Origin of the sequence: Pedobacter roseus, from assembly GCF_014395225.1 — a bacterium.
Lineage (GTDB): Bacteria > Bacteroidota > Bacteroidia > Sphingobacteriales > Sphingobacteriaceae > Pedobacter > Pedobacter roseus.
In genome coordinates this window covers 4,440,707-4,671,392 of record NZ_CP060723.1, presented here as the reverse complement: position 1 = coordinate 4,671,392, position 230,686 = coordinate 4,440,707, and the positions used below count along the sequence as shown (strand labels likewise).

Here is a 230,686-nt window from a genome sequence, read left to right as displayed (position 1 = left end):
CAAATATATTTTAGGCAGCTTTGGCGATCCTGATGAAATGATGCACGGCATCGAAAAACTTCAGGAAAATAACATCAGCATTTTTGATGTATATACTCCAATGCCTATACACGGAATAGAAGCCAAATTAGGAATTAAAAGATCTAGAATCGATATCGCAGCTTTTTGCTTTGGTATTACCGGTACTTGCTGTGCATTCGCTTTGATTTATTTCTGCGCAGTAATCGATTGGAGAGTAAACATAGGTGGTAAACCATCATTTGCATTGCCGGATTTTATTCCGATAATGTTCGAACTTACAGTATTATTCTGTGCTTTCGGTATGGTGTTAACTTATTATGCATCTACACACTTATTTCCGGGAAGAGCACCACGCGTGATGGATTTAAGGGCTACTGATGATCGCTTTGTAATTGCAATTGATGCAAAAGACAATGCAGCACACACTGTAATTGATGGATTATTAAAAGATGCAGGTGCTTTAGAAGTAAAGTATAATGAAAGGAAGTACATTAGCTATGAATAAGAATAAATTTGTTTACACGGCGTTTTTAGCTATCGCTTTTGCAGCTACCTTTTCTGCTTGTAAAGATAAGCGCAGTACTGGCTTAGAATATGCCAGAAACATGTATGATCCGATTGCTTACAATCCGGATCAGCCAAATAAGAATTTTAAAGATGGTAAAACTGCACAGTTGCCACCTGCACATACTAAACCGGTAGGTTTTACAGAGTATGATGAGTTTCCTAACACAAAAGAAGGATACGAAGCAGCAGGGGTAAGCATGGTTAACCCTTTACCAGTTGATACGATCAATTTAGCTCAGGGACAACACCTGTTCAAAGTTTTCTGTAGCCCTTGCCACGGAGAAAAAGGCGATGGACAAGGACACCTGGTTAAAATTGAGAAATTTAGTGGTGTACCTTCGTACTTCTCAGGAAGTTCATCAAGAGGTGGAGATATGAAAGCGCTTACCGCTGGTAAAATCTACCACACCATTACATACGGTGTAAATAACATGGGTTCGCATGCTTCACAAATCACGCCAATAGATCGTTGGAAAGTGGTGATGTATGTTCAGGAATTACAAAAACAACAATAAGTAAAGCAGAATATAAATGGGAACTCACAATATTAATTTTAGTGAACAGTTTGAGTTTACAGGTAAAGTAAAAACATTAAGCATAGTTGGTATCGTTTTAGGTGCTGCTGCTATTGCTTTTGGTTTCTTAGCTGGTGATAAAGTAATGCACGAGCGTACTTTTGCCAACCTGTTGCTTATGGCATATTACTTTGCATGCGTATGTATGTCAGGTACATTTTTCCTTGCTGTTCAATATGTAGCTCAAGCGGGTTGGTCTGCATCAATTTTACGTGTACCACAAGCTATGGCAAAAACATTGCCTATAGCAGCTGTAATACTTATTGTAGTTATTTCAGCAGGTTTATACACACATAACTTATATCACCACTGGCATGCTGATGGATTAACCGATCCTAACAGCCCCAACTACGATTCACTAATTGCTGGTAAATCAGTGTTTCTGAATGTACCTTTCTTTTTAGGTCGTCAGGTAGTGTTTTTAGGTGTTTATAGTATCTTTTCTACCCTGTTTGTTAAATTTTCTTACAATGAAGATTTAGCTGGTGGTTTAAATTCTTACAGAAAAAGCTTTAAAAATGCTTGTATCTTTTTAGTAATTTACGGTTTTACTACACCGATTTTTGCTTTCGATACCATCATGTCATTAGAAGCACACTGGTTTTCAACCATGTTCGGTTGGTATAACTTCGCAGCAATGTGGGTAAGCAGTTTAGCTACTATCGCAATCATCATTATCTTATTAAGAAGAGCAGGTTATATGCAATGGGTTAACAATAGCCACTTGCACAACTTAGGCCAGTTTATCTTTGGTTTCTCTATCTTCTGGACTTATGTATGGTTTGCGCAGTTCTTATTAATCTACTATGCAAACATGCCTGAGGAAACTGTATACTTCTACAAACGCTTTGAATATTACAAATTCTGGTTTTTCTTAAACCTTGCCATGAATTTCTTAGCGCCGGTATTGTTGTTAATGGATAGAGATAACAAAAGAACAGACGCTAAATTATTATTCGTTGCCATCGTGGTATTATTAGGTCACTGGGTAGATTATTACCAGATGATTATGCCAGGAGCGGTAGAAGATGGACATAATGGTTTTGGTATTATTGAAATTGGTACAGCAATAGGTTTCGTAGGATTGTTTACCTTTACGGTTTTAACAGCATTGAGCAAAAAACCTTTAATTGCAAAGAATCACCCATTATTACAAGAAAGTTTGCATCATCAACTATAGTGGTGACAGGATAGAGCAAATATTTAATTATTATTATAATTAGCAGTACAGCGTACTACTTTTAAGAAAATGAGTTTAAGAAAGTTTATAACGAATAAAACGACCGCAGCTTTAGCAGTATTGATTACTGCTTTTGCCAACACTAGCGTATTTGCGCAAGATGCAGCAGCAGGTGCTGCCGCGGCACCGAAAGTTGATATGGGCGAGGTTTATAAATCTGTAATATTTTATATTCTGGTTTTCCTTGCCGTATGCTTATTCATTGCAATTATTGGTAAAGCAATAAGGGTATACGAATTAAGCCGCGAAGCACAGGGTAAAGCTGTGGGTATTAACTGGAACAGGATCCACGCAAGTTTATTTGCCCTGTTTTTAGTGATAGGTTTATATGGTGTATATTGGGAATACACGGTGCATGGCGCCATGTTGCTTCCAGCTGCAGCATCGGAACACGGAAAGAAAATTGATGAAATGTTTAACTTAACGTTAATCATTACCACAATCGTATTTGTGGTTACACATATCCTGTTATTCGGATTTTCTTATATCTACAAATACTCAGCTAAAAGAAAAGCTTACTACTATCCACACAACAATACAATCGAAAAGATCTGGACAATCGTTCCTGCTTTAGTATTAACGGTATTGGTATTAATGGGTTTCTTAACCTGGAGATCAATTTTCTTCAAAGTTGAAGATCCTAAAAATAAACCGTTGCAGATCGAAGTTACTTCAGAGCAGTTTAAATGGTCTATCCGTTATCCGGGAGCTGATGGCGTAGTTGGTAACAAAAACTACAAGTTAACTACAGCTACCAACCCATTAGGTATCGATTTTAAAGACCTGAACTCTCGTGATGATGAGATGGCTGATGAGATGGTGATCCCAGTTGGAAAACCGGTAAAACTGATCTTAACCAGTAAAGATGTAATTCACAGTTTTTACATGCCACACTTCAGGGTACAGTTAAATACCGTGCCGGGTATGCGTGTTTTCTTTGAGTTTACGCCAACAAAAACTACCGCTGAAATGCAACAGGAAACTAACGATCCTAACTTTAAGTACCTTTTCTTCTGTGCTAAAATCTGTGGATCTGGTCACTACAACATGCAGAAAGTGGTACGTGTAGTTTCTGAAGCCGAGTACAAAACCTGGATTGCTGAGCAGAAAACATACTTAAACGACGATTTAAGAAAACAATTTAATTTGCCAGTGGCACCTGCACCTGCAAAAGCAGCAGCAGATTCGACAGCTACAGATACAGCAGCTGTTAAAACTAACCAAATGGCTTTAAATAAATAATATTAAGCAGGAGCGAACGAATTATGTCAACAATAGCATTACACGACGAACACAATCACGATCACGCTGATCATGGGCATCATAAAGAGACTTTGATTTCAAAGTATATCTTTAGTATGGATCATAAAATGATTGCTAAGCAATTTTTGATTACCGGTATTATTATGGCGGTAATTGCAATGGGCTTATCAATTTTATTCCGTATTCAATTGGCATGGCCAGATAAAAACTTCCCATTCTTAGAAACATTTTTAGGTAAATGGGCAGAAGGTGGCCGTATCAAACCCGATTTTTACCTGGCTTTGGTAACCATTCACGGTACCATCATGGTATTCTTTGTACTAACCGCAGGTTTAAGTGGTACTTTTAGTAATTTACTAATTCCACTTCAGGTGGGTGCGCGAGATATGGCTTCGCCATTCTTAAACATGCTTTCATACTGGTTCTTCTTTATGGCATGTGTGATCATGATGTCATCATTCTTTATCCAAACAGGCCCGGCATCTGGTGGTTGGACGGTTTATCCGCCGCTATCCGTTGTTGCCAAGGCAATGCCGGGATCAGGAATGGGTATGACTTTATGGTTAATAAGTATGGTGCTTTTCGTAGCCTCATCACTAATGGGTGGTATCAACTACGTAAGTACAATTTTAAACATGCGTACCAAAGGTATGGACCTTTGGAAAATGCCATTAACCATCTGGGCTTTCTTTTTGACTGCTATTTTAGGTATCTTATCATTCCCTGTTCTTGTAGCTGGTGTGGTATTAATGGTATTCGACCGTAGCTTCGGTACAAGTTTCTACTTATCAGATATCGTAATGGGTACTGACATTTTACCAAACGAAGGTGGTTCTCCAATTTTATGGCAACACTTATTCTGGTTCTTAGGTCACCCTGAGGTATATATCGTAATTATGCCGGCATTGGGTATCTCATCTGAGGTAATCTCTGTAAACTCACGTAAACCGATCTTCGGTTACCATGCAATGGTTTATTCGTTAATTGGTATTACCGTATTATCATTCATCGTTTGGGGTCACCACATGTTTGTTACCGGTATGAACCCATTGTTGGGTGGTGTATTTATGATTACCACATTGATTATTGCGGTACCATCGGCAGTAAAAACCTTTAACTATTTAGCAACATTATGGCGTGGTAACATCCGTTTCACACCAGCCATGTTATTCGCTATCGGTTTAGTTTCATTCTTTATCTCTGGTGGTTTAACCGGTATCTTCTTAGGAAATGCATCTTTGGATATTAACTTACACGATACTTACTTTGTTGTTGCCCACTTCCACCTTGTAATGGGATCTGCAGCAATCTTTGGTATGCTTGCAGGTGTTTATCACTGGTTCCCTAGAATGTTCGGTAAAATGATGAATGCTAAATTAGGATACTTACACTTCTGGTTAACTTTCATTGCAGCTTACCTGGTATTCTTCCCACTTCACTTCTTAGGTTTAGATGGTGTACCACGTCGTTACTATGCATTTACAGAGTTTGAGTTTATGAAAAAATGGTTAACAGTTAACGTATTTGTAACATGGGCTGCTATTATGGCTGCACTTGCTCAGGTAGCGTTCTTGTTCAACTTCTTCTACTCAATCTTTAAAGGAAAAGTAGCTCCTCAGAACCCTTGGGAATCTAATACGTTAGAGTGGACTGCACCTGTTGAGCACATCCACGGTAACTGGCCAGGAGAAATCCCAACAGTATACAGATGGCCTTATGACTATAGTAAACCAGGTCATGATGCAGACTTTATTCCTCAAACTGTTCCTTTCTCTCAAACGATGAGCTCTAACTTACCTCACGATTTTGAAGGAAATGCAGAAGCAGAAAAAATTCAGCAAGATTGGGAATTAGCCAATCCTGTTGAAGCAAACAAAGGCTAGTTTAAGCTTAAAATAAAAATTTTAAAAGGGGTATCTGATTAAGTTTCTGCTTATCCGGATACCCTTTTCATCTTAAAAGATATATGGTCAGTAGATCAGAACAACGTTTCATTAGAATTAATCTTATAACCATTATAGTTACGCTATTGGTTATACTTGCCGGTGGTATTGTACGCAGTACCGGATCGGGCATGGGTTGTCCGGATTGGCCTAAGTGTTTCGACCGTTATGTTCCGCCAACCGATGTATCACAGCTTCCTGCAAATTATAAAGAAAAATATGTTGCAGGCAGGTTGAAAAAGAATGAAAAGTTTGCCAGGTATTTAGAAAGTATGGGCAAAGTTGCCTTAGCTGATAGCATCAGGCACGATCAGAGCATTACTGTACCCGAAGAGTTTAATCCGGCTAAAACCTGGACGGAGTATTTAAACCGCTTGGCTGGGGTAGCAGCTGGAATATTCCTGTTTTTAACAGCCGTTTATTCTTTTACTTACCGCAAAACAGCAAAACGGATTATTTTGCTAAGTATCCTAAACATTTTTGTAGTAGGGTATCAGGCTTGGTTAGGATCCATAGTGGTATCAACCAATCTAGCTCAGTGGGTGGTAACGGTACACATGCTTTTGGCACTGGTTATTTTAGCCATATCCATTTATACCTATAATTACGCGAAACAGCTTAACAAAGCACCTTCTGTAATCATGTACCGGATATTATGGTTAAAAGGATTTTTGTTCTTCACCTTAGTGATCAGCATTATCCAGATCGTTTTAGGGACTGATGTGCGTGAGGCCGTAGATGTGATTGCAAAATCGCTTGCTTATGGCAGTAAAGCCACGTGGATTTCGAAAGTGGGGTCTGTGTTTTCTTATCACCGCGATCTGGCCATTTTAGTGGTGATAACCAATGCGATTGTTTACAAAATGGTTATCGATCGTTTTAGTGGTAAAGCAGCACCATTATTAACCGCAAGGTTTATACTAATTACGCTCCTGATCCAATTATTAAGTGGTATTGCATTAGCTTATATTGCTTTTCCACCAGCAGCGCAGGCATTACATATTCTGTTCTCAACGCTGTTATTTAGTTTACAGTTTTATCTGTACCTGTTGGTTTACCGAACAAGTACTTATAAACAATAATATTTAAGGAAATTGAAACAATATCTTTCAGATTTTTCTAAACTCATCAAATTCAGGCTATCGTTTACGGTAGTGTTTTCGGCATCGATTTCTTTTTTAATTGGACAGAAAATGCAAATAGGCAGGAGTCAAGATCCTGCTTGGGTAAAGAAAATGGTGTCTTTAGGTGAAACTGACATTGTTCACACTATTAATTGGGGAAACTGGCTGATTTTAATTGCAGGTGGATTTTTAGTTACTGCAGCAGCAAACTGTTTTAACGAAATTATAGAAAAGGATCTGGATAAATTAATGTCGAGAACAAAAGACCGCCCGATGCCTGCTGGTAGAATGACAACCGGACAAGGCTTGATTTTGGGTGTGTTTATGGCATTTTTGGGTACCTGGTTACTGGGACATTTAAATCTTGAAACCGGTTTGTTATCTGTGTTTTCAATTTTATTGTATGCTTTTGCTTATACACCATTGAAAAGAAAATCGCCGATTGCTGTTTTTGTAGGTGCAATACCAGGGGCTTTGCCACCACTTATTGGTTATTTGGCTGCTTTTGGTAGTTTAAAGTCAGAAATGTTTTACGCAATTGACTATAATATTGCTGTTATTTTATTCCTGATCCAGTTTGTATGGCAGTTTCCACACTTTTGGGCCATTGCCTGGGTGCTGGATGACGATTACAAAAAAGCTGGTTTTAGATTATTACCAACCAAAAAACGAGATAAAACATCTGCGCTGCTTACTTTTTTAAGTACATTGATTTTAATCCCGGTAAGTTTATTGCCAACTATTTATGGTTTTGGCGGTTATTACATTGCTGGTTTATCATTAATAGCAGGATTGATATTTAGCTGGCTGGCTTTTAAACTTTTAATGAACAGAGAACTGATCGACGCGAAAAAAGTGATGTTCTGTTCGTTTTTTTACATCCCGGCTGTACAGTTGGGCTTATTATTAAATTTTATAGCAAAATAACTTATGGTTATCACAATGGAAAAAATCCAGGATACATTTGATCCAAAACCCAGAAAGTTTATTGTTTGGCTATTTGTAGTATCATCTACCATTATGTTTGGAGGCTTTACCAGTTATTACCTGGTATTTGCGGCATCTAAAGGTAAAGGGCATGGTTTAGTATTGCCTGATGCATTTATTTACTCCAGCTTAGTGATTATAGCAAGCAGTATTACCTTGTTCTTAGCATCCCGAGCGCTAAGAAAATTAAATTTCAGTTTACAGCGCAACCTGCTTTGGGTTACCGTAATATTGGCCGTTGCTTTTGGCGTGATGCAGTTTAATGCATGGGGAAGTATGGTGAGAACAGGTGCAACCTTAGTGGGCAATAATGCAGCAATTTCTTTTATTTATGTGGTATCGGGCATGCACTTATTACACATTATAGCAGGTGTTGGGCTTATTATTAATGCATTAGCAGGCAGTTATAAAAACATTCCTGCTGCTAAAGGCCAGTATAGAATGGAAATTGCTTCTATTTTTTGGCATTTTATAGATATATTATGGATATATCTGTATGTTTTTTTACTTTTGAACCGTTAAATTTGTTAACAAACTATTATACTATTTCCAAATGAATGCAGTATCACAATTAGATCAAGTTAAAACCGGGCCATGGAATGGTGGTCGTTCTCCGTGGTCGGTAGAATATGGTAAAATCATGATGTGGTTTTTCCTTTTGTCAGATGCTTTTACCTTTTCATCTTTATTGATCTACTACGGCGCTCAGCGTTTTTCTAAATTAACATGGCCAGATCCGGATTTGGTTTTCCAATCTATCCCCGGTATTAAAGATACAGGTGCACCATTAGTTTTTGTGGGTATCATGACTTTTATTCTGATCTTAAGCTCAGTAACCATGGTTATGGCAGTAGAGGCCGGACATCGTCGTTCTAAAAAAGAAGTAATTGCTTGGCTAATTCCTACAATTGTTTTAGGATTTATGTTCTTGGGCTGTCAGGCTTTAGAATGGAGCCACTTACACCATGAAGGTTTCTGGTGGGGTACAATTCCATCTGCTGAAGAGTTAAAACATTTATTTGATGGGCCAGTTTCTTTGGTTGCTGCACAACAGTTTGCAAACTTATTCTTTACCATTACAGGTTTTCACGGTTTCCACGTATTTAGTGGGGTAATGATCAATGTGATTATTTTAATCATGACGATTAACGGAACTTTCGAAAAAAGAGGACATTATTTAATGGTAGAAAAAGTTGGTTTATACTGGCACTTCGTAGATTTAGTATGGGTGTTTGTATTTACATTCTTCTATTTGGTTTAATTTCAATTATTTAAAATATTTAATATGTCAGATCACTCACATACAACAGAAGGACACGAGCATGGCGAACATGCAGGATTGGATAAAGCTAAAATCTGGAAAGTAGCCGGTATTTTAACTTTAATTACTGCAATCGAGTTTATCATAGCACTATGGGCAATCCCTGGTCATCATATCCCTCAACATGTAGGTAATTATATTTATATTGCTTTAACCCTTGTAAAGGCTTTTTATATTGTTGCTTACTTTATGCACTTAAAATATGAGAAATTAGGCCTGCAGCTTGCATTAACCGTTTCATTTATTTTCATTGGTTACTTTATTGTATTAATGTTAATAGAAGGTGGGTTTTTAAACATCCACATGATGAATCATTAATGAAAAGAAATCCTATAAAAAAGGTAATAATCCTGGTAAGCATTTTAGCTATACCGGGATTTTTGTTTTTTTACTTATTGCCACACTTTGCAAAAAACCGGTATAAGAGTTTACCTGTTTTTGGTAAAAAGATCGTTGCCACCACTTTCCACAGTGTAAAAGGGAAGAAAATCCCCGATACCATTTATCATCAGGTTCCTGATTTTAAGTTCATCAATCAGCAAAATGATAGTGTGAGCTGGAAAACGCTGGAAAATAAGATCGTAGTGCTTAATCTGTTCTATACAGGCGCAGGTGGTCAGCAAACCAGTAAATACATTAAAAAGCTTTCTGATGGTTACGAACAGAAACCTTTGGTGAAGTTTTTAAGCTTATCGGTAGATCCTGCTGATAAAAGTAAAATAAAAGACTATGCGGCTGGTTTTAAAGCAAAAGAAGGTAAGTGGGATTTCCTTGCTGGAGATACCGTTAAAACTTACCCACTGATTAAAAGAGGTCTATTGCTCGATGTGATAGAGGATGATACCAAAGAAAAGCCAACCTTCATTTTTAGTAACAAAATTCTACTGATCGATAATTTGCATCGCATTCGTGGCATGTATGATGCAGACAATGCCGAGGCTAATGCTAAACTGGAAGACGAGATTAAAGTGCTAATCGCCGAGTATTTAAGGAATGTTAAGGACGGTAGATAGTCTTTAGTCCTAAGTCTGGAGTCTGCAGTCGAATACATTTAATAAAAATATAAAGAGATAAAAAATACTCATGGAAAATAGCCCGATTGAGAAAAAATACAGTAAATGGATTATTATCCTATCCATTTTTATTCCTGTTGCAGTAGCGTTTTTATTTGTGGTAAAGTTAAAAGACCTTGGTATTGATGCACCAACGCTTCCTTTTTTGCCGCCTATATATGCAACCATTAATGGTATAACTGCCATTTTATTAGTTGTAGCTGTATGGGCAATTAAAAACGGTAAAATTAACCTGCACCAAAATTTAATGAAAACAGCCATTGGCTGCTCTTTACTTTTTTTGGTGATGTATATTGCTTACCACATGACTACACCATCTACCAAGTTTGGAGGAGAGGGCACGATTAAATATGTATATTTCTTTATCCTGCTCACACACATCCTTCTTTCAATCGCCATTATACCTTTGGTATTGGTTACTTATGTGAGGGCATTGGCGCAGCGTTTCGATCGCCATAGAAAAATTGCAAGAATTACCTTCCCGCTTTGGCTTTATGTAGCCATAACCGGAGTAGTGGTGTACCTGATGATTTCGCCTTATTATCAGTATTAAGAAATTTATTAATAGAGCAATAAATGAAGCCTTACCTGTGATGTAAGGCTTTTTTAGTTATAGTACGTTTGTCATTTGCTTTAACCCATTTTTTTTTCCACTTTTATGTGCATTATATCTCACAAGAAGATTCTTACATTTTGTATTGGGTATAGATATCAAAAAATTTATGGTGACAGGAAAGACTGAAGATGAACATAAATTGATCGAAAAAATTGTTGAAGGTGATGAACAGGCTTTTTCTGTATTGTTCTTCAAATATCTTCCTGTACTCCAGATTTTCGCTACAAAGTTTACAAAATCTGATGATGCTGCCGAAGAAATTATTCAGGATGCTTTTTTAAGGGTTTGGCTTAACCGTGATAAATTAGTGGAAGTAGAGAATGTAAAAGCCTATCTTTATAAATATGTATCCAATGAATGTTTGAGTTATCTCCGCAGAAAACTCAAAGAAGATAAAATGGTTGATGCTTTTACTAATAAACAGCTCAGTAGTCATAATAATACTGCTGAAGAGATTAATTTGAATGAAATTACCAAGATTATAGCTGTGGCAGTAGAAAAGTTGCCCGAACAACGCAAAAACATTTATCAACTAAGCAGGCGTGATGGTAAAAGCATTCCGGAAATCGCTGAAATACTCAATATATCTCCAAATACAGTCAAAAATGCCCTTGTAATATCACTTAAGTCGATAAGGTTGCATTTAAATCAGCATGGGATTGTCTTTGTTTTTCCAATTGTTTGCTTCTTTTTTAAAATAAAATGAAAAAAAATTAAATTCCGATAGTCCTAATTTTCTTTTGCGGCTTCTTAGTATCAGAATCTTTATATGGAAGAACGTATACTTTATCTATTACAACAATTTACAGCTAAAACATTAAGCCCGGCAGAAAGAGAAGAACTCTTAGCTATGGCTGAGAATGGCAATTCAATCCTTACCGGTGAAATCACGAAAATGATTATCGCAGAGGAAGAATATGCTGCTGATGTTGTTGATGAAAAATGGAATCCCGTTCTAAATAAAATTCTTACTGTAGATAAACCTGGTCGCTCGCCTCGTCGGATTTTAATGAATACCTTCAAATGGGCTGCTGCAGCCGTTGTATTTATTACCTTCTCTTTTGGAGCTTATATTTCCTTAAATAAAAAGAAAGAGCACGTGTTCGCTACAGATGTTGCGCCTGGTAAAAACAAGGCCATCTTAACTTTGGCCGATGGAAAAAAGATTTCACTTTCTGACGCTACTACTGGTGATATTGCAAAAGAAGCGGGTTTATCCATCACCAAAACGGCCGATGGGCAATTGGTATATAATATTGCCGAATCAGAAAATGTTGAAGATACCCAGTTAAATACCATATCAACCCCAAATGGGGGCGAATGGCAGATTCGTTTACCTGATGGGTCGACAGTTTGGCTTAATGCCGCTTCTTCTATTCAATATCCCTTAAATATAGGAACGGCAAAACAGCGTATCGTTAAATTAAATGGTGAAGCCTATTTTGAAGTTGCCAAAAATGCTGCACATCCTTTTATCGTAGAAACAGATAAACAATCTGTTGAGGTATTAGGTACACACTTTAATATCAACAGCTATTACGACGAAGTCGTAACCAAAACAACCCTGTTGGAAGGAAGTGTGCGTGTATCGCACGGTAGTACTAGCCAAAGTGAAATACTTAAACCAGGAGAGCAATCTATCGTATCCGTTTCGGGCATTAATGTAAAAGGTGTTGACTTGGATGAAGCTATTGCCTGGAAGAACGGCTATTTCATGTTTAATAATGAAAAACAAGAAAGCATTTTGCGAAAAGTGGCCCGTTGGTATAACGTAGAAATAGAATATGCTGATCCAGCTGCAAAAGAGGTGATGTATTATGGAACGGTAAGCCGTTTCGAAAAAATATCAAAAGTGCTGACCAAGTTCGAACAGACTGGTGAAGTGCGTTTTGATATCAAAGGCAATAAAGTAATTGTCTACAAAGAATAATGAGAACAGATGGAGGCTTAACTAACCTTTATCTCTAAAAATAAAACAACATAATCAACTTAACCTAACCCTAACAAATTATGATTAGACCTCGACAAAACTCCTGACCATTCAAAGATGAATGAATAATAAAAGGAGTGCTTGCAACACCCCCTTTATTATCTGTTTAGCTATTCCGTAAGCCGGAATCGATTAAAAATCAATTATTTCTTGGATAACCCGCGAAACGCTTTTTTAGCTTCCAAACTTCATTGCGCTTCGCAAAAAAAAACAGACTATTAAATGTACAAAATTTATATTGGAATTTTATGTACGCATCGACGCTACATACCTAAATTGCTATTGATTATGAAGTTAGTTACGGTCATACTGCTTGCCTCTTTAATGCAGGTAAGTGCAGCTTCATTCGGCCAGTTGGTTACATTAAAGGAAAGGAATGTAACATTAGAGAAAATGTTCAAAGAAATCAGGCTGCAATCTGGTTACGATGTATTGTTATCAACCAGCAAGATTAGCAGTACAACTACTTTTAACGCAAATTTTAGCAATTCGACCATAGAAGAGGTAATGGCGAAAATCATCGCGGGTAAAGATTTAACCTATACCATTGAAGATAAGACCATTTTAATAAAACCGACCGAAAAATCTATTTTAGATAAAGTGATTGGTTATTTTATAGCTGTAAAGGTTTCGGGTAAAGTACGCGATAAAAACGGAGGTATTTTACCAGGCGTTAGTGTACGCGAAAAGGGGGTAGCCAATGCTGTATCAACCAATGGTGCTGGTGAATACTTAATCTCTGTTAAAGAAAATGCAACTTTGGTTTTTAGTTATATCGGCTACAAAACATTAGAAGTTCAGGTAGGCTCTAAAACTTTGGTTAATGTTACATTAGAAGAAGATGCAGCGCAATTAAGGGAGGTAAACGTAGTTTCTACTGGTTATCAACAGTTAGACAGAAAATTGTTTACGGGTTCTTCAACGTTGGTTAAAGCAGAAGATTCTCAACGAAACGGTGTTCCAGATATCAGCCGCATGTTAGAGGGCCAGGTTGCCGGTGTATCTGTTCAGAACGTTTCGGGTACTTTTGGTGCTGCTCCTAAAATCCGTGTTCGGGGTGCAACTTCAATATCCGGCGATAACAAGCCGCTTTGGGTGGTTGATGGTATTATCCTGGAGGATGTTGTAAATATTTCCAACGATGCACTATCAACAGGTGATGCGAATACATTAATCGGCTCTTCAGTTGCGGGTTTAAACCCTGATGATATCGAGAGTTTCAATATTTTAAAGGATGCTGCCGCTACGGCCATGTATGGTGCACGTGCCATGAACGGGGTTATTGTGGTAACAACTAAAAAAGGCCGCCAAACTGAAGGTGCCCCACGCGTTAGTTATACAGGTAACTTTACCACTTACTTAAAACCAGATTATTCGCAGTTCGACATTTTAAATTCTGCCGACCAAATGTCGATTAACCTGGAACTTGAGAATAAAGGATTTTTCCAACAAACATCAACTAAAGGCGCAAACGTTGGTCCTTTTGGTAAAATGTATGCTGCTTTATACAATTATGATGCAACTACCAATACCTATGAATTGAAAAATGATGTTTTAAGCCGCACAAAATACTTAGAAAGATATGCCAATGCCAATACCGATTGGTTTGATGTTTTGTTTAAGAACTCGCTGCTTCAAGAGCATTCGTTAAGTGTTACCTCTGGTACAGAGAAATTTCAAACTTATGCTTCGACATCGTATTTACATGATAGCGGACAAACAATAGGTAACTCGGTAGACCGCTTTACAGGTAATTTTAGGCTTAATTGGAAAATGAGCGATAAATTAAGTGTAGAGTTACTGGCAAACGGATCAGTACGTGATCAACGTGCGCCAGGTACTTTAACAAGAAACTCTGACCCGGTTTATGGAACTTTCTCGAGAGATTTCGATATTAACCCTTATTCGTATGCTTTAAACACCAGCAGAGCTGTAACACCTTATAATCAAGACGGAAGTTTGGAGTATTTTACCAGAAATTATGCGCCATTTAACATTTTAAATGAGTTAGAAAATAACTATTTAACCTTAGGCCAAATCGATTTTAAAGTTCAGGGTGGGATTAAATATAAAATTATTCCGAGTTTAACTTATTCTGTTGATGGAGCTTACCGTTTTGCTAAAACTGATCGTCAGCATTACATCAAAGAAAACTCCAATATGGCAATGGCTTTCAGGGCCGGAGCTAACGATCCAACTGTAATGGGTAGCAATCCATTCCTGTATCAAAATCCCGACGATTTCTCGGCATATCCAATTGTAACTTTACCGCAAGGTGGTTTCTACAATGTGAACTATGATAATTTAAAAAATTATTATTTCAGACAGAACTTAGAGTTTAATAAAACAATTGCCGAGGTTCATAAATTGAACGTTTTCGGATCAATGGAGGTTCGTTATATCGACAGACAAACATCAAATTTTGATGGTGTGGGTTATCAATATGATAATGGTGGTATTGTTAATGCCAATTACAACTACTTTAAAAAGGGACAGGAAGCCGGTGCGCCATATTACGGTATGAGTGTAGGTGCCGACCGTTTTGCTGCATTTGCTTTAAGGGCGGCTTATGCTTATAAAGATAAATATAGCTTTAACGCAACAACCCGTTATGATGGATCTAACCTGATGGGTAAAAGCAGAACTGCAAGATGGTTACCAACCTGGAACATTTCTGGTGCATGGAATATCGATCAGGAAAACTTTTGGCCTAAAAACGATATATTCACATCAGCACGTATCAGGGCAACTTATGGTTTAGTAGCAAACATTGGTAATGCCAATAACTCTGCTGCTGTTTATTACAACCAAATTTCGAGAAGACCATACGATAACGAAAAAGAAACAGTTACCTACATTTCGAGTTTAGCCAATGATGAGTTAACCTGGGAAAAATTGAAAGAGGCAAATATCGGTGCTGATTTAACATTCTTAAAAGACAGGTTAAATGTAACCGTTGATGTGTATAGAAGAAATATATACGATTTAATTGGTAGCATTAATACATCTGGTATTGGTGGTGAGTTTACCAAAACAGCCAATTATGGTAAAATGAAAGCTCATGGTGTAGAGTTTACTATTGCTGGTAATGCCATTAATAAAGAGGATTTTAGATGGAGAACCCAGTTCAACTTTGCTTTTAATAAAAACGAAATTACCTCTTTAGAAGTTAACCCAAATATTTTTAGCCTGGTTGATGATAATGGTGGTGCATTGGTTGGTCATGCTCAGGCAGGATTATATTCAATTCAATTTGCCGGCTTGGATCATAATTATGGCTATCCATATTATATTGACGAAAAAGGTGTACGTACCACTTATGTAAATTTACAGAGCACGGATATTGGTTATCTTAAATATGAAGGCCCAATAGACCCAACACTTACCGGAGGTTTTTATAACCAGTTCAGGTATAAAGGATTTGGTCTTTCTGCTTTATTTACTTTTGCCGCTGGTAACTACATCCGTTTAGCGCAAACATTTTCTTCTACCTATCCCGATCTGTATTCAATGTCTAAATCGATGCTGAACAGATGGATCCAGCCTGGTGATGAGGCTTTTACAACTGTTCCGGCTTTGTTGGATGCTTATACTGCGGCAAGACTTGTTAAAGAGTCGGATGGTGCAACCATAGATGCCCGTTACCCATATAACCTATATAATTTTTCGAGCGAGCGTGTTGCAAAAGGAGATTATATCAGGTTTAAACAAATCTCGTTAAGCTACGATATTCCTAAGAAACTTGCTGCCAAATTCCACATGTCGAATGCAACAGTATCTCTTATTGGAAATAACATTGCTTTATTATACTCTGATAAACGTTTAAACGGACAAGATCCTGAATTTTTCGGAAATGGCGGGGTGGCTTTACCAATCCCTAAACAATATACATTATCATTAAAGGTTGGATTCTAAAAAATAATTATTATGAAATTAAACAAAATACAATTTTTATTATTTGGGCTACCTCTTTTACTTACGGCACAATCGTGTAATAAGTACTTAGATAAAGAACCCGATAATAGAACAGAAATTAACTCGGTATCAAAGGTAGCGCAACTGGTTGCAACTGCTTACCCACAGTACGATTATTATACATTTACAGAGGCTGCTTCTGATAATGCAGAAGATAAAGGAAGCGGTGTTGGTTCAACAGACGATGTGTCTACATTACCTTATTTTTGGAAGGATTTTGTTGGTGCAAGTACAGGAAGTTCAACCAATTACTGGAATGGTTGTTATGCAGGTATTGCAGCAGCAAATCAGGCTTTGCAGGCTATTGAGCAGAACAACTTCGGAAATGCTGTTTTGCCATACAAAGGCGAAGCTTTGGTGGCAAGAGCTTATGCCCACTTTATGTTGGTTACGTTTTTCGCCAAAGAATATACCATTGGTGGAGCCAATAGTTCGCCTGGTATCCCTTATGTAACCACTCCCGAAACTAAGGTGATCCAGCCTTACGAGAGAGGTACAGTTCAATCTACTTACGATAAAATCGAAAAAGATCTGAATGAAGGGATTGCATTATTATCAGCCAGTGCCTATTCGGTACCAAAATATCACTTTACACCAGCTGCTGCCCATGCTTTTGCATCCCGTTTTTACCTGTTTAAAGGTGATTGGCAAAAAGCTATTGATCATGCTAACCTGGTAACAGCCGGAGGAGATTATACTTCGATAGTAAGACCGGTAAATTCGACACTTGCGGCATTAAGTACTGCTGATTACAGAGCTGCCTATACAAGATCTGATTTAAAAGCTAACCTGTTACTTGCAAATCAGTATTCAGCTTATCAAAGATTAACCAGCCCAAGGTATGGGTATGGACAGAATTTGGTGAAAATGTTTGCAGCAGGTGGCGTATCGGGTAACATTACCGGAAAGGCTTATGCAAATAAAATCCTTTCTTATGGAGCTCCAAATTATACCACTTATAAGTATTACGAATATTTCTTTATCACAGATCAGGTTGCACAGATTGGCTATCCATATTTAATGGCCCCACTATTAACTACGGATGAGGCCTTATTAAACAGGGCCGAAGCCTATGCTAAACTGGGTCAGTTTGATAATGCATTAAAAGATGTAAATATAATCCTGGCCAATACGGTAAGTGGGTATAATGCTGGTAGTGATGTAGTAACCCAAGCTAGAGTAGCAAGCTTTTATAACACTACGGATATGACAGATGGAATTGTCAAGTTGATATTAAGCATTAAAAAAGCACAGTTTTTACAGGAGGGTATGCGGTGGATGGATTTATTGAGAAATCACTTGCCTGTAGTTCATAATACCTTAGAAAATGGAGTAGAAGGCTCGATGACCTTAGGTGCTGATGATAACCGTCGTTTGTTCCAAATTCCTGAAGAAGCAAAACTTTCTGGAGTACCATTAAATCCTAGATAAAATATACTGTTATGAAAAGAAATATATTTAAAACCTTAAGCTTTATCGCTCTTCTTGGTATGATGGTTTCATGCCGTAAAGAAGCGGCGCTTAATGTTGATTTAACTAAATACAATATTGATAATCCTGTTGCAAATACAGATTTAGATGCCTGGTTAAAAACAACATTTTTGGATGAGTATAATATGGACGTGATTTATCGTTACACCAGGTATTATTACGATAATGATAAAAATGTTGCCCCTAGTAATACTGCACAAGTAAGACCACAGATGCAAACTGTACTTGATGGTTTCATTTTGCCCTATCGGAAAATTGCTGGCGTTACTTTTATCAAAAAGAGTATACCAAAAGAGTGGATAATGTTTGGATCTGGTGCTTACCAAACCGATGGATCAATGATTTTGGCTACTGCATCAGCGGGTAGGCGTGTTACCATTTATGATGTTAATAATTTTAACGTAAATGATGCTGCTCTTGTGGTTGGAAAATTAAAAACCATTCATCACGAGTTTACGCACATTTTGAATCAACAGGTACCAATGCCTGCTGATTTTCAGAATATCACAAAATCAACTTATAATGCAACCTGGACAACTGTAGCTGATGCTACCGCCAGAGACAACGGATATGTAACACCTTATGCATCGAGCGAGCCGGTTGAGGATTTTGCTGAAATGACCTCTCATTTGTTAGTATTTGGCCAAGCCTGGTTTGATGCAAGGGCAAATGCAGCATCTGCTGTTGGTAAAGCTGCCCTGAAAGCTAAAGAGGCTAGTGTGGTACAATATTTCACCATTAACCTGGGTGTCGATTTCAGAAAATTGCAGCAGGAAGTACAAAATGTGGTAAGAAATCAATATAAATATGCTCCTGCAAGTTTTCCTTATTGGATGGGACAGAATTTGTTTAAAACAATGACTATTAATTTAGAAAGTCCAATTTATGCTGATAATGGTATTTCTTCAGATTTTGCGACGCCTTACAATACATTCAAGGCTGCGGTTTTAGCTGCTAATGCAACACAAAAATATCATCTTGATTATATTCAGATGAGATTTGAATCAGCTACTGTATTGACAGTACGGGCAGCATTTTCTAATGCAACAACACAGTATTTTGGTGATTATTCATTTAACTACACTGTTAATGCAACTACAGGAGCTGTAACATTTACTAAAGTAGCCAATGGTACTGGTACAACATTTAGTAATGGAGCACTATTTACTGCCTCTTTTACAAATACTATTCAGGCATATCTAACAGGCAAAACGTTCATTGCAGCTTGGTTGCCAGCTTCTATTAATGCCGACAACTTTAATAGTTATGGAGGATTTTATTTAAGCGGGACACCTACTAATTACTTTTATGGGGCATTAGGTCAAACATTATAAGACTTTAATTATGAAAAAAATATTATATCTATTTCTTTTAACCCTGGTTGTATTTGCCGGGTGTAAGAAATCCTCTTTCGAGTCAGTTTTTGATAAAAGTCCGGAGGATAGAATAGGTGATGCCATTAATTTGGTAAACACCACACTTACTTCAGCTCCAAACGGATGGATTGCTACATTACCTACCTCTGCAGGTGGTGGTTACGGTTTTTATATGGATTTTACTGCAGATCAGAAAGTGACCATGTACAGTGATATTTCGGATGTTGCAATGGCAACTGCCGCTACATCTACCTATAGGGTTACATCTGGTTTGGGAGCTTCTTTATCATTTGATACCTACAATTACCTATCGGTTCTTCAAGATCCAAAGGGAGCTGTTTTTGGTGGCGTACAGGGAAGTGGTTTTTCATCGGATGTTGAGTTTACTTATGTTCGGTCAACTCCTGATAGCTTAATTATGGTTGGGCGTCAATTCCGTCAGCCATTGGTATTGGTTAAGGCAACCGCAGCTCAAAAAGCAGCCTATGTTGCCGGAAGTTATAAAACAGCAATTGATAAGTTTAAAACTTTTTTTACAACTACTGCTAATCCCTATATTGAAATTGTATCCGGTTCGACCACGCTAAAAGCCGGGATTTCTGTTAATGCATCAAACAATATGTCGTCGGGTAAGCGGGTAAGTTTTACGGGTTTATTGGCAGATGGTGTAACTACTGCTTCAGGTATTGCCAAATTTGCCTTTAAGGTAGATGCTATGGATTTATTGGGTTCTGGTTTGGTATATCAGGGAGTAACATTCGTTAAATTTGCATGGAAAGATGCAACTACCCTGGCACTTTATGATTCTACAGGTAAGGAATACATTATTAAAAGTAACCCTACACCATTACTGGCATTTAAAACATTATTTAAATATAATGGGGCATACAACGGAATTATGATTACCGGTAGAAATCTCCCTCTAGGTGTTACTTCTGGATGGAATGCATTATGGACATCTCAAATTGCTAGTTACGACTTGAATAATGTTTCAATGGAGTCGATGCAATTTAGATTGCTAACAGCTACAACAGCTAAATTGGAAGTTTGGTTTGTTTCGGGTACTACCAGGTATTTAGCTGATGCATCATACACTTATACAATTAATGATGATATCATTACATTATCTAACTATGTTCCTTCGGCTTCGAATGCCAACTGGAATAATGGTTGGGTAGTTACTGCAATTAAAAATTATTTCATTACAGCTCCAACGTTTAAATTAGACTGGGTGGTGAGTTCGAACTCTTCAGTTTCTGGTTTGGCTGGTTTATATAAGGTTAGTGATCCTACTAATTTTTATTATGGCGTAGCCATTAAAAACTAATTGCAAAATTAATACTCTTAAGCCTCCGAAATTTTCGGGGCTTATATTTAGGGTAAACTTATTTTCTTTAGTAAGACAATCAATCAACTTAAATTGTAATACGAATTAAGAATTATTATATAATGATAAAAATCACCTAACCAATTAAAAACAAAAATGAAAAAACTAATCTATCTCACGCTTTTATTTTCTTTAATTATCATCAATGGCTGTAAAAAAGAACAGATATTGAGCGATAAATCAACTGTAAATGAAATTAAAGATTTATCAATTGCTAAAAATTCACAAAATTACCTCACAGTACTAGCTTCGACATTTGATCCACAACCATTCAATGATTTAAGTCCAACTGACATTCAAAATTTAGATGAGAGTCAAGCAACCTTACTCTTAGAGCCTACAGTTGAATCAGGAACTGTATTATATAATAATTTAGTTGACCAAGTTGTTGGGACACAGGAATGGAATACTTTGACTTATGAAGAAAAAGCTTATATTCTAAATTTTACTCCACAGCAAAAAGCAATGTTGGCTGTTTTGTACGATGCTGCCAATAATTCCGCTGGAGGTGATCCAAGATGGGTTAGTTGTGCAGCAGCAGCATTAGGATTTAATACAGCATATGGTCTGTTTGTTAGTGCTTTTAAAGTCGGAATGAGTGCCGAAACTGCTATAGCAGCTTTGAGGTTCGTTGGATTAAAATACTTAGGTTACATTGGCTTAGCTTATGCAATTTATCAGTTTATAGAATGCGTAAGATCTAGCGTTACTAGTCCATCTCAATCTATTGTAGGAATTATTCCAGCAGCCCCTCTTCCTATTCCTTCAACTTCAGATATATTTTATCAGGCAGATTATAATCTTTTAGGTCAATTTATTCCTCATCGATATACTTCGATTTTTTTAAATAGCTTAAACAATAAATATTATATTGATAATGGTTTTATTTCATTTGTTCCTGATGGTTATTATGATTCACAATCCGAATTGGTAAATAATCTTCATAAATATTACCATATTGTAGATGGCTCTGTTATAGAAATACTTCTTGTAACTGTAGATCCTAATGGATAATTATTTGTAGTGATAAATTTTATATACATTATAAAAAAACCTCACTCAAAAAAGTGAGGTTTTTTTATGACATAATTTTTAAGCCCCTCCAACCGTTTATGCTTATATTTGTAATCCATGAAGAAGAAAGCAATTTTTATCCTGTTTGTGCTGGTGTTTACCTTTGCGGTATGCCCTAATGTTAATGCACAATGTTCGATGTGTACCATTAATGCCGAGCAGGGTGTTAAAAACGGCAATACACAAACGGCGGGTTTGAATACGGGTGTTTTGTATCTTTTGTCTGTTCCCTATTTAATGGCCGTAATTGTTGGTGTGGTTTGGTATAAAAAATACCGTAAAAAGAACGTTCACCTCAACATGAAAAAAGAACCTTTCAATTTAAATTAAAAGCATGGAAGGGCAAACTTCAAAATTATATGCCATTGTGCATTGTAAATGCCCGCATTGCCGTAGAGGAAATATTTTTACCGGCAGCATGTACGGCTGGAACATTCAGCACACTAAAGAAATCTGCGGTCATTGCGCACAACGGATAGAAATTGAGCCGGGCTACTTTTACGCCGCCATGTATGTAAGCTATGCGATGAATGTAATCGAAATGCTTTTGGCCAGTTTCATTACCTATTTAATTTTCGGACCATTAACAGATGCTACCTTCTGGCATTATCTGATCGTCATTTTTGCAGGCTGTTTTATCCTGTATCCCTTTAATTACCGTTACTCGAGGATGATATTGCTTCATGTTTTATCACCAAATATCAAATACAAACCGTATTACGATAAGGGTTAATTGTTTAAATTGTATAAGCTGGTTAATTGTTAGATTGATCGATCAAACAATTGATCGATTAAACGAGTTTGAAATTTGTGGCTGGCCTTTGAGCCGGTTAACCGATTAAAACAATTAACCAGTTAACCATAAACCTGTATGCTTAAAAAAGAAACGCTAAATTTTATAAGAGATGTTGCGGAAAATAATAACCGCGAATGGTTTGCAGCCAATAAAGATATTTACGAAACAGCAAAAGCCGATGTGCTTGAGCTTGTAGCCACACTTATCCCCGAACTGGCTAAGGTAGATCCGTTACTTTCTGCAGAGGCAGACCCTAAAAAGAGCCTTTTGCGCATTTACCGCGATGTACGTTTCAGTAAAAATAAAGACCCTTATAAAAATAACTTTGGTATCTGGTTTTCGGCAAAAAGCAAGGGAGGCAACGAACCAGGTTATTACCTGCACATTCAACCGGGCAAAGGGTTTCTGGCAGGTGGTTACTGGATGCCCGAAGCAGCGCATTTAAAACTGATCAGACAGGAAATTGATTATAATATTGGCGATTTTAAAGAAATTATCAATGATAATGATTTTAAAAAAAGTTTTAAGCTAGGTGTTGATAATGCCCTTAAAAACGCCCCGAAAGGTTATGATCCGGCAGATCCAAACATCGAATTCTTGAAGTTGAAAAGCTTCGAAGCCACGACGAAAATCAGCGATGAAGAATTTTTAAAGCCGAACCTCGTTAATAAGTTGATAAGTTCTTTTAAAACGGTACAACCTTTAGTTGCATTTTTACGAAACGCAATAGAACAATAAACAAACAATGACAAATTAACAATAATCAATAACCAAATAGCAATGATCAATAACCAAGTAGCAATGACCAAATTTCAAACAGAATAACCCTCTTGATACTTGCTACTAAATACCTGCTACTAAATACCTGCTACTGAATATCCAACCTAATACTAAACTCTTGAAACTTTAAACATGAAAAATACCTTTCTTGCCTTTGCCGTTCTCCTCTTTTTTTCTTCGCTATCCTCCTGTGTGGTATTATCTCCAAAAAAGTATAAAGCTTTATTGGGAACCAAAGATTCGCTTTATACCGCTTTTAATGAAGGTTTAATTAAAATCGAAAATCTCGAAAAAGAAGTAGCAAAGCTGAAAAAAGATACCACTTTAATGGCCGAAGAGCTTCGCGACCTGCAAAATAGTTACAATACCGTTGATGCAAACTACAAAAAACTTAAAAATAACTCTTCTACGGAGATCACCAAACTATCAGGCGATTTAGCTGCCCGCGAGAAACGTTTAAAAGAAGTAGAAGAGGTGCTGCGCAAACGCGATGAAGCCACCAACTCACTTAAAGAAAAATTACAACAGGCTTTATTGGGCTTTACCAAAAACGGTTTAACTGTCGAAATTAAGAACGGTAAGGTATATGTTTCTTTAACCGATAAACTTTTATTTCCTTCGGGAAGTATCATCATTGATGAAAAAGGTAAACAGGCTTTAACGCAATTGGCCAATGTATTAAAACAGCAGCCTGAAATTAATATTGCAGTAGAGGGGCATACCGATAACCAGAAAATAAATAATCTGGGCCAAATAAAAGATAACTGGGATTTAAGTGTGCTCAGGGCAACATCTGTAGTGCGTTATTTAACCGAGAACGAAAAAGTAGAGAGTGTAAGGATGACCGCTACTGGTAAAGGTGAATTCCAGCCATTGGGCACCAATGCAAATGCGGATGGAAGAAGCAAAAACAGAAGGATTGAGATCGTTCTTTCTCCAAAACTGGATGAACTTTATAATCTGATTAAATAAGGCAATCAATAATTAAAGAAGCACCTGTTAGAATAATCATGTTTTTATGATCAGGAAATGAAGGTGCAGCAGTTCTTGGCATTTTGCAGTCCCGCCATTCGCTTCAATCTTTTTGTGCTACTGGCAGCATATTCAGGGTTGCTGCAACAAAAAGTATTTTCGCTGCTGTCGGGTTTAGGAACAAAGGGCTAAGCACCCTGCACCCTCAAAAATGAAAAGCTGGTTTGGCCAAATAACCCCGGTTGAAGCGTTATCCCACCGTCATTAAATTAAGGGTTTTTAACCACAGATGTACACAGATAAACACGGATTTTTTATATCTGTGTGCATCCTTTTTATCTCCCGAATAATCGTGACAAGTATTGGTTAAATTATTATTAAAGGGCATTTCTTATTTTATCAGGAAATGAACCGGGTTTAGGAACAAAGGTCTAAGCACCCTGCGCCCTCAAAAATGAAAAGCTGTTTGGCCATATAGCCCCGGTTGAAGCGTTACCCTGAAGCAACGAGGCATTCCGAAATTTTCGGGAAAGCGTAAAAGCAAAAAACGGGAAGAAATTTATTGTTTTATACAGACCTTGCGCTCCAAAAAAAAAATGTTTAACGCCAGGAGATGAGAAACTTATAGTTTTTGAAGATGAAGACCTCTTTTATAGGTTTTGGTGACGGCGGTAAGATTTTAAAATTTTAAAGGTATGTTCAAATTCAGTGCCGCTTAAGTTCGAATAATCAGGCATAGAGAGTTTGTGTAGGGTTAAAAAATTAAGCAGTTCTTTAATTACGTTCGATACTTCTTCCGATTCTTCAGTATGTTTTAAGCTGTCGATTTTACTTAATAAAAGCGAAATCTCGAACATCTTAAAATCATTTCGATGTGTAATTTCTAAACCAGCGTTGGCTTCTATCAGTGCCTGTTCATAATTGTTTGTGGCGTTATAAAAGTTTGCCTTAAAAATCCTAACACTGGCCAGGATGAAATTGGTATGGTAACTATAATCGCTGCTGATGATCTTATCTACAAACTGCATAATGCGCTGTGCCTTTTTAAAATAATTGAGCTTAATGTAGGTTTGGCCTAAATGAAGCAATAGGAAGGGCGAAAAAACGGAATGCCTTACGTAAAAGATATTGGGGTATTTACTTAAAATAGCCATAATAAAACGGTGGCATTCAGCATAACTTTTCTGCGAGAAAAGGGCAATCAGTACCAAACGGTAGGATAATATCTCAGTGGCCGTAATTTCTTCATTTTTCCGCGGACTGCTCCTGTCTATATCCTGGCAAAGTTTAGTAATTTTATCTTCAAGAGTTTTGCTTTCGGTGGGTTTGTTAACGAGGTTATTGTAGAAATATAAAATTAAGTCGTACGGATTGATTGGAAACAGTTCATTTAACCTTTTGTAATTCCTTTTTAGGAGTTGCATGGTGTTTGCCAGCGATATTTTATCTACATCGATCAGGTTTACGTTGCACTCTATTACATGCAGCATAATCTGGATATCTTCGTTAAGCACGTTCTCCGAAATGGTTTTGATCGTTTCTTTGTAAAGCGGGCTCATCGTTCTGCCAGAAGCCATAATGTCGATAAAATCGACGTCGATACTTAACTTGTTAAAGTTGGAGTTGGGCTTGGCAAGCTCGAATTTTGATACATAACAGATAAAATCGAAAGCACTGTTTTTCTCCCTGTTGGTAAAGGGAAGTTTAAAAATATTCTTTAAGGCTGCAATTTCATTCCTGTTGATACAAAACCTGATCGACCAGTTTAAAATATGGTCTCTGCGCGAGTTTTGTGCCGGGAAACTATTTAAAATATACTCAAAAAATGATTTTCCGGGTTTGTATTCAAACTTATCTGTAATCTGTATAAAAAGGAAATAAGTGTAAATATCGTCGCTTAAAAAACGGACAATTTCGGTAGGAATAGTGGTACTCAGTCTTTTTTCTTCGATAATAATGCCCGAATGCAAAAGTTCTTCATAAGCATCGGGATAACAATTGATGTAGCTTAATATTTTTTCTTTGGCTACCCTTAACTTTTTGTTGCCTTCAGAAATACAATCGCTTATTTTTTTGAGCAGGAATATTTTTTCAGTACTTTTCTTAGCAAGGAATACCCGTTTTTCTAAGAAATAGCTGATTAATTCGTAACATAATAATGGATTACTCAGCTCAAGATGGTGGTTCTCATCTTTGAGCTTGAAATAAACCTGTAGCCAAAACGGCGTTTTAAACTGGGCCAACAGGTTAGGGCTTACATCAGACCTGTTTACAATTTTGTTCTCAATGTGGCTGAGGGTGTATAATACTTCCTCGGCACTTAAGGGGGGCACATTACTTAAAGTATCCTCATCATAAAACAATCCGGTGTACCAGGCTTTTGTTAAAGATGCTGATCCGTAAATGGCAGGCTGTAAATTAATCCAGCTGTTGGTACGCAGTCCAAAAACAAGTTTAACAAAATTATTTTCCTCTATGCTGTATAAAAAATCGATAAAGGTTTTAAAATAATTGCTTTTGCCCAACAACTCGTCAATGCCATCAACAATAATGATAAAGCGGCCTTCGCGTTTCTCGGGATTTTTCTTAAAAAAGCCTATCAGTTCACTTAAACTTCCAAACTTAAACTCTTTTAAAAACCAATCTTTTAAAGTGGCTCCATTTTGTATTATGGTATTAATGCTGGTAGAGTTAACCATTAAAACAATATCGTTTTTATAGAGCGCATTTTCTGAAAAGAAGAAATATTCTACCATGTGTGCCAGCAAAATTGATTTACCCTGACCGGGCTGTGCACTTACCGTGGTAAACTGATAATTGTTTTTGAGGAAGTAATCGAAATCGGGATAGAAAAAACTTCTGTTGGCTGTGGCATTAAACGGAACACCTGAATTATTTTTTTTTGCAATTAACGATACCTCGGTAATGGCTTGTGCTTTTAGCTTTAAATCCTGCCATACACTCTGAACAGAAGTGGTCTGGTTTTCCTTGTCTTTACAAAATGCATCCCAATCATTGTAGCCGATATACTGCGAAAGGCTGTTCAGTGTGAACAATGAAAATTTATGTAGGGTATTGGCGAAACCGAAGAAGCGCTTTATAGTAGTTTCACTTACGTAGTTCTTGGTTTCTTGAAATACATACTCGGAAATGATCTTACAATGGGCTGGGTCGATGTTTCTCAAACCAGATTTTATAAGGACAAATTTCCTGAGTTCGATAAGGAGATCGTTAGCGTTCATGAATTGACTGATGGGATGACTAGCGCTAATGTCATCATAATTTCACAATTGAAGAAATCTATTCACGAAGAATGGTCTGTATGAATAAAATGAATGAAACGTCTTTAGGGAAAATGAATAGCAATGGATAGGATAGCTTGCTATTCTAGATATAGATTTGTCATAATTATATAATGCCCCTGAAAAAAACATTTACCTAACAGTAGCATCCCACATAGTAAGTCTTCTAAATAACGCCTGACATGATGAAAACTCCTACTTTTTCTTCCCAAATAGGGATAATCCGCAATACCTGTGTTGCAGTCATCATTCTATTAACGCTCTTCTACTCGAAATCGTATGCACAAACAAAAGTTTTTGCAAATACCGTTTCTGCACAAAGCAGGGTCGACAATGCGAACAACGCTACACTGAACGATAATACCTTTGCAACGGTAAATTCGTACGGTGGACTTGCGCTTGGCATTGGCGCTTATAATGGTGAACTGGAATTAAAATATCCGGCTGCGGTTAATGGAGGAACAACATCCTTCATCAGGATAGATTTTGACGGAGACATCCTGAACAGGTTACTCGGAGGTAGTTTGGGCGGTTTGCTGGCTAATGTGGGCGGTACCGTAATTCTTGGAAATCACTCGTTTGAAGTGGGCGCGAGAAACGGCGCTTCAACTGTACTCACAGGAAGCAGTACAGCGGCTTTTTCAACAGATAATATCAGGATCGTAAAAGATGCCAATGGTTTCTTTTATGTGGCCATAACGCCAACACAGGCTTATGACCGTATATATATTAAAGACGTTACCAATGCGCTTTTACTTGGGGTTAGCAACAGTACCAGAGTTTACAATGCATTTTACGTTTCTGGTACCGACCCTTGTGCACAGGCATTTAGTACAGGTTATGAAGGAACAGGAATAACACTTGATGCTTTACAACTGGGCAGTTCGGGTGTAACGAATAGCGAAAGGGCTATTGATGCTGATCCAAATAATTTTTCTACTTTGAGTTTAGGCGTACTTGGCGTGACTTCATCCATCAGCCAAAATTTTTATTTTACAACGCCTTCTAATCCTGGCGACGATATTAACCTTAGGTTTAGCACTACACCAGCTTTATTAACTGCCGGAGTTTTACAGAACATTTCGATAACGGCTTATAACGGAAATACCCAGGTTTACACCGGATCTGTTCCAACTACATTAAATCTTGATTTACTCGGCTTATTAAATAGCGGTCAACCCGTAACCATACCTGTTTCTCCGGGAGCCGGAGTGGTATTTGACCGTGTGAAAGTTACTTTGGGATCGGTTTTAACTTTAAACCTTACCCAAACGCTTAATGTGTACGGTGCAACACGTTCAGCACCAAGGCCAACCTTTACTGCACCGGCAAGTAATGCCATTGCTGCTTGTTATAATACTACAGTTCCTTTAACTGCAACAACCTCTAGCGCCAACCAATTAATCTGGTACGATGTGGTAGAAGGTGGAACAGCTTTACAAACAGTTGCCTACAATGGTACATTTACTACGCCGGCATTAACCGCCAACAAAACTTATTATGTTGCTGCCAGAAGAATTGGCTGTGCAACAGAATCGACAAGGGTACCGATTGTAATTACGGTTAACCCACAGATTATTTTTAACGGAGCTACCTTAACCAATGCTACTCCAGGTTTTGCCTACTCTAAACAACTGGATGTAGCAACAGGCGGAACAGGGCCTTATACTTATGCTTTAGCCGCAGGCAGTACATTGCCGGCAGGTTTAACTTTATCATCAGCAGGTGTAATTACCGGAACACCAACGGTAGCCAATGCTTATACTTTTTCGGTTGTAGCAACCGATACCAAAGGATGTAATGCCACCGCCAACTATAATTTAACGGTTACTGCGGCTTTGGTACTTACACCAGGTGCATTGCCAAATGGCATCACAGGAACAGTTTACCCAACGCAGACTATTCCGGCAGCTACCGGTGGAACAGGACCTTATACTTATACTGCAACAGGTGTTCCTCCGGGTTTAGCTTTTAACCCAACTACAAGAGAGATTACCGGAACACCAACTCAACCCGGAAATTATAATATCCCGGTTACCGTTGTTGATGCAAACGGTAATACCATTACCTCAACCTATACGGTAAAAATTACTGATCCATTATTGTTGCCAACTGCTACTTTAGCCGATGGAACAACAGGAACAGTTTATACTACGCAGATTATTCCAACTGCTACTGGTGGAACTACGCCTTATACTTATTCGGCAACGGGGCTTCCTCCGGGTTTAACTTTTAATCCGGCTACCAAAGCCATTACGGGTACGCCAACAACTGCCGGAACTTATACTGTACCTGTTACGGTAACCGATGCAGACGGAAAAACAGTAACCACTAATTACAGCATCACGATAAACAACCCATTGGTATTACCAGCGGCAACTTTACCGGATGGAACTGAAGGAACGGTTTATGCTACACAGATTTTACCAGCTGCAACAGGTGGTGTTGGTTCATACACTTATGTAGCTACTGGTGTTCCTGCCGGATTATCATTTAATCCTGTTACAAGAGAAATTACCGGCACGCCAACACAGGCAGGTAATTACACAATTGGTGTAACCGTAACCGATAGCCAGGGCAAAACGGCCAGCAATAATTACCCAGTTAAGGTAAACGGAACGTTAACCTTGCCAACAAAAACATTACCTAACGGCATTGTGGGTACTTCTTATCTGCCACAAACTTTACCAGCGGTAACTGGCGGAACTTCTCCTTATACTTATGCGGCAACTGGTCTTCCTCCGGGATTATCGTTTAACCCAACCACGAGAGAAATTACAGGAACGCCAACACAAGGTGGTAATTATACCATTTCTGTAACGGCTACCGATGCAAATAATAATAAAGCAACTACTACTTATGCATTAGCGGTAACGGTAAATGATCCGGTTGTGGCTTCTGCAACAGTTTGTACCGGAAGTACCGCTACTTTAACCGTAAGCAACCTTCAAGCTGGCCTAACTTATAACTGGTATGCTTCTACAGGAAGTACACCTTTAACCACTGGCAATAACGGTACTTTTGTAACGCCTGCGGTTACCTCTGCAACTGTATTTTATGTCGAAGCTGTTTCTGGAACAGCAGTAAGTGCAAGAACATCGGTTACCGTTTCGGTTAACCCACCGGCAACTTTAGCTACGGTTACCACCAATAACCAGGTAATCAACTCTGGCCAAACTACAACTTTAACAGCAACTGCTGATGCGGGAAATACCATTGCCTGGTTTGATGCACCAACTGCAGGTACTCAGGTAGGAACCGGAACTTCGTTCACTACACCAGCTTTAACAGCAACCAAAACTTATTATATAGAAACCACCAGTACTAACGGATGTAAAAGCGCAAGTCGCGTTCCGGTAACAGTAACCGTAATTAACGGTGGTGGTGCTACTGCTTGTAACGCGGCCAACAGTCAGAATACCGGTATAAACGGTATCTGTTTATTGTGCGCTATAAACGGAGCGGGTAACTCAACCGATGCGGACGCGAACAACTTCACCAGAATTTCTCTTGCTGTGGGTGTTGCTGCAAATGGTTACCAACAATTGATTTTCCCTTCAGTTGGAGTAGCTACTGATAGTATCCGTTTAGATTTAGCTTTGCCGACTGGTTTAGCTGATGTTGGACTTTTAAATAACGTAACGGTTACCGTACTAAATGGTACCACAGTGGTAAGAACCGTACAATTAAACGGTGGATTATTAAGTCTTCAACTTTTATCAGGCAATCGTTTTGCCGCTACAGTTTTGGCAGGTGGTGCTTACGATAGGGTTCAGGTAAGCTTTGGTGCCTTAGTTTCGGCAGTAACCAGTTTAGATATTTATGGTGCAACCGTTGTTTATCCAAATCCAACTTTTATCTCCGGTGCACAATCGATTTGTTCGGGAAGTACCGCAACGTTGAGTGCAACAGCAAATGGCGGTACAACCTTAGCCTGGTTTGATGCGCCAACAGGTGGCAACCAGGTGGGTACTGGAGCAAACTTCACTACTCCGGCTTTAACCGCTACCACTACTTATTATATTCAGGTAAGCAAAGGCACTTGTTCTAATACAACAAGGGTTCCTGTGGTTATTACTGTTAATCCGGCAATTGTATTTGCAGGTACAACTTTAACCAATGCTACAATTGCTTCGCCTTACAGTAAACAACTTCCTGTAGCAACAGGCGGTACACCGGGTTATACTTATGCTTTGGCTTCGGGTAGTACTTTGCCGGCTGGTTTAACCTTATCAACAAGTGGTTTGGTAAGCGGAACACCAACTGCAACAGGCAACCCAACATTTGATGTTGTGGTAACTGATACCAAAGGCTGTAGCAAAACTGCAACTTTTACATTAACAACCACACCAGCTTTGGCGCTTGCTCCTGGAGCGTTGCCTAATGGTGTTACAGGTACAGCATATACTACAAACGGAATTCCAGCTGCAACAGGTGGAACTGGTCCTTATGCTTATTCGGCTACTGGTCTTCCTCCGGGATTGGCTTTTAACCCGGCAACAAGAGAAATTACAGGTACACCGACTCAAACCGGAACCTTTACTATTCCAGTTACCGTAACAGATGCCAATGGCAATACGATTACGGCTAACTATACCCTTAAAGTAACCGATCCTTTGGTTTTACCACCAGCAACTTTAGCTGATGGCACCACAGGAACCGTTTATACCCCTCAAACCATTCCTTCTGCAACAGGAGGATCAACTCCTTATACTTATTCGGCAACTGGTCTTCCTCCGGGGTTAACCTTCGATCCGGCTACAAGAACAATTACCGGAACGCCTACACAGGCAGGAACCTTTACTGTACCAGTAACCGTTACAGATGCTGATGGAAAAACAACCACCAGTAACTATACTATAAACATTGTTAATCCTTTACAGTTACCGGCGGCAACTTTGCCTGATGGAACAGAAGGAACAGTGTACGCTACACAAACTTTACCGGCGGCAACCGGAGGTGTTGGTCCTTATACTTATGTAGCAAGCAATCTACCTGCAGGATTAACCTTTGATCCGGCCACCAGACAGGTTTCGGGCACACCAACACAGGCCGGAAATTATTCGATCGGTGTTACCGCTACGGATAGTGAAGGCAGAACAGCAAGTAACACTTATGCACTTAAAGTAATTGGTGTATTATCGTTACCAGGTGCAACTTTACCAAACGGTATTGTAGGTACTGGATACCCTACGCAAACTTTACCAGCGGTAACCGGTGGAACAGCCCCATATACTTATCTGGCCACTGGTCTTCCTCCGGGATTAAGCTTTAATACTGCAACAAGAGAAATTACAGGAACACCAACTTTAGGTGGAACCTATACCATCTCTTTAACTGCAACAGATGCAAACGGCAACAAAGCAACAACCGCTTATAGCTTAAACGTAACCGTTAATGCTCCAGTGGTTGCCAATGCAACTGTTTGTTCGGGAAGTCCTGCAACGTTAAGTGTAAGCAACCTGCAGGCAGGCGTAACTTATAACTGGTATGCTTCTACAGGAAGTACACCATTAGTTACCAATAATACTGGTGTTTTTGTAACGCCTGCAGTAACCGCACCAACTGTATATTATGTAGAGGCGGTATCCGGAACTGCAGTAAGTAGCAGAACGGCTGTAAATGTTTCAGTTAATCCACCAGCAACAGCTGCAACGGTAACCACCAACAGCCAGGTAATAAATGCTGGTCAGTCTACAACTTTATCTGCCACTGCTGATGCGGGCAATACCATCCAATGGTACGATGCTGCTACGGGTGGAACACAGGTAGGTGCAGGTACTTCATTTACCACGCCTGTACTTAATGCAACAACTACCTATTATGTAGAAACTACAAATGCAAGTGGTTGCAAAAGCGCAAGCCGCGTACCGGTAACCGTTACCGTACTAAACAATGGTGGTGGTACAGCTTGTAACGCTGCAAGCTCACAAAACTCTGGTATAACCGGTATCTGCTTATTATGTAGTGTAACCAACCCTGGAAACTCTACTGATGCAGATCCATCTAACTTTACCAGAATATCACTTTCGGTAGGTGTGGGTGCTTCAGGTTATCAGCAATTAATTTTCCCATCAGCTGGAACAGCTACTGATAGTCTTCGTTTAGATTTAGCCTTACCAGGTGGTTTATTAGATTTAACTGCGTTGGGTAATGTTACCTTAAATGTAATGAACGGTACTACTATAGTTAGAACAGTTCAGTTAAATTCATCATTATTAAATCTTCAGTTACTTTCGGGCAACCGTTTCGCTGCTACCATATTGGCAGGCGGTGCTTATGATAGGGTACAGGTAAGCTTCGGTGCATTACTTTCTGCCGTAACCAGCTTAGATGTTTATGGTGCAACCATCATTTATCCTAATCCAACCGTAACAGCAGGAACGCAAACAATCTGTGCCGGAAGCACTGCAACTTTAAATGCAACGGCAAACGGTGGTACTACTTTAGCCTGGTTTGATGCGCCAACCGGCGGAACACAACTGGCCGCTGGCGAAACCTTTACTACGCCAGCATTAACTGCTACCACCACTTATTATATTCAGGTAAGCAAAGGAACTTGTGCAAACGTAACCAGGGTTCCTGTAACAGTAACCGTTACCCCGGCATTAGCCACTCCGGTATTGGCAACTATTGCCAATGTTTGCGAGGGATCATCAGCCACTTTATCAGTAGCTAATCCTGATCCGGCGGTAACTTACAAATGGTACGATGCTGCTACAGCTGGCAATCTGGTATTTACCGGTTCGGTATTTCAAACTCCGGCCTTAACAGCTGCCACTACTTATTATGTAGAAGCATCGCAAGGAAACTGTACAAGTACTGCACGTGCAGCAGCAGCAGTATCGGTTAATCCTCGTCCGGTGTTGCCTGTAGTAACTGCAAGTTCATCAACAGTGAGCGCAGGTCAGACCGCAATTTTAACAGCAACTTCTGCTGATCCAACCAATACTTTCAATTGGTATACTTCTAATACTTCAACAACACCAGTTTATGTAGGAGCAACTTATGTTACACCTCCATTATTGGCTACCACAACTTATTATGTAGAATCGGTTTCTACAAATGGTTGTACTTCAGCAAGCCGCGTTCAGGTAACCATTACGGTTGATGGCAACGGATCGCCAAATCCGGTTCCTTGCGAGGCTGCAACCACACAGGTTAACGGCGTTACAGGTGTAGCCTTGTTATCAGGTGTATTTAACCCGGCTTTAGCTATTGATAACGATACCCAAACAGCATCTTCACTGGTTATGCCGGTTGGAGCGCTAGGTGCGTCAGTTTATCAGAGAGTGGGTTTTGGATCACTATCTACAGTGGGCGATACCGTACGTGTATTGGTATCATCGCCAGGAAAACTATTGTCGCTTTCATTATTGGGTAATGCGGCCATCACCACTTATGTTGGAACGAATAGCAATGGTGATTCGCAATTATTAAACAATAACTTGTTAAATGTTCAGTTGTTGAGCGGTAATACACAGGCTTTAATCACTTTTGTTCCAACCAATGTTTTTGATGGGGTAGAAGTAAGATTGAATTCAGGTGTATTGGGAGCTTTAACCTCGATCAACTTAAATTACGCGCAACGCATTTTGGTTGCGCCAACAGTAACCTCGGCTAATGTAACTGCTTGTGTGGGATCAACTGCTCAATTGCAGGTGAATAATCCATCAGCAGGTTTAACATACAGGTGGTACGATGCTACCGGTACTTACTTAAGCGGTAAAGACGGTGTTATATTTACTACTCCTGTTCTAACAGGCGATACTAAATTCTATGTAGCCGCAGTTTCAGCAACAGGTTGTGTAAGCTATAAAACTGTAGTAAACGTTACTACCAACCCTGCTCCGGTAACGCCTGATCTACTTTCGGCATCGGTTAATACCTGCCCTAATACATCGGTTACCTTCCAGGTTAAAAACCCGGTTGCTGGTACTACTTATAACTGGTACGATACTGCAACCTCAACCACTGTATTATTTACCGGTGATAACTTTACCACACCATTAATTACAGCAGATAGAAGTTACTTTGTAGCTGCGGTAAACAGCTGCGGTACTTCATCAACCAGAACTGAGGGTAAAATTGTGCTTGGAACCATTGATGTTCCGGTGATTACGCCGCCATCGATCACCATTAGTGAAGGTTCGGTTGCCGTATTAAAAGCAACTTCGAGTACAGCAGGAGCAACCATTAACTGGTACACTACTGCAAACGGAACAGTTCCGGTATATACTGGCGAAACTTATGTAACACCACAATTAAGCACCACAACAACTTATTATGTGGAGGCGACTATTCCAGGCGGATGTACTGCAACAAGCAGGGCTACTGTAACAGTTACGGTAGTGCCTAACGGTAATCCGGTAGTTACCCCTTGCGGCGCAGCAACTACAACAGTGGCAAGCGGTGTAACAGGTGTGGCATTATTGGCTGGCGTTTATAACCCAACATTCGCGGTTGATAACGATATCAATACCGGATCTAGCCTGGTTATTCCAGTGGGTTTATTAGGTGCATCTGTTTATCACCAGGTTGGTTTTACTGGTTTATCAAATGTAGGCGATACCTTAAGGGTGAAAATTACCACGCCAGGAGCATTGCTTTCGGTAGGGGTGTTAACTAACTTAACGGTAACTACTTTCCAGGGTACAACCAGCAATAACGATGCGGTTTCTATATCCAACCCATTAATCAACTTAAAATTATTATCAGGCGGAACATCGGCCATATTAACTTTCGTACCAACCAGCAGATTTGATGGTGTAGAATTGAGGTTAAACTCAGGGCTCTTAGGTGCATTAACTTCTGTTAATTTAGATTACGCACAAAGGGTAATTACTGCGCCAACAGTTGCTGCTGCTACTGCAAGCGCTTGTCAAGGTTCATCTGCAACATTAAGCGTGCAGAACCCACAAGCAGGTGTGGTATACAAATGGTACTTAGGCGCAACTTATCAGGCAGGAAAAGACGGAACAACTTTCACAACCGACCCAGCCTTAGCTGCTGGTACTTATACTTATTCGGTAACGGCAACAGCTAATGGATGCGAGACTTTAGGAACAAAAGTAACGGTAACGGTATTGCCTCCGGCAGTAGCACCTGTTCCATCAACCACTAATCCGGCAACCACTTGTATCGGTACATCTGCTACTTTAAGTGTGCAGGCAGTTGCAGGCATTACTTATAACTGGTACGATGCAGCAGTTGGCGGAAACATGTTGGTAACCAACAACAGCAGCTTTAATACCCCTGCAACACTTGCTGCCGGAACCTACGATTATTATGTAGAAGCCGTGAGTGGAGCAGCTTGTTCAAGCTCAACCCGTACCAAGATTTCAATCACGGTTAATCCATCGGCATTAGCTACCGATTTAACCGTAACAGGAACAACTTCGTTATGTGCTTCTGGCACGGCAGTACTTACTGCAGCCAGCACAACCGTAACTAACCCGGTATTTACCTGGTACAGCGATGCGGCCTTAACACAGGTTGCTTTTGTAGGCGCAGTATTTACTACCCCAGCCATTACAGCAACAACCAAATACTATGTTACAGTAGGCGGAACAAATAAATGTGCTAACACAGCAGGTAATGCAAAAGAGGTTACCATTACGGTGAATCCTGTTGCTGGTCCAACTGACATCAATTTAGCTGGAACAAGCACTGTTTGTGGTGGCTCATCAGTTACTTTAACTGCAACCAGTACAACGGTAACCAACCCGGTATTTACCTGGTACAGTGATGCTGCCTTAACAACTGTAGCATTTACGGGAGCTAGTTTTATTACGCCAACACTTAATGCCACAACCACTTATTATGTAACGGTTAAAGGCGATAACAAATGTGAAAACACCCCAGCAACTGCAAAATCGATTACCATTACGGTTAATCCTGCTGCTACTGATGCTGATATTACCGCAAGCGGAATTACTTCAATATGTAAAGGATCAACCGCGGCATTATCTGCCTCAACAACCACAGTAATTAATCCGGTGTTCACCTGGTACAGCAATGCTGCTTTAACTACAGTAGCTTACGTTGGACCAAACTTTACTACTCCGGTACTGAATGCAACTACTACTTATTATGTAACTGTAAGAGGGGATAATAAATGTGAAAATTCACCAGCCAACGCTAAAGTAGTCACCGTAACTGTTAAGGATTTTGCTACCGCTGCAGACATTGCAGTAAGCAATGCCCAGATCTGTTCGGGTTCTACTGTAATGTTAATGGCTTCGAGCACCACCGTAACCCAACCAGTATTTACCTGGTACAGCGATGCTTCATTAACCAGTGTGGTATTTACCGGTCCAACCTTTACTGTAACCGGTTTAACCGCCACTACCACTTATTATGTAAGTGTTAAAGGAACCAATAAATGCGAAAATGCTGCTGCAGATGCTAAAGCGGTAACGGTAACAGTTAATCCTTTAGCAGTTTCTACCGATATTATCCTTAGCGGAAGCACAACAGCTTGCGCAGGTTCATCGGCAGTATTAAGTGCAACTTCGGCAACCGTAACCAATCCGGTATTTACCTGGTATAGTGATGCCGCCTTAACCAATGTAAGTTTCATTGGCGCAACATTTACTACACCACCATTAAATACGACCACTACTTATTATGTAACCGTAAAAGGTGACAATAAATGTGAGAACGCACCTGGTACTGCAAGGGTAATTACGATCACCGTTAGTCCGGTGGCTACCGCTTCTGATATCACCGCATCTGATGCAACCATCTGCTCAGGATCGGGTACTACTTTGGTAGCCAGCACTACAACAGTAACCAACCCAACCTTTACCTGGTACAATGATGCTGCCTTAACCTCGGTAGCTTATGTGGGTGCCTCTTTTGTAACGCCAACATTAACCGCAACCACTAAATATTATGTTACGGTTAAAGGTGATAACAAATGTGAAAACTCAGGTATTACAGCTAAAGTAGTTACGGTTAACGTGAACCAGGCTGCAACAGCTGCTGATATTACCTTATCAACACCAAGCTTGGTGTGTGGATCGGGAACGGCAATAATCAATGCCAGCTCAACAACGGTAACCAACCCGGTATTTACCTGGTACAACGATGCTTCGTTAACCAGCGTGGCCTTTACCGGACCAATATTTACCACACCAGTATTAACCACTACCACCACTTATTATGTAACGGTTAAAGGAACCAATAAATGTGAAAATAGTGCGGCAAATGCAGCATCTGTTACCATTAAGGTTAATCCAATAGCAGTTGCTACTGATATTGTGGTAAATGGTTCAACAAATGTTTGCGGAGGATCTGCAGCAGTATTAACTGCTAGTAGTACAACCGTAACAAACCCGGTATTTACCTGGTACACCAACGCAACTTTAACTAATGTAGCATTCGTAGGGGCAGTATTTACTACACCAACATTAACCGCTAATACCACTTATTATGTAACGGTTAAAGGCGATAACAAGTGTGAAAACAGCGCTGCAACAGCTAAATCTGTAAATGTTGTGGTTAACCCGGTAGCTTCGGCAAGTGATGTTACCGCAGCCGATGCAACCATCTGCGCAGGCTCATCTGCAAGTTTAGTAGCCAGCACTACAACAGTAACAAACCCGGTATTTACCTGGTACAGCGATGCGGCCTTAACAACGCCGGTATTTACAGGTGCTACTTTCAATACACCGGCATTAACTGCAACCACTAAATATTACCTGACTGTAAAAGGTGATAACAGGTGTGAAAGTTCTGCTGCAAATGCAAAAGTGGTTACCGTTACGGTAAATGCAGGTGCAACAGCTGCTGATATTACCTTATCAACTCCGGCAATTGTATGTGGATCGGGTACAGCAGTAATCAACGCCAGTTCAACAACAGTAACCAACCCGGTATTTACCTGGTACAACGATGCTTCGTTAACCAGTGTGGCTTTTACCGGACCAATATTTACCACACCGGTTTTAACAGCTACTAAAACTTATTATGTAACCGTTAAAGGAACCAATAAATGTGAAAATACTGCTGCAAACGCAGTAGCGGTAACCATTAAAATAAATCCGGTTGCCACTGCAACAGATATTACAGTGAACGGTTCAACATCGGTTTGTGCAAATGCAACCGCAACATTGGCTGCAACCAGCACAACGGTAACCAACCCAATATTTACCTGGTACAGCGATGCCACTTTAAATACAGTCGTATTTACTGGTCCGGTATTTACTACCCCGGTATTAACTGCAAGTACAACCTATTATGTAACCGTTAAAGGTGATAACAGGTGCGAAAGTTCTGCAGCAACAGCAAGGGCAGTAGCCATTACGGTAAATGCTTTGCCAAACAACCCTGTGGTATCTGCTCCAAACGGAGGTATCTGCGCAGGTGATGGTGCAACATTAACCGTAACCAATGCACAGGCAGGCGTTACTTACGAATGGTACAACGCAGCAACTGGCGGTAACTTATTATTTACCGGTACAAGCTACAATGTTACCGCTTTAACTGCCACAACAGATTACTATGTATCGGCAATCGGTACAGGTGGCTGTAACAACAGCGGTGGCCGTGTTAAAGTAACCGTTACGGTAAATGCTAAACCAACAGTACCAACAGTGGCTTCATCATCAGTGAGTGTATGTACAGGAAGCCCTGCAGTATTAACCGTTACTAACCCTCAAACGGGTGCTACTTATAACTGGTACAGTACAGCGGCAGGTGGTGCACCGGTAGGAACAGGTGTTAACTTTACAACGCCAGCCGTTACGGCAAACACTACTTACTATGTAGAGGGTGCAAACGGAAGCTGTGTATCAACATCAAGAACACCGGTAAATGTAATTGCACTACCAGTACCAGTTGCACCAGCTTCGGTAACAGCTGCAAACGGAACACTTTGTGCTGGCAGCTCAACCATATTAACGGTTAATAATCCGGTAACAGGATTAGTATACAGATGGTATGCTGCAAGCTCTAATGGTCCGGTACTGGCAGAAGGTATAACCTTTACCACACCTAACCTGAGTGCTACCACCATCTATTATGTAGAAGCTGTAGCCGTGGGTGGTTGTGCAAGTCCAGGCAGAACAGCTGTTACGGTAACCGTACTTCCGGTGTTAGATAAACCGGTGGTAGTGGTACAAACCTCAACTCCAAATAGCATCACCTTTGCATGGGCTGCAGTTGCAGGTGCTACGGCTTACGAAGTATCGTTAGACAATGGTTTAACATGGATCAACCCAACAAACGGACCAACCGGAACAAGTTACTTTGTTACAGGCTTAAAACCAGATCAAAGTGTAACCATCTCGGTTAGGGCCAAAGGACAGATTGATTGTCAAACCAGTGCAAACGGTTCAGTTTCGGGCAAAGCAACCAATCCACTTGGAAATCAGGTGTACATACCAAATGCATTTACACCAAATAACGATGGTAAAAACGATGTATTCTTAGTGTATGGCAATACCATTGCCTCAGCTAAAATGAGCATCTACACACAATGGGGTCAGTTGATCTTCCAGTCAGATAACGTGGCAAATGGATGGGACGGAACCTTTAAAGGTGTAAATCAGCCAATCGGGGTTTATGTGTATATGGTTGATGTAACCTTTACCGATGGAACAACTACATTGAAAAAAGGTACAGTAACGCTGATCAGATAAGAAGAGGATTAATAATTAACAGATAAAATCAAAGACCATGAAAATACTATCGGCTTTAAAAATATATGTTGCGGTGCTGGGGTTACTGCTGTGTACAGCTAAGTCTTTTGCACAAACTGATCCGCATTTTTCGCAATATTATGCAAACCCCTTATACCTTAATCCGGCATTAACGGGCGTAATAGACGGCGATTACCGTGCAACGGTAAACTTTAAACAACAATGGAGTGCACTTAACAGCTCGTTCTTAACCGGTGGTGCATCTTTCGATCTCGCCCCGAAAAAGAACTTCGCATTTGGTGCAACCATTTTAAACCAAAGGGCAGGGGAGCTAGATTTTAACTACCTCTCTGCCCTGGTATCAGGTTCGTATCGCTTAAGGTTCGGTGCCGAGGGTTTGCAGATGGTGAGCTTTGGCTTACAGGCCGGTATCATTAACCGCAGTTTCGATTTTTCTCAGGCCAGGTTCGGTAACCAGTTTAATCCTGTTACCGGTTATGATGGCGGCATGATGAGTGGCGAAACGCTTTCATCGCAGTCTTCACTGGTGCCGGATGTAAACGCAGGTATCATGTTCTTTGATGGTAACCCCAATAAAAGTGTAAACGTTTTCTTAGGCGCAAGTGCAGCACACTTAACCCGTCCGATGGATCGTTTCTCGGGTACTAATTCGCGTATCCCTGTTCGCTTCACCGCGCATGGCGGTGCCAGGATCAAAGCTTCAGAACTGCTGGATATTGTGCCAAATGCCTTATTTATGTACCAGGGTAATACCAATGAGGTTTCGTTGGGTGCTTATGCCCAGCTTAATGTTAACTCATCAGCAAATATTTTATTTGGCGGTAACTACCGTAATAAAGATGCTGCAATTGCCTTTGTGGGTTTACAGTTAAAAAATATGGTTTTCGGGTTGAGTTATGATGTGAACACCTCTACTTTCAACCGGGCATCAAATAGTAATGGCGGTTTAGAGCTTTCGGTATCCTTAATTGGCCGTAACGGAATTATTGGTCCAAACTTCTTTTGCCCACGTTTATAATCTTCATCACCAATGCAAACAAACCGAGCTAGCACGTTAATTAATACCCTTAAAAAACGATAGCAAAACGATTAATAATTTATAAAGATGAAAAAAATATTACTCATTTTATTAGTGGCACTTGGCGGTTTTGCTAACGCTCAGTATGTGGTTAATTATAAAAAGGTTGCCGATACTTATTTCGAAAATAAGGATTATTATGCAGCATCTACCTTTTATAAGAAAGCCCTTAAAATTACTGGCGATAGTACCCAGGCCATTTTACCTTATGGCAAGGAAAGAAAATCAGCCACTGATGATAAAGTGATAGAAGATTATGAAGGATCGATTTACAACCTGGCCGAGTCGAGCAGGCTCTACAGGGAGTTTAACGAGGCCGAGAAATATTATGCCATAGCTGCTACTTTTACCAATACCCGTTTTAGAAAAGCATTGTTCTATTATGCAGAAAGCTTAAGGGCCAACAAAAAATTTGATCAGGCCATTGATGTTTTTCAGCAGTTCATCCAGAAAAACACTGGAGATCCTTTAGCTAAAGAAGCCCAGAAAGAAATCGAATCGTGTAAGTTTGCCATTGAAGAAATGCGTTTCCCACGTATGGTACAGGTAAAAAAAGTACCAACCAACGTAAACGGTTTAGGATCTAACTATGCTGCGGTAAAAATCAATAACGAACTGTATTTTACTTCATCACGTCCCGTTGCTGTAGGTAGTAAAAAAGATATGGTTAAAACAGAGGCCGGTGGCGAAGTTCAGGTATCAACAAAAGCCAATCCATTTATCAACAACCTCTATTCAGCCAAGGGTAATTTAAATACAGCAGATATTGCCGTTAAAAAACTGGATATTAATTTTCCTAAAGGTACAGAGATTGCCGCACCTGCTTTTACCCCGGATGGTAATACAGTATATTTCACCACCTGGAGGGATAAAGAAAAATATGCCATTTATAGTTCCAAAAAAACAGGCGATAAATGGTCTGATGCACAACCGGTAGGTTTGCAGGTAAACAGTAAAGATTTCAACTCCTCACAGCCATTTGTAACCAGCGATGGTAAGTTCCTGCTTTTCTCTTCTGATAGAAGTGGCGGTTACGGCAAGTTCGACCTTTGGTACTGCGCCATCCGTGCCGATGGTTCATTGGGGCAGGCGGTAAACTTTGGTCAGGCCATTAATACCGAAGATGATGAGCGTGCGCCTTATTACAATACCTTAACCAAAAAATTATTGTTCAGTACCGATGGAAGAACAGGTTTCGGTGGACTTGATTTCTTTGAATCAGAGGGCGATCTGGTTGATTGGACCGCTCCAAAAAACCTGGGTTATCCATTTAACTCTTCAAAAGATGATATTTATTTCACAGCGACCGATGATAAAGGAACAGCTGGATACATCAGTTCTGATCGCGAATCATCCTGCTGTTTAGAAATATTCGAAGTGAAAAAAGAATATTTATCAATCTCAGGTATTTTAACCGATTGTAAAACCAAATTGCCTTTAGCAGGTGCAAGTGTTACCCTCAACAATGCAGAAGGTCCACAAAAACTTACTACAGGTACCGATGGTATTTATAAGTTTAAAGTAGATTCGAAAAGACCGATCAAATTGCTTTTTGCTAAAGACAATTACTTTGCAGTAACCAAAAACTATCCTTATGAGGAACTTGCAAAAGCAGATACATTAATTTATAAAGATTACTGCTTAAGCCCTTTCAAAATAGGTATTCCGATGGCGTTGGACAATGTATATTACGAATTTAACAGCGCCGAATTAACTGAACCTTCTAAAAAAGTGCTCGACTTCCTGATCCCGATTATGGAAGATAACCCTGAAATGGAAATCGAATTAGGTTCTCATACCGATAACATCGGTACAGATGAGTACAACCTCGATTTATCAAACAGAAGGGCAAAATCTTGTACTGATTATTTAGAAAGTAAAGGTATTGCCGCTGCCAGAATGACTTCAAAAGGTTATGGCGAATCAATGCCGATTGCACCAAATGAAATCATCGTTAAACGCAAGAAAAAAGATAACCCTGAAGGTAGGGCTAAAAACAGAAGAACTGAATTTAAAGTAACCAAAAAATAGAATACAATTAACATCCCGGTAAAGCCATCTTCGTAAAGGAGATGGCTTTTTTGTTGTTAGTCGTGATTTGCAATCCCGACCGAAAAGCTAATTAACTGTAAGTTCGTGGAGATACGGACGAAGTCAATTAAGTGACGGAAAAATTTAAATCTGCGTAAATCAGTGTAATCTGCGGGAAACCCTTTGTGCACATTTATTCCCGCTGATTTAAAATGATAAACGCTGATTTTGTATTTTGCAACTAACTATTAACTGCCAACTGGTAATCTAAATTAATCTTTGTAATTTTCGCCACCATTTAAATCTGATGAAGCTTAATATTCAACCCACCGTAATTTTTAGAACACCTAAATTTTCGTATCAATCCGAACTTGCCGATTGTTGGGAGGAGTTAAAAAAAGCAATCGCTATATCTTCATCTGCATTTTACGAAACGATAAAAGATGTAGAAGCAAACCAGTTACAGGATCTTCCACCGAAGGTGTACTTTACCATCTGGAAATATTTTAACCGGGCTAAGTTCCGCTCCACACCTTATGGCACATTTGCCGGTTTCAGTTTATTAACCGATGCCATTAAACCATCTGAAGGCAAAATTGTAATCGAAAAAGAACAAAAAATTACGACCCTGGTCGATTGGCCTTACAAAAATAATATTCAGCTGCCCTTAGCCGATCTGTTGAATAAAAACTGCCTGTTGTTCAGTAACAGCAGTTATTACTTTACTCCAAACAGTATCCGTTACATTGCCTGTACCGATGGGGTTTTCGAACTGGCTGAGCTTGATGAAGATGATTTTGTAAAACAGATATTGGATGCCTGTATCAAACCAATACGTATTAATGAACTCATCAAGACATTAAATTTAAAAAACGAAGAAGTAGAAAACCTTTTTGGCCTGTTTCAGGATATGCACGATCTGCAGCTGATATTTACCAATTACGATCCTAATATCATTGGGAAAGACTATTTCGAACGCTTAGGCCTTACCGATACAAAAGATTTACCAAAATACCTCATTGCCCAAAGAACAGTAAAATCCGGTCACATAAAAGAACAATTGCTTTCTGCCATTCCCGGATTGATCAAAACGCTTCATGGTATTTTACCCAATAGCGACCGCGAAGCTTTAAATCAGTTTATAACCAGGTTTAAAAAGAAATTTGAAGATCAGGAAGTGCCGCTTTTACTGGCACTCGATCCCGAAATGGGGGTTGGTTACGATCAGCTCGAACAAGCGGGCGAAAATGACGATTTTATCGCTAAAATCAGCAATAAGTCAGCTAAGTCTGAAAGCGATGGAGAGGGCATTAAGGCAGCATTTAAGCAGCATCTCTCCCCGCAAAGCTTCGAAAAAGGTAAACCGGTGTTTTTAAACAAGCTTGCTTTAAAGTTAAACGATAACCCGAAGCCGCTGCCCAATTCTTTTAGTCTGATTATGTCTGTTCATGACGACCTGATTTTTACCGAGCAGATAGGAGGGGCAACCTCAAATGCATTAACCGGTAGGTTTACCATGGCCGATGAGGCGGTAGAAACTTATGCAAAAAATGTTGCCGGTGCCGAGCAGGCGGCCAATCCGGAGGTATTGTTTTTCGACGTGGCGTACATGGTCGAAACCAATGTAGATAATGTAAACCGTCGCCAATGCATGTATGGCCACCAATTATCGATCCTCAATTTTGATACCTCAGCAGATCCGCTGAGTTTAAATGATATCCAGCTTTCTGTTAAGGGAACAGAAGTTATACTCCGCACTAAACGTTTAAACAAACGTTTAGTGCCCCGAATGGCTTCCGCTTATAATTATTCCCGCTCAGATCTTTCTGTATTTAGGTTATTATGCGATTTACAGCATCAGGGGCTCACAACAAGCCTTTCCTTGCCGCTCGATAACCTGTTTCCTGATCTCGATTATTATCCGCGCTTACAATATCAAAATATAGTGCTAAGCAATTATAAATGGAAAATTAAGAAAGAAGATCTTTTAGGTCAGGACCAAAAACTTTTATCAATCAAACTTTTCCGTGCAAACCTTGTAAAAATAGGGGTGAGCAATTATTTTAAAGCCGGTTTATCTGATCAAACCCTCTGTTTTGCACTGCACAGAGATGAGGACCTGAATGCTTTTCTTCAATATATGCAGAAACACAGTTCATTGTATATTGAAGAAGTAAACCTATCCCAGAATAGTATTGTAGTAGATGATGCAGGGCAGCCTTATGTGGCACAGTTTGTTTTAAGCATCAATCATGCAGAGAAAATTTATAATGGTTTGTTGCCTCAGGTACAACATACTGATGTAATCCGGTATTTTCCGCCAGGAACAGAATGGCTCTATTTTGAAATTTATTGCCATCAGCAAAGATCTGATCAGGTTCTGGCCGAAGTAATAGCCTCTTTTTTAGCAGATTATGCTGCAGACATTAAATCGTGGTTTTTTATCCGCTACAATGAAAACGGAAACCACATCAGATTTAGGGTGCTTTTAAACGATATACTTAAAATGCAAGCGGTAACATCTGGTTTAATGGATAACCTGTACGTATTTTTAAATTCTGGACTGGTGTCTGACGTGCAGATTAAAACTTATAAGCGCGAACTCGAGCGCTATGGCAGCGATATGATCGAACATGTTGAAAAACATTTTGCTACCGATAGTGACTTTGTAATGTCCCTTTTCGAAACACAGCCTGATCATTTTGATAAATATAAGCTGTGCTCGATGCTGTTTTCAGAAATAATTAACGCAGGATTGGTTGATCAGCAGGTGGCAGGTAAAATAATCAGGTCCTTATCCGATTCCTTTAACCGTGAACACCATTTAAATGCGACCGATTTTAAACAGCTCAACAATCACTACCAGCAGTTCAGGAAAACTGAATTTACTGAGTTAACTGCTGAACAAGAACAGCAGTTCGAACAATTTTCAGCTTCTTTTATCACTATCCTTAAACAGGTACGGCCTGAAAGACGTGTTAAACTGCTTAGCGATTTGATGCACATGCATGTAAACAGGCTTTTTAATAAAGACCAGCGCACGCATGAAATGGTGATGTATTACTTTTTATTAAAAGATATCCAGCGGCAAAATGCCATTAATAATTAGCGGTTTAACCTGGCCATTGGGTTAACAACGGTAACTTCAATTTCTGTAATGTAGCGGTTAAGCGGGTCTTTATAATACCTGAATACATAATTATCGCCATAGAAATTACTCAAACGTTTGCCGATGTTTTCGATGCCAACATGATGACTTTCAGTTTGTTTTCCCTTGTTGTCGTTAATCATGTTAATCGTGCTGATATGGAGTTTATCATTTTCGTAAATGATTTTAATTAATGCAGGCTGAGTAGAGTGCGAAACATTTCCATGCTTAAATATGTTCTCTACTAAAGTTAATAAGATAAGGGGTGGAAACCTTAACCCAAATAAATCTCCCGTTACTTCAAGTTCCAGATTAATCGTGTTAGCCGTTCGGAGTTTATGAAGATTGATTAAATGCTCAATTTGCTCAATCTCTTCACTTAAAGGAACCATTTCTGATGCTTCAGGGCGTTTTAAAGCATAGCGCATCATTTCAGCAAGATTCATAATCGCATCTGCTGCCATAGGCGCTTTTTTACGGGCGTCGTTATAAATAAAATTTAAGGTGTTGAACAGGAAGTGCGGATTGATCTGGCTGCGCAGGTAATTGTTTTGCGATTGTACCAGATCGTTTTCTAAAGCCTGTTTCTCAAGCTGGGTAACCAGGTTCACTCTTTCAAGCGCTTCAACCTTCTTTTGATCCTGAAATGATTTAGTGATATAAACATAACCCGTTGAGTAACCAATAAATAATATTGAACGATAAATGCAGGATAATATTAATTCCCGGTCAAAGGCTCTATCCGGGTTTGTTTTTATTAAGCTTATTTTTTCAAAAAAGATAATAAGAAAAAATGTAGAAACGACGTATGCAAAAATTATTACTGCAATGAGTATAGTAACCTTTAAAATTTTTAAAGCATTTGATTCCGTTTTTAATACCCTTTTCAGTAAAAAACCATAGGTATAGAAGGTTAAAATATTAACGATATAAACAAGTAGATAGGCTCCCGGTTCTCTGAATCGATTTGTGGTTAAACCCAGAATAAATACCTCATAAACGATGTAAAGACTCCATACCAACAGGTGAAACTTATACTTTTCGTAGAATATTTTTAAGTGTAAAAAGTTCATTTTTTTCTCTTTAATCTATTGAAATTGGGCTTTTATCTCCCAAAAGTAGGGGTTTGTGTAAAAAACTGGTTGTGTGTGGTTTTGGCGTGCATCTTTACAGAAAATTAATAACAACGATAATCACAAGAATTATATACATCATATTATGAAAGCTCAACACACAAATACTTCAGCTAAACTTTCTAAAAAAACTGTTTTTGTTTATAAAAACATCAAAGCTCAAAACAACTATGCAACTAGTCCAACAGGAGATCAAAGCCATAGTGCGATGACAAGCTTCATCATGGAATTTTAGTTGCCACAATTAGCTTATTTTAATAATTATATCATCATATTTAATCTATAAAACCATGAAAACTCAAAATACTACCAAGCTTTCTAAAAAAACTGTTTTTGTTTATAAAAACATCAAAGCCAAAAATGCTTACTCAACCAATCCAACAGGTGATCAGAGTCACACGGTAATGACAAGTTTCATCATGGAATTTTAGTTTTCGAACTAACTATTATTCTAACAGGAATTCTGAGTCACATAGTATATAGCTGGATTGATATATAATTACTGGTTCCGGTTCGATTTTAGTAAACTGCTCTGTACGTATGCGAAGAAAGCTTCTTTATAACCTTCGCCAATTTGTATCATTTCATTGTTTACTAAACGGATAATATTTCCATCCACCTTTTTTATTGCTGATTTAGCAACAATATTAGATTTGTTAACCCTTATAAATGCATGTGTTTCTAAGGCTTTTTCAATCTCTTTTAGTGTAAGATAGGTGGTGTGGGTTTCAGATTTGGTTATAATCTGGATATAATTTTGTAAGGCTTTAATGTAAAGTATTTCATCAATTGCGATATTCGAAAAAGCATATTTATGATCACCTTTAATATAAAGTGCTGCTGCCTGCTCTGTTTCTTTTGTAGTAACCTTGGCATTGTTGGCCTCCTTCTTTAAAATGCGGTCGATGCCCAAAGCAAATTTTGCAAACGAAATCGGTTTAAGCAGATACTGATCCGATTGTACATCAAATGCCTGTAGGGCATAATCAGGATGGGCAGTGGTGAAAATCAAATATTTAGCTTTTTCCCTGATATTTTTGGCAAGTTCTAAACCATTGATGCCAGGCATATCGATATCCATAAACAATAAATCAATCTCATCGTCGATGCTGATCTCCATAAGTGCCTGCACTGGGCTGGTAAAGGTCTTAAAAATGGTTAGCCCCGGCATTTCTGCAATATGGTCAGTTAGCACCTCAATTGCATGTTGCTCGTCGTCTATAACAACGCATTTTAGATTCATGATTTTAAATATGTTTGTTTTGATTTGATTTGAATGCAAGTTAAATAAAAATGAATTGATTTAGCAAATGGGCTAAAAAAAATCTTGAATCCGTTTCATCTAAAAAACTTACTGGTTTCGTGTAATATTCTGTGGGGTTGATGTAAAAAAATTACTCAGCACACTTCTTTTTGTAATCTTTAAACTGTTTGCCAAAAACAAAACAATCAGGGAGTTAAAAGCCCCGGATTAAAATTAAACATCTACCTGCCCATTATTGTGTAGCCTGTGGATAAGAAAATTAAAACAGGCCATACAACACTGGGTTACAGATTTTATTAAATTTTAAAAAAGAAGAAATACCGAAAAACAAGAAATATTCCCCTACATCTATCTACCTCCAAATGAAACACAACGAATACGAGTACTTACTTAACAAAATCTATTACAAGGGGATTCTTAAAAGCCAGGGAATCAACGCTGATATGTATCAGAGAATGCAAAACGAATACAGCAACTTGGACGTGCCAAGCCTTGTAAATGGAAAGCTTGACAGCGATTATGCATTCAGAAGATCTTTTTTGGTTGTCCGCAACTACGTTCAACAAGCCATTAAAGACGGATTAAAAAGCTTTCAGTTTAGCATGAAAGTAGCCGATATCAACAAGTTGACTTACATGGTAGATATGCTGAACAGGAACTTTTTTGATAAACAAAGTTTAGATCAGATCATTATCACAGCAAATTCTGTATTCAACCAATACAATTTAAAAAACTAACACCTATAAAAGATATATAACATGGAATTGAAAGACGAAATAGGGCAATTTGCCGTAAGAATCAAGAAAATGCTTCCACAAGTTCAATCTGAAGATTTAACTAGGAATGCTTTGGTAATGCCTTTTATCCAAATCTTAGGATTTGACCCTTCTGAGGTTCAATCTGAAGCGGTATTAGATTTTGGCGTTAAAAAAAGCAAAAAGGTTGATTACACCATTATGAAAGATGGTGAGCCTACAATTTTAGTAGAATGCAAACACCATGATGATAATTTAGATATCCACGATTCACGATTATCTAAATATTTCCGTAAAACAAAAGCAAAATATGGTTTATTAACCAACGGTTTGGTTTATCGTTTTTACACAGAGAAAATGGTGAGATCAAAGAAAAACCAGGAGCCTTTGTTCGAGTTTAAAATTACCGATACCAAAGCAGCTACCATTGCAAAAATGATCGAAGATCATAAAGATTATTTCAATGTTGATCATAAGCAGGCAACATTAGCAAGCTAAAAAATATCCTTCAGTGAATTAAATTGCTGAATGCCTTAAAAGAGTCCCGATCAAATGATTGGGACTTTTTTTGTTGTTGGAAAGGTTAATTGTTTAATTGTTTTTGAATCGGTTAACTTTGAGCTACAATTATTAATCATTAGTTGCTGAAATAAGCGTTAAACGTAAACGCTTATCGCCGTAAACGAAACGCTCAGCGCAAAAAAAGAGGGTGTCCGGATTTTCTCCGGACACCCTCAAATATATTTTTCCGTATTACCCGATTAAATCAGTTCTACGCTTCTGCTTACAAAGGCGGTTAATTCTGCTCCGGTTAACATACCTTGAGCCAATAGCGCTAAATCTACCGCTTGTTTAGCCAAAGTGCTTTGTTCAGCTTCATCAGCATTTAAAATCTTGCTGATCAATTTATGGTTTCCGTTAATGGCAACCTTGTAATTATCCGGCATCTGGCCATAAAAGCCCATTCCGCCGCCCATAGCAGCCATATCTTTCATACGACGCATAAACTCATCCATGGTAATGGTTACAGGCAGTTCTTCAGGGTGTAAAGCCACAATTTCTACATGCATACCTGGTTTGGTAATTGCTTTCTCGAAAATAGTGGTCACTTCTTTTACCTGATCTTCTGTTAAAACGTGCTCATTTTGCTCGTCTTTCTCAATTAATTTATCTGCAACACTCGAGTCAACACGTTTAATCGATGTTTTTTCTAATTTTTGCTCCAACTGGTTAATAAAGTGATTATCAATCGGCGAATCCAATACCAAAACATCGTAATCTTTTTTATTGGCCGATTGTATAAAAGCATCCTGTTTTGCCGCATCATTGGTATATAGATAAACCACTGTGCCATTTTTATCAGTCTGCAAAGGAGATACCTTTTCTTTATATTCAGGAAGGGTGAAAAGTTCGTTTTTAGTGTTTCCTACCAATGCGAAATCTTTCGCTTTATCGTAAAACTTATCTTCGCTAATCATGCCGTATTTTACAAACATGCCAATGTCTTTCCATTTATTTTCGTAAGCTTTACGATCTTTGACAAAGAGTTCGCCTAATTTATCAGCAACCTTTTTGGTAATGTAGTTGTTGATCTTTTTAACGTTGCTATCGGCCTGTAAGAAACTACGCGATACGTTTAACGGAATATCAGGTGAATCGATTACACCGTGTAATAACATCAAAAATTCTGGTACAATATCTTTAACCTCATCGGTAATAAAAACCTGACGGGAATAAAGTTTGATTTTGTTGCGTTGCATTTCAAAGTCGTTTTTCAACTTAGGGAAATACAATACACCCGTTAAATTAAATGGATAATCAACGTTTAAGTGAATCCAGAATAATGGCTCTTCGCTAAATGGATATAATTCGCGGTAAAAACTTAAATAATCCTCATCTGACAAATCTGCAGGAGCTTTTGTCCAGATTGGGTTGGTCGTATTGATAATGTTATCAACCTCAACATCCTTGTGTTTAGCTTTACCTTCTTCATCAACGCCATCTTCAACAGATTCTGTTTTGGTACCAAACTTAATCGGAACAGGTAAAAACTTAGCATATTTATCCAGTATTTCCTGAAGTTTGCTTTCTTCCAAAAACTCTTCAGAGTCTTTGTTTACGTGAAGGATGATATCGGTACCGCGCGTAGTTTTAGTACCTTCAGTAATTTCAAATTCAGTACTGCCGTCGCAAACCCAACGTGCAGGTTCTGCGCCATCCTGATATGATAAAGTTTGAATTTCAACTAAATCAGCCACCATAAAGGCAGAATAGAAACCTAAACCGAATTTACCGATGATCTCATTAGCATCTTTAGCATCTTTAAATTTTTCTACAAACTCACTTGCGCCAGAAAATGCAACCTGGTTGATGTATTTTTTAATTTCTTCGGCAGTCATTCCCAAACCATTATCGCTAATGGTAATGGTTTTTGCTTCTTTATCAACAGCAACCTGTACCAATGGGGTACCAACTTCTCCGTTAAACTGACCTAATGAACCTAGTCTTTTGATTTTCTGAACCGCATCTACAGCGTTAGAAACCAATTCACGAAGAAAAATTTCGTTATCAGAGTATAAAAACTTCTTAATTATCGGGAAGATGTTCTCGGTATGTATCGAGATATTTCCTTTTTCCTGTATGCTCATACGTAAATAAATTGTTTAAATCTGTATCGAGCATAACAAGGGTTGTTCCAAAAGGATTTGTTTGCCAAAATGACAGTAGGTATGTGCGATGGAAAATGTAAGATGGAAAACGTGTGATGGACAAAGAAGGGGGATATAGAAGAATGATGGATTTTATAATAAAGATTCAAAAACGATCGTCATTTCGAGCGGAGTGCAACGCAGTCGAGAAATCTAATCCTTGGTATGTGTCCTCACCGACTAACCTTAGTATCAAATAGTTTAAATAATCATTTGAAAAGCAAAACCTGTATATCAATTATTGTTCGTCCCGCTGTACCTCCTGCCAATTGAAGGATTGGCATCCGTCCCATCGGGTTTAGTGCAGTTAATGCTGTGCTAACAGGAAGGTTTTCCCTCGTGCTGCAGCATAAGTAAGTTATTTGGACAGAGCATCTGATGCCGTGGTCTGTGTCATCACAGACCACTACAAATAATCATACTACTCTTCCTCACCATAAGCCAATTCAATATCAATAAACTGGATAATCAGTGAACATACATTACCTTCAACATCAAAACCATAATAAACAGGATAAGTGCCATCACCAAAACCACTCTGGAAAAATGGGATGTGATAATCAGTTCCTGGAATTTTCCAGTTAATCCAGTCGCCGGCTTCGCGTTGATAAATTGGATTTTCAGCATAATTAGCTGCAAAAAGTACTGCGAAATAATCGTCATAAAGATTTTTACCCGGATTTTCGCTATGGAACTTATCCTGAAAAGCACAGAAATGTTTTAGCGTTTCCTGATCTAAAACACAACCTAAACCAGCATCCACATTAAAACCAAAAAATTCACCTTCGTTAAAATCAACAAGGTCTTCGGTGCCGATCAATGCTTCTTCAAACCTAACGGCATCATAAGCTGTAAATTGTACTTTAACTGCCGCATACCGGTCACAATCCTCATCATTATCATCTTGTACCACTACAGCGGCCGTAACCGGAAATTCGCCAATTGGTACTTTGATCAGGTATTGTTCTGCATCTTTCTGGATATAAACCAATGGATCCCGGACCAAAATTTCTCCTGTGGGGATAGAAACACTGCCAAGTTCAAGATGGTCGATCTTTTTACCAGCTAATTCCGTTTCTTCGAAATAGTTATTAAGGTTATTTGGGCAGGCCAGCAGGTTACGCTTCTCATTCCAGGTTTTCAGCCAATCTCCACTTGGTATCATGATGTTCAGTTTTTTGTTTTAAGATAGATAAAAGATAAAAATAAAAAAGCCAGAGAGATTTAAAGTCTTTCTGGCTAATATTTTTGATCCGAATGAAAATTAATTCAAATGGAAACTTGGTTTGTCTTCTTCCAATGATAGGATTTTGGAGATCTTTTTAAGCAGCACATCCATTTGGAATGGTTTTGATAAGAAATCATCCTGACCATAATTCAAAGTAGTGAAATCTTTTGGATCGTATAAACCCGAAATTAACAGAATCGGAATTTTAGAGGTGCTTTCTATCGATTTTAACTGCTCGCATAACACACGCCCATCAATGTGGCCAAGAGAAATATCGAGCAAAATTAAATCTGGGTTAAAACTTTCAATCCTGTTGAAAATTTCTTCACCATCACTTAGTGCCGAGACTTTAAAGCCTCCGATTTCCAGTATCAATTGTATGGTTTCTAAAACCTCAATATCATCGTCTACTACCAGTATTCTCTTCATATTTGCTAGCAATTTATATGCTATTAAAAATATAACAATGTTTGTTGTTGTTATGTTTACAATCTTAAGAATATTTTAACAATAAATTTATAGTTGAGCGAAAATAGATTTTAGCTTTAACTGGCCTGTTGCACAATGCCTTCCTTCTGTAAAATGAAATTGAACAGTTCTTCGATTGGTTTTTGTAAGATTTTTCCCGGCTCAATACCGTTCTCAAGCAATACAGAAATTAACGAATCCTGGTAGTAATAAGCTATTGAACCTACAAAATGGCACGGAACACTTTTATGTTTTGGGTAATCTTTAACATTGGTATCCACAAATTCCTGAAACCCCGTACGGAGGATATCCTGAATGAAAGGGTGGTCTTTATGATTGGCCATGAAACGGCTAAATCCGGCTAAATAAATATTCGGGAAAGGTTTTTGGTAAACATTGGTAATAATCTGTTCCTTTTCGGAAGGAAAAGTTTTTTTGAATTCTGCGGCTAAATTGGCAGGCATTTTATTGTATAGATAACTTAAAAGTACTTTTTTGCCAAAAAAAGTACCAGATCCTTCATCGCCTAATACATAACCCAGGCCATGGTGACCATCATGAATTTTCTTGCCATCAAAATAACAGATGTTAGATCCCGTACCTAAAATACAGTTTAGGCCTTCGGCATTGCCGCAGGTGGCGTATACACAGCCTAAAAGATCGTGATCTACAGAGATAAAAGCATTTTCAAAAACTGCCGATAAACCATTAGAAACCACTTCATGTTTATCGGGTGAGGAGCAACCCGCACCAAAAAAGTAAATTTCCTTAACCTCATTGGCATATTGGATCAGGGATTCATTTTTGGTTATCAGTTTGGTAATTTCCTGCTCACTTAAGAAATAAGGGTTTATTCCGGGAGTGCTAAATTTAATGGTTTCGCCATTGTGATAGCCCATCCAATCGGTTTTTGATGAGCCACTATCTGCAACAAGTATCATGGGATTAAATATAAAAATTAATTACAGAATTTTATGATTGCAATAATTTCTTTACTTCTTTTAAACCGTTTTAGTTAAATGAAAAAATAATCAATCATCAATAACAAATGATCAATCAATTACCAATGAACTAGTTGGGCGTTTAGTGCGCGGCGTATGGATTCAGTTTATGATAAAATAATTTATCACACAAAGACTTTATCTGATTTTGTGCATCATGTTAACCAATGATTTAATGACCACTGAACAAATGAACTATTTTGATAAATCTATATTCCCGCTAATTGCTTTTAAGTTAGTTTCAGCAATTTTGGCCTGATATTGCATTTCGATAAAGCGGTTTTGTGCATCAATAGCATTACGCTGCGCTTCTCTTAGTTCTAAAGGGGCTATGCTACCTAAACGGTATTTTGCCAGCGTGATATCAAGATTTTCCTTTGCAATATCCACGTTGCGCTGTTCCAATTTGATCAGATCGATGTAAGTACTGTAATTTTGATAAGCGGTAAGCAATTGTGAGTTTACATCAAGTTTGGTTTTACTTAAGGTTAAGGTTGAGTTTTCAATGTCTATCTTGGCATTACGCTCATTTTGTCTTTGTAAAAAGCCGTTAAACAAGTTAATGCTCGCCGTTACGCCATAAGTAAATCCATTGGCTGCAAATTTTTGGTTAAAACCTGTCGGACTGGTACTATTTGCCCTGCTATAACCCGAATTTAAGCTAACTGCGGGATACCTAGCTCCACGGATGGATTTTAAGTTTAATGAAGCAATCCGCTGGTTTATAAAGGCATTCTGCACATTCGGATTTTGCTGTTCGGCCATTTCGGCCATTTTGCTATATAAGATGCCTTTATCTACGTCAATATTATTATCTACCACGAATGTTGTTCCAATATCCCTAACCATTAACTGGTTTAAACGCACTTTGGCCACTTGCAAGGCATTTTTGGTTTGCAGATAATTTGAGGTATCAGTATTGTAGTCAACCTGTGCGGTTAATACATCGAGCTTAGAACCGCGACCCAATTGCAATTTGGTTTTAGCAATATTGGTACGTAAAACAGAAACATCCATGGCACTATCGGCCGCTATAACCAGCTGTTGTTGCCTTACTACGTCGTAGTAAGCAGTAATTACATCGGCAACGGTGGTTAAAATGGTTAAACGCGCATTGAGTTCGCCCTGCTTTTGTAGTTCTTTTAAACGGTCATAATTGGCGAACATACTAAAACCATCAAAAATGGTCCAGTTTAAATCGGCACCATAACTATTATTGGTGCTTTTTGCACCGGTAATCACCCGGTCAGGGCCTGTTGCAGGCGTTTGACGGGTGTTTTGGATACTTCCACCATTGGTATAATTTCCGGTTAAATTGGGCAACATCCCAGCATTACCGATATTGGCATTGTTTTTTGCAATATCGATCTGGTTTTTGCTGATTTTTATGTCGTAATTATTCTGTAAGGCAATGGTGATCGCCTCCTGTAAGCTCAGTTTTTCTTGTGCGAAGCCCGAAAACGACAGGCTTAACAACAGGATCAATATTTTTAATTTCTTGCTCATCTTATTCTTCTGTGTGTAAAGCTTCTTGTTCAAAACGATGGGCTTCTTTTAATTCTTTGTTTGGTTTGTATGGTTTTGCCCAATAAGAGTAAATGGCCGGGATCACAAATAAGGTTAATACCAGCGAGAACAATGTTCCGCCTACAATTACGGTTCCCATACTCATCCTGCTTTTTGCGGCGGCACCTAAAGCCAAAGCAATAGGTAATGCACCAATGGCAATGGCCAAACTGGTCATTAAAATCGGGCGCAAACGTGAAACAGCAGCTTCACGGATGGCTTCAGGTATCGGCGTGCCTTTTTCTTTTAGCTGGTTGGCAAATTCGACAATCAAAATACCGTTTTTGGTTACCAGACCAATTAACATAATGGTTCCGATCTGACTGAAAATGTTCCAGCTCTGCCCGCAGAGCCATAGCGATAAAAATGCACCTGCTACAGCCATTGGTACGGTTAAAATGATGATAATCGGGTCTTTAAAACTTTCAAACTGTGCGGAAAGGATTAAATAAACAAGTAGTAGGGCTAAACCGAAGGCAAAGAAAGTATTTGATGAACTTTCTTTAAAATCCCGCGATTCTCCACTTAAATCGGTAGAAAAGGTTTCGTCCAGTACTTTTTTAGATATGGCATCCATGGCATCAATACCTTCGCCAATACTTTTTCCAGGGGCTAAGCCTGCCGAAACAGTAGCTGCAATGAAACGGTTGTTCCGGTATAACTGCGGTGGACTGCTCTCTTCTTTAGCGGTAACTACATTATCGAGCTGTACCAGTTCGCCTTTATCATTACGCACATAAACCGAACTTAAATCCAATGGGTCTTTTCTGTCGCCACGGTCAAACTGACCAATTACCTGATATTGTTTTCCGTTCATGAAGAAATAGGAAAACCTTTGTCCGCTTAACCCCAGATTTAGGGTTTGGGCGATGGCAGAGATCGAAACCCCTAGATTCTTGGCTTTATCTCGATCAATCGTCAGGTTGATTTCGGGTTTGTTAAATTTCAGGTTCACATCCGAAACGGTAAAAGTAGGATCTTTGGATACCGCATCCATAAACAAAGGAATTTTCTCCCTTAGCTTTTCGAAATTCTGCGCCTGGATAATATAACTGATTGGTAAGCCTCCCCGGCGGCCAACTGAAATGGTAGGCTGCTGGTTAACGATGGTTTTACCCTCGGTATATTTTTTAGTCACCCTGGTAAGCATATCGGCAATATCTTTTTGCGAACGTTCACGTTCTTCCGGATCAATTAAACCCATCCTTACAAAACCAGAATTTACCGAGCCCGAACCACCAAAACCTGGTGAAGTAATGGTAATGTTTACATTTTTCTCCGGAACCGAATCGATCACCAATTGGTTCAGTTTCATGATAAACTGATCGGTATAAGTAAAAGATGCACCTTCTGGCGTAGTTACGTTGATGTTGATTGCGCTTCTATCATCATAGGGAGCAGTTTCCTTTGGTAAAATCTTCCAGAATAAGAAAATTAAGCCCATACATACCAGAATAATCGGAACTGAGAGCCATCTTTTATCTAAAAATTTGTTCAGGTTCGATTCGTACGCATTGTTTAACTTCACAAAATAAGGCTCTGTCCAATTGTAAAACCTTGATGGTTTATGTCCTCCTTTTTTCATCAGGTAAGCATTCAGCATTGGGGTTAAAGTAAGCGATACAAAAGCCGATACCAATACAGCAGCGCCGATTACCACTCCAAATTCCCTGAATAAACGCCCCACGAAACCCTGTAAGAAAATTACAGGTAAGAATACTGCTGCAAGGGTAATGGAAATGGAAATTACAGCGAAAAAGATTTCGTTTGATCCTTTAATGGCCGCCTCAAATGGCGACATGCCCTCTTCAACCTTTTTAAAGATATTTTCGGTCACCACAATACCATCATCTACCACTAAACCTGTAGCGAGTACAATGGCCAGTAAACTCAGTACATTTATCGAGAAACCAAAGGCATACATGATAAAGAAAGTGAAAACTAATGAAACCGGAATATCGATCAATGGCCTGAAAGCAATGGCCCAATCCCTGAAAAACAGGTAAATGATCAGGATTACCAGCACCAGTGATAAACCAATGGTTTCGGCCACCTCTGTTACCGAACGTTTAATAAACAAGGTATTGTCTAAGGCTACTTTAAGCTTAATGTCCTGTGGAATATCAGCTTTTAATTTATCGAAACGTTTGTAAAACTCTTTACTGATATCAAGATAATTGGCTCCAGGCTGTGGGATAATGGCAATGGCCACCATCGGTTTGCCCGATTCGCGCAAAATGGTTTCTTCGTTTTCCGGACCTAAAACCGCATAACCTACATCTTTTAACTTAATTACCTGGTTGCTGTCTGTTTTCAGGATCAGGTTGTTAAACTGATTTTCATCGGTCAGTTTTCCCAATGTTTTTACCGTTAATTCAGTAGTTGCACCAGTAATTTTTCCTGATGGAAGCTCCACATTTTCGTTATCCAAAGCGGTAACAATATCCTGCGAGGTTAAGCCGTAAGCACTCAGTTTATTCGGATCCATCCAGATACGCATAGCATATTTTCTTTGCCCCTGGATCTGTACGCTACTTACCCCCGGAATGGTCTGAATACGGTCGGCAATTACGTTTTCTGCATAATCGCTTAATTCTAAGGTATTTCGTTTATCACTCTGAATCGTCATCGATAAAATCGGATCAGAGTTTGCATCGGCCTTACTTACCACTGGTAAACCGTCGATATCTTTAGGTAAAGTACGTGCTGCCTGCGATACCTTATCGCGTACATCGTTTGCCGCTTCTTCGATATTTTTATCAAGGTTGAATTCAATGGTAATGTTACTGGTACCCTGGTTACTCGATGAAGAAATATTCCGGATCCCGTCAATCGAATTGATCGATTTTTCCAGAGGTTCGGTAATCTGCGATTCGATGATATCCGAGTTTGCGCCTGGATAAGATGTTCTTACCGAAACTACCGTTGGATCAATTGACGGGTATTCCCGTACACCCAGAAAGGTATAGCCGATTATCCCGAAAAGGACAATCAATAAGTTCATCACAATGGCCAGAACGGGCCTTTTTATACTCGTGGTGGAGATACTCATAATTATTCTTTAACCAAATGAACTTTTACAGGAGCATCTTTCTTTAAAGCCATCGATCCGGTTGTTAACACCGTATCGCCAACTTTTAATCCTGAAGTAATTACGATATTTTCATCGGTACGTGTTCCGGCCTCAACCTTAACTTCCTGTGCTTTTCCGTTCTTTTGGATATATACAATCTTGCCTTTTAAAACGGGTACCACTGCTTCGTTAGGAATCAATATGGCATTTTGTAGCGTGCTTAATGCCAGTTTAATCTTCGCAAATGATCCTGGTAGCAATGCATTATCTGCATTTGGGGCCAAAGCCCTGATCTGTAAAGTCCGCGTAGCAGCATTAATTCCAGGCTCTATCGCGTAAACTTTTCCTTTGTTCTCTTTTGATGAGCCATCGGTAGTAAAGGTAATTTCCGAATTTATTTTAATCTGTCCTGCATATTTCTCCGGTACAGAAAAAGTAACTTTAACCGGATTGGTGCTTACCAGATTGGCAATTACCGTTGCTGGTGTTAAATAGGTTCCTGCTGAGATGCTGCGCAAACCTACACGACCTGTAAAAGGCGCACGTATTGTAGTTTTTGCCAGTTGAGCCCTGATTAATTGTGCCTGTGCCTCTAAAGATTTTAAATCGGCTAAAGAAGTATCATATTCTTCCTGACTGATCGCGCCTTTCGCCAAAAGCTGTTTAGCCCTGTTTTCGTTTGTTCCTGAAAGTTTTTGTTTGGTTAATGCATCCTGCAATTGTGCCTGTATATCCCTGTCGTTTACTTTTACCAGCACACTTCCCTTTGATACAGTTGTACCTTCCTGAAAATAAATACCTGTAACCAATCCCGATACTTCACTTTTCAACACAACAGATTCGTTGGCATCAATGGCGCCTGTAATTTCAAGGTCGTTATCAAATGATGTTGTTTTTACCACAATACCATCTACCACAAGTGGTGCCGATTTTCCATCTTTACCACCTGATTTTCCTTTTCCTGCCCCTGCAGATGCCCCGCCTTTTCCTTCGAGTTTCTTGTTAGCGTTAATTCTGTAATAGACTAAATAAGCCAGGCCTATGGCTAAAACAGCATAGATAATATACCTTTTCTTCATGTTTATATTTGTGTCGTGCGTATTCCAAACATTAAAATAAGATTAATGTTCCAGAATTAGAGCGTAAAAATATTCAAATAGTTTAGTCCTAAATTTGTTGTATTAAGGATGTTACCGATTTTAGTCCGAAGCCTGAAGTCGGAAGTCCATAGTTTGGATGCAAAATAATAAGTACTGATCAATTATTATCCCTCAAAAATCAACAAATTAATGCCTGGCGCCACTTGGCTGTTCAACTTCCGTCAGCTTTCTGCATATCGCCCAACGCAAAACGCCGGGCAAACAGAAACAACTATTTTACACCACATTTAGCTATTTTGTTCCAAAACCTCATCAATAAATATAAATTTGCAACAAAACACCCTCAATATGTTTAATAAAAAATCAATTTTAAGTTTAGTTTTACTACTAACGTGTATTATGGCAGCGAAGGCGCAGGTAAAAATAGGCTTTGAGGTTTCTTTTAAAGAGCCACAGGCACACTATGCTGAAGTGCAGATGAATATTTCTGGCTTGGCAAAAGATTATGTAGATGTAAAAATGCCGGTATGGACCCCTGGTTCTTATCTGGTGCGTGAATTTGAAAAAAGTGTAGAAGAATTTAAGGCTACAGCAGCGGGTAAAGCGGTTAAAGTAGAAAAGGTAAGAAAAAACACCTGGAGAATTTTCTCTGCGAAAGCGGCCAATATCCAGATCAACTACCGTGTTTATGCATTCGAAATTTCGGTGCGTACACCTTTTATCGACGAATCGCATGCATTTTTATCTCCAACAGGTATTTTTATGCATCCTGATGGTTTGATCAAATCGCCAAGTACCGTAAAAATTATTCCTTTCAATACCTGGAGCAAAGTTTCAACCGGTTTAACACCAGTTGCAGGCGAGCAGTTTACATATAAGGCAACCGATTTTGATATTCTATACGATAGTCCTATCGAAGTGGGTAACCAGGATGTTTTCGAATTTACAGCAGCCGGTGTTCGTCACGAAGTGGCCATGTATGGTGGTGGTAACTACGATAAGGAAAAACTTAAAGTAGATATGGCCAAAATTGTTGAAAAGGAAACTGAAGTGTATGGCGAAAACCCAAATAAACACTACGTTTTTATCGTACACAACTTTTTAAGAGGCGGTGGCGGTTTAGAGCATTTAAACTCTACTACCTTAGGCGCAACCAGAAATGCATACAACACTGCAGAAGGATATAAAGGCTTTTTAGGTTTGGTAGCACACGAATATCACCACCTTTGGAATGTTAAACGTTTACGTCCGGTGGCATTAGGCCCGTTCGATTACGACAATGAAAATTATACCACCAACCTTTGGGTGGCGGAAGGATTTACTTCGTATTACGAAAATAAATACCTGCACAGGGCTGGTTTTACCGATGTAGATGAATTTTTGAAAGATCTTGCCAGCGGTGTAGGTACAGTATTAAATACACCTGGGGCGAAATATCAATCAGCAGCTTCATCAAGTTACGATGCATGGATTATCGGTTACCGCCCTAACGAGAACTCAAAAAACAATTCCATCTCATACTATAATAAAGGAGAAGTAATCGGTATTTTAATGGATCTCGAAATCATTAACGCTACAAAAGGCGCTAAAAGTTTAGATGATGTAATGAAAGCCATGTACTTACAATGCAAAACCTTAAAACGTGGTTATACCGATGCAGAGTTTAAAGCCATGGTTGAAAAAATATCAGGAATCAGTTTTACCAATTTCTGGGCAAAATATGTGAACGGTGTTGATGATGTTGAATATGTAAAATATTTCGCTTATGCAGGTGTAGATGTATCAACCGAAAATGCAACGCCAGGTAAACCAGTTACAGGAGCTTCAGGACAGTTAACCAATGATGGCTTGACAATTACTTCTACCACAAGAAATTCTGCAGCCTGGATCAGTGGTTTAAATGTGAATGATGTAATATTAAGTTTGGATGATACTACATTAAGCGATGCGCTATCAAACGTGAGGTTAAAAAGCCCGATGATTTCTTTAGATGCCATCCCGTTGGTTGGTAAAAAAAATATCGGCGATGTGTTAAAACTAAAAGTTAAACGCGATGGACTTGAAAAAGAAATCTCTTTAACCTTAAAAGAAAATCCAAGCGTACGCTTAAAAGCAACCGTTAACGAAAATGCAACACCAGCACAAAAAGCAGTGTTAAAAAAATGGACAGGAGTTTAGTTCAGAGTCTTAAGTCCTCAGTCTTGAGTATATGGTTCAAGGCATAAAAAATCCCGTAAGATGAATTTCTTACGGGATTTTTTATGTTACGTGCTTCGCTTAACGCCGTGCGCTAAACGCTCATCGCTCTCTGCCTAGAAAGTATATCTAAAGCCTAAACCGAATCTTCCAGCGTTAAAATCGCTATCATTACTGCCGATGTATAACCTAGGTCTCCAGTCTAAAGCCAATGCTAAAGGCGCACCTGAGAATTTATAGTCTAAACCCACCATTGGTACCAAATAGAAGCTAGAGCCACCATCATACAATTGAATCGAAGGACCACCACCTAAATACCAATCTAAACCTTTAGCTCCAGGGATTGAAGAATTATATTGAAGGAAACCTTGAATAATGGTAGAGTTTCCGCCAAATAACACATCACCTTGAATGGCTGCTTTTCTACTGAAGTGATGTCTGATTGAGGGACCAACCAATGTTGCGCCATCACCAAAATCAATGCCTAAACCTAATCCGGTTTTATAGTTTTGGGCTTTAACGTTTGTTGTACTGAAAGCAAATAGTGCAATACATCCTAAAATTGTAAATAACTTTTTCATAATTTAAGTGTTTTTTAAATAATTACCAGCCTAACAACTTTAGTGCCGTTTATGTTTTTTTGGTCAAAATCTAAAATCATAAAAAACAATGCTTGCATAGTAATTTTGTAATTGCTAAGTTTATTTAAATATTTTTTGATAGGCATAATGCACCGGTTTCTTAATGGGGAGGTATTATTTTTATTAAAAACAGACATAGACATCAATCTTTGAGATTGAATTTTTAACTTAACCAAATATTATACGATTTATATGGCGGCAGAAATTAAACGGGTTTTTGATCTTTTGAAATACAGCCTCGAAAATCCAAAGCAAGAGTTCATCAGCGGAAAAGTTAGCGGAAAATGGATAAATTATAGTACAGTCGATTTTTGTGATGCTGTAGATCAACTAAGCCGTGGATTGATTAAGCAGGGCATTACCAAAGGTGGTAGAGTAGCGGTAATGTCGCACAACAGACCCGAATGGAATATTGCAGATTTTGCAGCCAACCAGATTGGTGCCTATCAGATTCCGCTGTACCCAACACTTGCCGAACACGACATTGAATTTATATTAAAGGATGCAGAGATTTCGATCATTTTCGTCGCTGATGAAGAATTGTATAAAAAAATTAAACCCTGTGCTGATGCCATAAACCCCAATATCAAAATTTATAGTTTTAATGAAATTCCCGAAGCCGAAAACTGGACTACATTAATCGAACTGGGTAAAGCCAACAGTGATATCAATCTGGATGAATACCGCGCTAAAGTGGCTCCCGAAGATATTTTAACTTTAATCTATACTTCCGGAACTACAGGTACTCCAAAAGGGGTAATGCTAACGCACAATAACCTGGTGGCAAACTTTGTAAACTCGTCTGTGGTAATGCCCGAAGGTGTTAAAAAAGGCCTCAGCTTTTTGCCGCTCTCGCACATTTTCGAACGGATGATCATTTATCTGTACTTATTTAATTACACCGCTATTTATTATGCCGAAAGTATGGATACCATCGTGGCCGATATTCAGCATGTAAAGCCAAATGCATTCTCTACCGTTCCACGTCTGCTCGAAAAAGTATACGATAAGATTATGGAAAAAGGCAAGGCATTAACGGGCGTTAAAAAAGGAATTTTCTTTTGGTCGGTGGCCTTGGCCGAAAAATATACCATTAATGCGGGTGGCTGGTATAATTTTAAACTTGGTATTGCCCGTAAACTGGTTTTTAAAAAATGGCAGGAAGCACTTGGTGGTGAGATTGTAGTGATCGTATCGGGCGGAGCAGCATTAAACCCACGTTTGGCCAGAATTTTCTGGGCAGCAGGTATGCCGGTTTTCGAAGGTTATGGCTTAACCGAAACCTCGCCTGTAATTACCGTTAACCATTTCGGTGGAACCATGTTCGGAACCGTAGGCGAGGTAATTAAAGGTGTGGAAGTTAAAATTGCGCAAGATGGTGAAGTATTAACCCGAGGTCACCAGGTGATGAAAGGTTATTATAACCGTCCTGATTTAACCGATGAAGCTGTAGATAAAGACGGTTGGTTCCATACCGGGGATATCGGCGAGCTGGTTGATGGCCGTTTCTTAAAAATTACCGACCGTAAAAAGGAAATGTTTAAAACAGCAGGTGGTAAATACGTAGCACCACAAATGCTGGAGAATAAATATAAAGAATCGATTTTTATCGAACAGATTATGGTATTGGGCGAAAATAGAAAATTCCCGTCGGCCTTAATCGTTCCAAATTTTGAAACCTTAAAAACCTGGGCGGGCAGAAAAGGAATTACTTTTACCACAAACGAAGAAATGATCAAAAACGAGCAGGTGCTTGCCAAATATAATGAAGTGATTGAAGCTTCAAATGTGGGTTTTGGTAAATGGGAACAGGTAAAAAGATTTGCCTTATTGCCAAAAGAATGGAGCATAGATGGTGGAGAACTTACCCCCAAATTAAGCTTAAAAAGAAAAGTGATTACTGAAAAAAACAATGAGGTGATCGAAAAAATATACAAGGATGCAGAAAACTATAAAGCCCCTCATTAAAATTAAAAATTCTTTCGCTTCCTTAACTTTGGTGGTTTTGCTTGCTGGTTGCGTAACTGGTCAGCTAGGTAAAAATAATAGTGGCGAATATAAAAACGGGATGGTGGTTTCAGCCCATCCGGAAGCTTCGCAGGTTGGGATAGATATTTTAAAAAAGGGAGGTAATGCTGTTGATGCTGCCGTTGCAGTTCAGTTTGCGCTGGCTGTAGTTTATCCCAATGCAGGGAATATCGGCGGCGGTGGTTTTATGGTTTACCGTGGTGCAAATGGCGAAATAAACGCGTTGGATTTTCGTGAAAAAGCAGCCGCATCTGCAAGCAGGGATATGTACCTCGATAGCGCTGGAAACCCGATTGTAGATAAAAGTTTGTATGGTTATTTAGCTTCTGGTGTTCCCGGATCAGTTGATGGCATGGTAGAGGCACACAAAAAATATGGAAAACTTTCCTGGGCACAAGTATTGCAACCGGCGATAGACCTTGCCCAGAACGGTTTCAAAATCACTAAACGACAAGCCGGGGAGTTGAACAGTTTGCACCGTAAATTTATGGAATTTAACCCTGACGGAACTGCTTTTGTTAATTTAGAAAGTACCTGGCAGGAAAATGATTTGCTCGTTCAAAAAGAGCTGACCAATACTTTAAAACTGATCCAGAAGAAAGGCAGGGCAGGTTTTTATGAAGGTGCAGTAGCCGATTCGGTTGTGGCAGAGATGCAGCGCGGCAAGGGATTGATCACTAAGGAAGATTTAAAAAATTATCACTCCGCCTGGCGTAAACCCATTACAGGTAATTACAGGGGTTATAAAATTATTACCATGCCGCCAACATCAAGCGGTGGTATTGCTTTGGTACAACTGTTGCAAAGTGTAGAAAAATTTCCTCTTAAAAAGTGGGGACATAATGCCGATTCTACTGTTCAGGTTATTGTAGAAGCCGAGAGAAGGGTGTATGCCGATCGTGCCACACATTTGGGCGACCCTGATTTTTATGCAGTACCACAACAACAGTTATTAAGTCCTGATTATAATCAAAACCGCATGGCCAATTTTAACTGGGCGGCCGCAACTCCAAGCAGTTCGGTTCTAGCGGGAGAGATAAAAGGTACAGAGCACGAAGAAACCACACATTTTTCTATTGTAGACCGTGATGGTAATGCTGTTTCAATCACTACAACATTAAACGGCTCTTATGGATCGTTGGTAGCCGTAAAAGGTGCTGGCTTTCTGCTAAATAATGAAATGGACGATTTTTCTGTTAAACCGGGCGCTCCAAATATGTACGGTTTAGTGGGTGGCGAAGCCAATGCCATTGCTCCAAATAAAAGAATGTTGAGCTCTATGACACCCAGTATTGTAGAGAAAGATGGAAAATTATTTATGGTGGTGGGTACGCCCGGTGGCTCAACCATTATCACTTCTGTATTTCAGACCATTATAAATGTAATCGATTTCGACATGTCGATGCAAGAAGCTGTAGCCGCAAAGAAATTCCATCATCAATGGTTGCCAGATGAGGTATATGTAGAAAAGGATGCAATTGACAGCTTATCGACAGAAAAATTAAAGGCAAAAGGTTATAAGATCGTTCCCCGTGGTGCAATTGGAAGGGTTGATGCCATCTTAAAAACCAAATGGGGCAACTATCAGGGCGGTGCCGATCCACGTGGCGATGATAAGGCCATTGGCTGGTAGCAGATTATCACTTCAATTTTTTATCTTAGCTTTAGTCAATCTGTTACAAATCAGTTAACAGCTTGTCTAATCTAAAATTTAAAGAGATGAAGAAGCGCATATTTAATATTGCACAGAATTATCCCAGTTTGCCGGGGTAGATTCGGCCATCTCTTTCGGCCCTTTCGTTAAATACCTGAAGGAAAAAGTCAAAGAAGAAAAAACGGTAAAATCTACGCTCTATAACCATGCGTTAAATGAATTTAACAAGCAGGCCATAACCGATCAGGTTATTGCTTTCGATGACATTTACCAGCACGAATTATTGCTGGAGTACATTTACGCCTGTCTTTCACCACCACTTCTAAACGAAGATCATCAAGCCTGGGGACTTTGTGCACCTATGCAGCCCCTCACTTTTTATGGTACGGAACTGATGTATGAGTTGCTTGAACATGAAGAGAAAGATCAGCACAGCTTCGCCGGATCAAAAACACTTGAGCAACATCAGCACGATCGCCTGCATTTTATTTATTCCTTCATCCTTGATAAATTATATGATTTTCACTCGCCGGTAAAAGAAAAATATCATTCAGCACTCAATGCCGATACCGGTTTGCCAGCTTATTTCCACATTGGTGTAAATGCCAGTTTCATCGAAGTGAAGGCTAAAAGGAGCTTACCAGAACTTAGTTACCGCGAATTGCAACAATACTTAGCTGATGAATCTGGCTTAGATAAATTGCAAGAGCTATTACCATTAGATCTTTTCGAACTCCGCGGCATTTCAGTATTAACCATTACTGATGTTACGGCGAAACATGCGGTCGAAAATATTAAAAATGTAAGGTTAAGCCGTGTGCCCGGCAGCGAAGGTGCTGCTTATGAAGAGGTAATTCAATCGCTTAAAGTATTGGTTCAAAACGCCAACATCCAGTTTGATCTTTTTCCTTTTGTTAGGGTGAATAATAAAATGGTTTATGGCTATGTAAAAGGTGGCAGCGGACTGCTTTTTTCGGTATGGGGCGAAGAAACCCTAAGTCCTGAAGCTTTTAGGCAGATTGCCGAGGGTTATGCTGCAAACCCCAATTCTTTTTATTCGCCCGATATCTGGGCAGAAAGCAAAGAGATGTTCCCGTGGCTGGATAGGTTTAGGGAACTGAATGTAAAATCGATGGCGCTTATTCCGGTATTTCATAACCATATATTGGTTGGGGTGTTGGGCATGCATACCTGGCTTGGTGAAACTTTCAACGAAAGGAAAATCACCTTATTGGATCCCGTACTATCGCCAATTGCCCAGCTACTCCAGGTTTACATTGATGAATTTAACTTTGAGATTGAAAATATCATCAAAGAAAAATATACTTCTATCCAGCCAGCCGTTCAATGGAAATTTAATGAAGCTGCCTGGCATTATCTTTACGATAAGAAGAAGAACCTGCCCCTCCGTACAGATGATATCAGTTTTAATGATGTTTATCCTTTTTATGGTGCCATAGATATTCGAAATTCAACCACCGAACGGAATGCCGCCAGTAAAGCCGATCTGGGCCTGCACCTAAACTTGCTCAGCGAAACACTGGATCAGCTTAGCAAAACCTATACGGATGCTTTGCTGGTAGAAATGATATTCAACTGTAAAAAATGGAATAATCTTTTACATGGCAATGAGTTGAATACCACCGAAGAGAACAGCCTCAATATTTTTCTTAAAGAAGAAACCAGCGATTATCTGCAGCTCATTTCCCAATCGCATCCCCATACCCAAAAGGTAATCGGTAAATATCTTGAACTTATTTCTGCACACGATGGCCAGGTTTATAAACACCGGCAGGCTTTAGAAACATCCATGCAGCTGATAAACCGGGATATTAATGCTTATTTTGAAACTGAACGTGAAAAACTACAAGAGTCCTATCCCTGTTATTTCGAAAAGTTCAGGACAGATGGTGTTGAGTACGACATCTATATCGGTCAGTCCATTGCTCCTGATAAGGTTTTTAATCATTTCCATTTAAAGAACCTGCGTTTGTGGCAACTTTCATCAATGGTTACCATTGCCAGATTGGTACGGCAACTTCAGCCTGATATGCCCGTTAAACTCACTACAACCCAATTAATTTTTATCCATAATCATCCTATAGATATTAATTTTAGGATTGACGAAAGAAAGTTTGATGTAGAAGGAGCGTATAACATCAGGTACCAGATGATCAAAAAAAGGATCGATAAAGTATTGATCCGAAATTCACAGGAACGGCTTACACAACCCGATAAACTGGCATTAATCTATTTTAATAAGAGAGATATTGACGATTACCTGCCATTTGTAAAATACCTGCAAGAAACAGGTGCTTTGGGCGCCGAAACAGAAGATCTTGATTTAGAAGACCTGCAAGGATTGAGTGGCTTAAAAGCCTTGCGTTTGGCGATTTTATAAGCAGTTATTACTTGTAAAGTGTAGAAGTTATTCCTCAAAAAAATCTACATAACATTTTTGGTAAATTTCTAATAGTGATCCTTATTATACTGATGAAGCTAAAGCCTTAATACTCATTAGTTTTGTGTGTGTAAATGTAATCATACTTGGGCTTGCAATTTAATTGCTATTCAATCAGGATAAATTTTACGTAAATACGATGAAGCAGACCGCTCATCAATCCGGTAAAAAGAAAATGGTTGCTAAAAGCAGGTTAAAAAAGCGAATTTGTGCAATTATACTGTTTTAAGCTATATCAAAGGTTTATTGGGTAGGGATGAACTGCAGAGGTAATTATGTTTGCTGCAGCCATTAGTGTTAATAAGTTGATAATTATTTTAAACAGCTGGTATTTTTGGTATGGCTATTGTAAAGGTTGTGAAACGCTATTCAACGTTATACATAAAATTATGAAACTACAATTATTTAAAACCTTACCAGTAGCACTCGCTGGTTTATTAATCGGTTCGGTTGCTTCCGCTCAGGAAAGCCCGGCAACTTCATCTACCTCGTTCAAAACGTGGTCGATTGGAGTAAACGCAGGTGTTTTAACCCCTCTTTCACCATTGGGTGGTAAAAACGATTTTAGCAATAACAAATCGAGCTTAGGTTATGGCCTTTACATCAAAAAACAATTTACACCTTATTTCTCGTTACGTTTAGACGGAGTTCGCGGTAAATTAAAAGGCGATAACACCGAAGCTTACGAAAGTGGTGTAGTAAACAATTCTCCGGTAAGAGCTTTCGATACTGAATTATCTTATTCAGGAAGTTTAAATGCTGTAGTAAACATGTTCAATATCGATATGTTTAAAAAAGAGAATGCTTTACAACTTTATGCTTCTGCTGGTGCGGGTATTGCAGGTTACAAACCTACTATTACAACAGCAGCTGGTTCTAGACTTTATGCAGGTGATGAAAACATCAACGAATTGATTATCCCTGTAGGTTTAGGTGCTAAATTTAAAATCTCTGATGCAGTTAACTTCGATTTAGGTTGGACAATCACATTCCTTGATGGTGATAACTTAGATGGTTACTACAGAGGCGGTAATGACAAATACAACTATGCTTATGCTGGTTTAGAGTTTGCATTAGGTAGCGGAAAACAATTGGCTTTCCACAATCCGGTAGCTTTAACTTATGATGAAGCATTAAAAGCAAAACAAACTGCAGAAGGTTTAAAATCTGACTTAAATGCACAAAAAGCTGATAATGCAAAATTACGTGCTGAATTAAATGATATCTTAAAAGATACAGATGGTGATGGCGTTGCAGATAAATTGGATAAATGTCCTGATACACCTGCAGGTACTGTAGTAGATGGTTCAGGTTGTCCATTAAAAACTCCAGAAAAAGTTGTAGAAAAAGTAATTGTTACTGAAGAAGACCGTAAGGTAGTTAACGAAGCAATTAAAAACTTAGAGTTCGATTTAGGTAAAGCAACTATCCGTTCTAAATCTTATGCTTCATTAAACAGGGTTGCTGCATTGTTAGTTCAGAAAAACTTCAGCTTAAAATTAGCTGGTCACACTGATAACACTGGTTCAAAAGAACTAAACTTACGTTTATCTAAAGAAAGAGCAGAATCTGTTAAAGCTTATTTAGTTTCTCAAGGTGCTAATGCATCACGTATCGAGGCTACAGGTTACGGTATGGGTCAACCAATTGCTACCAATAAAACAGCAGCTGGTCGTCAACAAAACCGTCGTGTAGAGTTTACACTTTACTAGTCTGGTTTAATGCCACATAAAAAAGTCCCGATGAAAATCGGGACTTTTTGTTTTTTATCAGAATATTTATCTTATTAATCTTTTGATTTTGCTTAAATCACCATTTTTAAAATTGTATGAAATAGGGGTGTAATTCTGATATAGCAGGTCATTACTGTAGCTGTTGTATATACAAATAAATTTATCAGAACTGCTTTTAGTAAACACTAGGTAGTTAATATTTGACCCTTTCTTTAAAATCAGTTCGTTTAAAGTTTTAACCGGTACAAACTTTATTGGATAATTATAAGCTTCCGAAAGATCTTCATCCTTGCCTTCATCAACTTTCTCAGACATGGAGAACATGTTAAATTTAATTTTAACATAATCAGGTACATATAGTGTGTCTTTTGCTAAAGAGGCAAGTTTAACTTTATCATCCATTTCAAAAAACATTTTCCTTTCTTTTCTGGAAAGAATGCCTTCATTCAATTGTTTCAAATATCCTTTTAGCATGCCCGGCGACCAATTATAAAGAAGCGCACTATTATATAGAAAGGATATCATTTCTTCTTCCCTTTTTTTTGCACCCTTAAAACTAAATGGATTTCCAATGGCCGTAAAAAGAGTTTTATTATCTGGATATACCGTAATTTCTCCTAAGGTAATATCATCCCCCTGTTTGCCATTCTTTTTAAAATAAGGCATGGTTAAGGAGTAAAAAAATCTGATCACCGTTGTATTTCCTGAGCTTTGCAAATATCCATTAAAAGTAAACAGAGAATAACCGGGTTTCCCGGTGTACTTTCCCAGTTCTTCAGGTTTAATAATTAAAAAAGGTGTTGCCGTCCAGGTTGTTTTAATGGCTTCGTTAAATTTTTCGAGTTCTGTATAATCTTTGTACTGAAGTGTAAATAGGGTAATGGTGTTTTTGAATGCACTGAACTCCTCTTCATTGATGTCGCCCTTTCCCTTAAAAGTAACTTGGGCAGACAGGATTATTGAATAGCAAAAGCACACTGCAGTAATAAGCAGTTTTTTGGTTGTAATCATACGAGCGTTTTAAGTTTGGTTTAAGCCTCAATTATAATGATCTTTTTGCAATTATTTTACCCGTATGAACAAAAGTCTAATTTTATTTAAGCGAAACGATTACCTTTTTAATCTCGCTTAAATCATTCATTTCAAAATTCAGCGATTGCGGATAAAAGCGCTGGTAAATAATTTTATCGTCTTTGCTGTCATAAATGCTGACGATTTTATCGTCTGAGCGTTGTGTATAAACCACGTATTTGATAGGAGTATTTTTGTTCAAAATCAAACTATCAAGCACTTTATACGATACAAATTTGAGCTTATAATTATAAGGTTCTAAAACGATGCCCGATTTAGGCAAGAGGGCCAATTGCGATGAAAATACCTCTTTAATATATTCCGGTATATAAAGTGTTTCCTTCGCCAGCTCCGGCAGGCGGATTTTATTGTAAAACTGATAATCTATGCTGCAGGTTTCACTGGCCATTAAGCCGTCATTAATCTGTTTCAAATAACCTGTCAAAAATCCAGGCGACCAGTTGAGAAAATGTGACCTGTTGTAAAGAAGGGATAAAAGAGTGGCCTTTTTATTCTTTTTAGAACCAATTTGCTGATCCATCGATTCAACAAATAGATTGGTATTCGCGTCGGTAAAAACATTCACTGTTGCCAGTACGCTTTCTTCCTTTGTCTTCGGTTTTTTTGATGGTGTAACCAGTTTCAGCGCATAAACCACGTTTACATCAGTCGTACTATCCAGTTTTTCGGCATAGCCGTCAAAATAGAAAAATGAATAATTTGCAAGGGTATCATACTTTGCAAGTTCTTCGGGCTTAATGATTTTATAAGGAGTAATGGTCCAGGTTTTTTTTATCGCCTGGTCAAATTTTTCCAGTTCGGCATAATCAGCATATTGTAAAGTAAATAAGGTGGTGGTGTTTTTAAAAACTTCTAACTTTTGACTATTTAGAAGCGCAGCTCCAAAATAAGATACCTGACTTTTGCAAATGGTAGCCCATGCAATAAATAGGCTAAACAGGAGAATTGTTTTCGCTTTTAACATAATGTGTGTTTTCATTTGTGTACAATTATAACAAGAAAATTTTGACAATTATTTTGAATTTCTCTATTGCATTAACAAAATACATTCATTAGCTTTGTTATGCAAGCATAATAAATTAGCAAAAATGAAACAACAACAAACCATAGATTACCATATTAAGTTTGCCTGGCAAAATATGTTCAATAAGTATAATCAAATGGCTTCCAGTTTTGGAATTACACAGGCTATTGGTTATATGCTCATTAATATAGATGATACCGATGGAACTGCCGTTTCAAATTTAGCTGCCTTATTGGGCGTAAAAGCCACCAGTCTTTCGCGTATGTTAAACAACATGGAAGAAGCCGATCTGATATACCGCGAAACCTCCGCAGGCGATAAACGGTCAGTTAAAGTTTTTCTCACTGATTTTGGTAAAGAGAAAAAACAATTGGCTAAGGGGGTTGTTCGAAAATTTAATGAATACCTCGATGAGCACTTTACCAAAAAAGAGAAGGAAACATTCATTACCCTGTTGATAAAACTAAATGATATTACAGTAGCCTATACTGTTGATTAACAAATATAATCATGAAACCCGCTGTGTAAATTTTTACACAATAGGTTACATCAGACCATAAAACGAAAAATATATACTGATGAAACGAAGCATTAATAAAGTTGCTGTTCTAGGTTCAGGTATTATGGGTTCCCGTATTGCATGCCACTTCGCCAATATTGGTGTTGAGGTTCTGCTTTTGGATATTGCCCCTAAAGAACTGAGCCCCGAAGAGCAGGCAAAAGGATTAGCACTGGATAACCCAGCTGTAAAAAACCGGATTGTAAATACAGCTTTGCAAACCGCTGTGAAAACAAATCCATCGCCAGTTTATACTAAAAAAGCATTAAATAAAATCAAAACGGGTAATTTCGACGATGATATGTCGAAAATTGCCGGTTACGATTGGGTAATTGAAGTGGTGGTCGAAAATCTTGATATCAAGAAAAAAGTTTTCGAACAGGTAGAGCAGTTCCGTAAACCTGGCACATTGATTACTTCCAATACTTCTGGTATTCCCATTCATTTAATGGCTGAAGGAAGAAGTGAAGATTTTAAATCGCATTTCTGCGGAACACACTTTTTTAATCCGCCACGCTATTTAAAATTGCTGGAGATTATCCCTACGCCGCATACACAGCCAGAAATCGTTGATTTCTTAATGCATTATGGCGATAAGTTTTTAGGGAAAACAACTGTTTTATGTAAAGATACCCCAGCTTTTATTGCTAACCGCGTAGGTGTTTATTCCATTATGGCGCTTTTGCACCTTGTAGAGAAATTAGACCTCACGGTAGAAGAAGTTGATAAATTTACCGGGCCAGCATTGGGCAGACCGAAATCGGCTACTTTCCGTACTTCTGATGTAGTTGGTTTAGATACCATGATCAAAGTGGCGAAAGGCCTTTATGATAACTGTCCAGACGATAAAGCGCATGAACTGTTTAAACTTCCGGCTTATGTGCAAAAAATGGAAGAGAACAAGTGGCTTGGCGATAAAACCAAACAGGGTTTCTATAAAAAGACAAAAACTGCAGATGGGAAAACTGAAATCCTTGCCCTTGATTTAAAAACATTAGAATATAAACCCCAGCAAAAAGTAAAATCAGCTACTTTAGAAATGACCAAACCGGTGGAAAACCTTCGTGAGCGCATGAAGATTTTTGCTAAGGGAAAAGATAAAGCAGGTGAACTGTTCCGACACTCTTCTTTCGGACTCTTCGAATATGTATCTGATCGGATCCCGGAAATTTCTGACGAATTATACCGTATTGATGATGCCATGCGTGCAGGTTTCGGTTGGGAATTAGGTCCGTTCGAACTTTGGGATGCCGTTGGGGTAAAAGAAGCTATCGAAGGAATGGAGCAATATGGCAATAAAGCTGCGGCCTGGGTGCACGAAATGCTCGATGCCGGAAATACTTCATTTTATAAAGTAGAAAACGGTGCTAAAAAATATTACGATATCCCTTCTAAAAGTTATAAAGCTTTACCAGGAACAGATGAGTTTATTATTTTAGATAATCTTCGCGAAAATAAAACGCTTTGGAAAAACTCAGGTGTTTCGATCATTGATTTGGGCGATGGTATTCTGAATGTAGAATTCCATACTAAAATGAATACTATTGGAGGCGATGTAATCTCCGGAATCAACAAAGCAATCGATATGGCCGAAAAAGATTACCGTGGTTTGGTAATCGGTAACGATGGCGCAAATTTCTCTGCTGGTGCAAACGTGGGAATGATTTTTATGATGGCGGTAGAGCAGGAGTGGGACGAATTAAATATGGCAATCCGCATGTTCCAGAATACCTCGATGCGCATTCGTTATTCTTCTATTCCGGTTGTGGTGGCACCGCATAATTTAACATTGGGTGGTGGCTGCGAGTTTAGCTTACACGCCGATCACGTGCAGCTCTCTGCCGAAACTTATATGGGTTTAGTAGAGTTTGGCGTAGGTGTTATCCCGGGTGGTGGCGGAACAAAGGAGTTTGCTTTGCGTGCTTCAGATGAATATAAAGACGATCAGATTGTGCAGAATGCATTAAAAGACCGTTTCTTAACCATCGGAATGGCCAAAGTTTCTACCTCAGGTTACGAAGCCTACGAATTGGGTTATCTGCAAAAAGATAAATTTTCAATCTCAATGAACCGTAACCGTTTATTGGCCGATGCAAAAGCCAAGGCGATTGAACTGGCTGATGCAGGGTATACTAAACCCGTTCAGCGTAACGACATTAAGGTTTTGGGCAAGCAAGGTTTAGGAATCGTTTATGCAGGCGCAAATAGCATGTATGCGGGGCATTTCATTTCTGAACATGATAAAAAAATCTCCGAAAAATTAGGTTATGTAATGTGTGGTGGCGATTTATCCTCTCCAACAGAAGTAACCGAGCAATATTTATTGGATTTGGAAAGAGAAGCATTTTTATCGTTGGCAGGTGAGCGTAAGAGTTTGGAGAGAATTCAGAGTATAATAACCAAAGGTAAACCGCTGAGGAATTAGTGAGTTAAATATTGAGATAGGAGTATCAAGTATCAAGATGCAATTGTCGAAGAAAGTTTTACTTACATGAATTAACAAATAAAACAATGCGAGGATTAGGTCTTGATACTTGATACCAGATAATAAAAATTCTCGCTACTAGATACTTAAACAATGGAAGCATATATTATAGCCGGATATCGTACAGCAGTGGGTAAAGCACCCCGTGGCGTATTCCGTTTTACAAGAGCTGATGATTTAGCCGCAGAAGTAATCAGGGCTTTAGTGGCATCGGTTCCGAATTTAGATAACGAACAGATTGATGATGTAATTGTGGGTAATGCTACTCCAGAAGCAGAGCAGGGCTTAAATATTGGCCGTATGATTTCGCTGATGGGGCTGGATACCGATAAAGTTCCTGGTGTTACCGTAAACCGTTACTGCGCATCGGGTTTAGATACCATTGCTACAGCGGTAGCTAAAATTAAGGCTGGCATGGCCGATTGTATCATTGCCGGTGGAGTAGAAGTAATGAGTGGAATGCCTTTCGGCGGGTGGAAATTGGTTCCCAATGCAGAAGTGGCAAAAAACAATCCCGATTGGTATTGGGGTATGGGTTTGACCGCCGAAGCTGTTGCTAAAGAATATAATGTGAGTCGTGAAGACCAGGATGCATTTTCGCTAAAATCTCATGAGAAAGCTATTCATGCCATTAAAAATGGTCATTTAAAAGATGGCGTTTTGCCAATTACAGTGAATGAGAATTATCTGGATGCCAACCTGAAAAAGAAAACCCGTTCTTATGTGGTTGATACCGATGAAGGTCCGCGAGCAGATACCACATTAGATAAACTGGCGAAATTGAAACCCGTATTCGATGCTGTTGGTAGTGTAACTGCTGGTAATTCTTCTCAAACATCAGATGGTGCAGCCTTTGTTTTAGTAGTTTCTGAAAAGAAAATGAAAGAGCTAAATGCCGAGCCGATTGCCAGGTTGGTAAGTTACGGCATTGCGGGTGTTCCACCACGTATTATGGGTATCGGGCCAATTGAAGCGATTCCTAAAGCATTGAAACAAGCCGGTTTAAAAAAAGAAGATATCGACTTAATCGAACTGAACGAAGCTTTTGCCTCTCAATCTTTAGCCGTAATCAGAACCTTGGATTTAAACCCTGATGTGATCAATGTTAACGGCGGTGCAATTGCACTTGGCCATCCACTGGGCTGTACCGGAGCAAAACTAACCGTGCAGATCATGAACGAATTAAAAAGACAAAATAAGAAATACGGAATGGTAACCATGTGTGTAGGAACAGGACAGGGCGCCGCAGGAATTTTTGAGATATTTTAGATAGTATCGAGATATGAGTATGTAGTATCAAGATTTAATAGCAGGTGAATAAACCTGGTTATAAATCATCCCAACATATTACTCAGTCACTAATACTAATAAAATATGCACAATTTTAAAGATTTAAAAGTTTGGCAAAAATCAATTGAATTAGCCGTTGATGTTTATAAAGCTAGTTCGTTTTTGCCTGTTGATGAGAGATACGATTTGATTTCTCAAATGAAAAGATGCTCTGTTTCGATACCCTCCAATATTGCAGAAGGAGCCGGTAGGGGAACAAACGCTCAGTTTAAATATTTTTTAACCATAAGTCAGGGCTCTGCTTTTGAATTGGAAACCCAGGTAATTATTTCAAATAGATTGGGGTTATTAGAAGATCCGCTTACCAATGATCTGATTGAAAAGACTACCGAAGTTCAAAAAATGATTTATGCGCTTGAAAAAAGATTGATTATTAAGTAGAAGTATCAAGACAGGAGTATCGGGTATCAAATTCGAATTACCAAGTAAGAAACAATGTCGATACCTAATTTTGAAGTTGTCTAGATACTTATTACTTAATAATTATAAAGAAACAATGGGAGTATTGGTTCACGGATTTATCGTGATACTTGATACTCGCTACTAGATACTAAAACAATGGAAACAACTGAAAAAAAGACAATTAAAGGTGGAGAATTCTTAATTAAAGATACCACATATCAGGAAGTATTTATCCCTGAAGAATTTGATGAAGAGCAACAGATGATTGCGCAGACTTGTCGCGATTTTTTGGCTTCTGAAGTTTATCCCAATTTAGATAAAATTGATAAACAGGAAGACCCGGAACTCATGCCGACACTCTTAACCAAAGCTGGCGAACTGGGTATCTTAGGTGTTTCAGTTCCTGAAGAATATGGAGGTTTTGGTAAAAATTTCAATACTTCTATGTTGGTTGCCGACGTTGTTGGTGCCGGACACTCATTCGCGGTGGCACTTTCCGCACATACAGGGATTGGTACCTTGCCTATCCTTTACTACGGTAACGAAGAACAGAAAGCAAAATATATCCCTAAGCTGGGTTCAGGCGAATGGAAAGCAGCTTATTGTTTAACTGAGCCAAATTCGGGTTCGGATGCAAACTCAGGTAAAACAAAGGCTAAACTGAGCGAAGATGGTAAACATTATATCATCAATGGTCAGAAAATGTGGATCACGAACGGTGGTTTTGCTGATATTTTTATCGTTTTTGCCAAAATCGACGATGATAAAAACTTAACCGCATTTATTGTAGAGAAAAATTTCGGTGGAATCACCATGAATCCTGAAGAACATAAAATGGGTATCAAAGGTTCTTCAACCCGCCAGGTTTTCTTTAACGATTGCCCGGTTCCTGTGGAAAATATGTTGAGTGAACGCGAAAACGGTTTCAAAATCGCGGTAAACATTTTAAATATTGGCCGGATTAAATTGTCAGCTGCCGCTATCGGTGCATCAAAAGCAACTTTAAATACAGCGATCAATTATTCAAATGAAAGGATCCAGTTTGGACGCCCGATTTCAAAATATGGAGCCATCCGTTTCAAAATTGCAGAAATAGCTTCTAAACTTTATGCAGTTGATGCGGCGAATTACCGTGCCGGACAGAATATAGATGATACCTATGATCAATTAGTTGCTGGCGGAATGGAGTCGGGTAAAGCCAGGTTAAAATCTGTTGAGCAGTTTGCTGTAGAATGCGCCATCTTAAAAGTATGGGGTTCTGAAGCATTGGATTATACGGTAGATGAAGGCGTTCAGATTTATGGGGGTATGGGTTTTTCGGCCGATGCACCAATGGACAGGGCTTACCGTGATGCCCGTATTAACAGAATTTTCGAAGGTACAAATGAAATTAACCGTTTGTTAACCGTTGATATGATGCTAAAACGTGCGATGAAGGGCGAATTGGATTTGATGACGCCAGCCACTGCCGTAGCAGCTGAATTGATGAGCATTCCTGATTTTGGCGAAGAAGATACTACGTTATTTGCTGCGGAGAAAAAGGTATTGTCTAATTTGAAAAAAGCAACACTCATGGTAGCTGGTGCTGCGGTTCAAAAATTAATGATGACCCTGAGCAAAGAGCAGGAAATTTTGATGAACATTGCAGATATGGCGGGGTATGTTTACGTTCTGGAGTCAGCTTTATTAAGGACAGAAAAGTTAGTTCATACCCGTGGTGAAGAAGCATCAGCAGGCCAATTGGATTTATTGCGTATTTATTTGGTGGAAGCAGTTGATGGTATTGCCAAAGCAGGTAAAGAAGCACTTTGGGCTTTTGCCGAAGGTGATGAACAACGCATGATGTTGGTGGGTTTACGCCGTTTTACCAAGGTAGAGCCATTTAATGTTAAAGATGCACGCCAAAGGGTTGCGCAACAATTAATTGAAGCGAATAAATATATTTTCTAAGGTAGAAGGCTGAAAGGCGGAGGGTTTAAGGATTGGGTACATAACCTAAACCTTAAACCCTTTTTTATGCTGCAGAAATCCATAATATCATGTCATGCTGAGGCACGAAGCATCTGCAGTGATGAAACAGATGCTTCGTACTTATTAATGATAAACTTAAAAATCGCCGTAATTTCGATCCGATAGCTATCGGATGAAGCGCAGTCCCGAATTTTCGGGAGAGAAATCTTTGAGCTATGTTAAAAGATTTCTCCACTGCGGTCGAAATGACGCCCCTTGTATATCTGTCATAGTCGCTCCACTGTTTTTCTAAAAAATTAACTCACAGCATAATAAAAGCTGAAAAATAATAAGTCCTTAACTTTATAACATTAAAATCATATTTTCGTGCCATGATTAAATTTAGATTTCTTTCGATACTTCTTTTATTTGTAGTTGCGGTTTCATCTTGTAAAAAAGACGAAGACCCTGAAAAACAGATTACCGACTTTATCCAAAAGAATAATATTAATGCGGTGAGAGATGCATCTGGTTTATACTACCAGATTATTAAACCTGGCACCGGTTCCTTTACCTATCCAGGCAACACCAAAATAACCATCAAATACGAAGGAAGATTATTAAACGGTGATGTTTTTGATAATGGAGGCGGTAAAGAGCAGACATTCAACCTGGCTGAGCTAATTCAGGGCTGGAGAATAGGTATTCCTAAAATTCAAAAAGGTGGCGAAATCAGGTTGATCGTTCCACCAGGTTTGGGTTATGGCAGTAGTGCTGTTGGATCAATCCCAGGTAATTCGGTCTTGGATTTTAACATTCAGCTGTCCAATGCACAATAAGAGTAAAGACTAAAGGAGAAAGACCAAAGCTGAAATCTGTATTGCCAATTTTCAATAATGTTCTTTTATCTTTTTGCATTAACCCTTAAACGCTCTAAAAATTGTTAAAATAGGTTAAAAATTGTAGCATCCGTATTAAAAGCTTATTTTTGCGGATGATGGTTAAGTTTAAACATATTATTCTATTGATATGCTTAACAGGATGCTTTGCAGCCTGTAAGAAAGATGTATCTATTGATGATTCTTACGATCCCACTCCTCAGTTTAAGGCTGATACGGCTGCAATAAGTGCTTTTGTTAAAACTAATAATATCGCGGCAACAAAAGATGCAAGTGGTATTTTTTATCAGATTATAGCCCCTGGGACAGGAAACGTAAGTTATCTTACTTCTACCGTTATTACTGCAGATTATGAAGGCAGATTATTAAACGGTACTATTTTCGATAGCACCAAAGGAACCCCAGCCTCTTTTAAACTTGGAAATGTTATTTTAGGATGGCAGTTTGGGATTCAAAAAATACAAAAAGGAGGAAAGATCAGGTTAATTATCCCATCTTATTTCGCCTACGGAACACAGTCGCCATCATCCCTGGTACCTGCTAATTCGATACTCGATTTTACTATAACACTTACAGACGTACAATAATAAATGAACAAATTTACTAAACTTGGCCTATTTACACTTTTACTGGCTACTGTAGTTTTCAGCTCGTGCAAAAAAGACTATGAGACGATAGAAAGCGTAGATGATGCAGCGATTCAAACATATTTGAAGCAGAATAATCTTACCTTCACTAAAGATCCAGGAAAAGAGTACTATTATAAAATTACAACACAAGGAACTGGCAGTACCGTTACAAATCAGGACTCTATCTATTATACTTATACATTCAAAACTTTATCGGGACAAGTATTAAAACAGATACCTGATTTAATGATTTTAGGTACCTATTTAGGATATACAGATCAATTCGCGATTAACAGCACCACTATAAATTATATTTTTGCTCCAGTAAGAGAAGTATTAACAAAGTTAAACCGAGGTGGTAAAGCTACTTTAATTATGCCATCGCACTTAGCTTTTGGTAAAAATGGATTGGCCGCTTTGAACATTGGCTCAAACGAAAATATTCTAGTTGATTTAGTGATGTATAACGAATCTAAGAGACATGAAATTGACGAGTTGGAAATCAATAAATTCATTGCAAACAATAATTTAACGCTGATTAAAGATCCTTCAAGAGCTCGTTATAGCATTAGCACTCCCGGAACAGGAACGGACGCGATTAACCTGAATTCTACAATCGTTGCAAATTATACAGTAAGATATTTAGATGGGACTGTGATCCCCCAGTCTTCAAATCAAATAACAGAAGTTTTAAGCAATTTATATAAAGGTTGGCAATTAATTTTACCAGGAAAAGTTACTGCCGGAGGAAAACTTCGCTTAATCATTCCTTCTGATTTAGCTAACGGAACTCCTCTTGATTTTGATATTGAAATTGTAAGCGTTACGAATTAAATAAGATTATACTCTATTCATTTTACTAAGTATGCCCAGCCATTAGCTGGGCATTTTTTGTGATAGAATTTTTTACACTGATATTTTTAAGAGATTAATTAATAATAAATTTTTTAACTTAATTTTTAGTTGTATGTTTACGAAGTAAGGGAAAACATACAATTATAATATGAAAAACAAAATTAATTTTCGCTGCTTAATACTACCATTGTTAGGCGCTATCTCAATTGCTTCTTGTAAAAAGGATGCTAGTGTGCAAAAACCAAATGAAAAACTTTTCACAAATGCTGTAAGTATAGAAAACGATTATTTAAAATTTAGAGATCAAAAAGCTTTTGATTCTATTCTTAATGTTCTTTTAAAACCTGAAAATATTAACTCGAAACCGAAAGAATTGGCAAATTTTAAATCTTACAGTGATATTTATCTTGAAATTGCTAAAGAATATGATAAAGTTAATAATACTCAAGCCTTTAATGAATTTAGAAATAAATATAGTGGTATTGTAGAGATAAAGTCTGATAGCTCCTTAGCATATAAGTCTAGAACCCCAATCTCTGCATTATTTACCAATTTAAAAGGGGAGGTTAAAATTGGTGATATAACCACTGTTTACACTAAGGATCAAAGAATGGTATCTTATTCGGGTAAACATAAAAGTGAATTGGAAGTTAATGACATCAGTAGAACAGATATGACTAAAGGAATATTTGTTTCAAATATTTCAACAAAGGCATCTACTTCAGGCAGCAATCAACCATCAACGGAAGCTGAAGTTGTTACCACAGCGATAAAATCTCAGTTATATTATAATGAAGATGGGAAAAGAAGGTTATTTGTTGATTTATGGCTTGAAAGTATGCCTGCACCAAGTACACATGATGCCTCTTTTAGATATTACTTTACTTCAAGACAGGAACTTAAAAGAACATTTGGTGGGTGGAGAACAAATGAAACAGATTATTATTTTAGTAACCTGAATTATAATTTTTCTGGCTTTACATTCCCAATGGGACCAGAAGGTGTAACATATAATTTTAACTTGCCTAGTTATAGTGTTGGAAATGCAACAGGTCCAATTATTATCGATTTGGGAGTTAAAACGGGCTTAGGAAATGGAATTTCTGGCACTGGTCGCTTTTTTACCGGTGGTGTTCCAAATGCCCCTTCATTCAATGTTAATTAATTTATCAATTTAACTCAAAGCTTCTTTAAAAACTTTTAACACTCTTTCCCTTGCAAAAGTATGCTCAACTATTGGTTGGGCGTATTTTTTTGTCCCGAATTCTGGCACCCATTTTTTAACATATTCAAATTTAGGATCAAATCTTTTGGTCTGCAATTCGGGATTAAATATCCTAAAGTATGGCGCGGCATCGTTACCTGAGCCTGCTGCCCATTGCCAGCCGCCAATATTACTGGCCATTTCGTAATCCAATAACTTTTCGGCAAAATAGGTTTCTCCCCAACGCCAGTCAATCAGTAAATGTTTAGTTAAAAAGCTACCTACCACCATGCGAACGCGGTTATGCATCCATCCGGTTTGGTTCAGCTGCCTCATGCCGGCATCAACAATCGGGTAACCTGTATTGCCCTCGCACCAGGCCTTAAATTCGTCCTCATTGTTGCGCCATTTAATCTTGTCGTATTGCTTTTTAAAAGAATCAAATGCCGAGTAGGGGAAATGCCAAAGTATCATCATGTAAAATTCCCGCCAGGCCAGTTCCGAAAGCCAGACATTCGATTTAGCTGCTACAGCATCGCGCACCGCCTTTCTAATGCTTAAAGTGCCGAAACGTAAATGGAGACCAATATGCGTAGTACCATCAATCGCCGGGAAATCGCGTTCTTTTGCGTAATCATCGAGCTTGCTTTTATAACTGATTTTAGGAAAATCCAGTTTACTCTTCTCAAAGCCCATTTCTTCCAAACCTGGGAGAGGCAAATGTTTGGTTTGTAATAAATTTTTGAGGTATTTCTTGGTAGGATAAGCTTTTACATAAAAATCGTTCAGTTTAGCATGCCACTGTTTGTAAAAAGGGGTGAAAACAGTGTACGGTGTTTTATCTGCTTTTAAAATTTCGCCTTTTTCAAAAATAACCTGGTCTTTAAATGTCTTAAAGGCAATTTTTTCACTGGTTAAATATTCGGCCATATTATCATCGCGTTCGCGTGCATAAGGCTCATAATCATGATTGGTATATACTTCCTTAATGTCGTACTGCTTTAAGATTTCAGGCCATATTTTTTCAGGTTCTCCATATTTTACCAGTAAATCTGATCCATGCTGCTGAAGTTCTTTTTTTAAATCTTCAATGGTTTGGTAAATAAAAGTTACACGGGCATCGTCTTTTGGCAGTTTGTCCAGTATATTTTTGTCGAAAATAAAAAGTGGCAAAACCAGGTAGTCACTTTTTAAAGCATGGTATAGAGCAGCATTATCTTCTAAACGTAAATCGCGACGGAACCAAAAGACGGATACAGAATTCATGTGTAATAGTAGGTTGTTAATAAAATATAGATGACTTTAAGCGTTTGGAGTCAGGCGTTTTGCGTCGATTAACCGATTATAACCATTTAATGCGTTTTGCGTCAATTAACCGATTAAACACTTAACCAATTAACCTATTTATATAGGTCTTTCAAAGCATCCTCCAAATGTGTGAATTTAAATTTAAATCCTGAATCTAAAATTTTTTGTGCAGAGGTATTATTGCTCATTAAAACGGCTTCTACACGTTCTCCCAGTAACAATGCTAATGCTTTTTTAGGAACTTTAATTGGCCAGACCGGGCGGTGCAACTGTTTGGCAATGGCTTTGGTTAAAGCGCTGTTGGTTACCGGAAAAGGAGCGCAGGCATTGTAACTATTTTCCATTTTAAGGTTTTCTACGGCATCAATGTACATTTCAACCATATCATCAATGTGTATCCAGGGGGTCCATTGTTTACCAGTACCTAATGGTGCACCAGCAAATAATTTTACAGGTTGTGCCAATTGTGGCAATGCACCACCTTTCGTGCTGAAAACAATTCCGGTACGAAGTTTTACAATCCTCAGGCTTAATTTTTTACCCTGATCTACTGCATCTTCCCATAACTTACAGCACTCGGCTAAAAAGCCATAGCCGTTTGAACTCTCTTCTGTTAAAATTTCATCACCGCAATCGCCATAAAAACCAACTGCAGAAGAAGAAACAAAAGATTTGATCTGATGATCTGGCTTTGATTTAATGGTTTTGAAAAGCAGTTCTGTAGATTTTACCCGGCTATCAATAATCTGTTTTTTACGCTCATCGGTCCATTTTTTATCTGCAACCGGTTCTCCAGCCAAATGGATAACGGCATCAACACCATTCAGGCAATTGGCATCAATTGTTCCTTTGTACACATCCCACACAAAACTATTCGGATCATTACCCTTTTTTCTGGAAAGTGTATTCACCTCGTAACCTTTGTTTAATAAATGCTTTTTTAGCTCAGTACCCACTAGTCCGGTAGCTCCGGTAATCAGAATCTTCTTTGCCATATTTTTAAAACACTAAAGATACAAAAGGGTTTGTTGGCAGGACTTTAAAATGTATTAATCTGGTTCTAATTCTTTTGTTACCTATTTGTAAAGAATTATTTAGGGGTTTGATAGAGAGGAAAAATAAGATAAATTTGTAAAGCGTTCTTACACCCTTTCCGATAAAAGATGTCCAAAAAAATTTTAGTCTGGTTTAGAAATGATCTTCGCTTGCATGATAACGAAATGCTGGTCGAGGCAATTGCTAAATCTGATTCAATTTTGCCTGTTTACATTCTCGATCCCCGTTCTTTTTGCGAAACCAAATATGGTACGCTAAAAACAGGCAATATTAGAGCGCAATTCATTTTAGAAAGTGTTTTAGGCTTACGTAATGCTTTAAAACAGATTGGGGGAAACCTGCTGATTGCTGAAGGTAATCCCGAAGACATTATTCCTCAATTGGTACAGGAATATGAAATTACCGAAGTATACCATCACCGCGAAGTGGCGCGCGAAGAAACCCATGTTTCTACCCTCGTAGAAAATGCGCTTTGGAAATTGCGTGTTAACCTGAAACACTTTATCGGCCACACCTTATATAATAAAGAAGATTTACCTTTTCCTATCAAGGATATACCCGACGCTTTTAACCAGTTTAAAAAGAAAATTGAACGCGATTCTATCATTAAACCCTGTTTTGCGGCGCCAGATCGGATTAACGTAGCCGAAGTGATCGATTGGGGCATTTTATCATCATTGGAAGACCTTAATCTTTTGCCTCAACAGAAAGATCAGCGTGCTGATTTCGAATTTGCGGGTGGAGAAGCCGAAGGTTTGGCACATTTACAAAAGGTGATTGTAGCCATGCAACAGGCAGCAACGACCAAGAATTTAATTCTTGCCTCAAAACTCTCTGCCTGGCTGGCCATGGGCAGTTTATCTCCCCGGAAAGTGTATTGGGAAATTATAAAAATGGAAGGTGTACCCAACACAAAAGCCATGTTCAACCACATTTTGTTAGGGTTGCTTTGGAGGGATTATTTCCGTTTCATGTTCAAAAAATACGGCAATACATTTTTTAGTCCCGATGGATTTGGAAGTCAGGGTTTGGTTGATATTGCTAACGAGCAGGATAACTTCTATAAATGGAAAAATGCGCAAACCGGATTTGCGGTAGTGGATGCGGTAATGACAGAGTTAAATCAAACCGGTTTTATTTCAAATATTGCCAGGCAAACGGCTGCTTTATATCTGATCAATAACCTGGAAGTTAGCTGGATTTTTGGAGCCGCTTATTTTGAAGAAAAACTGATCGATTATAACCCGGCAAGTAACTGGGGAAATTGGGCCAATGTTGCTGGCGTGGGGAATGATCAAAAATCAAAAAGTGTGTTCGATTTAGATAAAAACATCAAAAATCTCGACCCAAAAGGCAACTATGCTTTAACTTGGGCATCATAGTTGTAATGACTGAATGATTGGGTGTTGAATGATGGAATTGAAATTTTATCGATTAGTACAAGTCATATTTTTATCATTCTCTCATTTTATCATTCTCTCATTCAATAATTCTCATTTTAATCGAGATTTTTGCCGTTTATATAAGGTAAAATTCTAATTTTGTAGTGCTTATAGTAAATAGTTAATAATGGATAAATTATCTTATCTTAATGGCGCAAACGCCGAATATATAGAGTCTTTATATCAGTCGTATCAACAAGATCCTGAGTCGGTTGAGTTTGGTTGGCAGAAATTTTTCGAAGGTTTCGATTTTGGAAGAGGATCGGAAGCCCCAACAGTAACTGCAGAAACTCCTGAACAATTTTTAAAAGAGGTTAATGTTTTAAACCTGATTGATGGCTATCGCAGCCGCGGTCACCTGTTTACGCACACCAATCCGGTACGCGAAAGACGTAAACATTTGCCAACTTTAGATCTTGCCAATTTTGGATTATCAGATGCTGATTTAGAAACCGTTTTCAACTCTGGTGTAGAGATTGGTATCGGTGCCGCAAAATTGAAAGATATTGTAGCCTTTTTAAAACAAACTTACGCACACTCCATCGGTGCAGAATATAAATTTTTACGTACACCAGAAGTGTTGAACTGGATTCAGCAAAAAATGGAAAGTGCACGTAATACCCCTAATTTCTCTATTGATGAGAAAAAACGCATTCTCCGGAAATTAAATGAAGCGGTAAGTTTCGAAAATTTCCTTGGAACAAAATTCTTAGGTCAAAAACGTTTCTCTTTAGAAGGTGCTGAGGCTTTAATTCCTGCATTGGATTCGGTTATCGAAAAAGGCGCTGAATTGGGAATTGAAGAATTTGTAATTGGTATGGCCCACCGCGGACGTTTAAACGTTTTGGCCAATATCATGCAAAAAACCTACAAAGATATTTTTGCAGAGTTTGAAGGCAAAAGTTATAATCCGGATACTCCATTTGGCGGTGACGTAAAATACCACTTAGGTTATTCTACTGATGTAACTACTGTTTCGGGAAAAAGCGTTCACTTAAGTTTATGTCCTAACCCATCTCACCTGGAAACAGTTGATGGTGTGGTAGAGGGTATGAGCCGTTCTAAAATTGATTTCAAATATGGTGGCGATAACAGTCGTTTAGCACCAATTTTGATCCACGGTGATGCATCTGTTGCAGGTCAGGGTATTGTTTATGAAGTGATTCAGATGGCAGGCCTTGAAGGTTATAAAACAGGTGGAACCATCCATTTGGTGATCAATAACCAGATCGGTTTTACCACCAACTATAAAGATGCGCGTACCAGTACCTATTGTACTGATATTGCTAAAGTAACTTTATCTCCGGTTTTCCACGTAAATGGTGATGATCCTGAAGCTTTAGTTTATGCGATCAACCTAGCAATGGAATACCGTCAGAAATACAAAAATGATGTATTTATCGACATTCTTTGTTACCGTCGTTTCGGTCATAATGAGTCTGATGAGCCTAAATTTACGCAGCCATTATTGTACAAAACTATCGAAAAACACCCTAATCCAAGGGAAATCTATATTGAGCAGTTAACTAAAGAAGGTAAGTTAGAGGCTGGTTTAGCAAAAGAAATGGAGAAAGATTTCCGTGGTATTTTGCAGGAGCGTTTAAACGAAGCAAAAGAATTTGTTGCAGGTAGCACTGAAGTTAAATTTGGTGGGGCATGGGCAGATTTGCGTATGGCAACTCCTAAAGATTTCGAAACTTCGCCGGTTACTGCGGTTAAAAAATCTACTTTATTAGAAATCGGTAAACGCATTACGACGCTGCCAACCAATAAAAAGTTCTTCAAGAAAATTGAAAAACTATTCGTTGAGCGTAGCAAAATGGTTAACGAAACCAATGTTTTTGATTGGGCAATGGGCGAACAGCTGGCTTATGGTACTTTGTTATCAGAAGGTAAACGTGTTCGTTTAAGCGGTCAGGATGTAGAACGTGGCACTTTCTCTCACCGTCATGCCGTATTAACGCTAGAAGATAGCGAAGAAGAATATGTACCATTAGCAAATATTTCTGATCAGCAGGCACCATTTGATATTTACAATTCACACTTATCAGAATATGGCGTTTTAGGTTTCGAATATGGTTATGCCATGGCAAATCCAAATGCTTTAACCATCTGGGAAGCACAATTTGGTGATTTCTTTAACGGAGCACAGATTGTTGTAGATCAGTATATTGCGAGTGCCGAAACGAAATGGCAACGTGAGAATGGTTTAGTAATGTTATTGCCTCACGGTTATGAAGGTCAGGGGCCAGAGCACTCATCAGCACGTATTGAGCGTTTTATGGAGCTTTGTGCCGATTACAACATGCAGGTAACCAATTGTACTACTCCGGCAAACTTCTTCCACGTATTACGCCGTCAGTTTAAACGCGATTTCCGTAAACCATTGGTGGTATTTACACCAAAAAGTTTATTGCGTCACCCGGCCTGTGTTTCTAAATTAGAAGAATTTACAGATGGTGGCTTTAAAGAGGTAATTGATGATGTAAATGCTAAAGTTGCAGACGTTACACGTATCGTTTTCTGTAGCGGTAAAATTTACTATGAATTGCTGGAAAAACAACAAGCTGATAAAATCAAACACGTAGCCTTGGTTCGTGTAGAGCAGTTGTATCCAACTCCGGTTGATCAGATGGAAGCCATCCAGAAAAAATATAAAAATGCAAAAGAAATTTTCTGGGTACAGGAAGAGCCAGAGAACATGGGCGCATGGCCATATTTATTCCGCAGGTTGTACAAAACCGCATTAAAAGGTATTGATGTAATTTCGAGAAGAGAGAGTAGCAGTACCGCAACTGGTTTTGCAAAACAACATGCTAACCAACAAGCTTATATTTTAGCAAAAGCTTTGGAGGTTTCGGTTACGGAAGATGTGAAGGATATTGCTAAGAAAGCAACAAAGAAACTAGTTCAAATAGATTAGAAGGTTGAAGGTTGGAAGGTTGAGGGTATAAGGTTGTTAACGTAAACATTTTAACTTTACAACATTTAACAATAAAAATATAAAAAGGTAGAGGGTTGGAAGGCTGAAGGTATGGGATTTAAGCATCCTGAACATTTCAACTTTACAACATTTAACGATAAAAAACATAACATTACAAAAATGAGTTTAGAGATAAAAGTTCCACCTGTTGGTGAGTCGATAACCGAAGTTGTTTTATCACGTTGGATAAAAAACGATGGCGATGTTGTTGAAATGGATGAAGTAATTGCCGAATTAGAATCGGATAAAGCAACATTCGAATTAACTGCAGAACAAGCTGGAACTTTAAAAACCATAGCGGCCGAAGGTGATACTTTAGCCATTGGCGCAGTAGTTTGTAAAATTGAAGATGGTGGCGCAGCTGCTGCGCCGAAATCTGAAGGCGAAAGCCCAAAAGCTGACGCACAAGCTCCGGCTGCTGTTGCCGAAGTACCTAAGGCTCAGGATTCAGCTGCTTCTAAAGATTCTTATGCTACAGGAACTCCATCACCTGCTGCTGGTAAAATTCTTGCGGAAAAAGGAATTGAAGCTGGTGCAGTAAAAGGTACCGGTGTGGATGGCCGCATTACTAAAGATGATGCTGTAAAAGCTGAAGCGGGTAAAAAACCAGAAGCACCTAAAGCGAGTGCTCCTGTTGCAGCTGCTGCGCCTGCAGGTAGCCGTGGCGAGCGTCGTGAGAAAATGTCTCCACTACGTAGAACGGTTGCAAAACGTTTGGTTGCTGTTAAAAATGAAACCGCAATGTTAACTACTTTTAACGAAGTTAACATGAAACCAATTATGGATTTACGCGGAAAATATAAAGACCAGTTCAAAGAAAAATTTGGTGTTGGTTTAGGTTTTATGAGCTTTTTCACTAAAGCAGTTACTGAAGCTTTAAAAGATTTTCCTGCAGTGAATGGCCGTATTGAAGGGGAAGAATTGGTTTACAACGATTTCGCTGATATTTCTATAGCGGTTTCTGCTCCAAAGGGTTTAGTTGTTCCGGTAATTCGTAATGCTGAAAGCATGACTTTAGCACAGATCGAAAAATCGGTTTTAGAATTGGCTTTAAAAGCACGTGACAGCAAATTAACCATTGAAGAAATGACTGGTGGAACGTTTACAATCACTAACGGTGGTGTGTTTGGTTCAATGATGTCGACGCCGATTATCAATGCGCCACAATCAGCTATTTTAGGCATGCACAACATTGTTGAGCGTCCGGTGGCTGAAAAAGGTGAGGTGGTAATCCGCCCGATGATGTACGTTGCTTTATCTTATGATCACAGAATTATCGACGGACGTGAGTCGGTTGGCTTCCTGGTTCGTGTAAAACAACTGTTAGAAGATCCAGCAAGATTATTATTGGGTATATAAGCCCTGATCCCCTAAAAGGGAATTAATAATATAGAGCCTCGACAACGTCGGGGCTTTTTTTGTAACCTTAAGACAGATTTAAACAAAGAAATCGTTATTGCGAGGAGGAACGACGAAGCAATCTTTTTTGTGTTCAGGAGCTATGTTAAGAAGGTTGCTTCACGCCTACGCCAAAACCCTTCTTCAGTTCGCAATGACGAAAATAAGCTCCAAAACTCACGTTATTTAGACAGCACTTTAATTGGTTTCAAATCCAATTGCTTAAATTCTACTTCGCTGCCTTCTGCTTGTAGGGCAATCTGGCCACTACTTACCGTACAGTTTGTACCATAGTTTACTAATGTGCCATTTACCCATACTTTAACTTCATTATCTAAACATTGTATCACCATGGTATTCCATTCGCCAACAGGTTTTTCGCTATCATCTGTTAAGTTTTTAATGCGGCGAAGTTTATCTCCATTTACTCCCCAGTTTTCTTTAGGGCCGCGTCTGGCAACCATATCAGGTACGGTAATATCCTCTTCTATACACCAAAAATCGCCGGCATCTTTATGCTGCATCTGAACTTCTAAAGATTTTGGGAACATGCCGTATAAGGCCCTAGGCGTTGATGCATGTACCAAAACGCCACAATTACCCGGTTTACCTGCAAAACGGTATTGTACGGTTAACTGATAATTTTTATAAATTTTATCGGTAATTAAATGTCCGCCTGGCGTACCTAAACTTACCAGCATTCCATTGCGGACTATAAATGGATTAACCGTATCAGGCTTTTTATCCATTGCAGGAACATCTACATGCCAGCCGTCTAAATTTTTACCATTAAAAAGGCTTTTTTGAGCAAATGCTGTGGTGCTCAATGTAATGAGCAGTAAAAGGGCAAAATGTAATTTCATGATATTTGGTTTTGTATTCCAAATATAATATTTTAAGTATGAGATGATGAAATCCAAATTTCAGTATGAGAATAGGTAATTATATAATCGGTCGTCATTCTCGCGTATGCAGGAATCTTAATGCAGCCTACAAGCCCTACCAAGGCATTACGATTATTCATGAGTTTTCCTTTTTTCAGAGGTATTCATGAGCACTTCGTGGTTCCCAATCAACCCGATAGCTATCGGGTTGGGAATGACTGTACCTCCTTACTTGGTCTTAACGTCTCGCTAAGCATCCAATTTCAATAATTCCTCATAAGCATTTCCCTTAATTCCCAGTAATTTTGCAAATGCGGGTTCGGTTTTATAACCTTGTTTTTTTAAGGAGATAATTTCCTGTCTGAATGCTTCACCGTTTTCTAAAAGTAATTTATATTCGATTAGCATGTGGCGGTAGGCGTTTTGCTGTGTTGCAGGTTTGTTTTGTCCGAATATTTCAATTTCGAAACCCTCGATTTTAAATGTTGCTTTGATTGCATTGAATTTGGCGCTCTCAATAACCGAGAAATCTTTTTGGGAACCAAAAACGGCAGTTAACTGATCAACAAATTCATCGTTATCAGGTACTTCACAAATGATATCCAGATCACTGTTTTCAATGTCGATATTGATTGGTATGGTACCGACTAAAATAGGTTTGTATGCAGCAAGTTTTTCTAAAACCCGGTTATCTGTTAAAACCTGATAAGCTTTTACCTGTTTTTCGTTACCAGATTGGAGATAAGATATATTGAGGAAGTTGATCATTGTTCTTTTTTATTAGCTTAAAGTCGGTGTAACACCGGCCAACAGGGAGATTTTCGGTTTTCAATTTTTCTTTCCTCCACTTCCCAAAGTTACTAAACCCGATAGGATGAATGCCAATGCGTACTAATGCTAACTTCGTTTTTATGAAGAAACTGAAGCAAAGTACAAGCTTCATTGGCAGAAAGGATAGCGGGAACAAACTTAAATATTTGCTTCTGTACCTGCTTTCCAAAAAGCCTTATAATTGTCGTCATTGCGAGGAGGAACGACGAAGCAATCTTTCATAATTGCATTATCCTTTAATAAAGATTGCTTCGTCGGCTGAAAAAGCCTTCTCAGCAATGACGATTTTACAAAAAAAAAGCCCATCTCAGTTAAGAAATGGGCAATGTTTTTATGAAATTTTATTTAATCCTCTACAATTTCGCTGTTGATGCTTACTTCGTCCTTAACATCTTCTTTAAAGTAGTTTTTTTGGAAGATGAGGATAAGTATAACGCCTACTGAAATGGCTGCGTCTGCAAGGTTAAAAACAGGTCTGAAGAAAACAAACTCTTCTCCTCCCCATATCGGTAACCAGGTAGGGAAGTGGCCTTCGGCAATCGGGAAGTAGAACATATCTACCACACGGCCGTGGAACCAGCTTTCGTAACCATAAATTTTTCCGTAAAATACAGAATCGATAATGTTACCTAATGCGCCTGAAAAAATCAAAGCCACATTTAAGATTAAACCACGGTGATATTTATGCTTAATTAAATAATGTAAACCATAACCAATCCCGGCAACTGCTGCAATGCGGAAAAGCGATAAGGCCAATTTGCCGAATTCGCCACCAAACTCCATACCGAAAGCCATACCATTATTTTCGGTAAAATGGATGATAAACCATTTACCAATAATATGAAACTCCTGGCCCAGGTACATGTGTGTTTTAACCCAGGTTTTAACCAGCTGATCGGCCAGTAAAACTAAAAAGATTACAATTAAAGGTTTTGTATAGCCTTTCATTAACTCTGCTTTAATTTAGCTTCCATGCTTAAAGTTGCATGAGGTACTGCACGTAAACGTTCTTTTTGGATTAATTTACCGGTTTCGCGGCAAATACCATAAGTTTTGTTCTCAATACGCACCAATGCGTTTTCCAGGTTATCAATAAATTTTTTCTGACGGGCAGCCAATTGATTGATCTGTTCTTTCTCCATCGTTGCAGAACCATCTTCTAATGTTTTGTACGCACCTGAAGTATCTTCAGTACCGTTTGCATTTGGGTTACTCAAAGAAGTGGTTAAAGAGTTAAGTTCCTCTTTCGCCATGCGTAATTTATCTTGAATCAATTCTTTAAATTCCTGAAGTTCACTGTCTGAGTAGCGTGTTTTGTTACTGTTTTCCATGTTTTTAATTTAGTTTTCTAATATATGGATTTATATTTTAGTTACTGAAATGCTTAACTCAACATCATCAATGGTGATTTTGTTTGCATTAGTTACAGTATCTGTTAATTCTAATTCGTCGGCCAATATTTCCGCGCAAATGTAGCCCTTGTTTTTGGCAACTGCATTAGCTACCAAGTTATCATTTTGTAACGAAACTTTAATCCTATCGGTCACCTCAAAATTTAGTTCTTTACGTAAATTCTGGATACGGTTAACCAACTCACGCGAGATACCTTCCTGTTTCAGTTCATCGGTAATCGTCACATCTAAAGCAACGGTTAAGCTGCCCAGGTTAGTTACCTGCCATCCCGGAATATCTTCTGCAAAAACTTCTACGTCATCACTTAAATTGATGGTAAATTCTTCTCCGCTGCTTCCAACTACAATAATGAAACCATCATTTTCTAAACGCTGGATATCATCCTGATTTGAATTTTCTAAAGCCTGTTTAACCAGACTCATATCTTTACCCACTTTTTTACCCAACGATTTGAAGTTTGGTTTAAGCTTTTTCTTAACTATGCCATGCGTATCGGTAATGAATTCGATATGTTTTACATTCGTTTCAGAAAGAATATAATCTGCAACTTTAGAGATCTTTTGCTCAAAATCACCACTTAAAGATGGGATTAAGATTTTCTCCAATGGCTGACGTACATTGATTCCCGATTTTTTACGCAGCGATAAAACCATTGATGAAATATCCTGAGCGTAAACCATACGCTCATTCAAATCAGTATCAATCAAACTTTGATCAGCCTCTTTCCATAAAGTTAAGTGAACAGACTGCTCTGCATATGCATCGGTAATGGTTAAGTTTCTGTATAACCAATCGGCAAAGAAAGGTGCAACCGGGCTCATCAACTGTGCTAAGGTTTCTAAACAAGTATAAAGTGTTTCATAAGCTGCGCGTTTATCGTCGGTCATCTCTCCTTTCCAGAAACGGCGACGGCTTAACCTGATGTACCAGTTGCTCAAATGTTCATCAACAAAAGTCTGGATGGCACGGGTTGCTTTAGTTGGCTCGTATGTGTTGTAACTTTCATCAACTTCGTTGCTTAGGGTTTGCAATAACGATAAAATCCAACGGTCTAATTCTGTTCTGTCTTCAACTTTGCTTAAATTATTTTTGTCGATTTCGAACTTATCGATGTTAGCGTATAAAGCAAAGAAAGAATAAGTGTTGTAAAGGGTTCCGAAGAATTTACGGCGAACTTCTGCAATCCCCTCGATGTCGAATTTTAGGTTGTCCCAAGGATTTGCATTAGAAATCATGTACCAACGCGTTGCATCAGCACCATACTCGCTAATGGTTTGGAACGGATCAGCGGCATTCCCCAAACGTTTAGACATTTTTTGTCCGTTTTTGTCTAATACCAGTCCATTCGAAACTACATTTTTGTACGCTACTTTATCAAAAACTAATGTAGAGATTGCATGCAGGGTATAAAACCAGCCACGGGTTTGATCTACACCTTCAGCGATAAAATCTGCAGGGAAATCTTCATTTCCATCAATGGTTTCTTTGTTTTCAAAAGGGTAGTGCCACTGTGCATAAGGCATCGCACCAGAATCGAACCAAACATCAATCAAATCGCTTTCGCGGCTCATCGGTTTGCCTGATGGAGATACTAAAACAATCTTATCAACTACATTTTTATGTAAGTCAATCAGGTCGTAATTCTCTTCAGACATGTTTCCGATTTCGAATCCTTTAAAAGGATTTTCTTTTTGGAAACCAGCGGCTATAGATTTTTCAATGGCATTGTAAAGTTCTTCAACAGAGCCAATTAATACTTCTTCTTTTTTATCTTCAGTTCTCCAGATGGGTAAAGGAATTCCCCAGTACCTCGAACGTGATAAATTCCAGTCGTTGGCATTTTTCAACCAGTTTCCAAAACGCCCCTCGCCGGTTGATTTTGGTTTCCAGTTAATGGTTTCATTAAGATCGAACATCCTGTCTTTAACATCTGTAACCTTAATAAACCACGAATCTAAAGGATAATATAAAAGTGGCTCATCAGTTCTCCAGCTGTGTGGATAACTGTGAACATATTTTTCTACTTTAAAGGCTTTATTTTCTTCTTTTAATAAAATAGCGATTTCTACATCAACCGATTTTTCAGGTGCTTCACCAGCATTGTAATATTCGTTTTTTACATATTTACCTGCGAAAGGACCAACATGTTTGGTGAATTTACCCTGCAAATCTACTAATGGAACAGGCGTATCATTCTCGTCTAACACCAGCATAGGTGGTATTTCCGGAATGGCTTCTTTAGCTACTTTAGCATCATCCGCACCAAAAGTAGGGGCGGTATGAACGATACCTGTACCATCTTCAGTAGTTACGAAATCTCCGGAAATTACCCTAAATGCGTTTTCAGCATTTTGGTATGGCAAGGTGTAAGTTAAAAGTTGTTCGTATCTAATGCCTACTAACTCAGTTCCTTTGCATTCGGCAAGGATTTGATAAGGGATTTTTTTGTCGCCAGCTTTAAAATTTGTAAAATCTTCAACTTCATTGCTTTCAAAGAAAACTTTACTAAACTGCTTTCCAACCAGGTTTTTTGCCAAAATTACATTTGTTGGCAAAAATGTATATTGGTTAAACGTTTTGACTAAAACATAGTCGATTTTGGGTCCAACCGTTAAAGCAGTGTTTGATGGTAAAGTCCACGGTGTTGTGGTCCACGCTAACAAATAGATATCCCCAAAATCCTGCAAAAAAGATGGTAGCGTATCAGGTAACGCTTTAAACTGAGCTACAATTGTTGTATCTGTAACATCTCTGTAAGCGCCAGGCTGATTTACTTCATGCGAACTCAATCCTGTACCCGCTTTTGGAGAATAAGGTTGAATTGTATAACCTTTATAGATTAATCCTTTATCGTAAATCTGTTTTAAAAGCCACCATACCGATTCCATGTATTTGGACTTATAGGTAATGTATGGATCATCCATATCTACCCAATAGCCCATTTTTTCAGTCAGGTCGTTCCACACATCGGTGTAGCGCATAACTGTTTTTTTACAGGCTTCGTTATAGTCTTCAATAGAAATAGTTTTACCAATATCTTCTTTAGTAATTCCTAATTCCTTTTCCGTTCCAAGCTCAACAGGTAAACCATGTGTATCCCAACCAGCTTTTCTTTTAACCTGATAACCCTTAATTGTTTTATAGCGGCAAAAAATATCCTTAATAGCACGCGCCATTACGTGGTGGATACCCGGCATGCCATTGGCAGAGGGTGGACCTTCGTAAAAAGTAAACGGATTAGATTTAGGACGGGATGAAATGCTTTTTTCAAAGATGTTTTCCTTTTTCCAAAAATCCAGTATTTCCTGCCCTATTTTGGCAAGTTCCAATTGTTTAAATTCGCTATACATCAATTAAGTACCTCAAAAAATTAAGGTTGCAAAGTTAACAGAATTGACTGAATTTTGGTAGTTTTGATGTAAATACTTTTAACGTGAAATTATTTAATATCGGGCTTACACTGATGATTGTAGCTGTAATTGCATTGCCAATTGTTGCGGTTATCAATCCATCAAACCGTGATTTTGTGCTTTATGCATTTTATTTCTGCGGCCTGCTCGAACTAATTGGGCTCATCGTTGTTTTAATCCATATTATTACACTAAAAAGAAAGACCCCATGATCAAGCTGTTAAAATTGCAAAAAGCCGTTTTCGTACTCGTAGCTGGCCTCCTTTCTTTTATTGCCTATAAAATTTTAGATGCTAACGGAATTAAATCAGGTATATATTTACAAATGCTGGCAGGTGTACTCGTCATTATTGGTGCATTATGGCTGTTATATCCGATTTTATTTGCCAAAAAGGATAATGACGGCAATGCTGAAATCATCACCGATCCAACGGTTGAAGTTCCGGTAGATGAAGAAGAAGAAAAATCTGTAAAAGAATAAATCTCTTAGCCTTGGGTTTAAACCCAAGGCTAAGAAATCTTTCTACCCAAGGCTAAAAAAAAATAAATTTCACGTAGGGGTAAATCTCTTGTGAGTTGTAATAGCTCTAAATTAACAAATAGAGATATTATGATTCCAGCAATTATTATTTGGATCTGCAAGAAATATTTTGCTCCAAAAACCTTCACAAAATTCTCCTCCCAAAATCCGGTTAATCCAAAAAGTGTTGCTATAGCGCTTTTTCTGTTCTGTTCATTGTCGTCGGCTTTTGCTCAGCAAAGTAAGTTTAACATCAAACGTAATGGCGAATTGATTGGGGAAATGTATTTCCAGCAAAAGAGTGAAGGAGAAAATACCTATTTAACCATCACTTCAAAGGTACAGACGCGGTTTGTATTTAAAATCAATGTAGAAACAGAAGATCAGGCTCATTTTAAAAATGGCAGATTGCTCACCTCAAACGTGAACCGGGTCGTAAACGGTAGCACCAAAGAAGCCAGGAAAACAAGCTGGGTAAATAATATTTATCAGCTTAAAACAGGCGATAAAATCAGCACACTCAATCAGCCAATCAGTTATAACATGATGCTATTGTATACCAAAGAGCCTGTCAACATTTCTGAAATATATTCTGATAATTTTCAATGTTTTATTCCCATTCAAAAAAATGGTGCACATCAGTACCGTATTAAACTTCCGGATGGGAATTATAACGATTACCATTTCGAAAACGGGATCTGTAAACTGGTGGTTGTAAATCATTCATTGTACACCATCAGGATGGAAAGGGTTTAATATGGAAGTTGTAGCAAATAAATATTTGAGGGTTTTGGTTACAGGGGCTTCAGGTTTTATCGGCCGGAAATTAAGTTTTGCACTGGCAGAAATAGGCTACGAGGTAATTGCACTTTGCCGGAACATAAAGCATCCTTTCTTGATTCAACACAGAAATATCCAGTTTGTAAAAGGTGATGTTTTGGATTCTGCAAGTTTAGAATGTGCCATGAAAGATTGTTATCAGGTTTATCATACCGCTGCCATGGCCAAAATGTGGTGCAGAAATGAGCAGGATTTCTACGATGTGAATGTAGTCGGAACCCGAAATGTACTTCATTGTGCCTTGAAATTGGGTGTAGAAAGGGTAGTTCATACTTCAACCTGTGGTGTTTGGGGACCGACCTTAAATTTACCGGTTTCAGAAAATGATCCAAGAGCGGTTGGTTTCCCGATTAGTTACGAACGCACAAAATACCTGGCCGAGCTAGAGGTAAAAGAATTTGTGAAAAAAGGATTAGAGGTGGTGATTGTAAATCCATCGAGGGTTTATGGTGATGGACCGATTACCGATAGCAATACCGTGAGTAAAATGGTTACAGGTTATATCAACGGTACCTGGCATTTTATTCCGGGTGATGGAAAAGCAATAGCTAATTATGCTTTTGTTGATGATGTGGTAGATGGGCATATTGCTGCGATGCAAAATGGAAGAAATGGTGAACGCTATATTTTAGGAGGAATTGATGTTTCATTTAATGGCTTTTTTAATACCTTAAAGGAGCTTACGGGAAAACAACGAAATTTATATAAAATACCGGTTAGCATGATCAAAGCTTATAGTTTGCTGGAATCGATCAAAACAAGGCTATTTAACTTAACGCCATTTTTTCTGCCAGAATTTGCAGACAGGTTGAGGTGCAATCAGCAATATTCGAGCAACAAAGCCATTGCAGAACTAAATTACAGGATTACGCCTTTTGCGGTGGGTTTGGGAAAAACCATTAATCACTTTAAACCTAATTAATTGTATTAACCACAGATAAAGATGATAAACACAGATAGGGTTTTGAAGCTTAGCAATAAAATCCGTGTTCATCCGTGTGATCTGTGGCTAAAAATAACCAATATACATGAAACAGTTAACAGCATTAATTACAGGTGCAAGTGAGGGTTTGGGCAAATCTTTCGCCATTGAATCGGCCAAACGCGGCCTCGGGCTGGTATTGGTTTCGCTACCCAGCAGTGGCTTGGAACACTTGGCAAATTATCTCCGTGTAAATTTTAACAGCAAAGTTTTGTGCATTGAGCTCGATTTAACCAAAAACGATGCGGCAATCGAAATATTTAAAGAACTAAAGGAACGTAAAATTGAGGTCAATGTTTTAATCAATAATGCGGGTTTGGGAAACTGGAGTTGGTTTGAAGATAAAAATGTTGATTTTTACCGGACGCAGATTGATCTTAACATTACCAATACCGTGCTGCTTACCCGTTTGTTTTTAAACCATATCGATAAAAGTGAGGCAAGCTATATTTTAAATGTTGGCAGTTTGGGAGGACATTTTATCGTTCCAAAAAAACAGGTTTATGGGGCAACCAAATCTTTTATCGGTTATTTTACCCGTTGTTTGCAACTCGAATTGAGCGGTACAAATGTGCACATTAGTTTACTTAGTCCAGGCGGCATAAACACGAAACCCGAGTTATTGGTAATGAATAATGAGTTGAAAGGTTTTGCCAAGGCCACTATCTTAGAGGCAGATTATGTTGCCAAAACAGCAATGGATGGAATGCTTAAAGGGAAGAAAGAAATAATACCAGGCCTTGCCAACCGTTTTCTGGTTGTGTTGGATAAAATTATACCACACTTTTTAAAAGAAATTATAATTAGGCGTAAATTGAAATCGATTTTAACAACTTAGATTTTAACCTAAAACCTGTAAGGTTTTTAAAACCTTGCAGGTTTAGCTTTATGGAAAGTAACGATACTAATCTTATCCGATTAATTAAAAGCGGTAATAAACAGGCTTTCGACGAAGTGTTTTTAAAGCATTTCAAAAGTCTGCATGCCTATGCTTTTACCATAATTAAAGAAAAAGATGATGCTGAAGAGATTGTTCAGAATGTGTTTGTACGCATCTGGACAAAAAGAGAACAACTTAAAACCGATGGATTTTTAAAATCATTTCTCTATCGTTCGGTACACAACGAAAGTCTAAATTATTTGAAGCATCAAAAAGTGAGATCAAATTTTAACATTCACTATGCCAATGCTGTGAAAAACGATACAGGAAATTTAAATACGGAGATCATGGCAACAGAACTGGAAAAGAATATTCATTCGGCAATAAACGAGCTGCCTGAAAAATGCAGAAATGTATTTCAGTTAAGCAGGTTCGACCAGATGAAATACCAGGAAATTGCTGATGCACTAAATATTTCTATCAAAACGGTAGAAAATCAGATGGGGAAAGCATTAAAGATTTTACGCCTTAGGGTAGTAGATTTTCTAATCCTAATTTTTTTATTATTGAAATAAGCTGATGGATAAAAACTATACAAATATTAACGATGATTTGCTGGCAAAATACCTGCTTGGAGAGGCTACTGTGCCCGAAAGTGAGCAGGTTGAAGCGTGGGCAGCATCAAATCCGGATCACCATAAGCAGCTGGAGGACTTCAGGATGATTCTGGAGAAAAGCAAACTTCAGATTGACCATTCTATAAACGAACATCAGGCTTTGGAAAGGTTAAACATCCGTTTGCAGCGCGAGAAAAAATCAATTAATTATGCATTCCTTTTACGTTGGGCGGCGATAATTGCCATTATTTTTAGTGCAGGTTTATTTTGTTATAATAATCTAGTTGGTAACAAATTAAGCGTAAACAGTGGCTTAAATACATTAACGCAGGTTTTGCCTGATGGTTCTACTGCCATATTAAACAAACAGTCTTCCATATCCTTTGTCGGTGGTTTTTTTAATAAAACCCGCGCTGTAAAATTAAAAGGAGAAGCATTTTTTAAAGTGAGTGCCGATAAATCGAAACCTTTTATCATCAGCATTAACAATGTTCAGGTAACTGTTGTAGGAACGGCGTTTAATGTAAAAGGTGATGAAAAAGGAACCATCGTAATTGTAGAAAGCGGTATTGTTAAGGTGAATAACCAGAAAGACAGTGTGCGTTTAACTGCCGGGGAAAAAGTAGAGGTATTTCAAAATCAGGTGCATTTAACCAAAGGTGAAAATCAGGGCAAACTGTACAATTACTATTATACCAACGAACTGATTTGTGATGCCACACCACTTAGCGAACTGGTTACGGTACTCAATGAAAAATTTAAAAGTAATATTGTAATCGTGAACCCATCTTTAAAGACACTCCCGATCAGTACGACTTTTAAAAACGAATCGCTTAAAGAAATCCTGAATGTAATTGCCGAAACTTTTAAAATAAAGGTAGAATATGGGCAGAATGTGATTAAACTCAAATAATACCTATGCGTGCGCTCAAAATTACTGCTTTTTTCCTCCTCATTTTCTGTTCTCTGGTAAAAGCACAATCTACTTTATCAAGAAATATTTCCCTCAATATAGAGCGGCAGAAATTAAGTGCTGTTTTAGCTGCCATTGAAGAGAAAGGTGGTTTCAGGTTTTCTTATAACAGCAATATATTGCCGGTTGATAGTTTGGTGAGTATTCACGAAAATAACCTGAACATTGCTGAGGCACTGGATAAATTATTGAGTCATCGGTTCGAATACCGCCAATCGGGTAATTTTGTGATTATCAGGTATGCACCACTTGAACTGGTTTTGCTGGTCAACGAATCGGTTGGTAATCCAGAACTTTACACCATTTCAGGGCAGGTGGTGGATAAACGGACCAATAAACCGATCCAGGATGCCAGTATTTATGAGAAAAATCTGCTGGTTTCCGAAATATCCGATGGGAACGGTTATTTTTCGATGCGGTTAAAAAACATTACACAACCCATATCGCTAACCGTAAGCAAAGAAAACTACAAATCGACCATTACTCATTTTTTGGCCGAGGTAAACATTAGCAATAAAAAGGAAAGCCCTGCTGAGCGATTTATCAGTGAAAATTTGGACGATGTAGAAAATACATGGCTGGGCAATGCCTTGATTACAGCCCAACAAAAAATCCAATCGATTAATATCGGTGGTTTTATTTCTAAAGCTCCATTTCAGTTTTCACTAATCCCAAAGCTAAACTCTCATGGTTCACTAAGCGGGCAGGTGGTGAACAAATTTTCGCTTAATGTAATCGGCGCTTATAGTGCTGGTGTAGATGGTGCGGAAATTGGTTTTGGCTTCAATATCGATAAAAGTGACGTCCAGTATTTTCAGTTTGCAGGTGGTTTTAATTTAGTAGGAGGAAATGTTCGTGGAATTCAAATTGCAGGTTTCTTTAATCATGTAAACGGCAGTGTAAATGCTATGCAGGTTGCGTTAGCTCATAACCATGTTAGTAAAGATTTTGAGGGCTTGCAAATTGGAGGCATATATAATAACGTTAAAAATAATTTAAAGGGAGCACAATTTTCTGCTGGCCTTAATACAATAGGAGGAACCTTGAAAGGCTGGCAAACAGGGGCATTTAATTTGGTTGGTCAGGATACAAAAGGAGTTCAGATCGGAGTTGGTGGCAATATAGTAAGTGGTAGAACAAGTGGAATTCAGATTGGTGGTATTGCCAATATCAACAAAGAGAGCAGCGGGATAAATCTTGCAGCGCTAACAAATTTTACCGGAAAAATGGCTAGCGGATTGCAAATTGGTGCAATTAATTATGCGAATAATTTGAAAGGTGTTCAATTAGGAATATTAAATGTTTCGAATAAAAATGATGGTTATTCCATCGGTTTGATAAATGTAGCTTTAAAAGGCTATCATAAATTTAGCTTTGGTACAAATGAAAGCACTAATTATAATGTGGCTTATAAAGGTGGAAGCAAACGTTTATATAATATGCTGATGTTCGGTACAAACAAAAAATCAGCAGATAAAATTTATACTGGCGGACTGGGCTTTGGAAAGGAAATGAAACTATTCCGTAGTGTTTCATTAAACCCTGAAATCAGCAGTCAATATGTATATCAGGGTAGTTGGGATTACCTGAACCTGTTAAATAAATTTGAACTTCCGGTCAACATCAGGTTAAATAAATGGCTGGCTATTCAGGGTGGTCCATCGGTTAATGTGTATTACACCATGCAAAACACTAAAATCGGAGAATTTGGCCTTTTACAGGAAAAACATCGGGATTTTACCTTTAAGGATTCGAGATATACTGGTTGGATAGGTTGGAATGTTGGAATTGTGATTTTATAAAAATAGCCTTGGGTTTAAACCCGAGGCTATAATAATATCGTGTTAATTTAGGCTTCCAAAACTCCAATCTCCAAACGCCTAACTCCTAACTGATTTTAGTGGTCAAACTCACCAGCATTTTTCGCTGATTCTTCATCAGAAATTACTTTTCTTACTTTCTTTTTATCTAACCACAATACCAGTGCAGGCAATAAAGTTAAATTGAAAATTAAAGCAACCAATAGCGTTATAGAAAGAAGCAATCCCAACACCACTGTTCCACCGAAGGTAGAGGCCGTAAAAATTCCGAAGCCAAAGAATAAGATCAGGGCAATGTGCGTCATACTTACACCGGTTTCGGTAATCGTATCCGTAATTACTTTGGGTACACTGAAATTTGTCAGGTTTAATTCCTGCTGATAACGTGTAAGGAAATAAATTGTCTGATCGGATGCCAGGCCAAAGGCAATGGTGAAAATTAAAATGGTAGAGGGTTTTAACGAAATTCCAAAATAGCCCATAATTCCTGCGGTAATAATTAAAGGAACAATGTTTGGCAATAGTGAAATAAACATAATACCCAAACTCTTAAACTGCGCCAGCCTTAAAAGCGATATTAATACAATGGCAAGCGCAATACTCTCTACCAAATGCCTTAACATATAATCTGTTCCTTTCGAAAAGATAATGCTCGATCCGGTCAATTCTACATCAAATTTAGATGGAGGCAAAATGCTATCGATCCTTGGTTTTAGCTCCGCCATAATCGCATCCAAACGTTTCGAACCCACATCGGCCATTTGGAAGCTGATCCTTGTACTCTGGTTCCCTTTGCTGATAAAGTTCGTCAACAAACTTGCGTTTCCTTTTCCGCCATTGGCGATGTAAGCTAAAATAAAATTCTTTTCTAAGTTATCCGGCAGACGGAAAAAAGTTGAATCATTATTGTAGAAGGCCTGTGTAGCATATTTCAATCCCATATTTACCGAAATAGAACGCGAAAACTCCGGATAAGCCGAAATCATTTTCTCCAGTTTTTCCATTCTTTTCAGGTTGGTTAAATTGAAAACGCCATTCTTTTTCTTCGTATCTACACTTACCTCTAAAGGTAAAATGCCCTCAAAATTTTTCTCAAAAAATTTAAGATCAGTTAAAATTTCGGAATTTTTTGGAAGATCATCAACCACATATCCATTAACGTTGATTTTCATTACCCCGATAAAAGCAATAATCGATATAATGATTGTCCCGATATAAATCAAGCCACTTTTGTGCTGAACAAGGGTATCGGTTTTAACCAATAATTTATGCAGAAAACCTTCATCAATATGAGTTTGTGGTTTAAGTTTTGGTGCCGGTAAGTAGCTGAAAATAATCGGTATTAAACATAAACACATCAGCCAGGTAACCATCACATTGATAGAGGCCACACTGCCAAACTGCATGAGCAGCTCACTTCCGGTAAAATAAAGTACCCCAAAACCAATGGCTGCGGTAATATTTGCAATTAAAGTAGTAATAGCAATTCTTTCAATCGTAATACTTAGCGCCTTTTGTTTATCACCATGTTTGCGCAGCTCATTCTGGTATTTGTTCAGTAATAAAATACTGTTCGGAATACCGATAATCACAATTAGTGGTGGAATCAATCCTGTTAAAATAGTTAGTTCGAAGCCGAACAATACCAAAGTACCAATACTCCAGATTACACCCATTATCACCACTAAAATAGGGAAGAATACGGCATAGAATTTTTTGAAGAAAAACAATAAGATTAAGGCTGAAACCAGGATTGATAAACCCAGGAACAATACGAATTCGTTACTTACCAATTTACTTACTGCTGTACGGATATAAGGCAAACCGGAAATATGTACCTGAATTTTAGTCGAAGCCTGAAAAGCTTTTGCTTTGGCTTCGATTTCTTTTAAAATAGGATTGCGTTCGGCGGTATTTAAGATTCTGGTATCGAAAGTAATGGCCATTAGCGTGGCATTCTGGCGGTTATAAACCAATCCTTCGAAAAAGGGATTACCATAAATGGCTTTTTTAATTGAATCCATTTCACTATCGGTTTTAACCAGACCACCAGGAAGCGGTTTTAAAACAAATTTTTGGTTGACGGTATCTTTTTCAAGTTGAAAAATGCGTCCTGAAGATAATACTTGTTTAATGCCTTTTAATTTCTGGATTTCGTTAGAAAGTTGTACCCATTGGTTGTACACTTCCTTTTTAAAAATATCGGGCGATTGTATCCCCACCACCATTACACTTCCATCTTCACCAAAAGTCTTTTTAAAAGCATTGTATTTAACAAATGCGCTATCGGTAACGGGCAGGATTTTGCTTCCTGTGTAGGAGAGTTTTACATTTTTGGCCTGATAAGCCATAAAAACGGTTCCTAAAACGAAAAATACGATGATTGCGATACGGTTCTGAAGAATAAATCTCGATAGCTTAACCCACATGTGCAGCTTAGTTTAATAATAATGGCAAAACTAATCTTATTTGTAAAACACGATTACTTTTTGCGCAATTAAATTTGCACAAATAACATACTTTTGAAAAAATTGTTTTAGCAGCATGTTACACAAAGTTAGAGGTATTGTATTAAAGACCACCGATTACAGCGAAAGCAGTGTGGTGGTTCAGGTGCTTACCGATAAATTCGGAATGCAATCTTACCTTATTAATGGAGTTAAAAAACCGAAGGCCAAGATTAAAATGAACATGTTGCAGTCGCTACATTTGTTGGATATGGTGGTTTATCATAAAGTAAATACCAATATTCAGCGGATATCGGAAGTGCGGCAAACGCCTGTTTTTAAGAGTATCCCTTATGATGTGATTAAAACCAGCATTGTTATTTTTTTAAATGAGGTGCTGTATAAAAGCATCCGGCAGCAATCGGCTGATGAAAGTTTATTCGATTACATTTTCAATTCAATCGCCTGGTTTGACGAGGTGGAAGAGATAAACCCAAATTTTCATTTATCCTTTTTATTAAAACTTACAAGATTTTTAGGCTTTTCTCCTAACGGAAAAAGAAGGAACGATCAGATTTATTTCGATTTACAGGAAGGAGAATTTACTTCACGGTTGCCAATTCACTCTAATTACCTCCAGTTAGATGATGCGAATGGTTTTATTTCGTTGTTTAATTCACCGCTCGAAAAAATTTCTGAAATAAAGTTAAGCAATACCCAGCGGCGCTTTTTGTTAGATAAGATATTGGTTTTCTATACCTTACATACGGCCTCTTTTGGGGTGGTTCAATCGCATAAAATCCTCGAAACTTTATTAAGTTGAAAAAAAAGAAAAAAAGATTTGCAGAACAGTTTTATAGCGCTATATTTGCATTCCCAAACGGAGGATGGGGCATTAAGTTTGACAAATTATAAAAGGGAAATTAGCTCAGCTGGTTCAGAGCACCTCGTTTACACCGAGGGGGTCGGGGGTTCGAACCCCTCATTTCCCACTAAGCCTTTCAGTTTTACTGGAAGGCTTTTTTATCAAACTTTAAAATACACCTGAAAAGGGAAATTAGCTCAGCTGGTTCAGAGCACCTCGTTTACACCGAGGGGGTCGGGGGTTCGAACCCCTCATTTCCCACCATTTAAAGCCTTTCAATTTACTGAGAGGCTTTTTTGTAACTGAAAGAATTTAACTAAGCTGGTTCAGAGCTCCTGGTTTACACCGAAGGTCGTCCCGATTGTGATGGATTGGCCAATCTTTTAACCATCTTTTAAGGCACTATGATAGCTTGCTTTAAAATAAGCACAACCCTTACCGAAGCACGCCCGTCAATCCCAAGGGCTGGGGAAATCAAAAAAACAGTAGCACGACAGTATAAGTAGCACTATCAAACCTAAAACACAGTGGTTTTGTGTTTAATGTTTGCAAAACCTTTCACTATGTAATAACGAACAAAACAAAGTGCCGCTGTTTTTTTGATGTGTATTGGGCTTGTGTAAGAGGCCCCTTGCCGGATTGACAAAGCGCTTTGGATACTTTGGCGCTCCAAAGTATCATGCCTCGCGGCATAGAGCGGAAGAAAAATGTTATAATTTATTGTGCCATATAAGATAAGATCGTGATCATTTCCTACCAATCACCTTAGGATACGCATTGCGAAGAGGAACAACGATTTTTATATGGGCCCTGTTCCAGATAACGTAGCTGATAAATCCATTTTTTTATCTGGTTCAAAGATCTCTCCATTCCGTTGCACTTCATCCGATAGCTATCGGATCGAGATAACGATCTTTCTATTAAATCTTGTCATTCTGATCAGATAGCTATCCAAGCAGAATGACAAAAATGATTAAATAAGTTATTTAGGCTCCCACAACTCAATCTTATTACCTTCAGCATCCATAATATGGATAAATTTTCCAAAATCATAAGTGGCAATTTCATCGAGTATGGTTACGCCGTTTTCTTTGAGTTTTTCCAATAACGCTTCAAGGTTTTGTACCCGGTAATTAATCATAAATTCCTTTTTTGAAGGCGAAAAATATTCATCCCCTTTTTTAAATGGACTCCATTGAAGTGACTCTACTTCCTCGGGATTGTTGATATTCCGGGAATCAAAACTCACGGAACCCCATGCATTGATTTCGATTCCTAAATTTTTAGCATACCAATCTTTTGTTTCCTTCGGATGATCTGAGAAAAAGAAAATACCACCAATTCCTGTCACCTTTGGAGTGGTATCGGTAGCTGAAGTCGAGTTTTTTGAATCTTCCATATTGATCGTTTTTTTGAATTATAAATTTAAGAACTGCTTTAATCGGTATTTGTATTTATTTTCAAGATAGTACAAAATCATTTTTCCTGATTGCCTTTTTCTTCACACAAACGATTGATCATTGTCCCAAACAAAATCTAATCTCCTGTTTTTTTCGTGAATTAGCAGTGCTAAATCAATCTTATCTCCCCCAAAAATAATTTTATACAAATTACATTTAATTTGTATGATTAATACTTATGTATCACAATTGTTTAGTTAATATTTGGTGAATGTAAGTTGTTTTAACACAAACGTTTGCGTGGTTTTTTGTCGTCAAATATGCTGTTAATCCTTTAGTGTAATATTAAATTAGAGTAAGCAAGTCCACTTTGTAAGTCTCTGTTTGATACATCATTACTAACCATAAATCTCAAACCAAATCAATGAAAAAATCTATCAAATCAATTTCGGGCCTGGCGATACTAGGTTTCGTGCTATTTACCAGTTCCTGTAAAAAGCAGGAAAACTTGACGGGTGCAGATGCTGCATCCGCAGATCAGAGTAAGAAACTAGGACTTGCAAATGCCCAATCGCTAGGCGGTACATCATTAACCGTTTCGATGGGCGGAAATGCTTTTGTAACTACTTTAGCATCAGGCGGGGCTGAAACGGTAACTTCGACAAAGTTGGCAAACTGGACCAATGCCAATAGTATTTTCAGCTCTTATTTCAGGATTGGAAATACTGGAGCACTAACTGTAGCGGTAAAAGCATCGGTGCCCAGTGGTACAAGTGTTTTAAAAATTACCATAAACGGTACCCCATTTAACGTAACCGCAACAGGTACGGCAAATACCACTTACACGGTAGGCACGGTAAATATCACCACACCTGGTTATGTAACCGTCCAATTTCAGGGCGTAAGCAAAACCGGATCTTATTTTGCAGATGTTTCTGATCTTGTGATCAGCGGGCCTGCAGTGGCATCAAATGTATATTATGCCAACGATCCTGCCAATTATTACTGGTCGAGGAGAGGACCCTCAGTTCATTTAGGCTTTTCGGCACCAGCAAACACCGAATGGTTTTATAACGAAGTTACCGTTCCGACGGGACAAGATAAGATTGGGAGTTATTTTATGGCCAATGGTTTTGATGGCGGCTATTTCGGGATGCAGGTTAATTCGGCAACAGAGCGCAGAATACTCTTCTCGGTTTGGAATCCAACAGGTGGCACCACAACCTGGACGAGAAAGGGAACCAATGTTGTAGCGACTAATTTTACCGGCGAAGGCGAAGGTGGGCAATCTTACCTCATTTACAATTGGGTTGCCGGAAATACCTATAAGTTTTTAACACAAGGTAAACCCGATGGAGCAGGCAATACCGTTTATTCATCGTGGTTTTATGCACCAGAATTAGGAACATGGACATTTATGGCTTCGTGGAAAAAACCGAATACTAACAGCTATTTAACCGGGTTATACTCTTTCCTAGAAAACTTTAATGATAAAAATGGTTATTTGGGCAGAAAGGCCGAATATAATAACCAATGGGTACGTAACGCGGCAGGTACATGGAGCGAAATTACTTCCGCCAATTTCACTGTAGATGCTACAGGCAATAATCAACAAAGAATGGATTTTGCAGGAGGTGTTTCCGGAGGTAAATTTTATCTTCAGAATGGTGGATTTTTTGCCAACTATGTTACCCCGAACCAATCGTTTACCAGAACAGCTACGGGTACCGCACCAACAGTTAATTTAACCACGCTTCCATAGCTTACAATAATCTTAATTGCAAAGCAGGATGATGTATACTGCTTTGCAATTATTTTAATCTTTATAATTATTTACCTTATTCAATTATATATCCGAAATTGCCTGACGAAAAACAGCGGTAAATGCTCGGTAAAATAATCAGATTTATTTTCTTTGGAAACTACTTTGTAGGGATTTTGGCAGTAGCCCTTACCCTCGAAGCTACCCTTCAATTAAGGCTGCCTTTTAACTCCCTCAATTATTACCTGTTGTTATTTTTGGCACCAACCATTTATTATACCTACGCTTATAATAAAGTTTCTACTGCACCATCCACCACCAATCCCCGCAATCAATGGTATTTCAAGCATAAGAAATTTATCAATTGGAGTCAGGCTGTTCTCTTTATCAGTTGCATGTTGTTGGCAATTAATCTGCTATATCAGAACTTTCAGCATATTCTCGCACTTCCGTTCAGTTATTGGGTGGCTATTGTAATTATTATTGTTGCAGGAGGTTTATACTACGGTTTATTGCCTAAATCTTTCCTCAAATTCAATCTGCGTAATACTGGTTGGTTAAAAGCCTTCGTTATTGGTTTTGTTTGGGCCTGTTGCGCCAATGTACTACCCTTGATTATGCTTAAAATTGAAACAGGGGTAGGCTACCACGATTCTGTGTTGTGGACCTGGTTGTTTATTAAAAACTGGATGTTCTGCACCGTAAATGCAATCATTTTTGATATTAAAGATTACCCAACTGATGCCAATAAACATCTAAGGACTTTTGTAGTGCGATACGGCTTGAGGAGAACCATTTTTAACATCTTGATTCCACTGTTAATTATCGGTTTAATCTCGCTAGGCATATTTGCCAGTTACAAAGGCTTCGGAATACCACAGGTTTTATTTAATGTTTTGCCGTTTATATTAACCATTTACGTGGCCTATTCTATGCACAGAAGAAAAAACATCCTCTATTATCTGATGGTAATTGATGGATTGATTTTGTTTAAGGCAATATGTGGGATGATAGGGATGCAGTTTGTGCATTAAGCTGAAAGAGCAAAGCCCAAAGCGTATATTACACTTGAGAAGTCTATCTTGATACTTTATACTCAATACTTGATACCTGATACTCAATACTTGATTCTCAATACCTGATACTATGAACAACAACTACGATAAAATAGCCAATCATTACGATACTTTAAGTCGTTTGGTGTTTTTTAAATCGCAGGTTAATGCACAGATCAATCAACTTCAGCATCTTCCAAAAGATAGCTCAGTTTTAATTGTGGGGGGTGGAACAGGATGGATTTTGGAGGAAATTGCCAAAATATATCCAAGTGGCTTAAAGATTGTTTATGTAGAAATATCCGCTAAAATGATAGCAATTTCTCAAAAAAGGAACTGTAAAAATAACCAGATCAAATTTGTACATCTCGGCATCGAGGATTTTGTGGTAGATATCGTATTTGATGTAATTTTAACACCATTTCTTTTCGATAATTTCGCAGCGCAACGGGCCGCAAAAGTATTTGATCAGTTAAATGCATATTTGAAAAAAGATGGTCTGTGGTTTTTGGTCGATTTTTCGCTCAACAAAAATAATGGGAACTGGTGGAAATGGCTCTTGCTCAAATCGATGTACAGCTTTTTTAAATTATTGGGAATTGTAGAGGCAAATCACCTGATCGACATGAATCCTTACTTTCTGAATGCAGGTTATAAAATCTTAGAACTACGCTCATATTATGGTAACTTCATTAAAGCGGTTATTTTCAAAAAAATAAAATGACATTTAATTAATGCATCTATGTTGCATTTGAAATTTGAATGCTGATCTTTGTAGCAAAAGATAAGGATATGGATTTTGATGTAATTATAATTGGAGGCAGCTATGCTGGTTTATCTGCCGCATTAACTTTGGGCCGTTCAACCCGGAATGTTCTGGTAATCGATGCTGGCAAACCCTGTAACAGGCAAACCCCTCATTCGCATAATTTTTTAACACATGATGGGGATCGGCCAGCCGAAATTTCCAAAGCAGCAAAAGCTGAAGTGATAAAATATCCAACAGTTAAATTTTTAAATGTAAAAGCCGATTCGGCCGAACAAATTGAAGGTGGTTTTAGTGTTAGACTGGAAGATGGACAATATTTTACTTCGCGCAAAATATTATTAGCCACTGGTTTAAAAGATACCCTGCCCGATATTAAAGGATTGGCCGCATGTTGGGCCATTTCTGCCATACATTGTCCTTATTGCCATGGTTATGAAGTGAAAAATGAAAAAATAGCTTTGCTAATGAACGGTGATCATGCCTTTGAGATGGCTAAGAACCTTCACCTTTGGAATAAGGATTTAACCATTTTAACCAATGGAAAATCAGAATTTACGGCTGAGCAGGGTGAAAAACTAAAATCTAAATCGATTACTGTTTTAGAAGAGGAGATTATTGAACTGGAACACCAAAACGGTGAGCTCGAAAACATTGTTTTTAAAAATGGAGAAAAGGTGGCCTTTAAAGCAATTTACGTTAAACCTGAAATAGAACAGCAGGTAAATTTTAATGAACAACTCGGATTCGAATTAACAGACCTGAAAACAATAAAAGTGAATGAGCAGCAGCAAACTACTGCTAAGGGCGTTTATGCCGCAGGAGATTGTGCAACCTTGTTCAGGTCGTTGCCGATCGTTACAGCCGCTGGAACTATGGCTGCAGTGATGATTAATAAAGAGTTGATTTCTGAAGATTTTTGATCAATCATCGGAAATTAAAATAAAATGGCACCAATAATAGTGAGAATAAACATCGCTGCCATTACAATTCTGTCAGCAGTAATCCATTGGTCTCTTGTAAGTGGTGTTGCAACTTTTTGTACGGTTTCAGCTTTATGCCTCGAAAGCCTGAAAACTGATGTGTCTAATTTAATAATCATGGGACAATGTTTTAGTAGGGTTGATTTTCTTAAGGCAAATCCCAAGCCAAAAATTCAGAAAAATGTTAAATTGTTAATAACTTATATTTTTTATTAATTAATTGATATTTATACGGTTGTAAAATACTGTAGGCATTTAAAAGGGGCTGATCAGGCTGTTTGAAATTTAATACAGCACGATCACTTTATGTGTATAGTTGGCTAACTTAGGAGTTTCAGAAAGGGCACAAGTGTAAGGCTAACTTCGTAAGTTTAGCGAAGAACAACTGTATCTCTTCACCTAAACCTGATAGCGCCAAATAGCCCCCGATTTTATAAAAAAATTGTATTTAAGACTTTTCTAATCGGGGCTATGGGCAATAGCAGGACTGCCGAAACCGAAGGATTACAGGTGCTTGCTTTTCCAAAAAACAGTAAAAAATTTCATCTTTTACAGAATTATTTCCAAAGCACAAAATTTTATTTAAAATTATATCATTGATAATCAATATTTTATGAATTTACTTTGATTTATTTTAGTACTATGTATTGCATGGTAGTATATAAAACATATATCTTTGTTATATGATAGCAGAAAATACGCAAACGCAAATGCGGAAGGGAATTCTGGAATACTGTGTTTTATCAATCATCTCACGGGGCGAAATTTATGCTTCGGATATTATTGCTGAATTAAGGTCGGCAAAGCTGTTGGTGGTTGAGGGCACATTATATCCATTATTAACCAGGCTTAAAAACAACGGTTTGTTAAGCTACAACTGGGTAGAATCTACCTCAGGCCCACCGCGTAAATATTATACCTTAACCGAAGATGGTCGGGGCATTTTATCACAATTAGATCAAACCTGGCAGGAGCTGGCTTATGCTGTAGGTATTTCACAAAAAGGAGCCAATTCATAATTAGTAAAAAAGGAAATGGAAAAGACCATCATCATCAATATAGGGAACACGATTATTCATATTGAAGAAAGTGCCTACGAACTCTTAAAGGCCTACCTGAACGAAGTAAAACAGTATTTTGCCAACCATGCAGATGACCTTGAAATTGTAACGGATATTGAAAACCGGATTGCCGAGCTGTTAACTGAGCAATTGGAAGAGCAGAAAAAACAGGTTGTAGATTCGGCCAATGTAAATTCAGTAATTGCTCAGATGGGTAGGGTGCAGGATTTTGATACAGCTGAAGAAGGCGAAGAGGAGCCTGTAATCAATAATGCATATCAATACCAGTATACGGAGAAAAAACTGTACCGGGATATGGACGACCGCGTTGTGGCAGGTGTTTGCTCAGGTATTGCACACTATATAAATGCCGATCCAAAATGGATCAGGTTGGCTACATTGCTAATCAGTTTTGTTGGTGGATTTGGCGTGTTGGTATATGCCCTGCTTTGGATCATTATGCCAAAAGCAAAATCGCGGGTAGAAAAAATGGAGATGAAGGGCGAACCGGCAAATCTTCAGGGTTTCCAAAAGAACCTGGATGAAGAGTTACAGGCGGTTAAGGAACGTTTAAATGAAGTAAATAAACATGCACAACCAATATTCGGACGGATAGGTATTTTTATCGGTGAGTTTTTCGAGTGGCTTGGCCGCTTTATATCGGGAACAGGAAAAGTGATCTTTAAAGTGATTGCAGGTTTTATCGTGGTGTTTGGGGTATTATTTTTACTGACGCTGATTATCGGCGTGGCAGCTTTCCAGGGATTTTGGGATGCAAGTATTTATGAATATTTTCCCTTCTCGATTGTTAATGAGGGCAATAGGGGTATCATTGTATTCGGTGCATTTATTGTATGTTTTGTACCGGTTTTGGCTTTGGTATTATTCTCCATCAGGGTTGCCTTTAACAAACAGGCCATTAATAAAACACTTTCTTTTGCGCTGTTGATTATCTGGTTGGCAGGTGTAGCGGTAACAGGTTATCAGGCGGCTAAGATTTCATCAGAATTTAAGCAACATGCTGAGTTAACACAAACCACCGACCTGAAAGCTTATCCGGTTTACACCATCAATATCGATAAAAGTAAATATTTCAGTAAAGAAGATAGCGTGGCTTACCACATTGATGCGAACAACCGCCACCAGATTGTAGTTGATGATTTTGAAGATGGACCTTTTGTTTCTCCTAACCATATCCGTATTGACATTAACAAAAGCGAAACTGGTGTTACCCGTTTAACGCAGAAGTACGAATCGCAGGGCAAAACCTTTCAAAGTGCATTGCAAAATGCCCAGAACATTAGCTACAATTATGTAGTGAAAGATTCGGAACTGATTTTTAGTCCGCGGTTTCAATTGAGAAAGGGCACCATCTGGAGAAACCAGGAAGTAAGGTTAACTCTTGAAATCCCGGTGGGAACCAGGTTAATTTTAAAGCAGGATGCTTACCGTTACGTTAATAATTACTGGACCTGGGAGTGTAACGACAGCGAAAATGACCACAATGATTCGAGTATATGGATTATGACGGACGATGGTCTGAAATGTGTTGCCAAATTAAAAGAAGAGGCCTTAAAAAAACAAAAGCTAAAAGGAGAACTATTCGATTTGGAAATGTTGAAAAAGAGCAAGCCTGCGGATACGGTTTACCAGGATTCTGTTTCAAACAGGATTAAGGAAGTTAAAGAAGAGCTGGGGATTGAGCCTGAACAATAGTCCTGGCTGGCGAAATCTAATGATTCCCATACAACTTGGCATTAAGATTTCCGCCTTTGCGGGAAAGACGATCGCTTTGCTGTGAAAAAGCTGCCAATCAATGATTTATCTCCGTAAAAAATATAACGCCTAAAAAGAAGAAACCATGAAAACATTATTTACGCTAATTGCATGCCTAATGGTGTGTGGGGCTTCTTTTGCCCAAAAATTAAATAAACTCACGGGTAAAATCGTTGATGATAAGACGGTCGCAGTGCCGTTTGCCATTGTTCGGGTGCTGAATTATCCGGACACCACTGTCGCCAAAAGTGTATCAACCAATATAGATGGTGAGTTTAACATCGACCAGTTAAAAAGCGGCGATTATGTACTTTCGGTTTCGATAGTTGGTTTTAAAAGCAAAAAAACAGATCGTTTTTCGCTTAGCGGAGATTTAAATCTACCTGCAATCAGCATCGAGAGTTTAACTAAACAACTGAAAGAAGTAAGCGTACAAGGTAGAAAACCTTTTGTTGAACACCAGATCGATAAAACGGTGCTGAATGTAGAAAACAGTATTGTTTCATCAGGCAGTACCGCTCTCGAAATTTTAGAGAAAGCACCAGGTGTGCAGCTTGACAGGCAGAACGAACAGATTTTATTGAACAATAAATCGGGGGTGATGGTGATGATTGATGGAAAGAACAATTTTTTATCGGCATCAGATTTAACCATTTATTTAAATAATTTAAGCAGTAGCCAGATTGCAACCATTGAAATTATTACCAATCCATCAGCCAAATACGATGCGGCGGGCAATTCAGGTATTATCAATATTAAACTGAAAAAGAATAAAGCATTTGGTACAAACGGAAGCCTCTCATCAACCTATCGTAATGCGATAAGGGCTAATCTGCCAACTAATATATACGGATCGGAGCTTAATTTTAATTTAAATCACCGTGTAGAAAAATGGAATTTTTATACCAACGCAAATGCCTCTAAAAACAATAACTTTTCGAACTTATTTTTAGATAGGAGTACAAATTCCAATGGTTTGCAAAGTGCATTTAATCAAAATTTTCAAAAAATATATACCGGATCGCGTTTGGCTGCAAAAGTGGGTGCAGATTATTATGCCAGTGAAAAAACTACGATCGGGATGATGCTGGATGGCAGTACCAGTACGCGTAAACTGGATAATTTCTCTCAAACATTTATAAATGAAACTCAGGCTGGTGTAGTAAGCAACAATTCATTAATCCAATATTCTGATGCCAATACACCAAACAAAAATTACAGCGTAAATTTTAATGTCAAACACGATTTTAAAAAGGAAGGCGCGAGTTTAAATTTCGATGCCGATTACTCTGGTTTTGATTATTCTGGTCTGGAAAATTTTAATACCAATTTTTACGACGAAAAAGGGGTGGTGTACAACAATACGATCATTAAAAATGATAGTAAAACAGCCATTGACATTTATGCGGCAAAAACCGATTTCACCTGGCCATTATCAAAAACTACCAAGCTGGAAACCGGCCTGAAAAGTACTTATGTTAAAACCAATAATGATTTTCTGTCGTCGGCATTTCTCAACAACGAATGGCAGAATATTGTAGGACAGAGCAATAACTTTATTTATAAGGAAAATGTGAATGCAGCTTATGCAAATGTATCTAAAGATATGGGTAAATGGCAAATTCAGGCGGGTTTAAGGGCAGAGTACACCCAATCAACCGGGACATCGGTAACCAATAATACCGTGGCAAAACAGCATTATTTATCGTTATTCCCAACGGTTTTTGTTAGTCAGAAAATTTCGGAAAGCAGTAATTTACGTTATTCGTATGGCAGGCGGATAGATCGTCCCAATTACCAGCAGTTAAATCCTTTTAATTTTTACATGGATCCTTACACGATACAACAGGGCAATCCATATTTGAAACCTCAGTTTACCAATAATTTCGAAGTGAGTTATAATTATAAAAGTGGATTATCATTTTCTTTAGGTTACTCAAAAACAAAAGACCTCATTTTGGATAGTAAAACCGCACAAAACGATAGCACCAGGATTGTTACGGTTGGACAGGGCAACATAGGCAGCGGACAATATTATACAGCCGGATTATATTTTCCTCTGGCCATTACCAAATGGTGGAACCTGCAGAACAATTTTAGTTTATTTTATAACAAATTTAACGATGATAATTTAGAAGGAGCTCCTTTTATGTTGAGTAAAGTATCGTATAATTTTAATATCAGCAGCTCCATAACTTTGCCGGATAACTGGACATTGGAAACCAATTTCTGGTTAAATTCTCCCCGGGTACGCGGTTTGGAACGGACCATTATTTATCAGAATGCCCTGAACATGGGGGTGCAGAAAAGTTTCTTAGACAAAGCTTTAAAACTTAGATTAAACGTCGACGATATTTTCCAGACCAATTACTGGAAAGGGACATTGGATTATCAAAATGTAAATTTAAGGGTTCAGAACAATTACATTAGCAGAAGGGCTTCGTTCAATATCAGTTATAGCTTTGGTAACCAGAATTTAAAATCAAACCAAAACCGGAAAACAGCTGCAGATGATATTAAGAACAGAGCGGGGGGATAGGTGAGTTTGGAGTCGTGAGTCTAGATTCAATTTGCTCTCCAATTAACCAATTTGAACAATTAACCAGTTAACCAATTGATATGAAAAATATTTTTTACAGTATCGCAATTTTATTTGCCGCTTTAATATATGGCTGTCACAATGGTGAAGGGAATTTATCGCTAAGTACGATGGATAACAATACCGACTTTAAATTTGAAGCAAAGTATGATGAAAACAAAACAACTAAACTGGAAAAATACCTCGATAGTGCCTTGAACAACGAACTTCCATTGGATCAGAATATTGATCTGTTTGTAAATTTAAACGGAGATGATAAATTTAACCTGAAGGCCAAAAAAGGCTGGTTGGAGATTAATTTTGATAAAAGGAACAGTTCTTTGGCAGGTTATATGAAAGTGAAAAAACTGACAGAAGGGATTAAAAAGAAATTAGCGGAGTAGTCTTTTTAACCACAGAGATCACAGAGAAAGGCACAGAGGACGCAGAGTTGAGCGGTTATTCTTTTGCAAAATTATCTTCGGACTTCGGTCTCCCAACTTTCGGACTTTTTCACGTTTTTAACCACAGAGATCACAGAGAAAGGCACAGAGGACGCAGTGGAGCGGTTATTCTTTTGCAAAATTATCTTCGGACTTCGGTCTCCCAACTTTCGGACTTTTCACGTTTTTAACCACAGAGATCACAGAGAAAGGCACAGAGGACGCAGAGTTGAGCGGTTATTCTTTTGCAAAATTATCTTCGGACTTCGGTCTCCCAACTTTCGGACTTTTCACGTTTTTAACCACAGAGATCACAGAGAAAGGCACAGAGGGCACAGAGTTTGGGGTTTCTGCGTAATCTGTGAGATCAGCGGGAAACCTTAGCTTAATATTCTCCCGCAGATTTAAGATGATCAGCGCAGAGTTATGATGAATATAATATATTAATCGTCATTGCGAACCGAAGCGCTGATCTGTTGGAAGTGTGTTATTCGTTTTTAATGCTTAACATCGGCCGGAGCATTCGTGGTCGAATCTGCTGTAGAATCGGTATGTGTACTGTCCATCATTTTGCTGGTATCTGTGTATTTGTGCATCGTGTCGGCATTTTCTTCACCAGCTTTTTTACCTGTACATGCCGATAAGGCTAAACCTAATGCGGCAACTAAGATTATTACTTTCGTTTTCATATTCAATGTTATTGGTGTATAAATACAATTCTTTTAACCAGCAATTGTTTTGAGAATGGTTAAATTAGTTTGTAATTGAGGGTTCGGAGTTTGTTCGTCATTGCGAACTGAAGGGTAGGAATGAGCAGTAGCGTGAAGCAATCTGCCCTGTTTAGAGGTTTGCTATTTGAAAATTGACATTTGGTTATTGGTTATTAACCGCCCAGATCGTCATTTCGAGCGGAGCACAGCGTAGCCGGGAAATCTATCTACTATTTTTGCTCTTCCTTAAAAAGGCTAATGATGTCGTCGAATTTTTCATCAAGCAGGAGTTTATAAAGTTCAATTACTTCTTCCCACGAATTTAACTTTCTACTAATTGTTTCCTGGGCTTCGAAATGAATATAAGTAGTTAAGTCTTTCTCCACTTCTATAACATTTTCATCATTTTTAATAACACTCACCCAAATTGCCCCGTGTTCATCATCCATTTCTTTAAGCTCTTCGATGGCAACTTTAATATCTTCGATGTTCACATTATCCATTGCATCAGACCAGGCTCTCTGTAAATAATTTTCAGTTTGACTCATTTTATAAAAAGATAAATTATTTTTATTTTATTCAGACACATTAACTTCTCCATCTTTCCAGTATTCTTCCGCAATATCAAGTTTTAACAATACATCTTTACAAATCTTTTTATAGCTATTTCCAAATCCGAATAAATACTTTTTATCATAACGAAACCAATCATTGGTCAAACTACTTGTTGTATTCATGTTAGCTTGTATTCGTTTTCTTTTATTAAGATCATGTGCGGTAATTTTATTGAGTTTAATTTCATATCGATATACTGAGATTCTATTTTTCCTTGTGTTTGCCCGTTGCCACGATAAAAAGCCATAAGCAAACCGAACTGTTCAATAAGGTCATCCTTGTTTGTGTTGGTCTTTATGTCAATGGATAGTTTTTGAATGTACATCGGGTCTTTGTCTAGATACTAATATTATACCCAACCATTAGCTGATCTGAAGCTAAACCAGCCAACATTAGAAGTGTAATTATGATTACTCATTCTTGCTTATTTATAAAGCACAAATTAATAAAAAAGAGCTACATTACTATAGCTCTTTTTCATCTGCTGTTTACTTTTAAACAATGGTTGGTGTAAGTGCTTCCCCACCCTTACCTGTTGCGCGGCGGGTTTGCAACAGGGTATAAGTGCTGATGTTCTGGTTTAGCAAATTAACGGTCGATGCCCATGGCTCTGCACCATCGTTAATATCGAGGTTCGAATTAATCCGTGTGCGCAATTTGTAATACAGCTCGTTTGCTTTGTTGCGCAGTTCTCTAAGTTTTTCGGTTGGTGCGGTGGCCAGTTCTTCGTTACGTTTGGCATAAGCCGTACTAAAATCATTATTGGCTGTTTCCAGTTCGGTTAACCAGTTGCCCAGGTTTAAAGCCGTAACGGCTCCCTGCAGTTCGGCTTTATTTTTCCAATCGTTAACAATATTGCGGAGGATGGTGGTTTCGCTCTGGTAATTTTCTTTAGCTATACCAGTGCCAAATAATGCCAGGTGCGCACTTAAAGTTTGGCCGTGTTGGTTTATTGCAACATCGGCACTGTAGGCTAAACTTTGTACCTGCAGACTGATACCGTTTATGGCATCATCGCGCCGCTTATCCAAAGCCTCTATTTCTGCAGTTACCAAACTGGCCTGACTGATTTTGAACAGTTTTTCAATATCATCTTTTGCTGCAAGCAGCGCATCGTACTGTGCACTAACATTAAGTGCCGTTGGATTATTTTTCGATACGATATTAAGGGTATCAGTTAAATACTGGATATACTCCGCATTTCTGAGCGGTTGTAATAACAATGTATTAATCATGGTAGTTTTAATGTTTATAGTTGTGTTATACTGTTTTACAATGATTTGCTGCTGCCTGCGGCAGGAAGGTTTCATCGTCACAATGATTTGGCGCTGCCCACGGCGGGAAGGTTTCATTGCCACAATGATTTATCGCTGCCCATGGCAGGGAGGTTTCATTGCCACAATGATTTATTGCCGCCCATGGCAGGGAGGTTTCATTGCATTTTGCCCTTTTACTGCTTTCAAAAGGACCTGTGTAAATAAAATTCGATAATGGAGGTTCCCTTATCATACCATATAAAGCCATAGCCTTTAAATTTTATGGGTAATAAAACCCGTTAATAAAATGTGGGATGATTTGATTAACCGTGCGGATAGAAAATAATTGATGCACAGTTAAAAAGGGATAGTACTAAGATAATGAAATGGTTATTTACCGTCAAATTTAGTTTGGAGTTGGGAGTTTTTAGTTTGGAGTTGGGAGTTTTTAGTTTGGAGTTGAGAGTTTTTAGTTTGGAGTTGAGTTTGTCTTATAATTGAGATTTGATGATTGGGATTTGGCTGGGTAGTCCGATGTCGGAAGACAGAGGACCGAGGTTTGGTGTACTATAGCGAATTGACCCTCATCGCGTCATTTCGACTTTAAATTTATTGTATAATCGGTATTATTAACAGAACGTCTTTGTTCGATCACTATTTCAGCGCGATACGTCATTCCCAACCCGATAGCTATCGGGTTGATTGGGAATCCTAATGCGATAAGCTAGTCGCTTTAAGATCCCCGCCTGCGCGAGGATGACGAACTTTTTAATATAAGTCTGTTAACAGTAATTAATCCCCCACTTCGTCATTGCAAACCGAAGGGCAGGGCTGCTGAGGTGGAGTGAAGCAATCTTTTCCGGAAATTTTCATCCTGCTAAATTTAATTGTGCTATATTTATACCGCGAACACAGTTGGGCATGTATTTAATTTTTCACAAAATGCAACCAACAAAAAATCAAATTGCTTTAGCTGAACTGGAGTTCAGTTATCGAGCACTGAAAAGGCCCGTAAACGTAAATGAGGCCAAAAATTCAATTCAATTTTTAAAACAACTCCGTGGCAAACACTTAACCGGCAATGCTAACGAATGGTATGTGTTGTTTGTGAACAAAGCCCACGAGGTTTTTTGCTGGCAAAAGCTAAAACGGCAGGCAAAAACCATCAATTGCATACAGCAACTGGCTGGCCTTGCCGTTGCCTGCAATGCTTATGGCATACTGGTGTTAAACTATTGTGATGTTAAAAGCATAAAGGTTAACCAACTCGATGAACTCTTTGTAAATAGCTGTTTTATTACATGCTCAGAGGTAAACATCGAAATTATTGATTATATCATCTGCAATACGTTGAGCCATTGCAGTTTTAGAGAAGAAAGGTACAAGGATTAATAAAGATTGGGCTGTTTTTATACAGCCCAATCTTTTTAGTGTTTATGGCTTTTATCCCTCTCGACGCTTCATTTCGGCCGGCCCTGATAGCTATCGGGGGCAACGAAGTGGAGAACCGTGAGGTGCTCAACGAAGCTAAGCCTATCTCGAGGCAAATCTCTCTCTCTCGACTTAACGTCGGGACGTCGCGATAGAGATGATGGCCGTTGCAAGGGCTTAGGCTTGCGCTATTGGAGGAGATTGATACTTATTTTATTACCTGACCCCAGTTTAATTTTCCTGTTAGATACTTTTTAGTTTCGATATATCCGCTAATAACTTTTGTAGTTCCACTGACAGTTATAGAATTCTCTACAAAATCCTTTATAGTTATTTTTTTAAATTTGTCTATTTTTCTCATATGGATGTTATGCTCTAACGCATAATGAAATAATTTATCAATTTTTTCATTAAATCCTTCAATATTATTTTTCTGACTTAGTGAATAATATTCTTTTATAAATGGTACCTCATGAATCATATCCATAATTTTGCCAGTTATTTCATTAAGCTCTTTTTTGTCGGACTTGACATTTATTATATATAGACATATATAAACAAAAAACTTAGCTAAGTCATTTTTTATGTTTAGATATTTAAAACCAAAAAATATTTTTGATTCGTAGGGTTGTGGAAAGCTAGTTAATACCGGAAAAGAATCAAAATTTTTCTTCAATAGTTTATTGATTTGAGATAATGTATATGGCGTAATATTTGATAAATCTGAATTTATTAAATTATTAAATTCAATATTTTTATGATCTTCCTTGTCTTTTTTTTCAAAGATTTCCTGGACTAATGGAAACTTTATGCCTAAAGGAGAGCTTATAAATTCAATTGCTTTAAGGTAATAATTACTATCTAAAAAATATTTATTCAAATTGCTCATATTTGATAGTGAAGCAGGTGTGTCAATGAAATGATCATCACTCGAGAAATCAAACGTTACATTTTCTCCGATATATTGTCTCAAAACACCATCATATTTCTCATAGTTTATATAACTAGCCTGAATTAGATCAAAAAAATGGGCAGCAAATTCTATGGGAGCAACTTTTATAATGTCAATTTTCGATACTTCGTTAAAATTTAAAATCCCTTGACTTGATATGAATGGAAGTGGGTATGTTGATATGGGTAATAAATGTTCTATCAAAATCTTACTATTGAGCTTATAAAACGTCAGTAATTTGGCAAATGAGAGTAGCCTTTCCTGAGGTGTTTTTATTAGTATTGGTTTAATAAGAAATTCTTTTAAATTATCAATTAATGCTAACCAGATCTGTTTATCCCACCTTTCATTGGATTCAATATTGGTTCTAGCTAAATCAATTTTCATCCCTAAAGGTTTTGGAATATTGACGGTAAGCTGAGGATTAATAAAGGTGTCAAACATAGACATACGATAATCAGTGTGTGATTCATCCTCTTGATCAATATCCAATTTAATTTCAGGACTGTTAATGTCCTGAAGCAAAATACCGTCCATGTATACGCTGTAGCTTCTGTCATTAATAGCTGTTTTATCTTTATTATTGTTTCCCCTACTGAAAGAAATCCATTGATCCTCCCATTTTATTTTTTTTCTTTCCGTTATTTTGTTCTTGTAATCTATAAGGCTAATTTCTCGTGTCGGCCAGGATAACGCACTGTTTAAGATGTCAATATCATCAGATTTGGGAATTAGATAAGTTAAGCAGCCATCAAAATCCATTAAGCCAAGATCTTCTTTCATATAAAATCTCTGCTCTTTGAAGTATTCATTTACGACATCGATATCTTGAGCAACTATTGCCTTATTTATTGGAAAATCATAACTAATTCTATATTCGTTATCAATTAATGGTTTGTTATGATTAGGACTATTTATTAGTATTGTACTATTACGTTCTGTAACTTGAATAGGATATTTTACGAAGGCAGCAGTTTTTTTTATATACTCACTTATTCCGAGCTCGATGGGCTTACTTGTTTTATTGTCTACTGGAAGTTTATCCTTAATCATAAACACTTTAAATGTTGTTCCGACATTTATATTATTTAAGCTTTTTTCAACTTTAAAATAATTTTCCTTTGATGGAATAACGATTCTAAGACTTTCTTGGGTTTTTGTGGTATTGGGATCTTTTAAGGTTTCTATTTCTAGAAAATCAGAAGTCATAAAACAACTCAATACTCCAATACCAAATCTTGAAATTGGATCCATATTTAGTCCTTCTTTTCGAAAATCAATACTTCTATAATAACTTTTTCCCGCAACAGCTAGATAATTTCGAACTACGTATTCATCCATGCCAATTCCATTATCACTGATTTGAACTATATAATAAATTTCAGTTTCAGTAATGTCCACTTGTATTTTGGGTATAAATGTTAATCCTTTTTTTTCAAGAATTTCTTTTCTCATAGAAATTGCATCAATAGAGTTTTGCATCAATTCCCTGATGAAAACATAAGGATTGCTGCGATATATATCATCACTCAAAATATCAAACATCCTAATTCTATCGAATTCAAATTGAATAGCAATGGGCTCAAAACCTCTAGCCGCAATTCTCCAATCGATATGCGAAATGTTAAGTTTATGATAGCTATGGTTAATTCTATTTAAAATATCTTGACACTGTCTAAATTGCATATCAACATACCTTTTTAGATCTAGAATACTCATGTAAACATTTTGATCGTTTGTACTGCCATCAACTTGTATTAACCTAGATAGTTGGTATTTTGGAAATGTAACCGGTTGAAGGGCTCTATGCTTTGCCCATTCTAACTTTGAAAAGTTATTTCTAGGAGCAACAAATTTCCATAATATAAATGGAGTTCTGTCTTCTCCTAAATCTAAAAGATCTACTAGTCGCACATAAATAGTTAGAGCTTTTACGTTTACAATCTCTAGGTGTATGGAGGCATCTGTTGGATACGAAGTATAATCATCAATAATATCAAAATCGAGCCAATGACCTTCACAAATCCTAGCACCAAATTCAGCTATTCCCGAGCTAATGGATCCAAAATACTGCTTAATTCTTTTTCCACTTCTAAAGGCATGAGTTAACCTTACATATTCTTGCCAGTCAGATATCGTTATCTTATCGGCTTCAATATTTTTGTTTTTGCAGAATTCTTTGAACCTGAGGGCTTCATCATCTAAGAGATGAATGTGGTTTTCTGTTTTTTTGCCAGAACAAATACTTTCTTTTTCATCTTCACTTACCGCCATTCCCCAGTCATGGCCATATAGACATGATGCTAATAAAAACAATTCAGTTGCATTCATATTTTCAATAACATCATCTCCTAGCATTTGATCTGCTACATAAAAAAGTCGCTTTAGATGATAGTGTTCATCATGTGGAGTATATTCAGGGAAAAGTTGATTGATTGCGGAGACTTCGATGGAGATGACTTTTCTAAGTTCCTCCAAATGATTAACATAATTGAATTCATAATCTATTTTAGAATTTGCTTTTGAGATAAGGGTATTTATGATCTTGCAATCAGGTAGCCCAATAGGTTTATTTATTTTTTCCATTATTTTGTTTGAAATTAATTAGTGGGTAGGAAAGTTATTCCAAAACCTTTTGAACAGAAGGTAAAATGGACATATTTTAAAGTAATAAAACTTTAAAATTTGATTGAATTAATCGAAATTGATAACCAGATAATTTGGTAAAAGAGAGTTGACATAGAGAGTTATTTAGATTTGTAAAATAGATATTAAAAAGATTTTTTCAAAATAAGTTTAAAATTATTGAATTAGCAAAGAGAGTTAATGAATGATGCAAAGCTTTTATGACTTATGGAGATACGAAAAATAATAGAGTTAATCGGTGGGATGAACATATCGATTACATCTAATATTTATTAAACTAGACCTCTTAGTTCAGTTGATAAAACAACAGTCTCTTAGTCTGAAGATCCAGAGTTTAAACCTCCGAGAGTCATCAGTAAGACTTAACAATTACAGTTTACAATTGTGCTGTATCCATCCCAAATAATCCCTTACCTTTGCGGCTTTCTAACTTGTAATTTATTCATGGGCAAAAACAGCATCGGCTCTACCATTACATATTTCTTTTTAGGCGAGTATTTTTCTGATGCGCTGCGCACCACCATTACCGTGGTATTGCCCATTATTTTATTCTTTTACCTGGGTAATCCCGAAGCGGCAAAAGGAATAGGCGTGGGGGCTTTATTAATCAGCTTAACCGATTTGCCCGATAACCGGTTAAACAAACTCAAAACAGCCTTATCAAGTATTATTGTATTTTTCTGTACTACTTTGGTAGTGTCGTCTATATTGTATAGTCAGTACCTCACTGCAGTGATTGTGGTTATTGCCGCTTTCAGTTGTTCTATGTTTGCGGTGTATGGACAGAAACTGTCGTTAATAGGTACCATGGCCTTGATTGTTTGCACCTTTGTAATGGGGCTTCACCCGGCAAGGCCGCTGTATTTTAGCAGTTATATTTTTCTGGGTGGCGTTTGGTATTATGTAATCAGCCTGATCCAGATTTTGATCCGGCCTTACCGCTCGCTGCACCATGCCATTTTCGAGTGTTTAATGAGCAGTGCCGTGTTTTTAAATGCCAAAGCGAAGAATTATGATGTGGATATACCGCTCGATCTGCAACAGAAAGAAGCCATTAAACTGCACATCAAGGTTAACCAGAAACACGAACTGATCCGCAACCTGTTGCTTACCGATAAGTACGCCATGAATCCCGATAACCCCAAAGGGCAACTGCTGCTGGAGCGGGCGAGGTTACTGATCGATTTATACGAACAGTTGAATGCCGTGCACTATGATTATGCCCTCGTGCGGAATACCCTTGCTACCGGACCGAGTTTAAAACTGATTGCCAACCTGATCGAACTATTGGCGAAAGAGCTTGAAGAACTGGGCAGGCACGTGCGTTCGGCGAAGGCTTATAAAGGCGAGGTGGCCACCAATATCGAATATTATCAGAAACGTTTAATGCTGCTGCAGGAAATGGAACGTTTAAACGAAAGTCAGCGCAAAATTGTGCTGAAGGTGGTTTCGAATATGAACGATATTGTGCGCATCATCGAAATGATCAGGGGTAATGAGCGTACGCCAGAGAAAGACCTGCAGGAACTGAGCGGGGCCATTTCTTATCCTCTATTTATTACCGGTGATCGCTTTTCGATTAAAGAACACCTTAGCTTAAAATCGCCCATTTTCAGGTTTTCGCTGCGGCTGGCCATCTGTTTCCTTTTTGGTTTCTTATTAATCTGGCAGCTGGAGCCGAGTAAATACAGCTACTGGCTTTTCTTGACCCTGGTGATTGTAGCAAGACCGAAATTCTCGATTACCTGGAAAAGAAACCTGCAACGTTTAAAAGGAAGTCTGGGAGGCATTGTGATTGGTTTGGTAATGATTTATTTTATAAAGAACCCTGCGGTATTGCTTTCTTTTTCGGTGATTTTTCTACTTGGCTTTTATGCCTTTAACCGTTTAAATTATACGGTTAGTGTACTTTTTATTACCCCCGCGGTGATTTTAACACTGGGCAGTTATCAGGGGCATTTTGATCACATTGTGCATGACCGGATTTTATTCACCGTGCTGGGTTGTGTGATCGCCATTTTAGCGACTTATCTTTTCCCTATCTGGGACAGCCGTCAGCTGAAGGAGAAAATTAACAAAGCCACAAAAGATTGTTTACAATATTTAAAAGTGGCTATTGAGCGGAAGGAAAACCTGAGCGAAAACATTTCGCGGATGGCGAGAAAAGATGCCAACCTGAGTTTATCGGCCCTGAGCGAGGCGATTGAATCGGCCAGTCAGGAGCCTATGCGTAAACACATCGATTTTAATGCATTGTATGGGGTGCAATCAACCATTTACCAGATCAATGCCATTATTACTTCCATTTACCTTTCGCTTAACCATAAACCCGAACAGGCTGATCCGGTGGTTGTGAGCCAAATTGAAAACAACCTCAGCGGTGTTGTTGCGTCACCTGATCATAGCATCTCAAAGCTTGATGAAATGGAGTTGGAAAGTGATCATTCTACGAAACAGAAACTGGCGCATATTGCGGTTTTATCAATGGAGTTTAGTTGGTTTAATGCTGCTTTTAGGGCTTAATGATCGGCGAGTTGTAAATATTGTTCCCGCAGATTTAAGATGATCAGCGCAGACAGGCTTACCAACAGCTATGTTAAATTCTTTTGGGCACATCTTTTTTTAAGAATGTTTTAGGCATTTTACTAACCAACTTTAATAAAGCACGGATTTTAACCAAGTACGCTGTCAATCCCAAGAGCCGGGAAATCAAAAAAACAGGTGTAGTTCATTTAAATTGGTACTAACAAAGCTAAAACGCAGTGGTTTTGTGTTCATAAACGATGATTTAATTTTAAAAAGAAAATTTTGAACACAAAACGTAGTGCCGCTGTTTTTTTGATGCGCATGGGATTGTGCAAAAGGCTCATTGCTGGATTGACAAGGCATTTTTGCATACTTTTGATGCCTCAAAAGTTTGATGCCCCGCGGCAGAGAGCGGTAGAAGAATTTTTACAATTTAATATCCACGCGATAGCTTGATGGATAAGAAATGAACACGCAAGTAATATCAGGCTGTTTTACCATATCAGACATATAAGGGCATATAAGTAATCAATGCATTTAATTTTACAGTTAAGCGATAACCAGTTTACACCATTCACCACTCTTTAAATTCAATTAATTGCCCGCAAAACTATGGATATTGGTATATTGTGCGCTTTAATACCCTTATGTATATGAAAAAATTATTCCTAAGTCTTTTTCTGCTCTCTCTTTTTACCATAACCACTTTTGCGCAAAAGAAACCCAACTTTTGGGATGATGTGCAAACCATTAAAAAGTATGATCAAATGTATAAACCGCCCGTTAATCCGGTGTTGTTTGTAGGTAGTTCATCAATCCGGAAATGGGACGATTGCACACAGATTTTTGCAAAATACAATGCCTTAAACCGTGGTATAGGCGGTGCGGTAATTAATGATATTACTTATTATTTAAATGACGTGGTTTTTCCATATCAGCCCAAACAGATTGTACTATATGTTGGCGAAAATGACCTGCCGAATGAAACGGTAACACCCGATACCGTTTTAAACCGGACCATCAAATTATACCAGGCCATCAGGGCAAAATTGCCAACCGTACCGATTGTTTACATTTCGATAAAACCGAGCCCAAGCAGGGATAAATTTAAGGAGAAGGCAGTGGCATCTAATGCACTCATCAAAAAGTTTTTAGCCGGAGAAGCCAATACCACCTTTGTTAATGTTTATACATTAATGCTTACCAAAGAAGGTAAGCTTAGACCGGAATTATTTGTAGAAGATATGCTGCACATGAATGCCAGGGGTTATGCCATCTGGCGAAAAGCCGTTGAACCACATTTAGTAAAGTAAATTAGCAAAAGTTATCATTTGTTTAGTAGCTGCCCACTCAACCCTAGCTCCGATTCGATAGCTATCGGATAAAAGAAAAGCCCGGGGTGAGGACTTGCAGAGAAAGCGGGACCGGAGCAACACTAATTTGCACAAACGTTCCCCTTCAAATTAAAATACCTTATTTTCTGTTTTTTACCACCTTAGTCACTTTAGCGCACCTGAGTATTGTAATCGGTAGATAATAATATTACCCTTAGATGTTCTCAGGTGATTAACGTGGTTCATTTCAAAGGGCGTAGTTCCTTTGGTGGTTGTTAACAAGGTTAGCAGGAATTAAAATTATATATTTATTATTGCGTTTAATTCTCCCTAACCTTATGTACAAAGTTCTGCTTGCTGTTTTATGCCTTCTGATTGGTTACCAGGCCTCCGCTCAGGATCTTTTGGGTATTCCGCAGATTGTAAATTACAATAACGAGCAATATAATGGCGGGATCCAGAACTGGGAGGTTAAACAGGATAAAAACGGTATCTTATATTTCGGCAACAATGAGGGCTTGCTCACCTTTAATGGCCGGTATTGGAACCTGTATCGTTTGCCTAATTATACCTCCGTCCGCTCTATTGGCATCGACTCTAAAAACAGGATTTACGTTGGCGGACAGGATGAATTTGGCTACTATTACCCGAACGAACATGGCATTTTAAAATATACGTCTTTATTAAACCTCGTCCCTGAAAACCTGCGTAAGCTGGCCGATATCTGGGACATTTCCATCATTAACGACGAAGTATTTTTTAGGTCGGTAAATGCCATTCTGCATTATAAGGATGGAATGGTTAAAAGCTATAAAGTAAATGCCACCTGGCTGTTTATGGGGATGGCGAACAATAAAGTTTTTTCGCAAACCAAAGATGTGGGCTTAATGGTTTTCGACCATGATTTATGGAAGCCATTTTGTAGCGATACCCTTTTAAAACAGTTTTCTGTTACTTCTATTTTGCCTTATGGAGGCGATACTTTACTGGTTTCAACCTTAAAACAAGGCTTCTTTTTAATCGCCAATAATAAACTTAGCCGATTAAAAACGAAACTCGATCCCGTTTTTTTTAACGACCGGATTTATTTTGCCAGCCGGATTAACCAAAACTTGTATGGGGTGGGCACCACATCGGGTGGGGTGTACATCATGAATAAACGCGGCGAACTGGTGCAGAAATACAATTACCGGGAAGGTTTGCAGAACAACAATGTAAGGGGTATCCAGCTCGATCGGGATAAAAATATGTGGCTGGCTTTGGATGATGGAATTGCATACGTGGCCATTAACAGCGCCATAAAAAACATTTTTCCCGACCGGAATAAACAGATTACCAGTTATGCTTTCAGAAAGTTTAACCAATCGATTTATATCGGCACTTCAAACGGATTATATACGGCCAAACTAAATGCTGCTACACCTGATTTAAGCTATTCTACAGCAAATTTTGAGGAAGTAAAAAATACCAAAGGGCAGGTGTGGGGTTTAGACGAAATCAACAATCAATTACTGATGGCGCATGAGGACGGCACTTCTGTGATTCAGGATAACACGGCCAGATCGCTTTACAATTTACCGGGCACCTGGATGTACCAAACGGTAGATAAAGTATACCCGAGCAATGAGGTTATTGCCGGTACCTATTGGGGGCTGCAGCGACTGTTATATAGTGGCGGTACTTTTACCAATGCGGGTAAAATTGAAGGATTAAGAGAAACCCTGCGCTTTATAGTAGCTGATAATAATAATCCCGATCATATCTGGGCATCGCATCCCTATCATGGGGTATATAAAATAGAATTAAAGCCCGATCATAAAAGCATATTGCGCACCACCATGTTTACCGACAAGGATGGATTGCCATCTAAACTCTATAATTATGTGTACCATGTAAAAAACAGGGTTTTAATTGCCACGGTTGATGGCGTGTACGAGTATGATGCAACAAAAAAGCGGTTTGTACGGTTAAAGCTGTTGGGCAAGGCGCTCAACGGAGTGTCTATACAGTACATGAAAGAAGATAACGATGGCAATATCTGGTTTGTGAGCAATAAAAAAGTTGGGGTAATAGATTTCAGAAAACCTTCCGGTGGAAATGCCTTCAGCATATTTTACCTGCCCGAGCTTGATGGGAAAGTGGTGGGCGGTTTCGAATCCATTTACGCATTAGATAGTCACAATATATTTATCGGTGCCAATAAAGGAGCTTATCACATCAATTATGATAAATACATCGAAAACATAACCAAACCAAATGTATTATTGGGTACCATCAAACTGTTCGGCAAACAAGATAGTACGGTTTTTGGCGGTTATTTTGTGAAAAAGGGCGTAATTGCCGATAAACAGGATGAAAGCAGTTTGCCCGAGTATGTAAACAGTTTAAATTCTATCCATTTTGAATATGCCTCTACTTTGTTTGAGCACGACAGGAACATCAAATTCAGTTACCAGTTGGTTGGTTTCGATCGTGACTGGTCGGAATGGAGTATTAAAAGTGAAAAAGACTATACCAATTTACCCGCAGGCAAATACACCTTTAATGTAAAGGCAAGAACCGATGTTGGCAATGAATCGGCCGTGGTAAGTTATAGCTTTGTGGTTTTACCGGCCTGGTATAATACAATTTGGATGAAACTGGTTTACCTGATCCTGATTGTTTTACTGATCAGGCTGATCATCAGGTGGCAAAAGCAAAAACACATTAAAGAGCAGGAGCGGATGAGTTACCTCCACCAGCTGGAGTTAGACCGCAACGAAAAGGAAATTGTGCGCCTGCAGAACGAAAAACTGGAAGCAGATGTAAACTATAAAAACAAAGAACTTTCTACCATGACCATGCATTTGGTACAGCGTGGCAAGGTGCTGGCCAAGATTAAAGAAGTAATTTCTACGGTAATCAGAAACCACGACATCAGCGAAAGTTCGCCAAGTTTCAGGCACCTCATCAGGTTGATCAGGGATGTAGAAAAGAAGGACCAGGAACTGGATCATTTAAGCGTGCATTTTAACCACGTAAATACCGAATTCTTTAATAAGCTTAAAGACCTTTATCCCGAATTAAGTCAGAATGATTTAAAGTTTTGTGCCTATTTATCCATGAATCTTTCTTCAAAAGAAATGGCACAGCTGATGAATGTGACCATAAAAGCCATCGAAGTTGGGCGCTACCGCCTCAGAAAAAAACTTCAGCTTAAACCAGAAACCAATTTATATGAGTTTCTGATCGAAATAGCCCGCCAAAAGAACCCTTAATTCAATGTTTTTGTTACAAACATGATCCTTTATTTGCTAAATATTTAAGTGTCTGTTTATCAGTTGTATTATCGCCTCATTGTAGGGCTTATGTAGGGATTCATTTCTTTCTTTTTTACTCAATTGAGGGCTGCTGTATGGTTCGTGTAGTAGCGCTAAATTGTGCTATTGTATAACACCTCTCTAGATTTGATTTTTAATAATGGGCTACCAAGGCCCACGGTGTTAACTAACCAAATATTAACTTAAAATTAAATTCTATGAGAGGAAGATTTACATTCGTATTCTTCATGTTCTGTTTTCTGGTTTTTCCGATGGCCTTACTGGCACAGGATATTCCCGTAACAGGAAAAGTAACAGAACAAAATGGCGCTCCGTTACCGGGCGTAACCGTAAAGCTTGATGGAACAACGAAAGCCGCATCAACTGATGCCAACGGTGTTTTCAGTATCCAGGCACCTGTGGGAAGCAAATTAACCATTAGCCTGATTGGCATGGCCACGCAAACCGTAACTGTTCCGGCAGGCGGTCGCATCAATGTATCGCTAAAAGCCGATTCGAAAGATTTATCAGAAGTAGTTGTAGTAGGTTATGGAACACAAAAGAAAAGTGTAGTAACCGGGGCAATTTCGAGCGTTAAAGCATCCGATCTGGAAAATCAGCCCGTAGTACGTATCGAGCAATCTTTACAGGGTAGAACTTCAGGTTTAACTATTGCAGCAACATCTGGTCAGCCGGGTTCGAGTGCTACGGTACGTTTAAGGGGTTTTACTTCTTTCGGTAACGATAAAAATAACCCGCTTTGGGTGGTAGATGGTGTGGTAATCGATAACGGTGGTATTGGATACCTGAACCAGAATGATATCGAATCGATCGAAGTGTTAAAAGATGCAGCATCTGCCGCCATTTACGGTGCACGTGCAGCCTCGGGGGTAATCCTGGTAACCACTAAAAAAGGTAAAGCGGGTAATATCAGTATTAATTATAGCGGTTATTATGGAACGCAGGCCCCTGCGAAAAAACTGGATATGCTTAATGCCTCGCAATATGCCACAGTAAGGAATCAGGCAGCTTCAGCAGCTGGTGTTGCGCTTCCTTATGCAGATCCGGCTTCATACGGCGTAGGTACCGATTGGCAATCGTTGATTTTTAACGATGCTGCCCCAAAACAAAATCACGAAGTAAGCATCAGCGGCGGAAGTGATAAGGCAACCTTTTATACCTCATTCGGTTATACCGATATTGATGGTATTGTGGCTACGCCAATTTCGAAATTCAATCGTGCCAATATCCGTTTAAACTCAACTTATAAACCTGCAAAATGGATTACCATTGGCGAAAACCTGGGTTACAGTCATGCGGTTACCAGTGGTATCGGCGAAACTAACAGGGAGTACGGAGGTGTATTGAGTTCTGCCATCAACTTAGATCCGATTATGCCAGCCGTAATTGATAATCCAACTGCTGCGGCTTCGGTGTATAATCCAAACAACCCTTTAGGATTTAAAGATGATAATGGTAATTTTTATTCGATTCCCGCCGGTGGTTTCCAGGAGATGAAAAATCCTTTGGCTTACCAAAAAACCAGGTTGGGTAATTATAACTGGGACCACAACATCATCGGTAATGCTTTTGTTGATATCGAGCCGGTTAAAGGTCTACACGTACGTTCTACATTGGGTACCAAACTGGCTTTTTATGGAGGAGATACTTTTACTCCTGCATTCTTTTTGGGAAATGGTCCGGGTGGTGTAAATGCTACGGCTACTTTATCACGGAACCTGAATTATCTGATCAACTATAATTTTGAAAATACCGTATCATACAACAGGGTTTTCGATAAACATAACATTACTTTATTGGTTGGTCAGGGCGCCTATAAAGATAACAATGCCAGGGGTGTAACCAGTACTTATGGAAACATTCCGGCCACAACTTTTGATGAGGCTTCGTTCAGGTACAATGCTTTGGCCGCTTCCAGAACAACCAGCGGATCAGACGGAACCGACCACAGGGTAAATTCACTATTCTCTAGGTTACAGTACAACTACGCCGAAAAATATTTATTTACTGCGTTGATCAGAAGAGACGGATCATCAAGGTTTGGTGCCAACCATAAATTCGGTTATTTCCCATCAGCATCGGTGGGTTGGGTACCAACATTGGAAGATTTCTTCCCTAAAAACAATGTGCTTACCTTCTTAAAACTACGTGGTAGCTACGGGGTAACAGGACAGGATTTAATCGGCGATTTTTCTTATGTTCCAACTGTTGGTCCGGGCCGTAATTATACTTTTGGTACAACCGAAACAATTGGTATAGGTTATAGCCCGAATGCTCCGGCCAATCCGGACCTGAAATGGGAAGAAACCAGGCAGACCGATATCGGTTTCGAAGCAACTTTGTTAAACAACATCACTTTAAACTTTGACTGGTACAAGAAAAAAACAATTGGCATTTTACAAAACCCACCTGTACCGGGTTATACCGGAAGTGGTTCTTTTGCGGCTAACGTGGCCGACATGGAAAACACAGGTGTGGAGCTGGAACTGGGATACCGTAAAAAAATCGGTGATTTTAACATCGGGATAAACGGAAATGCATCGTTCTTCAAAAATAAAGTAACCAAATTGTTGCCAGGGGTTACCTTTATTGAAGATAATACAGCAAGTTTCCAAACTTTGGGCGCCATTACCAGAACTACTTTGGGTAGGGCATACAATGAGTTTTATGGCTACCAAACATTGGGTATATTCCAAACCCAGGCAGAGGTGGACAGTTATGTTGGTCCAAACGGCACGAAACTACAGCCAAATGCCAAACCCGGTGATTTGAAATTTGCCAATTTAAACGGCGATAATGCCATTACCGTTGATGACCGTACCTACCTGGGTAACCCTGCTCCAAAAATGAGTTATGGTTTAACCATTAATGTGGCTTACAAAAACTTCGATTTTACTGCTTTTGGTAGTGGAGTGGCCGGAAACACCATTTTCCAGGGTTTAAGAAGGCTGGATATTGGTACACAGGCTAACTGGCAGACCAAAATTTTAGATAGCTGGTCGCCAACTAATACGGGTGCAACCTTACCCCGACTTGTACAGGGTGATCCGAATGGCAACTACTCTAAATTCAACTCTGTTTATCTTGAAAAAGGTGATTATTTCAGGTTGCGTACCATCCAATTGGGTTATACTTTCCCTAAATCAATTACGGAAAAGCTAAAAATGCAGAAACTAAGGGTTTATGTGCTGAGCGAGAACTTATTCACCATTACCAAATATTCTGGTTACGATCCTGAGTTGGGTGTTACAAGTGATGCCGGCGGTGGTGCAGTATTCAGTGTAGACCGTGGCGCTTATCCACAGGCACGCTCTTTCTTATTTGGTTTAAATGTTGGATTTTAATATTGATAAAAATGAAAACTAAAATAAAATATATTCTTGCATTGGTAATTGGAGCTCAATTACTGAATTCATGCAAAAAAGATTTAGATGTGAATTTTCAGGAACGTATCCTGGTTGATAATTATTATAAAAGCCCTGCCGATGCCCTTGCGGCATTAATATCGGTTTACGACAGGTTTGGTTATCAGGATGGGGGTTTATATGATAAGGTGGCGATTATGGATGTGGCTGGCGATGATCAGCTTGCTGGTGGTGGTAGTTCTACTGATATCAATGCTCTTCAGGTGATTTCCAACTATACTTTAACCCCTGCAATTGGGCCACAAACTTATCTTTGGAATAAAGGTTATGCCGGTATTTACCGCGCAAATATCCTGCTTTCAAGAATTGATGCAATATCAATGGATGCCACTACAAAAGCACGTTATACTGCAGAGGCGAAAACGTTAAGGGCATTATTCTATTTCGATTTAGTACGGTTCTTCAAAAATATTCCGCTGCTTACGGCAGAAGTTCCTGTGAGTGAAATGTATAATGTAACCCAGGTGCCTCAGGAAGATGTTTATGCTTTTATAGAAAAAGAACTGGTTGCTGCAATTCCGGGGCTGCCAAATACCGTTCCTGCCGCTACAGAAGGTGGTCGTTTAACCAAAGGTGCTGCCCAGGCTTTATTGGGTAAAGTTTATTTGTGGGAGAAAAAATACCAGCTGGCTGCAGATCAGTTTGCCATAGTAAACGGACCGACCCCAGGACAGGCCAATCCTACTTATGGTTATAAATTATTGCCAAACTTTGCCGATTTATGGAAAGTATCCAATAAATTTAACAGTGAATCTATTTTAGAAATCGTACATACAGGTGCATCTTTAGGGAACTGGAATGATGCAGGTGCAACTGAGGGGAATTTATTAAACATCATTACCGGACCACGGGGATATAATCCAAATGCGGCTGCTCCTGATTATTACTCAGGTTATAGCTTCCTGGTATTTACCAAAGCATTTTTTGATTTTATCCATTTCGATCCACGAAACGGTGCAACTGTTGCCAATTTAGATAGTTTGGAGAAAAATTACATCATCGGAAACTATGATGGCAACGGACCTGCAGGTTCGGGTAATAAAAGACCGGGTTATACACCAGGTTATAACAATACCGGTTATTTCCTTGGGAAATTTATTGCCAGACAATCTAACAAAACAACGATTGGAACCAATTTCGATTTAAACTTCTCGCAGGATATTTATGAAATCCGCCTGGCTGATACTTATTTATTAGAAGCAGAATCGATCATGAATGCCACCCCAGGCGCTGTTGGTACAGGAAGCAGGGCCTATCAACTGTTAAACGCAGTTAGGGCAAGGGTAGGTTTAAATCCGGTAGCTGTAACACAGGATAACATTGAGAAAGAAAGACGTTTAGAACTTGCAGGCGAAGGTCATCGCTGGCTGGATCTGATCAGATGGGGTAAAGCGGCCACTGTTTTGGCATCAAAAGGCTTTGTTGCAGGTAAAAATGAGATTTTTCCAATTCCGATCAACGAGTTAAACAATACCAAACTTCTTCAGAGTAAAGAGTGGGGCGGAACAAAATAAATCCTTATCATCTATAACGCTTAACGTTTAATTGTTAACAGGGAGAAAGCTAAATCTTTCTTCCTGTTTTTTTAATCCGAACCATATTTTTACCTATGCCATCTACAAAACCCTTTCAGCTTTTTGTTGCCTGTATTTTTATCTGCTCATCCCTTTCAGCTGTTGCACAAAACCAGGCAGATGTTTGGTTAACCAGGGCCGATCGGTCCGTTTTATTTGCCAAACAGGCTGCGGGTTTAAGTTTTTCTACCGCAAAAAACAATCAGCCAACCATTGTGGTCAATGAAAAGGAAACTTTTCAAAGTATTGACGGGTTTGGTTATGCCTTAACTGGTGGCAGTGCACAGCACATAGTTAAAATGTCGGCACCGGCAAGAGCTGCTTTATTAAAAGAACTGTTTTCTACCGATGGTAATAACATTGGTGTAAGTTATATCCGTTTGAGCATTGGCACTTCAGATTTAAACGAAAAAGTATTTTCTTATAACGACCTTCCCGAAGGTGAAACCGATTTAACACAGGCAAAATTCGATTTAGGCCCCGATAAAACGGACGTCATTCCGGTAATGAAGGAGATCCTTGCGATAAACCCAAAATTGAAAATTATGGGTTCGCCATGGTCTCCTCCCTTATGGATGAAAACCACTTATGATGCCCGTGGAGGCATGTTAAAGCCCGAATATTACGAGGTTTATGCCAAATACTTAGTTCGTTATGTGCAGGAAATGCAAAAACAGGGCATTCCGATTGATGCGATTACTGTTCAGAACGAACCCCTGCACCCGGGCAATAACCCAAGTTTGTTAATGGTTGCACCCGATCAGGCGCTTTTTATAAAGAAATTCTTAGGACCGGCTTTTGCAAAAAACAAGCTTAAAACCAAAATTATCATATACGATCATAATGCCGACAGGCCCGATTATCCGATTACCATTTTAGATGATCCCGAAGCCAAAAAATATATTGATGGATCTGCTTTTCACCTCTACGGCGGTAAAATTGATGCCTTAAGCGATGTGCACAATGTCCATCCCGATAAAAACATTTATTTTTCCGAGCAAATGGTGGTCGAACAGCCAAATTCGGAAAGTATCAACATTGTAAACCCGGTTAGGCGTTTAATTATCGGTGCTACCCGCAACTGGAGCAAAAATGTGTTGGAGTGGAACCTTGCTGCCGATCCTGAAAATAAACCATATACCGATAGGGGAGGCTGTTCCATGTGCCAGGGTGCAATAACCATCGATAAAGATAATTACAGCAGAAACCTGGCCTATTATGCTATTGCACATGCCTCTAAATTTGTGCGCCCTGGTTCGCTACGGATTGCCACAAACGATTTAGCTGAGCTGCCAAACGTGGCTTTTAAAACACCGGAAGGAAAACATGTTTTAATTGTAGCCAACAGCGGCAAAAATAATACTGAATTTAACATCAGCTTGAATGGTAAAACATTGGTTGCCACACTCGATAAAGGATCTGTAGCTACTTATATTTGGTAATCATCTAAAACCTAACCTTATGAATTGTACAAAATCAATCTTATATATTTTTCTGCTCTCTCTCCTTTCATTTTCTGGCTTCAGTCAGGGCTTTTTAAAAGCTGATGGTAAAAAAATAGTGAATGAAAAGGGCGGAAATGTGTTGCTCCGTGGCATTGGTTTAGGTGGCTGGATGCTCCAGGAAGGTTACATGCTAAAAATCAACAAAGAATCGCAGCAGTACAGGATCCGCGAGCGGATAGAAGAATTAATGGGCCCCAAACAAACCCAGGAATTTTACGATGCCTGGCTGGCCAATCATACCCGTAAAATTGATGTCGATTCGATGAAACGCTGGGGCTTTAACTCCATCCGTTTGCCCATACATTACAATTTATATACCCTGCCAGTTGATAAAGAGCCGGTTGCAGGACAGAATACCTGGCTGGAGAAAGGTTTCGCTTTAACCGATAGCCTTTTGGCCTGGTGTAAAGCCAATAAAATGTATTTGATTTTAGATTTACATGCGGCACCCGGCGGACAGGGAAATGATGTGAACATTGCCGACCGCGATCCATCCAAACCATACTTATGGGATAGTAAAGCCAATCAGCAAAAAACCATTGCACTTTGGAAAAAACTGGCCGAACGTTATAAAAACGAGCCATATATTGGTGCTTACGACATTTTGAACGAGCCGAATTATGGTTTCGAAAATCCAACAGAAGATAAAAATGGGACAAAAGAAAAAACGAATGCACCATTACGTAAATTAATGGTCGAAATTACTAAAGCCATCCGCGAAGTTGACCAAAAACACATCATCATCATAGAAGGAAATGGTTGGGGCAATAATTATAATGGTATTTTTCCACTTTGGGATAAAAATATGGTATTGAGTTACCACAAATACTGGAATTATAACGATCAGAAATCAATTGCACACATTATAAAAGCCCGCGATGAACAAAATGTTCCTGTTTGGTTGGGCGAGACAGGAGAAAACTCCAATGTATGGTTTACCGATGCCATCCACCTGTTAGAAAAGAATAATATTGGCTGGTCGTGGTGGCCGTTAAAGAAAATCGGTTCTAATAATCCGATGGAAATTAAATCAAATCCCAATTACGATGCGTTGGTGAGGTACATGAACAATGGCGGAAATAAACCTAAAGACAGCAATGTGTACAGTGGTTTAATGGAACTGGCCATTTATTCGAAACTGGAGAATACCATTATTCACCGCGATGTAATCGATGCCATGATCCGTCAGCCTTTTAGCAACGAAACCAAGCCATTTAAAGCGAATGTAATAAAAGATAAAAGCATTATTTATGCGGTAGATTACGACCTGGGTAAAAACGGTTTTGCTTATTCCGATACGGATACGGCCGATTATCATGTTTCAACCGGAAAAAGGTCGGCTGGAAACCTGGGCAGGATTTACCGCAACGATGGAGTTGATATTGCCAAAGATTCGATCAGTTACGAAAAGTATTATGTAAACCACATCGAAAATGGCGAATGGTTGCAATACACGGTAAATGTTGCGCAAAAAGGAGTTTATACCTTAAAAATTAACGCCGCGGCCGATCATGCTGAGGGCAGGATAACCATTTTAATTGATGATAAAGAAGTGGCAAAGGCTGTTGCTGTTCCGAATACGGGCGATGCAAAGAAGTTTGTGACTTTCGACATCAAAAACATTACTTTAAAGGCTGGTAAACAAAAAATTAAAATACTGGCCGCTACAGGAGGTTATAATTTTAGCTATATTCAGTTCGTAAAATAAAACCAAATATCATCTTGAAAGGCACAAAACGAATCCTGCTTATTTTAGGGGCAATGGCCATTGTCATTATTGTCCTTTCAAGATGTATGAATGTGGCCGATCAGTTACTCAAAGACATCAGGGGTGAAGCCTACACTGGTGCCGCTACCTGTATAAAATGCCATAAAGATTTATCCCAGTCTTATGCCCATAGCTCCCATGGTTTAACCTCTAAACCTGTGGTGGATGCACAGCTATTAAAAGTTTTTGCAGCTGATTCGAACAATTTTTTATTTGATGCACATCAAAAGGTCGTAATCGAAAAGAGAGACAGCGGTATCTTTCAGGTGGCTTACCAGGATGGTAAAGCAGTGCGTGCCCAAAAGTTTGATATCCAGTTCGGTTCGGGCGAAAAGGCTTATACTTACGCTTATTGGCAGGGGAAAAAACTTTATGAACTGCCTTTATCATATTTTTCAGGTATCCGGAACTGGGCCATCAGTCCGGGTTTCCCACGTGACAGATTTTATTACGACAGGGGCATAACCAGTCGCTGTCTCGAATGCCATGGTTCTTATGTAGAAAAAAAGCTGACCCAAAAATCGGCCTTTGTTATGGACGAGGAAATGGAGAAAGGTTCCTTAATTTATGGTATCGATTGCGAGCGCTGCCACGGTCCCGGCAAACAACATGTGGTATTTCATACCGAAAACCCTGAAGAAAAATCAGCAAAATTCATCGCTATTTATAAAAAACTATCCCGTAAACAGAAGATGGATGCCTGTAGTGTGTGTCACTCCGGAAATACCCTGGTTACCCAGAAATCGGTTTTCGGTTTTAAACCGGGCGATAATTTAGATGATTACTATCAGCAGGATTTTGTCGGTTTCGGCGGTGGTAATCCCGATGTACACGGCAACCAGGCCAGCATGTTAATGGGCAGCAACTGTTACCGGAAAAGCGAAACCATGACTTGCCAATCCTGTCACAATACACACGAAAGCATAAAAGGCAACTTAACTATTTATTCGCAGCGCTGCATCAGTTGTCACCAAACTACAAAACACAGCCAGGCCACTCTGGCAAAAGGATCGCTTACCACCAATTGCATCGATTGCCACATGCCTAAAGAGCCCTCAAAACTGATCACTTTTCAGCAGGCCGGTAAAAATGATTTGAGCGCTTACCTGTTGCGCTCACACCATATTGGCATTTATCCCGTTAATAAGTAATAAAACCAAACTTGTATAGAAATTCCCGATTTTCCCTTAAAAGGGCATGGATTTCGTACATTTGGTTTCCATCTTAAAAATTAGATAGTAGCCGATATGCTCATAAAACACTACTTAGCTTTATTCCTCCTTATTTTTTCCGGTACAGCCCTTTTTGCTCAGAACAAATATACCCTTAGTGGTACCATCCGCGATGCGGGCACAGGTGAAACACTGATTGGTGCTACCGTTCGGATTTCAGGTGCCTCTACTGCAGCAACCCTCACCAATAATTATGGCTATTTTGCTTTGACACAGGTTGAAGGCACTTATACGGTAGCCATAAGTTACACGGGGTATGCTTCTGTGGTGAAAACGATTAATTTAACAAAAGACACCAAATTAAACGAAGAGTTAAAAAGTGCAAACGATCTTGCTGAAGTAACCGTAAATGCCAATAACCGTAAAAATGAAAATGTAAAAAGTGCACAGATGGGGCTGGAGAAAATCGATATGAAATCGCTCAACTCTATCCCGGTATTATTGGGCGAAAAAGACATTTTAAAAACCATCCAGTTATTGCCTGGCGTAAAATCGGGTGGCGAAGGAAATACCGGCTTTTATGTTCGTGGTGGTGCTGCCGATCAGAACCTGATTATTCTGGATGAAGCTGTGGTGTACAACTCATCACACTTATTGGGCTTTTTCTCTACTTTTAATGCCGACGCGATTAAGGATGTTAGCTTGTATAAAGGTGGGATGCCTGCACAATATGGCGGTCGCTTATCCTCTGTCTTAGATGTTAAAATGGATGATGGTAACAATAAAGAATTCAAATTTCAGGGCGGAATCGGACTGATTGCTTCGCGCATTAAGGCCGAAGGACCGATTGTAAAAGACAGGGGTTCGTTTATGGTGAGCTTCCGGCGGACGTATATCGACCTGTTTTTACGTTCTTCGCCAGACTCATCGGTAAATGGTAGTACGCTGAATTTTTATGACATCAACGCTAAAGCGAATTACAAAATCAACGATAGGAATACCATTTACATCTCGGGTTATTTTGGTAAAGATAATATCGGGGTTAAAGACCTTTTTGAAAACAACTGGGGCAATGTAACCACCACCATCCGCTTAAATCATATTTTTAGCGACCGTTTGTTTTCGAATACCTCCTTAATTTACAACAACTACAATTATACGGTACGTTTATTAAACGATGCTACAAATTTTAAGGCGACATCTTTGGTCCGCGATTTTAATTTTAAAGAAGATTTTCAGTATTTCAGCAATAAACATACCCTTAGGTTCGGGTTAAATGCGACACAACACCGCATTTCTCCTATTGATATTGATAGCGATGAAGCTTCGCAGGTAAATTCGCTAACACAGGAAAGGCGATACGGTATAGAATCTGCAGCTTATATTTCTGACGAATGGGCGGTTAACGAACATCTGAACTTTTTGTATGGTGTGCGTTTGGCTGCTTTCTCGTTAATGGGGCCGGGTAATTTCAGTACCTATGATGCCAATGGGGATATTGTTTCAACAGCAAACGTAGCCAGGGGGAAATTTTATAAAAACTATTTGAACCTCGAGCCGCGTTTCTCGGTAAGCTACCTGTTTAACGAACAAAACTCAATCAAAGCCTCGTATAACCGCAATACACAAAATGTACACATTTTAACAAACGCTACTTCCAGTTCGCCAACTGATCAGTATGTGTTAAGCAGCAACAACATTAAGCCTGAAATTGCCGATCAGGTTGCTTTGGGTTATTTTAAAAATATCGAAGATAATAATTACGAACTTTCGGGGGAGATTTATTACAAATGGCTGCAAAATCAGATCGATTATAAAAATGCGGCAGAACTTTTGGCCAATTCGAATATAGAATCTGAATTATTATATGGTGTAGGCCGTGCCTATGGAATGGAGCTGTTTTTTAAGAAGAAATTTGGTAAACTGAACGGTTGGGTGGGTTATACCTTATCGCGCACAGAACGTAAATTTACTGAGCTGAATAACGGAAAGTATTTCCCTGCAAGGCAAGACCGTACGCATGATGTTTCGGTAGTGGGCATTTACAACATGACCAAGCGCTGGACATTCTCTTCGAGTTTTATTTATAGCACGGGTAATGCGGTAACTTATCCGGCAGGGAAATATAGCATTGGCGGACAAATGGCTTATTATTATACCCAAAGAAATGCCGGACGTATGCCTTACAACATGCGTTTAGATGTGAGCGCCACCTTAGAGGGGAAACCTGGAAGGAAATACCAATCGAGCTGGAATTTCGGGATTTACAATTTGTTGGCACGAAAAAATCCTTACTCGATTGAGTTCATCACTGATCCCAACGATCCAACTAAAACAGCTGCTCAGCAAACCTCTTTGTTTGGCCTTATTCCATCAATTACCTGGAACTTTAAATTTTAACGCAATGAAAAAACTGATTATATCCCTTTCACTTTTCACTTTTTGTTTTGCCGGCTGCAAGAAAATTATTGCTATCGATACCGAGAATGCCGATCCCCAGATCGTAATTGAGGGAAAAATTAATGATCAACTGATCGATCAGCAAATTAAGATCAGCAAAACGATTGGTTATACCGAAGCCAATGTTTTTCCGGGTGTTTCGGGAGCTAGTGTTACCGTAACCGATAATAAGGGAAACACTTATGTTTTTAAAGAAGGTGCAATACCAGGAACTTATATCAATAAAATGAAAGGTGTACCGGGTGTTACTTATAGCTTAAGCGTTAACGCCGAAGGTCAAACTTACACCGCCAATTCGAAAATGCCCAATGTGGTTAAAATGGATTCGATCGGTGTGATTAAAAACTTTTTCTTTGGTAGAGAGCGTAAAACCGCTGCTGTATTTTTAAAAGATCCGGCTAACGAAACCAATTTTTATCACTTTAATTTATACGTGAACGATGTATTGTCAGAACGTTTTTATGTAAATAATGATCGGTTAACGAATGGCAACGACCTTAGGCTTCAGTTGTTTTTTAAACCGCCTACCAATGATCACGACAGTGACGAACTGAACGCTAACGATAAGATCAGGATAGAAATGGAGTGTATTGATTCGAATATCTTCGATTACTGGTATGCTTTAAGTCAGCAATCTAACCGCGGACCAAACCAGGGTACTACACCTGCTAATCCAACTTCTAACATTTCGAATGAGGCACTTGGTTATTTTAGCGCCAATACGTATGAGATGCTATCAGCAACTGTAAAATAATGCTTTACAGGTCAATTCCCACTATCCAAAACACCTTAAAAGTTTTATTGTTAAATAAACATGAAAGTATTTATAAGTGGCAACATTGCTCCGGTTGGATTAAAAGAACTGGAAGAAAACAATATTTCTATTACTCAATGGAAGGAAAACCGGCAGATTACACCTGAAGAACTGATTAAGGCCTGCCAGGATAAGGATGCTTTTATTAGTGTAGGTCCGAATAAAATTAATGCTGAATTTCTGAAAGCCTGTAGTCATTTAAAGGTGATTGCGCTACATTCTGTAGGTTATGATAATGTTGATGTAGCGGCAGCAAAAGAGTTGAATATCCCTATCGGCAATACTCCTGGGGTGTTGAGTGGTGCTACCGCCGATACTGCTTTTTTATTGATGCTGGCTGTTTCGAGAAAGGCCTTCTACTCGCATAAGAAAATTATTAAAGGCGAATGGAAAAAATATGAACCTGCACCCGAATTGGGCATTGAATTAAATGGCAAAACCCTTGGTATTTTTGGCCTTGGCAAAATTGGTTTAGAGATGGCCAAAAAATGTATCGGAGCTTATAATATGTCGGTAATTTACCATAACCGTTCTCGTAACGAAGAGGCTGAGAAAGCATTAGGCGCCAAATATGTATCTTTTGAAGAACTTTTGGTACAAAGTGATGTGCTTTCTGTCCATACCGCGCTCACCCCAGAAACCAAAAATAAATTTACACTCGGGGTGTTTAAACAGATGAAAACCAATTCCATTTTCATCAACACCGCTAGAGGAGGGATCCACAACGAAAAAGACCTGACCAAAGCCTTAGAAGAAAAAATAATCTGGGGAGCTGGCCTGGATGTAACCAATCCAGAACCGATGGATAAGGAAAATCCCTTACTGTCGATGGAAAATGTTGCTGTTCTGCCGCATATCGGCTCTGCTACCGAAGAAACCCGGGCAGCCATGGCACAGATTATCATAAAGAATATTGTTGCGGGCCTGAAAGGGGAGAAGCTACCGTTTGAAGTGAAGTAAGATGGCGAGAATACAAGTTATCTAGTTGGTTAATGGTTGATGGTTCATAGTATGATATTGACCATAAACTATCAAACTATGAAATATTGGCTATTAACTATCAAACTATGAACCATCAACCTTTAAATTCCTTTCCCTTATTTTACGAGATATTTCAACACCGATCTTCCTAAATTTCCGTTGGCATCAATACCTTCAATAATTACTTTATACTGGCCTTTGCCATCTGCGTTATAATATTCGAAAGAAGCATTTCCTGTGGCATCTGTTACTACTTTAGGATTCCAGTAAATGGTTGTTCTTAAATCGTTGCGGTTCATGCTTGCAGGCACATCGTATTTAGGCGAATAGAACTGTTTTTCTTTGTTGTAACCCTGTGGTGAGAATGTTAACTCGTAATATTTAGGCAGCATATCCATTAACTGCGCTTTCGAAATTTTAGTACCTTTTGGTGCTTTCTTCTGGTTAAATACAATTACCCCGTTTACATTGTTAGCACGGTTTACCAGGCCTAATTCATCCCTTAAAAATACCTCAACCGATTCGATCTGGTTGGCATCAAGTGTATTGATCTGGTTTACATCAACGTTCATTCCATTGATAAAGATACCCATCGGGATTTTTTTACCCTGGTTATAATCTCTGCTCACATAAAAGTTGTTATCAGCAAAAGTAACGCCGGCCAGCATGCCTTGTAAACAGTTAATTAAAAGTCCGCAGCCTTTTAAACGATCACCGCTGATTTCGTGATCGGCCATTTGGCTTAGGCCTGTTAATGCAGGGTAATCTTTATGACTAACTTTTGGTACCACTGCCGCTTTAATGGTTATATCTTTTAAAGTGTGTAAATAAGCATATTGTCTTTTGCTGTTATCCAGGTAACTGGTTAAAGCACTATCGATATTTAAAACCTCTTCAGCAGCGCTAAAGTTTCTGGTTAATGTAGGAACTGGCGCACCATTTAAGCTCAAAGTCATGTTTTTATAATTCACATTATATTTAGCCGTAATGGTCACTTTTGAAGAATCGTTAAATACCAGGTTCGGGAATTTAAAATTCCCAACAGGATCGGTCGTACCTTCCAAATTGAAACGTTTATCAGGAATACTCAGTAATAAAGCACCTTTCCTCACCGGAATACCATTATTCTGACGTAAAATCCCTGAAATTTCGATGCCTTGTTCTGGCAGGAAATCAATTTTAGGCAGTTTATTGGCAATAATATCAGTGTATTTAAAGCTGCGGTATCCCTGGGTAAGCAATAACACATCTAAATCGGCATTTTTCTTCGCGTCTGGTGCATTAAAATAATAGTTTGCCTTTTCAATATAACCTTTAACATCGCTGCTTAACAACAAACCTGTTAAAATGGTACTGGTGGCATCCTCGCTTGATGGAACTTTGGTTTCATCAACAACCGCTACAGAAAAACTGCCCTCAACAGGAGCGCCGTCTTTTTTGGCAGCTACATTTATTTTTACCTTTTTCTTAACTCCATAAGTAGTTGCCGCAGTGCTTAGGTTAACGGCCATCGTATTTTTTTGCTGTACAAAAACCAATCTTTCGCTTAAGGGTTTACCAAACTCGTTAAACAGGGTAAACTGGGCAATCCCGTTAGGGAATTTTGATTTAAGAACAGTGGTATTATATTCCTTATTTGATAAAGCTGTTTGCGCACCATAACAAATTACACCCTTGCTCTGTGCAATTAAATAAAGTTTTTTGCCCTGGTTTTGCTCAAAAAAAGCATCATTCGCCGAAATTTTTATCGCGATATTATCTGCGCTGCTGTTGTCGATATTTACGGCAACGCCATTTGCTGCAACAGCGGGTAAATTATAAGTCTGGCTGGTACCATCGGCATAAGTAACTGCGGCTTTATAGGTTTTTCCGGTTTCGGCAGCTAAATTGAAACTACCCATGCCCAAATGCTGGGCGGTAAAGGTGGCTACTGTTTTGCCATCATTGTCGGTAACGGTTCCTTTAGAGCTGATGCCCAAACCATCGCTTTTAATGGCTTTAAAAGCAACTTTGTTGGTTAAACCGGCAATTAAACTCCCACCTTCAGGAAAAAATTGAAAATCTTTACTCAGAATGGCATTTTTTAGCGGGAAAGTGCTGTTGGCTACATCCTTATCAGTGGTATTGATAGCGGTAATCAACTGTCCTTTTTGTAATTGGTATTCCGCTTTTTGGGCATTGCTCATGGCGATGGTTAAATAACCGTTGGCATCAGTTGTGCCCCTGCCTTTGGCAATTACGGTATAACTGGTAATTACCTGCCAGCTTACATTTCTATTGGCGTAGGGTTTATTATTGGCATCTTTAAACTGTACCCTTGCATCAATTTTTTCTAATTTATCAGTAGAAGTATTTTTATAGGTAATGTGGGTTTTTACTTCTTTATCTATCGCTTCGCCCACATAAAAAGTTTTGTTAAAATAGGCAGGATCGTCGTTGTTAAGCATCCACAAGGTATAGGCCCTGATGTGGTAATTGCCTTGTTTGTAATTTACCTGATCTAAAGGGAAGCTACCATAGGCGAAACCACCTGCAATCGGTAATTTTAGGGTTTGAATGAGGGAATCATTCTGGTTGATTACGTCTACATAAATGATTTTACTAATCCCTGATAAGAAATTCTGGTTTTCGGTAACGTAGGCTTTAAACCAAACAGTATCGGCCACAGCATAATAAGGTTTATCAAAATGAAGGTAAATTTTTTCTGCAGGGTAATCGGCTAAAACCTTATTGGTTTTGCTAATAATGGTATTTATACTTACTGTATCGGTTTGGGCCGACGAAGAGAAACTGAGCGCTGATAAAAGAGAAAGTATAATAAAAGATAATCTAAAAATCTTCATGGATGGGTTATTAAATGCTAAGCCCGTAAATATATCCAATTATAAAGAGAGCGCCTAAATTGTAGGGAGGTTTAACATTTTTTTACAAAATTATTGGTTCATTGGTCATTGGTAACTGCCAACTGAAAACTGAGAATTGATTCATTGGGTTAATTGTTTAAATTGGTTAATCGGTTAATTGTTGCATAACCCTAAATTCCAAACGCCATACGCTCAACGCCACTCGCATAAAACAAAACAAGCCGCTAAAAAGCGGCCCGTTTTAAATATAATGGTGTTTGCCTGTTATTTAAATTCGATTAAAAATTCTTCTTTAGGTGAACGTACCTTTTTAAGGTTTACCAACCAATCGCCGGCTTCATCCCTGTTTCCTAACGGCAATAGGGTTACGCTTTTTAAACCTTTTTTATCTAAACCTAAAAGTTCATCTAATGCCGGACCGTTAAAGCCTTCCATTGGCGTAGCATCAACTTTTAACAAAGCAGCTTCTGCAATGGCAATACCGAAACCAATATAAGCCTGACGGGCAGCATGGTTAAAGTTTTCTTCAGCAGTTCTCGATAAGATCATGCCTTTTAATTGTGTTTTGTAGGCATCGGTTGCATCTAATGGTAAGCCGCGCTCAGTATTCATTCTGTTAAAAACAGCATCAATTCCTTCTTCTGTATAGTTTTCGTTTGCTGCGAAAATCAATAGGTGAGAAGAATCAATTACCTGTGATTGATTAAAAGCAATCGGTGCAATTTTTTCTTTTAATTCCTGGTTGGTTACCACAATTACTTTAAAAGGCTGTAAACCTGATGAAGTTGGTGCTAAATGTGCAGCAGCAATGATTTTATCAACCTTTTCTTGTTCAACAGGCTGACCATTCATTTTCTTAACGGCATAACGCCAGTTTAGGGCATCTATTAAGCTCATATTTTTGGAGATTTTTTTTAAAATTTATGAAGCAAATATGCAGATAAGCTTTAAGGCTAGTGTTGATGTATGGTAAGAAAATAAAATTAGCGGTTCCGTCGACTTCAGTCGACGGAAAAGATTGAGTTAACTTCATTATAGCAGTTAACTTCGGTCAACGGAGGAATAAAATGCGAAATAGAAAAGGAATTAGGAAATGATTGGCCTGTGGTTTCTGGCAGTTTAAAGCCCCGCTTTCGCTTATAGTCCTCGCTACGCTCCGGGCTATTCCGCTCAATCGGGTTTATGAACAAGGGTTCTGCACCCTGCAAACCCAAAAATGGAATGCGGTTTTGGCCCTTTAGCCCCGGTTGAAGCGTTACCCTGCAGCGACGAGGTACGAGGAAGCGAAGCGTAAAAGCAAAAAACGGGAAGGAACTTAATGTTTTTGTACAGGATTTGCGCTCCAAATAAAAAAGAGGTTAGCTACAAGTTAAAGCGGTCTTAGCCTTAGCCGTTAACTTCGGTCAACCGGAATATTAAAATTTTTTAAGAAATTAAGGCACAAACCTTAAATCGCTGCGCACCGGAAAATGGTCGGATAATTTGGCCTGGGTAATTTTGTAATTCAGCACCTCTAATTCTTTAGAAGTAGCAATATAATCGATCTGAAAATTGGGGAACTTGCCATTATAGGTTTTACCAAAACCATTCCCTTTTTTTATAAAACTATTGTTCAAACCAGCGGTAATCTGGGTAACCACATAAGATGCAGGGGTATCGTTAAAATCGCCCGCAATGAGGTAAGGCGTTTTACAGGTAGACATTTCCTTTTTCATAATATCAACCTGACCGCTACGTTTCAAAAAAGCATTTTTTAACATGCTTAAAATCCTTTTGGATGGTTGTAGCTGGGTATTCATTTCCTTTACCTTATCCAGGTATTCATAATCCTGTTTTTCAAAAGAAATAGATTGGAAATGAACGTTGTATATCCTAAGGGTTTTGCCCTTAATGTTTAAATCGGCATAAATGCTCATATTGCCCGCAAGCCCCTCCATAAAAGGGATCTTACCAGAGTTTTTAATCGGGAATTTAGAAAATATGGCCAAACCAGTGGCTTCGTAGTCATTCTTGTTGGTTGGAACGAAATAATAATATTTGGTGTTCAGCAATGCTTTTAAGCTATCAACCGTATCGAATGCACCTTTATAACGTGTAAAAAACTCCTGAAAGCAGATAATATCAGGATTTTGATCTTTTACTACCTGAAGCATTTTTTCCTTTACCGATTCGGTATTGTCTTCGCCGTAAAGTTTAAAACTATGTACATTATAGGTCATCATCCTGATGCTGTTCTCGGCCTTTTCAACCGGGCCTTCATCACCACCGATGGCAAAGGTTGCCTTTAACGTTTTACCTCCGACAGCAATAACCAGAATAGTAGCGATTGCGAAAATCCATTTTTTGCTTAAAAACCACCAGATCAGAAAAATAATATTGCCGAATAGCACGAAAGGGTAGGCCAGGCCAAAAAAAGCAATCAACGCATGTTTACGTGGGTCCATGTTCCCGGCAAGCACGCCCAAAAGTAAGGCTACAGCCAGTGCCACTGCGATTGGCAGGAGGAGTTTATCCAGAAAACTGTACTTCTTCTTTTTTGTAGCCATTAATCTTTACTTGCCTTAAACAGTTTTTCTTTTTCTACAGCGGTTAACATATCATATCCAGAAGTAGATATTTTATCTAAAATGGCATCAATTTCCTGTTGAGAAACACCACCTTTAAACTCTGGCTTTTTTACCGGTTTTTCGTTGCGTACTACTTTTAGTTTTGGTTTGCGCTCAAAAAGCTTGCTCCAGTCGCTTCCGCTTTGCAAGCGTTTAATAAAAACAAAACCGATCAGGGCACCACCAATATGCGCTAAACTTCCACCTGCATTTACCGAACCGATGGCTAGAAAATCGAGAACAAAATAAACAATGGCGATCCATTTAATTTTAACTTCCCCAAAAATGAAAAGCATAATGGTATAATTGGGAACCAACGTTGCCGCAGCAAAAATGATGGCCATTACCGCAGCAGAGGCGCCAACAATAGTTACACCGGCTAATCCACCTGCATATACCGGGAATATATTCAAGATGGCCACTGCAAATAAACCACCAAATAATCCACCGGCCAGATACACAAAATGGAACTGTCTGCTTTTTAAGAAATTCATGAATATACTGCCAAACCAATATAAACCAAGCATATTGAACAGGATATGAAGAATCCCGTCATGAATAAACATGTAGGTAAATACCGTGTAAAAACGTTCTGGTAATTTAGAAATGCTTGCAGGTAAACCTACATACTCCCTAACTAACGGACTGATTAAATCTCCTTTGCCACTTAGCCAGCTAAATACACCAATAACAGCGATAATAAGAAACAACAGCACATTAATGCCAATGTAAAAGAATATTGGGTTGCCAGATTGAAAAACCTTGTATTTTAAATCTTTGACAGTATTATTCATAGAGTGTATAAAATGTATCGTTTTTATCTTTCCATAATTTAACGAGTATAAAGCCGATTAAAGCACCACCCAGGTGGGCGTAATGTGCAACAGAATCGCCCTGGAACTTTCCTACTCCTAAAACCAGTTCAACCAGAATATAAATTGGAATAATATACTTCGCCTTTACCGGAATCGGAATAAACATAATCATTAATTCAGCATTAGGATAAAGCATTCCAAAACCTACCAGTAAGCCAAAAATTGCACCCGAAGCACCAAGCATTGGGCCAAAGTAAATTTCACTTAAAAGATCTCTTTCTGCAGGTGTTCTTGGTTGATAGGTTGATATATCAGAAATGATGTGCCCGGCTACATGATATACCTCGTAAGATTGAACAGCCCATTGCAGTGCCAATGCACCAAGGCCCGTTACGAAATAGAATATAATAAATTTTTTGGCTCCCCAACGCTGTTCTAAAATGCTGCCGAAACTGTAAAGTGCAAACATGTTGAATATGATGTGGAAATAATCAACAGGACTATGCATAAACATATAAGTAATGGGCTGCCAAATTTTAAAACTAGGCGAGTTAAAATAATAAACCGCAAACCACTCTACAAAAGGATATCCATCATTAGGTCTGAATACTAAAGTACCGATAAAAAATAAGACGTTAATAATCAGTAGGTTTTTTACTACTGGTGGAATATGTATGTTATTCATTTATTTTTAAAATCGGTTAATTGCAAATTGTTCATTGGGTTAACTGGTTAATTGTTTAAATCGGTTAATTGTTCATAACTCCAAACTCTAAACTTGGTTAACTGTTTAAATCGGTTAATCGTCTCCAAACTCCCAGCTCCAAACCTGGGCCTTCTAACCTCCGTATTCGGACTTTCGGACCTCCGACTTTCGACTCAGGACTCCAAACCGCTAACTCTTTTCAAACTTCTTATCCAGTTCCGCTAAAGTAATCGTTTGGATAACCGGTTTTCCGCTCACGCTAAAGTTAGGGGTTTTGCAGGCAAAAAGCTCATCAATCAGCGTATTCATTTCTTCCTGACCAAGGCTTGTGCCTGCTTTAATGGCACTGTTTTTTGCCAAACTTCTGGCTAAGCTGTCGCGTTTGCTCAGTTTTAATTCCTGTTGCGAGTTCTTAAAGCCCTCAATTAATTGTTCAAATAACTGTGTTTCGTTAATGTTGCTGCTCCCTAAATCAACCGGAACACCTTCTACTACCAACGTATTTTTTCCAAATTCACGTACATCAAAGCCCAAACTTTTTATATCATCCAGTAAACTTTTGGCCAATTCGAAATCGTTGGCATTTAGTGTAATGGTTTGTGGAAATAAACTCTGCTGCGATGCACCTTTTCGGTCATCCAGATGTACGAGAAAACGCTCGTAAAGGATCCGCTCGTGTGCCATTTGTTGGTCGATAACCATTAAACCCGACTTGATCTGCGAAACAATATAGCGGTTGTGCAATTGCATGTACTGCTTTTGCTTCGTTTCCAAGACCGTTTCATCCTCATAAATCGAAGTTTGTTCTACAACAGGCTGTTCGGTAATATCGTAAAGCGAACCCCAGTTTTTTGCGCTAGGTTTTGCATCATAATTTCTTGGAGATGAGGCATACCCCGATACCGAGCTTTTATCGCTGACAAAAGGGTTGAAATCAGGATTGAAATTAATGCTCGGTGGCACAATATCTTCAACTGCTTTTTGCGTAATCATATTGCTAAAGCCCGTTTCCTGATCAAAATCTAAGGTTGGCGCAATGTTATAACGGCCGATGGAGCGTTTTACCGCCGATTTCATGATCGCATAAATGGATTTTTCATCCAGGTACTTGATCTCTGTTTTTGTTGGGTGAACGTTTACATCAATTTTTGAAGGATCAATTTCAATAAACAGCACGTAAAGCGGATAACTATCATCAGGTAATAACTCCTCAAAAGCCGAACTTACCGCATGATTTAAATATGGATCTTTAATAAAACGGTTGTTTACAAAAAAGAATTGTTCGCCCCTGGTTTTCTTGGCGAAAGCAGGCTTGCCGATATAGCCTTTAAGATTAATGATGGTAGTTTCCTCTTCAACCGGAACCAAACGTTCGTTGTAGTTGTTGCCAAAAAGGTGTACAATACGCTGTTTTAAATTACCTTTCGGCAGGTTGAAAATCTCCACACCATCGTGGTGCAGACTAAAAAATACACCCGGATGCGCCAGGGCTACCCGTTGAAATTCGTCCAGAATGTGGCGCATTTCTACCGGATTACTTTTCAGGAAATTCCTTCTGGCCGGAGTATTGAAAAATAAATTTTTAATCGAAATCTGCGTTCCTGGCGACGTGGCTACAGGTTCCTGGTTGGTTACCTGTGCTCCTTCGATAGAAATACAGGTGCCAATTTCATCCTCATGCCTGCGCGTTTTCATTTCTACCTGTGCAATTGCTGCGATAGAAGCCATGGCCTCGCCGCGGAAACCCATGGTACGTATGGCAAATAAATCTTCGGCTTTTTTTACTTTAGAAGTGGCATGGCGCTCAAAACACATTCTCGCGTCCGTAACACTCATCCCACAGCCATTATCAATGATCTGAATCAGCGCCTTACCGGCATCTTTTACCACCAGTTGAATTTTATCTGCGCCGGCATCTATCGAATTTTCGAGCAATTCTTTTACCGCAGAAGCAGGTCGTTGTACAACTTCTCCGGCAGCAATCTGATTGGCAACAGCATCAGGCAATAAGTGAATAATATCAGTCATGTATTAAGGCAAAGTGAATTCGCTAAATTATGCAAAATAAGCTTAATGAACCCGATTTGTTTAAAACTCAACACGTAAATGACTGTAGGTAAATAGAATTAATTGCTTCAACTGGTTTTATTTACACGAGTTGTCATCCTGAACGGAGTTAAAGGATATTGCTTGGCAGATTTAGTTAGTATGCTTAGATTTTTTGTTTTCTTTTTTTGAAAAGCAGGGCCTGGTGTCAATCGGTTCCGGTAGTCCTGCTGTACACTGTATCCCGATTGAAAAAATCGGGATGCCGTTCCCATCAGGTTTATTTTACAAAAGCTTTTCATGCTGAACGCAGTTAAGGATCGTTCACATCCAAAATTTAATCAATATTGTCAGAAGTATTAAAACGGGCTCTACGTCTATTTAAAAGTACTTCCGAAGACCAAATTGGTGTTCTGAAGTATTAAAATGTACTTCCGAAGTAGAAAAAGGTAGTTCTGAAGTAGAAAAAGGTAGTTTGGAAGTGCAACATTGGTGTTCGGAAGTATTAAAATATAGTTCGGAGGTAGAAAAAGGTAGTTCGGAGATACAACATTGGTGTTCTGAAGTACAATTGAGTCTATTTCCTGCGGGTCTGCTTAATAAAATGTGTCATTAAATACATCTGGCATATAAATGACGCAAATAAGTCGTCCTTAAATTTAAATATGATGCTTTACATTTGTTTAACTCAACCGTAAAAATTATGAAATTATCAGATAGGGTAAAAAAACTTAGAAATCAGCATGGTTTTAGTCAGGAAGAACTTGCAAAACAAACACAATTAAGTTTACGGACCATTCAGCGTATCGAACAAAATGAAACAGAAGCAAGGGGAGATACCCTGATCAGGCTGGCGCAGGTTTTTGGTTTAAAACCGATAGATTTAACCGGAACAAATGAGAAAGCACAGACTTACCTCATTCCAATTTTAAATTTCTCGGCTTTAAGTTTTCTCATTTATCCCATATTGGGTTTTATCGTGCCCTTAATTTTATGGTATTTTAAACGAAATGAAGATGAAAAGCTAAATGAAACCGGTAAAAAGTTGCTTAATTTTCAGGCTACATGGACGCTGGTGATCTCTTCTTTGTATGCCTTATCCATGTTCATTAAAGTAATGCATGTTGGTGGAGTTTTTAGGATTTACACTTTTCTAATCATCATTTATGGTTTTTACGCCTTAAATTTTGTGCTCATATTACTTAATACCTTTAGGAGCAAGAATTTGAAAGACGTAATTTACAAGCCAGCCATTCCGTTTTTTTAAAAGAATAAAGTTTAAGCGATATATGAAAACACAGGCCATAGCGTAAAAAGAATCTATTCGTGCTTCTGTGTCTCCGTGGCAAAAAAAACTATTACCAACAATGCAATGATTTATCGAAATGCCATAAGAAAGCAAAGCAGTTTTTGGGAACACGGGCCACAGTGTAAAAGAATCTATTCTCCGTGCTTCTGTGTCTCCGTGGCAAAAAAACTATTACCAATAGTGCAATGATTTTATCGAAATGCTAAAAGAAAGCAAAGCAGTCTGTGGGAACACAGGCCACAGCGTAAAAAAAATCTATTCTCCGTGCTTCTGTGTCTCCGTGGCCAAAAAACCATTACTAATAATGCAATGATTTTATCAAAATGCTAAAAGAAAGCATCCAGTCTTTGGGAACACAGGCCACAGTGTAAAAATAATATATTTTCCGTGCTTCTGTGTCTCCGTGGCCAAAAAACTATTACCAACAATAGAATGATTTTATTGAAATGCTAAAAGAAAGTAAAGCAGTTTTTGGGAACACAAGCCACAGCGTTAAAAAAATCTATTCTCCGTGCTTCTGTGTCTCCGTGGCCAAAAAAACTATTACCAATAATACAATGATTTTATCAAAATGCTAAAAGAAAGCATCCAGTCTTTGGTACCACGGGCCGCAGCGTAAAAAGAATATATTCTCCGTGTACATCTGTGGCAAAAAAAAACTAATTGTCGCTAGCCGGAGCGGCAACGCTAAAACCAATGGCACGAATCCTTTCTGTAAAGCTGAATTTACAAAAGCAAATGCTTTCAATTTTCTATCTTTATCGATATGAAATCCATCCTCTACACCCTTTTTCTGGCTTTGCTGTTTACTTCCTGCTCCAAAAAAGAAGCAGTTGATGTAATTGTTTATAACGCCAAAGTATATACTGTTAATAGCAAGTTCGATACAGTTGAAGCTTTTGCGGTAAAGAATGGGAAAATCCTGGCGCTGGGTAAAAGTGACGAGATAAAAGGAAAATATACTTCTAAAGAAGAAATTAATGCAGAGGGCAAAGCCATTTATCCAGGTTTTATAGATGCTCACGCCCATTTTTATGGTTACGGACAAAGCTTGCAAACAGCTGATTTAAGAGAAACAAAATCCTGGGATGAAGTGCTTGCCCGTTTAACTGCTTTTGCCAAAACCCATCCCGATGGCTGGCTGATTGGTAATGGCTGGGACCAAAACGATTGGGCCGATAAAGCTTTTCCCACCAACGAAAAACTGACGGCACTTTTTCCTGATCGCCCGGTATTTCTGAACCGTATTGACGGTCACGCTGCCATTGCCAACCAAAAAGCATTAGATGATGCCGGCATTAAAGGTGAGCAAAAACTGGTAGGGGGAGATATGCTGAGTCAAAATGGAAAACTTACCGGGGTTTTAATCGACAATGCGGTAGCCCTGGTTGAACGTAAAATCCCTTCTCCAGATGCCAAACTCGCCGAAAAAATATTTACAGATGCGCAGAAAAACTGTTTCGCCGCTGGGTTGACCACCATTGACGATTGTGGTTTAAGTTATTTAGCTGTTGATTTTATTGAAAAACTGCAGAAAGAGAAAAAACTTAAAATGAGGCTATATGTCATGCTTTCTGACGAGCCTGATAATTATAAATATCTTTTTAGTCGTGGCCCGATTAAAACCGACCGCTTAAATGTAAGGGCGTTTAAAGTGTATGCCGATGGTGCTTTAGGATCACGTGGTGCCTGCCTGATCCATCCTTACAGCGATATGCCCAATAAAACCGGTTTTCTGCTGAGCGATCAAAAACATTTTGAAGAAGTGGCCAAAAAAATAGCAGCCAACCATTTTCAGATGTGTACCCATGCCATTGGCGATTCGGCCAACCGGGTAATCCTGAATATCTACAACAAAATTTTAAAAGGTAAAAACGATCAGCGCTGGCGTATAGAACACGCACAGGTAGTTAACGCTAAAGATTTTGACCTGTTCGGCAAAGCCAGTATTATCCCTTCCGTTCAGCCTACACATGCAACTTCCGATATGTATTGGGCCGGTCAGCGTTTAGGTGCCGAAAGGTTAAAAAGTGCTTATGCCTACAAACAATTGTTAACACAAAATGGTTGGATTCCTTTAGGCACCGATTTCCCCGTAGAAAACATTAATCCATTATTAACGTTTTATGCAGCAACAGTGAGAGAAGATGCAAAAGGTTTTCCAAAAGGGGGCTTTCAGATGGAAAATGCCTTAACACCCGAAGAGGCCCTGCGCGGAATGACCATTTGGGCCGCCAAAGCCAATTTCGAAGAAGAGGAGAAAGGAAGTTTGGAGAAAGGCAAATTAGCCGATTTCGTTATCCTCGATCACGATATTTTAAAATCAACACCACAGAACATATTAAAAACCAAAGTCTTAAAAACCTATTTGAACGGAGAAAAAGTATATGAAGCGAAATAGATTGTATATCCTGGCTGCGGCGAGTTTTTTTAATGTTTTATGCTTAATGGCCTGCGCGCAGGAGCATACCACAAATGAGAAAAAACTTTCCATTGCCAATGCCATTTTAAACACAACCGTATTATTAAATAACCAGGATGCTATTATTCCGCTAAAATCGCTTGAAAAGAAAAATATCGCTTCTGTTAGCCTGAGTTTTGCCTACAGCAATGTGTTTGACAGTTTGGCGAATAAGTACGATAACATCACTTCGTTTTCTGCCGATTCTTATAAAGACAGTGTAAACCTGAACGATCTGGAAGACGACCTTAAATATTTTAACACCGTTTTAATCAGTATTGACGATCAGAACGTAAGCAAAGCCAAATACATCAATTTTATCAACAGCATCAGTAAGAATAAACAGGTAATCATTTCCTTTTTTGGTAACGGACCGGGTTTAAAATCTTTCGATCAGTTGCAATCGCCGATGATATGGACAGCACAGAACAATGCCGATGCCGCTGCGATTGTTCCACAGTATATTTTTGGGGTATTGCTGCGGTGAATAAGTTAACAGCAGCTTATTCTGCCCGTTATACCATGGGTTCAGGCTTTACAACAACCGCTACCCGCTTAAAATACACCGTACCCGAAGATGCGGGTTTGAACTCCAACAACTTAAAAGAAATTGATGCCATTGCTGCTGAAGCAATCAGTCAGAAAGCCACCCCTGGTTTGGTGGTGCTGGTGGCTAAAGATGGTAAAGTAATCTTTAATAAGGCTTATGGTAACCATACTTACGATACCAATGTGCCTGATAAAGTAACCGATATTTTCGATCTGGCCTCCGTAACCAAAGTAACGGCAACCACACCAGCTGTAATGCGTTTGTTTGAAGAAGGGAAATTAAAACTGGATACCAATATTGGCGCTTATATTCCGAAGGCCCGTACCACCCCGATGAATAATATTCAGGTGCGCGAGGTGATGTTGCACCAGGCGGGTTTTATTCCTTATATCCCTTTTCATGATTATGTGAAAACCGGCGATTATAGCAGGGATTCATCTGCTGCCTTTCCAACCAAAGTGGCCGATAACTATTACATCAAAAAAGGCTTTTTTAAAGATTTTATGTGGCCAAAAATGCTCAATTCGCCTATTAAAACACGGGGTAAATACGTTTACAGCGATATCAGCATGTACGTGATGAAGGATATTGTAGAGCACATCAGTGAAGAACCGCTCAATCAATATACCTACGAAAATTTTTATAAACCATTAGGCATGCAAACTGCAGGTTTCTTGCCGCGGAACCGTTTTAAACCGGAGCAGATTATCCCAACGGAAGATGATAAGTATTTTAGAAAAACCTTGCTTGTAGGTTATGTGCACGATCAGGGCGCAGCTTTAGCAGGTGGAGTTTCAGGTCATGCTGGTTTATTCGCCAGTGCCAACGACCTGGCCATTATTTATCAGATGTTGTTAAACCGCGGTACTTATGGTGGAGTGGAATATTTCAAAAACTCAACGGTTGATATGTTTACTTCAAAACAATCCAATGTTAGCCGCAGGGGTTTGGGTTTCGATCGCTGGGATCCGGACAGTACCAAACATTACCCATCAGAGCTGGCTTCACCACAAACTTATGGCCATACTGGTTATACCGGAACCTGTGTTTGGGTAGATCCGTCACGGGGTTTGGTTTATGTGTTTCTGTCGAACCGGGTTAATCCTACCGTTACCGATAAACTTTCTAACCTGAAAATCAGGGGTAGGATACAGGATGTGGTAAACAAAGCAATCGACGAATCGAAGAAATAGAATGATCTATAATCATTGATCAAGTTTATTTTTATTCGTAATTTCAGTACACAAACCTAAAAACAGAATACTATGAAATTAATTAAAACCTTAACTTTTTTATTGCCTTTTTTGATGGCGGTTTCGGCCTCTTATGCACAGCAGATCAAAGATGGAGAAACCTTAAATGTAAACGGAATTGCCGTAACCTATTCTGTTACCAATAAAGAAAAGTTGACCATAAAAGACCAGGATTTCGATCGCTATAAAGTTTTAGCCTCTATAAAAAACAATACCGGTAAATCTTTTAACATCCGTTTGGCCAATTCATTGGATCTTACCGGGATTTCTAATTCAAAAATTATAGAGTTAGATTGTATCAATGCCACAGGTGCAAGATTAACCTCAAAAAAGGTTCAGGTGAGCATGAAAAGCCATTTAATTAATGTTACCTATCCTACAAAAGATAAAGATGGAAAATCAATCACAGCAATTCTGCCAGTTACCGCCGGGTACTATTTCGATGAAGGACAGGTAATCGAAAACGATGCGATTTTTATTGTGCCCGCTGGAGAAGTGCCACAGGTGACGGTGAGAAGTTTATTGAAAAATTAAATACTCCAAAAGTCCGAGGATGGGAGACCGATGACTAATGCCCAAAGCTTAGGTGTTCTCAGATGGCTTAGGTGGTCAAACAATAAAGTTTAGTTTTAATGTTTGACCATTAAGAAATTAAGAACATTGAGATAAAATTTGGACTTTGATTTAACGACCTGCTTGACCATTAGATGACCTCAAATGGTCCACCTTTATCAATTTAATACTCATCCTCTAATAAGCTAACACAATCGGCAGCATTTTTCTTCAGCCTGTCATCAAGCGAAGCAATAGCGCCATTATCTTTAAGACTACGGTATAAATTTGTGATAATGGTTTTAGTTTCATCGTCCGGATCGCAGGCTTGCGATTTTTCCAGATATGGCAATGCTTTAAGTGCAGCTACTTTATATTGGGCATAAAGTTCTGTCTGTGCCTTTAAATCTTTTGCTTTTCCTGCCTCATTCATTTTTGCTCCAATCACATTACATTTTTTAACGAAAATAAAACCTAAAGCACGGTATGGAACATAATAAGCTGGAGTGATTTTTATAGCTTCTTCATATTGCGGAATTGCCTTTTCTGTTTGCCCTGTTTCTTCATAAAGTCTTCCTAAATGATAACTTACATTGCCTAACTGGGTTTTACTAAGTTCCGGAGTTCTTTTGATCAGCTCTTCAGCCAGCTGAATAACTTTTGGTTTTTCAGTATCGGTCATTCTGATTTGAGAATAATCCCAATATAAATCTTTAATGCTTTTGCTTTGCGCGAAGCTGATTTGTGTAACTGCTAATGCAAATAAGAGTGTTAATAATTGTTTGTACATCGATCGTTGATTTTTTTCGAATATAAATGAAATTAATTTTTTAGGTGGGCTTTGTAAAAATATATATCATAAAGTGCAAACTTAGGTGTGCTCAGGTGGCTTAGGTGGTCCTGATTATTGATCAAGCGTATGCCTCGAATAAACCAGCAGAGCAACCCAGATTAATATATAAGGGATAAGCAGAATAACCATCAGTGGGAAATAAATAAGGGTGAGTATTAAAAATGCGGTGGGAATATAGACAGCACCGATTTTATTAAGCCTGGTAAATACCAGAACAGGGGCAATGTATAAAAGTATATTACTGATGAACACAAAAAAGTCAAATACTGAAAAATGAACAGACGAAATTAAAAAAGAGGTTCTGTTTGCAAAATAATCACGAAGTACACTGTTTACATAAATCCAGCCTTTATCTCCACCATTTAGCGGAATGCCAATATAGGTGGTTGGAATAAGTAATAATGTCAGAAGGAATTGGATAGTCCGTTTGTAATTGAATTTAAAAATCATTACCCGAATTTTAATGCTTTAAAACCAGCTTATATATCGTTGTTTTAAGTTCATCGGTATCGCGGTCCTCACATAAAAGAAATGAAATCGTTTGTTCATTTTGATGAAGCAGCGTGATGCCTTCAAACTTATGCCTGCCTGAAATTTTATTGCTAAAAGTTAGTTTTAGGTTTTGCAGGTTAATGCTGCCAATAAAACTGCCCATAATTTCTCCATCCGCATAAGTAGATTTTGTATCTTCTGCAGTAGCGATGAAAAATATTTCATTTTTAACCAGGGTAGCATCAGTAAAAGATGATTCTACATGATCGATATTGGGAAGTTTAAAACTGTTGAATAAAACCTGACTTGAATTAGCTAGATCTGTACCTTCGATTTTAAATATGCCATTCTTCGAGTCAAGCCCATTGCCGCGATTAAAAAGCAACCACGTTTTGCCGGTAAAGATTGCGCCTTCGAGGTTAAAATTCTGATCATCAATTTTAGCCATTGATTTCAGTTTACCGTAAGCTTCTGTTAAATCTTTCCGAACAACCTGATGTGTTTTTAGGTCGAATTCGATCATCAGGTTTCTTTTAGATGTAGAACCTGAACCTAAGATGTAGAGCTTATCCTCGTACTGACAAAGAATTTCGAAATCAGGTTTTAATGCTTTAGGGATATTTTCCAGTTGTTGCAGATCTTTATCAAATAAGATCTGAATTTTGCGGAGCACTTTGGTTTTGATGTTGTATTCATTCAAATAGCCACTGTTATCGCCAAGGATATAGAGTAAATCTCCATGAATGAATAATCCCGAGGCTGAACCTATACCTTCAATTTCAGCAAAAACTTCTAGTTGTGTAGAATGCATATCTCAAAATAACAAAAAAGCACCGGTTTTAGCCGATGCTTAATTTTTTTTATTTACGGTTGCATGGAGGCTCCAAACTGACAACTCCAAGCTCATAACTACTTTTTCAATCCAATTTCCCGTAGGCGCTCGTCTAAATATTCTCCAGCGGTCATATCGCTATAAGCCTTAGGATGTTCCGCATCAATAGTTGATGGCAAACTGGTTAAATCCATATCGCTGCGTGGGTGCAAGAAAAACGGTACTGAAAAACGTGAAGTTTTCATCAGTTCGCGCGGAGGGTTTACCACACGGTGGGTGGTCGATTTTAATTTATTGTTGGTTAAACGTTGTAACATATCGCCAACATTTACCACGATATCAGTATGATGTGCTTTAATTGGCAACCACTCATTGCTGCGGGTTAATACTTCCAGTCCATCTGCACTCGCACCAATTAATAAGGTAATCAAATTGATGTCTTCATGTGCACCGGCACGTACCGCGTCATCTGGAATTGTTTCCGGATTTTCAATCGGAAAATAGTGGATACCCCTTAAAATCGAATTTCCATTATGAACATGTTTATCGAAATAATTGATCGGCAATTCTAAATAAGTAGCAATGGCACGTAATAAATGCGTTCCGTTTTCTTCCAGTTTTTTATAGATATCGCCCGTCACTTTGTTAAATTCAGGCAGTTCCTCTAAAATTTCATTGTCAGGATATTCATTTTTAACCGGATCTCCATCGGTTACTTCCTGACCAATTTGCCAGAATTCTTTCAAATCCGGGGTTTTAGCACCTTTTGCTGTTTCTTTACCCGCACTGGTATAACCGCGTTGACCAGCTAATTCTGGTTTTTCATATTTTCTTTTGGTTTCAACTGGCAAAGAAAAAGCAGCTTTAATATTTTCATAAAGCTTATCAATTAATTCCTGGCTTAAACCATGGTTGGTAATGGTAACAAAACCCGAATCGTTAAAAGCCCTGCCCAGTTCGTCAGAAAACTTTTTACGCTCTTCTTCAGAACCATTGACGTAGGAACCTAAATCTAAACAAGGAATATACGGTGTAGACATAATTTTAAATTTTAATGTTATACGAATTTAAAAAAGAATTGTTAATAAGTGCATTTGGCTGTTAAAATAGCTGTTTAAAAAATTGTTAATCAATATTTTAAGTTATTAACATTAACACCAAAATCAACAAATTGTTGCGATTGTCATACAAAATCCATTATTGATTTAATGCAAACTACAGCCTGTTTTTTTGCGTATAATTAGATGTAGATAATTCAATTTAACTGTAAGGTTTAGGGATTATTTCCGACTAACAAATAAAACACACACATACATGAGAAAAATAATTTTAATTCTACTGGCTGTATTGGCGTTAAACCAGGCCAATGCACAAGGAAAAAAGACAGAGAAAGCAACTTTCGGAATGGGCTGTTTTTGGTGTACTGAAGCAATATTTCAACGTTTAAAAGGGGTAGTTTCGGTAAAATCGGGCTATGAGGGAGGTACTTTAGCCAATCCAACTTACGAAGAAGTATGCACTGGTGCAACCGGACATGCGGAGGTTTTAGAAATTACCTATAACCCAATGGTGATTTCTTACGATGATTTACTGGAGGTGTTTTGGAAAAGTCACGATCCTACAACCTTAAACCGTCAGGGGGCTGATAGTGGTACACAATACCGTTCGGTGGTTTTTTACCATACACCTGAACAAAAATTGCTTGCTGAAAAATATAAAGCTGAATTGAATAAAACCAATGCTTACGGCAAAAAAGTGGTCACCGCTATTGAAGCTGCCAAACCCTTTTATGTGGCTGAGAATTATCACCAGAACTATTTCAATAAAAATGGAAGCGAGCCTTATTGCAGGTTGGTCATCCAGCCAAAAATAGATAAGCTGGAAAAGATATTTAAAGCGAAACTTAAAAATTAAATATTTATTTTGTTAAGCCCTGCAATAAACGTTGCAGGGCTTTTTCTTGTTTAAACATTTTAATTATCCGGTTATGGTAAAAAGGATTGTACTTAATATAGATGCCCCAAAAATTGCTGATGCAGTGGGTTTTTATAAAGATATCTTAGGTTTAGATTTAATGATGGATCATGGGTGGATTGCCACCTATGGTGCCGCTGATCAAAAAATGGATGTGCAGATCAGTTTTGCCTCCGAAGGCGGATCGGGTACACCAACACCAGATTTATCCATTGAAGTTGACCATGTTGATGAGGTATTGGAAAAGGTAAAAACTGCTGGATTTCCTGTTGAGTACGGTCCTGCCGATGAACCATGGGGTGTCAGGCGTTTTTATACCAGAGATCCCTTTGGGAAATTGGTCAATATTTTAAGCCATATAGATTAATTTTAGGCTTTAGAACCATCAGCTCGGTTAGGGTTGCACACATTTAACGCTATTACCATTTATTTGTGTGCATCCTTTTAATTTGTGGTTAAAAAAATTAATTCCATAATCCTTTAGCTTTTTCGAGTAACTCGCTGCCTTTTTTGCCGATTTCCTTCTTTCCCTTTTCTATCGTTGAGGGTTGGGTATATTCACTCACCGAATTGGAAAGCGTTTTAAATTTATTGATACCTGCAAATACTTCTTTGGTGTAAGGAACACCTTGATCTTTCATTAGTTTTTCCCAATTTACTTTGGCCAATAGGGCGATCATATATTTTGTGGCGATTTTGCCTATAAATGCTTTATCATACACACCCGTTAAGGCTTTATCAGATTTACGGTCTTTTACATAAACCATAGTTTGTTGTAAGGCTTCGCGCTCCGAATTGGAAAATAGCGGACTCTGACTCAATTTCTCGAGTGCAGGGAGCGATTTTTCTGGTTTTTCTTTCTTTAAATTAAGATATGCAGTAATTCCCCAAACCAGTTCATTCTGGATGCCGAGTTTGTTCATATCAGTTAAAAAAGCTTCAAAATCTTCCAGTGATCTTTCCTCATCTATTTTCCGCTCCATCCTCATCCGGTCGAAACCCCTGAAAATATAATTCATGCCGTGGAATGCAAGGTGTGTTTGTTCATCGTTTAAATTTCCCCAGCCGAAAAAAGATTTGGTATAAGGCAAGGGGATTTTCTCATTTTTATCGAGCCACTTAATATTTCTGGAAAGGCCATCTTCTGAAAGATAAAATAGGTTATTACCAAAAAATAAAAAGCCACGGACAAATTCGAGCAGGGTTTTGATTTCGCAGTCATCCAGTAACTCGGGCTGGGTTTTATAACATTCGTATAATGCAAAAGGCTGCCCTAAATCTCTTGTGGTTAATACCGCCATGCTTAAAATGGCATGTTCTATGTTTTGGTAATAGGCTTTATCCGAATCTTTGAAAAAAGGATTTGGCATTTTTGTCCCTGAGTTCATGGTAATGAAGCCCTCGGTTAAGAGCGGAAAAACATCTTCATCAGTTTCTTTTACAAATTGTTTAACCGATCTATATTCCTTATACACCATCAATGCTTCAATTACAGAAATATTTTCCTTGCTATGGCCGTTGATGCTGTTCAAAGTTTTAACTACACTTTGTGCCTGTTTACTGAATTTTTGATATTCAGGCTGGGTTGTATCCTGCACTGCTGTTGATCGCACAGCTATTTTGGCAAACTTATAAAAAGTGATTTTATCGTAATTAATGTTTTCTGCCAGTTTCTTTTTGTCGAGTTCGAGCAGCAGCTGATCGGTTTTCTCTCCGGAACATGCCGTAAAAAATAGTATTGTGCCAAAAAGGATTAGTTTTTTCATGAGGTTGATGGCTTTATAATAGATGGATAAAACTAAGTTTTTCGTCGTGAAAAAAAATAATAAATTAACATTTATCAATCTTTGATTGATTTCTTAAGCCTGATTTTAAACTTTGTTGAAAAACTATTAAAAAATATAGTCGTTTCGATGTATAATGATAAAATTTGATGGCTATAAGGATAGGTTTTTGAAAGATTGATAACACGATCCTAATGTTGTTTTAATGTCTTTTTAAGAATTAGGATTCCTGATTTAAAACTTTGGACTAAACTTTGATAAATGCTTATATAAAAAGGAAATATTTCTAATTTTTAGGCAATTTTTTTAAGATTTAATGGCTTAAAATTCGTGGGATGTTTAAAATCATTCTAAATTTGTAACTCCTTTAAAGTAAGATGACAAAAAAGAAAAAGACAGTTGGTAAAACTGACGCTGATGTAATTTTAATAGGGGCTGGCATCATGAGTGCAACCCTTGGTGTTTTATTAAAACAATTAGAGCCCAACTTAAGTATAGAAATTTACGAACGTTTGGATATTGCGGCAGCAGAAAGTTCTGATGCATGGAATAATGCCGGAACTGGGCACTCTGCATTTTGTGAATTAAACTATACCCCCGAAAAGAAAGACGGTACAGTTGAAATTAAAAAAGCAGTGCAGATTGCAGAGCATTTTGAGGTATCTAAGCAGTTTTGGTCTTATCTGGTCAATAAAGGATTGGTTTCTGACCCTTGCAATTTTATCCGCAATATTCCTCACATGAGTTTTGTTTGGGGGAAAAAGAACGTAGAATATCTTAAAAAACGCTACGACGCATTAACACAGTGCGATTTGTTTAGCGATATGCAATATACTGAGGATGCTGAGCAGGTAAAAAACTGGGCGCCATTGATTATGGATGGCCGTAAGAAAAACGAAAAAGTTGCTGCAACCAAAATGGATCTTGGTACTGATGTTAACTTCGGGACCTTAACCCGTGATATGTTTAACAACTTAAAGGAGCAAAGAAATGTGAACATGTATTTTAACCACGAAATCCGCGACCTGAAAAAGAATAAAGATGGTAACTGGATTATAAAGGTTAAAGATTTGGAGAGTGGTGATAAACGTAAACGTGTAGCTAAATTTGTATTCATCGGCGCAGGTGGAGGTTCTTTGCCATTGTTAGAAAAATCGGACATTCCTGAAGGAAAAGGTTTTGGCGGTTTCCCGGTAAGCGGACAATGGTTAAAATGTACCAATGAGGAGATCATTAAAAAACACCACGCAAAAGTTTACGGAAAAGCTGCGGTTGGTGCGCCACCAATGTCGGTACCGCATTTAGATACGAGGATGATCAACGGGAAACAGGCTTTGTTGTTTGGTCCTTATGCTGGTTTCTCAACCAAATTCCTTAAAAATGGATCGTTTTTGGATTTACCGAAGTCGATTAAATTTAATAATATCCGTCCGATGATTTCTGCCGGATTGCACAACCTCGATTTAACGAAATACTTAATTGAGCAGGTAAGGCAATCGCCAGAAGACAGGTTGGAAGCACTGAAAGAATATTTACCAACTGCCGAACTTAAAGATTGGGAATTGGAATATGCCGGACAGCGTGTTCAGGTAATTAAAAAGGACGAAAAACAGGGTGGTATTTTAGAGTTTGGTACTGAAGTGGTTAGTGCCGCCGATGGTTCTATTGCCGCGTTGTTAGGCGCTTCTCCGGGTGCTTCAACAGCCGTATCGATCATGCTCGATTTATTAAACCGTTGTTTCGCTGAAGATTTGGCAACTGACGAATGGCAGGCCAAAATTAAAGAGATGATCCCAACTTATGGCAAATCACTTGCCCAGGATGCTGAGCTTTGTAAAACAACCAGAGATAAAACTTCAAAGGTTTTGAAAATAGAAAATACGGTGATAGCTTAAGCTATAACAACTATAGATTTTAAAAGGTCCCGATGTAAATCGGGACCTTTTTTATGTTACCTCGGTCTGTGGGGACGCAGACCGAAATCTGATCAATATAATTGTTGTTTCACGAAACGTTCCTACGGAACGACACCAATAATAAAACATTATTTTTGCTACCCATGATGCGTCCCGCTGGGACGGCACACATAACGGTATGTTTGTTATGTATATTGTTATACGTCCCATCGGGACGTTTTATAGGTAATATTACCCATGATGCGTCTCGCTGGGACGGTGCATGTAACGGTATGTTTGTTATGTATATTGTTATACGTCCCATCGGGACGTTTTATAGGTAATATTACCCATGATGCGTCCCGCTGGGACGGCACACATAACGGTATGTTTGTTATGTATATTGTTATACGTCCCATCGGGACGTCTTATAGGTAATATTACCCATGATGCGTCCCGCTGGGACGGCACATAACGGTATGTTTGTTATGTATATTGTTATACGTCCCATCGGGACGTTTATAGGTAATATTACCCATGATGCGTCCCGCTGGGACGGCACACATAACGGTATGTTTGTTATGTATATTGTTATACGTCCCATCGGGACGTCTTATAGGTAATATTACCCATGATGCGTCCCGCTGGGACGGCACATAACGGTATGTTTGTTATGTATATTGTTATACGTCCCATCGGGACGTTTATAGGTAATATTACCCATGATGCGTCCCGCTGGGACGGCACACATAACGGTATGTTTGTTATGTATATTGTTATACGTCCCATCGGGACGTCTCATAGGTAATATAAACTAATAGGCGTTTTTCGTTCCGTAGGAACGTTTGGTGTTATCTCTCCGCAGGCCTTTCGGTAATAAACCTGATGGGAACGGCAGCTCCCGATTTTTTTCAATCGGGACTAGAGTGTACAGCAGGACTACCGCAACCGATAACACACCGTACATTGCTTTTCTAAAAAAAAAACATCAACCACAAAAAAGGGTATCCAATTGCTTGAATACCCTTTGTCTGAAATCTTTTTTATCGTTAAGCTGCAATCACTTCGGCCACTTCATCGGCAGAAATATCGCTGTGCGAGGCTTCCAATACACAATCGCCATTTTTAATTAATAAAATCTGTGGCGATTGATGGGCTACCTGAAATACTTCGGCAATTTTGTTCGAAATGTCGCGGTAACTGATCAGGTCTAAAAAGTAAAGTTTTGTATCTGCCGGAATTACATCCCAATCAAATTCGAAATTCTTTTTAGCCATTAAACTAATGGAGCATCGCGTGCTGTGCTTAAAAATAAGGCTAAAACCGCTTGCGTTTTTGATTTCATCAAGTTGTTCTATTGAAGTTAAGTTAACCCAAGTCATGATATGATAAATATTGTTTTACAGGACAACACTTGCAATTGAATAAAGTTCTGCAAATGACCTGAATATGAAGATTGTAGATATGAAGCTTAATTTCTTCTTCGTTTACCTTCTGGATAAGATCCATAGGCAGGACAAAGTTTAGAAGAACAAGATTCTAAAATGGTAATGGTGCAGAACACCGCCAATAATAAGATGGCTACTTTTTTCATCGATCTGATAAATTTTAAACTTCTAAGTTACAAATAATTATTAAAACGCAAGTTTAAATCTGTGCAGAAAAATCGGCCATTTTAATTGCTGTAATTGCAGCTTCATCGCCTTTATTGCCATGTTTGCCGCCTGCACGGTCTTGCGCCTGCTCTAAATTATTGGTGGTTAGCACCCCAAAAATAACCGGTTTACTGTATTTAATGCCAACATTGGTTACACCTTGTGCCACTGCATCGCAAATAAAATCGAAATGTTTGGTATCGCCCTGTATTACACAGCCTAAGCAGATTACCGCATCAATATCGCTTCTTTTGCTCAACAGAATTTCTGCACCACCGGTTAATTCAAAACTTCCGGGTACCGGTAAAGAAATAATATTTTCTTCGGCAACGCCATTTGCTAACAGGGTTTTTAATGCGCCATTGTATAAAGCACCGGTAATTTCGGCATTCCACTCGGCTACAATAATTCCGAATTTATAGTTTGCACCGCTAGGAACGGTGGTATGAGAGAAATCGGATAGATTTTTTAATTGTGTTGACATGGGGCAAAGATAATGTTATGCCGCGAATGTTAAAAACCTTAATGTTTGCTGGTTGTAACATTTAGTTCATTAATACTTAGATTCGTATAAGAATCAGATAAATATCAATCGCTTATGGAATTTAAGCGTTCGGCCCATCTATAGTAAAAACGCAAGCTACCTATGAATATATCATTACGCCTCCCCGCCTTATTTTTTCTCCTCATTTTGATGTCGTTACATGTTTCTGCACAACAAAAATATACGCTCAACGATTTTTACAGGGTCGATTCTATCGCCAACCTTACTAAACCAAAGGATGCACTTGCTTTGATTGAAAAAATAAATGAGCAGGCACGTCAAACGCATAATACGCCTTTGCTCGTTAAATCGGTGATTTACCGGATGGTGTTTCGGAGTTACCTGGAAGAAAATGCTTTTGATAAGATTTTGATCGATTTGCGTAAAGATATTGGCAATGCCAAACAGCCCGAAAAAAGCATTTTACAGTCGCTTTTAGCCGAAACTTATTGGAATTATCTACAACAAAACCAGTGGCAAATTAATCAGCGTACACAGGTGCAAGGCGATATTGGCGATGACATTAAAACCTGGAACATTAAAAAATTAAATGATGAAACCGTAAAATATTACTTGTTGTCGTTAAAAGAGAGCCAGGTTTTACAGCAGACGAAGGTAGATACTTTAGATGCGGTTTTAGCCGGGGATAAAAAATACAGAAGCTTTAGACCTACTTTATACGACCTGCTGGCCCACCGTGCCCTCGATGTTTTAAGTAATATACAACTAGGCCTTACACAATATGATGATGAATTAATCGACATGAGCAATGCTGATTGGTTTGGTAACAGACAGGCATTTTTAAACATTACCATACCGGCCGATAGCACTTCATTTAAAGCACAGGCTTTGCAGCTGTTTAAAAACCTGATCAGATTTCATCAGGGCAACAGTAATTCTTCAGCACTGGCAGATGTGGATTTAAAAAGATTAAAATTTGTACAACAGCATTTTACAGGCGAAAAACAAGAATTGTACTATAACGCTTTAAGTAAGTTGGCTGAGCAAAGTACCCAAAGCGAAGTTTTTGCCGATATTTTATACGAGCAGGCGCTTATACATAAAAATGCACAATTGCCTGTTGATACCAATAAACAAAACCTGATTACGGCAGTTGTTTTAGCCGAAAAAGCGATTGATGCTTTCCCTAAAAGCATTGGGGCAGAGAATGCCAAAAATTTAATTGAAGAGATTAAAAGCAGTAGTTTATCGGTTAAGGTAAAAGAATTCGCACAGCCCGATCAACCAAGCCAATTATATCTATCCTACAAAAATACAGATACCGTACAGCTGAGATTGTACCATTCGCCAGAATTTAAAAATGACTATGAACAGTTTAACAATAAGGCCGATTTTCTATCTTTTTTAAGAAAAAATAAAACGGTTAGGCAGTGGGTGATAGCTGTTCCGAAGGCCAACGATTATCAAATCCACACTTTAGTTGATAAAATTGACGCATTGCCTTTTGGCAGTTATACTTTAATTGTGCAGACCATTAATCGCACGCAGAACGATACCGTTTATAGTAACATCAATTTTAAGGTTACAGCCATGGCGGTTATTAATAGGAGCAATATTGATAAGCACGAATATTTTGTTAGTCAGCTGAATAATGGTGCGCCCTTAAAAAACGTAACAATCAGACAACGGAGATATGATTACAATACCCGTAAATATATTGATGGTGAATTGTTAACTACCGATGGGAATGGTTATGCCAGTACAACCGAAACCCAGGATGGCATGAGTGCCGCATTACTAAAGCTTGGGAAGGATGAATTACAGATCAACATTAATAATTACAACAGTTATAGGGATGAGGAAGAGGAACGTGTAATTCTATTTACCGACAGACCAATCTACCGCCCGGGACAAACCATTTATTATAAAGGATTGTGTTTGGAAATCCTGAATGGAAAAAATAAAATCGCCGTAAATAAATCGGTTGATATTTCTTTTAACGATGCCAATGGAAAAGAGATTAGCACAACCAAATTAATGAGTAACGATTACGGCACATTTCAAGGTTCGTTTACCATTCCAATGGGCATATTAAATGGTCAGATGGAAATTGAAACCGAATATGGCCGTATTGCTGTGCAGGTTGAAGAATATAAACGGCCTACTTTTGAGGTGCTTTTTGATAAAGCCAACAAACATTATAAACTGAATGATAGCATTAAAGTAGAGGGCAAGGCCAGTTCTTTTTCTGGCTATTCGGTGAGCAACGCGAAGGTAAATTATAAAGTTTTCCGCAGAGTGATGGATGATTACAGGCTCAGCTACGAGCAGCGGAGTGGCATTTATGGCTCAAGGATGTATGCAGAAAGAAAACAGGTAGCCATTGGCAAAACGAGCACCAAAGAAGGTGGTAAATTCGAGATTACTTTTTTTGCAAACGTTACAGATACCAGGGCAAATTATAGCTACGAAATTATAGCTGATATAACCGATTTAAATGGCGAAACCCGTTCGAAAACGACCGCTGTAAATATAGGAAAAAAGGATATAATACTTAATGTAAGCGCAGAGCAGGTTGTGTATTTGAGCAATAAAACAGATAGTATTTCCTTTTCGGTTACCAATTTAAACAACGAAACCATTAAGGCTGATGTTAAAGCGGAGTGGAGTTTATTGCAGGCGCCATCAAGGCTGACAAACAAGAGCCCGTTTTATGCCGAAAATTATGCCATGAGCAAGGAGGCGTTTATTAAAAATTTTCCTGATGATGACTATAACAATGAACTCGAAGTAGCCAAATGGCCGGTAAAATCAGTAGAATTTAAGCAAAACCTTAGTGCCAAAAATGGTCGTGGAAACTTAATTTTTAGTCAGAAAGACCTAAATCCAGGTTACTATAAAATCAGCATAACGGCTGTAAATGGACAGAATGATACGGTTAAAGTAGATAAATACCTGGTTATTTATCATGCAGTACCTGCGGTAATACAATCAAACCTCGAATGGATTACGCCAGAAGTTACTGTGATCAAACCAAACGAAAGTGCTGTATTCCGTTTGGCAGGTTTGGCAGAAAACAGTAAGGCTTATTACGAAGTTTATTATCGCGATAGCATAGCCGAAAAAGTGTGGATCAATTTATCGACGAAACAAAGCATTGTTAAAATACAACCAAAAGTTAATTATGAAGATGGTTTTGCCGTACAGTTTACCATGGTACATCAAGGTACTGTTTACAACTCCATGCAAGAGGTTAAAATTGTAGATCCGCAGAAACAACTGAACATCCGCTTTTTAACCTTTCGCGATAAGTTACAGCCCGGCGAAAAGGAAAGCTGGAAACTGCAGATCAGTAATAACAAGGGAGAAAAACAAATGGCCGAAATGGTGGCAACACTTTACGATGCAAGTTTAGACAACCTTAAGCAAATGAACTGGAATACCAATCTGCAAACCACTTTTAATTATGGTTTCTATAACTGGAATTTCAATGTAAATAATGTTGCTAACCCAGGTTACCTATGGTTTTTAAGAAAGGATAGGAGTTATGGCTTGATTACCCGGGTTTATGAAAACCTTAATCTGTTTGGTTATAACTATTATGGCGGATACAATTATGGCTACCGGAACTACATCAACAATTTACAAAGGGCCAAACGAAAAGGCATATCTCCGGAAGCGTTAAAAAAACTAGCGGAGTTAGAAAATGGTAAATTAATTTATGGGGTGGTGTTTGATGTTCAGGGCGAAATACTGCCTGGCGTACAGGTTAGCGTAGGTAAAATAGTAACCACCACCAATGTTTTTGGTATTTACACCATTAATGCCAAAGTAGGGGAGACGCTTAATTTTTCTTTTATCGGCTTTAAGCGCTATTCTATAAAAATAGGCAATAAAAAAAGAGTTGATGTAACGCTGAAAGAAGATGGTACAGCTTTAAACGAAGTAGTTGTGACGGGCTATGGCGTGCAAAAAAAGGAAAATTTAACAGGAGCAGTAATGCAGGTTAGGGGCGCTGCTTTAAAAGCGAAGACTCCTGGCTTAGCCACAGAAGCGATTTATGGCAGTAGATCTGCCGAGGCGATGATCTTTCCAATAGCAGCTGAAGATAAGTCAACAACGCTACGTCAGGAAATTGAACCGCTTAAGAACTTAAACGTAACCCCCCGCACCAACTTTAACGAACTTGCATTTTTTTATCCGCAGTTGTTAACCGATGCCAAAGGCGAGATCTTAATCGAATTTACCATCCCGCAAAGTTTAACCCGCTATAAAATGATGGGTTTTGCACATACTAAAGATTTAAGAACAGCATCCATCACCAAGGAGCTGGTTACGCAAAAACAACTGGCCATTGCCATTAATGCGCCACGTTTTTTCAGAGAAGGAGATACCATTTTATTAAGCGCTAAACTCAATAACCTGGCAGGTAAAAAACTATCGGGTAATGCCAGTTTAGCACTTACCGATGCTTTAACCGGTAAAGCAATCCAGATTTTTGGTACAAATGATAAATCAGAAAAAACTTTTGAAGTGGATGATGAGGGCAATACTGTTTTAAAATGGACAGTAATAATCCCATCAGGCATTAGTGCCATTACCTATAAAGTTCTGGCCCAAAGTGCCAAATTTAGCGATGGTGAAGAAAATACCATTCCGGTTTTAGCAAATGCCATGCTGGTAACCGAAAGTATGCCCATAAATGTGCGTGGCAACACCACCAAAACATTCGATTTCGAAAAACTCGAAAAATCGGGCAGTTCCAAAACCATGCGTAACCAGGGTTTGACTTTCGAGTTTACCTCCAACCCGGTTTGGTATGCGGTGCAGGCATTACCTTACTTAATGGAATATCCTTACGAGTGTGCCGAGCAAACTTTTAGCCGCTTTTATGCCAATAGTTTTGCAACGGGAATTATTAATTCATCGCCAAAAATTAAAACGGTTTTTGAACAATGGAAAAACACCAATAATGGCGAAGCATTGTTATCGAACCTGGAGAAAAACCAGGAATTGAAATCGATTTTATTAGAAGAAACTCCCTGGGTACGCAATGCAGATAATGAAACTGAACGTAAAAAACGTTTGGCTACACTTTTCGACTTAAACAGAATGACCTATGAGTTAAAAGCTAATTTTGAGAAGTTAGAAAAAATGCAGTTTAATAACGGTGCATTCCCATGGTTTAGTGGCATGCGGGAAGATAGGTACATTACCCAACACATTGTTTTGGGCATGGGTCAGTTAAAAAAGCTGAAAATGGTTGATGAAAAGGCTTATCCTAAATTTAATGCCATGCTCAATAAAGCAATTATTTATCTGGATGCAGCATTGGTACAAGATTATAAAAATGAAGTGAAAGGAAAATATTTTGCTTATTTGCCGCTGCATTACCTGTTTGCCAGAAGTTATACCAATCAAAAAAATACCAGTGCCGATTTTGTGAAGGCGAAAGATTTTTACCTCAAAAAACTGGCATCCAACTGGAAAACTTTCGATACCTATCAGTTGGCGCAAGCAGCATTGGTGCTCAACAGAAACGGCAATAGTGTAGAGGCGAAAAAAATCATTACGCTGTTAAGTCAAACTGCACAACAAAATGACGAACTGGGCATGTACTGGGCTACCAACAAGGCAGGTTGGTGGTGGTACCAAAGTCCCGTTGAAACGCAGGCTTTATTGATTGAAGCTTTTGATGAAGTAGCCAATGATACCAAAGCGGTAGAGGAAATGAAAATCTGGTTGCTCAAAAATAAACAAACCAACGATTGGAAAACCACCAAAGCTACTACAGCTGCCTGTTATGCCTTATTAATGAGAGGAACCGATTTACTAGCCGAAAGTAATGAACCTGAGATCACCATTGGTGGTCAGAAATTGGCGGAATTGGAACAACCCAATGCTACAAAAGAGGCCGGAACCGGTTATCAGAAAGTAAGCATTGCAGGTGCAAATGTAAAACCCGAAATGGGCAGGGTAGAGGTTAAAAACAATAACCAAACCATAGCATGGGGCGCACTATACTGGCAATATTTTGAGCAATTGGATAAAATTACATCAGCTAATACCGGGGTCAAAATAAAGAAACAATTATTTATTCAGAAAGCCAGCAATAAAGGTGATGTGTTAACGCCGCTTACTACCAGCAATGTTTTGGCACCAGGCGATTTATTGAAGGTGCGTATAGAAATTAACTGCGATAGGGATATGGAATATATCCATTTAAAAGATATGCGTTCATCAGGTTTCGAACCCGTAAATGTGATCTCCCAATATAAATATCAGGATGGTTTGGGTTATTATGAAAGTACTAAAGATGCTTCAACCAATTTCTTTATCAGTTACATGCCAAAAGGAACTTATGTGTTCGAATATCCGTTAAGGGTTACGCATGCAGGCAATTTTTCGAACGGGATTACCAGTTTGCAAAGCATGTATGCGCCAGAGTTTACCACGCATTCTGCAGGGATAAGGGTAAGTGTCAAATAAATGGTTTACAAACCTCGTAGGTTTTAAAACATGCGAGGTTTATAATTTACATGTTACTTAGATGCACTTAGAGGTGGTCAATATTTTTTTTTGGAAAAGCAGGGTTCGGCGCACTTGGGTTGTAACAGTCCTGCTATCCGGCCTGGCAGATTTTCGCCGGAAAAAGCACGGAAATCTTTGTGCCTCCTCATCATAACCTACAACCTAAGTCAGGATCAAAGCGGGAACGTTGGGATAAGCAAGGGTAAGAGCCTCGATGTTGCCGCAATTAAGATTTCCGTAGGTTTTTACAAGAAAGGATGCAAGCCTTGGGTTTTTGTTTCTTTTGGGCCAAGCCAAAAGAAAGAGCCCCCTCGGCGGCGGTGAGCCGAGGCAAGACTGCGCGAAGGGCAAGGAAATAGCAAGTGCATTAAGATTCCCGCATGCGCGAGAATGAAGACCGTGTTAGAAATTATCCCTATACATCATGCTATCTGCCCCCTGCTCCGCTTCACTTGGTTAGTGCCTCACCTTCGGGTTTTACGCTATTATCAGGTTTATTTAACCATGGTTCTGCATTTCATATCACTGTTCCATACCCCGCAGATTTCGAAAACCTGCTTAGGTTTAAAATAGTATTAAGTAAGTTGTATTCCACCATAAGTGGCTCCAATGGGTATAATTTTATCTCCTATCCAAATTTGGCTGCGGTCAAATTTGGATACTTTGTTTTTGGCCACAATAAAAGCCCGGTGGCAGCGGATAAAATCTGTTTTTGGTAGTAAATCAGCCAGATCGTTAATGGTAATGCGCGAGCTCAGTAATTTATCCTTAAGCTGGATCTGCGTGTAATTTCCCGAGGCTTCCACATAGCAGATTTCATTTAAATTCACCTTAATTTGTTCATAACCATCTTTTACAAAAATGTAGTCCGTTTTGGCTTCCTGCTTCTGGCCACGCAGGTTAAAGAGTTCTTGTGCCTTATTGCAGGCCTTCAAAAAACGCGAAAGTGAAAAAGGTTTTAACAAATAATCAACAGCATCAAGTTCAAAACTTTGCACTGCATGTTCCGTGTAGGCCGTAGTAAAAATAACCATGGGTGGCTTGCTTAAACTCTTTAAAAAATCAATCCCACTAATGTCAGGCATTTTAATGTCCAGAAAAATCAGGTCAACCTTGTTATGCTGAAGGTAAGTGATGGCTGCAAAAGCATCAGTAAAAGTTTCCTGCAATTCTACAAACGGAACTTTTGAGGCATGCGATTTTATAATATCAAGTGCAATCGGTTCATCATCTATAGCAATGGCAATCATTTGTATTTATTTGTGTTAGGCTAAGCCTATGATTTAGTAAAATTAGTATGGCTGGTTATATTTTTGCAAATGGCTAATTCTTTAAGTTTATCCCAGTTATCATTTATAATAGCCTCTTTCTTTTTTCTAGTCCAGCCTTTAATTTGTTTTTCAAAACTTATTGCTTCGTTAATGTCTTCAAAATGTTCGCAAAATACTAAGATTAAAGGTCTTTTTCTAGCGGTATAGCAAGTTGGGTTTACAGCGTTTTCGTGTTCATAAAGTCTTCTATCTATATCGTTGGTAACTCCAGTGTAGTAGGAGTTATCTGCACATTTTAAAATATAGACGGTATATGTTTTCATTTAATTTTTTGCACTTCGATTCCAATAACGAGTGATCTCATCTTGAGCGGAGTCAAAGGATATTTAAACCTAATAAATATAGCAAAATCATGATAAGTTTAAACAAGCACCTTAAAAACAATTAGGGGCGCTTCGACTCCGCTCAGCGTGACAATACTATTTGTTATATACTTATTTAATAACCGATTGTTAAGTTGTATCATTTCAATTCCTCTCATTCAGTTTAGCAATGTCATCCTGAGCGTAGTCGAAGGACTAATCCAACTGCAAAGTTAAATGAACAAAAAACTCGTTAGCACTTTCGCGGATAATCAATTCATGTTTTCCGTAGTAAAGCAATGATAAACGTTGCTTAACATTTTCGAGTCCGATACCACTTTTCAATTTTTCGGGATCGTTATCGGCCTTGATGTAAATGCTGTTACTCACATCGAAATATAAAGTCTTTTCTTTTGTCTGTAATGTAATTTTAATATACGATGGCTGTTGCAAACTAATCCCATGTTTAAATGCATTTTCGATAAAAGGAATCAATAGCATTGGCGTAATCTGTAGGTTATTCAATTGTTCTTCAATATGCGTATCTATCCTGATATCCGCAGAGCGCGAAGTACGCAGCTTTTGTAAATCGATATAATTATTCAGGTATTCTACCTCGCGCGTTAATGAAATTTTATCCTGGGTATTCTCATGCAGCATAAAACGCATCATATCGCCCAGTTTCTGTATGCCTTCACCCGTTCTTTCCGCATTTTCTTGTAAAGCCGTTCCAAACAGGGTATTTAAAGCATTGAACAAAAAGTGTGGATTGATCTGCGATTTTAAGAAATTCAGGTTCGCATCCGATTTTCCCAGCTCCGTTTTTAGCATTTGGATTTCACTCAGTTTTTCAAATTTATGTTTGTAAACGTACCAGGCAGATGGCGTGGTAATGCAGATTAGGCAGATTGCATTTAAAATTAAGGTTATTGGCACAACTGCGCCATTGCGCATAAAAGGAATAAGAACAATTAAGAGCAAAAGTGAAACAATAATTGTTATACCTACATTTCCCCAAAAATACCGGCCAAAGCCTTTAAAATCCTTTCTTAGGTTTGGAATGATATAATAAATGGCACAAAAGGCAATAATAATATTTACCGGTGGCACAACAATCCAAATCACCAGTAACTCATAATCTATTTTAATAGAAAGTACCGCAGTAAAGATCATGAGCGTAATCAGCCAGATTTTTGTGCTCACAAATATCTCTGATACAATATTCTGATTATAACTCTTTAAAAAATGAATTTTATTAAAAAGCTCCATGCCACGCTCGTTAAAATAGGCGTAAGCGTTAAAAAGCAAGTAAATAAAAAATATATAGGTAAAAGCTTCTCCAAAAAATATGTCGTAACCGCGGTCCATATCATCATAATCCACAAGGCGGTAAGCTTCCGAATAGGTGTTGGCTATCATCCATCCAATAATAGAAAATGCAGTAACGGCAATGGTCATAATCAGATTCATCGTAACATTACGGCCCTTTGCCAGTTGAGGCATTGAAACAAAATTGAAAAGCAAAAAACTGAAGTAAATGATACTGATCTTGAATATTTCAGGAAGAAAGAAATTCGCCATGATGCTGTATTCAACAGAACTTTCAGAAAAACGGTAAGCCCCGCCAGATCTATAAGTGGTTTGTGTGCAAATGCTGATCAATGCAAGAATGTATAATGTTGTAGAAATCCAAAACTCAAGCTGGTTGATATTTTTAGATTTGATAGCAGATGAATTACCTGAAAGAATTTCCATTTTGTTTTAATTAATGATACAATTTTACAAAGAGAATCGGCTAGAATATTTAAAATGTGATGGATGGTGCAAAAAATGTGACGAACGAATAGGATTTATAGGATTGTAGGATTTTAAGATCAACAGGCCCATTTCATCTTCCCTTTTTTACTATCTTTGAAACGGATTGCTGGGATTGGTTTTTCCATCGTCCATTGTACATTTTCCATTTATCATTCACTCATTCAAAATTCATTCATTCAACATGACCGTTTACGGAATTCCAAATTGCAACACAGTTAAAAAATCGCTCGATTGGTTAAAAGCACATCAGGTAGATTTCGAATTTCACGATTTTAAGAAAAAGAGCATTACCGAAGAAAAATTAAACGAATGGTGTAATACTTTTGGCTGGGAAACCGTGCTGAATCGAAAAGGTTTAACCTGGAAAAAACTTACTAAAGAGGAGCAGGCAAAAATTGATAATCAGGCACTGGCCGTTGCCTATCTAAAAGAGAATACCAGCGCCATAAAACGCCCGATTATTGAACAAAATAGCAAGGCCATATTAATTGGATTTGACGATGACAATTATTTAAAAACACTAGCCTGATTCATTTGTTCTAATGTTAAAGTTTGTTAAATGCAGATTTTAAATGTCGAACTAAGTTACTTTTGAGTATGTACAAACTGATCATTTTTCTATTGCTTGCCTTACCTATGGGCGTTTTTGCACAAACGGTAACTACGGGTACAGTTTTCGATTATTCGAAAAAAACACTCTCACTGCCTGGCGTTTCCATCAGAAACCTGAACAGTAAAAAATCTACAAGTACCAACAGAGAAGGTAAATATGCCATCGCAGCCAACATTGGCGATCTGATTGAGTTTTCTGCTGTAGGCTATCACACCGATACGCTTTATTTAACTAATCTACTAAACAGGACCATCTATCTTCCTGTAAAATCGAACAGTTTAAAAGATGTAGATATTTCCGCAGTGCGGATGAACAGCCAGGTAACCGATGCTAAAGACCCACTGGCAGAGAAATATACCCTACTTAATACCGGGGGCAACCTAAACCGTAAGCGTATGAAGGATAAGGTTGGGGGTTTGAACCTGAATTTAGGTTACGGTAAATATAAAAGACAGCAGCGTAAAGAAGCCGATTTAGAAGAAAAGGAAATGTACCAGGATGAAATCGACGAAAATTTTACGCCAAAGGCCATAACCGATCTGACCAAACTGGAAGGCGAAGAACTTAAAAACTTTATGATCATTTACAGGCCTTCAATTGAAGCGGTTAAGGCTGAAAGACCATTCCGTTATGCTTTTTACATCTCACGTGCCTTTGTAGCATGGAAAAAATTAAGTCCACAGGAAAGAAAATTGCAGGATCTGCCAAAATTAAAGGCTAATTAGGTCTTTTTAACAGATATTGATTACATTATAACCAATATTGGTAACATTATAACCACATATAAATCTATATGTGGTTATTTTTTATATTTACCGCAGTATTACAACCTTATTATGATCATGAAATTGACTAAACTGATTAATTTTGGTTTGGTTTGTTGTGTTTTTGCTTTTTCAGCATCTGCTCAACAGGCTACAACCCCTGCACCAGCAACCAATTACAATCCTGCTGATGCCTTTGGACCACTATTTTATACCCAAAACGGAAATGAATTCCGCTCGGCAATTGGTGCACCAGGTCCGAAATACTGGCAAAACCATGTTGATTATAACATTACCGCCAACCTTGATGAAACCAAGAACATGGTGAGTGGAACAGTTACCATTACCTACAAAAACAACAGTCCCGATAAATTGCCTTATTTATGGTTACAGTTAGATCAGAATACTTTTAAAGAAACTTCACGTGGTTATGCCATTACCCCTTCGCGTAGCCGTTATGGCGCACAAGGCGAAAAATTTGATGGGGGTATAAAATCCAGAACATTAGCGTAGCACAAAAGGCAGGTGCGGTAAAATTCACTTCTATAGTTGAAGATACCCGTATGCAGATCCGTTTAGATCAGCCTTTGGCCCCTAATGGCGATTTGGTAACCATAAAAATGGATTATTCGTACATCGTACCGAAAGAAGGATCGGACAGAACCGGACATTTAACCACCAAAAACGGTGAAATTTTTGCCATTGCGCAATGGTTTCCACGCATGTGTGTATATGATGATGTAATTGGTTGGAATACTTTGCCTTATTGGGGTGGCGGTGAGTTTTATTGCGAATATGGCGATATCAACTTTGCCATTACTGCACCGGCGAGCCATATCGTTATGGGTTCGGGAGAATTATTAAACCCTGCTGAAGTTTTTACACCAGAGCAGTTGAAAAGATGGAACGCGGCTAAACTGAGCGATGCTATTGTGCACATCCGTAGCGAAGCAGAGGTAACCGATCCAAAATCACGTCCGGCGAAAGATAAACTAACCTGGAAATTTAAAATTACCAATGCACGCGATGCGGCCTGGGCTTCATCAAAAGCATTTGTATTAGATGCAGCAAGGTATAAACTGCCAAGCGGCAAAACAGGTCTGGCTGTTTCTGCACAACCGGTAGAAAGTAATGGTGTTGATTCTTATGGCCGCGGCGTAGAATATGTGAAATCTACCATCGAACATTATTCATCAAAATGGTTCGAATATCCATATCCAATGGCTGTTAACGTGGCTACCAATATTGGTGGTATGGAATATCCTGGTATTGTTTTCTGTGGCTGGACAGCTAAAAAAGCTGGCGCATGGGGAGTAATTGATCACGAATTTGGTCATACCTGGTTCCCGATGATCGTGGGGTCTAACGAACGTAAATACGGTTGGATGGACGAAGGTTTTAATACTTTCATCAACGGTATTTCTAAGAAAAACTTTAATAAAGGAGAATACGCTGGTCCTCCGGCTGATTTACACAAAATTGGTAAAAGTGTGATCGGTAACCCGATTTTCGAAAACATCATGCAGATGCCTGATGGTATGGCCGAAAGAAATATCGGTGTTAACCTGTATAGCAAACCAGGCTGGGGCTTAGACATTTTAAGAAACCAGATCTTAGGTGAGGATCGTTTTGATTATGCTTTCCGCCAATACATTAAAAACTGGGCATTTAAACATCCAACACCATTCGATTTCTTCCGTTCGATGGAAAACGGAGCGGGTGAGGATTTAGCCTGGTTCTGGAGAAGCTGGTGGTTAAACAGCTGGAAAATGGATCAGGGCATCGCTACAGTTGAAGCCGTTAAAAAAGACGATAAATTGGTAGGCTACAACATTAAAGTGGTAAACTTAGAGAAAATGCCGATGCCGATCATTCTTCAGGTTAAAACCAAAAGCGGCAAAACAGAGATCGTAAAAGTTCCGGTTGATGTTTGGATGAAAAATACAAGCTGGCTGGTTCGTTTCCCAACAACTGAAGAAATTGAATCGGTTATTTTGGATCCGGATAAAGTATTGCCAGATTCAAATCCTGATAACGATACTTGGACCGCTACGGGCAACTAAGCTTACTTTAAATAATTCCAGACCTCCTGATTTTAAAAGATCAGGAGGTTTTTTATTGCAAACTGCCGACGGTTTACTGTAAACTATCGGATAATTTAGCGATCATAAATTTTACAGATATGGAAAAACCTAATTTAGAAATTACCAATCCCGCTGGCATATACGATCCCCGTCCACATGGTTATTCTCATCTTGCCTCCGTTCCGGCTGATAGCCAACTGGTATTTGTTGCTGGTCAGGGCGGTAGCAGAACAGATGGCATTTTAAGCAATGATTTTAGGACGCAGATAGGCATTGTTTTCGAAAATATTGCTTTAGCTTTAAGAAGCAAAAATTTAACCATGGCCAACATTGCAAAACTAACTACTTTGGTGGTTGATTATGATGAAGCCAAACACGAGATCCTGATAGAAGAATCCAATAAAATATGGCCTGATCAGAAATTCCCGGTAAATACGCTTATCCCCGTACAAAGGTTGGCTTTAAACGGTATGTTGATCGAAATTGATGCTACGGCTATTGGTTAATTTATAAATCTGGTTGCAATTATTGTTAAACCGATATTGTGTTTTTTTGGAAATGAAGGGTTCTGTTTCTCTTGGAGGTTTTCAGTCCCGCTTTCCGTTTGTAGTGCCGGCGTGAAGCCGGCAGCTACCACTTCAATCAGGTTTAGAAACATCGGCTCGATGCCTTTGGCGCCATGCCGGGAGCAGAACGTTCATCCTAAACCTGACAGGAGCGGGCATGAAGTGCAACGAAATAAAGCGAATGGCAGGACTGCATTTGCCAAGAACCATTGTACATTTGTTTCCAAAAAAATATAAATACAATTAATCTGGCATTGTTAAAGCATGATATACAGATGGAAAAGGGAGAGCGCAAAAACGTTTATAAAGTTTACAATAAAATAGGCCGCTGGTTTGCCGAAAACCGTTATGACGATTCGGTGGAAAATGCTTATTTAACTGATATCCTCCAACAACTTCCTACGGATGCAAAGGTTTTGGATCTGGGATGTGGTGATGGCAAGCCTATACTGGAATATTTTATTAAGCATGAGATAAATGTTTTAGGAGTTGATGCCAGTGAGCAAATGATCGGGCTGGCAAAAATCAATTTCCCATCCACCAGGTTTCTGCTAAAAGATATGCGTGAACTCGATCTCGATGAAAAATTTGATACGATTATTGCATGGCATAGTTTTTTTCATCTTCCTGCTGCTGATCAGCCTGACATGTTTAATATTTTTAGGCGGCACCTCAATCCCAATGGTATTTTGTTATTTACCTCCGGTACCGAAAGGGGAGAAGTTTGGGGCATGAACGGTGGCGAAAACCTTTTTCATGCTTCTTTAGCTACTGCTGAATATCAAACCTTACTGCAATCAACCCAATTTGGGGTGCTAAAACACAAAATAAACGACCCTGATTGCGGTGGTGCAAATGTTTGGATGGCACAATATAAACCCCGATAATTTTGCCTTAACTTTGTGCTATGGCCGAACAGCAAAAAAACAATCCCTTACACGGTATCACCTTAGAAAAAATAGTAACCGATCTGCAAACGTATTACGGTTGGGAAAAATTGGGATCATTGATCAGGATCGATTGTTTCAATAATAACCAAACGATCAAATCGAGCTTGAAATTTTTAAGAAGAATGCCCTGGGCCAGGAAAAAAGTTGAAGAGTTGTATCTAGATACATTTAATAAATGATAGAATTTAGAATGATTGAGTTTTGAATGAAAGAATGATTGAATGGGCTAGTCTAATTCAACATTCTCTCATTCGATCCTTCTGTCATCCAATCATTGAATCATTCTCTCACTCAATCATTCAATCCTTTCTCTTTCCCTTGCAACCTTTTCTCTAAAGCCGTCGTCATCCTGATCTAAACCTTATCAAATGAAAAATATTTTCTACTGTTTTTTGCTTACGCTTATGTTAAGCAGCTGTGCCCTTGGAGTCATGACAACATTTTATTCCATGTCGAGAGGTAAAATAGATGTTCCCAAAAAAGAAAGTTATAATGTGGTTTATCAGGCCAGTTTTGGCGATCGATTAAGTGCTGATGTTGCCTATACCAATGAAAGCGGAAAACAGACCGAATTAAAAGAAGTAAACGGGGTCTGGGAACAGGTTGTTACTTTAAAATCGGGCACACACGTTCAGCTTAAAACTTTAGCTACCGCTAAATCAAAATCAAGGGGCGAATACAAAATCCTGGTGGATGGTAAAGTAGTTTCTGAATACATTTTGAGTGGGAAAAGACTCAATTATACTTTCTCATTCGATTTACCGTAACAAGCTAAATTTCACTCAATTATTCTTGCATTCTCTAATTCTGTCATTCAATCATTCTCTAATTCAATAATTAATTATTCATAAAATCTTCATATTGATTTTCGAGATTTAATAAACAAAATAACAAGGTTTATTCATCATTAATCAATGTAAAAATGAAAGCAATTAAAGTTTTAGTAATCGCCCTGGTAGCCGCTTTTACCATTAATACCGTAAGCGCTCAAACCACCACTCCGGCAAAAGCAGGAACAGAAAAAACACAGACCAAAAAAGGCCATAAAAAACACCATCATAAAAAACACACAAAGAAAGTAGCTAAAGCTTAAAAAAGGAAAGTCTTTCAGGTAAAACTGGAAGACTTTTTGTTTGTTGCCCCAGACTTCCGAAGCTGTCTCTTTCCCACAGCCTCTTTTAAACTCCGGAAGAAAATTTTTTTTTTCTGTCACACTTTCCACTTTTTGGCGTCTTATAGCTGAAACCTTGAAAAAAGGTTAATCAAACAAATTAATAAAAAACAGAATTTTAGCTATGAAAACCTATTTATGGATGTTGCTGTGTGTATTATCTACGAAGACTTTCGCACAACAGCCGGGTAATATAAATGGAAAAATTGTGGATGGGAAAACGAACCAGCCAATTGAATATGTGGGGATTATCTTATCAAATAAAAGCGATTCGACCAAAAAAATAGGCGTGGTAACCAATAAAGCCGGAGAATTTTCTTTTAATGCGGTTGCCAATGGTGATTATAAAATCAGGATTTCGGCAATGGGCTACAACTCCATCACCAAAAACATCAACATGATCGGAAAGGCTTTTAACATTGGTCTTCTAAAATTGGAAGAAGATGCCATTGCCCTAAAAGATGTGGCGGTAAGTGGCCGTTATGCCATAGCTACGGTAAAAAAGGATACCGTAGAATTTAACGCCGATGCTTATAAAACGAGACCAAACGCTGCGGTAGAAGATTTGTTGAAAAAACTGCCTGGTGTAACCGTTGATAAAGATGGTAGTATTTTAGTCCAGGGACAAAAAGTTACGCGCTTAACTGTTGATGGTAAAGACTTTTTTGGTACCGACCCAAAAACAGCAACCAAAAATCTTCCTGCCGATGCCATTGCAAAAGTACAATTGATTGACAGTAAAACACAAGAAGCGAAGGCAACCGGAATTGATGATGGTCAGCGGGAAAAAGTGCTGAACCTAACCATTAAAGAAGACAAGAAAAAAGGCTGGTTCGGAAACGCTAACCTCGCAGGAGGGACAACCGATAAATACGGAAGTTATTTAAGTACCAACCACTTTAATAAAAATCTGCAGTTTGCTGTTTTAGGAATGAGCAATAATACCAACGATGCCAGTTTCGGTTATGATGACCTGAGCAGTTTTAGCGGAGGCAATATCGGAAATATTTTTGCGCCACCAGCCGGGGGAAGTTTCTCGATCAATAACAATAACGGTAAAACCACTATTGGTGGCAGCGGTGTTTTTGATAACAATGCCATTGGCTTATACACCACGCACAGTGGAGGCGTAAATTATAGCAACTCCTGGGGAAAAAACAACAAACTAGCCATTAGCGGCAGTTATTTCACTTATTTTTCTTTTGGTTTAGGCAATAAGCTATCCAACATTCAGGATTTAAGCTCAGGCGACATTTTGCGTACACTCGATAATACCGATCGCAACAGCAATAACCAGGCACACCGTTTTAATTTTAAAGCAGAATATCATCCCGATTCGTTAACTGATATGGTATTGCGCCCCAATGTAATTCTGAACAGTACTACTAATATCAACAACCGTACTTTCAATGCTAATTTTGATGCCACAGGAAAAGCAAATGATGGAAGCCAATATTATAACCAGCATAATTTTACCCCGTCATTATTTGGGGAGTTTACGGTGCTGAGAAGATTGGCCAATAAAAAAGGCTCGGTTTCGCTCAGGTTAAACGGTACACAGAATACCTTTAATGCTGATTGGTTAAATCAATCGTTGCTCAACCAATATACAAATGGGGGTACCACGGTTACCAATATCAACCAGCAGGCCAATCAGGAAAATGCCTCAAAAACCTATACCATCAATGGCAATTATGCCAGGCAGTTAAATCAAAAATGGAGTGCCAACCTTGCTTACGGTTATACCAGGAGCATTGTTGATGCACAGCAGATCACCTTTGATTATAATCCAACAACCGATCGTTACGAAACCATTGTGCCATCCTTAACCAATACTTTCGATAACCATAACAGTTTGCAAATAGCCGGATTGGGTTTTATTTATACCGGGAAAGACTGGACGTATAATTTCGGATTAAATGCACAGGAGAGTTTGTTAAACGCCAATGTATTTAATAACATAGGTGCCAACATTGGTAATATCGAAAAATCATACTACAATTTATTGCCAAGGTTAACGGTCAATTTTAAAAATAATGCCAATCAAACCATTGCCATCAATTACCGGGCGAGCATTAATTTACCCTCAGTAACCGATTTGCAGCCCGTACAAAACAATACCAATCCGCTATACCAAAGAATTGGGAACCCGGACCTCGAGGCAAGGAAAAACCATCGACTTTCGGTAAACTTCAATACTTTCAGTCCTGATAATAACCATTATTGGAATGGATATTTCCTTTACAACCTATCATTTGATGATACCGGGAACGACATTACCTATAATAATGGCATCCAAACGGTAAAACCCATCAATGTAAACGGTAACTATTACGTGCGTGCCGGTACCAATTTTGGAATGCCATCAAAACTTAAAGGTTTGAGGATGAATTATGGTGCAAATTTCTTTACCGAGCACAGAACAAACTTTATCAGCGGTGATAAAAATATTACGAACAGGTTCGAAATCGGCCCGAATATTAACTGGAGTTACGATATTGATGATAAATTTAACGCGGGTATTTATGCTTACGTAGGTTATACTAAAGTAAACAATACAGCCGAATCGGCCATAAACAATAAGTATTTCAGTCTCGAAAATACCCTGAACCTGAGTTACGAGTTTATAAAAGATTTAAGGGTAGAGGCCGATTTAAACCACATTGGTTCTGCCGGCCGTGCCGATGGATTCAACAATAATTATTTCTTGCTTAATGCCGGGATCAACAAATATCTGATGAAACGCAGGGTAACTTTAAGCTTAAAAGGTTTTGATATCCTGAACCAGAATACCAGCATCGATAGGATTGTAAACAGTAGCCGGATAGAAGATGTACGTTACAATAACATTACCCGTTATTTTTACCTGTCGTTAAATTATAAATTAACAAAAGTAGGGGCAAATAACGAAAGAAGCAATCCACGTAGTACCGTTAATTAAACCGATAAGTAAATAAATTATAAAGTCCTTAGCAATTGCTGTTAGAAGCAACTGTTGAGGTTTTTTTATCAGGCCCCTATTAAAAATATTAGCGCAAACGTTTGTTAATGTTTCGATTATGATAAATACAGGCATTTTGTTGCAAGAATGTACCTTCGAAAATTGTCAACAGGTTATATTTCATTATTGGTTGCTGCAATTATTTTTGAGGGTCTGATTACTATTGTGACATATATCAAAGGTTTTAAAGGATTAATCAAACGTTTGCGTAAAGTTTATCTGATTTATAAGGCACAAATCACTTAAATTAGGTTTTTAAACAAAACATTTTTCAGGAAGCAATAACCAAACAACAACTGATTTAATCTACCCAGCAAAAATTAGTGTTATATTGTTTCAGCATTCAAGTTAATCTTTAGCGTAAGAGATGGAGTTATCAGTAATAAGCGATATAACCAAAGAAAAGACAACACTAAAATATCTTTTTTTAACCTTTCTTAAAATTGGTTGTGTAAGTTTTGGTGGGCATATGGCTTTAGTTTCACTGATTCAGCGCATTATGGTTGAACAGGATAAAACCATCAGCAACGAGGATGTATTAAACAGTGTTACTGTTGCTTCGTTTATGCCAGGACCTATGGCGGTAAATGTCGTCGCAAATATTGGTTATTTGTTAAAAGGGAAGCGGGGTGCTGCATTGAGTATGTTTGCAGTTTTACTTCCTGCATGCATTTTAATGATATGCCTGGCATACGTTTATCTATCTAACGGACAAAGTATAGCCTGGACATCGGTTATGCAATATGTGGGGGCCATTGTAGGCGTTATTATCATATCAACCGGGCTGCAGTTGTTTAAAAAAGAAATTGCGCTTAATTATGCTAAAATTTTACTTTTTTTAATGGCTACAATACTCGATCTGATCAAAGGAAACTACTTAATTACGGTTTCACTTATTGTATTTGGGGCCATTGCCGGACTCTTGCTTGACCGAAAAAAAGTTGATTATGCTGCATTAATGACCAGTTTTAAAACCAATTTTAAATTGAGGTTAAACTCATTTTCTTTTATCGCTGTATCGGTTTTATTAATCAATCAAATTTTATTTATTACCGGGGCATTCAAATCCTATCAAAATATTTTTTTTAAGATCGTAACCGTTTTTTCAGGGATCAGTATATCACTGTTTGGCGGTGGCTATGTTGTAATCCCGATTATGCAGTCTTTGTTGGTAAAGGATATGAACTGGTTAAGTGCCAAAGAACTGGTTGATGTAATTGCTTTTAGTCAGGTAACCCCCGGGCCTATTCTGGTAAGTTCAACATTTATTGGCTTTAAGCTTGCCGGCTTCTTCGGGGCATTGGTTGCTACCTGCAGCATGTTTATTCCTTCGGCAGTTTTAATGATTGTTGTTTCAAAAATCTTTAATAAAACCAAAGATCATCCTATTATCAAGAGCATGATATCAGGAATTAAAGTTGTAGTTATTGGTCTAATCATATCCTCTGCATTAAAAATATTATTATTGCAGCCGCATACCATTTTAGTTGGGGCAATATGTGTGGTTGCTTTAATATTAAGTTATAAATATAAAATAAGCCCCGTATATTTAATACTCAGTGCAATTTTTCTGGGAACAGTATCGATTTTTATATGATGGAAAGTTTTTTAAAACCAGATGGTATTCAGATTATCGGAACGCAAAGATCCGGGTCAAATTTACTTAGGGTAATTTTAGATCAGTCTCAGCAGATTGCCTCTCCTCATCCACCACATATTTTGGTAACCTTTGTGCCATTATTAGATTTATATGGTTTTTTAACCGAACAAAAATATAAAACGCTAATTAATGATGTAGTAAATTACGTAAAGGCAAATCCGGTACCCTGGGATGGTGTTGCTCTGGATGAGGCCTGGATTTTCGAAAACTCACAGACTTATAGTCTTTTTGAAATAAACAGATTGGTATATGAAACCGCTGCAATTGCAAAAAAAGCAAAGTACTGGTGTTGTAAAAGCATGGCTAACGTGCATTATGCAGCCGAGCTGGAAAAACATTCGCCCAACCTGAAATACATTTATTTATATCGTGATGGAAGAGATGTTGCACTTTCTTTTAAAAAGGCCATTGTAGGTGAAAAACATATCTATCATTTAGCCAAACAATGGTTTAAAGATCAAAGTGCGTGTATAGCACTTGCTAAAAAGACAAATACTGATCGGTTTTTTTCGTTAAATTATGAAGAGCTAATTGCAAACCCTGCAAAAGTGATCCAAAGTTTATGTAAATTTCTGGGGATTGATTATTCAGCAAAAATGCTTGATTTTCACAACTCCAAAGAATCTCAGGCTACGGCTAATGCAGGTGAGATGTGGGAAAATCTGGCCAAACCAATTATTAAAGATAATACCGGGAAATACCGCAAAGCGCTTAGTGAAGAGGAGATTAGTATATTCGAATGCATTAACGCCCAAACGTTAACTAGCCTGGGTTATGCTTTGGATGATCCTGAAAATCAGGTCAAATCAATTTCTGCTGAAGAAATAGAAGGATATAACCTTGAAAATGACCTGCTCAAAAAAAACATACTCTTAAATGCCCGTCAATCTGATCTCGATAACCGCGGGCCGCAATTGGAAATATTAAAGAAAATAAAGACTCATCAAGTAATAGCGGGCGTTTAAAAACAAAAATGATCGATACCATTGATATAAATGCTATACTAAATATAGCGGTTGAAGCAGGGAAGGCAATCTTAACTGTTTATGATAATGAAGCAGATTTTGAAGTATCTACTAAAAGCGATTCCTCACCTTTAACCAAGGCCGATAAAATAGCTAATGATTTAATTTGCCTTGAACTTCAAAAATTATATCCTTCTATTCCAATATTGTCGGAAGAAGGGAAAAGTATTCCTTACGAAGAAAGAAAAAACTGGGAGATGTATTGGTGTGTAGATCCGCTGGATGGAACTAAAGAATTTATCAAGCGAAATGGAGAGTTTACCGTAAATATTGCACTAATCCATAATAATCTGCCAATATTGGGCGTAATTTATATCCCTGTGCAAAATTTATTATACTATGGCAATGAGGCTTCTGGAAGCTGGAAACAAACCCCGGGGGAAGATTCACTTCAAATAAGTGCAATTAATAAGAGGGCCGATTGGACTGCTGCGGTAAGCAGATCGCATGCAGATGGCGAAGAAAAAGCAATTCTTAGCAAATACCCGATCGTTAATTTTATTGCCGTAGGCAGTTCCCTAAAATTCTGCTTGTTGGCGGAAGGGAAAGCGCAGATTTATCTAAGAACAGGACCAACTATGGAGTGGGATACTGCTGCCGGGCATGCCATTGCGTTATTTAGCGGTTGCCATATTCATACTTTGGCCGGCAAGGAAATGCTGTACAACAAAATATCGCTGTTAAACGAAGGTTTTTTGTGCATAGTAGATTAATTACAGAATAAACAAACCATCATTATGCCTTTAAAAGTTTCGTCCAAAAATAATTTTCCTGTTACTGATCAAAAAGGAATGGTAATCTGGCTATTTGGTTTGTCGGGTTCGGGAAAAACAACTATTTCTACTTTACTGAAGGAAAAACTCCAAAGAGAAGGTTTTTTTGCAACAACACTGGACGGAGATGTACTGAGGGAAGGCATTAATAGAGATTTGGGCTTCAGCGAATCAGATCGTGCCGAAAACATCAGGCGTGCCGCAGAAATAGCCAAATTGATGATGCTGAATAATATCATCACCATCTGCTCCTTTATTACACCACTTGAGCAACATCGTAAATTAGCAGCCGAAATCATCGGAGAACGGTATTTTGAAGTATTTTTAGACTGCCCGCTGGCCATCTGCAAAGAAAGAGATGTAAAGGGCTTGTATAAAGATGCCGATCTTAAACTGATCTCAAATTTTACCGGGGTAAGTGCCAGGTTCGAACCTGCCATAAATGCCAATCTTGTGATCAAAACCAATACAGAAAGTGCAATAGAAAGTATGGATAAGCTATTTTCGAAGATCATTTCCTATATCAGCCCGCTTTCTTAACCGCTTTTTCTTAGCGTTTTACCGTCGTAATTTTCCTGTTTTCATTTTTGTTTGTGTTTTTGAATGCGTTCAAGGCGATTAGTCAATCGATTGCGCAGTGTTTTTGCATTTAAATAAGTGCTATAATCACTAATATTATAAAAGCAAGAAGGAATAGCCGTTGCTTTTTGCGAGCAGTCAACTATCAAACAAAACACTATGACCAAAATTTACGAACAAACCACGGAGAACTATAGGAAAACTGTTCCTATACAAAAACGCTCTTTTGTAATCCCTCTTTTAAAAATTATTTATTGTTCTTTAATCTTTTTGATTCCTATTGCAGCCAGTGCACAGACAGTTGTAACAGGTACGGTAAAGGATGAGAAAGGCCTGCCAGCCGTTGGAACATCGGTAACCGAAACGGATGTGAAAAACGGAACATCAGTAGATGCCAATGGTAAGTTTACCCTAACCTTAAAGGGTAAACTAAAGGTTTTAACTTTTACGCTGGTTGGTTATAAAACACAAAAGGTTACCGTTGGAGCCTCTAACGTGGTAACGGTAAATCTGGAAGAAGATTTAAACAAATTAAACGAAGTTGTGGTTGTGGGCTATGGTACACAACGTAAGACAGATTTAACAGGTTCGGTCAGTTCTATAAAGAGCGAAGACCTGAATCTTGGAGGTACTACATCCAATATTGGACAAGCTATACAAGGTAAAGCAGCTGGTGTACAGGTACAACAAACCAGCTTTGCGCCCGGCGCCGGAATGTCGATAACGGTAAGGGGGGGTAACTCCATTAATACAACCAATAGTCCGCTATATGTTGTAGATGGATTTATTTCTGACAATGGTAGCACCATCAACCCAAATGATATCGAAGACATACAGATTTTAAAAGATGCTTCTTCTGCCGCAATATACGGTGCCAGAGGTGGAAACGGTGTAGTATTGATAACCACCAAAAAAGGAAAAGCTGGAAGAGTTGCCATCGATCTTGATCTATCGAACGGAAACCAGTTTTTAACGTATAAACCAGCACTGTTAAACGGGCAGCAATATACCGATATCCAGAATGCGACTGCTATTGAAGATGGAAAACCGGTTTTATTTCCACCATCTTTTAATGTAGCCAATACAAATTGGTTAGATGAAGCTACCCAAAATGCCTCAGTTCATAACAGGAGCCTAAGCATCAGTAGCGGCGATCAAAACTCGAAACTTTATGTATCTGGAAACTACATCAATCAAAAGGGTGTTTTAAAAGGTACTGGACTTGAAAAATATACCGCAAGAATTGGTGCTGAAAAGAACCTTAACGAACGTTTAAAATTGGGCGCTAACTTTTATGGTTCTAGCTCCAAATTATTTCAGCAATCTTATTCTGCAGATATTACTGCACCTTTGTTTGGTTTGTTAACTGCCCTGCCAAACATCCCGGTATATAATGCCGATGGTACTTATTTCCGTTATCAGGGTAAAAACAATGCATTGGCCAGTTTGCTCGAGCCTACCAATACCAGTACAAATAAACTCGCCAATACCAATGTTTCTCTAGATTATCAGATCATTAAAGGTTTAACGTATCATTTAGGGGCAGGAGCAGAATATACCAACCTTAACGAGGGTCAGTATATTCCAAGAACTTTAACGGCAGGAGCTGTTAATGGGGGTATAGCCGCTCAAAAAAGTTCAACTACCTTTAGGTGGCTGGTAGAAAATTATTTAACCTATAAATTCAACTTTGGTAGTCATGATTTTACTGCACTGGCTGGGGTATCTAACCAAAAAGATGTAAACGAATTTATTGCTGCAGGCAGTAAAGGTTTCCCAACCGACGAATTTTTGTTCTATAATCTTGGTGCAGGCTCAACACCAAATGGTACAAACGTAACCATCACCAATCTCGGTAACGGATACAATAGCTTTAAAGAGCAATCTACCTTTAACTCTATGTATGGAAGGGTGAACTACAGTTATAAAGAAAAATTATTGGCATCGTTTACTTTGAGGAGGGATGGCTCGTCGAAATTTGGATCTAACAACAGTTATGGGTTTTTCCCGTCAGGAGCTGTAGCCTATAAATTTACCGACGAAGAGTTTATTAAAAACTTAAACACTTTTTCTAATTTAAAATTAAGGGCAAGTTATGGCGTTACAGGTAACGACAGGATTACCAATTACCTGTATTTATCAACTTTTACCAATTACAGCACTGTACTTAATCCGGGCGATCCTTTACAAATTGGAACAGAACCTAAGACATTGCCAAACCCGAACCTGAAATGGGAAAGTACAAAACAGTTTAACCTTGGTTTGGATATGGGTTTTTTTAGCGGTCGTTTAAATGCAACGATCGATCTATATTCGAAGAAAACATCTGATTTATTGATTAATATTCCTATCGAGCAATATTGGGGATTTAGTTCGCAATTGGTAAATGCAGGTTCGATCCAGAACAGGGGGGTAGAGTTTTTAATCAATACCGTTAATATCCGAAATAACGATTTTACCTGGAATACAAATTTTAACATCTCGCTGAACAGGCAAAAAGTATTATCGTTAGGGCCTATCAATCAGATTTCAGTAAATACAGCTAATCCTAGTGGTACCGTATCAGGTCGTGAGTTTTCGAGAGTAGTTGCCGGACGAGAGCTTGGAGAACTTTTTGGATATATATATAACGGGGTTATTAAAACAGGTGAAACCTATGCCCCTCAACCAGGTGCTAAGCCAGGCGATCCGAAATATCAGGATGTTAACGGTGATGGTAAAATCACACCGGATGATATGACCTTTTTGGGTAACTCAACGCCACGCTTTAGCATGGGCTTAGGAAACGATTTTCATTATAAAGGATTTGATCTGAATATTTTCTTTCAAGGTGCTTTTGGATACTCACTATATAACATGAACAGGTTAGTTCTTGAATCGACTACTGGTGCCGATGCCTTAAATAGATTTGTGGCCGGTGTTAACGAAAATACAGATGTTCCACGCGAAGGTTATTTCCTGAGTACATTCGGTAGCTATGTAAACTCACGCTTTGTAGAAAATGCTTCTTACGTAAGATTAAAATCGGTTTCATTGGGGTACAGCCTGCCAACCAAAATTTTCGACCATATTAAGGTAATTAAAGGTTTAAGGGTATATGCAGAAGGACAGAACTTATTTACCATCACCAATTATACAGGAACGGATCCGGAGGTAAATTCACATTCTGGAAGCAATTTTGGTGGCGGTATAGACTTTAATGCCTTTCCAGCTTTCAGAACCTTTTCGGCAGGTGTAAAATTAACCATCAACTAATAATTCCTATCGATAGCATTAATAAAGATAAAGAGATGAAAAGATATAAAATAATCATAGCCATAACTGCAGTTGTTCTTTTGCAGTTTTCTTGCAAAAAAGATTTAGAGCCAGTGGTGTATAGCAGTTTAACGAGCACAAATGCCTTTAAAACAAAATCTGATGCTATTGCTGCTGTAAATGCTGTTTACGCCAGGTTAAAAGGACCATCTGTTGGCGATAATTTCGATTACTGGACAGTAAGACATTTCGCCTTAACCGATTTAACTACTGATGTGGGCCATTGTAGCTATAGTGGAGATCCTGGTCAACTTTCTAACGTGCAATGGAATTCGGCAAATGGTTTAATTGCAGAAGATTGGAGGCAGATCTATAAACTTATTTCAAATGCGAATAATGCGATCTATAACATTACTCCAATGACCAGCCTTACCGAGACTGAAAAAAATCAGTTTCTTGCCGAAATTAAATTTTTAAGGGCTGTTGCATATATGGATTTAACCGATGCCTGGGGACCAGTTATTCTGGCTACAGAAAAAGACCTTGAAAATCCAAATTATACCAAAAACGCATCTTTAACCCCGCTTGATCAGATTGAAGCATTTTTAATAACCGATTTGCAGGCTGTGGCCAATACTTTGCCTATAAATTATGCCAACAATCCTTTTTACAGCAGCAATGATGTAGGGAGAGCTACAAAAGGAGCAGCCCTTACCCTATTGGCAAAATTATATCTTCGCCAACATCAATGGCAGAAAGTGGTGGATGTAACCAAGCAGGTAATGGATTTAAATGTTTACTCGCTTTATCCTACTTATGCAGGTCTTTTTGCAGAAAGCAATAAATGGTGTTCAGAAAATATCTTTTCAGTATTAAGTGATGCCAATGTAAACGGAACTGAACTTTTAAACCACTTCGGACCACTTGATCACCCTGTTTTAACCGATAGATGGCAATATTATGCCGTAACATGGGATTTTTACAACAGTTTTGATGATGCAGATGACCGGAAAAAACTTTTTTTTGCAGAATACACCGGCGTTGATAAATTGGTGCACAAACAGGCTCCATCATTAGGTGCTACACCACCTGCAGGCGTATTTTACATGCAGGATGTGGCCACAGCTAAATATGCTGATCCAAATGGCGCTAATACCTACTATGATGGACATAGCGTAAATATCCTCCGTTATGCTGATGTTTTGCTAAGCAGAGCAGAGGCAATTAACGAGCTAAGCGGGCCCAATGCAGAATGTATTGATCTGATCAACCAGGTAAAAGGAAGATCGCATGCCAAAACACTGGTTGCTGCCAATTATAATCAAAGTACCTTACGCGACGCACTATTGCAAGAGCGTGGTTGGGAATTGTTCTACGAAGGAAAAAGAAGAGCTGATTTAATGCGTTTTGGTAAATATGAGAGTATTGTAAACGGATATTTAAAGCGTACCAATCAAACACCTACAGTGGTAATGCCACGAGATCAGTACTTCCCTTATCCTTTAAATCAGGTAAATATAAATCCGAACTTAAATAACTCGGGTAGACAATAATTTCATATTTTAATATGATTAAAAAGAATATGTAGTTTTAACTGCATATTCTTTTTTGTTTAGCCATATTCATACTAAATTCAATTTTATGAAGTACTTTTTAAAATCCATTATTTTATTGTGTCTGCTTTCATTTTACGGTTGTTATAACGGTGATGGTATTAAAGAAATAAAAGTAGGCTTACACAACAACAATGAATTAAAGATACAGATTGATGTAAGTACCAATTCGGATGTTGATATTTATGTGAAATATTGGCCAAATAAAATTGCAGATTCTACAAAAGAAATAACTTCTGTTTCAAGGCATAAAAGCCATCACAGGCTTATACTTTGCAACATTATGCCCAAAACAAGTTATGCCTACCAGGTTGTTGCTGTAAAAAATGGCATTGAAAAACCCAGTAAAACCTATACTTTCGAATCGCACGAACTGCCTGAATGGTTAAAAGACCAGTTTAAAGCAAAAAGTGCCGATGATAAATTAATTCCCAAAGAACTTAAGAACGGATTAATTTTAGTTAATAAGCGGTATTCGCCAGGCATGGCCTATCTGGTTGATTATAAGGGTAGGTTGAGGTGGTACCACATGGTTGATAATGTAGGTTTCAAAGTAATCAATTTTACAAAAGATAAAACCCTGCTTTCTATTTTAGGAGGTAACGATGAACCCACAAGCTATGGTAGTCAAATACTGGAGCTCAGCTTGGAAGGTGATACGCTTTTACATCTTAAAAAAGGACAGGGTGATTTTAAACAAACCATTCACCACGAAATTTTAAAAAATCAAAAAGGCGAACTCGTTACGCTTTTCGTTGATCAAAAAATAACTGACCTAAGCCATATTGGCGGAAGTAAACAGGATACCATCAATGGAGATGGCATTTTGGTGATGGATAAAAAGGGGAAACAGGTTTGGAAATGGAGCGTATTCGATAGCCTCGATCCTCTTAGTGATAAATCTTTACTCAAAACAAAGAAAGATTGGATGCACGCCAATAGCCTAAACTATGATAAAGATGGTAACTACATTATTTCCTTTTATAACAATGGTCAGATCTGGAAAATTGATGCCAAAACAGGTATAATAATCTGGAAATTCGGTAAAGGTGGTAGCATAAAAATACCGGTGAATACCAGTTTTTCTCAGGCGCATGCCGTACACATCAATGCAGAAGGAAATTTAATGTTTTTTGATAATGGCATCGAAAAGCATCAATCAGGAGCTTACGCATTTAAAATAAATGAGCAAACGCAAAGTGCAAGTTTGGATATGCATATCCAATTGCCTCAACAAATTTATAACGATCGTATGGGCAGTGCCTACATGATTAATAAGGATAACATATTGTGCTGCAGCTCTAAAAGACACATTGTGGTACTCACCAACAGAAAAGGTGTATTATTGTGGACATTGGAAGCTTCGGTTCCTGCATATAGGGGAATATTTGTAACTTCGGACCAATTAAGTCCTTATTTGAAACCTTAGTTTATGAAGAAAAGTTTAATCGTTATTTTTTCCATTGCAATAACATTGTCCCTTTCTGCATGCAAAAAAGGAAACATTAAAAATCTAAATAGCATTAGCTATGGCTCATCATTCGGGATGTGCGCAGGCTATTGTTCCAGCAACTTACTCATTAGCGATTTAAAACTTACCTTTTCCAAATCGAAGAACGGCCAGTCGGCCGATACCAAAACCTGTAGCAAAACCATTTCGGAGGCGGATGTTACGGCCATTAAAAATGAGTTGAACATCAGTAAGATTTCGAACCTGCCAGAAGTAATAGGTTGCCCTGACTGTGCCGATGGGGGAGCCGAATGGATCTCGATCAATGCCGATGGTAAACAATATAAAATTACCTACGAGTATGGTAAAGCCCCAAAAGAACTCGAAGTTGCTGTAGCGAAACTAAAGGTACTTAAAGATAGTTTTAAGGATTGCAATTAGCAGAGCGTGTTGTCTCATTAGTTTGAATCCATTCTTTTCAATGAAGATAAATTGATTTTTTTTAAAATTTGAGGGGAAAACGTAAATCGTTGTGATTTGCTGTGCCACCTAAACCCGATATACGTGGATGCCGATTTAAGCAATATCTTTGCTGTTTTATGGTGTGCTTACTTGTTTCGCAGGTTCATCGGCAGAAACATTAGCGGGACAGAACCTAAACTAAGAATTGCTGCAATTGCTTTCCAAATAATGTTTTGTAATCATGAAAAGATGCTATAATGGATTTAATGTTTAAGGCGAGAAAGATTGCCTCACGCCATCACCGCTTCCTCCGCTTCGGTTCGCAATGACGGTGACCAGGAAGAAAAATTGCAACTCCTTAATCCTGAACTGAAAACCGGCAATTGCCAACTGAAAACTTTTTACGCTAACCCCTTGATTTTTAAAAAGAATTGTTCTACTTTTGCAGTCCGTTTTATGGGCTATCTGTGAAGATGCCGGGGGAGCGGTAAATTTTTTAATAAAAAACATAAAAAAGCACAATGCCAACCATTCAACAATTAGTTAGAAAAGGTAGAGTAGCACTGGAGTTCAAGAGTAAGTCTCCAGCGTTGGACAGCTGTCCACAGCGAAGAGGTGTATGTACACGTGTGTACACCACTACCCCTAAAAAACCAAACTCAGCAATGCGTAAAGTTGCCCGTGTTCGTTTAACGAACGGTAAAGAGGTAAATGCATACATTCCTGGAGAAGGTCACAACTTACAGGAACACTCTATTGTATTGATCCGTGGTGGTCGTGTTAAAGATTTACCAGGTGTACGTTACCACATCATCCGTGGTGCATTAGATACATCAGGTGTAGCTGGTCGTAACCAACGTCGTTCTAAATATGGTACTAAACGTCCTAAACCAGGACAAGTAGCTGCGGCGCCAACTAAAGGTAAAAAGAAATAATCGGGAGGAAATAAGAAATGAGAAAGTCAAAACCAAAAAAGAGAATTATTCTTCCTGACCCAAAATTTAATGATGTTCAGGTAACTCGTTTTGTAAACAATATGATGTACGATGGAAAAAAATCTATCGCTTATTCTATCTTTTACGATGCTGTTGAAATTGCTGAGAAAAAAGCAGGTGAAAACGGTTTAGAGATATTTAAACGTGCTTTAACTAACATTATGCCAGCTGTAGAGGTTAAATCTCGCCGTGTTGGTGGTGCTAACTTCCAGGTTCCAACTGAGGTTAGACCAGAGCGTAAAACAGCTTTAGGTATGAAATGGTTAATTTTATATGCTCGTCGTCGTGGAGAAAAAACGATGAAAGAGAAATTAGCTGGTGAAATCGTAGCTGCTGCTAAAGGTGAAGGTGCTGCTGTTAAGAAAAAAGAAGATACGCACAAAATGGCTGAGGCTAACAAAGCGTTCTCTCACTTCAGATTCTAGTATTAGGATTAACAGATTAGTAAGATTACACAGATTTAATTAGAAGATTATACTGATTAGATAAATTACACCGATTTGTTATTACATAATCGGTGTAATCATTTAAAATCAGAAATCAAAAACATAACATGGCAAGAGATTTAAAATTTACAAGAAATATTGGAATCGCGGCTCACATTGATGCAGGTAAAACTACAACAACTGAGCGTATTCTTTATTATGCTGGTGTAAGTCATAAAATTGGTGAAGTGCACGAAGGTGCTGCAACAATGGACTGGATGGCACAAGAGCAAGAGCGTGGTATCACGATCACTTCTGCTGCAACTACTGTTGATTGGAATTACAGAGGTCAAAAATATCACGTTAACGTGATTGATACTCCGGGTCACGTGGATTTTACCGTAGAGGTAAACCGTTCATTACGTGTACTGGATGGATTAGTGTTCTTGTTTTCGGCTGTTGATGGTGTTGAGCCTCAATCGGAAACTAACTGGCGTTTAGCAAACAATTACAGTGTGCCTCGTATTGGTTTCGTTAATAAAATGGACCGTTCCGGAGCAGACTTTTTAAAAGTTGTTAAGCAAGTTAAAGAAATGTTGGGTAGTAATGCAGTTCCATTGCAATTACCTATCGGATCTGAAGACGGATTTAAAGGTGTGGTTGATTTAATCAACAACCGTGGTATCGTTTGGAATGAGCATGATAAAGGAATGACCTTTACTGAAGTGCCAATCCCTGAAGATATGATTGATGAGGTTGCTGAGTGGAGAGAGAAATTACTTGAATCAGTTGCTGATTATGATGAGTCGTTAATGGAGAAATTCTTCGAAGCGCCAGAAACAATCACAGAACGCGAAGTTTTAGATGCTTTACGTGCAGCTGTTTTAGATGCTAAAATTGTACCTATGGTTTGTGGTTCATCTTTCAAAAACAAAGGTGTACAAACTATGCTTGATTATGTGATGGAATTATTGCCTTCACCTATGGATAGCGAAGGTGTTATTGGTACTAACCCGGATACTAACGAAGAGGTTTTATTAAAACCAAGCATTAGTGAGCCGTTTGCAGCTTTAGCTTTTAAAATTGCAACCGATCCATTCGTAGGTCGTTTATGTTTTATCCGTGTTTACTCGGGTAACTTAGAAGCGGGTTCTTATGTTTATAACTCTCGTTCTGAAAATAAAGAGCGTATTTCCCGTATCTTCCAAATGCATGCTAACAAGCAAAATCCTGTGCCAAATGTGGCTGCTGGTGATATTGCTGCGGTAGTTGGATTTAAAGATATCAAAACAGGTGATACACTTTGTGATGAGAAAAACCCAATCGTTCTTGAATCGATGGATTTCCCAGAGCCAGTTATCGGTTTAGCTATTGAGCCTAAAACTCAGGCTGATGTTGATAAATTAGGTATTGGTTTAGGTAAATTGGCTGAAGAAGATCCTACATTCAGGGTTCAAACAGATCAGGAAACTGGTCAAACTGTAATCTCTGGTATGGGTGAGCTTCACCTGGATATCTTAATTGACCGTTTAAAACGCGAATTTAAAGTTGAAGTTAACCAGGGTGCGCCACAAGTAGCTTACAAAGAAGCTATTTTCGGTACAACTACTCATCGTGAGACTTATAAAAAACAATCAGGTGGTCGTGGTAAATTTGCTGATATTTCAGTAGTTATCTCTCCAATTGATGCTGATTTTGAAAAAGGTGGCTTACAGTTCGTAAACGAAATTACTGGTGGTTCAATTCCTCGTGAATTTATCCCTTCAGTAGAAAAAGGTTTTGCTGCATCTATGGCGAATGGAGTATTAGCAGGATATCCACTTCCTGATATGAAAGTTCGTTTAACGGATGGTTCATTCCACGCGGTCGATTCAGATGCTTTATCATTTGAACTTGCGGCTAAAATGGCATACCGTGAGGCTTTACCTAAATGTAAACCTACTTTGATGGAGCCAATCATGAAAATCGAAATCTTAACCCCTGAAGAAAACATGGGTGATGTAATCGGTGATATGAACCGTCGTCGTGGTCAGTTATTAGGAATGGATACCCGTAACGGATCTCAGGTAATTAAAGCAACTGTGCCTCTTTCTGAAATGTTCGGTTATGTAACTCAGTTACGTACCATCACTTCAGGACGTGCAACTTCTACAATGGAATTTGACCACTACGAAGCTGCACCTAAAAACGTACAGGATGAAGTAATTGCTAAATCTAAAGGAAGAGTAAAATCTGAAGACTAGTTAGAATAAGTATTTTAGTGTCAAGTATCAAGACGGATTGTCCAATCTTGATACTCGATACTTGTATCTTGATACTACAAATGATAAATCCGGTTTCTGTTGTTAATAGCTCTAACAGGAAGCCATAATTAAAAATAAGATGAGCCAAAGAATCAGAATTAAATTAAAATCTTACGATTACAACTTAGTAGATAAATCTGCTGAGAAAATCGTAAAAACTGTTAAGCCTACGGGTGCAGTGGTTAGTGGTCCGATTCCACTTCCTACAGAGAAAAAAATCTTTACTGTATTACGTTCTCCACACGTTAACAAAAAAGCTAGAGAGCAGTTCCAATTATGCGCTTATAAACGTTTATTGGATATTTATAGCTCTAACTCTAAAACAGTTGATGCTTTAATGAAACTTGAATTACCTAGCGGTGTTGAAGTTGAAATCAAAGTTTAATTGATTTTAAAAGAACAAAAAAGGTCGTGATGCAAATCGTGGCCTTTTTTTATGCCCAGTCATTTTCAAACAAAAGCAGGTAAGTTCGGTTTAACTGGTATGAACAAAGACAAAGACCAACAAGAAGAACTGCCCGTTGAAGGACAGGATTTTGCCAAGCCAGAAGAAGAGCAGAAAAAGAAACCTTCCTCACACGGCGAAGTAGCCAATCAAAAAGGAGGCGATTTTTCTGAACTGGAAGAAAGCCGAATGGAAAAACCACCCAAACACCGTGAAGAAAATGGATCGAGCAAGGATGACCTGGATAGCGATACTAGGATAGATCAAAGTAAAGGGGTGAAATAGCTCTAGATCGATTGATTATCAAATACCTAAACTTTTTCATACTATCAACTGTTATTAAAATAAGAGTGTCTGCAAAATAATACTTTTATGGAAATGAATGACGATATTAAGAAAAGGGAAGTAGATCAGCAGTTGGGTTCCCATAAGGATGAGGGAATAGACTGGGATAATGGAGAGGCCACTTATGGTCATAAACGTTCTGATTTTAAAAGGAAAGACGAGCCGGAAGAAACGCATTTGGCAAAAGCTGATGCTGCCGCCCACAATATTAACAAAGAGCTAAAAAATGTCAATTTTAGCCAAAATGAAGATATTGCAAATAGAAATAAAGATGCAGCGAAAGGTATCCGTGGTAAAGATCTGTAATGGAAGTAATTTAAAAGGGAATATTCATATAGAATAATCCCCTAGTAATATTGATGCATTTTCCGGCAGATGGAAATTAATTAGGATTCCACAACTGAAATTGCGTTAATAAGTAGCAAATGCCCTTAAATTGTTTAGTCTCTGATTTCTTTAGTTAATCTTTGTCGCGAATCCTACAGCAGCACAAATTTCAACGATTAAAGCCAATTTACAAAAACAAGGCGTATATATTTATTGATATATGTCAATTAAAGGTGTCTTTCAGGTTTACCAGAGTTGTCAGTATAAATCACTTGTTTGTGAATAATCCTTTTTGATCCGGTCACCATACTGTTTTACTTTGTCAACATATTCAGGTGCTTTTTCCCTAAAATCATCTACCAACGATTTTCCATCAGTAGCTCTTTTCTTTGTAGCATATTTAAACCCGTAAACTGCTGCAGCGCCTAAAATGGCATATTTTAATAATCCCATAACTAAAAATTATATTCCTGTATTTAATGCACGGTCTTCATCCGTTTCATTAAGCCCTGTTTTGGTTTTAAAATCATCAGACGAACTTCCGGTATGGCTATCGGCACTTTTCACCGTTGGGTGTTTATCTGCACTGTTATATGCATCATCGCTAAGCGAGTCTTTACCTTGTGTTCCCGAATTGTCGTAACCATCTTTTGCCAAAGGATTACCTTTAATCAGCTCACTTGGTTCCTTGCCATAAGCAGTTACCTCATTTACATCATTACCGGCTTCGTATGCTTTTTGCACATCCGATTTTTCTTCTTTTCCACCTTCTGGTCCAACATAACCTTCGGTATGCTCTTCCTTATTATATATACTCGTTTTCATAGAAATGTATTAAATCTTACTTAAACAACGTATCTGCAATCAAAAGGTTTGTATTTTATTATTGATTTCGTGACTTAAGACTTAGAATATATTTATTTTAATCGTTGATATTTAACATCATTATTAATCAGCTGAAAGTAGGCTCGTAATGGTATAGTTTTAGCAAAGCACGATTAATCAACTTTTAAATATGAGCAAGGCAGAGCAAAATCGGATTAATCAACAATATGCCAATCAAAAAGCGTGGCTTAAATGGGGACCATACCTTACTGAGCGACAGTGGGGAACGGTGAGGGAAGATTATAGCCCCAATGGAAATGCCTGGGATTTTACAACGCATGATACAGCGAGGAGCAAAGCTTTTAGGTGGGGTGAGGAAGGATTAGGGGGCATAAGTGATGATCAGCAACTGCTTTGTGTAGGATTAGCTTTGTGGAATGGTGAGGATGCTATTTTAAAAGAACGGCTTTTTGGTTTGAGCAACGAGGAGGGCAATCATGGAGAAGATGTTAAAGAACTTTATTATTATTTAGATAATACACCCATGCATACCTATATGCAAATGTTGTATAAATATCCACAATCTGCTTTCCCTTACTCCAGGCTTGTTGATGAAAATGCCAAACGATCAAGACTGGAACCCGAATTTGAATTAATGGATACAGGCATCTTTGATGAAGATAAATATTTTGATGTTTTTATCAATTATGCAAAGGATGATGTGGATGATTTGCTCATTAATTACACCATTTTTAATAGAAGTAATGAAGATGCCGGGCTTCATATCTTACCACAGTTATGGTATCGTAACAACTGGAGTTGGGATGGCGCTACAGCTAAACCTGCAATTAGCAGCATTGGACAAAATAAATTGCTTTTGCATTCAGAAAAGCAAGGTAAATTTTATTGTTATGCAGATGGTATGCCTGAATTTTTATTTACCGATAATGAAACCAATAATGAACGTTTATATCAATCGGCCAATGTATCAGATTTTGTAAAGGATGGTATAAATGACTATCTGATAAACGGGAATAAAAAGGCTGTAAATCCTGCCAAAACAGGAACCAAAGTTGCAGTTCATTATACAAAGCTTATTCCTGCAAAACAAAGTATCAGCATAAAATTAAGATTAAGCAGTAGCCAGCTAAAAGCACCATTTGAAGATTACGATCAGATTTTTGAAGCGCGTAAAAAAGAAGCCAATGAGTTTTATGCCGATAAATACGCTGCGAATTGTAGTGATGAAGAAAAGATGCTACAACGCCAGGCTTGGGCGGGTATTTTGTGGAATAAACAGTATTATAATTATGATGTTAATGCCTGGTTAAAGGGCGATGCAGGTTTACCAAAACCAGCAATTGAAAGAGCGTGTGGAAGAAATTACCACTGGAGCCATTTTATGGCAAATGATATTATTTTAATGCCCGATAAGTGGGAGTACCCCTGGTTTGCAGCCTGGGATCTTGCTTTTCATTGCATAGCGCTTGCGCCTGTAGATCCCGATTTTGCCAAACAGCAATTGAGGTTGTTATTAAACAACAGTTATATCCATCCTAACGGACAATTGCCCGCCTACGAATGGGATTTTACAGATGCAAATCCGCCGGTGCATGCATTGGCTTCTTACAAGGTTTATCTGGTAGATAAAAAAATAAAAGGAACCGGTGATTTAAAGTTTTTAGAAGAGGTGTTTCAGCGCTTACTCCTCAACTTCACCTGGTGGGTAAACCAAAAAGATAGCGAGGGTAATAATATTTTTGAAGGTGGCTTTCTGGGGCTTGATAACATTGGGATATTTAACCGCAGTGAGCCCGTACCCGGCGGTGGCTTTTTAGAGCAAGCCGATGGCACCAGCTGGATGGCAATGTATGCTTTGAATATGCTTCAGATAAGTATAGAGCTTGCCTTACAAAATCCGTTATATGAAGATATGGCAATAAAATTTGCACAACATTTCTTATTTATTGCCGGATCAATTGATAATATGGGCGACCATCACATTGGACTATGGGATGATCATGATGGTTTTTACTACGATTTATTACGTAATCCCAATGGAAACTGGGATCGGTTACGCCTCCGCTCTCTTGTTGGTTTGATCCCCATGTTTGCGGTTATTGTTTTTAGCGATAAAGATTGGAAAGACTTGCCAAAACTTAGATCTCATTTGGAAGCTTTTATGCTTCAACGACCTGATTTAGTACAGCTGGTGAGCCATTGGGCAGATAAAAGTGGAAATGATAAACACTTGTTTTCGCTTTTGCGTGGCCATAGGATGAAAATGCTTTTGCGCAGAATGCTGGATACGACCGAGTTCCTCTCTGATTTTGGTATTCGATCGGTTTCCAAAATTTACGAAACACAGCCTTTTAGTTACTGGTTAAATGGAAGTGATTATTCTGTAAAATATATTCCTGCAGAAAGTGATACAGGTATGTTTGGTGGAAACAGCAATTGGCGCGGGCCAATTTGGATGCCTTTAAACTATTTATTAGTTGATGCCTTAAAACACTTTCACGAATATTATACAGATGATTTTAGGGTGGAATATCCAACAGGATCAAACGAATATTTCTCACTGAATGAAATTGCAGATTTATTGAGCAAAAGGATGAAAAATTTATTCCTTAAAAATGATAAAGGGGAGCGTGCGGCATTTGGAGGTTATCCTAAATTAAATCACGACGAACATTTTAAAGATTACATTTTATACTACGAATACTTTAATGGTGACAATGGAAAAGGTTTGGGTGCTAGCCATCAAACGGGGTGGACTGCTTTGATTGCCCTTTTATAGATGTAAAATTATTCATACCATGTATTACACTCAACAGGCTTAAAAAATCAGAGGTTTTAAAAACGAATCTTTTTATTAAAGCACCTGAATCATTAACTTCGCCCAAAATTAATTGAACGCATGGAGTGGAAATATTTACTATCGAATAAAAGGTACGGACAAGAACAATATGGTGCCAGTACCGATCGTGCGCGTTCTGATTTCCAGCGTGATTACGACCGTTTGATTTTTTCATCTCCGTTTAGAAGATTGCAGAACAAAACCCAGGTTTTTCCCTTACCCGGAAGTGTTTTTGTTCACAATCGCCTTACACATAGTTTGGAAGTGGCGAGTGTGGCCCGTTCTATGGCTAATATTTTCCTTAACAGCGTAAATACGCACAACCCTGAACTGATTAAGGAAGTGCCCTTGATTAACGAGGTAGGCAATATTGTGGCAGCAGCTGCATTGGCGCACGATTTGGGTAACCCTGCTTTTGGCCATTCAGGTGAAGCAGCCATTTCGAGGTACTTTACCGATGGCGACGGCCGTGTGTATCAAAAAGACATGAACGAATCGCAGTGGCATGATCTGATTAATTTTGAAGGAAATGCAAATGCCATCAGGATCCTTACGCATCCGCTTAAAGGAAAAGGCAACGATGCTTATGCCTTAACTTATTCAACCCTGGCTTCGATTGCAAAGTACCCATGTGCATCTATTGCAGGTAAACAAAAAGGCCTTTTGCACCGCAAAAAATATGGTTTCTTTCAGTCGGAAGAAGAAACATTTAAAAAAATTGCTACCGAGCTTCATTTAGAACAGGAAGAAAACGAATACCTGATTTATAAACGCCACCCTTTGGTTTACCTGGTTGAAGCGGCAGATGATATCTGTTACAGCATCATCGACCTGGAAGATGCCCACCGTTTAAAAATCCTGTCTTACGAAGAGGTAAAAAACTACCTGTTGCCATTTGCTAACTCAACAACAATTGAAGAACGTTTAAAAAACGATTATGAAGACGATGATGCCAAAATCGGTCTGTTAAGGGCAAAAGCCATCAACACCCTGACCAACCAGTGCGCAACCATCTTTTTCGAAAAGCAGGAAGAACTGTTAAAAGGAGAGCTGAATCAAAGCTTAACCGATTTATTACCTGAACCATACGTCTCAGCCTGGAAGGCAGTCGAAAAAATTTCGGTTGAACGCATTTATAATTTCTCTTCAGTAATCCAGAAAGAAGTGGCTGGCTACAAAATTATGGCTGGTTTATTGGAAGAATTTGTACCAGCGCTGATCCATAACAATACGCATTATTATAAAAAACTGGTCAAGCTGATCCCTAAACAGTACCATACAGATTTAACTGATATTTATTCCATCACACAGAGTGTATTAGACTTTGTTTCGGGAATGACAGACCTCTATGCTGTAGATTTATACCGGAATATTAAAGGCATCTCTTTCCCGTCAGAAACGTAGCCGTTTTAACACGGCTGTCGGTTTTTAGCCCAATTTATTAAATCAAACCGGTGTTAACAGCTTTTAAATAGGCTGTTGGTGTAAAATTATGAATTCTCTTTTTATATATGAATCTGATTTTCAATATATTGAGTATTTTTAAAAAGTCTTTCGTGTAAAGCAGGGTCCTCAGCTTGTACTAATTATTAGATTTGATCGTTAGTCTGCTTCTTTTTTGTAGCCAGATAATTAGATCTCATCCCTATTCATGAAAAAATTTTTACTGATCACGCTGCTAAGTATGGGTTTGGCATTGGCTGTTAAAGCACAAGCTCCGCAACAATTCAATTATCAGGGTGCTGCCAGAAATGCCAATGGTAGCCCACTCGCAAATAAAAGCATATCCCTGCGCATCAGCATCCTGGATGCATCGGCAACGGGTACTACGCAATATTCGGAAGTAAGAAATGTGGTAACCAATGTTTTGGGCCTTTATGCAGTAGCCATTGGATCAGCAGGAGCCAGTTCGGTAACCGGTACAATAGGAGGGGTGACCTGGGCAAGTGGATTAAAATTCGTAAAAGTCGAAATCGACCCCGATAACGGAAGCAATTTTACGCTGGCCGGAACGGCACAATTGTTAAGTGTTCCTTATGCATTATATGCTGCCAACGGCCCAATCGGACCGAAAGGCGATCCGGGTGCAACAGGCCCCGCAGGTGCACAAGGCGCGGCAGGTGCAGTTGGTCCACAAGGTCCGCAGGGCGTTGCCGGGGCAACTGGTGCTCAGGGACCAATAGGATTAACTGGTGCACAGGGAGCAATTGGGCCAACAGGTCCACAAGGCATAAAAGGTGATACCGGAGCAACTGGAGCAACCGGCATACAGGGTTTACAAGGTATACCCGGAGTAAAAGGCGATAAGGGCGACAAAGGTGATATTGGTCCGGTTGGTCCATCTACGGGGACTGCCGGAGGCGATTTAATCGGAAATTATCCAAATCCAACTATAGCTAATCTTCAGGGAAAAACGGTAAGTGCAACTGCGCCATCCAATAACCAGGTACTTTTATTTGATGGAGCTGCATGGAAACCGGTAACATTGGATGTTAGTCAGTTATCTGGTGCCAGGGCCTTAACTTCAACAGATTTAAGCATTAGTACCAATGGTGTAACTGCACTGTTAAAAGATGTGGTAATAGATATCAATGCAGGTGCAATAAGTACCATTAAACTTGCTGATGGCGCAGTAGCTACGGCAAAGTTGGCAGATGCGGCGGTAACTTCAGTAAAAATCGGAAATAAAGAAATTAAGAATGTTAACATAGCCGATTCTGCAGTGAATACGCTTCAACTAGCAGATAAATCGGTAACTACGCCAAAACTGGCTGATGGAGCTGTAACTTCCATCAAAATCGGAAATAAGGGGATTAAAAATATCAATATAGACGATGCTGCAGTAAATACGCTTCAGTTAGCGGATGGCTCGGTAACTACGCCAAAACTCGCCGATGCAGCAGTAACTTCGATCAAGATCGGCAACAAAGAAGTTAAAAATATCAATATAGACGATGCCGCTGTGAATACACTTCAGCTTGCAGATGGCTCGGTAACGACACCTAAACTTGCAGATGCTTCAGTTACCCTTGCTAAATTAACCACCAATGGGGTGAGCGATGCAAACAAGGTTTACATTACCAATGCGATAACCGGAAAGCCGGAACTGATCAGCAGAACATTATTTGCCAATGCAAATGCCTGGGCTTTGAGGGGCAATACAGGAAATATAGATCAGAATAACAATTTCCTGGGCAATACCGATGATGTAGCCATTAATTTTTTGGTTAATGGTTTAAAATCGGGCCGCCTGGGCAATTCAGCAGAAACCAACATTTCTTTTGGTTATAAAACACTTACAGCAAACGTATCAGGTTTTTATAATAGTGCCTTTGGAAGGGAAGCATTATCGGTAAATATCTCGGGTTATGAGAGCAGTGCTTTTGGCTACCAGGTATTGCAACGTAGTTTTAGTGGCATCAATAACAGCGGTTTTGGTTCGCAGGCCCTATCGGCCAATACGGTTGGCTCTAACAATACGGCGATGGGTACACACACTTTAATGGCTAACGGTACAGGCGTTGCCAATACAGCGGTAGGAAGTTTAGCGCTCGAAGCGAGCAATGGCGATAATAATACCGCAATAGGTTATAACGCCGGGTCAAAAAATAATGGTGCAGGCAATATTTTTATCGGGAGCAATGCAGCAGGCAATAGTACAAATGCAGTTAATACGCTGGTAGTGGCTAATTCTAGTACCACTTATCCTTTAATTGCAGGTAATTTTACTACAAACGGCGGTTCGCTAACACTTAACGGAACTGCAGCAGCAACTGCTACCGCTTATGCACCTGCAAATGCCAGTACTTTAAACATCAATGGTTCCGTTTCTGCCAGCATTTTAACTTTTACCAGCGCTGGTACTTTAACACTGGATGACAGTCATTATACCGTTAGAATAAAAAATGCCGGTGCAGCCGTAACGGTTAATCTTCCGGCAGCCAGCACCTGTAAAGGAAGGATTTATGTTATCGTTAAAGCCTTATCATCAGGAAATGTAACCCTGAATAATCCGGTGTTATTAAACGATGATTCAAATTTAACTACTATTACGGGGAATAAAACCTTTACCATTCAAAGCGATGGGGCTGCATGGATCTCTTTAAACTAAAATGCGATGAGAAAAATATACTGTCCTTTTATATTCTTATTGCTGATGTTTTTTGGAAATAATCTGAAAGCACAGAACCTACCGTATATATTTAATGCTACCAGCGGTTATGGCAAGATCAATAACCAGTTGTACGATTTCAGTATTGGTGAAATGGCAGTGGTGCAAACTTTCCAGGCAGGAAACACCACATTGAGCCAGGGTTTTTTGCAGCCCTTCCTGATTATACAAACCACGGCCGACGTTGCTGTTGTAAATAATATCCTTACACCAAATGGTGATGGTAAAAATGATTTTTTCGTAGTGAAGGGTTTAGAAAAATATCCAAACAATAAACTCACCATTTTTGATAGGGGAGGAAGGATGATCTATGCTGCTACGAATTACCAGAACAACTGGGATGGCTATTTCAATGGAAAACCATTGATGGAAGATACCTACTACTACATGCTCGATCTGGGTACAGATGGATCTATTAAAGGTTTTATATCAATTTTATATAAAAAATAACAGGGAGAGAAATGAGATATTATATCGTGGCGCTGTTGTTTTTATTGATTACACCAGCTTTTGCCCAGCTTAACCCCATGGGGAGTATTTATTACCAGAACCAGTTTTTGGCCAATCCGGCAATGGCAGGCTTGGAAAAAGGTTTAAACTTAAATGCCGCTTTTAAAGCGCAGTGGGCAGGAGTAGAAGGGGCACCAAAAATCCAATACCTCACAGGCGATTATGGTTTGGCCAATAATAAAGTAGGTTTAGGTTTGCTTTTTTATAATGAAACTGCAGGTGCGATCAACCGTACCAGGGCGACCGTAACTTATGCTTACCATTTGCCTTTAAATGGTGGAACAAACTTTCTGGATTTTGGTTTATCTGCCGGCGTGATGAACGAATCGGTAGATTTTAATAAAGTTAAAGGCGATTTAGACGATGATGTGCTAAACAGTTTTAACGATCGTAAACTTTATTTAGATGGCGATTTTGGTGCCGCTTACCGTACCGATAAATTAACATTGCAGGCTGCCTTACCAAATCTTAAGCGGTTTTTTAAAAGAGATGTATTGAGGAATGTGGTTGACCGCTCTACCTATTTTATTGCGGCAGGTTATAAATTTACTACTGATAAACTAATTAATAGTATTGAACCAAAATTGGTATACCGGGGCGTGCAAAATTATGATGGTATTTTTGATGCAGGCGTTAATTTTCAGTTATTGGACAATAAATTAATGCTAAATGGCATTTACCACAGCACAAATAGTTTTACAGCTGGCTTTGGTACAAATTATAAAAACCAGTTTTCACTTTTGTTCCAGTACACAACCAATACCTCAAAAATGCTGAATTATAGTAATGGGGAGTTCGAACTGGGCCTGAAATATAGCATTAAGAATTAAGAAGGCAATTTCTCTTTTGGTAAATCGAGTTGTCAACTTTTAATAGCCATTTTGCTGAAAAGTTGACAACTCTTTTAATAAAGTTTTCGGGAAGTTTTACAGTAATTTTTGGTAAAAGCAGTTCCGCTGTCACTTTGATCGGTTTTAAGTGGCGAACTAGCGCTGCTGTGGGTGCAATAAACCCGACAGTAGCGGCAGCTCCCGATTTAAGCACTGTTTTTTTGTTTTTTAAGGTGTGCTTACTTGTTTCACAGGTTTCATCGGGACTATAGCAAATGGCGGGGCTAGCGGAACCGAAGCACCACAAGCCCTGCTTTTCAAATAAAATAATAAGTATTTTAAAAGCCTGCGGCAGATTACCTTTGGCCCTTACTTTTAAATGAGAAAATGATTGAATTTTGAATGACCGAATAACGCCAAATCATTCAATCATTCAAATTCAATCATTAAGCTATGCCTATCTTCCCCGGCCTTCGTCCCATTTATTACGCTCGTCCTGCAGCTCACGGGCAAGTTTCATTTCTTTATCTTTTGCCTTTACCTTATGCGCCTGAAACTCATCAGCCACTTCCTGGTAAAGTTCAGTCCTGTATTTCGCTTCGTGCCTTAATTTGCCCGATTGAAAAATAACGAAGGCCAGACCGATACCCAATACGATAATAATGGCCCACACAATGGTGTTGTAGGTGCCCTTATCGAAAGAAATTCCTAAAAATTTAATATCGTTAACAGCGGCAGTGGCATTGGCCAAAGAGCTTTCCTTCCCGGTTACTTCGCCCTTTAAGCTCGAAATATTACCTGCCTGTGCCTTAATCTCCTGGCGTGCTTCCTGCAGTTGTTTGCGTTCTTTTTTTAACGTATCAGTAACACTTTTCCATAAGGATGATAACCGTGCCGGGTTGATCAGCCTTGCGCCATACAAGCTTTTAGATTTCGATAACATGAAGTTGTACTGTCCGTTTAAAGATGGATCAGTATTCTTTGTGGTGTCTTGTTTTGTTTGTGCAAATGCGAAATTTACAAATAGCAAAGCGGCTAAAAACAATAGGGTGTGTTTAATTTTCTGCATAGTTTAATATAGGTATTAGATTGTAAAACTACATTTTTATCCATTTCCTGCTTAATATATTTTAATTAAGCTTTTATTAAAATAGATAAAATTGCTTTTGGTTTAACCTCTAAATAACAATTTTATCTAAGTTTTATTATAAAATAATTTACGATAGGTTACATTTGTTGCATGCAAATAGGAATTATAGGTTTAGGCGATATGGGTAAATTATATGCGCTATCGTTTGTAAATGCTGGTTATAAGGTATGTGGGGCAGACATGCCTTTGCGTTTTACAGATTTAAAAAATGAACTGGAACCTAAAGGAATCGAAGTTTTGATTGATGGGCACGAGGTTGCACGAAAATCAGACTTTATTATCTATTGCGTTGAAGCGGAAAAAATTGATGAGGTAGTGGCTGTTTTTGCACGGTCGACAAAATATGGTGCCATAGTTGCCGGACAAACCTCTGTTAAACACCCGGAGATTGCCGCTTTTGAAAAACACCTTCCAGAAGATACCCAGATTGTAACCTGCCACTCTTTGCATGGACCTGCTTTTAGTCCTGAGGGACAAACGCTGGTGGTAGTGCGCCACCGTGCAACTGATGCTGTTTATGCGCAGGCATTGGAAATCTATAAATCTTTAAAATCGAACATTATTGAAATGGACGATTACAGGGAGCACGACCGCATAGTTGCTGATACACAGGCGGTAACGCACATGGGTTTCGAAAGTATGGGCTCTGCATGGAAAAATGCAGGTTTCTTTCCCTGGGATAATCCTGCCTATGCCGGAGGGATCGATAATGTAAAGATTTTAACTACGCTGAGGATCTTTAGCTATAAATCGCACATTTATGCAGGTTTGGCTATTTTAAATCCTTATGCCCAAAAACAGGTAAAATATTATGCGCAGGCAGAATCTGAGCTATTTAAACTGATGATTTGTGAAAATGAAGCAGAGTTTAGAGAAAAGATTTATGCCGCCCGCGATTTTGTATTTCATGAAAGCCGTGCCCTTTTGTTATTGGATGATAACATTATGAAAGAGTTCAGCCTGTCGGATGCCAGCCATAAACAAAAGCCTAATTCGCATTTAAGTTTGTTAAGTATGGTATATGCCTGGTATAAAATGGGCGTAAATCCTTACGATAACCTGATCTGCCAAACACCACCTTTTAAATTAAGGTTGGGTATTGCAGAGTATCTGTTCAAAAATGAGGCGATGTTAGAAGAGTCGATTAATACTGCTTTATACGATAAATCCATCCGGGGTGATGATTTAGAGTTTCATACCGCAGTGCACGAATGGGCATCGATTATTGGATATGGCGATTTAAAAGGTTACAAAGCACATTTTGAAGCAGCAAAATCATTTTTTGCCAATCGTTTAAATGATGGCAGGGATTTAAGTGCCGAGATGATTAAGAGGCTTGGTAAATAGTCATTCAAGATGAAAACCATTCTAAATAAACCTGAACTGGTTTCGCTGTTACAGCAACAATTAAAAGATATTGAAATCCTTTGTGCTGAATATGATAACGGAAACAAATCTGTAGTTCCTTTAATTGCAGAGAAAATACTGGTGATTTTTCATAACACTGATCATTCGAAAGCATTGTTAGGTCAACTAAAACTAGGTCACCTCGAAATGTATTGTTGTTCGGAAGTCTATAACCCAAAAAGCCTGACAAATTTTATTGGGTTATTAAAACTGGGGCATAAAGCAGAAAAGGGCTGGAGTTACTCTGCCAGGTTAGAAATTTCGGAGTTTAAAAAAGTATCACAAGAAAACTGGTGGAATAATAAGAAAGTGATTATCGATTCGGATGGTATTGCTTTTACGAGGGGCAAAATAGTTAAATCATTGGCTGGTGCCGAACATTTGCCATTAAACACATCTGGCTGGACGGTAAAAGATGCTGAAGGTAACAAATCAACCATTAACCCAATCCCTGAAACAATGAGGCAAATTGCTTTTGAGCTATTGGAAAGTTTTCGGAATGTTGATGTAGATAAGGAAAGTAAGTTGCACAATAAAGATTAGCTGGTAAGCCCCAAATTGAGGATAACGCTCCTGGTATCAGATACCGACAGTTTAGAATTAAAATCTTACATTTAAATATGGTACCGGAAATCAAAATCTCAGTGTGCGACAATCCTTTTTTCGATTTAGTTAAGGCCGTTTATCAATACTATCCGATTGGTACGCGGGATGTAAATGAAGCATTTCCGGGTTATGGCAAGCTCACGACTATTGTAAAAGATAAAGTTGAAAGACTTATCTCTAACACACTTCCTGCGGCTCCCAGTAAATTAGATAGCGATATTCGGAATTCATTTAATAATCTTGCAGTTCTTATTAGTTACCATCATCAATTTCCAAATTACGCGATAGATATCCGCCTTCCCAAAATAGAATATGTGGAAGTAGGTCTGAATTATAAATTAAGTTTACGGATATCCCTTTTAACAAACTACTATACTATTTTCTTTGAAGAAGTGATTTTGCATAAAAACCTTAAGGCAGGTTTTAATCAGACGCCGTCAATGTCATTTGCCGTTTCATCCTCAATTGGCCACATTGCTGATGCCGAAAATATGGTTCAAATTCTAAAAACGATAGTTGAAACGAATTTTCCTGATCATAAATTTGTTAATCATGTACTGTTGTTCAGCCGTAAAATTCAGGGTGGATATCCACATGGCGCCGATGGTAATCCATTTAATAAAGAATACTCGCTTTATAATTTCCTTTTTGATAATGAATATCAAGTATCTGAAGATTTCAATGTAGTTTATTAAGCAATTACTCAATCATTCTCTCATTCGAAATTCTATTTATCCATATATCATATAGACTTTATTTTATTCCCTAAATCCTTCGTTTAGCCAAAAACAGTACATTATATTTGCCCGCATGTCGGTATTGCTGTTTACCATTATCGTTTTATTAGGCGCCTTTTTAGCCGGATTATTGGGTTCGCTTACCGGTTTAGGCGGAGGGGTAATTATTATCCCCTTGCTCACCCTGGCTTTAGGTGTCGATATCCATTATGCCATTGGCGCATCCATTGTTTCGGTAATTGCTACCTCATCAGGTTCGGCTGCTGCTTACGTAAAAGAAGGCATTACCAATATCCGCATCGGGATGTTTTTAGAAATCGCCACTACAATAGGGGCGGTTTGCGGAGCCATTGTAGCGGTATACCTTAACGCAAATTACATTGCCATTCTCTTTGGCTGTATCCTCATCTTTTCGGCCATCATGACGTTGAAGAAAAAGGTAGATCACACCACTTTGGATGATACCGATAAATGGGCTAAATTTTTTAAACTGAACGGATCGTTCCCCGATAAAGGTGTGGATCATGCTTATGCTGTGAAACATGTTCCGGGTGGCTTTTTGATGATGTTATTTGCCGGAACTTTATCCGGACTGCTTGGCATTGGCAGTGGTGCCTTAAAAGTAATTGCCATGGATAACATTATGCGTTTGCCTTTTAAGGTATCAACTACCACTAGTAATTTTATGATGGGCGTTACTGCTGCAGCCAGTGCGGTGGTTTATTTACACCGTGGGCAGATTGACCCTGGTATTGCCATGCCAGTTTGTATCGGGGTTTTAACAGGCGCTTCTTTAGGCTCGAAAGTTTTATTGAGGACAAAAACAGATAAACTGAAAATTGTATTTGCCGTAGTGGTTGCCTTTTTAGCCCTGCAGATGATTTATAAAGGAATAAGCGGATTATAATGGATACAGCAAAAAAAGAAAATCTGAACGATAAAGATATCCAGGTAATTTTGGGTACACTTTTGCGTGCAGGTGTAATCATTTCGATGACCATTGTATTAATCGGTGGAGCCATTTTTCTTATCCATAATAAAGGAGCTGTTACCAATTACAAAGTTTTTAAACCTGAGCTGAACAATTTTTCATCCATAGCAGCCATATTTAAAGGTGTATTAACTTTTCAGGGCGATGCCATTGTACAGTTTGGTATCCTGATGCTCATTTTTACGCCAATTGCACGCATTGTTTTTGCTATTTTCAGCTTTTTAATAGAGCGCGATTACCTTTATGTACTCATTGGGATCATCATTTTAACCATTATAACCATCAGTTTAAATGGTGGTTTAGCACATTAACATCTCTTTTTTAGTTAAATCCCATCATATCAGCAATTTATTTGAAAAAATATTTCGCTAACTATTTGAAAATTAATATTTCTTGCCTATCTTTGCCGTCCCTTTCGGGGGATGTACAACCACCTTGAACGAAGCCCTACTGCTTCGATGGGTGTTAAAATTAAAAGATAAAATGTCAGGAATTATTGGAAAAAAAGTAGGAATGACCAGTATCTTTGATGCCGAAGGAAGAAACATTCCTTGTACGGTAATCGAGGCTGGACCTTGTGTAGTTACACAGGTAAAAACCGAAGAAGTAGATGGTTATTCATCAATCCAGTTGGGTTACGATGAGAAAAAAGAGAAAAACACAACTCAACCATTGAAAGGCCATTTCGCGAAAGCAAACACAACTCCGAAACGCAAGCTGGTAGAATTTGATTCATTTACAACTTCACTTAATTTAGGTGATGTAGTAACTGTTGATTCATTCGCAGAAGGCGATTTTGTTGATGTTGTAGGTACCTCAAAAGGTAAAGGTTTTCAAGGTGTTGTAAAACGCCACGGATTCGCCGGTGTTGGTATGCAGACTCACGGTCAGCATAACCGTTTACGTGCCCCAGGTTCATTGGGAGCGTCATCTTTCCCTTCACGTGTATTCAAAGGAATGCGCATGGCAGGAAGAACAGGTGGAGACAGGGTAAAAATTCAGAACTTACAGGTTTTGAAAGTTTATGCTGATCAAAACTTATTAGTAGTTAGTGGTTCCATTCCAGGAGCTAAAGGTTCTTACGTAATCTTAGACAAGTAATCAGATGGAAGTTAAAGTATTAAACATTTCAGGTAAAGAAACAGGTGCCAAGGTGCAACTTCCTGAATCGGTATTTGGTATCGAGCCTAACGACCACGCGATTTATTTAGATGTAAAACAGTATTTGGCTAACCAACGTCAAGGTACTCACAAATCTAAACAACGTAATGAGATTGCAGGTTCTACCCGTAAACTATACAAACAAAAAGGTACAGGTGGTGCAAGAGCTGGTAGCATTAAATCTCCGTTATTTAACGGTGGTGGTCGTGTTTTCGGTCCTCAGCCACGTGATTATAGCTTTAAATTGAACAAGAAATTAAAATCATTAGCACGTAAATCTGCTTTAGCTTATAAAGCAAAAGATAACAGCGTGGTAGTTTTAGAAGATTTCAACTTCGATACAGCTAAAACTAAAAACTATACAAGTTTATTGGCTGCGTTAAACGTAGGTACTCAAAAAACTTTATTGGTTTTACCTGCGCAAAATAATAATATCTATTTATCAAGCAGAAACGTTCAGAAAACTAAAGTAATCTCGGCAGCAGATTTAAATACTTATGATGTATTAAACGCTGGTGTACTTGTGTTAACTGCTGATTCTGTTAAAACTTTGGAGGAGGCATTTGCCAAGTAATATGGAAATTTTAAAAAAACCAATATTAACCGAAAAAGCTTCAGCTTTAACTGAGAAATCTAACCGTTTCACTTTTAGCGTTAGCCACAAGGCTAATAAAATCCAAATCAAAGCGGCTATTGAGAAATTGTACGGTGTAACCATCGTTGCAGTTAACACAATGGTTGTTGATGGAAAAGCTAAATCTCGTTACACTAAAGCAGGTTTTGTATCAGGCCGTAGTCCTAAATACAAAAAAGCAATCGTAACGTTAAAAGACGGCGAAACAATAGATTATTACGCAACCCTTTAATTTAATAATTCATTATAACTATGGGCTTAAGAAAATTTAAACCAGTTACTCCAGGTACCCGCTTCAGAGTAGGTGCTAGTTTTACGGAGATTACAGCAACCAAGCCCGAAAAATCATTGGTTGTATCATCAAAAAAGTCTGGTGGACGTAACAATACAGGTAAAATGACTATGCGCTACATGGGTGGTGGTCATAAAAAATCATATCGTTTAATCGACTTCAAACGCGATAAATTCGATATTCCTGCAACAGTAGCTACTGTTGAATACGATCCTAACCGTACTGCCCGCATCGCATTATTACACTATGCAGATGGCGAGAAGCGTTATATCATTGCTCCAGAAGGATTGCAAGTTGGTTCGGTATTATTATCGGGCGATAAAGCAGCACCTGAAGTAGGTAACACTTTAACTTTATCGAAGATTCCATTAGGTTCTATCATCCACAACGTGGAGATTCACCCTGGAAAAGGAGCACAATTGGCTCGTAGTGCAGGTGCTTACGCACAATTAGCTGCCCGCGATGGTAAATATGCTACTTTAAAAATGCCTTCAGGCGAAACCCGTTTAATCTTGACTACTTGTCTTGCTACTATCGGTGCTGTATCTAACTCAGATCACGCAAACGAAGTATTAGGTAAAGCTGGTCGTAAACGTTGGTTGGGCCGTCGTCCGAGAACTAGACCGGTAGCGATGAACCCAGTAGATCACCCAATGGGTGGTGGTGAAGGTAGATCATCAGGTGGTCACCCACGTTCAAGAAAAGGTTTATTGTCTAAAGGCTTTAAAACCAGAGAACTTAAAAAATATTCTAATCGTTACATCATAGAGAGAAGGAAGAAATAATGGCTCGTTCGATAAAAAAAGGACCTTATATTGACCATAACGTAGAGAAAAAAGTAAACTCTATGAATGATTCAGGCAAAAAGTCTGTAATCAAAACTTGGTCTCGCAGATCAATGATATCACCAGATTTCGTGAATCATACATTTGCAGTACACAACGGAAATAAATTTATCCCTGTGTACGTAACAGAAAACATGGTTGGTCACAAGTTGGGAGAATTTGCTCCAACCAGAACATTCAGAGGACACGCTGAAAAGAAAAAATAATTAGACAATGGAAGCAATAGCAAAATTAAACAATTGTCCAACCTCACCGCGTAAGATGCGTTTGGTTGTAGATCTTATCAGAGGTGAACGTGTAGAAAAAGCATTGAGCATTTTAAAGTTTACCAATAAAGAAGCAGCAATAAGAGTTGAGAAATTATTATTATCTGCTATCAAAAACTGGGAAGCTAAAAATGAAGGTGCCCGCCCTGAAGAAAATCAACTTTTTGTTAAAACAATTATGGTTGATGGTGGCCGTCAGTTAAAACGCTTACGTCCAGCTCCTCAAGGCCGTGGATATAGAATTCGTAAACGTTCTAACCACGTAACGCTGATTGTAGATAGTAAAAACACAGAAACAACTCAAAACTAATTAGGAAATGGGACAAAAAGCAAATCCAATAGGTGCCAGGTTAGGAATTATCAAAGGATGGGATTCTAACTGGTTCGGTGGCAACAACTACTCCGATAAATTAGTTGAAGATGAGAAAATAAGAAAATACCTTTCTGCCCGTATCGCTAAAGGTGGTGTTGCAAAAGTAGTTATTGAGCGTACTTTAAAACGTATCACTGTAACTATCCACACAGCCCGTCCAGGTATTGTAATCGGTAAAGCAGGTGCTGAGGTTGATAAAATCAAAGAAGAGTTAAAGAAATTGACTAAAAAGGAAATTCAAATTAACATCTTCGAAATTAAACGCCCGGAACTTGATGCACAATTAGTTGCAGAAGGTGTTGCAAAACAATTAGAAGCAAGGATCTCATTCCGTAGAGCAATGAAATCTTCTATCGCATCAACTATGCGTATGGGTGCTGAAGGTATCAAAATCATGACTTCTGGTCGTTTAGGTGGTGCTGAGATGGCACGTACCGAGCAGTACAAAGAAGGAAGAGTGCCTTTGCATACATTCCGTGCTGATATCGACTATGCTTTAGCTGAAGCCTTAACTACTTATGGTAAAATAGGTGTTAAAGTTTGGATCTGTAAAGGTGAGGTTTATGGAAAACGTGATTTGTCTCCAAACATTGGTGCAACAAACAACGGTCCAAAAGGCGCATCAGATAAACCAGCTTTCGGCGGAAGAGATAACAGAGGTGGTGGAAGAGATAACCGTGGCGGTGGTAACGACAGACGTGGTGGAAACCAAGGTGGTGGTCGTGGTCCAGGTCAAGGCGGTCCCGGAGCAAATAGAGGTGGTGGCGCAGGCGCTAACAGAGGTCCTCGTAAATAATTGATTTATTAACATCGTTTAACGATTAGAACAAAATAAAATGTTACAGCCAAAAAGAACGAAGTTCAGGAAGATGCAAAAAGGCAGAATGAAGGGTTTAGCTTCTCGTGGAGCTGAATTAGCATTCGGATCTTTCGGTATCAAATCTCTAGAAGCTACTTGGATCACAAGTCGTCAGATAGAGGCTGCCCGTATTGCCGTAACTCGTTTCATGAAACGTGAAGGGCAAGTATGGATCAGGATCTTCCCGGACAAACCGGTAACTAAAAAACCTGCTGAGGTACGTATGGGTAAAGGTAAGGGTGCTCCTGAGTATTGGGTAGCAGTTGTAAGACCTGGACGTGTAATTTTCGAAGCTGAAGGTGTGCCTTTAGAAGTTGCTAAAGAAGCATTACGTTTAGCCGCACAAAAATTACCAATCCAAACCAAATTCGTAGTACGTAGAGATTACGTAGAAGCATAGTAAAGGTGTTGAGATGAATGTTGTAAATACTTGTTTATTATAACCGCTACACTCAACGTAAAAGAAAAAGAAAAATGAAAAATTCAGAAATCACAGGGCTTTCAAAAGAAGAATTAGTAGCTAAGATTGCGGAAGAAAAAGAGAACTTATCAAAATTGAAGTTCGCTCACACTATTTCAGCTATCGAAAATCCTTCGCGCATTGCAAAAGTAAGGAAAGACATAGCCCGTTTAAACACTGAGTTGACTAAAGTGAAAAACACTGAGTCAGCTACTGAAACTAAATAATTCGAGAGTCATGGAAAGACAATTAAGAAAAACAAGAACGGGGTTAGTGGTAAGCAACAAGATGGATAAATCTGTTGTAGTGAGCGTTGAGCGTAAAGTAAAACACCCGATTTATGGTAAGTTCGTAAAGAAAACTACCAAATTTATGGCTCACGACGAGAAAAACGAATGCGGTATCGGTGATACAGTATTGATTATGGAAACTCGTCCTTTGAGTAAAAACAAGAACTGGAGATTGGTACAAATTTTAGAAAGAGCTAAATAAGATGGTACAACAGGAATCGAGATTAAACGTTGCTGATAACAGCGGCGCAAAAGAAGTATTGGTAATTCGCGTGCTAGGTGGAACCGGCAAACGTTATGCTTCAATTGGTGATAAAGTAGTTGTTACCGTAAAAAGCGCGTTACCTTCTGGTAACATTAAAAAAGGTACAGTTTCTAAAGCAGTTGTTGTAAGAACTAAAAAAGAAATCCGTCGTAAAGATGGTTCTTATATCCGTTTTGACGATAATGCAGCTGTATTATTGAACGCACAGGATGAGCCAAGAGGTACACGTATCTTTGGCCCGGTTGCGAGAGAACTACGTGAAAAACAATTCATGAAAATTGTATCATTAGCACCGGAGGTATTATAAAATGGGAAACAAAGTAAATACACCATCAAAACTTAAAATCCGCACAGGAGATTTAGTTAAAGTAATTGCTGGCGATTCAAAAGGTCAACAAGGAAAAGTACTTTCAGTACAAATAGATAAAAACAGAGCCATTGTAGAAGGCGTTAATTTAGTATCTAAACATACTAAACCAAATGCTGCTAATCCTAACGGTGGTATTATTAAAAAAGAAGCTGCTCTTCACATTTCTAACTTGATGTTGGTTGATCCAAAATCTGGTAAAGCTACCCGCGTAGGTCGTAAACTTAACGCAGATGGTAAATTAGTTAGAGTTGCTAAAATTTCAGGAGAGGAGATTAAATAATGGCTACACCAAGATTAAAAAGCAAATACAAAGAAGAAGTTGTAAATGCACTAAAAGAGAAATTTCAGTACAAAACTGTAATGCAGGTTCCTAAATTGGAAAAAATCTGTATCAATCAGGGTGTTGGTCGTTTTTCTGTTACAGATAAAAAGATTATGGATACCACTATCGTTGAGTTGACTACCATTACTGGTCAGCAAGCGGTTCCGGCTAACTCTAAGAAAGATATCTCTAACTTTAAATTACGTAAAGGTATGCCAGTAGGTGTACGTGTTACTTTACGCGATAACAATATGTACGAGTTCTTAGATCGTTTGATCTCTGTAG

At 38.5% G+C, this 230,686-nt stretch carries 181 protein-coding genes and 2 tRNA genes (2 of these 183 cut by a window edge); 135 read left to right on the top strand and 48 right to left on the bottom strand.

What is annotated here, in order from left to right; all coding sequences use genetic code 11:
• The 23 genes from H9L23_RS19105 to H9L23_RS18995 form a co-directional block, all read left to right on the top strand.
• On the top strand, nucleotides 1-526 hold the 3' portion of the coding sequence (locus H9L23_RS19105; RefSeq protein ID WP_187591840.1) for a DUF3341 domain-containing protein. Its footprint begins 11 nt before the window's first position; the window shows 526 of its 537 coding nt (coding positions 12-537); its start codon lies beyond the left edge, outside the window; the stop codon is at nucleotides 524-526.
• Entirely contained in the window at nucleotides 498-1,103 is a 606-nt protein-coding gene (locus H9L23_RS19100) for a c-type cytochrome (RefSeq protein WP_025144052.1), read from the top strand. The genes H9L23_RS19105 and H9L23_RS19100 overlap by 29 nt, the downstream gene beginning before the upstream one ends.
• Nucleotides 1,104-1,119: 16 nt before the next feature.
• On the top strand, nucleotides 1,120-2,343 hold the full coding sequence (locus H9L23_RS19095) for a quinol:cytochrome C oxidoreductase (RefSeq protein WP_187591839.1): 1,224 nt from the start codon (nucleotides 1,120-1,122) through the stop codon (nucleotides 2,341-2,343).
• Nucleotides 2,344-2,412: 69 nt separating this feature from the next.
• Nucleotides 2,413-3,645, top strand: a complete 1,233-nt coding sequence (locus H9L23_RS19090; protein WP_187591838.1) for a cytochrome c oxidase subunit II — start codon at nucleotides 2,413-2,415, stop codon at nucleotides 3,643-3,645.
• Nucleotides 3,646-3,761: 116 nt separating this feature from the next.
• Nucleotides 3,762-5,549: a cytochrome c oxidase subunit I gene (locus tag H9L23_RS19085; protein WP_394355262.1), complete on the top strand. Its 1,788-nt coding sequence runs from the start codon at nucleotides 3,762-3,764 to the stop codon at nucleotides 5,547-5,549.
• 83 nt (nucleotides 5,550-5,632) lie between these two features.
• Complete coding sequence (locus H9L23_RS19080) at nucleotides 5,633-6,691, top strand: COX15/CtaA family protein (protein ID WP_187591836.1); 1,059 nt, start codon at nucleotides 5,633-5,635, stop codon at nucleotides 6,689-6,691.
• Between the two features lie 12 nt (nucleotides 6,692-6,703).
• Nucleotides 6,704-7,660 (top strand): heme o synthase, encoded by a 957-nt coding sequence (gene cyoE / locus H9L23_RS19075; RefSeq protein WP_187591835.1) that lies wholly within the window; start codon nucleotides 6,704-6,706, stop codon nucleotides 7,658-7,660.
• 15 nt (nucleotides 7,661-7,675) lie between these two features.
• On the top strand, nucleotides 7,676-8,242 hold the full coding sequence (locus H9L23_RS19070) for a cytochrome c oxidase subunit 3 (protein ID WP_187591834.1): 567 nt from the start codon (nucleotides 7,676-7,678) through the stop codon (nucleotides 8,240-8,242).
• Nucleotides 8,243-8,273: 31 nt separating this feature from the next.
• On the top strand, nucleotides 8,274-8,981 hold the full coding sequence (locus H9L23_RS19065) for a cytochrome c oxidase subunit 3 (protein WP_187591833.1): 708 nt from the start codon (nucleotides 8,274-8,276) through the stop codon (nucleotides 8,979-8,981).
• A 24-nt stretch (nucleotides 8,982-9,005) separates the two neighbouring features.
• The gene (locus H9L23_RS19060) at nucleotides 9,006-9,359 is read left to right on the top strand and encodes a cytochrome C oxidase subunit IV family protein (RefSeq protein WP_187591832.1); all 354 of its coding nucleotides are present in this window, start codon (nucleotides 9,006-9,008) and stop codon (nucleotides 9,357-9,359) included.
• On the top strand, nucleotides 9,359-10,054 hold the full coding sequence (locus H9L23_RS19055; protein WP_187591831.1) for an SCO family protein: 696 nt from the start codon (nucleotides 9,359-9,361) through the stop codon (nucleotides 10,052-10,054). Before H9L23_RS19060 ends, H9L23_RS19055 begins: the two co-directional genes overlap by 1 nt.
• A gap of 70 nt (nucleotides 10,055-10,124) precedes the next feature.
• On the top strand, nucleotides 10,125-10,667 hold the full coding sequence (locus H9L23_RS19050; protein WP_187591830.1) for a DUF420 domain-containing protein: 543 nt from the start codon (nucleotides 10,125-10,127) through the stop codon (nucleotides 10,665-10,667).
• Nucleotides 10,668-10,812: 145 nt separating this feature from the next.
• Nucleotides 10,813-11,436 carry an RNA polymerase sigma factor gene (locus H9L23_RS19045; RefSeq protein ID WP_187591829.1) on the top strand — a complete coding sequence of 208 codons (624 nt, stop codon included), beginning with the start codon at nucleotides 10,813-10,815 and terminating at the stop codon, nucleotides 11,434-11,436.
• Nucleotides 11,437-11,499: 63 nt separating this feature from the next.
• Nucleotides 11,500-12,660 carry a FecR family protein gene (locus tag H9L23_RS19040; protein WP_187591828.1) on the top strand — a complete coding sequence of 387 codons (1,161 nt, stop codon included), beginning with the start codon at nucleotides 11,500-11,502 and terminating at the stop codon, nucleotides 12,658-12,660.
• Nucleotides 12,661-13,008: 348 nt separating this feature from the next.
• Nucleotides 13,009-16,635 (top strand): SusC/RagA family TonB-linked outer membrane protein, encoded by a 3,627-nt coding sequence (locus H9L23_RS19035; protein ID WP_223191000.1) that lies wholly within the window; start codon nucleotides 13,009-13,011, stop codon nucleotides 16,633-16,635.
• Nucleotides 16,636-16,647: 12 nt separating this feature from the next.
• A complete protein-coding gene (locus tag H9L23_RS19030; protein ID WP_187591827.1) occupies nucleotides 16,648-18,126 on the top strand; it encodes a RagB/SusD family nutrient uptake outer membrane protein in 1,479 nt (492 codons plus the stop codon).
• A gap of 11 nt (nucleotides 18,127-18,137) precedes the next feature.
• Complete coding sequence (locus H9L23_RS19025) at nucleotides 18,138-19,520, top strand: substrate import-associated zinc metallohydrolase lipoprotein (RefSeq protein WP_187591826.1); 1,383 nt, start codon at nucleotides 18,138-18,140, stop codon at nucleotides 19,518-19,520.
• A 10-nt stretch (nucleotides 19,521-19,530) separates the two neighbouring features.
• Nucleotides 19,531-20,889, top strand: a complete 1,359-nt coding sequence (locus tag H9L23_RS19020; protein ID WP_187591825.1) for a DUF4302 domain-containing protein — start codon at nucleotides 19,531-19,533, stop codon at nucleotides 20,887-20,889.
• A gap of 156 nt (nucleotides 20,890-21,045) precedes the next feature.
• Nucleotides 21,046-21,963: a hypothetical protein gene (locus H9L23_RS19015; RefSeq protein ID WP_187591824.1), complete on the top strand. Its 918-nt coding sequence runs from the start codon at nucleotides 21,046-21,048 to the stop codon at nucleotides 21,961-21,963.
• A 117-nt stretch (nucleotides 21,964-22,080) separates the two neighbouring features.
• On the top strand, nucleotides 22,081-22,353 hold the full coding sequence (locus H9L23_RS19010; RefSeq protein ID WP_187591823.1) for a hypothetical protein: 273 nt from the start codon (nucleotides 22,081-22,083) through the stop codon (nucleotides 22,351-22,353).
• A 4-nt stretch (nucleotides 22,354-22,357) separates the two neighbouring features.
• On the top strand, nucleotides 22,358-22,756 hold the full coding sequence (locus tag H9L23_RS19005) for a DUF983 domain-containing protein (protein ID WP_187591822.1): 399 nt from the start codon (nucleotides 22,358-22,360) through the stop codon (nucleotides 22,754-22,756).
• 138 nt (nucleotides 22,757-22,894) lie between these two features.
• Nucleotides 22,895-23,557, top strand: coding sequence for a DUF2461 domain-containing protein (locus H9L23_RS19000; RefSeq protein WP_187591821.1), 663 nt, complete (start codon nucleotides 22,895-22,897; stop codon nucleotides 23,555-23,557).
• A gap of 174 nt (nucleotides 23,558-23,731) precedes the next feature.
• On the top strand, nucleotides 23,732-24,571 hold the full coding sequence (locus H9L23_RS18995) for an OmpA/MotB family protein (protein WP_187591820.1): 840 nt from the start codon (nucleotides 23,732-23,734) through the stop codon (nucleotides 24,569-24,571).
• Nucleotides 24,572-25,221: 650 nt separating this feature from the next.
• Here H9L23_RS18995 and H9L23_RS18990 read toward each other — a convergent pair.
• Nucleotides 25,222-27,813, bottom strand: coding sequence for an NACHT domain-containing protein (locus H9L23_RS18990; protein WP_187591819.1), 2,592 nt, complete (start codon nucleotides 27,811-27,813; stop codon nucleotides 25,222-25,224).
• A 242-nt stretch (nucleotides 27,814-28,055) separates the two neighbouring features.
• Here H9L23_RS18990 and H9L23_RS18985 point away from each other — a divergent pair, with 242 nt between their 5' ends.
• The 4 genes from H9L23_RS18985 to H9L23_RS18970 all read left to right on the top strand — a co-directional run bounded on the left by H9L23_RS18985 (nucleotide 28,056) and on the right by H9L23_RS18970 (nucleotide 47,758).
• Nucleotides 28,056-41,519, top strand: coding sequence for an Ig-like domain-containing protein (locus tag H9L23_RS18985; protein ID WP_187591818.1), 13,464 nt, complete (start codon nucleotides 28,056-28,058; stop codon nucleotides 41,517-41,519).
• 37 nt (nucleotides 41,520-41,556) lie between these two features.
• Nucleotides 41,557-42,558: a PorP/SprF family type IX secretion system membrane protein gene (locus H9L23_RS18980; RefSeq protein WP_187591817.1), complete on the top strand. Its 1,002-nt coding sequence runs from the start codon at nucleotides 41,557-41,559 to the stop codon at nucleotides 42,556-42,558.
• Between the two features lie 87 nt (nucleotides 42,559-42,645).
• The gene (locus tag H9L23_RS18975) at nucleotides 42,646-44,649 is read left to right on the top strand and encodes an OmpA family protein (RefSeq protein WP_187591816.1); all 2,004 of its coding nucleotides are present in this window, start codon (nucleotides 42,646-42,648) and stop codon (nucleotides 44,647-44,649) included.
• A gap of 307 nt (nucleotides 44,650-44,956) precedes the next feature.
• Nucleotides 44,957-47,758: a lantibiotic dehydratase gene (locus tag H9L23_RS18970; RefSeq protein WP_187591815.1), complete on the top strand. Its 2,802-nt coding sequence runs from the start codon at nucleotides 44,957-44,959 to the stop codon at nucleotides 47,756-47,758.
• Here H9L23_RS18970 and H9L23_RS18965 read toward each other — a convergent pair.
• Nucleotides 47,755-48,870 (bottom strand): sensor histidine kinase, encoded by a 1,116-nt coding sequence (locus H9L23_RS18965; RefSeq protein WP_187591814.1) that lies wholly within the window; start codon nucleotides 48,868-48,870, stop codon nucleotides 47,755-47,757. The two genes, H9L23_RS18970 and H9L23_RS18965, sit on opposite strands and share 4 nt — an antisense overlap.
• A 145-nt stretch (nucleotides 48,871-49,015) precedes the next feature.
• On the opposite strand from H9L23_RS18965, the gene H9L23_RS18960 reads away from it, so the two are divergent.
• Together H9L23_RS18960 and H9L23_RS18955 are read left to right on the top strand one after the other, a co-directional pair.
• A complete protein-coding gene (locus H9L23_RS18960; RefSeq protein ID WP_162799937.1) occupies nucleotides 49,016-49,165 on the top strand; it encodes a hypothetical protein in 150 nt (49 codons plus the stop codon).
• A gap of 55 nt (nucleotides 49,166-49,220) precedes the next feature.
• The gene (locus H9L23_RS18955) at nucleotides 49,221-49,361 is read left to right on the top strand and encodes a hypothetical protein (protein ID WP_187591813.1); all 141 of its coding nucleotides are present in this window, start codon (nucleotides 49,221-49,223) and stop codon (nucleotides 49,359-49,361) included.
• A gap of 68 nt (nucleotides 49,362-49,429) precedes the next feature.
• Here H9L23_RS18955 and H9L23_RS18950 read toward each other — a convergent pair whose 3' ends face one another.
• Nucleotides 49,430-50,173, bottom strand: coding sequence for a LytR/AlgR family response regulator transcription factor (locus H9L23_RS18950; protein ID WP_025144087.1), 744 nt, complete (start codon nucleotides 50,171-50,173; stop codon nucleotides 49,430-49,432).
• 383 nt (nucleotides 50,174-50,556) lie between these two features.
• Here H9L23_RS18950 and H9L23_RS18945 point away from each other — a divergent pair, with 383 nt between their 5' ends.
• Both H9L23_RS18945 and H9L23_RS18940 read left to right on the top strand, forming a co-directional pair.
• Nucleotides 50,557-50,931, top strand: a complete 375-nt coding sequence (locus H9L23_RS18945) for a hypothetical protein (protein WP_187591812.1) — start codon at nucleotides 50,557-50,559, stop codon at nucleotides 50,929-50,931.
• Between the two features lie 21 nt (nucleotides 50,932-50,952).
• On the top strand, nucleotides 50,953-51,447 hold the full coding sequence (locus H9L23_RS18940) for a type I restriction enzyme HsdR N-terminal domain-containing protein (protein ID WP_187591811.1): 495 nt from the start codon (nucleotides 50,953-50,955) through the stop codon (nucleotides 51,445-51,447).
• Between the two features lie 263 nt (nucleotides 51,448-51,710).
• Here H9L23_RS18940 and htpG read toward each other — a convergent pair whose 3' ends face one another.
• From htpG to H9L23_RS18905, 7 genes are all read right to left on the bottom strand, one after another.
• On the bottom strand, nucleotides 51,711-53,597 hold the full coding sequence (gene htpG / locus H9L23_RS18935; protein WP_223190999.1) for a molecular chaperone HtpG: 1,887 nt from the start codon (nucleotides 53,595-53,597) through the stop codon (nucleotides 51,711-51,713).
• A gap of 481 nt (nucleotides 53,598-54,078) precedes the next feature.
• Nucleotides 54,079-54,822 (bottom strand): DUF4241 domain-containing protein, encoded by a 744-nt coding sequence (locus tag H9L23_RS18930; RefSeq protein ID WP_187591810.1) that lies wholly within the window; start codon nucleotides 54,820-54,822, stop codon nucleotides 54,079-54,081.
• A gap of 99 nt (nucleotides 54,823-54,921) precedes the next feature.
• Entirely contained in the window at nucleotides 54,922-55,314 is a 393-nt protein-coding gene (locus H9L23_RS18925) for a response regulator (RefSeq protein ID WP_113947752.1), read from the bottom strand.
• A gap of 116 nt (nucleotides 55,315-55,430) precedes the next feature.
• A complete protein-coding gene (locus H9L23_RS18920; RefSeq protein WP_246474742.1) occupies nucleotides 55,431-56,294 on the bottom strand; it encodes an N-acetylglucosamine kinase in 864 nt (287 codons plus the stop codon).
• A gap of 255 nt (nucleotides 56,295-56,549) precedes the next feature.
• Nucleotides 56,550-57,860 carry a TolC family protein gene (locus tag H9L23_RS18915; RefSeq protein WP_187591809.1) on the bottom strand — a complete coding sequence of 437 codons (1,311 nt, stop codon included), beginning with the start codon at nucleotides 57,858-57,860 and terminating at the stop codon, nucleotides 56,550-56,552.
• Nucleotide 57,861: 1 nt separating this feature from the next.
• Nucleotides 57,862-60,972 (bottom strand): efflux RND transporter permease subunit, encoded by a 3,111-nt coding sequence (locus H9L23_RS18910; protein WP_187591808.1) that lies wholly within the window; start codon nucleotides 60,970-60,972, stop codon nucleotides 57,862-57,864.
• Between the two features lie 2 nt (nucleotides 60,973-60,974).
• Nucleotides 60,975-62,072, bottom strand: a complete 1,098-nt coding sequence (locus H9L23_RS18905) for an efflux RND transporter periplasmic adaptor subunit (protein WP_025144095.1) — start codon at nucleotides 62,070-62,072, stop codon at nucleotides 60,975-60,977.
• Between the two features lie 420 nt (nucleotides 62,073-62,492).
• Here H9L23_RS18905 and H9L23_RS18900 point away from each other — a divergent pair, with 420 nt between their 5' ends.
• Entirely contained in the window at nucleotides 62,493-64,271 is a 1,779-nt protein-coding gene (locus H9L23_RS18900; RefSeq protein WP_246474741.1) for a M61 family metallopeptidase, read from the top strand.
• A 134-nt stretch (nucleotides 64,272-64,405) separates the two neighbouring features.
• On the opposite strand, the gene H9L23_RS18895 is transcribed toward H9L23_RS18900, so the two are convergent.
• On the bottom strand, nucleotides 64,406-64,870 hold the full coding sequence (locus tag H9L23_RS18895) for a hypothetical protein (RefSeq protein WP_187591806.1): 465 nt from the start codon (nucleotides 64,868-64,870) through the stop codon (nucleotides 64,406-64,408).
• 252 nt (nucleotides 64,871-65,122) lie between these two features.
• Between H9L23_RS18895 and H9L23_RS18890 the strand changes: the two genes are divergently transcribed.
• The 4 genes from H9L23_RS18890 (at nucleotide 65,123) to H9L23_RS18875 (ending at nucleotide 72,785) form a co-directional block, all read left to right on the top strand.
• A complete protein-coding gene (locus H9L23_RS18890; protein ID WP_187591805.1) occupies nucleotides 65,123-66,898 on the top strand; it encodes an AMP-dependent synthetase/ligase in 1,776 nt (591 codons plus the stop codon).
• The gene (gene ggt / locus H9L23_RS18885; RefSeq protein ID WP_187591804.1) at nucleotides 66,870-68,591 is read left to right on the top strand and encodes a gamma-glutamyltransferase; all 1,722 of its coding nucleotides are present in this window, start codon (nucleotides 66,870-66,872) and stop codon (nucleotides 68,589-68,591) included. The genes H9L23_RS18890 and ggt overlap by 29 nt, the downstream gene beginning before the upstream one ends.
• Before the next feature lie 304 nt (nucleotides 68,592-68,895).
• On the top strand, nucleotides 68,896-71,013 hold the full coding sequence (locus H9L23_RS18880; protein ID WP_187591803.1) for a GAF domain-containing protein: 2,118 nt from the start codon (nucleotides 68,896-68,898) through the stop codon (nucleotides 71,011-71,013).
• 449 nt (nucleotides 71,014-71,462) lie between these two features.
• Nucleotides 71,463-72,785, top strand: a complete 1,323-nt coding sequence (locus H9L23_RS18875; protein WP_187591802.1) for a DUF6089 family protein — start codon at nucleotides 71,463-71,465, stop codon at nucleotides 72,783-72,785.
• 66 nt (nucleotides 72,786-72,851) lie between these two features.
• Here the strand turns inward: H9L23_RS18875 and H9L23_RS18870 are convergent, their stop codons facing one another.
• Together H9L23_RS18870 and H9L23_RS18865 are read right to left on the bottom strand one after the other, a co-directional pair.
• Nucleotides 72,852-73,817, bottom strand: coding sequence for a hypothetical protein (locus H9L23_RS18870; protein ID WP_187591801.1), 966 nt, complete (start codon nucleotides 73,815-73,817; stop codon nucleotides 72,852-72,854).
• An 82-nt stretch (nucleotides 73,818-73,899) separates the two neighbouring features.
• Complete coding sequence (locus H9L23_RS18865) at nucleotides 73,900-74,877, bottom strand: hypothetical protein (RefSeq protein WP_187591800.1); 978 nt, start codon at nucleotides 74,875-74,877, stop codon at nucleotides 73,900-73,902.
• Nucleotides 74,878-74,986: 109 nt separating this feature from the next.
• Here H9L23_RS18865 and H9L23_RS18860 point away from each other — a divergent pair, with 109 nt between their 5' ends.
• The 9 genes from H9L23_RS18860 to H9L23_RS18820 all read left to right on the top strand — a co-directional run bounded on the left by H9L23_RS18860 (nucleotide 74,987) and on the right by H9L23_RS18820 (nucleotide 85,216).
• A complete protein-coding gene (locus H9L23_RS18860; protein ID WP_187591799.1) occupies nucleotides 74,987-75,421 on the top strand; it encodes a MarR family winged helix-turn-helix transcriptional regulator in 435 nt (144 codons plus the stop codon).
• A 79-nt stretch (nucleotides 75,422-75,500) separates the two neighbouring features.
• Nucleotides 75,501-77,906, top strand: a complete 2,406-nt coding sequence (locus H9L23_RS18855; protein ID WP_187591798.1) for a 3-hydroxyacyl-CoA dehydrogenase/enoyl-CoA hydratase family protein — start codon at nucleotides 75,501-75,503, stop codon at nucleotides 77,904-77,906.
• 153 nt (nucleotides 77,907-78,059) lie between these two features.
• Entirely contained in the window at nucleotides 78,060-79,235 is a 1,176-nt protein-coding gene (locus H9L23_RS18850) for an acetyl-CoA C-acyltransferase (protein WP_187591797.1), read from the top strand.
• A 105-nt stretch (nucleotides 79,236-79,340) separates the two neighbouring features.
• Nucleotides 79,341-79,697, top strand: coding sequence for a four helix bundle protein (locus H9L23_RS18845; RefSeq protein WP_187591796.1), 357 nt, complete (start codon nucleotides 79,341-79,343; stop codon nucleotides 79,695-79,697).
• A gap of 177 nt (nucleotides 79,698-79,874) precedes the next feature.
• Nucleotides 79,875-81,668 carry an acyl-CoA dehydrogenase family protein gene (locus tag H9L23_RS18840; protein WP_187591795.1) on the top strand — a complete coding sequence of 598 codons (1,794 nt, stop codon included), beginning with the start codon at nucleotides 79,875-79,877 and terminating at the stop codon, nucleotides 81,666-81,668.
• 392 nt (nucleotides 81,669-82,060) lie between these two features.
• Complete coding sequence (locus H9L23_RS18835; protein ID WP_187591794.1) at nucleotides 82,061-82,507, top strand: FKBP-type peptidyl-prolyl cis-trans isomerase; 447 nt, start codon at nucleotides 82,061-82,063, stop codon at nucleotides 82,505-82,507.
• 155 nt (nucleotides 82,508-82,662) lie between these two features.
• Entirely contained in the window at nucleotides 82,663-83,154 is a 492-nt protein-coding gene (locus tag H9L23_RS18830) for an FKBP-type peptidyl-prolyl cis-trans isomerase (protein WP_246474740.1), read from the top strand.
• A gap of 3 nt (nucleotides 83,155-83,157) precedes the next feature.
• The gene (locus tag H9L23_RS18825; protein ID WP_187591793.1) at nucleotides 83,158-84,030 is read left to right on the top strand and encodes an FKBP-type peptidyl-prolyl cis-trans isomerase; all 873 of its coding nucleotides are present in this window, start codon (nucleotides 83,158-83,160) and stop codon (nucleotides 84,028-84,030) included.
• 169 nt (nucleotides 84,031-84,199) lie between these two features.
• Complete coding sequence (locus tag H9L23_RS18820; RefSeq protein ID WP_187591792.1) at nucleotides 84,200-85,216, top strand: hypothetical protein; 1,017 nt, start codon at nucleotides 84,200-84,202, stop codon at nucleotides 85,214-85,216.
• 9 nt (nucleotides 85,217-85,225) lie between these two features.
• Here H9L23_RS18820 and H9L23_RS18815 read toward each other — a convergent pair whose 3' ends face one another.
• Nucleotides 85,226-86,521 (bottom strand): cryptochrome/photolyase family protein, encoded by a 1,296-nt coding sequence (locus H9L23_RS18815; RefSeq protein WP_187591791.1) that lies wholly within the window; start codon nucleotides 86,519-86,521, stop codon nucleotides 85,226-85,228.
• Nucleotides 86,522-86,655: 134 nt separating this feature from the next.
• A complete protein-coding gene (locus H9L23_RS18810; protein WP_187591790.1) occupies nucleotides 86,656-87,558 on the bottom strand; it encodes a TIGR01777 family oxidoreductase in 903 nt (300 codons plus the stop codon).
• A 168-nt stretch (nucleotides 87,559-87,726) separates the two neighbouring features.
• Here H9L23_RS18810 and H9L23_RS18805 point away from each other — a divergent pair, with 168 nt between their 5' ends.
• From H9L23_RS18805 to odhB, 3 genes are all read left to right on the top strand, one after another.
• Nucleotides 87,727-89,001, top strand: coding sequence for a DASH family cryptochrome (locus H9L23_RS18805; RefSeq protein ID WP_187591789.1), 1,275 nt, complete (start codon nucleotides 87,727-87,729; stop codon nucleotides 88,999-89,001).
• 187 nt (nucleotides 89,002-89,188) lie between these two features.
• Complete coding sequence (locus H9L23_RS18800; RefSeq protein ID WP_187591788.1) at nucleotides 89,189-91,984, top strand: 2-oxoglutarate dehydrogenase E1 component; 2,796 nt, start codon at nucleotides 89,189-89,191, stop codon at nucleotides 91,982-91,984.
• Nucleotides 91,985-92,164: 180 nt separating this feature from the next.
• Entirely contained in the window at nucleotides 92,165-93,403 is a 1,239-nt protein-coding gene (gene odhB, locus H9L23_RS18795) for a 2-oxoglutarate dehydrogenase complex dihydrolipoyllysine-residue succinyltransferase (RefSeq protein ID WP_187591787.1), read from the top strand.
• 221 nt (nucleotides 93,404-93,624) lie between these two features.
• Here the strand turns inward: odhB and H9L23_RS18790 are convergent, their stop codons facing one another.
• The 5 genes from H9L23_RS18790 to ileS all read right to left on the bottom strand — a co-directional run bounded on the left by H9L23_RS18790 (nucleotide 93,625) and on the right by ileS (nucleotide 99,920).
• Nucleotides 93,625-94,305 (bottom strand): 3-keto-disaccharide hydrolase, encoded by a 681-nt coding sequence (locus H9L23_RS18790; RefSeq protein WP_187591786.1) that lies wholly within the window; start codon nucleotides 94,303-94,305, stop codon nucleotides 93,625-93,627.
• 270 nt (nucleotides 94,306-94,575) lie between these two features.
• A complete protein-coding gene (locus tag H9L23_RS18785; RefSeq protein WP_187591785.1) occupies nucleotides 94,576-95,094 on the bottom strand; it encodes a DUF4269 domain-containing protein in 519 nt (172 codons plus the stop codon).
• A gap of 408 nt (nucleotides 95,095-95,502) precedes the next feature.
• On the bottom strand, nucleotides 95,503-96,105 hold the full coding sequence (locus tag H9L23_RS18780) for a lipoprotein signal peptidase (RefSeq protein WP_187591784.1): 603 nt from the start codon (nucleotides 96,103-96,105) through the stop codon (nucleotides 95,503-95,505).
• Nucleotides 96,105-96,488, bottom strand: a complete 384-nt coding sequence (locus H9L23_RS18775; protein ID WP_025144123.1) for a TraR/DksA family transcriptional regulator — start codon at nucleotides 96,486-96,488, stop codon at nucleotides 96,105-96,107. The genes H9L23_RS18780 and H9L23_RS18775 overlap by 1 nt, the downstream gene beginning before the upstream one ends.
• 30 nt (nucleotides 96,489-96,518) lie before the next feature.
• Nucleotides 96,519-99,920: an isoleucine--tRNA ligase gene (gene ileS, locus H9L23_RS18770; protein WP_187591783.1), complete on the bottom strand. Its 3,402-nt coding sequence runs from the start codon at nucleotides 99,918-99,920 to the stop codon at nucleotides 96,519-96,521.
• A gap of 83 nt (nucleotides 99,921-100,003) precedes the next feature.
• Here ileS and H9L23_RS18765 point away from each other — a divergent pair, with 83 nt between their 5' ends.
• From H9L23_RS18765 to H9L23_RS18730, 8 genes are all read left to right on the top strand, one after another.
• Nucleotides 100,004-100,192: a hypothetical protein gene (locus H9L23_RS18765; RefSeq protein ID WP_187591782.1), complete on the top strand. Its 189-nt coding sequence runs from the start codon at nucleotides 100,004-100,006 to the stop codon at nucleotides 100,190-100,192.
• Nucleotides 100,189-100,461 (top strand): isoleucyl-tRNA synthetase, encoded by a 273-nt coding sequence (locus H9L23_RS18760; protein WP_187591781.1) that lies wholly within the window; start codon nucleotides 100,189-100,191, stop codon nucleotides 100,459-100,461. The genes H9L23_RS18765 and H9L23_RS18760 overlap by 4 nt, the downstream gene beginning before the upstream one ends.
• A gap of 129 nt (nucleotides 100,462-100,590) precedes the next feature.
• On the top strand, nucleotides 100,591-101,256 hold the full coding sequence (locus tag H9L23_RS18755) for a DUF6134 family protein (protein ID WP_187591780.1): 666 nt from the start codon (nucleotides 100,591-100,593) through the stop codon (nucleotides 101,254-101,256).
• Between the two features lies 1 nt (nucleotide 101,257).
• Nucleotides 101,258-102,262, top strand: a complete 1,005-nt coding sequence (locus H9L23_RS18750; protein WP_187591779.1) for an NAD-dependent epimerase/dehydratase family protein — start codon at nucleotides 101,258-101,260, stop codon at nucleotides 102,260-102,262.
• A gap of 106 nt (nucleotides 102,263-102,368) precedes the next feature.
• A complete protein-coding gene (locus H9L23_RS18745; protein ID WP_187591778.1) occupies nucleotides 102,369-103,160 on the top strand; it encodes an SDR family NAD(P)-dependent oxidoreductase in 792 nt (263 codons plus the stop codon).
• A gap of 50 nt (nucleotides 103,161-103,210) precedes the next feature.
• Nucleotides 103,211-103,777 carry an RNA polymerase sigma-70 factor gene (locus H9L23_RS18740; RefSeq protein ID WP_187591777.1) on the top strand — a complete coding sequence of 189 codons (567 nt, stop codon included), beginning with the start codon at nucleotides 103,211-103,213 and terminating at the stop codon, nucleotides 103,775-103,777.
• A 4-nt stretch (nucleotides 103,778-103,781) separates the two neighbouring features.
• Nucleotides 103,782-104,732, top strand: a complete 951-nt coding sequence (locus H9L23_RS18735; RefSeq protein ID WP_187591776.1) for a FecR domain-containing protein — start codon at nucleotides 103,782-103,784, stop codon at nucleotides 104,730-104,732.
• Nucleotides 104,733-104,737: 5 nt separating this feature from the next.
• Nucleotides 104,738-106,594, top strand: a complete 1,857-nt coding sequence (locus H9L23_RS18730; protein ID WP_187591775.1) for an STN and carboxypeptidase regulatory-like domain-containing protein — start codon at nucleotides 104,738-104,740, stop codon at nucleotides 106,592-106,594.
• A 95-nt stretch (nucleotides 106,595-106,689) separates the two neighbouring features.
• On the opposite strand, the gene H9L23_RS18725 is transcribed toward H9L23_RS18730, so the two are convergent.
• A complete protein-coding gene (locus tag H9L23_RS18725) occupies nucleotides 106,690-109,041 on the bottom strand; it encodes an efflux RND transporter permease subunit (RefSeq protein WP_246474739.1) in 2,352 nt (783 codons plus the stop codon).
• Between the two features lie 115 nt (nucleotides 109,042-109,156).
• Here H9L23_RS18725 and recO point away from each other — a divergent pair, with 115 nt between their 5' ends.
• From recO to H9L23_RS18710, 3 genes are all read left to right on the top strand, one after another.
• A complete protein-coding gene (gene recO, locus H9L23_RS18720) occupies nucleotides 109,157-109,882 on the top strand; it encodes a DNA repair protein RecO (RefSeq protein ID WP_187591774.1) in 726 nt (241 codons plus the stop codon).
• Nucleotides 109,883-109,976: 94 nt separating this feature from the next.
• A tRNA-Val gene (locus tag H9L23_RS18715) sits at nucleotides 109,977-110,051 on the top strand.
• Nucleotides 110,052-110,110: 59 nt separating this feature from the next.
• A tRNA-Val gene (locus H9L23_RS18710) sits at nucleotides 110,111-110,188 on the top strand.
• 718 nt (nucleotides 110,189-110,906) lie between these two features.
• Here H9L23_RS18710 and H9L23_RS18705 read toward each other — a convergent pair.
• On the bottom strand, nucleotides 110,907-111,323 hold the full coding sequence (locus H9L23_RS18705; RefSeq protein ID WP_187591773.1) for a VOC family protein: 417 nt from the start codon (nucleotides 111,321-111,323) through the stop codon (nucleotides 110,907-110,909).
• 425 nt (nucleotides 111,324-111,748) lie between these two features.
• On the opposite strand from H9L23_RS18705, the gene H9L23_RS18700 reads away from it, so the two are divergent.
• From H9L23_RS18700 to H9L23_RS18685, 4 genes are all read left to right on the top strand, one after another.
• Nucleotides 111,749-113,086 (top strand): DUF3472 domain-containing protein, encoded by a 1,338-nt coding sequence (locus tag H9L23_RS18700; RefSeq protein ID WP_187591772.1) that lies wholly within the window; start codon nucleotides 111,749-111,751, stop codon nucleotides 113,084-113,086.
• Between the two features lie 122 nt (nucleotides 113,087-113,208).
• Nucleotides 113,209-114,120: a UbiA prenyltransferase family protein gene (locus H9L23_RS18695; RefSeq protein ID WP_187591771.1), complete on the top strand. Its 912-nt coding sequence runs from the start codon at nucleotides 113,209-113,211 to the stop codon at nucleotides 114,118-114,120.
• 112 nt (nucleotides 114,121-114,232) lie between these two features.
• Nucleotides 114,233-114,865, top strand: a complete 633-nt coding sequence (locus H9L23_RS18690; protein WP_187591770.1) for a class I SAM-dependent methyltransferase — start codon at nucleotides 114,233-114,235, stop codon at nucleotides 114,863-114,865.
• 38 nt (nucleotides 114,866-114,903) lie between these two features.
• Nucleotides 114,904-115,830, top strand: a complete 927-nt coding sequence (locus H9L23_RS18685; protein ID WP_246474738.1) for an NAD(P)/FAD-dependent oxidoreductase — start codon at nucleotides 114,904-114,906, stop codon at nucleotides 115,828-115,830.
• A gap of 14 nt (nucleotides 115,831-115,844) precedes the next feature.
• Here the strand turns inward: H9L23_RS18685 and H9L23_RS18680 are convergent, their stop codons facing one another.
• On the bottom strand, nucleotides 115,845-116,009 hold the full coding sequence (locus tag H9L23_RS18680; protein ID WP_187591769.1) for a hypothetical protein: 165 nt from the start codon (nucleotides 116,007-116,009) through the stop codon (nucleotides 115,845-115,847).
• 564 nt (nucleotides 116,010-116,573) lie between these two features.
• Here H9L23_RS18680 and H9L23_RS18675 point away from each other — a divergent pair.
• The 4 genes from H9L23_RS18675 (at nucleotide 116,574) to H9L23_RS18660 (ending at nucleotide 121,709) form a co-directional block, all read left to right on the top strand.
• Complete coding sequence (locus H9L23_RS18675; RefSeq protein ID WP_025145298.1) at nucleotides 116,574-116,909, top strand: PadR family transcriptional regulator; 336 nt, start codon at nucleotides 116,574-116,576, stop codon at nucleotides 116,907-116,909.
• Nucleotides 116,910-116,924: 15 nt separating this feature from the next.
• Complete coding sequence (locus H9L23_RS18670) at nucleotides 116,925-118,667, top strand: PspC domain-containing protein (protein WP_187591768.1); 1,743 nt, start codon at nucleotides 116,925-116,927, stop codon at nucleotides 118,665-118,667.
• Between the two features lie 145 nt (nucleotides 118,668-118,812).
• Entirely contained in the window at nucleotides 118,813-121,266 is a 2,454-nt protein-coding gene (locus tag H9L23_RS18665) for an outer membrane beta-barrel family protein (protein WP_187591767.1), read from the top strand.
• Between the two features lie 80 nt (nucleotides 121,267-121,346).
• Entirely contained in the window at nucleotides 121,347-121,709 is a 363-nt protein-coding gene (locus H9L23_RS18660; RefSeq protein WP_187591766.1) for a hypothetical protein, read from the top strand.
• Nucleotides 121,710-122,245: 536 nt separating this feature from the next.
• Here the strand turns inward: H9L23_RS18660 and H9L23_RS18655 are convergent.
• The 5 genes from H9L23_RS18655 to H9L23_RS18635 form a co-directional block, all read right to left on the bottom strand.
• Nucleotides 122,246-122,437, bottom strand: coding sequence for a hypothetical protein (locus H9L23_RS18655; RefSeq protein WP_025145291.1), 192 nt, complete (start codon nucleotides 122,435-122,437; stop codon nucleotides 122,246-122,248).
• A gap of 251 nt (nucleotides 122,438-122,688) precedes the next feature.
• Complete coding sequence (locus H9L23_RS18650) at nucleotides 122,689-123,006, bottom strand: hypothetical protein (protein WP_187591765.1); 318 nt, start codon at nucleotides 123,004-123,006, stop codon at nucleotides 122,689-122,691.
• A gap of 27 nt (nucleotides 123,007-123,033) precedes the next feature.
• The gene (locus H9L23_RS18645; RefSeq protein WP_187591764.1) at nucleotides 123,034-123,195 is read right to left on the bottom strand and encodes a hypothetical protein; all 162 of its coding nucleotides are present in this window, start codon (nucleotides 123,193-123,195) and stop codon (nucleotides 123,034-123,036) included.
• Nucleotides 123,196-123,567: 372 nt separating this feature from the next.
• Complete coding sequence (locus H9L23_RS18640; RefSeq protein ID WP_187591763.1) at nucleotides 123,568-124,308, bottom strand: DUF6261 family protein; 741 nt, start codon at nucleotides 124,306-124,308, stop codon at nucleotides 123,568-123,570.
• Between the two features lie 25 nt (nucleotides 124,309-124,333).
• Nucleotides 124,334-124,597 (bottom strand): hypothetical protein, encoded by a 264-nt coding sequence (locus tag H9L23_RS18635; protein ID WP_187591762.1) that lies wholly within the window; start codon nucleotides 124,595-124,597, stop codon nucleotides 124,334-124,336.
• Nucleotides 124,598-125,271: 674 nt separating this feature from the next.
• Between H9L23_RS18635 and H9L23_RS18630 the strand changes: the two genes are divergently transcribed.
• Nucleotides 125,272-125,721, top strand: coding sequence for a JAB domain-containing protein (locus H9L23_RS18630; protein WP_187591761.1), 450 nt, complete (start codon nucleotides 125,272-125,274; stop codon nucleotides 125,719-125,721).
• 247 nt (nucleotides 125,722-125,968) lie between these two features.
• Here the strand turns inward: H9L23_RS18630 and H9L23_RS18625 are convergent, their stop codons facing one another.
• Nucleotides 125,969-129,298, bottom strand: coding sequence for an HD domain-containing protein (locus tag H9L23_RS18625; protein WP_187591760.1), 3,330 nt, complete (start codon nucleotides 129,296-129,298; stop codon nucleotides 125,969-125,971).
• A gap of 504 nt (nucleotides 129,299-129,802) precedes the next feature.
• Here H9L23_RS18625 and H9L23_RS18620 point away from each other — a divergent pair.
• From H9L23_RS18620 to H9L23_RS18570, 11 genes are all read left to right on the top strand, one after another.
• Nucleotides 129,803-131,881, top strand: coding sequence for an FUSC family protein (locus tag H9L23_RS18620; protein ID WP_187591759.1), 2,079 nt, complete (start codon nucleotides 129,803-129,805; stop codon nucleotides 131,879-131,881).
• Between the two features lie 656 nt (nucleotides 131,882-132,537).
• A complete protein-coding gene (locus tag H9L23_RS18615) occupies nucleotides 132,538-133,197 on the top strand; it encodes a GDSL-type esterase/lipase family protein (RefSeq protein ID WP_187591758.1) in 660 nt (219 codons plus the stop codon).
• 359 nt (nucleotides 133,198-133,556) lie between these two features.
• Complete coding sequence (locus H9L23_RS18610) at nucleotides 133,557-136,475, top strand: ligand-binding sensor domain-containing protein (protein WP_187591757.1); 2,919 nt, start codon at nucleotides 133,557-133,559, stop codon at nucleotides 136,473-136,475.
• Between the two features lie 260 nt (nucleotides 136,476-136,735).
• Nucleotides 136,736-139,882 carry a SusC/RagA family TonB-linked outer membrane protein gene (locus H9L23_RS18605; protein ID WP_187591756.1) on the top strand — a complete coding sequence of 1,049 codons (3,147 nt, stop codon included), beginning with the start codon at nucleotides 136,736-136,738 and terminating at the stop codon, nucleotides 139,880-139,882.
• 11 nt (nucleotides 139,883-139,893) lie between these two features.
• Complete coding sequence (locus H9L23_RS18600) at nucleotides 139,894-141,477, top strand: RagB/SusD family nutrient uptake outer membrane protein (RefSeq protein WP_187591755.1); 1,584 nt, start codon at nucleotides 139,894-139,896, stop codon at nucleotides 141,475-141,477.
• Between the two features lie 95 nt (nucleotides 141,478-141,572).
• Entirely contained in the window at nucleotides 141,573-142,979 is a 1,407-nt protein-coding gene (locus tag H9L23_RS18595) for a glycoside hydrolase family 30 protein (RefSeq protein WP_187591754.1), read from the top strand.
• 19 nt (nucleotides 142,980-142,998) lie between these two features.
• Nucleotides 142,999-144,750, top strand: a complete 1,752-nt coding sequence (locus H9L23_RS18590) for a cellulase family glycosylhydrolase (RefSeq protein ID WP_187591753.1) — start codon at nucleotides 142,999-143,001, stop codon at nucleotides 144,748-144,750.
• Between the two features lie 14 nt (nucleotides 144,751-144,764).
• The gene (locus tag H9L23_RS18585) at nucleotides 144,765-145,961 is read left to right on the top strand and encodes a multiheme c-type cytochrome (RefSeq protein WP_187591752.1); all 1,197 of its coding nucleotides are present in this window, start codon (nucleotides 144,765-144,767) and stop codon (nucleotides 145,959-145,961) included.
• A gap of 96 nt (nucleotides 145,962-146,057) precedes the next feature.
• A complete protein-coding gene (locus tag H9L23_RS18580; RefSeq protein ID WP_187591751.1) occupies nucleotides 146,058-148,382 on the top strand; it encodes a TonB-dependent receptor in 2,325 nt (774 codons plus the stop codon).
• A 4-nt stretch (nucleotides 148,383-148,386) separates the two neighbouring features.
• Entirely contained in the window at nucleotides 148,387-149,196 is an 810-nt protein-coding gene (locus tag H9L23_RS18575) for a DUF4249 domain-containing protein (protein ID WP_187591750.1), read from the top strand.
• 60 nt (nucleotides 149,197-149,256) lie between these two features.
• On the top strand, nucleotides 149,257-150,216 hold the full coding sequence (locus H9L23_RS18570) for a 2-hydroxyacid dehydrogenase (RefSeq protein ID WP_187591749.1): 960 nt from the start codon (nucleotides 149,257-149,259) through the stop codon (nucleotides 150,214-150,216).
• A gap of 137 nt (nucleotides 150,217-150,353) precedes the next feature.
• Here the strand turns inward: H9L23_RS18570 and H9L23_RS18565 are convergent, their stop codons facing one another.
• The 6 genes from H9L23_RS18565 to mutL form a co-directional block, all read right to left on the bottom strand.
• Nucleotides 150,354-153,080 carry an alpha-2-macroglobulin family protein gene (locus tag H9L23_RS18565; protein ID WP_246474737.1) on the bottom strand — a complete coding sequence of 909 codons (2,727 nt, stop codon included), beginning with the start codon at nucleotides 153,078-153,080 and terminating at the stop codon, nucleotides 150,354-150,356.
• Between the two features lie 285 nt (nucleotides 153,081-153,365).
• Nucleotides 153,366-153,998 carry a nitroreductase family protein gene (locus H9L23_RS18560; protein WP_025145276.1) on the bottom strand — a complete coding sequence of 211 codons (633 nt, stop codon included), beginning with the start codon at nucleotides 153,996-153,998 and terminating at the stop codon, nucleotides 153,366-153,368.
• Between the two features lie 536 nt (nucleotides 153,999-154,534).
• Nucleotides 154,535-155,647: an endonuclease/exonuclease/phosphatase family protein gene (locus H9L23_RS18555; protein ID WP_187591748.1), complete on the bottom strand. Its 1,113-nt coding sequence runs from the start codon at nucleotides 155,645-155,647 to the stop codon at nucleotides 154,535-154,537.
• A complete protein-coding gene (locus H9L23_RS18550) occupies nucleotides 155,647-156,501 on the bottom strand; it encodes a rhomboid family protein (RefSeq protein ID WP_187591747.1) in 855 nt (284 codons plus the stop codon). The genes H9L23_RS18555 and H9L23_RS18550 overlap by 1 nt, the downstream gene beginning before the upstream one ends.
• Complete coding sequence (locus tag H9L23_RS18545) at nucleotides 156,494-157,207, bottom strand: rhomboid family intramembrane serine protease (protein WP_187591746.1); 714 nt, start codon at nucleotides 157,205-157,207, stop codon at nucleotides 156,494-156,496. The genes H9L23_RS18550 and H9L23_RS18545 overlap by 8 nt, the downstream gene beginning before the upstream one ends.
• 210 nt (nucleotides 157,208-157,417) lie before the next feature.
• The gene (gene mutL, locus H9L23_RS18540) at nucleotides 157,418-159,256 is read right to left on the bottom strand and encodes a DNA mismatch repair endonuclease MutL (RefSeq protein WP_187591745.1); all 1,839 of its coding nucleotides are present in this window, start codon (nucleotides 159,254-159,256) and stop codon (nucleotides 157,418-157,420) included.
• Nucleotides 159,257-159,977: 721 nt separating this feature from the next.
• Between mutL and H9L23_RS18535 the strand changes: the two genes are divergently transcribed.
• The 5 genes from H9L23_RS18535 (at nucleotide 159,978) to H9L23_RS18520 (ending at nucleotide 165,381) form a co-directional block, all read left to right on the top strand.
• Nucleotides 159,978-160,541, top strand: coding sequence for a helix-turn-helix domain-containing protein (locus H9L23_RS18535; RefSeq protein ID WP_187591744.1), 564 nt, complete (start codon nucleotides 159,978-159,980; stop codon nucleotides 160,539-160,541).
• Between the two features lie 808 nt (nucleotides 160,542-161,349).
• Entirely contained in the window at nucleotides 161,350-162,984 is a 1,635-nt protein-coding gene (locus H9L23_RS18530; protein WP_187591743.1) for an amidohydrolase, read from the top strand.
• Entirely contained in the window at nucleotides 162,971-163,531 is a 561-nt protein-coding gene (locus tag H9L23_RS26705; protein WP_246474736.1) for a hypothetical protein, read from the top strand. Before H9L23_RS18530 ends, H9L23_RS26705 begins: the two co-directional genes overlap by 14 nt.
• Nucleotides 163,528-164,787, top strand: coding sequence for a serine hydrolase domain-containing protein (locus H9L23_RS18525; RefSeq protein WP_246474735.1), 1,260 nt, complete (start codon nucleotides 163,528-163,530; stop codon nucleotides 164,785-164,787). Before H9L23_RS26705 ends, H9L23_RS18525 begins: the two co-directional genes overlap by 4 nt.
• A gap of 72 nt (nucleotides 164,788-164,859) precedes the next feature.
• On the top strand, nucleotides 164,860-165,381 hold the full coding sequence (locus H9L23_RS18520) for a hypothetical protein (protein WP_187591742.1): 522 nt from the start codon (nucleotides 164,860-164,862) through the stop codon (nucleotides 165,379-165,381).
• Between the two features lie 202 nt (nucleotides 165,382-165,583).
• Here the strand turns inward: H9L23_RS18520 and H9L23_RS18515 are convergent, their stop codons facing one another.
• From H9L23_RS18515 to H9L23_RS18500, 4 genes are all read right to left on the bottom strand, one after another.
• On the bottom strand, nucleotides 165,584-166,189 hold the full coding sequence (locus tag H9L23_RS18515) for a tetratricopeptide repeat protein (RefSeq protein ID WP_187591741.1): 606 nt from the start codon (nucleotides 166,187-166,189) through the stop codon (nucleotides 165,584-165,586).
• A 114-nt stretch (nucleotides 166,190-166,303) separates the two neighbouring features.
• Nucleotides 166,304-166,702, bottom strand: a complete 399-nt coding sequence (locus tag H9L23_RS18510) for a hypothetical protein (protein WP_187591740.1) — start codon at nucleotides 166,700-166,702, stop codon at nucleotides 166,304-166,306.
• 10 nt (nucleotides 166,703-166,712) lie between these two features.
• A complete protein-coding gene (locus tag H9L23_RS18505; protein ID WP_187591739.1) occupies nucleotides 166,713-167,555 on the bottom strand; it encodes a DUF6929 family protein in 843 nt (280 codons plus the stop codon).
• 98 nt (nucleotides 167,556-167,653) lie between these two features.
• Complete coding sequence (locus tag H9L23_RS18500) at nucleotides 167,654-168,616, bottom strand: isopenicillin N synthase family dioxygenase (RefSeq protein ID WP_138818453.1); 963 nt, start codon at nucleotides 168,614-168,616, stop codon at nucleotides 167,654-167,656.
• A gap of 274 nt (nucleotides 168,617-168,890) precedes the next feature.
• Here H9L23_RS18500 and msrA point away from each other — a divergent pair, with 274 nt between their 5' ends.
• Nucleotides 168,891-169,490, top strand: coding sequence for a peptide-methionine (S)-S-oxide reductase MsrA (gene msrA / locus H9L23_RS18495; protein ID WP_138818452.1), 600 nt, complete (start codon nucleotides 168,891-168,893; stop codon nucleotides 169,488-169,490).
• Nucleotides 169,491-169,563: 73 nt separating this feature from the next.
• On the top strand, nucleotides 169,564-169,917 hold the full coding sequence (locus tag H9L23_RS18490) for a VOC family protein (protein ID WP_187591738.1): 354 nt from the start codon (nucleotides 169,564-169,566) through the stop codon (nucleotides 169,915-169,917).
• A gap of 97 nt (nucleotides 169,918-170,014) precedes the next feature.
• Here the strand turns inward: H9L23_RS18490 and H9L23_RS18485 are convergent, their stop codons facing one another.
• The gene (locus H9L23_RS18485; RefSeq protein ID WP_187591737.1) at nucleotides 170,015-171,316 is read right to left on the bottom strand and encodes a short-chain dehydrogenase; all 1,302 of its coding nucleotides are present in this window, start codon (nucleotides 171,314-171,316) and stop codon (nucleotides 170,015-170,017) included.
• Between the two features lie 395 nt (nucleotides 171,317-171,711).
• Here H9L23_RS18485 and H9L23_RS18480 point away from each other — a divergent pair, with 395 nt between their 5' ends.
• Entirely contained in the window at nucleotides 171,712-173,229 is a 1,518-nt protein-coding gene (locus H9L23_RS18480) for a malate:quinone oxidoreductase (RefSeq protein ID WP_187591736.1), read from the top strand.
• Between the two features lie 1,049 nt (nucleotides 173,230-174,278).
• Here the strand turns inward: H9L23_RS18480 and ytxJ are convergent.
• Together ytxJ and ribH are read right to left on the bottom strand one after the other, a co-directional pair.
• The gene (ytxJ, locus tag H9L23_RS18475; protein WP_187591735.1) at nucleotides 174,279-174,611 is read right to left on the bottom strand and encodes a bacillithiol system redox-active protein YtxJ; all 333 of its coding nucleotides are present in this window, start codon (nucleotides 174,609-174,611) and stop codon (nucleotides 174,279-174,281) included.
• 265 nt (nucleotides 174,612-174,876) lie between these two features.
• Nucleotides 174,877-175,368 (bottom strand): 6,7-dimethyl-8-ribityllumazine synthase, encoded by a 492-nt coding sequence (gene ribH / locus H9L23_RS18470; protein ID WP_025145257.1) that lies wholly within the window; start codon nucleotides 175,366-175,368, stop codon nucleotides 174,877-174,879.
• 162 nt (nucleotides 175,369-175,530) lie between these two features.
• Between ribH and H9L23_RS18465 the strand changes: the two genes are divergently transcribed.
• The gene (locus H9L23_RS18465) at nucleotides 175,531-181,878 is read left to right on the top strand and encodes an alpha-2-macroglobulin family protein (RefSeq protein WP_187591734.1); all 6,348 of its coding nucleotides are present in this window, start codon (nucleotides 175,531-175,533) and stop codon (nucleotides 181,876-181,878) included.
• A 617-nt stretch (nucleotides 181,879-182,495) separates the two neighbouring features.
• Here the strand turns inward: H9L23_RS18465 and H9L23_RS18460 are convergent.
• The 3 genes from H9L23_RS18460 to H9L23_RS18450 form a co-directional block, all read right to left on the bottom strand.
• On the bottom strand, nucleotides 182,496-183,170 hold the full coding sequence (locus H9L23_RS18460; RefSeq protein ID WP_187591733.1) for a LytR/AlgR family response regulator transcription factor: 675 nt from the start codon (nucleotides 183,168-183,170) through the stop codon (nucleotides 182,496-182,498).
• Between the two features lie 26 nt (nucleotides 183,171-183,196).
• Nucleotides 183,197-183,514 carry a GIY-YIG nuclease family protein gene (locus H9L23_RS18455; protein WP_187591732.1) on the bottom strand — a complete coding sequence of 106 codons (318 nt, stop codon included), beginning with the start codon at nucleotides 183,512-183,514 and terminating at the stop codon, nucleotides 183,197-183,199.
• 255 nt (nucleotides 183,515-183,769) lie between these two features.
• Complete coding sequence (locus H9L23_RS18450) at nucleotides 183,770-185,308, bottom strand: sensor histidine kinase (RefSeq protein WP_223190998.1); 1,539 nt, start codon at nucleotides 185,306-185,308, stop codon at nucleotides 183,770-183,772.
• A 244-nt stretch (nucleotides 185,309-185,552) separates the two neighbouring features.
• On the opposite strand from H9L23_RS18450, the gene H9L23_RS18445 reads away from it, so the two are divergent.
• The 24 genes from H9L23_RS18445 (at nucleotide 185,553) to H9L23_RS18335 (ending at nucleotide 210,156) form a co-directional block, all read left to right on the top strand.
• Nucleotides 185,553-185,900 carry a Spx/MgsR family RNA polymerase-binding regulatory protein gene (locus H9L23_RS18445; protein WP_187591731.1) on the top strand — a complete coding sequence of 116 codons (348 nt, stop codon included), beginning with the start codon at nucleotides 185,553-185,555 and terminating at the stop codon, nucleotides 185,898-185,900.
• Between the two features lie 68 nt (nucleotides 185,901-185,968).
• Nucleotides 185,969-186,709, top strand: a complete 741-nt coding sequence (locus H9L23_RS18440) for a carboxypeptidase-like regulatory domain-containing protein (RefSeq protein ID WP_187591730.1) — start codon at nucleotides 185,969-185,971, stop codon at nucleotides 186,707-186,709.
• A 117-nt stretch (nucleotides 186,710-186,826) separates the two neighbouring features.
• A complete protein-coding gene (locus H9L23_RS26700; protein ID WP_246474734.1) occupies nucleotides 186,827-187,261 on the top strand; it encodes a hypothetical protein in 435 nt (144 codons plus the stop codon).
• A 50-nt stretch (nucleotides 187,262-187,311) separates the two neighbouring features.
• A complete protein-coding gene (locus H9L23_RS18435; RefSeq protein ID WP_246474733.1) occupies nucleotides 187,312-188,811 on the top strand; it encodes a M1 family metallopeptidase in 1,500 nt (499 codons plus the stop codon).
• 119 nt (nucleotides 188,812-188,930) lie between these two features.
• Complete coding sequence (locus H9L23_RS18430; RefSeq protein WP_187591729.1) at nucleotides 188,931-189,338, top strand: RidA family protein; 408 nt, start codon at nucleotides 188,931-188,933, stop codon at nucleotides 189,336-189,338.
• 335 nt (nucleotides 189,339-189,673) lie between these two features.
• Nucleotides 189,674-190,285, top strand: coding sequence for a class I SAM-dependent methyltransferase (locus tag H9L23_RS18425; protein ID WP_187591728.1), 612 nt, complete (start codon nucleotides 189,674-189,676; stop codon nucleotides 190,283-190,285).
• 20 nt (nucleotides 190,286-190,305) lie between these two features.
• Complete coding sequence (locus H9L23_RS18420; RefSeq protein WP_187591727.1) at nucleotides 190,306-190,527, top strand: VF530 family protein; 222 nt, start codon at nucleotides 190,306-190,308, stop codon at nucleotides 190,525-190,527.
• Between the two features lie 189 nt (nucleotides 190,528-190,716).
• On the top strand, nucleotides 190,717-191,115 hold the full coding sequence (locus tag H9L23_RS18415) for a hypothetical protein (protein ID WP_187591726.1): 399 nt from the start codon (nucleotides 190,717-190,719) through the stop codon (nucleotides 191,113-191,115).
• A gap of 155 nt (nucleotides 191,116-191,270) precedes the next feature.
• On the top strand, nucleotides 191,271-191,441 hold the full coding sequence (locus tag H9L23_RS18410) for a hypothetical protein (protein ID WP_187591725.1): 171 nt from the start codon (nucleotides 191,271-191,273) through the stop codon (nucleotides 191,439-191,441).
• A gap of 202 nt (nucleotides 191,442-191,643) precedes the next feature.
• Nucleotides 191,644-194,460, top strand: coding sequence for a TonB-dependent receptor (locus tag H9L23_RS18405; RefSeq protein ID WP_187591724.1), 2,817 nt, complete (start codon nucleotides 191,644-191,646; stop codon nucleotides 194,458-194,460).
• A gap of 427 nt (nucleotides 194,461-194,887) precedes the next feature.
• A complete protein-coding gene (gene chrA / locus H9L23_RS18400) occupies nucleotides 194,888-196,117 on the top strand; it encodes a chromate efflux transporter (RefSeq protein ID WP_187591723.1) in 1,230 nt (409 codons plus the stop codon).
• On the top strand, nucleotides 196,114-197,145 hold the full coding sequence (locus tag H9L23_RS18395; protein WP_187591722.1) for a sulfotransferase family protein: 1,032 nt from the start codon (nucleotides 196,114-196,116) through the stop codon (nucleotides 197,143-197,145). Before chrA ends, H9L23_RS18395 begins: the two co-directional genes overlap by 4 nt.
• Nucleotides 197,146-197,153: 8 nt before the next feature.
• Nucleotides 197,154-197,918, top strand: coding sequence for a 3'(2'),5'-bisphosphate nucleotidase CysQ (cysQ, locus tag H9L23_RS18390; protein ID WP_187591721.1), 765 nt, complete (start codon nucleotides 197,154-197,156; stop codon nucleotides 197,916-197,918).
• A gap of 24 nt (nucleotides 197,919-197,942) precedes the next feature.
• Nucleotides 197,943-198,518, top strand: coding sequence for an adenylyl-sulfate kinase (cysC, locus tag H9L23_RS18385; protein ID WP_187591720.1), 576 nt, complete (start codon nucleotides 197,943-197,945; stop codon nucleotides 198,516-198,518).
• A gap of 198 nt (nucleotides 198,519-198,716) precedes the next feature.
• A complete protein-coding gene (locus H9L23_RS18380) occupies nucleotides 198,717-201,812 on the top strand; it encodes a SusC/RagA family TonB-linked outer membrane protein (RefSeq protein ID WP_187591719.1) in 3,096 nt (1,031 codons plus the stop codon).
• Nucleotides 201,813-201,847: 35 nt separating this feature from the next.
• Nucleotides 201,848-203,365, top strand: coding sequence for a RagB/SusD family nutrient uptake outer membrane protein (locus H9L23_RS18375; protein ID WP_187591718.1), 1,518 nt, complete (start codon nucleotides 201,848-201,850; stop codon nucleotides 203,363-203,365).
• Nucleotides 203,366-203,453: 88 nt separating this feature from the next.
• Nucleotides 203,454-204,854 carry an aryl-sulfate sulfotransferase gene (locus H9L23_RS18370; protein ID WP_187591717.1) on the top strand — a complete coding sequence of 467 codons (1,401 nt, stop codon included), beginning with the start codon at nucleotides 203,454-203,456 and terminating at the stop codon, nucleotides 204,852-204,854.
• A 3-nt stretch (nucleotides 204,855-204,857) separates the two neighbouring features.
• Entirely contained in the window at nucleotides 204,858-205,316 is a 459-nt protein-coding gene (locus tag H9L23_RS18365; RefSeq protein ID WP_187591716.1) for a hypothetical protein, read from the top strand.
• A 542-nt stretch (nucleotides 205,317-205,858) separates the two neighbouring features.
• Nucleotides 205,859-206,272 carry a 30S ribosomal protein S12 gene (gene rpsL / locus H9L23_RS18360; RefSeq protein ID WP_008244597.1) on the top strand — a complete coding sequence of 138 codons (414 nt, stop codon included), beginning with the start codon at nucleotides 205,859-205,861 and terminating at the stop codon, nucleotides 206,270-206,272.
• A 17-nt stretch (nucleotides 206,273-206,289) separates the two neighbouring features.
• The gene (gene rpsG / locus H9L23_RS18355) at nucleotides 206,290-206,757 is read left to right on the top strand and encodes a 30S ribosomal protein S7 (RefSeq protein WP_056097505.1); all 468 of its coding nucleotides are present in this window, start codon (nucleotides 206,290-206,292) and stop codon (nucleotides 206,755-206,757) included.
• A 128-nt stretch (nucleotides 206,758-206,885) separates the two neighbouring features.
• Nucleotides 206,886-209,000 carry an elongation factor G gene (gene fusA, locus H9L23_RS18350; RefSeq protein WP_187591715.1) on the top strand — a complete coding sequence of 705 codons (2,115 nt, stop codon included), beginning with the start codon at nucleotides 206,886-206,888 and terminating at the stop codon, nucleotides 208,998-209,000.
• A gap of 139 nt (nucleotides 209,001-209,139) precedes the next feature.
• A complete protein-coding gene (rpsJ, locus tag H9L23_RS18345; protein ID WP_008244591.1) occupies nucleotides 209,140-209,445 on the top strand; it encodes a 30S ribosomal protein S10 in 306 nt (101 codons plus the stop codon).
• Nucleotides 209,446-209,496: 51 nt separating this feature from the next.
• Entirely contained in the window at nucleotides 209,497-209,790 is a 294-nt protein-coding gene (locus H9L23_RS18340; protein WP_187591714.1) for a hypothetical protein, read from the top strand.
• Nucleotides 209,791-209,877: 87 nt separating this feature from the next.
• Nucleotides 209,878-210,156: a hypothetical protein gene (locus tag H9L23_RS18335; protein WP_187591713.1), complete on the top strand. Its 279-nt coding sequence runs from the start codon at nucleotides 209,878-209,880 to the stop codon at nucleotides 210,154-210,156.
• Between the two features lie 279 nt (nucleotides 210,157-210,435).
• Here the strand turns inward: H9L23_RS18335 and H9L23_RS18330 are convergent, their stop codons facing one another.
• Both H9L23_RS18330 and H9L23_RS18325 read right to left on the bottom strand, forming a co-directional pair.
• On the bottom strand, nucleotides 210,436-210,630 hold the full coding sequence (locus H9L23_RS18330; RefSeq protein WP_187591712.1) for a YtxH domain-containing protein: 195 nt from the start codon (nucleotides 210,628-210,630) through the stop codon (nucleotides 210,436-210,438).
• A gap of 9 nt (nucleotides 210,631-210,639) precedes the next feature.
• A complete protein-coding gene (locus H9L23_RS18325; RefSeq protein WP_187591711.1) occupies nucleotides 210,640-211,002 on the bottom strand; it encodes a hypothetical protein in 363 nt (120 codons plus the stop codon).
• 190 nt (nucleotides 211,003-211,192) lie between these two features.
• On the opposite strand from H9L23_RS18325, the gene H9L23_RS18320 reads away from it, so the two are divergent.
• The 5 genes from H9L23_RS18320 to H9L23_RS18300 all read left to right on the top strand — a co-directional run bounded on the left by H9L23_RS18320 (nucleotide 211,193) and on the right by H9L23_RS18300 (nucleotide 219,373).
• A complete protein-coding gene (locus tag H9L23_RS18320) occupies nucleotides 211,193-213,802 on the top strand; it encodes an MGH1-like glycoside hydrolase domain-containing protein (protein ID WP_187591710.1) in 2,610 nt (869 codons plus the stop codon).
• A gap of 120 nt (nucleotides 213,803-213,922) precedes the next feature.
• Nucleotides 213,923-215,266, top strand: coding sequence for a deoxyguanosinetriphosphate triphosphohydrolase (locus H9L23_RS18315; RefSeq protein WP_187591709.1), 1,344 nt, complete (start codon nucleotides 213,923-213,925; stop codon nucleotides 215,264-215,266).
• A 247-nt stretch (nucleotides 215,267-215,513) separates the two neighbouring features.
• A complete protein-coding gene (locus H9L23_RS26925; protein ID WP_187591708.1) occupies nucleotides 215,514-217,973 on the top strand; it encodes a hypothetical protein in 2,460 nt (819 codons plus the stop codon).
• Between the two features lie 6 nt (nucleotides 217,974-217,979).
• On the top strand, nucleotides 217,980-218,483 hold the full coding sequence (locus tag H9L23_RS18305; RefSeq protein ID WP_187591707.1) for a gliding motility-associated C-terminal domain-containing protein: 504 nt from the start codon (nucleotides 217,980-217,982) through the stop codon (nucleotides 218,481-218,483).
• 11 nt (nucleotides 218,484-218,494) lie between these two features.
• A complete protein-coding gene (locus H9L23_RS18300; protein ID WP_187591706.1) occupies nucleotides 218,495-219,373 on the top strand; it encodes a PorP/SprF family type IX secretion system membrane protein in 879 nt (292 codons plus the stop codon).
• A 457-nt stretch (nucleotides 219,374-219,830) separates the two neighbouring features.
• Here the strand turns inward: H9L23_RS18300 and H9L23_RS18295 are convergent, their stop codons facing one another.
• Nucleotides 219,831-220,442, bottom strand: coding sequence for a hypothetical protein (locus H9L23_RS18295; protein WP_187591705.1), 612 nt, complete (start codon nucleotides 220,440-220,442; stop codon nucleotides 219,831-219,833).
• A gap of 171 nt (nucleotides 220,443-220,613) precedes the next feature.
• Between H9L23_RS18295 and H9L23_RS18290 the strand changes: the two genes are divergently transcribed.
• The 18 genes from H9L23_RS18290 to rplE form a co-directional block, all read left to right on the top strand.
• Nucleotides 220,614-221,870 (top strand): prephenate dehydrogenase, encoded by a 1,257-nt coding sequence (locus tag H9L23_RS18290; RefSeq protein ID WP_187591704.1) that lies wholly within the window; start codon nucleotides 220,614-220,616, stop codon nucleotides 221,868-221,870.
• Nucleotides 221,871-221,879: 9 nt separating this feature from the next.
• Nucleotides 221,880-222,473 (top strand): hypothetical protein, encoded by a 594-nt coding sequence (locus H9L23_RS18285; RefSeq protein WP_187591703.1) that lies wholly within the window; start codon nucleotides 221,880-221,882, stop codon nucleotides 222,471-222,473.
• Nucleotides 222,474-222,550: 77 nt separating this feature from the next.
• Complete coding sequence (locus H9L23_RS18280; RefSeq protein ID WP_187591702.1) at nucleotides 222,551-223,231, top strand: hypothetical protein; 681 nt, start codon at nucleotides 222,551-222,553, stop codon at nucleotides 223,229-223,231.
• 115 nt (nucleotides 223,232-223,346) lie between these two features.
• The gene (locus tag H9L23_RS18275) at nucleotides 223,347-224,180 is read left to right on the top strand and encodes a sulfite exporter TauE/SafE family protein (protein WP_187591701.1); all 834 of its coding nucleotides are present in this window, start codon (nucleotides 223,347-223,349) and stop codon (nucleotides 224,178-224,180) included.
• The gene (locus tag H9L23_RS18270) at nucleotides 224,180-224,575 is read left to right on the top strand and encodes a DUF1634 domain-containing protein (protein WP_187591700.1); all 396 of its coding nucleotides are present in this window, start codon (nucleotides 224,180-224,182) and stop codon (nucleotides 224,573-224,575) included. The genes H9L23_RS18275 and H9L23_RS18270 overlap by 1 nt, the downstream gene beginning before the upstream one ends.
• A 172-nt stretch (nucleotides 224,576-224,747) precedes the next feature.
• Nucleotides 224,748-225,365, top strand: a complete 618-nt coding sequence (rplC, locus tag H9L23_RS18265) for a 50S ribosomal protein L3 (RefSeq protein ID WP_025145223.1) — start codon at nucleotides 224,748-224,750, stop codon at nucleotides 225,363-225,365.
• Between the two features lie 4 nt (nucleotides 225,366-225,369).
• Nucleotides 225,370-225,999, top strand: a complete 630-nt coding sequence (rplD, locus tag H9L23_RS18260; protein WP_010599909.1) for a 50S ribosomal protein L4 — start codon at nucleotides 225,370-225,372, stop codon at nucleotides 225,997-225,999.
• Nucleotide 226,000: 1 nt separating this feature from the next.
• The gene (gene rplW / locus H9L23_RS18255) at nucleotides 226,001-226,291 is read left to right on the top strand and encodes a 50S ribosomal protein L23 (protein WP_187591699.1); all 291 of its coding nucleotides are present in this window, start codon (nucleotides 226,001-226,003) and stop codon (nucleotides 226,289-226,291) included.
• A 20-nt stretch (nucleotides 226,292-226,311) separates the two neighbouring features.
• Nucleotides 226,312-227,136: a 50S ribosomal protein L2 gene (gene rplB / locus H9L23_RS18250; protein WP_187591698.1), complete on the top strand. Its 825-nt coding sequence runs from the start codon at nucleotides 226,312-226,314 to the stop codon at nucleotides 227,134-227,136.
• Nucleotides 227,136-227,402 carry a 30S ribosomal protein S19 gene (gene rpsS, locus H9L23_RS18245; protein WP_010599906.1) on the top strand — a complete coding sequence of 89 codons (267 nt, stop codon included), beginning with the start codon at nucleotides 227,136-227,138 and terminating at the stop codon, nucleotides 227,400-227,402. Before rplB ends, rpsS begins: the two co-directional genes overlap by 1 nt.
• Nucleotides 227,403-227,409: 7 nt before the next feature.
• Nucleotides 227,410-227,772, top strand: coding sequence for a 50S ribosomal protein L22 (gene rplV, locus H9L23_RS18240; RefSeq protein ID WP_025145219.1), 363 nt, complete (start codon nucleotides 227,410-227,412; stop codon nucleotides 227,770-227,772).
• Between the two features lie 7 nt (nucleotides 227,773-227,779).
• The gene (gene rpsC, locus H9L23_RS18235) at nucleotides 227,780-228,631 is read left to right on the top strand and encodes a 30S ribosomal protein S3 (protein ID WP_025145218.1); all 852 of its coding nucleotides are present in this window, start codon (nucleotides 227,780-227,782) and stop codon (nucleotides 228,629-228,631) included.
• A 40-nt stretch (nucleotides 228,632-228,671) separates the two neighbouring features.
• On the top strand, nucleotides 228,672-229,094 hold the full coding sequence (gene rplP, locus H9L23_RS18230; RefSeq protein WP_010599903.1) for a 50S ribosomal protein L16: 423 nt from the start codon (nucleotides 228,672-228,674) through the stop codon (nucleotides 229,092-229,094).
• 74 nt (nucleotides 229,095-229,168) lie between these two features.
• Nucleotides 229,169-229,381: a 50S ribosomal protein L29 gene (gene rpmC / locus H9L23_RS18225; protein WP_025145217.1), complete on the top strand. Its 213-nt coding sequence runs from the start codon at nucleotides 229,169-229,171 to the stop codon at nucleotides 229,379-229,381.
• Between the two features lie 10 nt (nucleotides 229,382-229,391).
• A complete protein-coding gene (rpsQ, locus tag H9L23_RS18220) occupies nucleotides 229,392-229,646 on the top strand; it encodes a 30S ribosomal protein S17 (RefSeq protein ID WP_010599901.1) in 255 nt (84 codons plus the stop codon).
• A gap of 1 nt (nucleotide 229,647) precedes the next feature.
• Entirely contained in the window at nucleotides 229,648-230,016 is a 369-nt protein-coding gene (gene rplN, locus H9L23_RS18215) for a 50S ribosomal protein L14 (RefSeq protein ID WP_010599900.1), read from the top strand.
• Nucleotide 230,017: 1 nt separating this feature from the next.
• Nucleotides 230,018-230,359 carry a 50S ribosomal protein L24 gene (gene rplX / locus H9L23_RS18210; RefSeq protein ID WP_025145216.1) on the top strand — a complete coding sequence of 114 codons (342 nt, stop codon included), beginning with the start codon at nucleotides 230,018-230,020 and terminating at the stop codon, nucleotides 230,357-230,359.
• A protein-coding gene (rplE, locus tag H9L23_RS18205; RefSeq protein WP_086547740.1) for a 50S ribosomal protein L5 crosses the window boundary here: on the top strand, nucleotides 230,356-230,686 show its 5' portion. It continues 236 nt past the right edge of the window; 331 of the gene's 567 nt are visible here — the first part of the coding sequence; its start codon is at nucleotides 230,356-230,358; its stop codon lies beyond the right edge, outside the window. Before rplX ends, rplE begins: the two co-directional genes overlap by 4 nt.

What these genes read in the sequence shown, in the direction of transcription:
- H9L23_RS19100 (WP_025144052.1), top strand. Translation starts at nt 498, where the DNA reads ATGAAAGGAAGTACATTAGCTATGAATAAGAATAAATTTGTTTACACG.
- H9L23_RS19095 (WP_187591839.1), top strand. Translation starts at nt 1,120, where the DNA reads ATGGGAACTCACAATATTAATTTTAGTGAACAGTTTGAGTTTACAGGT.
- H9L23_RS19090 (WP_187591838.1), top strand. Translation starts at nt 2,413, where the DNA reads ATGAGTTTAAGAAAGTTTATAACGAATAAAACGACCGCAGCTTTAGCA.
- H9L23_RS19085 (WP_394355262.1), top strand. Translation starts at nt 3,762, where the DNA reads ATGGATCATAAAATGATTGCTAAGCAATTTTTGATTACCGGTATTATT.
- H9L23_RS19080 (WP_187591836.1), top strand. Translation starts at nt 5,633, where the DNA reads ATGGTCAGTAGATCAGAACAACGTTTCATTAGAATTAATCTTATAACC.
- H9L23_RS19070 (WP_187591834.1), top strand. Translation starts at nt 7,676, where the DNA reads ATGGAAAAAATCCAGGATACATTTGATCCAAAACCCAGAAAGTTTATT.
- H9L23_RS19065 (WP_187591833.1), top strand. Translation starts at nt 8,274, where the DNA reads ATGAATGCAGTATCACAATTAGATCAAGTTAAAACCGGGCCATGGAAT.
- H9L23_RS19060 (WP_187591832.1), top strand. Translation starts at nt 9,006, where the DNA reads ATGTCAGATCACTCACATACAACAGAAGGACACGAGCATGGCGAACAT.
- H9L23_RS19055 (WP_187591831.1), top strand. Translation starts at nt 9,359, where the DNA reads ATGAAAAGAAATCCTATAAAAAAGGTAATAATCCTGGTAAGCATTTTA.
- H9L23_RS19050 (WP_187591830.1), top strand. Translation starts at nt 10,125, where the DNA reads ATGGAAAATAGCCCGATTGAGAAAAAATACAGTAAATGGATTATTATC.
- H9L23_RS19040 (WP_187591828.1), top strand. Translation starts at nt 11,500, where the DNA reads ATGGAAGAACGTATACTTTATCTATTACAACAATTTACAGCTAAAACA.
- H9L23_RS19035 (WP_223191000.1), top strand. Translation starts at nt 13,009, where the DNA reads ATGAAGTTAGTTACGGTCATACTGCTTGCCTCTTTAATGCAGGTAAGT.
- H9L23_RS19030 (WP_187591827.1), top strand. Translation starts at nt 16,648, where the DNA reads ATGAAATTAAACAAAATACAATTTTTATTATTTGGGCTACCTCTTTTA.
- H9L23_RS19025 (WP_187591826.1), top strand. Translation starts at nt 18,138, where the DNA reads ATGAAAAGAAATATATTTAAAACCTTAAGCTTTATCGCTCTTCTTGGT.
- H9L23_RS19020 (WP_187591825.1), top strand. Translation starts at nt 19,531, where the DNA reads ATGAAAAAAATATTATATCTATTTCTTTTAACCCTGGTTGTATTTGCC.
- H9L23_RS19015 (WP_187591824.1), top strand. Translation starts at nt 21,046, where the DNA reads ATGAAAAAACTAATCTATCTCACGCTTTTATTTTCTTTAATTATCATC.
- H9L23_RS19010 (WP_187591823.1), top strand. Translation starts at nt 22,081, where the DNA reads ATGAAGAAGAAAGCAATTTTTATCCTGTTTGTGCTGGTGTTTACCTTT.
- H9L23_RS19005 (WP_187591822.1), top strand. Translation starts at nt 22,358, where the DNA reads ATGGAAGGGCAAACTTCAAAATTATATGCCATTGTGCATTGTAAATGC.
- H9L23_RS19000 (WP_187591821.1), top strand. Translation starts at nt 22,895, where the DNA reads ATGCTTAAAAAAGAAACGCTAAATTTTATAAGAGATGTTGCGGAAAAT.
- H9L23_RS18995 (WP_187591820.1), top strand. Translation starts at nt 23,732, where the DNA reads ATGAAAAATACCTTTCTTGCCTTTGCCGTTCTCCTCTTTTTTTCTTCG.
- H9L23_RS18990 (WP_187591819.1), bottom strand. Translation starts at nt 27,813, where the DNA reads ATGAACGCTAACGATCTCCTTATCGAACTCAGGAAATTTGTCCTTATA.
- H9L23_RS18985 (WP_187591818.1), top strand. Translation starts at nt 28,056, where the DNA reads ATGATGAAAACTCCTACTTTTTCTTCCCAAATAGGGATAATCCGCAAT.
- H9L23_RS18980 (WP_187591817.1), top strand. Translation starts at nt 41,557, where the DNA reads ATGAAAATACTATCGGCTTTAAAAATATATGTTGCGGTGCTGGGGTTA.
- H9L23_RS18975 (WP_187591816.1), top strand. Translation starts at nt 42,646, where the DNA reads ATGAAAAAAATATTACTCATTTTATTAGTGGCACTTGGCGGTTTTGCT.
- H9L23_RS18970 (WP_187591815.1), top strand. Translation starts at nt 44,957, where the DNA reads ATGAAGCTTAATATTCAACCCACCGTAATTTTTAGAACACCTAAATTT.
- H9L23_RS18965 (WP_187591814.1), bottom strand. Translation starts at nt 48,870, where the DNA reads ATGAACTTTTTACACTTAAAAATATTCTACGAAAAGTATAAGTTTCAC.
- H9L23_RS18960 (WP_162799937.1), top strand. Translation starts at nt 49,016, where the DNA reads ATGAAAGCTCAACACACAAATACTTCAGCTAAACTTTCTAAAAAAACT.
- H9L23_RS18955 (WP_187591813.1), top strand. Translation starts at nt 49,221, where the DNA reads ATGAAAACTCAAAATACTACCAAGCTTTCTAAAAAAACTGTTTTTGTT.
- H9L23_RS18950 (WP_025144087.1), bottom strand. Translation starts at nt 50,173, where the DNA reads ATGAATCTAAAATGCGTTGTTATAGACGACGAGCAACATGCAATTGAG.
- H9L23_RS18945 (WP_187591812.1), top strand. Translation starts at nt 50,557, where the DNA reads ATGAAACACAACGAATACGAGTACTTACTTAACAAAATCTATTACAAG.
- H9L23_RS18940 (WP_187591811.1), top strand. Translation starts at nt 50,953, where the DNA reads ATGGAATTGAAAGACGAAATAGGGCAATTTGCCGTAAGAATCAAGAAA.
- htpG (WP_223190999.1), bottom strand. Translation starts at nt 53,597, where the DNA reads ATGAGCATACAGGAAAAAGGAAATATCTCGATACATACCGAGAACATC.
- H9L23_RS18930 (WP_187591810.1), bottom strand. Translation starts at nt 54,822, where the DNA reads ATGATACCAAGTGGAGATTGGCTGAAAACCTGGAATGAGAAGCGTAAC.
- H9L23_RS18925 (WP_113947752.1), bottom strand. Translation starts at nt 55,314, where the DNA reads ATGAAGAGAATACTGGTAGTAGACGATGATATTGAGGTTTTAGAAACC.
- H9L23_RS18920 (WP_246474742.1), bottom strand. Translation starts at nt 56,294, where the DNA reads ATGATACTTGTTGCAGATAGTGGCTCATCAAAAACCGATTGGATGGGC.
- H9L23_RS18915 (WP_187591809.1), bottom strand. Translation starts at nt 57,860, where the DNA reads ATGAGCAAGAAATTAAAAATATTGATCCTGTTGTTAAGCCTGTCGTTT.
- H9L23_RS18910 (WP_187591808.1), bottom strand. Translation starts at nt 60,972, where the DNA reads ATGAGTATCTCCACCACGAGTATAAAAAGGCCCGTTCTGGCCATTGTG.
- H9L23_RS18905 (WP_025144095.1), bottom strand. Translation starts at nt 62,072, where the DNA reads ATGAAGAAAAGGTATATTATCTATGCTGTTTTAGCCATAGGCCTGGCT.
- H9L23_RS18900 (WP_246474741.1), top strand. Translation starts at nt 62,493, where the DNA reads ATGGCAGCGAAGGCGCAGGTAAAAATAGGCTTTGAGGTTTCTTTTAAA.
- H9L23_RS18895 (WP_187591806.1), bottom strand. Translation starts at nt 64,870, where the DNA reads ATGAAAAAGTTATTTACAATTTTAGGATGTATTGCACTATTTGCTTTC.
- H9L23_RS18890 (WP_187591805.1), top strand. Translation starts at nt 65,123, where the DNA reads ATGGCGGCAGAAATTAAACGGGTTTTTGATCTTTTGAAATACAGCCTC.
- ggt (WP_187591804.1), top strand. Translation starts at nt 66,870, where the DNA reads ATGCAGAAAACTATAAAGCCCCTCATTAAAATTAAAAATTCTTTCGCT.
- H9L23_RS18875 (WP_187591802.1), top strand. Translation starts at nt 71,463, where the DNA reads ATGAAACTACAATTATTTAAAACCTTACCAGTAGCACTCGCTGGTTTA.
- H9L23_RS18870 (WP_187591801.1), bottom strand. Translation starts at nt 73,817, where the DNA reads ATGATTACAACCAAAAAACTGCTTATTACTGCAGTGTGCTTTTGCTAT.
- H9L23_RS18865 (WP_187591800.1), bottom strand. Translation starts at nt 74,877, where the DNA reads ATGAAAACACACATTATGTTAAAAGCGAAAACAATTCTCCTGTTTAGC.
- H9L23_RS18860 (WP_187591799.1), top strand. Translation starts at nt 74,987, where the DNA reads ATGAAACAACAACAAACCATAGATTACCATATTAAGTTTGCCTGGCAA.
- H9L23_RS18855 (WP_187591798.1), top strand. Translation starts at nt 75,501, where the DNA reads ATGAAACGAAGCATTAATAAAGTTGCTGTTCTAGGTTCAGGTATTATG.
- H9L23_RS18850 (WP_187591797.1), top strand. Translation starts at nt 78,060, where the DNA reads ATGGAAGCATATATTATAGCCGGATATCGTACAGCAGTGGGTAAAGCA.
- H9L23_RS18845 (WP_187591796.1), top strand. Translation starts at nt 79,341, where the DNA reads ATGCACAATTTTAAAGATTTAAAAGTTTGGCAAAAATCAATTGAATTA.
- H9L23_RS18840 (WP_187591795.1), top strand. Translation starts at nt 79,875, where the DNA reads ATGGAAACAACTGAAAAAAAGACAATTAAAGGTGGAGAATTCTTAATT.
- H9L23_RS18835 (WP_187591794.1), top strand. Translation starts at nt 82,061, where the DNA reads ATGATTAAATTTAGATTTCTTTCGATACTTCTTTTATTTGTAGTTGCG.
- H9L23_RS18830 (WP_246474740.1), top strand. Translation starts at nt 82,663, where the DNA reads ATGATGGTTAAGTTTAAACATATTATTCTATTGATATGCTTAACAGGA.
- H9L23_RS18825 (WP_187591793.1), top strand. Translation starts at nt 83,158, where the DNA reads ATGAACAAATTTACTAAACTTGGCCTATTTACACTTTTACTGGCTACT.
- H9L23_RS18820 (WP_187591792.1), top strand. Translation starts at nt 84,200, where the DNA reads ATGAAAAACAAAATTAATTTTCGCTGCTTAATACTACCATTGTTAGGC.
- H9L23_RS18815 (WP_187591791.1), bottom strand. Translation starts at nt 86,521, where the DNA reads ATGAATTCTGTATCCGTCTTTTGGTTCCGTCGCGATTTACGTTTAGAA.
- H9L23_RS18810 (WP_187591790.1), bottom strand. Translation starts at nt 87,558, where the DNA reads ATGGCAAAGAAGATTCTGATTACCGGAGCTACCGGACTAGTGGGTACT.
- H9L23_RS18805 (WP_187591789.1), top strand. Translation starts at nt 87,727, where the DNA reads ATGTCCAAAAAAATTTTAGTCTGGTTTAGAAATGATCTTCGCTTGCAT.
- H9L23_RS18800 (WP_187591788.1), top strand. Translation starts at nt 89,189, where the DNA reads ATGGATAAATTATCTTATCTTAATGGCGCAAACGCCGAATATATAGAG.
- odhB (WP_187591787.1), top strand. Translation starts at nt 92,165, where the DNA reads ATGAGTTTAGAGATAAAAGTTCCACCTGTTGGTGAGTCGATAACCGAA.
- H9L23_RS18790 (WP_187591786.1), bottom strand. Translation starts at nt 94,305, where the DNA reads ATGAAATTACATTTTGCCCTTTTACTGCTCATTACATTGAGCACCACA.
- H9L23_RS18785 (WP_187591785.1), bottom strand. Translation starts at nt 95,094, where the DNA reads ATGATCAACTTCCTCAATATATCTTATCTCCAATCTGGTAACGAAAAA.
- H9L23_RS18780 (WP_187591784.1), bottom strand. Translation starts at nt 96,105, where the DNA reads ATGAAAGGCTATACAAAACCTTTAATTGTAATCTTTTTAGTTTTACTG.
- H9L23_RS18775 (WP_025144123.1), bottom strand. Translation starts at nt 96,488, where the DNA reads ATGGAAAACAGTAACAAAACACGCTACTCAGACAGTGAACTTCAGGAA.
- ileS (WP_187591783.1), bottom strand. Translation starts at nt 99,920, where the DNA reads ATGTATAGCGAATTTAAACAATTGGAACTTGCCAAAATAGGGCAGGAA.
- H9L23_RS18760 (WP_187591781.1), top strand. Translation starts at nt 100,189, where the DNA reads ATGATCAAGCTGTTAAAATTGCAAAAAGCCGTTTTCGTACTCGTAGCT.
- H9L23_RS18755 (WP_187591780.1), top strand. Translation starts at nt 100,591, where the DNA reads ATGATTCCAGCAATTATTATTTGGATCTGCAAGAAATATTTTGCTCCA.
- H9L23_RS18750 (WP_187591779.1), top strand. Translation starts at nt 101,258, where the DNA reads ATGGAAGTTGTAGCAAATAAATATTTGAGGGTTTTGGTTACAGGGGCT.
- H9L23_RS18745 (WP_187591778.1), top strand. Translation starts at nt 102,369, where the DNA reads ATGAAACAGTTAACAGCATTAATTACAGGTGCAAGTGAGGGTTTGGGC.
- H9L23_RS18740 (WP_187591777.1), top strand. Translation starts at nt 103,211, where the DNA reads ATGGAAAGTAACGATACTAATCTTATCCGATTAATTAAAAGCGGTAAT.
- H9L23_RS18735 (WP_187591776.1), top strand. Translation starts at nt 103,782, where the DNA reads ATGGATAAAAACTATACAAATATTAACGATGATTTGCTGGCAAAATAC.
- H9L23_RS18730 (WP_187591775.1), top strand. Translation starts at nt 104,738, where the DNA reads ATGCGTGCGCTCAAAATTACTGCTTTTTTCCTCCTCATTTTCTGTTCT.
- H9L23_RS18725 (WP_246474739.1), bottom strand. Translation starts at nt 109,041, where the DNA reads ATGTGGGTTAAGCTATCGAGATTTATTCTTCAGAACCGTATCGCAATC.
- recO (WP_187591774.1), top strand. Translation starts at nt 109,157, where the DNA reads ATGTTACACAAAGTTAGAGGTATTGTATTAAAGACCACCGATTACAGC.
- H9L23_RS18705 (WP_187591773.1), bottom strand. Translation starts at nt 111,323, where the DNA reads ATGGAAGATTCAAAAAACTCGACTTCAGCTACCGATACCACTCCAAAG.
- H9L23_RS18700 (WP_187591772.1), top strand. Translation starts at nt 111,749, where the DNA reads ATGAAAAAATCTATCAAATCAATTTCGGGCCTGGCGATACTAGGTTTC.
- H9L23_RS18695 (WP_187591771.1), top strand. Translation starts at nt 113,209, where the DNA reads ATGCTCGGTAAAATAATCAGATTTATTTTCTTTGGAAACTACTTTGTA.
- H9L23_RS18690 (WP_187591770.1), top strand. Translation starts at nt 114,233, where the DNA reads ATGAACAACAACTACGATAAAATAGCCAATCATTACGATACTTTAAGT.
- H9L23_RS18685 (WP_246474738.1), top strand. Translation starts at nt 114,904, where the DNA reads ATGCTGATCTTTGTAGCAAAAGATAAGGATATGGATTTTGATGTAATT.
- H9L23_RS18680 (WP_187591769.1), bottom strand. Translation starts at nt 116,009, where the DNA reads ATGATTATTAAATTAGACACATCAGTTTTCAGGCTTTCGAGGCATAAA.
- H9L23_RS18675 (WP_025145298.1), top strand. Translation starts at nt 116,574, where the DNA reads ATGATAGCAGAAAATACGCAAACGCAAATGCGGAAGGGAATTCTGGAA.
- H9L23_RS18670 (WP_187591768.1), top strand. Translation starts at nt 116,925, where the DNA reads ATGGAAAAGACCATCATCATCAATATAGGGAACACGATTATTCATATT.
- H9L23_RS18665 (WP_187591767.1), top strand. Translation starts at nt 118,813, where the DNA reads ATGAAAACATTATTTACGCTAATTGCATGCCTAATGGTGTGTGGGGCT.
- H9L23_RS18660 (WP_187591766.1), top strand. Translation starts at nt 121,347, where the DNA reads ATGAAAAATATTTTTTACAGTATCGCAATTTTATTTGCCGCTTTAATA.
- H9L23_RS18655 (WP_025145291.1), bottom strand. Translation starts at nt 122,437, where the DNA reads ATGAAAACGAAAGTAATAATCTTAGTTGCCGCATTAGGTTTAGCCTTA.
- H9L23_RS18650 (WP_187591765.1), bottom strand. Translation starts at nt 123,006, where the DNA reads ATGAGTCAAACTGAAAATTATTTACAGAGAGCCTGGTCTGATGCAATG.
- H9L23_RS18645 (WP_187591764.1), bottom strand. Translation starts at nt 123,195, where the DNA reads ATGAATACAACAAGTAGTTTGACCAATGATTGGTTTCGTTATGATAAA.
- H9L23_RS18640 (WP_187591763.1), bottom strand. Translation starts at nt 124,308, where the DNA reads ATGATTAATACATTGTTATTACAACCGCTCAGAAATGCGGAGTATATC.
- H9L23_RS18635 (WP_187591762.1), bottom strand. Translation starts at nt 124,597, where the DNA reads ATGGCTTTATATGGTATGATAAGGGAACCTCCATTATCGAATTTTATT.
- H9L23_RS18630 (WP_187591761.1), top strand. Translation starts at nt 125,272, where the DNA reads ATGCAACCAACAAAAAATCAAATTGCTTTAGCTGAACTGGAGTTCAGT.
- H9L23_RS18625 (WP_187591760.1), bottom strand. Translation starts at nt 129,298, where the DNA reads ATGGAAAAAATAAATAAACCTATTGGGCTACCTGATTGCAAGATCATA.
- H9L23_RS18620 (WP_187591759.1), top strand. Translation starts at nt 129,803, where the DNA reads ATGGGCAAAAACAGCATCGGCTCTACCATTACATATTTCTTTTTAGGC.
- H9L23_RS18615 (WP_187591758.1), top strand. Translation starts at nt 132,538, where the DNA reads ATGAAAAAATTATTCCTAAGTCTTTTTCTGCTCTCTCTTTTTACCATA.
- H9L23_RS18610 (WP_187591757.1), top strand. Translation starts at nt 133,557, where the DNA reads ATGTACAAAGTTCTGCTTGCTGTTTTATGCCTTCTGATTGGTTACCAG.
- H9L23_RS18605 (WP_187591756.1), top strand. Translation starts at nt 136,736, where the DNA reads ATGAGAGGAAGATTTACATTCGTATTCTTCATGTTCTGTTTTCTGGTT.
- H9L23_RS18600 (WP_187591755.1), top strand. Translation starts at nt 139,894, where the DNA reads ATGAAAACTAAAATAAAATATATTCTTGCATTGGTAATTGGAGCTCAA.
- H9L23_RS18595 (WP_187591754.1), top strand. Translation starts at nt 141,573, where the DNA reads ATGCCATCTACAAAACCCTTTCAGCTTTTTGTTGCCTGTATTTTTATC.
- H9L23_RS18590 (WP_187591753.1), top strand. Translation starts at nt 142,999, where the DNA reads ATGAATTGTACAAAATCAATCTTATATATTTTTCTGCTCTCTCTCCTT.
- H9L23_RS18580 (WP_187591751.1), top strand. Translation starts at nt 146,058, where the DNA reads ATGCTCATAAAACACTACTTAGCTTTATTCCTCCTTATTTTTTCCGGT.
- H9L23_RS18575 (WP_187591750.1), top strand. Translation starts at nt 148,387, where the DNA reads ATGAAAAAACTGATTATATCCCTTTCACTTTTCACTTTTTGTTTTGCC.
- H9L23_RS18570 (WP_187591749.1), top strand. Translation starts at nt 149,257, where the DNA reads ATGAAAGTATTTATAAGTGGCAACATTGCTCCGGTTGGATTAAAAGAA.
- H9L23_RS18565 (WP_246474737.1), bottom strand. Translation starts at nt 153,080, where the DNA reads ATGAAGATTTTTAGATTATCTTTTATTATACTTTCTCTTTTATCAGCG.
- H9L23_RS18560 (WP_025145276.1), bottom strand. Translation starts at nt 153,998, where the DNA reads ATGAGCTTAATAGATGCCCTAAACTGGCGTTATGCCGTTAAGAAAATG.
- H9L23_RS18555 (WP_187591748.1), bottom strand. Translation starts at nt 155,647, where the DNA reads ATGGCTACAAAAAAGAAGAAGTACAGTTTTCTGGATAAACTCCTCCTG.
- H9L23_RS18550 (WP_187591747.1), bottom strand. Translation starts at nt 156,501, where the DNA reads ATGAATAATACTGTCAAAGATTTAAAATACAAGGTTTTTCAATCTGGC.
- H9L23_RS18545 (WP_187591746.1), bottom strand. Translation starts at nt 157,207, where the DNA reads ATGAATAACATACATATTCCACCAGTAGTAAAAAACCTACTGATTATT.
- mutL (WP_187591745.1), bottom strand. Translation starts at nt 159,256, where the DNA reads ATGACTGATATTATTCACTTATTGCCTGATGCTGTTGCCAATCAGATT.
- H9L23_RS18535 (WP_187591744.1), top strand. Translation starts at nt 159,978, where the DNA reads ATGAAATTATCAGATAGGGTAAAAAAACTTAGAAATCAGCATGGTTTT.
- H9L23_RS18530 (WP_187591743.1), top strand. Translation starts at nt 161,350, where the DNA reads ATGAAATCCATCCTCTACACCCTTTTTCTGGCTTTGCTGTTTACTTCC.
- H9L23_RS26705 (WP_246474736.1), top strand. Translation starts at nt 162,971, where the DNA reads ATGAAGCGAAATAGATTGTATATCCTGGCTGCGGCGAGTTTTTTTAAT.
- H9L23_RS18520 (WP_187591742.1), top strand. Translation starts at nt 164,860, where the DNA reads ATGAAATTAATTAAAACCTTAACTTTTTTATTGCCTTTTTTGATGGCG.
- H9L23_RS18515 (WP_187591741.1), bottom strand. Translation starts at nt 166,189, where the DNA reads ATGTACAAACAATTATTAACACTCTTATTTGCATTAGCAGTTACACAA.
- H9L23_RS18510 (WP_187591740.1), bottom strand. Translation starts at nt 166,702, where the DNA reads ATGATTTTTAAATTCAATTACAAACGGACTATCCAATTCCTTCTGACA.
- H9L23_RS18505 (WP_187591739.1), bottom strand. Translation starts at nt 167,555, where the DNA reads ATGCATTCTACACAACTAGAAGTTTTTGCTGAAATTGAAGGTATAGGT.
- H9L23_RS18500 (WP_138818453.1), bottom strand. Translation starts at nt 168,616, where the DNA reads ATGTCTACACCGTATATTCCTTGTTTAGATTTAGGTTCCTACGTCAAT.
- msrA (WP_138818452.1), top strand. Translation starts at nt 168,891, where the DNA reads ATGAGAAAAATAATTTTAATTCTACTGGCTGTATTGGCGTTAAACCAG.
- H9L23_RS18490 (WP_187591738.1), top strand. Translation starts at nt 169,564, where the DNA reads ATGGTAAAAAGGATTGTACTTAATATAGATGCCCCAAAAATTGCTGAT.
- H9L23_RS18485 (WP_187591737.1), bottom strand. Translation starts at nt 171,316, where the DNA reads ATGAAAAAACTAATCCTTTTTGGCACAATACTATTTTTTACGGCATGT.
- H9L23_RS18480 (WP_187591736.1), top strand. Translation starts at nt 171,712, where the DNA reads ATGACAAAAAAGAAAAAGACAGTTGGTAAAACTGACGCTGATGTAATT.
- ytxJ (WP_187591735.1), bottom strand. Translation starts at nt 174,611, where the DNA reads ATGACTTGGGTTAACTTAACTTCAATAGAACAACTTGATGAAATCAAA.
- ribH (WP_025145257.1), bottom strand. Translation starts at nt 175,368, where the DNA reads ATGTCAACACAATTAAAAAATCTATCCGATTTCTCTCATACCACCGTT.
- H9L23_RS18465 (WP_187591734.1), top strand. Translation starts at nt 175,531, where the DNA reads ATGAATATATCATTACGCCTCCCCGCCTTATTTTTTCTCCTCATTTTG.
- H9L23_RS18460 (WP_187591733.1), bottom strand. Translation starts at nt 183,170, where the DNA reads ATGATTGCCATTGCTATAGATGATGAACCGATTGCACTTGATATTATA.
- H9L23_RS18455 (WP_187591732.1), bottom strand. Translation starts at nt 183,514, where the DNA reads ATGAAAACATATACCGTCTATATTTTAAAATGTGCAGATAACTCCTAC.
- H9L23_RS18450 (WP_223190998.1), bottom strand. Translation starts at nt 185,308, where the DNA reads ATGGAAATTCTTTCAGGTAATTCATCTGCTATCAAATCTAAAAATATC.
- H9L23_RS18445 (WP_187591731.1), top strand. Translation starts at nt 185,553, where the DNA reads ATGACCGTTTACGGAATTCCAAATTGCAACACAGTTAAAAAATCGCTC.
- H9L23_RS18440 (WP_187591730.1), top strand. Translation starts at nt 185,969, where the DNA reads ATGTACAAACTGATCATTTTTCTATTGCTTGCCTTACCTATGGGCGTT.
- H9L23_RS26700 (WP_246474734.1), top strand. Translation starts at nt 186,827, where the DNA reads ATGAAATTGACTAAACTGATTAATTTTGGTTTGGTTTGTTGTGTTTTT.
- H9L23_RS18435 (WP_246474733.1), top strand. Translation starts at nt 187,312, where the DNA reads ATGCAGATCCGTTTAGATCAGCCTTTGGCCCCTAATGGCGATTTGGTA.
- H9L23_RS18430 (WP_187591729.1), top strand. Translation starts at nt 188,931, where the DNA reads ATGGAAAAACCTAATTTAGAAATTACCAATCCCGCTGGCATATACGAT.
- H9L23_RS18425 (WP_187591728.1), top strand. Translation starts at nt 189,674, where the DNA reads ATGGAAAAGGGAGAGCGCAAAAACGTTTATAAAGTTTACAATAAAATA.
- H9L23_RS18420 (WP_187591727.1), top strand. Translation starts at nt 190,306, where the DNA reads ATGGCCGAACAGCAAAAAAACAATCCCTTACACGGTATCACCTTAGAA.
- H9L23_RS18415 (WP_187591726.1), top strand. Translation starts at nt 190,717, where the DNA reads ATGAAAAATATTTTCTACTGTTTTTTGCTTACGCTTATGTTAAGCAGC.
- H9L23_RS18410 (WP_187591725.1), top strand. Translation starts at nt 191,271, where the DNA reads ATGAAAGCAATTAAAGTTTTAGTAATCGCCCTGGTAGCCGCTTTTACC.
- H9L23_RS18405 (WP_187591724.1), top strand. Translation starts at nt 191,644, where the DNA reads ATGAAAACCTATTTATGGATGTTGCTGTGTGTATTATCTACGAAGACT.
- chrA (WP_187591723.1), top strand. Translation starts at nt 194,888, where the DNA reads ATGGAGTTATCAGTAATAAGCGATATAACCAAAGAAAAGACAACACTA.
- H9L23_RS18395 (WP_187591722.1), top strand. Translation starts at nt 196,114, where the DNA reads ATGATGGAAAGTTTTTTAAAACCAGATGGTATTCAGATTATCGGAACG.
- cysQ (WP_187591721.1), top strand. Translation starts at nt 197,154, where the DNA reads ATGATCGATACCATTGATATAAATGCTATACTAAATATAGCGGTTGAA.
- cysC (WP_187591720.1), top strand. Translation starts at nt 197,943, where the DNA reads ATGCCTTTAAAAGTTTCGTCCAAAAATAATTTTCCTGTTACTGATCAA.
- H9L23_RS18380 (WP_187591719.1), top strand. Translation starts at nt 198,717, where the DNA reads ATGACCAAAATTTACGAACAAACCACGGAGAACTATAGGAAAACTGTT.
- H9L23_RS18375 (WP_187591718.1), top strand. Translation starts at nt 201,848, where the DNA reads ATGAAAAGATATAAAATAATCATAGCCATAACTGCAGTTGTTCTTTTG.
- H9L23_RS18370 (WP_187591717.1), top strand. Translation starts at nt 203,454, where the DNA reads ATGAAGTACTTTTTAAAATCCATTATTTTATTGTGTCTGCTTTCATTT.
- H9L23_RS18365 (WP_187591716.1), top strand. Translation starts at nt 204,858, where the DNA reads ATGAAGAAAAGTTTAATCGTTATTTTTTCCATTGCAATAACATTGTCC.
- rpsL (WP_008244597.1), top strand. Translation starts at nt 205,859, where the DNA reads ATGCCAACCATTCAACAATTAGTTAGAAAAGGTAGAGTAGCACTGGAG.
- rpsG (WP_056097505.1), top strand. Translation starts at nt 206,290, where the DNA reads ATGAGAAAGTCAAAACCAAAAAAGAGAATTATTCTTCCTGACCCAAAA.
- fusA (WP_187591715.1), top strand. Translation starts at nt 206,886, where the DNA reads ATGGCAAGAGATTTAAAATTTACAAGAAATATTGGAATCGCGGCTCAC.
- rpsJ (WP_008244591.1), top strand. Translation starts at nt 209,140, where the DNA reads ATGAGCCAAAGAATCAGAATTAAATTAAAATCTTACGATTACAACTTA.
- H9L23_RS18340 (WP_187591714.1), top strand. Translation starts at nt 209,497, where the DNA reads ATGCCCAGTCATTTTCAAACAAAAGCAGGTAAGTTCGGTTTAACTGGT.
- H9L23_RS18335 (WP_187591713.1), top strand. Translation starts at nt 209,878, where the DNA reads ATGGAAATGAATGACGATATTAAGAAAAGGGAAGTAGATCAGCAGTTG.
- H9L23_RS18330 (WP_187591712.1), bottom strand. Translation starts at nt 210,630, where the DNA reads ATGGGATTATTAAAATATGCCATTTTAGGCGCTGCAGCAGTTTACGGG.
- H9L23_RS18325 (WP_187591711.1), bottom strand. Translation starts at nt 211,002, where the DNA reads ATGAAAACGAGTATATATAATAAGGAAGAGCATACCGAAGGTTATGTT.
- H9L23_RS18320 (WP_187591710.1), top strand. Translation starts at nt 211,193, where the DNA reads ATGAGCAAGGCAGAGCAAAATCGGATTAATCAACAATATGCCAATCAA.
- H9L23_RS18315 (WP_187591709.1), top strand. Translation starts at nt 213,923, where the DNA reads ATGGAGTGGAAATATTTACTATCGAATAAAAGGTACGGACAAGAACAA.
- H9L23_RS26925 (WP_187591708.1), top strand. Translation starts at nt 215,514, where the DNA reads ATGAAAAAATTTTTACTGATCACGCTGCTAAGTATGGGTTTGGCATTG.
- H9L23_RS18305 (WP_187591707.1), top strand. Translation starts at nt 217,980, where the DNA reads ATGAGAAAAATATACTGTCCTTTTATATTCTTATTGCTGATGTTTTTT.
- H9L23_RS18300 (WP_187591706.1), top strand. Translation starts at nt 218,495, where the DNA reads ATGAGATATTATATCGTGGCGCTGTTGTTTTTATTGATTACACCAGCT.
- H9L23_RS18295 (WP_187591705.1), bottom strand. Translation starts at nt 220,442, where the DNA reads ATGCAGAAAATTAAACACACCCTATTGTTTTTAGCCGCTTTGCTATTT.
- H9L23_RS18290 (WP_187591704.1), top strand. Translation starts at nt 220,614, where the DNA reads ATGCAAATAGGAATTATAGGTTTAGGCGATATGGGTAAATTATATGCG.
- H9L23_RS18285 (WP_187591703.1), top strand. Translation starts at nt 221,880, where the DNA reads ATGAAAACCATTCTAAATAAACCTGAACTGGTTTCGCTGTTACAGCAA.
- H9L23_RS18280 (WP_187591702.1), top strand. Translation starts at nt 222,551, where the DNA reads ATGGTACCGGAAATCAAAATCTCAGTGTGCGACAATCCTTTTTTCGAT.
- H9L23_RS18275 (WP_187591701.1), top strand. Translation starts at nt 223,347, where the DNA reads ATGTCGGTATTGCTGTTTACCATTATCGTTTTATTAGGCGCCTTTTTA.
- H9L23_RS18270 (WP_187591700.1), top strand. Translation starts at nt 224,180, where the DNA reads ATGGATACAGCAAAAAAAGAAAATCTGAACGATAAAGATATCCAGGTA.
- rplC (WP_025145223.1), top strand. Translation starts at nt 224,748, where the DNA reads ATGTCAGGAATTATTGGAAAAAAAGTAGGAATGACCAGTATCTTTGAT.
- rplD (WP_010599909.1), top strand. Translation starts at nt 225,370, where the DNA reads ATGGAAGTTAAAGTATTAAACATTTCAGGTAAAGAAACAGGTGCCAAG.
- rplW (WP_187591699.1), top strand. Translation starts at nt 226,001, where the DNA reads ATGGAAATTTTAAAAAAACCAATATTAACCGAAAAAGCTTCAGCTTTA.
- rplB (WP_187591698.1), top strand. Translation starts at nt 226,312, where the DNA reads ATGGGCTTAAGAAAATTTAAACCAGTTACTCCAGGTACCCGCTTCAGA.
- rpsS (WP_010599906.1), top strand. Translation starts at nt 227,136, where the DNA reads ATGGCTCGTTCGATAAAAAAAGGACCTTATATTGACCATAACGTAGAG.
- rplV (WP_025145219.1), top strand. Translation starts at nt 227,410, where the DNA reads ATGGAAGCAATAGCAAAATTAAACAATTGTCCAACCTCACCGCGTAAG.
- rpsC (WP_025145218.1), top strand. Translation starts at nt 227,780, where the DNA reads ATGGGACAAAAAGCAAATCCAATAGGTGCCAGGTTAGGAATTATCAAA.
- rplP (WP_010599903.1), top strand. Translation starts at nt 228,672, where the DNA reads ATGTTACAGCCAAAAAGAACGAAGTTCAGGAAGATGCAAAAAGGCAGA.
- rpmC (WP_025145217.1), top strand. Translation starts at nt 229,169, where the DNA reads ATGAAAAATTCAGAAATCACAGGGCTTTCAAAAGAAGAATTAGTAGCT.
- rpsQ (WP_010599901.1), top strand. Translation starts at nt 229,392, where the DNA reads ATGGAAAGACAATTAAGAAAAACAAGAACGGGGTTAGTGGTAAGCAAC.
- rplN (WP_010599900.1), top strand. Translation starts at nt 229,648, where the DNA reads ATGGTACAACAGGAATCGAGATTAAACGTTGCTGATAACAGCGGCGCA.
- rplX (WP_025145216.1), top strand. Translation starts at nt 230,018, where the DNA reads ATGGGAAACAAAGTAAATACACCATCAAAACTTAAAATCCGCACAGGA.